The organism is Rhodospirillaceae bacterium, from assembly GCA_016722635.1.
Taxonomy (GTDB): domain Bacteria; phylum Pseudomonadota; class Alphaproteobacteria; order JAEUKQ01; family JAEUKQ01; genus JAEUKQ01.
Genome location: JADKIX010000010.1, coordinates 1 through 230,686 on the forward strand (window position 1 = coordinate 1; position 230,686 = coordinate 230,686).

Sequence of the window (230,686 nt, forward strand, 5' to 3'; positions counted from 1 at the left end):
TTGTTTTCATTTCATTCTCCATTTCTATTAAGTGAGGGTAAATAAATATCCGTGATTAATTCAGAGGCGGCCACTTCACAGAGATATTAATATATTCCTCAAATATTTTAACATCTGCGGCCGCAAAACTGACTAGAGCAGCCATTGGCCGTATAACCATTGATAGGCAGCCCGCATGCTGGCGTAAGGCCCTTGATACGGTAGCACCGCATAATCGCCCCGCAGATCTTGCTATGGATCAAAGGGATTCGATTGGGAGGACTGTTTCGGTGATAATTCCCGCCTGCGAATGTAAATCTTGCTCGGGTGTACGGTACCGGGTCATCAAAATAAACACCGATTGAACGTTGTCCTGGAACAATCCAGTTGTTTGCACCCAACAAACATACAATTGATGAAAACTTTCCCGACCTGCATGTACGAGCCATGATGATCAATGGCGATAACGGATAAAACGTTACCTGCCGGATGGTCACCTTGTAATCATCCCGTGCTTGGGCATTTTCCGGAAACAGGAAATTGTTGATGAAGGCCGTTTTTGCGGTGACTGGGCTGGGGAACGCCTGTACGCCTCTTTAAATAAACGATTAAAGGATTGTAAATTAGGGTAACCGCTTTTTGTGGCGATAGCCGCAATAGACAAATCGGTATGCGCCAAATAAGCGGCGGCGCGCTGCGAGCGAGGCGTTTGACAGTGTCTGCAATTGTTTCCCCGATAAGGCGCTGATATAACCGGTGCCAATGATAAGGGGACATGCAAGCAATATCCACTTAATTTCAGTAGATCAAGCGGCTCATCCAGATGGTCGAAGATATAGCCGGTGACCCGGTTCAACCGTTGCACATAATCTTTAACATGCAGGGCTTGGCGCATAGATTGTTTCCTTTTCTTTTATCCCGATCGGATAAAAAATATCGTATATGATGGCGATCAAAACAAAACAGTTAAGCTGAACATTTCACGCCAATGAAAATATCAATAGCACCGGATGGTTGATATTTTTCATAATCAGCGACAAATGCCCTTTTCAGGGTTGTTGCCAAATTTCCAACCGCTTTCACCAACCTTCGCAGGCCCCGACCACCGCAAATATTTGGCGATTTGAGGGGGATGATGGTTGCAACCAAACCCGCGGGTAATCTCCCAACCTCACTGACCGCAAAGCCACAATTAGGAATAGGCGCAATACCTTGATATTTCCGAGTTATGCCGAAAATGGGTGCACGCTACGTAAACATCCTGGGAAATTTTATTTGGAATTTTCTAAAACCCCTTCTTGGTAAAATTTTTGCCATCGAGGTGAGGGGTGGTTTGGAAGGCAACATCGTTGGATGTTTTCAGCCCAACACCCGCACTTTGGATAGGATCTTTTTGGGTGGTTTTGCATCTGTTTGTTCCCTTTATTTAGTGGATGATAAAGAACCCTACAAATCATTGTTTTTGTGAAATCTTGCGGTATTGCATTCTAACCAAGATCAGGGGCAATTTTTTGAAATGGGCGAAAATTTGCTTGATGCCAATATTAATATATATAATAGTTAGATCAACATCTTGTCGTTTTGCCTGATGGATAAGGTAAGTCAGTAATTGAATTTAAAAAATTGATACAGGGGAAAATCAAGAAAAATTTAGCCACCATATCTTTCGTAACGGCTGGGCCTTCCTTGAGTGCTGCTTAAAGTGAAACTCCTGAGAGAAAGTTGCCCGTAAAGCCCGTGAGTTTTGTGTGGCGATGGGAAACCAGATATTTCACCTAGGAAAAGCTGATCCAGCCCGTTTCCAAAAATCACTTAGATAAAGGTACTGCGCCGCACATGACAGAAAAGAACCTGCGCCGTTTAAAAAACTAACAACCACTTTACCCAAAGAGGGGCTTTTAAAGGCGACCTGCATAAGCGCTTTCCCAACCGAAGTGGATAATATATATCGATGGCAAGCCGTTAATGGGTAGCAGTGATAGGAACAAGGGCTAACTAGATATTGGGAACATTTAGTAGGTCAGCCCCTTATTTAAAATCTCAAAACAATTAGCAATCTTTGCTTAAGAGGGCTGTGGCACCGCTTGTTGGTGGAGGGCAGTGAGAATTTTTGGAAGCTCACTTTTCGGAATTGCCAAAAAATCCAGATTTTCATCAATTAAAACCGCTTGGCGGTTATCAGCGCTGACGGCGGCCAAGCCAATTGGTTGATTGGATCCGGTTGATAGGATGTTGGGATTTTCTGTTGATTGCAGTACATCCGTTTCATAATCACCCGAATGAAATCAATAAACACACAAACTATCTCGGCATTTCGGCCGTCGCTAGTGCTTAAATGGGCGTCACAAGCCATAATGAACTTGCTTTTACAAGAGCCTTTGGTAATACTGCCCAGCCGGTCAACGGTCCAATTATCCCCTATGCGCCAATCATCCCAAAGATTTGGCCCCGAAGTATTTTTAATCCTGTTTTCCAAAACCAACCCCCTCCTTAAAAAGGCAAAAAGTAGGATTTATGGGGGATAATTTAGATCCTATCTCTTATACCAGGCATTTTCAATGCGCCGGTCGAGTATGAACGATATGGAAGGCAACCGCGCCTATAATTCCCCGGGTTAGGAAAGGAAGAAAGAAAGCGAAGGAATAGCGATCGTATCCAAATAATATAGAATAGGATCGTGTCGAAATTTAATCCTTGGGGATAGGTGGCCAGCATCGATGGGCGTTTGCTAAATTCCTGATACCAGGCATTGAGTTTTGCATAATCCTTGTGCCAATTGTCGGTTGGGAAACGGAAATCGATATACCCCAAAGCGGCGGCCAAGGAAAATTCACCAATCGTTGGTTCTTTACTGAAATGTTTAGCCTCATGTTCGGCGGCTTTCAGGCTGCTTTTGAACTTTATTCCGCTGCAGGGTTAGAAAATCAGCCCATTGTAAGTTGGTTGGGCGCATGTGGGTTTCAATGCGTTGGGCAACAGCGGCTTCCAATAAACCATCGGCCAAAGCATGCAAGCGCAAAGCCCGATATTTCGCAGGGTTGCTGGTTGGGAATAATTTCCCTTGCGCCATGTCATTCAAATATTCGCAAATAACGATAGAATCATAAAGCACCATGCCATCCGCGGTGGGTTAAGCGGAACCTTGCCCAACGGATTTTCAGGGGCGATGCCTTGCACCCAATTATCCCGGATCGGGGCAATTATTTCAATTTATCAACCAGTTTTAATTCATGGGCAACCAGCATCACTTTGCGGCCGTAAGGGGTGGTGCTGGACGTGCGCAGTTTCATTTTATGGGAAGTATCAACCATTGGATAGTCTCCTGAAAATAGAGATGAATGTCGAAGCGTGGATTAAAATAATCCATCCCCACGATGGCCTAGTTTGTTAAAAACTGCAACAGGGGGGTATATCAGGCGCTCTAGGACGATCTAATCCCCTGCAAAATTCTGAAAATCTTATGTACCATCACATCATATGGAAAAACAGTGAAATGTTTTGATCTGTGATATTCCTGCCGGATGAACAAGCAATCTTCTATGTCTTGTCTTGATGGCGGATTAGGGGTTGCCATTCGATGTCGGCTTAGATAAGTTGTTGGCAATGCTGTATCAATTGTCTGAAATTGGCTTTGGGAACCAACAGCCCGTTTTATCAATAATAATAACAATATTGGGAGGATAAACGATGACAGTTCCAGCAAGACCAGGCTTAAACGTTTTATCTGCCTACGTTCCAGGTGTGAGGCAAAATTACCAGGCTATGCCAACCCCATCCGTTTGGCATCAACGAAAATGCCTTGGGGCCAGCCCCAAGGCAATGGAAGCCTTTTTCTAAGGTTGCGTCTCAGTTACATCGGTATCCGGATCCATCTGCCCGCTTATTGCGTGAAACCCTTGCCAAAAAATTTCAATTGGATGTGCACAGGATTGTTTGCAGCGCCGGTTCCGATGAATTAATTGAATTAATTGCGCAAGGATATGCGGGCCCTGGGGATGAAGTTATTTATAGCCAATATGGTTTATGAAATATGCCATCACCATCATCAGCGTGGGCGCCAAACCCGTGATGATACCTGAGAGAAATTTCACGGCCCAAGTGGATGACATCTTGGCCGCTGTGAATGCGCGTACCAAAATTGTTTTCTTGGCCAATCCCAATAACCCCACCGGCAGTATGTTAGCAGCCAGCGATATCCGTCGCCTGCATCAAGGATTGCCTCCCTATGTGTTATTGGTGTTGGACGCAGCCTATGCGGATTATGTGGATGATAAGACCTATGAGGCGGGCTATCAATTAGCCAGCAACAGCGAAAACGTCATTGTCTTGCGGACTTTTTCAAAGATTTATGCGTTGGCGGCCTTACGAGTTGGCTGGGCTTATGCCCATCCCTCTGTCATTGACATTATTAATCGTATCCGTGGGCCTTTCACCTTGTCTGCCCCCGCCCAGTCTGCAGCTTGTGCCGCCTTGGAGGATGAAGCGCATGTGAGCGCGCGCGTCAGCACAACCGGCAATATTTGCCTTGGTTCCGCAAGCACATGCTGGAGATGGGTTTGCAGGTATTGCCAAGCGCCGGTAATTTTGTGTTGGTACGTTTTTCGGAGGGGAGCAAACCGCAACAAAGGCAACTCGGAAATCAAAAGCCCTTGACGTCAAAAACTACTTAAACCAGCAAGGCATTATTATCCGCCCCCTTGATGCTTACGGCTTACAGGACTGTTTGCGGATTACCATCGGCACGGCTGAGGAAATGAAAACAGTCGTCCAAAAGCTAAAAGACTACCAAAGCCGCCATCAACATCTTCGACAATCGGCCGGGTAATCCCGGACACGGTTTATAAGAAAACTTCCTTCATTGTTTTTCTTATCAACGGATAGGCGGGGTGCCCTTACCCAGGGATGATTCTTTCCTTGCATTTACCACTTTTACTTATTATTGACACTTTCTAAACAATGGGAGACATTCATCATGACATCTAAGTTTAATTTTAACGGCCGGATTATAATGATTGGATATGGGTCCGTTGGCCGCTGTACTTTGGCTATGATAGCAGAAAATTTTGATATGCCTTTAAGCAACATCATCATTATTGACGGGCAAGACCAAAGCCATATCATCGCCCCTTACGTCCAGCGCGGCGTTCAATATCTGGTTAATCCTTTGTACCGGGAAAATCTGGATAAAGTTCTTGATGACCGTGTGGGCGGCGGCGATATTATGCTAAACTTAAGCGTGGATGTCAGCTCTGTCGATTTAATGGATTGGTGCCAAAAACACCGGGTATTATATTTAGATACCTGCATTGAACCTTGGGATGGGTATTATGATAACCCCAAAATCCCCGTGAGCAAACGCAGCAACTATTATTTGCGTTATGAGGCGATCCAGCGGGCAAAGAAATGGCGTAAACCGGCGATGAGCGCCCTTTTAACCCATGGGGCTAATCCGGGGCTTATCAGCCATTTTGCTAAAGCTGGGTTACTTGAAATTGCCAGCAGAAAACTAAAGGCCTTTAAGGATCAGCCAAAAACCCAGCAAGCATGGGCTGCTTTAGCCCAGCAATTAGGGGTTAAGGTGATCCAGGTGGCGGAGCATGACACCCAAATTGCCAATCGCCCTAAACGCCCGGGTGAGTTTGTGAACACTTGGAGTATTGATGGCTTTTACAGCGAAGGCATGCAACCAGCTGAGATGGGTTGGGGGACGCATGAAAAGAAAATGCCAAAAGATGGCTTCCATCATCGGGTGGGATCACGTTCTTCCATTTATTTGGGGCAACCAGGACTGATTACCCAAGTGAATTCATGGACACCGGTCAGTGGGCCTATGAAGGCCTATTGCATTACCCATGGCGAAGCTATTAGCCTGAGTGAATATTTAACTTTAAAGCAGGGGAAAAAGTGATGTACCGGCCTACGGTATATTATGCGTATCATCCCTGCAACGATGCGGTTCTCAGTATGCGTGAAGTAGCCATGCGCGATAGCTGGACATTGCAACCTAATAAGCGTTTGTTAAATGAGGAAATTATCGAGGGTGGGGATGAATTAGGCGCCTTGCTACTCGGGGATCATGGCGGCTTGTGGTTTGGCTCCATTCTAGATCATCAGACCGCACGCCAAATGTTAAAAGGTAAATTCAGTGCCACCTCTTTGCAAATTGCCGCGCCAGTGATGGCAGGGGCGATGTGGTTGATTAAGAATCCGGAACTGGGTTTATTAGAACCGGAACATTTGGATTATCAGGAAATCATCGAAATATGCCGGCCATATTTGGGTAAAATAGTGGGGGTGTGGACAGATTGGACACCGCTGCAGGGGCATTACCGTTTATTCCGGGAAAAGGGTTTAAATCTAAACGACCCCTGGCAGTTCCAAAATTTCCGCGTCAGCTGAGGAATACATAAATGGCCCCTGTCTTTTAAAGGCAGGGTTAAAGATAGGGCCTATGACCATATGGGCGATCAGAAAGGTCTGTTTTTACAAAAATATCTTTGTGGGGAAGAGGCTTAGGAAATAAAACCAATCAATCCTTTGCAAGTGATACAAAGTAATGGGTCCCCAGCTGATTATTTGGTTTTCAATCGATAGCTTAACGGCGATGAAACTATTGTCTAAATTGCCCTGGGCTGCTGCCAAAAGCTCGCTGGTATCTTGGATCCTGTTTTGCGTTTCTTCATCCCAAGAACCAACTTGGAAAAAGCTTTGCAGTAAATTATCATATCCATATAACTGGAAATAAACGTCGCTTTGCGGTTGTAATTGTTCATCCAACTGAATGGCCACTTGATTGGCCACCACGCTCCATTTCTGCGTCAGGACAAGTAAGTTTTCTATCAGTATTTTTCCTGCGGATTTTTGCCAATTTACCAATTTTTCCAAGAAATTTTTCCCCTGCCATGGGCCTTTGGCCGAAGCGTATAAAATGACAATGGGAATAGGGCCAGATAGGAAAGGGGTGGAAACCCCCGGTAAGCTAATCACTTGAAACTGGCTAATAACAAGCCATTCAGGCTGGTTAGGAAAATGGGTTAGGATAATTTGTCCCTCTTTAATGGTTACGGAAGGCGTTGCTTGACCGGCTTGGGCACTAAGGGCAATATCGGTTGCATGGATTTCAGCACTTTTTAATTTACCGTCAAATCCCAAATAGCTGAAAATAGTGGCATTGGCAGAAACCAGCGAGCGTTGCCCATTCACGGTTATTTCTTGCTGGGCATTTCGGATGATTAATTTGACATCGATCGGGCGCCAGGCGGTCGCAATTAACTTGATGCTGTCGGCCTTCAAAGACCATGGATTGGGGGTATCAAAATAAGCAATATTGATATCTGGTATCACCATCGTGAAACTATAAGGAAACCCCTTCACCGTGATAGTGGGGGGCATTATCGCTTTGAATCCGTTCGCTTGCAAAAGCGGCTGCAATTTTGGCCAATATTTTTCAATCAGGCTTGCAGCAATACACCAATATGCTATATATGCGGTGCAGCAAATTAATGGCAGCATAAGGATACCGTAAGAAACCCGCCATAGGATGCGCTTAGGACTAGACACGGATATGAACCCCTTTTTCATTTTTAAAGGTTTCAGCCAATTTGTTGTCTTTAATCCTATCCCCATAATTTTGAACTATGAGATATAAGGGGTTCCTTACTGAAAAAGGCAGACGAGCAATTTTGCCAAAAAAACTAATTATACGCCATATTGGCTAGAAAGAATACGGATGTCCAGTAGTCAATCTCCTGCCGGTACTTCTATCAAAAAGCAGCACTTATTTTTTCCATTCTATTTGTTCTGTTATGGAGCACGGGGTTTATCGTTGCCAAAATTGGCTTGCGCTATGCAGGTCCGTTTACCTTTATTTTAATACGGATGGGAATTGCCATTGTGATTATGGGAATTTTTGCCTTGGTCATGAAAGCCCGCTGGCCACGGCAGCTTAAAACTATCTGGCATTTGGCCGTTGCCGGTGTTTTAACCCATGCTGTTTATTTGGGTGCTTCCTGGTCTGCGGTTGCCCAAGAAGTGCCGGTGGGGATAGTGGCGATTATTGCAGGCCTACAACCCCTCGTTACCAGTGTTTTGGCAGGCCCCATGTTGGGTGAAAAAACCACCCAACGACAGTGGATTGGCCTCCTGGTTGGGTTTTTAGGCATTTTTATTATTGTTGAACCTAGGCTACAAGCAGCCATTGTGTCTTTTCAAGGGATTGCGTTGGCAGTTTTTGCTTTGTTGGGTATCACTTTGGGGACTTTATACCAAAAACGTTTTTGCCGGAATATTGATTTAAGGTCTGGACAAGTCATCCAGTTGGTTGCGGCATCCTTGGTCATATGGCCTTGGGTTTATTGGATGCAGGAAAGACCGGTTGAATGGTCGGGAGAGTTTGTTTTTTCCCTATTTTGGATGTCAGTCGTGTTATCGGGCATTGCCATCACTTTGCTTACCTGGTTGATTTATAACGCCCCTGCGGCTTCAGTGGTCGTATTATTTTATGTCACACCGCCGTTGGCAACGGTTTATGCCTATATTATTTTGGGGGAAAATCTGGGTTGGTTGGGGATCGTTGGCATGGCTATTACCATTTCAGGCTTGACATTGACCATTACCAAAAAGGTACCGAAAAAACATCATCATCAGCCGTTATAGGCGTTTTAGGTTGGCTCATCCGTCGAGGGGCGGTTTCTTCAGTCGCCGTGATTTTTTATATTATTCCGCCCTTAACAGCCCGTTTATCCAAGAAAGCAACTATTCCTTCTGTTCTTGCCGAACCAATCGCCATCAAGCAGTAGCATCAGCATAAATTTGCGTAAGGGTCATTTTCATTAACATGTTTGTTAGGATTATAGGTTCGGTATCCTATTCATGAAGTCTCCTGATCTAATGGGTATCTCTGCATAAATGCTTATTCTGCCTCATGGGTTCTTCGCCAAAGAACTTAAATTCTAACCGGTTATTTTATTAAAAAACGGTAAAAAATAATTTCTTGCCAAGGCGATTAAATTATGGTAGTGCTCACATATCAATCATCCTTAATATTCAAGGGTGGGCTTATGGCCCGCCTTTTTTGTTAGGGGCGTGTTTTAACATATTTAGCTGATAAGCTACTGAGGAATTTATTTAATCTTCAGGCGGAAATGAAGAATATCGAACCTATTCAACAATTATTAGAGCCTTCTTTAAACCAGAGAGGCTATGAGCTAATCCAAATCAAGTGGCAGCAAGGTCGTTTAGCTGTTCTGCAGGTTATGGTGGAACATCAAAATTTGGAACCATTAACCATGAAGGATTGCGTTAGCTTAACTAGGTTAATCTCAACCATTTTAGATGTCAGTGATCCGATCTCCCATGCGTACAGCTTGGAAGTGGGTTCACCTGGGATTGACCGCCCCTTGGTCAAAAAACAGGATTTTCAGCGGTTTGCGGATCAAGACGTTTGGTTGGAAACAGAAGGGCTGGGCCAGAAACCTAAAAGATGGCAGGGAAAAATTTTAGGTGTTAAAGGGGACGATATTTTATTGCAGGTAGAAAATGAAGCACAGCCGGTGGAGTTGCCTTACCAATCTATCCGCCAGGCGCATTTGCAGATTGAAAAGAAATTGCTTGGCAAGCCGCCTAAGCCGGGCTTGAAAAATAATCCAAAGACAAAAAAACCTTCCAAACCGAATAACTAATATAATGGGTAGGATATAGAAATATGGCGACAATTTCAAACATTCAGCGTCATGAATTGCTGCAAGTAGCTGATGCGGTGGCGCGTGAAAAAAATATTAGCCGGGAAGATATTTTAACGGCGATGGAAATGGCAATCCAAAAGGCCGGCAAGGCTAAATATGGGCATGACCATGATATCCGCACAAAAATCGACCGCCGTACGGGTGAGGTCAAATTATTCCGTTATTTGCTGGTGGCTGATCATGTTGAAAATGAAGTAACACAAATTTCCTTCAAGGAAGCCAAAAGTCATCAGCCGGATATTAAAGTGGGTGATTTTGTCATGGAGGAGTTGCCACCCATTGATTTAGGTCGTATTGCCGCCCAAACCGCCAAACAGGTGATCGTGCAAAAGGTGCGCGAAGTGGAACGTCAACATGAATATGAAGAATATAAAGACCGCAAAGGCGAAATTATCAACGGCGTGGTCAGGCGGGTTGAATTCGGCAATGTCACTGTTGAATTGGGCAAAGCTGAGGCCGTGATGCGCCGGGATTTAATGTTGCCGCGCGAAACTTTCCGCCCCGGCGACCGGGTGCGGGCGCTTATTTTAGATGTACGTCCGGATAGCAAGGGATCGCAAATTATCTTATCCCGTACCAGCCCCGAGTTTATGGCTAAGCTGTTTACCCAGGAAGTACCTGAAATATATAATAAAATTATCGAAATCAAGGCAGTAGCGCGTGACCCTGGTAGCCGGGCTAAACTCGCGGTTTATTCAAGGGATACTAACATCGATCCGGTAGGTGCTTGTGTCGGTATTCGCGGCAGTCGGGTTCAGGCGATTGTGAGTGAGCTGCAAGGCGAGAAGGTGGATATTGTTCCCTGGGCATCTGACCAGGCGACTTTTGTGGTGAATGCCTTGGCGCCAGCTGAGGTAACCAAAGTTGTTTTGGATGAAGAAACGAAAAGGATCGAGGTTGTGGTCCCGGATGATCAACTCAGCCTAGCTATTGGCCGCAAGGGCCAGAATGTCAGGCTGGCCAGTGAATTAACTGGCTGGGAAATCGATATTTTGACGGAGGCTGAAGAATCGGAGCGTCGGGCGCAAGAATTTAAAAATGTTTCCCAGATTTTCATTGAATCCTTAGATATTGATGAAGTAATTGCCCAGCTTTTAATTACGGAAGGGTTTACCAAAATCGAAGAAATTGCATTCGTTGGGGTTGACGAACTGGAAAAAATTGAGGGTTTTGACCGGGATGTAGCCTTGCAATTGCAAGAAAGAGCAAAAAATTACATTGAGGCTAAAAAACAGCAGCAAGTGGAACGCTGGCGAGATTTAGGAGTTGAGGAGAAATTATCCACAATTGCCCAATTAACCCCTGAAATGCTGGTTGCTTTGGGAGAGCAGGGAGTCAAAACATTACAGGATTTTGCAGATTTATCGAGGGATGAATTGACTAATACCCAAGATGGTTTATTGCGAGGCTATGACCTTTCAGCAGAGACTGCAGATCAGATGATTATGTCGGCTCGTTCCATGCCAAAGGTTGTGGGCAACAATCTGAAATCGTCGTAAAATTGAAACAGACTTAGGTTAATCCAAACAAGGTTTTTAAAGATACATGACCGATATTAATGAGCCATCAGCCGCCAAAAAAACATTGGGTCTTTCTTTAGGGGGAAAGCTTGAGCTAAAGAAAACGATCGATGTTGGGCAGGTCCGGCAAAGCTTTTCTCATGGCCGAAGCAAGGCCGTAACGGTTGAGGTAAAACGCAAGCGTGTTTATAATGCTGATTCGCCTGGTCCTGCAGATGAAACGAAATCCCGAAGTCCAGAGCAAATGTTGTCTGCCGAATGGTCAAGCCATTTAACGGTGGAAGAACGGGCTATCCGTAATAAGGTGATAGAAGAAGCTAGAAAAGAAGAAGAAAAGCGGGCAATCGAACAACAGCGCCTGCGCGAAAGTGAATTAAAACAGATAGAAGAACAAAAGGCCCTAGATGCGTTAAGGCCCGCTGTTTCTAAAAATACAGCATTAGATATTCAACAAGATCCGGCCGCTGTGGATACGGGTAAACCAAAAGTTGCTCCATCCAAAAATTCTGACGGAGAAGAGGGTAAGAAAACCTTATTAACTGCAGCAGAAGAAAGCCCTGGAAGGGCTTATGGGATAGCTGCCAAAGTTGCTGAGGTTGCGGATGATGATACGAAGAAACCTAAAGAAAAAGCCAAGCATTCTGGTAGATTGCCGTCTTCCACCAAAAGCGGATATGGGGATGAGCGGGAAGCGGAAGATGGCTTTTCTTCTGCGCGTAAACCAGGGAAATCAGTACCAGCAGCACCGATCAGCGAATTAAAGAAAAGCACCCCGTCAAAATGGCGTAGCGGGAAAATTACGATTGACCAAGCGCTGGATGAAGAAGAAAAAGTCCGGGTGCGTAGTATGGCCTCTATCCGCCGGGCACGGGAAAAAGAAAAACAAAAATTTATCCAAGACAATCAAACGGAGCCAACCAAAATTGTCCGTGAGGTTATTTTACCTGAAACCATCACGGTGCAGGAACTTTCTAATCGGATGGCGGAACGAAGCGCGGATGTCATTAAAACCTTAATGAAAATGGGAATGCTAGCCACCCTTAACCAGGTTCTTGATGCGGATACGTCTGAATTGGTTATCAGTGAATTCGGCCATAAAGTGAAACGCGTGAAAGAATCAGACAGTTTCATCGCAGAAACCTTGGCACAAGATTCAGCCGGGCAGCTGCAAGCCCGTCCCCCCGTGGTGACGGTGATGGGACATGTGGATCACGGCAAAACTTCTTTGCTGGATGCCTTGCGTTCAACCGATATTGTTTCCGGTGAAGCCGGGGGGATTACCCAGCATATTGGTGCTTATCAGGTGACACGCCCATCAGGTCAAAAAATTACCTTTATTGATACGCCTGGCCATGCCGCGTTCTCGGAAATGCGCGCGCGCGGTGCTAATGTCACGGATTTGGTGGTGTTGGTGGTGGCTGCAGATGATGGCATCATGCAGCAAACCATTGAGGCTATCAGCCATGCCCAAGCCGCTAAAGTTCCCATCATCGTAGCCATCAATAAAATCGATAAGCCGCAAGCGGATCCTGCCAGGGTTAGGCAGGAATTACTGAACCACGGCTTGGTTGTGGAAGAGTTGGGTGGGGATGTGTTGGCGGTTGATGTCTCCGCTAAGGCCAAATTAAACTTGGATAAATTAGAGGAAGCAATTTTATTGCAGGCGGAAGTGTTGGATTTGAAAGCCAACCCCGACCGGTTGGCCAGCGGCGCAGTCGTTGAGGCGCGCTTAGAGCGTGGCCGCGGATCGGTTGCCACTTTCCTGGTGCAACGTGGCACATTGCGGGTCGGTGATATATTGGTTGCTGGCAATGAATGGGGACGTGTTCGCGCCTTGCTCGATCATTACGGGCACCCTTTAACAGAGGCAGGTCCATCAACACCTGTTGAAGTGGTGGGATTACAAGGTACACCGATGGCTGGAAACCAATTTGTTGTTGTAGAAAACGAAAATAAAGCTCGTGAAATTAGCGAACACCGCCAACGTAAAAGCCGGGAATTACAAGCAGCCACCGCTTTGGGCAAAAGAGGCAATGTGGAGCAAATGCTCTCAAAGATCGGTGACAGCGGTTTGCGGGAGTTGACAATTATCTTAAAATCAGATGTCCAAGGATCGCTTGAAGCTTTGGTTAATAGCTTGAATAGATTGAATACCGCCGAGGTTGGGGTGCGAATCCTGCACGCTGGTGTTGGGGGTATCAATGAATCTGATGTGACCCTGGCGCGGGCTTCGCGTGCGGTGATTATCGGGTTCAATGTTCGTGCCAACCCGTTGGCTCGGGAGATTGCGCGCCGGGATTCCATTGATATCCGATATTATTCAATTATTTATAATGTGATCGATGATGTGAAAGCCATCTTGGGCGGGTTGTTAGCACCAACCTTGCAAGAAAAATTCTTGGGTTATGCTGAAATCCGGGATGTGTTCTCCATTTCAGACTCTGGCAAGATCGCTGGGTGTATGGTAACGGAAGGGCTTGTCAAACGCGGGGCTAAAGTACGCTTGTTACGCGACAATGTGGTCATTTATCACGGCAGTTTAAAAAACCTGCGCCGGTTTAAAGATGAGGTCAAAGAAGTTAAAGAGGGATATGAATGCGGCATGGCCTTTGATAACTACCAAGATATCGCCAAATTGGATATAGTGGAATGTTATGAAATTGAAGAAGTGGCCAGGACATTGACAGATAAATCATAATATTGAAGCAAAGGTTGATTTCACAGTGGCAGCAGAATTTAGTCAGCGGCAATTACAGGTAGGGCAGGAAATAAGAAAGCTGCTGATGGATGTTTTTGTCAAAAAGCAGTTGCGTGACCCGGATTTGTATGATGTGAGTGTGACGGTTACGGAGGTGCGGGTAAGCCCGGATTTGCGTGAAGCCACGGCTTATGTCTTCCCTTTGGGGGGTGAAAATCTGGAAGATGTCATGCGCGGTTTAAAGAGAGCGTCCGCTTTTTTCCGGTCTTATTTGGCCAAACACCTGAAGATGCGCGTGGTCCCGTGGGTTAGGTTCCAACCAGATCATACTTTTGAATATGCCAGCCATATTCACCAATTATTGAAAAACGTTCAAACATCAAACGATGATCCTGACCAAACCCTTCAAGATAATTAAAACAAAGCCAGTGCAACTGCATCATGGCTGGTTGGTTTTAAATAAGCCAACAGGCATATCTTCAGCCCAAGCTTTAACCCAAGTCAAAAAAGCCTTGTCCTTAAGCAAACTTGGGCATGCGGGCACCCTTGACCCACTGGCAACCGGCGTTTTACCGGTAGCGGTGGGCGAGGCTACCAAAGTCATGTCTTATATTGTAGCGGCGGATAAGGAATATCGCTTCACGGTTAAGTGGGGAGAAAATACAGATACGGATGATGTTACTGGCCAGGTGATGGAACGATATCCCCTGTATCCAACGGTTCAGCAGATAACGGATATCCTTCCCCAATTTATTGGCAAGGTTTTACAATCTCCCCCTATTTACAGCGCCATTAAGATAGGCGGGAAAAGGTCTTATCAATTGGCGCGGGATCAACAATTATCCCAACCTTTGCAACCGCGTCCGGTTGAAATTTTCCGCCTTGAAATCATGGAAGATTGCCCTCCTTTGGGAACAACTTTTTTTTTAAGGTGTGGGAAGGGCACATATGTTCGCAGTTTAGCCAGGGATATGGCAAAAATTTTGGGGACAGGGGGATGCGTTCAAACCCTCCATCGGCTGCGGGTAGGGGTATTTGAAGAAAGCCATTCGATTTCACTGGAAACTCTAAAAAATATCGGGCATAGTATTCCATCTTCGGCGGTAAGGGTTGATTTTCTGAAACCTTTGCAAACAGGTCTGGACGACATCCCGGTGGTTTGCATTTTGGTTGAAGAATACCAGCATTTACGTTGTGGAAGGCCTGTTTATTTACTACCGGAAAGGTATATAAACCTTGCTAGAGAAATAGAAAAAGGCTCTCCGCTAACAGTCAAAGCAATGGTCGGCGATCAATTGGTTGCGATAGCAAACATGGTGGACGGCTATTTAAAACCTAAAAGAGTGTTAAATATCAATTTTTAAGAAAGGACTAATCGATGTCGCTTACTGTAGAACGCAAACAAGAAATAATGACCGCATATGCAAGGACCGAGCAAGATACAGGTTCACCAGAAGTCCAAGTGGCTTTACTGACAGATCGAATTCTGAGTTTAACGGAACATTTAAAATTACATCAAAAAGATTTTAGTTCAAGACGTGGTCTTCTGATTATGGTCGGCCAACGCAGGCGTTTATTAGATTATCTGAAGTCAAAGAATTTTGAAAAATATCAAGATGTGGTGAAGCGTCTTGGGTTGCGTCGCTAGAATAAAGCAACAGGATTATCCGGATCTTGTTGGCATGGAATAACAGAAAGGCTATTATTTGAAATGTTTAATATTTTTCGTAAAGAACTCAATTGGGGGGGAAGAAAGCTTACCCTAGAAACAGGCCGTATTGCAAGGCAAGCGGAGGGGGCCGTATTGGCAACCTATGGAGATACAGTTGTCTTGTGTACGGTTGCTGCGAATAGGCAAGCAAAACCGGACCAAGATTTCTTCCCTTTAACGGTACATTATCAAGAAAAAACTTTTGCCGTCGGCCGTATCCCAGGTGGTTTTTTTAAAAGAGAAGGCCGTCCAAGCGAACGCGAGGTTTTGGTTTCAAGATTGATTGACCGGCCAATCCGCCCGCTTTTTCCAGAAAAATTCTTAAATGAAGTTCAGGTTATCTGTACGGTGCTGAGCCATGATTTGGAAAATGATCCTGATATCGTTTCAATCATTGGGGCTTCGGCTGCTTTGACTATTTCAGGGATTCCTTTCTTCGGGCCGATTGCGGCTGCTAGGGTGGGATGCTTTGATGGACAATTAACCTTAAATCCTGCTTTGTCTGAAATGTCAAAAAGCACATTGGATTTGGTTGTTGCTGGCACCCAAGAAGGTGTTTTGATGGTGGAATCGGAAGCCAAAGAACTGCCCGAAGATGTGATGTTGGAAGCGGTGGTGTTTGGTCATCAGCAGTTCCAAGCGGTTATTGATGCCATTATCAGCCTGGCTGAAGAATGTGCAAAAGAACCTTGGGAATTACCCACAGCCTCCAGTGAACATGCTGCGCTGGAGCAGGAACTGCAGAAAAAATACCAGCAAAGAATACGCGACAGTTATAAAATTGCTAATAAGCAGCAGCGATATGGCTCCTTAGACAATTTGAAAAAAGAAATTGAAGTCAATTTCCAAGAAGATAGCAAAAAACAACAAGCGGCTTTGAATGGTTTTAAAGAGCTTGAATATAAAATTGTCCGCCAAAGCGTTTTAGAGACAGGGCGGCGGATTGATGGCAGGGATACGGTGACCATCCGACCGATCCAAAGCGAAACCAATTTTCTCTCAAGGGGGCACGGCTCGGCTCTGTTCACCCGCGGGGAGACACAGGCGTTAGTTGTCGCGACATTGGGGACAGGGGAGGACGAACAAATCATTGATGCCTTGCAAGGGGAATATAGGGAAAACTTTATGTTACATTATAATTTTCCGCCCTATTCTGTGAATGAAGTTGGCAGGTTAGGCTCGCCCGGTAGACGCGAGATAGGCCATGGTAAATTGGCTTGGCGCGCGCTTCATCCCATTTTGCCATCAAAAGATTCATTTCCTTATACCATAAGGGTCGTTTCTGAAATTACCGAGTCAAATGGGTCCTCTTCGATGGCGACTGTTTGTGGTGCCTCCTTGGCTTTAATGGATGCTGGTGTGCCGTTATCCCGGCCGGTTGCGGGGATCGCCATGGGCTTAATCAAAGAAAAAGATAAATTCGTTGTTTTGTCTGATATCTTGGGAGATGAAGATCATTTGGGGGATATGGATTTTAAGGTGGCTGGTACCGCACAAGGTGTGACAGCTTTGCAAATGGACATTAAAATCACCTCGATTACCACAGAAATTATGCGTACAGCTCTGCAACAAGCAGCGAAAGGCCGTTTGCATATTTTAGCGGAAATGGATAAAACACTCGGTGTCTCACGTTCAGCTGTTAGTGAAAAGGCACCACGGATAACGGTTATCAGTATACCTAAAGACAAAATTCGTGAGATTATTGGTACAGGCGGAAAGATTATCCGCGAAATTTGTGAAGTTACCAAAGCTAAGATTGATATCGATGATGATGGTACGGTTAAAGTTGCCGCTGTCGATGCGTCGTCGTCGCAAGCAGCTATCAATTGGATCCGTGGGATTGTCTCTGATCCAGAAGTAGGCATGATATACACGGGTAAAGTTGTTAAATTGATGGATTTTGGTGCATTTGTTAACTTTTTGGGTAGCCGGGACGGGCTAGTCCATATCAGTGAATTATCGACCCAACGCGTTAAGCAGCCTAGCGACGTCGTTGCAGTCGGTGATACTGTAAAGGTTAAAGTGCTTGGCGTTGATGATCGGGGCAAGATTAAATTGACCATGAAAGGCGTAGATCAACAATCCGATCCTGAACCTGCACAAGCCCCTTCCTAACTCAGGATAACAAAATGATGTTGTTACCTTCCGTTATTGGCCATCGTGGGGCAGCAGCGGCTGCCCCTGAAAATACGTTGGAAAGTATCCACCAAGCAGCATGTCAAGGGGTAAGATGGGTCGAATTTGATGTCCAGTTAACCCAAGATGGCCAAGTCATTCTGTTTCATGATGATGATCTGCAACGCACTACCAACGGCCAAGGAAAAATATGGGAAAGTTCGTATGCAGCAATCCGAAAATTAGACGCGGGAAGATGGTTTGCTGAAAACTGGCGGGGTGCAAAAGTCCCCACCTTGGCAGAGGCTATTTTTTTGCTGCTTAATCTTGATTTGAAGGCAAATATCGAAATTAAAATTCCAGAGCATTTTGCCGAAGGTCATCCCTATATTGAAAAAACCGTTTTTAATACTATATCCCTTCTAAGGGAATATTGGCCGAAAAAACATCCTTTGTTGTTATCAAGTTTTTCATTTCCGGCGTTGGAGTTAGCTTATCAAATGGCCCCTGAATTTGAACGGGGATTGCTTTTGTGGGGAAAACCTCAAGATTGGCAACAGCAAGCCCGTGCCATACGTGCTAAAACTGTTAATTGTGCTGACCAATTTATTACCAAGGAATGGATCAGTGAAATTCGTGAAATGGGCTATGAATCGGCAGTTTATACCATTAACCAGGTACGGCGGGCGCGTGAATTGTTAGAATGGGGGGCCAACGGCTTGTTTACCGACTGTCCTGCAATGATTATTGCGGGTGTGAAGGCTATGACATCTGCTGGGGATTACCCCCCAGGAGTCCTGAAAAAGCCGAAATGAAGCTGGCTTGTTGATGTTATCGTAAGAGGTATTTTGTGAAAGCTCTGAACCCTGTCATTATATCTGGAAAGGAAGTTCTTCCTCTGATTGAGGGAGGGAAGGGTATTTCCGTATCAAATGGAGAAAGTTCAGGGGCATGGGCAGCCTCGGGAGGGGTTGGGACATTTTCCGGGGTCAATGCTGATTCCTATGATGAAAAAGGCCAATTAATACCCCAGATATATCACGGCAAAACCCGGCGGGAACGCCACGAAGAATTGATTGGTTTTGCGATCAAAGGCGGGATCCAACAGGCACGTGTGGCCCATGAAATGGGAGGTGGCAACGGTCGAATCCATATGAATGTTTTGTGGGAAATGGCTGCTGCTGAAAAAATATTACATGGGGTATTGGACGGCGCTAAGGGGTTGATCCATGGGGTGACCTGCGGGGCTGGCATGCCCTATAAAATTGCAGAAATTTGCTCGGGCTATGGGGTTTATTATTATCCTATTATCTCTTCAGCCCGGGCCTTTCGTGCCTTATGGAAACGCGCCTATCACAAGTTTCGCGATAAATTGGGGGCGGTTGTTTATGAAGACCCTTGGCTTGCAGGCGGCCATAACGGCCTTTCCAATAATGAAGATCCCTTAAAACCCCAAGACCCTTACCCGCGGGTGGTAGAGTTGCGCCGTTTAATGCGGGAAGAATGCGGGTTGGGGGATACGGTCATTGTGATGGCCGGGGGGGTTTGGTGCTTACGGGAGTGGGGAAAATGGATTGATAATCCTGATCTGGGTCCGATTGCCTTCCAGTTTGGTACAAGGCCGTTATTAACCGTTGAAAGTCCTATTTCTGAAGCTTGGAAACACAGGTTATTACATTTGAAAAAAGGCGATATTTTCCTCAATAGATTTAGCCCAACGGGATTTTATTCCTCAGCGGTGATCAACCCGTTCTTGGAGGATTTGCAAGCAAGATCAGAAAGGCAGATTGCCTATAGCTTAGATCCGGTTGGGGAACATCAAACAGCTTTTGCGATTGGTGTGCGCGGCAGGATCGTTTATGTAACGGGTCCCGACAAAAAACGTGCGGAAGCCTGGATCAGCGAAGGACATGCGGAAGTGCTGCGTACGCCAGATTCAACACTTGTTTTTGTAACGCCAGCCAAAGCTAATGAAATTCGGACGGATCAAATCAATTGTATGGGATGTCTAAGTGCCTGTGCCTTTTCCAACTGGGCACAGAATGAGGAAGGAACTACGGGTAAAAAAGCCGATCCGCGTTCTTTTTGTATCCAAAAAACCTTACAAGAGATCAGCCATTCAAACGATATTGAAAACCAGCTTATGTTTGCAGGGCATAATGCTTACCGCTTTGCTGGCGACCCTTTTTATAAAAATGGATTTATCCCAACAGTCAAACAATTGGTGGAACGTCTTTTAACAGGGGAATAAAATGACCATTCAGAAAAATAAGCTGCCCGTGGAAGAACAAATCCCTGCGATATTACAATTGATCTTTGAAAAAATTAGTCAGCAATATCAAGAATTAAGCTGTTTTGCGGATAAAGCTGATGATTTAGGATTTAACGATCTGGCGGCTGTTTTGCGCTCCATGGCGGATAAGAAAAAAGAACAGTCCGGCTATTGTTTAACATTTTTATATCCCTGGCTGGCAGAGGACGATCAAGAATCATTGTCCCCTGAAGGCATCATCCGTAAAATTTTGGGGGCTTTACAGTATCATGCAACGGGGAAAGAATTTTCCCACCAAATAGCCCACGCAGTGCCCTCGCAGGGCTTTGGCACCCTTAAAAGCTTCTTTGCCAATCTTGAGGCAACGGAACAATTTCACCGTCAGCGGTTACAAAAGGTGCTTGCTACCCTTAATTAGTTTGCTGCTGGGCGTCTTTCCAAGTCAGAAGGCTTTTGGGGGCCTATAATAAGGATTAGACCTGGCAACCTTCCCTTATGGCACAATTAGGAGTTTTGCCTAATTGACGATGATAATTCAAAAACCCCTTCTTTTATCCATTTTTTGACTTCGATAGTATCAAATCGTCCATTTAAACAAGTAGAAAACAATTTAACCCGGTTTTGTACTTCCTCTAAAGTAATAGGAGGAAAATTGTTTGTCCTGACTTCAAAATTAACTCTGCCACCTTTATCATTGTAGCGCAGATTCCTTTTTATCTTATTAATGAGAGACAGGTAGCATGCCCACCAATATTTAATAGAAAATAAATTTCGACCTTTAATTTTCTTAGCGATTTGTTCTAATACGTCCACTATTTTTTCACTGGCGAAAGTCCCATCCATGCTTGTCACATGGTCCTTCTTAATTTTATTAAGGAATTCTTGAATACTTTTATCTTCATGCGTTGGTTGTTGACCCAAAAAAATTGCTTCTATGATTTTTTTTGTTTCTTCAAGGGTGACTGTTTTTAGACTTAAATTATTGGGTAAATGAGCATCATACTTTTCCGAAGAGATGGGGGAATAAGCAATAATTTCAGTTCCCAGTAAACTGGCTTCTAAAGCTGTTGTACAGCCATTATGAATCAAAACTTTACAAGCCTTAAGCCATGGTATCACATTCCCCTCTATCAAAACCGTCACATTCGGATAGGGTTTTACCAATTCTTGCCAAGGTTCAGGGTTTTCAGAAGGGTGTGGCCTTAAAATTATTTTACGATTTGGGAAATTTGCTGCTAAAAATACGAGCAACTTTTTAAAATGGTCAAACATGGCATGGCGATGAACAGCCAGTTCTGGGTTATAAACTTCTCGCGCTTTCTCAAAGGCTGGCAATCCTTCTGAAGGATGGGGCAGCTGCGTAAAATTTTTAAGAAATCCGTTAACCATCGCAAAATTGCTGTTGATTAAAATGTAATCTCCGTATTGCCTCTTTAGGGAATTAACTTTTTTTTCAAAGAAAAATCCAAGTTCTTGACGTAATAAATCCCCTCTCGGATTTCCCGTAATATGAATAGGGGTATGGGTATAATTTGCTTGGTTAATGACAGAAGCATTGTCACTACCCCAAGCAAAAATAGCTTCAAGCAGTGCCAGAGTATCAGAAGATATCCGGCGTTTCAAATATATCTCAGGAGAAAAATATACGAGTCCCTCTTCATCCCAACCTGCAACAGGGTTATGTAATTTTTTATTTAATTTATAAACTTTCGATCCATTGGAACGGAGTGCTTTACCTATGTATATTGCTGGGGGTAAAAGGACGGTCTGTTTATTTATTTCATACTTACTGCCTATAAAGACTTTAAAACCTTTTTCTGCAGCGAAACAGGAAAGAAGTAGTTTAGCGTCAAACTCCCTAACCTGGATTTCAACGGGAATCACTAAATTTTTGAGAACACGTTTCTTGAATAGCATTATAAAAATCCAATTTAACCCTAAAATATCGTTTTTGAAACAAGCGAAAAATTAATAAAGGCAGCCTATTTCAGTTCAAGGTACTAATTACCAGCTTATATTCAAATTAACTAAAAGAGGCAACTATTTATTATTTTTTTGATATAGGGTGGGTTTTAAAAAATTTGGTCTAGTATCCCCTAATCTATGCCAGCCCCAAAATCTAAAACTAACCTCATAAAGACTCTCATGTGTCTTAGGATGATAATTTAAAAACCCCTGGTTTAATCGAATCTTCCGCTTTGATATGATCAAATTTTCCATTTAAGCATTCTGAAAAAAGCCTGATTCTACGGTTCACTTCTTGAACTGATATTTCCGGAAAATTGGTTGCTCTAACTTTTCTATCTAAATCATCATCTTCTTCGCGATGTTTTTTATTTTGATTATTTCTAGTTTTTATAGCTCTAATTTTCGCCTTGATGTAGTTCCAAGATAGATGCCGTTTCTGAATATTTTTTGACAGAATTTCAAGCAATTCCACAATTTTCTCGCTGGCAAATCTGTTTTCTACATTCGCCATATGATCATTTCGAAATATAGCACGAAATTCCCTCACGCGAGGGTCAGAATTAGTTAATTTCTTTCCTTCCAGCAGCTGCACCGCTAGTGCCTCCAATTGACTGAAATTGGTCGCTTGCAGGCTTAGATTATTAGGAAGTTGGGCATCAAAGCCCTCAGAGGCAATGGGACAATAAGCAATGATTTCAATTCCTAACATGCTTCCTTCCACAGCCGTCGTGCAACCATTATGGATTAAGAATTGGCAGGCTTTTAACCAGGGTAGCACATTACCGCTCCTGAGTACGATTATATTGTGAAAAACATTAGCGATTTCTTGCCAAGGCGCGTGATTTTCAGAAGGGTGAGGACGTAAAATGATTTTACGCGTTGGAAATTGTTCGCCTAAAAATTTCAGTAGATCCTTAAAATGCTGAAATAACGCCTGTCGATGCTTGGCTAAATCTGGCTCATTAAGCCTACGCACTATATCATTCTTGATGGTTACCTCAGCTAGTGAATAAGAGTGGACAAACTGTCTCCTAACCTTATTAATCATAGCAAAATTACTATTAATTAAAATAAAATCGCCATATTGCCTTTTAAGCTCATCGGTCTCTTTTTCAAAAAAATGTGAAAATTCGGGCCGCAGCAAATCGCCGCGCGGATTGCCTGTTACGTAAATCGGAATTTTCTGATGATTGACTGAATTGATTAAAGATGCATTATCTTGCCCCCAAGCAAACACCCCATCCAATAAGGCTAAGGTTTCAGGAACAATCCGGCGTTTTAAGTAAATTTCCGGCGAATAGTAAACCAAACCTTCTTCATCCCAAGCCACCACCGGGTTCAAAAATCTTTTGTTTAATTTATAGATAGAGGATGACCTGAGGGCTTTGCCAAGATAAATCGCTGGCGGCAACAGATCAATAGACTTATGGATTTCGTATTTGTTGCCGATGAAAACGGTAAAACCTTTTTCTGCCGCGAAACAGGAAAGAAGCAATTTAGCGTCAAATTCGCGTATTTGGATCTCAACGGGTACAATAAGGTTTTTTAACGAGGATTGAGAGAGTTTCATTAAATCAAAGTACCTTCCATCCACTGATAATAAAAAGATAATTTTTTTCCTTTTAAAATATAGGTCTTGTGTCTGTCGTAACAACTGGCGTTTCATATCATCAAAGCAGTAGGGCTGTCAATTCAAGTAAAGGTAGATGTTCAAGCTACCAGAAAAAGCCTTATTAGGCCTGAAAACAGAAAAACCGTGTCAATAAGGCTTCAGGGAATGAGGTGTGCAGGGGTTGGAATATTGATACCCCGTAGGTCAGGCGCTTGGCAGGAATCGATGATAGCTTGCATTGAAGCACTACTCACGCTTCTTCAAAAACCAGTAAAAAAGGCTTGGTTATTCCACGCTATCTTCTATTTTTTCCATATCGGCATCGCTCAACCCAAAATGATGACCAATTTCATGGATTAATACATGCCGGATCACTTCCGCTAACGTATGATGCGAATTTTGCCAATAGCGGGTAATCGGTAAACGGTATAGGAAAACCCGGTTCTGATCAGAAGGTGTTGAAAGATGGTTGCGGCTGGGCAAGGGCAGGCCGCGATATAAACCTAGAAGCTGGAACGGCGATTGCATACCAAAATGTTCCAGGGTAGAAGGGTCAGCAAAATCCTCAACAATAATCGCGAGCCCATTTAATTGCTGCCGAAACCGACGTGGTAGATAGGTTAGTGCTTCTTCCGCCAATTGATGGAAAACCTCGGGTGAGGGGGTGTTTTCTAACAATTTCTTTGCCTTTTTTTTAAATGGTTATCATAATTGTAAATGATGCTGACGAGGGAAGAAAAACATTGAACCCTCTTGATTATTGCAAAAAACCTCCCATAATTATGGTATGGCAGTTATATAGTAACGATTCAACCGCGTTTAAAGGGATATTCAAATGGCTTTACAACCAAATTTTAATAGGGGTAGTGTTGTCCGCTCAGCCCCAGCGGTGGATGAAGGGCTTCGTCAATATATGTTGGGTATTTATACCTATATGAGCTTGGGGGTGTTATTAACCGGGCTGGTTGCCTATTTTGTTGGTACAAATAATTACCTGTTATATTCTATATTCAGCTCAAAAGCTTTGACATGGGTGGTGCTATTAGCTCCTGTGGGTGTGGCCCTGGCCATCGGATTCAGGCTTGAGACAATGAAAGCATCCACCGCCCAGCTCCTATTTTGGGTATATGCGGCGCTGATGGGATTATCCTTATCTACTATTTTTGCAGTTTATACCCAAGCGTCTATTGCGAAGGTGTTTTTCGTAACCGCTGCGATGTTTGGCGGGATGAGCTTATATGGATATACGACTAAGAAAAATCTAGCTGGCCTAGGCTCATTCCTAATTATGGGGGTTTGGGGATTGATTGTTGCCCTGGTCGTGAATATGTTCTTGCGCTCGAGCGGGTTGGATTTTCTGATTTCCATCGTCGGCGTTCTGATATTCACGGGTCTAACTGCTTACGATACCCAAATTGCCAAGGCGGCCTACTCCGAAGCAGATGGCCTTGAGATGACGAAGAAAAAATCAATTATCTCGGCTTTAAATCTTTATTTGGATTTTATTAATATATTCATTTATATGCTGCGGTTTTTAGGGAACAGCAGGAACTAGTTTTTGAAGATATGATTATAGCTGCTGAAAACACCCAACCTTTAAAAGTTGGGTGTTTTTTCTAGATTCTTGAGCAGGTTGATTGATAAAAGCAGTTTGGCAGTTATCCTAGATAAGCATGATAGGACAGTTGGTCGTGTGACATAAAAAAACATTCTTATAAAAACATAATATTATTAGACACAAGGTGAGATATGCTAAAAAAATCACGTACCCTTATCGTCATGCTATCTGCCCAATTGGGGGCTTTTTTTGTGGCTCAGGCTGTTGCCCAGCAACCGCCCGGCCAAGAACGTCCGCCGATGCCGGTTGAGGCTGGCCAGGTAGAGGTTGGACAGGTTATTCTTTCCATCCCAGCCATTGGGTCTTTAAAATCCTCCGAATCGGTTACCATCAGCCCTGAAATTGCCGGACGGATATCGGAAATAATAGGCAAAGAAGGACAACCCGTCAAAGCAGGTGAATTATTAGTTGCCTTAGATCCCTCTATTTATCAGGCGGAGCTTGCGCAGGCCCAAGCAAGCATTGCCTTAAGCAAGGCCAATTATCAACGGGCAAACGAACTTTTTGACAAACGTGTTGGCACTCAACAAGCGCGGGATGAAGCGCAAGCAAGATTCCTGGCGGATGAAGCCAGTTTAGCGTCAGCGCAGGCGCGTCTTACGAAAACAAAAATATATGCTCCCTTTGATGGCGTTTTAGGATTAAGGCGTGCCAGCGTGGGCCAATATGTGTCGCCAGGGGAAATCGTTTTTAATCTGGAAGCTATTGACCCCTTAAAAATTGATTTTCGGATACCTGAAATATATTTAAGCAAAATTAAGATCGGGCAACAGATTGCTACGAAATTGGATGCTTTACCGGGCAAACAATATACGGGGACATTATATGCGATCGACCCGTTGATTGATCAAAATGGCCGCAGTATTTTAATCCGGGCTACTTTGCCCAATGATACTGGCGAATTAAGGCCGGGTTTATTTGCCCGGTTGAATTTGATTTACGAAACCAGGGATCAAGCGTTACTGGTTCCTGAGCAAGCTGTTTTCTTTATGGGCCAGCAAAAGTTTGTTTACCGGATTGTAGAGGGCAGGGCCACCCTATCCCCTGTCACAACCGGGGATAGGAATGTTGGTAAAGTTGAGATCGTGGAGGGGCTTTCGGCTGGCGAGCAGATCATAGTAGCAGGAATGATGAAGATTTTTAATGGCATGCCTGTGGCACCGTTACCTGCTTGCGGCCCTCCTAGCGGTCCGGGTGGTCCTCCTCCCGGTGGCCCATGTGGCTCCCCACCAGCAGCGCCTAAGTAAGGAAATGCTTCCGTAAACGTTTATTTTGAAGAGTTTTAGGGAATCGTAATGTCATTATCTGATGTTTTTATCCGGCGGCCGGTTTTTACCACTGTTTTAAGCCTTTTGATCATATTGCTTGGGGTTATTAGTTATGAGCGTTTGATTATTCGGGAATACCCGAATATTGATGAGCCTATTGTTACGGTATCGACTAGTTATTCTGGGGCTAACGCCGAAATTATAGAAACGCAAGTCACAAAACCCTTGGAAGACGCCCTATCAGGGATTGAGGGAATTGATGTGATGACATCAAATAGTCGGGCTGGCAGTAGCCAGATTACGATGCGCTTTAACCTTAACCGTAATATTGATCTAGCGGCTAATGACGTTCGACAAAAGGTCAGCCAGGCGCGGGGTTTTATCCCAGAAGATGTGGACGAACCAACAGTCTCGAAGGCTGAAGGCGATGCGGAGCCCATCATTTATATCGCATTTTCAAGTAACCGTCATTCTCCGATCCAATTAACAGACTACGCCAAAAGAGTGGTACGAAACCGTCTGCAAACAGTGACCGGTGTTTCAGATGTTTTAGTTTTTGGTGAGAGACTGCAGTCAATGAGGATTGATATCCGCCGCGATTCCTTGGCAGCTTACGGTTTAACGGTGCAAGAAGTGGAAAACGCACTGCGGGGACAGAATATAGAAATACCTGCGGGTCTTGTTGAAGGGGATGTGCGCGAGTTTACCGTAAGGGCAGAAACTGATGTGCAAACCAAGGAACAATTTGCCAATATTATTTTACGTAAGTCTGAAAATTACTTGGTGCGATTGGGAGATGTGGCGGATATTGAAATTTTACCGGAAAGTGAAAGAACTATTACGCGCTTTAAAGGCCAAACAGCGGTAGCTTTGGCAATTGTTAAGCAATCAACTGCTAATCCATTGGAGGTTTCAGCGGGGATCAGCAGTATCTTGCCGGGGATAGAAAAATCATTGCCCGAAGGGATGACGTTAAATATTGCTTACGACACTGCTGTTTTTATTGATCAATCGATCCAAGAGGTCTTTATAACCATTGGGGAAGCGGTCTTTTTAGTTGTGCTCGTGATTTTTGTCTTTCTTCGTTCATTCCGTGCCACGCTTGTGCCCTTGGTCACCATTCCGGTTTCTTTAATCGGCAGTTTTGCCCTCATGCATCTTTTTGGTTTTTCGATTAATACATTGACTTTGTTAGCGTTTGTTTTGGCAATCGGCTTGGTGGTGGATGATGCGATTGTCGTCTTGGAAAATATTTACCGTTACATTGAAAACGGGATGAAGCCGCTAGCCGCAGCATTTAAGGGGATGCGTGAAATTTCTTTTGCCGTTATTGCCATGACCTTAACATTGGCGGCGGTTTTTGCACCCATCGGATTTTCCACTGACTCAACGGGCAGGCTGTTTACAGAATTTGCCCTAACCCTTGCTGGGGCCGTTATTATTTCTGGCTTTGTTGCTTTAACCCTTTCACCGATGATGTGTGCCTTGCTTTTAAAGCCGCATGCTACGCATGGTTGGGTTTACCGGGTGATTGAGAGAGCCCTAGAGGCTACCACTAATGGCTATCAAAAATTGCTGGGGTTGCTGTTAAAATTGAGGGTCATTATTGTACCTGTGATTCTTGGTTTTACATATCTTGGATATATGTTGGTCACAACCATACCGCAAGAATTAGCCCCAACCGAGGATAGAAGCGTTGTTATTGGCATTACGATTGGCCAGGAAGGATCAGCGCCCTCTTATACCGATAAATATATGAGGCAGTTAGAGGGGGTTTATCAAACAATTCCAGAAATGATCAGTTACTTTACCGTGGTTGGATACCCCACCAGTAGTCGGGGGATATCTTTTATTGGATTAAAACCATTGGGTGAGCGTCAACGCGGTGCTAGGGAGATTGTTCAACAGCTTGGACCCATTATGTTTGCGGGAATAACCGGTGTTATCTCATTCCCAGTCCTGCCCCCATCGCTTGGCCAGGGTTCAACGGATAAACCTTTGTCGTTAGTTATCCAAACAACCGGTAATTACCAACAATTGCAAAATTTGGTTGAAGCCGTTAAGTCAGCAAGTCGGGCGAACCCAAAAATTGTTGATTTGGAAAGCAATTTGGAGCTGAACAAGCCGGAATTAAAAATTGTTGTCAATCGGGATAAAGCAGCTGATATGGGCGTACCGATTGACGTGATTGGGCGAACCCTGGAAACCATGATTGGCGGGCGTAACGTGACCAGGTTTAAATTAGATGGTGAGCAATATGATGTGATTGTGCGCCTTCAAGCAACAGAGCGTTCCAACCCCAAAGATATCGAGAATATCTACGTTCGGGCAAGTGATGGACAAATGGTGCAATTATCCAACCTCGTGACCGTGACCGAAACCGTAGCAGCCAGGGAGTTGCGGCATTTCAACAAGCTGCCCGCGGTTACCTTAACGGCCAACCTGGCCGAAGGATATAGCTTGCCGGAAGCTGTTACATACATGGAAAATCTGGTTCGTCAATTTGATTTAGAAAATAAAACCCAAATTGATTATTCCGGCTATACCCGGGAATTTAAACAATCCAGCCAAAGCATCCTTTTTATTTTTGGACTGGCGTTGCTGTTTATTTATTTGGTTTTATCAGCCCAATTTGAAAGTTTTACCGATCCGTTCATTATTATGTTGACTGTGCCATTGGCGATTGCCGGAGGGATGTTGACGCTGAATTGGTCTGGGGGCACGCTTAATATTTACAGCCAAATTGGTCTTATCACCTTGATAGGGTTAATTACCAAACATGGTATTTTGATTGTCGAATTCTCTAATCAGTTGCGGGCCCAAGGAAGATCAATCCGGGAAGCGGTCGTGCAAGCAGCCGTTCTGCGCTTGCGACCAATTTTGATGACTACGGCTGCCATGGTACTCGGGGCTTTACCTTTAGCGATAGCCAGTGGGCCAGGGCTGAAAGCCGCCATCCGATCGGTTGGGTTATTGTTGGTGGGATGACGTTTGGCACATTATTGACCCTTTTTGTCGTGCCAGTTGCTTATACCGTTCTAGCCCGGCGCAAATGGCGGCATATTGATCAGGATGGGAATGAGATGAAGGCAGCGGCCCATGTCCATGCCTAATTTCACATTTCAAGATTAGGTATTCAGGAGGGTGTTAAAATTGCAGGTTTCGCTTAGGGGAATAAATATCCCCCCCAATTTTTAATGACGGCTGCTGAAAGGGCATAACCGCCGCTTGCCCACCACCCATAAATGGCGCCACCCAAAAAAAGCCAAGTGAAAACAAATTCAATCGGTGATTTATAAGACCAACAGATCAAGGGAAAAGTATATCGCTGTGGGTAAGGCCATAAAAGGGGCACGCCGGACGGGTTCATCATATCCCCAATCAAGTGTGACAGGTACCCAATCAAAAAAGGCAATAACAGCAGATGATACAAAGGTTGGGATTGTTGCACCCCAATTCCCCAAACAATCCCAAATACACATAAGGCCGCGGCTAGTAAACTGTGGGTAAGGCCCCGGTGCCCTAAAACCATGCCGAGCGGGTGCGAGATAAAAGGCAGTTTTTTGCCAATGCTGCTTTTGGGTGTGTCCAAGTCCGGCGCCAATCCTGAAATGGTCGCGATCCCCAAATCAATCGGAGTTAAAGGAATCCGCAGCCAGGTTGCCGTTACAATCCAACAACCGGCAGCCCAGCGCAGATGATTAGGGGCGATCATGGTTGTACCATTTTTTGAACAAGTGAAACAGGCCAAAAAGTCAGCATTTTTATAAAAAGACTAATCTTTCGTTTTTCTATAGCGTACGAAAACCTTAATTACCGAAAAGACTGCAGGGAAAAGTCGCTAATTTATAATCAATAATGCCGTAACCCAGGAAAAAGATAAAGCGAATAAGGTTATAGGAATATCGTTGATCCAATTTATCTCCAGATTTTTCATCTTTTGGGGGAGGATGATTTTTTCCACGCTAAAAATCTTTGATCAAGAATGGGTGCAATTTTATCAAAACTTGACCATGAATCTGCCACTTCATAGATACTTGCTAAATCTTTAGCCACAGTGGCTTCATAATCTTCAAAATACAGATTTGTTGCATAATAAAATTTGGCGAACCGATTCCCTTCCTCATTTAAGTGGGATTCCGAGAATTTTTCATCGCAATATTTCACTAGGAATTCCCTGCCGGTTATTTGACGCGAGCGAAGCTTTTGCAGTCCTTCTTGGCTATAGGACTTAAGTTCTAAGCTTTCTAAGTTGCACATAATGACCCAACTTAAAAACAGGCCAATATGAGTTCCGCCAGCTTCGGTGGAAAGGTCAGCGGGGAAATCATCACTTCCCGCATGCCAAGCGGTTCGGTCATAATAAGGCAATGGTGAATTCCTTTAAGGTGGTTATAATCTGGAGCGGGTGAGGGGAATCGAACCCCCGTCGTAAGCTTGGGAAGCTTCTGCTCTGCCATTGAGCTACACCCGCGATTGCCTGTTGTTTCTATAATATAAAAAATTTATTTGTGCAAGTGTGATCCACAGGTGCTTCACCAGCCCAAGCCCAATGAAGACGATAATGACGGTGCGTCATGAGACTTGCGAACTTCAAGCGGCGGCTTTTTTTCTCAGTTTTTCAGGGTTATATCTGGGCTCTGGGATTGGATCGCCATCTTCCTTTGCCACTTCAAGCCAAAGCTGAATAGCAGTTTGTATTTCGCGAGCTGCATCTTCAGCGGTTTCACCGTGGGCCGTGCAGCCCTGAAGATCAGGAACTCTAGCGATCCAAGCTTTATCTTCGTCAGACCAAGCTAAATCTATATGATAAGGGTGTTGCATCATTAATCTCCTAAGTTCATTCTATAACTATTAATGAATTCTTTCAATTCCTTTACTTGGGCAGGCTTGGCATTTTTATTTTGATCCTGCTGGACGTTAATACTCCTTTGGTAGACAGGATGTTTAAATATCATGTGGCTTCCTGTTGTCCTACGATGAATAAACCCGAGTTGATTCAGTAAATGAACAAAATCATTGAAGGAGATATTCTGATAATGTCCTTGTATAATCCTGTCCAAAAGCTTATGGGGTTTTATCATCTTAGAGGCCCACTATTGAAGAAGGAAATAGGTCTTAAGGCCATTAGGTATACTTAATCCAATAGACCGTTCAATCGTTATGACATGATGACCCATCATTCCCTAAAATACGGATGCTGATCGGACTTGGTAATGCAATGTTATATTAGGATAATCCACCTTTTGTTAGGCGGCTATCTAATTTAACTATGGCCAACGAAGGCGGTGCGGTTTTGTGGGCTATCTTCTAACTCCTGATTTTGCAGCCATTTTTCATAAAGGGGTTTAGTTATTTCAAGCAGGCTTACGGCAATGCCAAGCTTTTTGATCAATTCCACCACCTCCCGATTGGTTTCCTGGAACAGCCAAAAGGGCGGTGCATCATCGCCGTGAAAATACCGGTATGCCTCCTCATCCGCATAAAAGGTCAAATCTATTTTTTTGGGAATGTCCTTAATCTCGGCCATGGCATAAGCCACAATTTGCATGGCGGATACTAGCTTGCTTGAAAAAAACAATTTGCGAATGTTGGAGACGGTAGTGGCAGATGGGTTTAGAAGATCACGTTCCCAGCGGTAAACACTTCCCTGAGCTCTTTCACCCTTTAACCCAGCTTTTTTAGCGAAGTCTTTTGCGTGCATTTTAAGGAATGATCGTATGTTTTTTATATCGTTTCCGGTCAGTTTCATCGCTTAAAGGGTTGAATGAACAATCCCTTCCTTTTGATTTAGGTGTTGTGCTTCTGCTCAACAACCCAATCAAGACGAATGGCTTCTCGGGTAAAATCCCCTGTGGCATCTTTTTGGATTTTTTCCAAAAATTCGTCATTAACATCTGCAAAAGTATAAATTTCAGAACCGCTATATTCCTGGCATATATACGCTATCATATCCTGTAAGGAATAGGATTTAGGATGCCTGTCTTTTTGCATCGCGATTTTTCTGATGATATAGGCCAGTTCCTTGCGATCTAAAACCGACTAAACCATTATATCTTCGGTGGAGGTTAAGGGATAATACACAAACAAGATTCCATTTCGTCCGCGGCGGTACCCACTGTCGCCTGGTTGGCTGAGCCTTACATGTTTATAAGCCATTTTATCCACCCTATTATTATTCTACAATGATTTATTTAGACATATTTTATTTATTAATAATATGTTTAAACAAATTATAATGCAATATAAAAGCGTGTATTATTAGCTTGCGCGGAATTTATTAAGAAAAGGTTGCAGGTTTTAAGGGATAGGAAAACGCCGGGGTGGCGGATATTGACAAATTCAAACGAATTGATAGACGATGAACATGTAGGATAAGTATGAATTTTTAGAACATTGCAGCAAAAATAATCCCGCCAGTTTGATGCTAGCTGGATTAGCCTTAATCTCAGTCATACTATCAAATGAACAACCAGCGCGATGAGCGCGGTTGTCATGATAGGGGATCAGGATTGTTTCAGTTCCAACCATATCACCCCCAAGCTAGCTTGCCTGAGCATTGGCGGGGCCAATCAACCTGCCAGCTTGAATATTTCCATTTTTTCAGGTTGCAGCAAAATATTTCATGCTCATTTGCAAGGGCTGACTTCAGTGTAACCAGTTTGATCAGCTGGAGATTGGGTAATATTTCCCAATCACCCTAATAAAGTGGGCGGTTAGATATTTGTAGAGCAGATTGAATAGTTCAGCAGGGGATTAAAAGGTAGGAGGCAAAATATGCGGTTAGAAGGTATTTTTAAACTGGTGCCCCTTGCCGGACTCGAACCAGCACGTCTCTCAACTCCTGATTTTGAGTCAGGCGCGTCTACCAATTCCGCCAAAGGGGCTGGATATCCTTTTATGTAACCATAAAAGATCCAATCGTCAACCAAAAATGTTGAGAAAAAATTGATTGGGGTAAATAATACCTGTTCTACCCCGATCAACTTTTTTATCTTTTCTATTTCGCTTTTAATACACCGCGGCGTACTTGGTCTTGCTCCATTGACTCAAATAGGGCTCGGAAATTGCCTTCCCCAAACCCTTCATCCCCTTTGCGCTGGATAATTTCAAAGAAAATCGGCCCGATAACGGTTTCGGTAAAAATTTGCAGAAGTAATCCCCCGTTTGGCGAGCCATCAACCAACAACGCATTCTTTTGTAGTCGCGGTACATCTTCCCCGTGGTTGGGGAGCCTTTTTTCGAGCATGTCATAATAGGTAGCCGGCGGGGCCGCTAAAAACTTCAGGTTGCGCTTCCGCAGGCTTTCAACGGTTTGATAAATGTCATCGGTTGCTAAGGCAATATGTTGAATCCCTTCACCCTTATAAATCTTCAAATATTCCTCAATTTGGCTTTTATCATCTGAACTTTCGTTGATGGGAATGCGGATTTTACCACAGGGGCTGGTCATGGCTTTTGACTTCAGGCCCGTTAATTTACCTTCAATGTCGAAATAGCGGATTTCGCGGAAATTGAATAAATGCTGATAAAATTCAGCCCATTTATCCATATTACCACGATAAACATTATGAGTTAGGTGGTCGACATAATTTAAACCCATGGAAGGTGTCTTGGCAGGTGTGGGGGTAATGGGCACGAAAACTTGATCATAAATATTGCCTTTTTTACCGTACCGGTCGACCAAATACAAATAACTGCCACCAATCCCTTCAATGACAGGCACGTTTTCCAGGATGCCGCTGTTGGGTTGGACAGTTTTGGCCCCCAGTTTTACGGCGCGCTGATAGGCGCGATTGGCATCTTTTACCCGAAAAGCGATTGCTGAACAGCAGGCCCCATGGTTTTGGGCAAATTTCTTAGATGAGCTGTTAGGCTCATTGTTTAATAGGAAATTAATATCTCCCTGCCGATATAAAAGGATGTTTTTGGAACGGTGACGTCCAACTAAGCTAAACCCCAGTTTCTCAAATAAAGTACTCAGCGCTTTACCGTCATCGGGTGCGGCATATTCAACAAATTCAAAGCCATCAGTGCCAGCGGGATTGAGGGGGTCAATGTCAAAAGTGGTGGTTGGCGTTGGGTGCATTTTTCAGATTCTTTCCTTTAAAAAGCAATGAATTCCTGGATATAGTCGATTTTGTTCGAAATATTTAAAACAAAAAATCAGCAATCATCTTAGGTTTTGGTAGAGGGAACAACATCAGCTTATTTCTAAAATACGATTTTAAGGTAAGCAGCTTCCTTTGTAAAAACAATCATAAAAAAATTTGCAAAAAGAAATAAAACCCTTTTTGCTTGTGACATTTTAGCATCATATGCTTGATAATTGATGGAATACCTAACAAAGGTCTTTGACAATACGTGCTGAAATTCGTATATCAATAATTGCTACTTGTCTGTCTTAGTGGGTATTGCCAAGTAAAAAATTAAATGTTTATTAATCTGGGTTAGATTATGATGATAGTGTGTCTAAATCAGGTGAACTAGAACTGAATAATGGAAGAAAGAGGATAAAATGAATCAACTTAAGTTATTTACCGTTATTGCCACGGCAGGCATGTTGGCCGGTTGTGCGACCAATATCGATCAAATGCGAACTGTAAAACCAAGTGGCGGCAGTTCTTTTACCACAGCTTTGGTGGAAGAATATCGCCAATTAACCCTTTTGGAAGCAGATTATGAACGCGATTGGGTTGATGCCAATAATTATGCCCGTAGAGGTTTAGCGTCTGCGCGCGGTCAGCTGGTACAACCAGAAGAGCTGAAGAATTGGCATTTGCCTGCGGATAAAGTCAACGAATTGACTCAAGCTCGTGCTCGGTTGGTCAGTGTTTTAAATGGCGGCGCTCGTGAACGCTTGCCAAAAGTGGCTGCCACCGCCCAAGCTCGCTTCGATTGTTGGGTTGAGCAACAGGAAGAAAATTTCCAACCAAAAGATATCGCTGCTTGCCGCGATGGCTTCTACCGCGCGATGGAAGCGTTGGGTGGAAAGATGGTTCCGCAGCCAGTTGGTAATGTGATTTACTTCCAATTCAACAGCGCAGATTTAACACAGGCTGCTCAAGCTGTGGTTCAAAAATTTGCTGCACAAATTAAGCAAGGCAATGTGAAGAATGTGACGGTGGTCGGACATACTGACTTAAGTGGTCCCGCTTCTTACAACATGACTTTATCATTACGCCGTGCGGATACCGTTCGTAGCGCCTTAATCAGTGCTGGTGTCGCTGCTGAGCAAATTACGACCTCTGGTCGTGGGGAAGAGCAACCTGCCGTCCCAACAGATGATGGTGTTGCCGATCGCCGTAACCGTCGTGCAGAAATCTTAATGCAATAAGACGCATTATTCTATTCGTAGGTTGCTAAAAGTTTAAGGGCGCCGGGGTTTTACCTTCGGTGCCCTTAATTTTCGTTGATAGGTGAGATAAGATAGATGTATGTCAAAACCACAAAAGCTATCCGAATTACGGCCCGCCCTATATTTCTTGAGGATAAATCAGTACCAGAAGAAATGAAATTTTTCTGGGCTTATCAGATCACGATCAAAAACACTGGCAAAGAGACCGTCTGCTTAAAAAGCCGTTATTGGCAAATCACGGATTCATTCGGGCGGGTATTAGAAGTAAAAGGGGAAGGGGTCGTAGGCCTTCAACCTGTTTTAAAGCCCGGGGAAATGTTTGAATACACGAGCGGCACACCGTTGTCTGCCCCTTCAGGGGTTATGGTTGGCAAATATGAAATGGAAACCCTGTCCTCCGGCCAAGTATTTTGGACAGATATTCCCCCATTCTCCCTTGATAGCCCCCATCAGTTAAAGTTACTGCATTAAAAAAGTGCCGTAAGAAGAGCCCCATTCGTTTTAAGCCCGTCGATGCCAGAGCTTTATATTTGAGTAATAAAGATTGGGTTGAGCTAAAATGCAAGCTAGCGCCACCCACCAGCAAAAACCTATGGGTCATTAATGGTTTTTTTATGGGGGTTGTTTCAGGGTAATCCCAAAATACTTCAATAATTCCTGATGGCCTTTATCGGTTATCAGGATGACACGTGTGTGCTTGTTCTTGACCCAGCCAAAGATTGAGCATCCGTTGGGCCAGGGCTGCCCCTAAAGCGCCAGCAAGATGTTCTTTCCGCTCACTCCAATCAAGGCAGGGATAGGCGAATTGGCGTCGGTTTTTTCTTAACTCATCAAGATCAATGCCAAAAGATCGGAACCAGTATTCCCCTGGGGGGGTCACTGAAATTTTTTGACCTGACACACATAATTGGTTCTGGGTCATTAAAGCTTCCATCATTCCTAAGCCCAGTTTACCCGCCAGATAGTCATAACAAAACCGGGCTATTTGGATAGGGGGGATGGGTTTGGCATTTAAGTCTGTTACAGGCGGGACAGCCATTCCCATCAGGGTTTCAATTAATTGCGCAACTTTGGGGGATGCTAGGCGAAAATACTTGTGCCTACCGTGAATGGTAACCGCAATTAATTGATCTTCTAAAAGCCTTCGTAAGTGGGAAGTTGCCGTACTAGGTTCTATCTGCACGCCGCAAGCAAGTTCTTTGGCGGTTAAAGCGCGCCCCTCCATTAAAAGGGTTAACATGCGGATGCGGGTTGGATCGCCTATTGTTCGCACCAGGCTATCCATATTAGGTTCAACATTCATCATTCGATGTTAACCAAACTGTTACGGTTATTTGGATCGAATCGTCCGACCTAGAACTTTAACATAGGGGAATATGAAACAATGATTGCCGTGATATTTGAAGTGTGGGTGAAGCCGGAATACCAACAAGGTTATCTTGATATGGCGGCGGCTTTAAGAAAAGAACTTGACCGCATAGAAGGATTTATTTCCATTGAACGATTCCAAAGTTTTGTGGAAACAGGTAAAATTTTATCCTTGTCTTTTTGGCGTGATGAAAAGGCTATCCAAGATTGGCGAACACTCGAAACCCACCGGGCTGCACAGTACCTTGGCCGGGCAAAATTTTTCAAGGATTACCGGTTAAGGATTGCGGCTGTTGTCCGGGATTATGGAATGAACAACCGTGCACAAGCACCTTTGGATAGCCGACATATCCACCACGGATAGTTTATGGCTGGATTCTGCTAGTTTCATGGAAATTAAAATTCAGCAATTTTCAGACATCAAACACTCTGATCAGAAAGGAAAAAGCTGCCTATTCTTATGAAAACCGGTGGTACGAGCAGACTATCTTTTGCCTGATACAGAAAACAGCAAGCGATCTCTGGAATATTGCAGCAAATCACGGGCCATTTGTTGGGAATCGGCGGGGAAAAAACCACTTATTTTTGCTCCGTCGAATTCCTTTAAGATCTTTTCTGCAATTTCCAATGCTCGTTGCCGTTGCTGTATAAGGGCCGAGGAAACATTCGCATCGTAGAGAAGGCGATCCGTGCCTTGTAAAAACGCATTGAGTTCTGCCGGTGTTTTAAAATAATAATAATTCAGGTGATTGTCCAAACCAAAAGCTTTTACATAGGCAGATGGAAGTGTTGGAACAACATTATGTACCCGGAAGCCATTGGAAAGATGCTTATCAGCGGATTCCCTTAAAATAAAATCTGGGCTGGGCTGGGCTGGTTCCTGTGTGGGGCCATCAGCCTTTGCTAAATTGCTGCTTGCGATAGCTACTAGAATCAAGGAAAAAGCAATCGAAGCAACCATGCCACGAGACAAAAGCAATAAATAACTAGACATATGCTTAACCATTAGAAACCTTCCATAAAGTTGCACAAAAACAGCAGCATCTATGTTGATAGTCTTCATGTAGGATAATGTACCTGCATTTGCTGGAAAAAACAATACCCTTGAAACCACTAGATTAGGTAGCATTTACTAATGCCAGCAGCTGATCTTTAAATGTTTGGCCAGGAAATATTTGGCTAGTGGGTAAAGAAAAAGTTACGGGACAATCGAATGTTTTTTCCATAGCCAGATAAAATTTTTGGCGATTTTAGGCACAGTTTTAACCCTTCCTCATTATTTAGCCGTATCAAGGAGTGCATGAAAATTGAAAGGGGATTATATCACCTTGAGGTTATGCATGAAACGTGATAGGAAGGGGGGGATGATATATTTGTGCTCGAAAGGAAAATGATCTTGGGAAAAAGCGGTTTCTTGTCTTTTATAAATGGCGTCCTATTATTGCTTGTCGCTGGGTGTGGGCCGGTTTATCAAACGACCTACGAATTAAGGCCTCCGGAAAATTATCAAGGGCGGGTTTGCTCCAACCAATGTTCCCAAACCCAACAATTCTGTCAACAAAACTGTTCATCTCAAATCCAAATGTGTGAATATAACGAGAGATTGCGATCAGAAAATGAATATTATGGTTATGTAGAACAACAACGGGCTGCCAACAAAAAAGTTGTTCTGACGCCCGAAAGTTTTTATGATTCATTCCGTTGTTCAAGGTCAACCGAGACTTGCCAAGCGCAATGTGAATCCTCCTATCGTTCTTGCTTTGCCGGGTGTGGTGGAACCGTAATCCCTCATACCCAGTGTGTAGCGGATTGTGAGTAAAAATAAACGGGTATAAAACAAATGGCTTCTCTTCTAAGGCTGGGTTTTACCAAAAACCCGGCCTTGTTTTTTATGGGGAGTGGGGGTTAGCAATTATCTGCCAGATGGGCAGGAATTATGCAGGAAAATTCAACGCCTAAATAGATTTATCCCGATGCTAGCCGCGGGCGACTATCTAAAATACCAGAACTGAAAACTGAAAGGGGAAATATTATTTTTTAGGGGCCGGTTTCGCAGGCCTTGCCGAGAAATGCGTTTCAAACTTATTAGGGATTTTTTTGTATTCCTCAGCATCCAAAGGAGCAATGCCTTTTTTCGTTATATTAGGCCAGTTTGGGGCGTATTCGCGGTTTATATTTAGCCATTTTTCTGTTCCCGGCTCGGTGTCGGGCAAAATAGCTTCCGCAGGGCATTCTGGTTCACATACACCGCAATCAATACATTCATCGGGGTTAATCACTAGCATATTTTCCCCTTCGTAAAAGCAATCAACCGGACACACTTCCACGCAATCCATAAATTTGCAACGGATACAAGCTTCTGTCACAACATACGCCACTGCAACCTCCCTATAACTGGCGTTTACGTAACGCTCAACCATTAGATAAAATTAATAGAAGTTCCAAAATGCTGGTGCCGTCAGACAGGATCGAACTGTCGACCTCACCCTTACCAAGGGTGTGCTCTACCACTGAGCTACGACGGCAATATTTCTAAACCATGCCCATTTTTTTTGAAAACCGCAAGCATTAAGAAAAAGACTTTCCCATAATTTTAAAAAAAACAGACAAAAAACAATAAGGGCTTTATTCTTCATGCGATAGCAAAGCCTTATGAATTGGTTGACTGTTCTTCCGTCAGGGTTTCTGGTTGTTGTTCGGCCATACCCCCTAAGGAAACCAGATGTTTATGGACCAGTCCTATAAAGGCAGTCAGTAAATGCGTTAAAAACCAAAATAACAAGGTTATCAATGGCAACATGACTAATACAATGCCAAGATAAAGGCTTGAATTTAGATTCCTAGAAAATAAATAGTTAATTGGTGTATCTAGGCCCACAAAAGCAACAATTAAAGGTTTTACCAAAAACCAAATGACATCTGACCCATAATCAGCCAGATAAATAAGGGGAATAAGTACCATCAAAAAGCTGATGATAAGCGATAATGTATGTCCTTTGGTATAAGCAAAAGATTCTTTAAAGGATAAACATTTCCCGTTCACGGCCAAATTTGTTAAAACCAGCCCAAAGCGCACGGCCAGAAAAATCAGAGGGAGAATAAGAAGGATGCGGACAATAGAAGCCCACACGGGCGAATAAATAACCAAGTTCGTAAATAAACCAGGCAACAGGAAGGCTAGCATCACGCCCATCATCAAAAGGCCGTATTTTATGTTGGCGCCGTTGATGAACGAAACGAAAAAATTCCTTTCCGGAATTTCCCCATTGACAATCCATTTTTGAAGGGCAATCAAAAACGGGGCGGCTACAAAAAAGCCCGTACCCAACCAAAGCCTGACCAAGATATCTGCCAAGACTAAATCGAAACTGGCATAAAAGATATTAAAAAAGATAAAACCTAAAATATAATAGCCCAACAAAGTAAAAAACGAATAAGCCAGTAAACGGGAGTGAGCAAATAAACTGCCCAGCCCCTTTGTATAAGTTTGTTGAACAGTTTGTAATACAGGCAATTGATTGGTCTGACCCAACATGATATCATCCTATTCTATTATAAAGATCTTATCTTTTTAGGCTGTAGCAGTTTATTCAACCACCATGTCCTCATCATACTAAGTATCCATTACCCAGTATTTTATCAAACGTCAACCTATCATCATTGTTTTATTTGCAGGGCAATTTTTTCAGCAACACTTTTCCTGCTGATAAGCACTTATTTTCCAAGCCAGTCATGGATGGGCGGACAGTTAAATTAGGTAATGCCAGCCTTTTCAAACGCCCGTCCTAGCCTTTTCATTAACGGGCGAATCTCTTCATCAGTCATCCTCGCATATCCGAATACAAACCCCGGTTGTTTGGGTTGTTGATAATAATATTGATCTGAAGGTGTTAACGTCATTCCCTCTTTTTCAGAGATTATCACCCGATCGTTGATTCCAACTTTATTGATCAAGAAATGTCAAATTTTTTGGAGTCAAGGCAATAACTTTTTTGCTACTCTCCAAATGACTTTGTTGTAAAGAACATGAGTTCCGCCGATTTTAAGCAGCGATCTTGCTCATTTTAGGTTTTTCTTGAAAAGCAACCCACAATTCTTGGCGACGCTGATCGGCTATTTTCAAATGTTTTTCCTTGATATGGCCATATCCCCGTATCTGTTCAGGGATTGACGCCAGTTCAACCGCAAGTGAAAGGTTGTCTGAATGTAGTTTTGCGAGTATTTGCAAGACCAATTGCTGGTATTCGCGCACTAAACGACGCTCCACCTGGCGTTCATGGGTATAGCCGAAAATATCCAAAGGTGTGCCGCGCAAAAAGCGGAATTTTGCTAATAAATTGAACGCTTTCATCATCCATGGGCCAAAAGCGCTTTTTTTCAAAAAACCTGTTTCTGGGTCACGACGAGCAAAAAGCGGCGGTGCTAGATTAAACTCAATTTTGTAAGAACCTTCAAACTGGCTGGCTATCGAACGCTTGAAATCGCCATTGGTATAAAGCCTAGCCACCTCATATTCATCTTTATAGGCCATCAGCTTAAAATAATATTTTGCAACAGCGGCTGTTAAAGCAAATGAACCAGATATTTGCGCTGTTTCCACTTTTTTCACTTGGTCAACCAGCTTCAGGTATTTTTGGGCATAAGCGGCGTTTTGATAAGATGTTAAAAAATCTGTCCGCTTCTTGATCATCTCATCTAATGAGGGTGAAGATGATGAGGTTTTATCTAAGTCCCGTTTTTGGGGTTGATGATCTGGCATAAATTTTTCGAGATTGATGGCGGCTTCCCGGCCAATTCGCAAAGCTTTGAGGTTTTCTTCAATCCCCACCTCGTTTAACATGATCGCTTTCTCAATGGCTTCAACAGATAAGGGGATAAGGCCTTTTTGCAAGGCATAGCCAACCATGAGCAAATTGGTGGCGATGGAATCACCAACCAATTGCAAGGCCAATTTGGTTGCGTCAAAAAACTTTGTTGCTTCAGCGCCAATGACATCTTCAATGGCCTTTTCCAGGGTTTTTTCCGGGAATACCATGTCCGGTTTCCTGGTAAATTCGCCGGTCATGGTTGCATGGGTGTTAATAATGGCTTGGCTGAACCTAGGCTTTAGTTTCATTAAAGCACCATGGCTGGCAGCCACCACTATATCACATCCCAGTAAAAGATTAGCAGAACCGGTGGCAATCCTTGCCGAATAAATATCTTCCGGCTTACCCGCAATCTGAATATGGCTGAAAACCGCCCCGCCCTTTTGCGATAAACCCGTCATATCTAAAACGGAACAGCCTTTCCCTTCCAAATGAGCGGCCATCCCAAGCAACGCGCCGATCGTGACAACCCCGGTGCCACCAACGCCGGTGACTAGGATATTATAGGGTTGCGTCAAGTCTGGTAGGGCGGGGGTAGGCAAAATGGTGGGGGTTAAGGTGATTTTAGCAATCTCAGGTTTTTTTAACTGGCCGCCCTTGATGGTGACAAAGCTTGGGCAGAAACCTTTGACACAGGAATAATCTTTATTGCAGGTCGATTGATCAATGGCCCGTTTCCGGCCGAATTCGGTTTCTACCGGGACAATGGATAAGCAGTTGGATTGCACGCCGCAATCGCCGCAACCTTCACAAACCGCTTCATTAATGACTAATCTTTTGGGGGGATCAACCATCAGTCCCCGTTTGCGCCGCCGCCTTTTTTCAGCCGCACAAGTTTGGTCATAGACAATAACGGTGGTGCCAAGAATTTTTTGGAATTCTTTTTGGATTTTATCCAAATCATCGCGGTGATGCACCGTGACATCGGTCGTGACTAAGCCTGAGGTTGGGTATTTCTCAGGTTCATCGCTGGCAATGGCGATGCGTTTCACGCCTTCTGCCTGCAATTGCTTAACCAAGGATAATACATCTAACTGCCCGTCAACCGGCTGGCCACCGGTCATGGCCACTGCATCATTATAAAGGATTTTAAAAGTAATATTAACATTGGCCGCCAATGTCGCCCGGATTGCTAATAAACCGGAATGGAAGTAAGTCCCATCGCCCAAATTTTGAAAGATGTGTTCCGTTTTACAAAAAGGGGCTTGGCCAATCCAGGTTGTTCCTTCGCCGCCCATTTGGGTAAAAGTGTCGTTGCCCCGATCCATCCACAAGGCCATAATATGACAGCCGATGCCGCCGTAAGCTCTGCTTCCCTCCGGCACTTTCGTGGAGGTATTATGGGGGCAGCCCGAACAAAAATAAGGCAAGCGTTTCATAGCGGGCTGATATTTAGACAGGCTTTCGGTTTTCTGCTTCAGCATCAGGAGGCGATTTGTGATCATCTCATTACTGTAAAACGGCTTCAGGCGTGCCGCAATCACTTGGCTGATCTGATCGGCGTTTAATTCATTGGTAGGGGGTAACAGCCACCGGTTCTGTTCATCTGTTTTCCCATAAATCCTGGGACGATGGTCTGCGGGGACATGATACAAATATTCTTTTAGTTGGTTTTCCAGAAGCGGCCGTTTTTCCTCAACCACCAGGATTTCTTCAAACCCTTTTGCAAAACGCAATGCGCCCTCATTTTCTAAGGGCCAGGTCATAGTCACTTTATAAAGGCCAATGCCAATATTGGCGGCTAATTTTTCATCAATTCCCAAATCTTTAAAAGCTTGCCGGACGTCCAGGTAAGATTTGCCGCAAGTCATGATTCCTAAACGTTTTTTCTGCGGCAACCAAATGGTTTGATCGAGATTATTGGCCCGGGCATACGCCATAGCGGCCGGTAATTTATAGCGGTGCAGTAATTCTTCCTGATACAGCGCGCTAGCGGTTACAAGGGGGGAATCTGGGCTGCGGATATTAACGCCTTCCGGCGGCAAAATCATATCGGTTGGGGTCTTGATCACCACGCGGTGGGGGTCGACATAGACAGATGCGGAACAATCCACCGTTTCCGCAATGGTTTTAAACGCAACCCAACAGCCGGAATAGCGTGATAACGCCCATCCATGGATACCTAAATCTAAAAATTCCTGTACACTGGAGGGGTTGAAAATCGGGATCCCTAAATCCACAAAGGTCAATTCAGACTGATTGGCGGTGGTTGAGGATTTGCTGCCATGGTCATCACCTGCCAGAAGCAACACTCCCCCATGTTTTGAACTGCCTGCTAAATGGCCATGACGCAGGGCATCACAAGAGCGGTCGATGCCTGGGCCTTTCGAATACCACATGGCAAAAGCGCCATCATATTTGTGATCCCCAAATAATTGGGTTTGTTGGCTGCCCCAAACAGCGGTTGCCGCCAAATCTTCATTAATCCCAGGTTGAAAATAAATATGATGGGATTTTAAAAACTTACGCGCCCGCCACAAAGCCAGGTCAACACCTCCTAAGGGTGATCCCCGATAACCGCTGACAAAACAACCGGTGTTTAACCCCGCCTTTTCATCACGCCTGCGTTGCATCATAGGTAAACGAACCAAAGCTTGGGTGCCCGTTAAATATACCCGGCCGGTTTCTAAAGAATATTTATCATCCAGTAAAACTTTTGCCAATGCCATGGCCTATGCCTTTCAAGTGGGTCTAACCCGATTTTATTCTTGCCGACCATATCTCAAACAAATATTTTTGGCAAATGATCATCTTTTGGCTGCTCAAAATATCATTATTATCGACAGGTGCAAATAAATATTTTAACACATGCCCACGCTGCCAATTGTTCAATATTGGGGCGGCAAGCCAGGGTTGGCGGTCAGTTCTTTATATAATTTTTTTGCGTCAACGGCAGGGCCGCGTCTGACGGCAATCGCTACAATTTCTAAAACACAAATTCGGTCATGCCAAGCAAATGTTAACACATCGCCAATTTGGACAAAAGCGCCGCCTTTTTGCACCGCATGCCCATTAATCCTGATCCGGGTTTCTGTACAAAAAAGGGTGGCAGCACTACGGGTCTTTAAGAATCTGGCACACCATAACCATTTATCAAGCCTAGTTTTGGGAAGTGGTTGGGAGGTTTTATTCATTTGGCCGCCAGCAAGTTTTTTAAGTTGGCAAAAGGTGAGTGGGGATTAACCGGCCGGAATTTATTTCTGGTAAATGTTTTGACAGGTTTGGATAAGGGTTTATAAAAATCTCCCTCTTCGGTGCGATACTTTTGGTATCCTAAAAAAGCTAAAATAAGTGCAAATTCATGAATTTTGGCTGGGAATTGTCCTAGAAGATCTGACTTCAGCTGAAAATCCCCCTTTGCCGCAATCGTCTTAAAATATCTGTCAATCCTTTCCAAAATATCTGCCCGAACGGCCAATTTTTTCAGCATGTGATAGCCAAGGGCTTCATAACAAAAAGCAGGAGTGTTTTTGCGGATGTAAAATAAAGGCCGGTTTTTATATTGAAGTGTTTCAGCGGGTGCGTTGAAAATTTTCCACAATAGATGCCTGAGAAAAAATGTTTTTCCTTGGAAAGCGGATTTTAACCAAACCGCATGATGGCTGAAAACCATGCGATTTTTCCCTAAAAGAGGGCGTAATTCTAATAAGTCCGGCCACATCTCACCCAGCATGTTTTTGGTCATGAAACCAAGGGATTGCTGTAGTTGAAACAATAACCCTTTTCCTAGAGGGGGCAGGCTGCTGTCTTCAATGACACCGTAAAAATCGGGCATTTGGCGTTGCAAATGGGTTGCTAGCCATTGATGTAAATGTTGGGTTAAAGCAATTTGTTGGGTAGGTTCCAATAAATCATCACCTATCAGTTTTAATTGCGGGGTTAATATGTCCTTACCTTTGGTTAGTTGGGCAATTGCCATATCTTCCCACACAATTTCCCCGGCCTCGGTCAAATGGAGATGATCAGGGGACTTCCGTAATTGCTGTATCCGTTTATCTATTTCCTGGCGCAACGCCCGTCTTGCCACATGGTGTAATTGGTGATGCGCAGAAAGGCCCTGTGTGTTGTCCGCTACAAAACGGAACCCTTGCAACCAACCAATAGGGTAGCCTTCGACGATCACTTGGCCGTCTTTCAAGATTCCGGCCAAAATATCGGTTTTTCCATGTAATTGTTTGGTTAGGACTGTGTGGCGGCGATCCACAAAACGTTGCGTTAACTGGCGGTGCAGGGCATCTGACAACTTATCTTCGATAGCGCGCGTTCTTTCCTGCCATTCTAGTGGGTTGGCAAGCCAGTTGGGGCGGTAGGCAATATAAGTCCAAGTGCGAATATGCCCGAGCCTGGCCATTAAAGCATCGATATCGCCGTCCACATGATTTAAGCGTTCAATTTGAGATGCCACCCAATCTTTAGGGATATGCTGATACTGGTGTAAAAAAAGGAAAATCTGCTTTAATAATTGAGTGTGAGCATCGGTCATGATCTTGCGGAAATCAGGAATCTGGCACACATCCCATAATAGGTAGGTATGTTGGTGATTCTTACAAATGGACGCAATTTCTGGATCTTTAGATAATTGCAATAAAGCCGCATAATCATCCGCTTCAGAAGATTTTCTTAAAAAAGGGTAGGGTGATTTTTTATCTAAGCTTTGTAAAAGGCTCAAAGGTGACCTAAATTCCAATTGGTGATTGCGCCATTGGATCTGTTGCAACATATCAAAGCGATGATTTTCAATTGACTCCACTAAATCCTGTTCCAAAGGATCCAAATTTTCCGTTGTCCCAAAACTGCCATTGGTTAGCTGGCGGCCAGCCCGGCCCGCAATTTGGGCTAGTTCGGGCGCTTCCAAACGCCTTAAATAACGACCATCAAATTTTTTCAATTTGGCAAAGGCAACATGATGGATATCCATATTCAGGCCCATGCCGATGGCATCTGTGGCTACCAAGTAATCAACTTCGCCAGCTTGGTACATTTCAACCTGGGCATTACGGGTGCGGGGGCTTAACCCGCCCATCACGATCGATGTGCCGCCGCTTTGATGCCGAAGCAAATCAGCAATTCGGTATACATCTTCAAAAGAAAAGGCAATAATAGCACTGCGTTTGGGCAGGCGCGATAATTTTTGGTGTCCGACATGCGATAACACGGACATCCGCGGCCGATCAATATATTCAACGCCAGGTAATAAACATCTCAGCAAAGAACGGATGGTATCCGCCCCCATGAACATGGTCTCCGAAAGTCCACGGGCATGCATGAGGCGCTGGGTAAAAATATGGCCGCGTTCTGGGTTGGCCGCCAACTGGATTTCATCGACCGCTAAAAAATCCACCTTCTTGTCAATGGGCATGGATTCAACGGTGCAAATCCACCATTTTGCTTTAGCAGGGATAATTTTTTCCTCGCCCGTAATCAACGCCACATGCTCGGATCCTCGCAGACGGACGGCACGGTCATAATTTTCACGCGCCAGAAGCCTTAGGGGGAAACCAATCATCCCAGAGGAATGGCCTAACAAACGCTCCATGGCCAAATAGGTTTTGCCCGTATTGGTAGGGCCAAGAACCGCAACAATTTTACTTTTACTAAAATTTTCAGGCAAAACACACTCCTGTGTGTCAAAAGTTCTTGATAGGAAGGTAAGTTAATCTTATATCAAAAACAATATGCCCGTGAAATTTTTTGCTTAAAACCAGATATAACTAAAAAAAACCAAAAGCCTTCTTTTATTTTGGATTAGAAGTCATTACTTTCTTGATATCTTCAAGGCAAACACCACCAACAGCAATTCAAGGAACTATAGGGACAAAAAATGACAGCAGAGAAAATGGAATTCCAAGCCGAAGTCAGCAGGCTTTTGGAAATTGTTACGCATTCTTTATATAGTGATAAATCTGTTTTCCTGCGCGAGCTGATTGCAAATGCTGCCGATGCTTGCGATAAACTGCGCTATCTGGCGGTTACCAATTCCGGGTTGCTTGAAGACAATATCCATTTGCAAATCACCCTCAAAATCAATCAGAAAGATCGTTCTCTTCACATCAGTGATAATGGTATCGGCATGAATAAAGAGGAATTGATCACCAACCTTGGGACTATTGCCCATAGTGGCACGGCTAAGTTTTTAAAAGAGCAACTAGATAACGCGGATGAGAAAGCCGCCAAACCAAGTTTAATCGGGCAGTTTGGGGTTGGTTTTTATTCGGCTTTCATGGTCGCGGATAAGGTAGAAGTCATTTCCAAAAAAGCGGGTGAAGATAAGGGTTTTAAATGGGTTTCCGAGGGTAAGGGGGAATTCACCATTGACTCTTTTACTGTGGGTGGGCGTGGAACTGAGATTATTTTGCATGTAAAAAAAGCGGAAGAAAGATTTTTGGATCCCGCGGTTTTAAAAGAAATTATCCATAAATATTCCGATCATATTAATTTACCCATTATCCTGGATCACCAAGGAAAGCAGGAAAGGCTTAATCAAGCGACTGCCTTGTGGATGCGGGGCAAGACCGATATTACCACCCAACAATATAACGAATTCTATAAGCATTTAATGCATGCAGGGGAAGATCCCTGGGCAACGCTGCATTTCAAAGCAGAAGGGAAACTGGACTATACGGCTTTGCTGTTTATCCCATCGGAGCGTCCATTTGATCTTTTTCATCCCGAACATCGGGGTCATCTGCGCTTGCATGTCAAACGCATGTTTGTAACGGATCATGCCCCAGGATTATTACCGAAATGGCTGCGCTTTATGGAAGGTATTGTTGATTCAGAAGACCTACCCTTAAATATCAGCCGCGAAACGTTGCAGGATAATCCTATCCTAGGTAAAATCCGGCAAAATTTGGTTAAAAAGATTTTGGCAGAACTACAAAAGAAGGCAGATCAGTCACCTGAAGAACACCTAAAATTCTGGCAGAATTTTGGCCAGGTATTGAAAGAAGGGTTATGGGAGGATTACGAATACCGTCCGCAATTATTGAAACTGTTCCTGGCTGTTAACAGCCAGGATAATAAGCTGGTTTCCGTGTCTGAATATGTTGCCAAAATGAAGCCCAATCAGCAGGATATTTACTACTTATCTGCTGATAACATCGAGCAAGCGCAAAAAAGCCATTATTTGGAAGGGTTTAAGGAACGCCAAATTGATGTGCTATTGATGGTTGACCCAATTGATGAATTTTGGATTCCTAATATTGGCGAGATCGAAGGCAAGAAATTGGTTTCTGTAACCCGCAGTGGGCATGATTTAAATAAAATTTCTCCTGCTTCCTCAACCCCCTCCGAATCCGTCAATCAACCCGTGGTTGAGGGGGTTTTTACCCTATTCCGCATGGCCTTGAAAGATGTGGTCAAAGACGTGCAGCCTTCGCAAACCTTGCAGGATAGTCTGGCTTCCCTAGTCTCTGAGGCAGGGGATGCAGATATACGGTTGGAAAAACTTTTACGCCAATATAAGCAAACCCACCAGAAAACCAAACGGATTTTGGAAATTAACGCGCGTCACCCCCTAATCCGGGACTTAAGTATTTATTTGGAAAAAACCGGCCAGGCGGATGATTTGCAGGATATGGCCTGGATCATCTATGAACAAGCACGTCTGAGCGAGGGCGAGCAATTGCTGAACCCCAAAGAATATCATCAGCGATTGCAAAAATTCTTAAGGCGTTCCCTTAATCAAGGGTAATTTACGGATTTTTCATTGGCTTGACCATCGAGTCCTACTTAGTCATTTGAAAAACATCTGCAAGTGAAAATGACGAGAACCCTTATGTAGCCACATGGTTATTATTGTCGGTTGAGTTTCGTTTTCTGGATGGGTCTTGGTTTTCTTTGGGATAAAGTTTGAGTAACCAACTTATCTACGGTCTTGGTTATATGGCCGGTTCTTTTATGCGGGATGGCAGAGAGCTGTTTTTATCTGCGGATATTATGAAAGATAACCCAAGTGAATTTTTGGCGGCAACGCCAGGTTATATTGTCTATTGCGGCCGATATACATGAGCCGATGACCGAATCGTGACTCATCTAGATCGAGGTATTTTCCTGAAAGTGACAGATCAGTATAAAACGGTTTGTGGAATTACGCGGCGATAGATTGACGCCGCGTACGCCCCGTTCTGATGGACCCTGGGCATTGCAAATGCTTGATAGGGAAGAAGGTGCCTTTGGCTTGACACTTCTATTGAAATATAGAAGACGTTTTTATGGGTTATGCAAAAATATCAAGTCTTCATATCCCTCAGAAAAATGACGCCCAAACTTTTGAGAAAGAACCACAAGGCTATTCCCTGACTGATCCATCAAACGGGTTATTTTTTAACCAACTGACGTAAAACATAGGGAAGGATGCCCCCATTTTTATAATATTGGATCTCATCCTCTGTATTGATTGCCAATATAACCGGGATTTGCTCGCTTTGCCCGTTTTGCCTACCGATAACTAGCGTTAAACCCATTTTTGTTTTTAATTCAGCGGAAATCCCAACAACGCTCAAAAGCTCGGTGCCGTTCAATTGAAGTTGTTGACGGGTGGTACCCGGATGGAATTGTAAAGGCAAAATGCCCAGGGCAATCAAATTCGAACGATGGATACGTTCAAAGCTTTCCGCAACCACCGCCTCCACCCCTAATAATTTAGGTCCCTTGGCAGCCCAATCCCTGGAAGAGCCGGTGCCATACTCTTTCCCGGCCACAATCACCAATGGCACCTGGGTTTTCTGATACTGCATGGCGGCATCGTAAATAGATAGAATTTGTCCATCACCTGTCCGCGTAAAACCCCCTTCTTTCCCGGGAACTAGTTCATTGCGTAAACGGATATTGGCAAAGGTGCCGCGCATCATCACTTCATGGTTACCGCGCCTGGCGCCATAGGAATTGAAATCTTCCCGTCGCACGCCTAATCCTGCCAGATATAGGCCAGCTGGACTGTTTTGCTCAATCGAACCTGCAGGTGATATATGGTCTGTTGTAATATTATCCCCAAGCACCGCTAATATGCGGGCCCCTGTGATATTTTTTGGCTCTGCCGGAGAAGATTGGAAGTTATTAAAATAAGGAGCTTGGCGAACATAGCTTGATTTTTTATCCCATTGATAATTCAGTCCCTTGGGGGTTTTGATATTTTGCCACAAGGCATCTCCCTCAAAAACCAAACTATACCGTTTTTGGAACATCTCGGGTGTGATAGATTGGCGAACGGCCGCATCAATTTCATGATTGCTAGGCCAAATATCCTTAAGGTAGACAGGATTGCCCTTTTGATTGAAGCCGATCGGATCTGTTAAAAGATCAATAGCCATTGTCCCTGCCAGGGCATATGCCACTACTAACATGGGGGAAGCTAAGTAATTCGCCCTTGTTAAAGAATTAACGCGACCCTCGAAATTCCGATTGCCGGATAAAACGGCCGAGACAACCAACTGCTTCTTTTCGATAGCTTCGGCGATTTTTGTAGGCAAGGGACCCGAGTTGCCGATACAGGTGGTGCAGCCATAACCGACCAAATGGAACCCAATTTTATCTAATTCCTGTTGCAGTCCCGCTTTGGCGAAATAATCCGTAACGACTTGGGAACCGGGGGCCAAAGATGTTTTAACCCAAGGCTTCACTTTTAACCCTTTTTCATTGGCATGTTTGGCAAGCAAGGCTGCCCCCAACATCACGCTGGGGTTAGAGGTGTTGGTGCAGCTGGTGATCGCTGCAATCACCACATCGCCATCCATTAATTCTGTGCTATTGTTCGGGGTGGAAATTGTACGGACAACAGCAGATTTTTTACCAAATCCCGTCAGAGAAGATATAAAATTATTTTTGGCTTGGCTTAATAAAACTTTTTCTTGGGGCAGCCTTGGGCCAGCTAGGCAAGACTCGACTGTACTGATATCTAATGCCAGCGTTTCCGTAAATATGGGTTCACTCTTTTCATCCCTCCACAACCCTTGTTCTTTGGCATAATGCTCAACCAATTCGCATTGCGCTAAAGGACGACCGGTAAGTTTCAAATACCGAATTGTTTCCGCATCAATTGGGAAAAATCCACAGGTTGCGCCGTATTCCGGCGCCATGTTGGCGATGGTCGCGCGATCGGCCAAGGTCAAATGATTTAAACCTGGGCCGTAAAATTCAACAAATTTGTTAACCACACCCTTTTCGCGAAGCATTTGGGTGATGTTAAGCACTAAATCAGTGGCCGTGGTGCCTTCTTTTAATTGCCCGGTTAGCTTAAAACCAACGACTTCCGGAATGGTCATGGAAATGGGCTGGCCAAGCATAGCGGCCTCGGCCTCGACCCCACCAACCCCCCATCCAAGTACCGCCAACCCGTTAACCATGGTGGTGTGGCTGTCGGTTCCAACCACGGTATCTGGATATACTATAACGTTTTTATGGTTTTGCGCATCTTGCCCTTCTGTTGACCAAACTACTTGGGCCAGATATTCCACATTCACTTGGTGACAAATCCCGGTACCAGGCGGCACCACCCGAAAATTATTAAAGGCGGTTTGACCCCAGCGCAAAAAGGCATATCGCTCGCCATTGCGCTGATATTCTAATTCAACATTTTTATGAAAAGCATCCGGTGTGCCAAAATAATCAACCATCACGGAATGGTCGATCACTAAATCCACGGGCGATAGGGGGTTAATTTTTTTCGGATCGGCTCCCATCTTAACCATGGCGTCCCGCATGACCGCTAAGTCAATAACGGCAGGCACACCCGTAAAATCTTGCATCAATACCCGGGCAGGGCGGAAAGCGATTTCTTGATTAGATTTTTTTGTTTTTGTCCAATCTACCAAGGCTTGGATATCACGGGTTGTAACAGTACGCCCATCTTCATAACGCAATAAATTTTCCAGCAAGATCTTTAAAGAATAAGGTAATTTGGATATATCACCTAATTTTTGCTGCGCGATTTTTAGGCTGAAATAATCAAAGGTTTGATTGCCTATTTTTAGCTTGGCGCGCACCTTTAAGCTGTCTTTTCCCACTTGCACAATTACTCTCCATCCCGTACCGGATTATAAAAATTTACTTTCTTACTTTATATTCTTTCATGGATCTATCATGGAACTTGTCTTTTATTTCGTCAATCTTTTTACGGCAGGGCATGATGAAGAATAATTCTTTGAATTCTGACTTATTCTTTATAAACTGAAAGATGTTAAATGAATCTTTCATGTAAAAAATTCTTCAGAAAGCAGATATGTTAACTGTCGCAAATATGTCCTATAGCCGCAATGGGATAGCCGTCCTAAAAAAAATCTCTTTTCAGCTCGAAAAGGGTAGTGGGGCAATTATTTTAGGGGCGAATGGCGCCGGTAAAACAACTTTAATTAAAGGGTTGGCCGGTATTTTATCTCTTGCCCCGCACAGTAAAATTTTATGGGGCCACCAGCAGCTCCGGGAAGCGGTTGATGTGAAAATTGGTTATTTGGGACATCAAAATGGTTTAAAAAATATCCTGACTGTTAAGGAAAATTTGCGGTTGGCGATGATGCTATATTATCCTGCCGCCACCAAATTATCATTAGAAAAATGGCTGGAATATTGGGGATTGGGGAAGTTAGCGGATCAGGCAACACAAAACTTGTCTGCAGGCCAACAACGTAGGCTGGCATTGGCCCGCTTATGCGCCTTGGAAAGTAATCTTTGGTTGCTTGATGAACCTTTGACATCTTTAGACAGCGAAGCTGCATTGTTATTTCAGGAGCAATTGGATCAATTCCTCAAAAATCAAGGCATTGTGATCATGAGCAGCCACCAACTTATCCATCATCCCGCCTTAACGCCTTTTTTACTGGAACGGGGTAAGGTCATTCCTCATCCATCCTCCTATAAAGGATGAGGATTAAAAATATGTTTGGGCCATTTTACGGATTGGTTGTTCGGGAAATTCTAACGGGGTGGCGGCAACAAAATGATGTAATCATTTCATCGGTTTTTTTCGTGCTGGCGGGGACGATTTTTGCGATTACGACCGGGGGTGACCATCAAGGGCTTGCAAAGGTTTCGGGTGGCATTATTTGGGTTTTATTTGTATTGACAGGGTTTTTACCGATTGACCGTTTATGGAAAGAAGACCTAGAGGACGGAACCTTGGACCAAATGCTTAGCTTGTCGGTGCCTGGCTGGCAATTAGCGGTAGCTAAAAGTTTGCGCCATATGATGATTATGTTGCCAACGGTGGTTCTAGCTGTCCCTTGCGCCGCTCTTTTGTTACAATTCCCATTGCCGCAATTAGGAAGATTAACCCTAGGGTTTTTGATAGCCTTACCTAGCTTTAGTTTATTGACTGTTATGGGTGCTGCCTTTACTTTAAAAGCGAAAGGCCAACAATTGGTAATCGCGATTATCCTATTACCTTTAATGCTGCCTGTATTAATTTTTGGGGCCGAATTATCGCAACCTATCTTTGAGGCATCGTCGTCAATTTGGGTGAATATCAGCGCGTTAACCGCCTTGTTTTTATTCTTTTTAATTCTATGCCCCTGGATGACAGGATTGGTGTTACGTTACGGGTAAACAGTATCAACGGGGTGAGGAGTCAGGCATAAAAATGCGACGTATTTTTACCAATATTTATACCCTAGACGGGCTGATTGCTAAGTTATTGCCATGGATCGCCAGCATAACATTTGTGTTGATGGCTGTCGGGTTATATGGGGGCTTATTTATCTCGCCTGCGGATATGGAGCAGGGCGAAACCGTGCGGATTATGTATGTCCACGTGCCTGCGGCCTCAATTGGATTAATCATTTATACCCTGATTGCCTGTTGGGGCTTTGTTTTTTTAGTGTGGCGGGCGAGGGTTGCGGATATGATGATACAGGCAGCTGTTCCTATCGGGGCAATTTATACCCTTTTGGCGCTTATTACCGGTTCTTTATGGGGAAAGCCAATGTGGGGAACTTGGTGGGTTTGGGACGCGCGCTTAACCTCAACCCTTATCCTATTTTTTCTGTATTTAGGTATTCTTATTTTACGCCGTGCCTTTGAGGAATCAGGAAATGGCGGCGCGGGCCGCAGCTTTGCTGGCTATGGTGGGGGGGATCAATATCCCTATTATTAAGTTTTCCGTGGATTGGTGGTATACCTTACATCAGCCTGCCAGTTTGATCCGGTTAGATGGACCCACGATTGATGCAAGTTTCCTGTATCCCTTACTCATCATGATGGCGGCGTTTTTCTGTCTTTTTTTGACCTTATTGATGGTTAGGATCAGGACAATTATTGTATCTAAACGGCTGCAAAACTATCATTTGCGGCATCTTATGGATATTTAAGGTCCCTGCATCAATCGACGAATTTCATATGGACAATGAATGAGGCCCGATGGGATGGATCATCATCCCATCCTCTTTCTTCCAACCAAGAAAAATAATTATTTTGATTGGCTTCTGAATGAAGTATTTCCATTCCTATTTGCTTGATGATCAAGCTGGTCAAATCAATTGCCTTTTTTTGCATCCAGAAGGGGATAAAATTCAACCCCAAAAATGCATGATAATCCTTTTCTTCAAAGCACTGAACCAAAACAACTGCCTGCGGAATTTTTTCTGTTTTGCTGACAAAGTCCGCAAATGATTTCAAGAATTTTTCTAAATAATGTTTTTTATATATATCAGCCATGAAGTTAATGGTATCCCCGGAGGGGGAACGCAAACCATTTTCCCACCGCATGACCGTTACATCCGCATTAATCCCGTTCAAACCGACAACACGGGCGAAAGCCTCGGCACTAAGGCCGAGGCTTCGACGCACTGTTTTGATTTGTTCCGCAGTTAAGGTTCCCACTTATTGGCATCCTGGCATTAATTGAAAGCCAATTCAGAAGGGATAGGAGCCTTACTTCCTAATGTTTCTAGGATTATCTCTTCCCAGACCCTGATTGCGGTTTTTATCCGAAGTTTCATATGATTCCACAGAAGAAGGCTTTTGCTTATGGTGGTTTTGATTACCTTCGTTTGCCTTAGGGCTCGTTTTCGGGTTAGCAGATTGACCATAATCTTTGGAGGTCGAATTTTATTATGACTAAACTCCCTAGAACTTACTTTCTTACCGGGTTCATACGCCGATTCTTCTGGTTTATCAAGCTGTTCGGCAGAAATATTTTGTCCCGTATCACCATTTTCAGTTGGGGCAGATGTATGACTCTTTCCAACTGGTGGTTGGCGATAGTCAAAACCAGCTTTTTTGTCCGGTTTATATCGGCTGGGTGTGTGAGAAGTTTGGGGATCATTAACCGCGGATTTTTTATAAGTGCCTTCTACAGGGCCGGGTTTTTGCTGGCCAGTATTTGATGTCGTATTATACGGGGTTTTGTCAGGGGAAGTGCCAGGGTTGTTGTGACTGTGGTTCTGCTGACCAGGATTGTTTGGTTGTTGTGCAGAAAGGGGCTACCTGGCCGGTTCTGGCTGTGCTTATCATCAGCGCTACTAGGTTGCTGGTAAGTGCTGTTTGATTGATTCTCCTGGCCGCCGGTTGCACCAGTTTTTGGAGCCATGTTTTGTTTTGGCTGAACTTGGCCAGGCTTCAGGGAACCATCAGATTGCCCATGGGCCTGATTAGCTGAGCCTTGGTAAGTTTTATCTGTTTGGTTCGCATCTATTTTAAAATTTTTATTGGTATTATTTTTATTTTCCACGATAAATAGCCTCCTTAGCTATGATTAAATGCCGTGACGGCGAAGCATCAGTCCCGATCTAAAATATGAATCATTTTAGGACAGGAATCTGTTTTTTACGTATATTTTTTAGAATATCTACTGCTTGACCGGGAACTTTGTAGTTGCCAGATCTTTTTAGGCTTGTGTAAGCTTTTATTATTTCCAGATTTATTTGTATCTGTATCTATTAGCTTCCTAGAGTTATCGGCTAATATATTAACAGCGTAGAACATTACAGAGTATGTTAATAATTATTGTTGTCAAGCATAAAAACACATTAGAGTGTTCAGCAATAAAAACAGATGGTGTACCCCGCTTATAAATGTGCTTTTTATCGGGATAGGCGATGTTGTAGAAAATCAACAAAAGTTGGGTTTCGACGAAAATACCAGATAATGAAATAACGGGGTTCAGACTAAAAACCACGACTAATTTATTTTGTGATGAGGCTGGATGTGATTACCAATGAATCGCTAGTCCCTAATTTAGGGTAACAGTATTAGTAATAATAAGCACCGCTAGTTTTTTTGGAGTTTGGTGGAGCCGAGGGGAATCGAACCCCTGACCTTCTCATTGCGAACGAGACGCTCTCCCAACTGAGCTACGACCCCTAATTTCCTTTGGAAATTGGTCTCTCAACCAAGTCCTGAACATAGGGAAAGTATGAAAAAATTCAACAATTATTTTTTGGGGATAAAATTACTGCAAAAATCAATGCAGATGTTTTTCTGCCTTCAGGGCATCAAACAGGTGTATTCGTGACTTATTTGCAACAAAACATTAAATAAACATTGCAATTAGGACGATATTAGGGAAATAATGCTTGCGAAGAGATAAATTCCTTTGAAAACTTTGCAAGTTAATGTAAATATTTAGTAATGTTATTGATAAGATAATGTTTAAAGAATTATTACATCTCAATATACATTTTTGTAAAACTTTAAACCTTAAGAATAGGGGAAAAAATTATGGCTGCTTTTTATTTTACCGCTGTGATATCGATATTGTTAGGGCTTTTAGCTGCGCCTAGTTTATTGGCAGGCCAAAATCCTAAGGCTCAAGAAATGTTAAACAAATTAGTACCGTTTCAAGGTATTTTTGGTATCATGTTGTTTTTTGGGTTTTTTAGGTTGATATTTGATATATTAATGCATTTTGGCACATTTACATATACGCCGATTCTTTTGGTTTCCTACCTGCTTCTTACTTTGGTTCAAGTATTCCTAGGTTTCTTGTTGGGCTTCGGTTTTATCAGCAAAATGACCAGCGGCAACGAGCAAGCACGGGCCAAATCTGAAGCATTGCGTGCGAAATTGGCTGTTTACCAAGGGCCATTGGGCATTGCCTCAATTATCTTGGGTGTTTGGTTTATCATTTACGCAGTGGCTTTATTTGGCTATTAATCCTTAAGATTAATCGTTTAGAATTAGCGATATTAATAAAAAGCGTATCCTACAGAGGGGTACGCTTTTTTATTGGGTACGGTTAGCAAAAGGCTCGTGGTTAATCACAATATTTTTTTGCGGTATCTTTTATGAAAACAATTGCGTTTTTTTAAAGAAAGCCGATAATCCCGGTTGAATTAGGAGAAAGCGGTCACACCGCAATCTTTATCAAGCGCAAATATTGACGGTTAGATCATTATTTTCTTCATTTTCTATTCGAAGGTGTGGGCAATTCCATGGTACATCAGGCTGAAAAATCAAAACAAGATTTGTTGGATCAAGTGATCCAACTGTCAAAAACCCTGCTAAAAACGCCCCAATTGGAAGTGCAGGAGTTTATTAAGCGTTTTTATAGCAATGTGTCCCCCGAAGACTTACTGATTGAAACCCCTGAAAATTTGTGCGGTGCTGCCTTGTCCTTATGGAATTGGGGCGCCTTGCGTGAACCAGGAATTGCCAAGCTGCGCCTATATAACCCAAAACAGCAAGAACATGGTTGGCGAAGCCCGTATTCCATTATTGAAATTGTCAATGATGATATGTCATTTCTGGTCGATTCGGTGGTGCGGGCGCTGCAGCGGCAGGATTTGGCAGTGTATTTGATTATCCATCCGGTATTGCTGGTAAAACGCCAAGCAGGCCAGCGCCAAAAAATGGGCGAAGGCCCGAGTAAAAGTCCGGGTGAAAGTCTGCCGGAATCTTTTATGCAAATTCGCATCAGTGAACAAACATCGCCTGAGCGTATGGCTGAAATCCAGCAATCCATCACCGACGTTTTGAAGGATGTACGACTGGCGGTTGGGGATTGGGCTGCGATGCGGGCGCAAAACCAGGCCATCCAAAAAATGCTTGGCAACATGCCAGCCAAAGATGGTGGAGAATATCAGCAATTCCTGCAATGGTTGGATGATGACCATTTTACTTATTTGGGGATGGCGGAATATAATTTTGGCGCTGCTATCACGTCCTCAATGCCCGCTGCTAAGCGTATCAAAGAATGGGGGATGTTTAAGAATCCTGCTTTCAAACTATATGCGGATCAGGGCTTTCATGATCAATTGCCCCCAGAAATTTCTGAGCTATCTGCTGAAAAAACTTTATTATTGGTCAAGGCGGGCTTCTTTTCAACTGTCCATCGCCATGCGTTGATGGATGTGGTGGTTATCGGTAAATTATCAGCCCAAGGGAAAGTGGAAGGTTGTTACCTGTTGGTGGGGTTATTAACCGCCCAAGCGTACCATAGCAGTTTGAAAGATGTGCCGATTGTAAGAAAGAAGCTGGCAAAAATCATTGAACGCGCTGCTTTCCCTGTTCCCGGCCATAACGCCAAATCGTTCCGCCATATTTTGGAAACATATCCGCGCGATGAGATATTCCAAGCGGATGAAAAGCATATTTATGAAACCGCCCTTGATATTTTACGGCTGCAGGAAAAACAGCGGATTGCCCTTTTTGTCAGGCGTGATGCCTTTAAACGCCTTTTTTATGCCATTGTCTGTTTGCCGAGGGATCGGTATGACAGTGAACTGCGCCAGCAGATTGAAGAGATGCTGGTGAAGGCCTTCAATGGCCAATTGCTAAGCACCAATAGCTATGTGAGTGATGATCCCCAATCCCGCCTGTATCTAATCATTAGGAGCAATCCCGCGGATCAAATCACGATCGATGTGGAGGAGGTGGAGCGCCGCCTGATAGAGACGGGAAGGTCCTGGAAAGCCAGGCTTCGGGATATATTAGTTGAAAAGTTCGGTGGCGAAAAAGCGCCGCGGATGATGCGGCGTTTTGTTGAAGCATTTCCGGCCAGTTACCGCGAACATTTTGATCCACAAACGGCTGCTTCTGATATTACGTTGATTGAACGAAGTTTGTCGGCGCGCGTCTTGACGCTTCATCTTTATCGCCCGGCGGGTACGGATGCCAACCAAATCCATTTGAAAATTTATAGCCCCTCCCAGCAAGTTAGCCTTTCGGATGCCTTGCCGGTTTTGGAGAATATGGGCCTGCGCGTGATCAGTGAAATGTCTTATGTGGTTGAACCGCATGGCGCTGGCAGCAAATTGTGGATTCATGATTTCAGCATGGTCACGGCCTATCATGACCAAGTGGAAATTGATAAAATCCAGTCCAATTTCCAAGATTGTTATTTAAGTATTTGGAACAAGGAAATTGAAAATGATGGGTTTAATGCGTTAGTTCTGCGGGCGTGGTTAAATTGGCGTCAAGTCACTGTATTGAGGGCTTATTGTAAGTATTTGCGGCAAGCGGCCATTCCGTTCAGCCAGCAATATATGGAAGAAACCTTGGTCGCCAATCCTTCCTTGACCGGCAAATTGGTGGTGTTGTTCGAATCGATGTTCACCCCTGATCAAACCTGTGATGCTCAGCTTGTCAACGGTTTGAAACAAGAAATTGAAAAATTGTTGGAAACAGTCACCAACCTTGATCAAGACCGTATTATCCGCCGGTATTTAAATGCCATTTTATCAACGTTGCGGACGAATTTTTTTCAAAAAACTGCAGATCAACACATTAAAAGCTATATTTCTTTTAAACTGAATTCACGCTTAGTTGAAGAATTGCCGCTTCCCTGCCCGATGGTAGAAATATTTGTCTATAGCCCGCGGGTTGAGGGCATCCATTTGCGTGGCGGTAAGGTCGCGCGGGGGGGGATCCGCTGGTCTGACCGCCGCGAAGACTTCCGCACCGAAATTCTAGGACTTCTGAAAGCGCAGATGGTCAAAAATTCAGTGATTGTACCCGTTGGTTCCAAAGGGGGGTTTGTTGTTAAAAACCCACCCGTAACGGGTGGCCGTGACGCCTTCCAACAAGAAGGCATTGAATGCTATAAAATCTTCATTAGCGGTCTTTTGGATATTACGGATAATTTGGTTAAAGATAAGGTGGTGGCGCCAATTGATGTGGTGCGTCGGGATGATGATGACCCTTATTTGGTGGTTGCCGCTGATAAAGGTACGGCAACTTTTTCCGATATCGCCAATAAAGTTTCCCAGCAATATGGTTTTTGGCTGGATGACGCTTTCGCATCTGGCGGCTCTGCTGGTTATGACCATAAGAAGATGGCTATTACGGCCCGCGGTGTTTGGGAAACAGTCAAGCGCCATTTTCGTGAAATGGGTAAGGATATCCAGTCTGAAGATTTCACCTGTGTGGGTGTTGGTGATATGTCGGGTGACGTTTTTGGTAACGGCCTGTTATTATCAAAACATACGCGGCTTTTGGGGGCGTTTAACCATTTACATATTTTTATTGACCCTAATCCTGATCCCGCCACTTCTTGGCAGGAGCGTAAGCGTTTGTTTGATTTGCCCAGATCTGCTTGGACGGATTATAACCCGCAATTCATTTCCCCGGGCGGTGGTGTTTTTGACCGGAAAGCTAAGTCCATCAAATTGTCGCCTGAAATCCGGCAATGTTTCGGATTGAAGAAAGAATTGGCAACACCCAATGAACTCATCCGCCTATTATTGCTCAGCCAGGTGGATTTACTATTTTTGGAGGGATTGGCACCTATGTTAAAGCAAGCGCTGAAAGCCATATTGAAGTTGGTGACCGGGCCAATGATGTGTTGCGGGTTGATGGCGCTGCGTTGCGTTGCCAAGTGGTCGGGGAAGGGGCCAACCTTGGCCTAACCCAATTAGGACGGGTGGAATTTGCCTTAAAGGGTGGGCGTATCAATACGGATGCCTTGGATAACTCCGCGGGTGTTGATTGTTCCGATCATGAAGTGAATATTAAGATCCTGTTAAATGGGATTATGGCCCAAGGTTCCCTGAAGCTTGATCAACGCAATATTCTCCTGGCGAAGATGACGGATGAAGTGGGGCAACTGGTACTCCGCGATAACTATCTGCAAAGCCAGGCTTTAAGTATATCGCAGTATTTGGGATGGATGTCGCTAGACCAGCAGGCACGTTTCATGCGTTCCTTGGAAAAACAAGGGAAATTAGATCGCGCCATTGAATTTTTGCCTGATGATGAAATGCTGCGGCAACGCCAAAGCGCTCAACTGGGTTTAACGCGTCCCGAACTCGCTATTCTACTGGCTTATGCCAAAATGACATTATATGAAGAACTGCTGCCCTCAAGTTTGCCGGATGACCAACAATTGGTGGATGACCTCTATCTATATTTTCCCAAGCCGCTTCAGCAACAATACCGCCAAGGAATTTCAAGTCATCGCTTGCGGCGGGAAATTATCGCAACTGCCGTCACCAATAGTTTGGTCAATAGGGTGGGGCCATCTTTCCTGTATGTTATGAAAGAAAGAACGGGCAAAACCGCACCTGATATTACCCGGGCTTATGCCATTACCCGGGCAACATTCAATCTGCGCCAATTATGGTCTGGCATCGAAGACCTGGACAACAAAGTCAGCGCGGATATCCAGCTGCGGATGTTTATCATCATTAACCGGATGGCGGAAGCTGCGACCTTATGGTTTTTGCAACAAGGCCAGCCTTCCTTAAATATTGCCGACCATTACCAAACCTATTCGCCTGGGTTAACGCTGATATCTCAAAATTTGGAAGATCTTTTAAGTGATCTAGACCGACAAAATTGGTTCAGTAACTCCAAACAAGCCATTGACCAAGGGGTACCAGAAAGCTTGGCCAATGCTATATATGCCTTGGAATATTTGGAAGCAGGGCTGGATATTGTTAGGATAGCCCAGGCTTTAAAGGCCGATGTGATGCATGCGGCAGCTGTTTATTTCCGTGCCGGGGATAAATTGCAATTTGATTGGCTGCGGATGCTGCCATGAAAGTGAATAAGCCAACCCATTGGGAGCGTATGGCGCTAACCGCCTTGTTAGAGGAGCTGGACGCGCAACAAAATGCCATTACAATGTCCATCTTAAAGGATTCGCCTCATCCAAACAGTAAGGATGTAGAACCTTTGATTGAAGATTGGAGCAAAAGCACCAAAGCGCTTGGGATGATACCCAAAGCTTGCTTGATGATTTGCGTAAATCTTCGGCGATTGACTTGGCAAAATTGGTGATTATCAGCCAGCAATTCAAATCATTGTTTAATTGATTTTTTGGCTTGCTGGCCATGCCGAGTTATATTTTCATATTCCTGTAAAGGCGGATGGTTTTGGCTGCAACAAAACGTTCAAAAATCAGTTGGTGTTTTTATGATTGGGCAAATTCTGCCTTCCCGGCAATTATTTCCACCTTTATTTTTAGCACGTATTTTGCAGGTGTGATCGCCCCCGATAAAGAACAGGGGATGGCTTTATGGGGCCAGATGACCAGTGTGGTGGGCATCATTATAGCCATTCTTAGCCCGTTTTTGGGGGCAATTGCGGATTATCAGCAACGCCGCAAATCCCTGCTGTTCTTTTTTACAGTGGTTAACATTGTTGCCACCGCGGGTTTATGGGTTGCCTTACCCGGGCAGCAATATGTGATGATCGCGCTGCTGTTGGCGGGCATTGCCACCATCGGTTTTGAAATTGCCACGGTTTTTTATAATTCCCTATTACCTTCCCTAGTTGCACCCTCCCATATTGGCCGATTATCCGGTTGGGGCTGGGCGCTTGGCTATGCGGGCGGCTTATGCAGTTTGGTGATCTGCCTGCTTTTATTTATCCAACCGGAAAACCCCTTGGGGGGATTGGATAAAGTTAGCTTTGAACATGTGCGGGCCACCAATCTGGTATGTGCCTTATGGGTTTTATTATTTTCAGGGCCTATATTTCTTTTTGTCAAAGAAGAACGCAAAAGACCTGCGGAATCGCTATGGCAGGTTGCAAAGATAGGATTCAAAAATGTTTGGTTATTGATTAGAAAACTGCCGCAATATAAGGAAATAGCCTGGTTCCTACTGGCTAAAATGATTTATATTGATGGCTTGAATACTTTGTTTGCTTTCGGGGCATTTATGCGGCTGGTCAGTTTGGCATGGATATGGCAGAAGTCCTTATTTTTGGTATTTTACTAAATATCACGGCGGGTATTGGTGCTTTCGGCTTTGCTTGGATCGATGATATCTTCGGCTCACGCCTCACCATTATTGTTTCGCTGTTGGCGGTTTTAATCCTGGGGTTTTGCTTGGTTATCATCACCGATAAAATGTGGTTTTATATACTGGGGATGATGATTGGGTTGTTCTTTGGGCCAATCCAATCCGCCAGCCGAACCATGTTGGTGCGGTTATCCCCGCCGGAAATGATCAGTGAGTTTTTTGGCCTTTATTCCTTGGCGGGTAAAGCAACCGCATTTTTGGGGCCAGCTGTGTTAAGCTTTGCCACATTGGCCTTTAACAGCCAACGCGCGGGCATGGCCACTGTTCTGGTCTTTATTTTTGTGGGGCTGGTTTTGATGGCATTAATGCCATTAATAGTTAAGAGAAAACATTGATCTTTTTAACGACCTAATTGTCACTTACCAGGGCAGTTACTACTCAGACCACTTCGACATAAGGCTTCATTCGCCCGCCTTTGTTCTTCCTCACGCCGCCTTTGTTCTTGTAATCGTTTTTCTTCAGCAGCGCGCCGTTCAGCTTCCAGCCGCAAGGTCTCTGCCTCCCGTCGTTGCTGCTCAGGCGTTACCACGATAGCGGGTGTTGTTTGGCTAGGGGATGTTGTTGGGTTCACACGAGGGGTGGTGGATAAGGGTTGGCTGGCAGGCGATGGCGATAGAGGTTCTTCCTTTTTTGGAAAAATAAATTTCCATTGATTTTTAAGTTGATCGAAGAAAGTTTGCGCTTCCTCTACCATCGCTTGGCTTCTCTCAACTTCTTTGACTGCATCTAATAAAGCTTGTTTGGCTATAATCGAGGGTTTTAGAATTGGGCGCTGGACCAGAACCTTAGCTAACAAAGCAGCGATGTCAGCGACCTTAAGAGGTTGATCTTTTCCAGAAGTGCCGGGGAATAAATCAGTCGGCCTACCACTGTTTTGGGGAGTATCGCGCCTAGATCTTAAGCGTTGCATCTGGTATGTCTGGGCTAAAGAAGGGATTTCTTCAATCTTGGCATCCTTAAACGCTTCGATATAAACCCTGCCTTATTCAGGATGGAAAGGGTTTGTTGATGATATTGCTCTGCTATGGTTTTTAATCTTAATATAGCTCTTTCAACCTGGTCAATCCGTTGCTGGGGGATAATATATCCTGCATAAACAGCAACCACTATCAAAAACGAGGCAATCCCGCCCCAGAAAAACGCATCTTTTTTATGCCATTTTTTGGCTTTGGTAGAAACAGGTTTGGAGGCAAGCAAGTTATTGTATTGTGGCCTTAATTGCATGGCTAATACTCCGGCTGCAGTTTAATGAGATCACGGCGCACAACCCGTCCCCGTTGGATCACAGCAACGGCCATATTTGGCTCGGCCAGTAAGGTATTAATCTCATCAGGGGCGATTAAACGATGGGCCTTAAAACTCAATTCGGGGGCAGAGTAGTAGAAGTTATCTAACCCTTCATCCCGCATGACCAAATTTTTTAACCTGCTTCGGTCTTGATTGACGGTATTAATCGCCCGCCATAACCCAACTGCCCAGGATAACCTTGGCGCATTTGCTTTTAGGGCGCGACCATAGCGTGTGGCTCGCGTATGTTTGTCGGTGCCACTATGCATATAGCGCCCGATGTCCGCGGCTGCATCGGCAATGCCTTTAAAACGGTCAATGGCCGCTTTCCATATTTCGCCCACCCGTTCGGATAAATAATCGTTACTGTCCTTGGTTTTGGCAGGCAACGATATCAGGTTATTAAAATTACCTAAAAGTTGCAACGCCCCTTCTTCGTTAAGCCTTTTATATAAACCATCTATATTTTGGGTGGCATAGCAAACAGATAACCCTAAGCTTCGGGCAATTGGCAGCATCGATAAATCATTCTCACTAACCAAATTTTGCACTTCATCAGCAACCAGCAGGACACGTTTTTGCCCCACTTGTTTCTGCCATTGATCGCCGCGTTTTTTGATTGCATCATAAAGACGGCGTAAGGCAAACATGCTGATCAACTGGCCGCCCCGGCCGTAAAGGGCTTCAGGCAATAATAATCCGATTTTGGCGCCGGTTAGGCATTCTTCTACCCTGGCACCCTTGGGGTTCCTAATCCACCCCTAATTTTTCATGGCACGTTAGGTTAGATAACCACAACCGAACCATATTAATAATGCTTTCCCGGGTCTTTTCAGCCATGGCAGCCAATTCAATAATAAAATAGCTGGCTGATGACAATTGCCGTTGGGGGGAATGATCCGTAATTGCTTGTTTTAAGGCTTCAGCCCTGAAATCTGGATCAACTATTAATTGTTGGATATTGGGTAAAGTATAATCTTTCTGGGAAGCTTCAAGAATGATGGCCGCATGACGGATCATTTGAACGCCCGCATCAATCCAGTATCGTTCCCCGCTATCTTTTTCATATAAGGCGTTAATTGTTTCAGCGACAGCATCTGGGTTTAGTTGTTCGATAGGATTAAAAGGTAAATGTTCCGGGCTAATTAGTTGGTACCCTTGCCGGTGCGACAGCTCTAGCGGTAAGCTGCCCTTCCCGTCCAATACCAGCAATCCCACCTGCTCATGTTCCAGCCACTGCCTGACCAAGGGGCGAATAACGCCGCTGGTTTTACCCGTGCCAGTTGCCCCCAATACGCCCAGATGTGTTGATAGGTCGTGTAAAGATAAGGCAAAAGGTAATCCGGCTTCACTTGGCGCCAGGGGGTCACGCCGTTGCGACAACAACCCAGTTGTTTGGCCAAGTTTAATTAAAGGGGTTTTATCCCGGATGGCTTCTTCAATTTGCTGTGTCCTGGCGGCTTCTAAACTTTTAAAATAATCCCGGCCAGCCGCTTCGATTAATTGCTCTGTTCCAGCGTCTTTAACGGCGTCTTCCAACATTTGCGCCCGTTGACGCAAGGGGGAGGGCAGCCTTGTTTCTTGAATCAGTATTAAGACAATGACCAGGCCGTTACCAACCAAGGTTGATAGGTAAGAGAAACAAGACCAAACATGGCAGGCACATAACTTGCCAGTAAGATGATGGTGGCTATAATCAGGCGGATTTTGGTTAAAGCAAATATAGCAAAAATCCACCCGAACAGCAGCAAAGCCATGATAATACTGACGGTTTGCGACATAACACCCACCACAAACCACATGGATAATCCAGCCGATATGGTCAGGTTGCTGAGTTCGCTGATTTGTTCATCAACACTTGAAAATTCAAGATCAGCGGCCAATATTTGGCCGGCAGTCGCATCGCCATCACGGTCAACAGCCAGAACCCGGAAGCGGTCTTTTAGGTCAGGCGGCGTTTCCTCAGGGCAGGCTCTTAAAACAGTTCTTTCAATTAATTTTTCAACGGCATCAACTTCCTCTGGTAACACCAGGCGGCAGCAAAACCTTCGCCAGCCAAAGCTGCCCATAAAAATGGTGGATAAAATAAATAACAAACCCACCGACCACCAGAACCCCATTAAAAATGGTTCTGGATCAGCATCTAGCCTAACCCCCCAATGGATACTCGAAACCTCTATTAACAATAAAAACAATATTATCGGCAACATTACCCAATTGCGCCAATTATGCATACGTTCGGCTGCAAAATGGCCAATATTGGATAAATATAGTTTTTGGGCGGCCCATTCTTGAGGGTTTGTTGATAAGCCCTCATTTTCCTTATCCGTGTCCTTGACCCAGTGAATCCGTGGATCGATATCATTTTGCCATTTTTCTGCAATAGCCATTCGGACAGATTTTTGACGGTATTCACGCAATTTTTCGCGAATATAAAGAATTGGATCATCCCGGAACCGCATAACATTCCTCCCTGAACGAATAAGGGTTACCCCAATTGGCTAAATTTTTTTATAAGGGATATGGCGGTGAATACTAGAACGGGTTGTTTATGTCCATTGCCCGCATCCCAAATTTTTGACCTTAGATAATAAAACGCCTTAACAAAATCATGCTAAACAAATATAAACTTATTTGACAAGGTTTTTTTACTGCGATTATATCAATGAAGTGAATAAACAAGTTCACCAGGGTACTACTTAGGCAAGTTTTTCAACGGACACTGAGGAAGCAACCTGTTTTTTGAATGAATTAAAATATTTAGGGGAGGAATTTCTAATGAAAAAATATGTCTTTCGGTGCTTTATTAAGCCTATCTGGCTGTGAAGCCTTGAATACGGTTGGGTCAACTCTTGGCTTGGTTTCATCCACGGCAAATGTGGTTGATACCTTTACCGATGCCGACAATCAAAAGGCGGAAAGGTTCCGTTTTAAAGGGGAAAGCTATAATATCCTTTATAAAAAGCAGGATGAGTTCCAGATTGTTAAAGTTTGGCCGAATTTTAGCAAAGGTTATCAAGCAACAGACTTGGCAAAATCAAATGCCGAAGCGGTCGCCAAAACCTATTTATCTTATAGTATTTGTAAAAACAAACCGGTTCAGGTTCTGCAATTAACGGAAAGCGATAAGTTTTTAAATGCCGATGGCTATGAGATAACCAAATATATCATGGCTGCCACCTGTAAATAGCCTGCTGTTCTAAATATTTAGGTTGGATTTTATAATCATTGAGGATAAGCCGGTTAATGACCGAGGCTGTCGGGTGGATTTTATATTAAAAAGGGAGGGAGACATGGAATTAGTAACAGCCGATAAAAACACTGTAACCATTAAGATGAATTGGAAGGATGAGTTTGCTCATATTTTTGCGATTTTTCTAGCTGTTATCCAAGAATACAAAAATATTGATCGAGAAATTCATAATATGAGTAAAGAAGAAGTCAAAAAAATAATAGTTAGTTTAGAAACCATAAGTGATCAGTGTATGCATTTATTAAGAGAATAGCTTTTTGAGAACTCACTAAATGACAAATAATCTTTATAGATTGCACGATGTTTTACCTCCTCTTGTGCAACATAACATGAAGCATATAGATCAATTTAAAGATCCCACTTTGGGAAAACCAATTCTTATCAATAATTCTCAGGATATGAAAGGCCACATAGTTAAAACTTTATTTCACCCCGGAACAAAATCTTTTGCAGGTGCAGATAATCGAGATTTTTTTTCAATCCCTGTATTAAACACGATGGTGATTATTAACTCGGGCAAAGATAAAAATGGAAACATGTTAGGAGTTACCGCCTACAGGCCTGAAAGAAAGGAAGCCTATCTAATTGGCTCTCAAAGAAGAGAGCAGAAGTTAGGTCGAAAGGCCACTCTTTCAAAAAGACGGTATTTTGGCATTGCAGCCGGATATTGCCCGGGAACATTTAGACCAGCAAAAACAGTCTCCTGAAGCTAAAGTTGCGGCAGACAAAATTGCTGGGGAGAATGATCAACAAAAAGGCCAGGATAAGGCAGTTTCAGCTCATAAAACCCCGGAAGCATCAGTCAATAAGGGGCAGGAAAAATCACCCGATTCCCAGCAACAAAGGCCTGCCCAAGGAAAAAATGTTCCCCAACAAGCGGAAATAAAAAAAACAGAAACCCAGAAACCCGCGGCAGGCAAGCCTGAATCCGCTGAACAACCAAAACAACCGGCCCAACATAAACCTACCATTGATCAATCAGCGGCCCAGAAAAGCCAGCAAGATAAAATGGTTGCAGCATCAGGTGGGGGTGAGGCGAAAACATCTGCTTCCTCTCAACAAAATACTGCGGAAGGGCAGGGTAAAGCTACCCAGCCTCAGGTTAGCAAGCCTGAAACTGTTAATCAATCAAAGCAACAAGAATCAGGCAAAGGGCAGATTGCTGGAGAAAAAGCAACCCATCAACCATCAGAGGCAAAAAATTCCCCAACAGGTGAACCAAGTAAACCCGATCAACAGGTAGCGTTACAGCCATCCAGCGAGGCTAAAACAAATCAAGCTGCTGTAAGCCAAAATCAAGCCACGCAACCAGCGGGCCGGTCAGAAGCCTTGCAAAAAATCTATGACCGCCAGCAACCAAACCAGTCGGAACGAACGGCATCAACCCAGTCAGCAGCGGAACAAAAAACAGGGCCTGAAAATCAACAGGATCAGCAATCTGCCCGCGTTGGGAATAAGGATCAGGCAGCTGTAAAAGACCAATCTAGTCAGCCGGATCAGCAGGTAACTCAACAAAAAACGGATGCCGCTTCCCCCAAAGAAAATACCCAGCAGCTATCGCCAGCCCAGCAACCACAATCCGTAAAAGCGGAGGAAGGTAAAGCGGAGAAGCAAGAACAATCAGGCCAATCACAAGCTTTACAAGATATGTATCAACGGCAAGAGCAACAACAAGCTCAGGCAACGGAAGCCCCCCAACAACAATCATCGGCTCCAGAAATGGGCTAAAAGGAGAAAGCGGCGTATATTTTAAGACCTGCGCTGCTAAGCTTAGCCCCCTTACTTTTTTGGTGTTTTTGCTTGTATGAGTGCCTTTGCTTCACCAGCAACCTCAAGCTGCCCATATTAAAGGGTGAGTGGGGCAGTTACGTTTCGGTTTGGCGGATAAATAAGGCTTTATTGTCCTATTTATGTTTTTAAAAGGGATTTTAAAATTGAATGGCAAGCAAATAAAGAGACTATCAGGCAGTTATTGGGATGATAATCTGCATTAGCAGAAGCTTTAATTATACACTCTTCGTTAACGCCCATTTGATGGTGATTTCAGGATTGGTGGGTAAATTGGTGATGACCAATTGCTGGCTTTTTTCCAAGGTGCCGTCCTTGCCCAAATAAACGCTTTCCTCGGCAATCACGTCACCCGTGGTGGTACGCAGGTGCCAAATTTGCCCGCTTGGCAATTGCAATACTGCCTGTTGCTGGGCGGATTCTATATGGACAGCAACAGCGGGGTGCAAGTGGAACCGCACCACAAGCTTATGCCCGCCCGCGCTTTTAACGCTGTCTTCGCCCCGCAGATCAAAGCCATGATTGGCCAAATACAGGCGACGGGTATGAATGGCCCCAAACATTTTTTTATAGCCGTCATGGACGGCCTCGAGCCAGATATTGCCGTTTTCTTCTTGGCGCTGGCACTGGACCGAATTTGGTCCTTTGATCACGCCGCCTTTTTTGCCCAAAAAGCAGGAATTGGTGTCTGCGATGACCAGGGTGGAATGGGCGGCGGTCGAACGTTGCACATCCTGCCAGGCGGAGGCCGGATGATGGCCGCAATTGACAATCATTGGCTCGAAACCCACCGCTAACTCAAAACTTAAAGCGCCCGCATGCATATCATGGTCATAGGGAGGTGGCGGTAAAACGCCGGTATCCAAGATCAATACGGTTTGATTGGCTTCCAGCCTGCAATAGCCACCCATATGCGCTTGTTGGATCGCCGGTAGTTCTTGGGGATTAAGGCCGGTCGCTGCTAAAATCTGCCTAACCAACCGGGGGTCTTCATGGGTACTGCCGTTAAAGGATGGCAGCCCGCCATCCGGTTGTTGTAAATAAAAAGTTGCTGCTGCTAACTTCGTAAGGGATTCTTGCCAAGATAAAGGAACATCCTGGTTGTTATCGGCAAAGGCAGCGCATAGATCGATCAAATCTTCGAGGACATATAATTGATGCGAGGGGCAGCGTTCGATATATCCGTCAGCATGCAAGATTTGCCTGCTTAATTCTTCCTCAAATAAGCGGAAAAAGTAACGGGGGGTGTCCAGCTGCTCATTCAGCAACAGCCAGCCCCGCAGCAAAGTTTTGATGGAGCGCAATAGCTGATAGCCGAATAAATTTCCAGGCAAACATCTTTTTAAATGGATCCAATGCCTTTTTATCTGCAACATAAAAACCGCTAAAAACTCAGGATCATTCTCCCTAGAAAACCAACTTAGGCAATTGATCCATTCATTCAACCGCTCTGCCGCCACAGAGGGCTCCCAGGCAATTCCCTTGATATGCTGGTAATGGTGCAGCCAGTCGCTGATCACTTGCTTGCTAAAACTATAGGCGGGTTGACCGTCAACCGCCTTGATATCGCGTAACCAACGAAAACCATGGAAATCACGCCAGAAATAATCAGGAACAGCAGGATCGTTCCAAAGATTTTGGTAAGCAATTTTAAGCGAACCGCATGAGAAAGTACCCGCGAGTATTTCTGAGCCTTTCTGGGGATCTCCAGGCCACAAATCACGGAAAGAAGCACTGACTGTAAGATTGGCTTGAGTTGGCAATGTCCAGCGGTAAAAAGGGGTGTAGCGGTACAGATTTTTAAGGGAGTTTAAACTACGCCGCCATACCAACCAAAGTGGCAGGCGGCGGCTGGTTAGGAAACGGGGGGTCAGTTCCCATACATGCTGTAGCCATTGTTTACTCATATCACAAAAACCTTAAGGATTGCGTAATTGTTGAATATTTTGTTTGTACTGGCTGGATGGTCCGCGGAATATGGATGTGCCAGCAACCAGGCGGTTGGCACCTGCTTGGATCACGGCGGCAGCTGTTTTGTTGTTAACGCCGCCATCCACTTGGATATCAATCAAACGCTTGGGCGAGCGATGATTTAACAATTGCCGTAATTGCCGGATTTTTTCCAGCTGTTCCGGGATAAATTCTTGGCCGCCGAAACCGGGGTTGACGCTCATCACCAATACCACGTCAATATCTGGGATAATCCAGTCCAGGGTGTTTAAGGGGGTTGATGGGTTTAAGGCGATGCCCGCTTTTTTCCCCAAACGGCGAATTTTCTGCAAGGAACGATGGCAATGAGGGCCTGATTCGGGATGGATGATCAAACTATCTGCACCAGCTGCTGCAAATTCCTCTAAGTAAGGGTCAACCGGCGTGATCATTAAATGCACATCAAAGAATAACTGGCTGTGGGGGCGAAGCGCCCGGATAATGCTGGGGCCCATGGTGATACTGGGGACAAAATGCCCGTCCATGACATCCCAATGGATAAAATCCGCGCCCGCGGCTTCAATTGCCTTAACCTCTTCCCCCAATTTGGCGAAATCTGCGGCCAGTAAAGAAGGGCCTATTTGTACCACCATCATAAAATCCTTTGGCAAATGTGAAAATCACTATAATTATGGCGTGCATACATCTTTCCAGTTTCGAATCCTACGGTCAAGAAGGTCTGATTAATGACATTATATATTTCGTTTTTATACACAATCATTGTTTTGATCTGGGGTACTTCCTGGTTTGGCATTAAAATGCAATTAGGTATCGTGGCACCGGAAGTATCGGTTGTATACCGGTTCCTGATCGCCAGCGTTATTTTGGGAATATTCTGTGTGGTTACCAAAAGGCGGTTGAAATTCTCAAAACGCGACCATGTATTTTTGGTTTTGCAGGGGCTTTTTCAATTTTCCTTAAACTATCAATTCTTTTATGCGGCTACCCAAAAATTGCCCAGTAGTTGGTTGGTTTCCCTGGCTCTGTCAGTTATCGTAGGGGTCAATATTGTCAATATGGCCATTTTCTTCCACCAGCCTATTCAAGCGAAAACCGTCATAGCATCTTTGATCGGGTTGACGGGGCTAACGCTTGTGTTTTGGCCGGAAATCATGAAGGTGAATGCCACTGCTGAAATTTGGATTGGTTTTGCTTTGTCTCTGCTTGGCACCATCTGTGCTTCTTTAGGCACCATGGTGGCGGTGCGTCATCATAAGGTGGGGGTCCCCATTATATCCTCAACTTTATGGGGAATGATGTATGGCACTTTATTTTCAGCCTTATTTGTCGTTGTAAAAGGAACGCCAATCACAATGGATTGGTCGGCTCGCTATCTTTCCTCCATGATGTACCTGTCTATTTTTGCAACCATTATTGGTTTTGCCACGTATTTTTCCCTCATTCAAAAAATAGGGGCCGATAAAGCAGCTTATTCAAGCCTTCTATATCCGTTAGTGGCGTTGGTAATTTCAACAATATATGAACAATATCATTGGTCATTGCTGGTTATTATCGGGGTGATCTTGGTTTTGGCAGGGAATGTGATGATTCTTTATAAACCGCGGCGCAGCTAAGCCTAGTGTTTGGCTAAATCCTCAAGGATCGGGCAGGAGGGTTTGTGATCCCCCTTACAGCAATTCACGAGTTTCTGTAAAGCCTGGGCAATCGATTGCAGGTGGGTGATTTGCTGATTGATTTCGCTGATATGGGTTTGGGCAATATCGTGAACTTCCCGGCTGGAGCGGTTTGAATCTTGCCATAAAGCCAACAATTTTTTAATAGTGGTTAAGGGGAAATTCAGATTTCTGGCGCGGTGGATGAACGTTAGATTATGGATATCATCTGCGCTGTACAACCGGTAATCTTTTGGGGAACGGGCAATGGTGCCGAGTAGTCCCAGCCCTTCGTAATTCCTGATCATTTTGCTGGTTAAGCCGCTTAATTTGGCGGCTTCATGAATTTTATACATGATGAGCGCCTTTCTCTTCTAGGGGAATTTGAGGCAATAGGGTAGATAAGTTTTGAATCAAGGCTGAAGCTGGTTTCCAGCGGTAAAGAAACAGGGCATTGGTAATCACGCTCACGCTGCTGAAAGCCATGGCCATCCCAGCAATCATCGGGCTTAAAAGTCCTGAGGCTGCCAAAACAATCCCAACCATATTATAAATAAACGCCCAAAACAGGTTTTGCCATATTTTTCGTTGGGTTAATAAAGCGAGCTTCAAAATATCCGCCACCAAAATGGGATTGCGGTTCAGCAGGGTAATATCCGCCGTGTTCATAGCCACATCACTGCCTCCCGAGATAGCAATGCTTAAATCCGCCTTGGCCAGGGCTGGCGCATCATTGACCCCGTCACCCACCATCGCCACGGCCCCATATTGTTGCCGCATTTCTTGTAAGAACGCAGCTTTTTCTTCCGGTAAGACACGACCCTTAGCAATCGATATACCAAGTTTCTTGGCTGTTAAGGCGACAATGGACGGGTTGTCACCACTGATCAAGGCGGTGATAATGCCTTGTGTTTGTAAAGTTTGGATGGCTTGGGCGGCGGTAGGCCGCAACTGGTCTTGGAATGCCATAAAGCCGATGATTTTCTTTTCTGGCAATAGTTGCCCTAACCAAGAAATGGTATGGCCTTGTTGCTCAAGGGCAAGCGCCTCCGCTTTCAATGCGCCTGTATCTAGGCCATATTCGGATAACAGTTTCTCCGTTCCGAGAACAAATTGCGATTGGCCAAAATTCGCGAGCAATCCTTTACCAATTTTTTGTTCAACTACCGGATCACTGCCGGATAAGGGGGATAGGGGATTGTTTTTTACCCAGGTCATGACCGCTTGCGCCAAGGGATGGGTGCTGCTTTTTTGGATATGGTAAACAATATCCATCATGGTTGGAACGGTTGCACCTGCATTTGGGGTGATTTGGGTGATGGAGGGCAATCCCTCCGTCAGGGTTCCGGTTTTATCAAAAATCACCACCTTGATCTTTTTGGCTTGTTCCAGGCTGTGGGCATTTTTGACCAAGATTCCATATTTAGCGCCAATCCCTAAACCTGCGGTAAGGGCGGTTGGGGTTGCCAACCCCAAGGCACAGGGGCAAGCAATCACCAACACGGCAATGGCATGCAAAATTGCTAAGCCAGCATCTTGCCCAAAAACGTACCATCCTAAAAAAGTTAGGAAGGCAATGCCCAGGACGATTGGCACAAAAATGGCGCTGATCTTATCAACCAGCCGTTGAATAGGTGGTTTTTCCATTTGGGCCTGCTGCACATAATGGATCATTCGCGATAAAAAGCCGCTATTTTTACTGGCTGAAACCTCAACCTCAATTAACCCACCCATATTGGTTGAGCCACCAATGACTTGATCGCCCGCTTTTTCGCAACCGGCAGGCTTTCACCCGTGATAGAAGATTCATCAATCGTGGTTTCGCCCTTGATCAACACCCCGTCGGCGGGAACGCGCTCAAATGCCCGTACCACAATTTTGTCTTGGGGCTGCAAATCGTCGGGTGATATTTCAACCAATTGGCCGTCCAGGAACTGATAAGCGTGCTGTGGCCATAGGTTCATTAAGGCATGGACGGAGCGGTTGGTTTGCCGCAACGCCCGTTGCTCAAACCTTTTCCCTAATAAGACCAGGGCAATCACTACTGCTGAACTTTCGAAATAAGAACCCATCGTCGATAAAGACGGGGTAAAAAATAACACTAAACTTAAAACATAAGCCGCGGTTGTGCCGATGGTTACCAATGTATCCATCGTGCTATGACCCGCCCGCAAAGCCCGCCAACTGTCCCGGTAAAAGGGATAACCGCCAAAGAACTGCACCAAACTGGCGAGCAACAATTGCATCCACAGGGGTAGATGAATATGGACACCCCATAATTCCCCCATCATCGGGATGGTCAGGATCAAAGCGCTCCCTAACGATAAAAACAGTCGCGAATCTGGAATGTCCCAAAACAATAGCTTGCGGCGAGTTTTTCCTAATTCTTCAGGCTTGTTTAGTATCTCCAAATGCTGCTGATGAGGGGAGGGTGAGGTTGGCCCGTGGGAACCAGCCGCCTGGTGGGCAATGGACGATTCGGGGGTGATGGATTGCGGCGGATAACCTATTTTCTCAAGGGCTTTTGCCAATGTTGTTGGTGAAACCAGTTGCGGAATATAGGTTATCTGTAATTGATGGGTGGCGAGATGAGCGGTGGCATCAATCACGCCGGGGGTTTGACCAAGAGTTTGCTCGATTTGCTGGGTGTCCCTCACACTGCTGATATTGGCAATATGCCAATCAAGAGGCGATTGGGGAACCCGGTAACCTGCTTTATTAACCGCCTCTACCAGCGGTTTAAGCGCCACGGCCTTACTGGCCTTGATGAAAGCCTGTTGGTTACTTAAATGAACAGCTACATCCCCAACCGAGGCTACTTTTTTCAAGGCATTTTCCACCCGGCTGACGCAGGAACCACAGGTCATGCCTTCTATCGGTAAAATAACATCATGGGTTGGATTAGGCATTTTTAAACCCTTTATCAATAAAGAAAAAATATAGGGATAGGTGCTTTATCTTCTACATAAGCTTTCCCCATGGGGGAAGGTCAAGGATATTCCGCACAAAAAATAAATTTTTTGCTGCCAAACCCTGATTACCCCAAGTTTCGCTATCATAGGGCCGTAAATATTTGCTATTGACCTTGCCATGAGGGGAGGTTGTACAATCTGCTTTTAAAATTATAATTCTTACAGATAAGTACCATCATTTAACGTAAGGGATAAATAATCATGATCACACTTAAAATACCCACTATCCATTGCGGGTCCTGCGCCAATGTTATCCGTCAAATTATCCAGCAGCATCAGCCGGATGCTTCGGTCACGGTTGATGTGCAAAAGCAGACCGCAACCATCAATACCCTGGCCAAGCAATTACCACCGGCGTTACTTCCGGCCTTAAAACAGGCGGGGTATGAGGCGAAAATTGCTTAATTGCTGCCAATAATAGAAAGGGTAAGGAAATGATGATTACGCGGCGGCAACTTATCAAGACAACGATAGCTGGCACAGCAATTAGCATTTTGCCCAGATCATTATTATGGGCAGAGGAAAGTAAGCCCATCCAGCTGAAAGCGATTAGCAAAATTATTGAAATCAACAAAAAACCTGCAAAAATTTTTACGTTGGAATCAAATATTCCTTATCCTTTCACCCTTGCGGCTCCGGGACGTTTCTATGTGCGGTTAACCAATAAACTGGCTGATCACACCCTGATCCATTGGCACGGCTTAACCCCACCCCCTCATCTAGATGGGGTGCCGGAATTATCCCAAGCAGCCCTCAAGCCGGACCAGTCTTTCTTATATGATTTTCCACTGGATGAACCGGGCACTCATTGGATGCATTCGCATTTTGGTATGCAGGAACAGAAATTGTTGGCCGCTCCCTTAATTATCCAACCCCAACAAACCAATCCTGCGTACCGTGAAGTTATCTTGTTTTTGCAGGATTTTATTTTTGCTGAAACGGAGGAAATTTATCAGAAATTGCGGGGAAACATAGAAGGACCGTATGTCCATCATCAGGGTATGAATATGGGCGTATCCATGGCCCATCTCCATGATTTGGAGCCCGATGCATTTTTGGCCAACCAACGTACCCTGGATGATCCGGAAGTGGTGATACTGGAAAATGGCGAAACCATTCGCTTGCGGGTGATTAATGCCGCGGCCACCACCAATTTCTTGCTGGATTTAGGGGGTTTACATGCCTCGGTTATTGCGGTTGATGGCATGGATATAAAGCCCGTATCCCTTTCGGTCATCGATTTAGCGATTGCTCAACGCTTGGATATTTTGGTTTCTGTTCCCAAACATGGCGGTGTTTTTCCAATTCTTGCAAAGCGGGAAGGGGAAAAACAACAAACTGGCTTGATTTTAGCCACCAAAGGCCAATCCATTGCTAAAATTAGCACCCAAGCGACTGTGGCAGCACGACCCGTGGGGACGGGTTTTGAACAGCGGTTGCAGGCTTTAAAACCCCTGCCCAACAGAAAAATTGATCGGGATATAAAAGTGCTGCTGGGGGAAGATCACAATTATCAATGGAGTATTTATGAGGAGGGGAAACCTGATCAACCGATTCAAGTGAAATTGGGGCAAAGGGTGCGGATGCAAATCACCAATAAAACCAGCATGGGTCATCCCATTCATTTACATGGCCACCGGTTTCAGGTAACTCAGATCAATAACAAAAATGTAGCTGGTGCGGTACGGGATACGCTGTGGATACCGGTAGGCGGGCGTGCAAATATTATTTTGACGCCAATAATTTTGGCAAATGGGCATTCCATTGCCACCATCTCTATCACATGATGGCGGGGATGATGACGACCTTGGTGTATGAGGGGGCGTAAGATTGTTTAGTTGTCTGGCCATCCTCATCGCCTATCACTTAATCTTAAAACCAAAAAATGTAGGGCAGGCAGTTTCTATGCTGAAAGCTGGCGGACGGGGGGAGATTTGAACTCCCGATACCCTTACGAGTATGCCGCATTTCGAGTGCGGTGCATTCAGCCGCTCTGCCACCCGTCCTTACACGCATGCATCATGCCAGCTTGAATTTGAGAAATAAAGATAAAAAATCAGCCCTGTGCTGCCCCCAATGATTTTTAGTGACCTTTTATAAGAATAATCATTGGCCATCAATCTCTAACAATTAAAATCCTTCACTAACCTTAAAATATTTGATATACTGAAAGATTGGAAAAAATAAGGTTCCCTAAAGCGGGGAAAAAGAATGGAGAGAACAATATGTCAAAAAAGAACAATGGTTTTTTCCGAACACTGGCCAAATATTATTATCTGTATGTCATCATTAAAAAGTTCCGGGAAATTTTGAAAAACCGGGAATGCAAGGCCGATAAAAACCAAGAAAATAGCCTAAGCTTCAAGGAAAAGGTACGAATTATTTATATAGCAGTAGGCATCATTTTAATTGTTGCTAAGTTATTGCGTTCTGACAAAACCGGCAACAATCAACCAGCAAACCAATAAATGATAGAAAAGGGCATATCATGAAAAATTCTAAAATCATATCAATTTTGGCTTCTGCCGTTTCAGTGGGGGCAATTGCGGCCGGTGCCTTCATGTTTTGGAAAAAGAAAAGCCAAAAAGAAAAAAGCCATTTGAAGCACCCTTCCGCGGATAGCAAAACGACCGATCATGAGCGACAGGATGAGGGGGCTGAAAAAGCCAACGAGCATTCAAAATCTTCTTCTAAAGGGGGGGGGGGTGGTAAAAATCTTCTCATCAGCCAGCCTCACATCACGAGGAAAAAGAAGAGAAGAAGGCCAACCACGGAAAAACAGCAAAAAAAGGATAGGAATATCTTGGAGGAGGAGGGTAGAAGGCCAATTTTTGCACGTTATGTCGTTTGTTTATATAGATTGTCATAAGGTGGTGTTTGGGGGCATTTGGTTCTGCCACTCTTCGTTCAGCCAGTCTTTTTCTTTCTTTCATCTGTTTTGCTGGTAGCCATTCCAAGAATAACGAGTTTACAAACAATACAGGCATGCATCCGTGAAAAACAAAAGTCATTTTATTGGTACATTGGTTGTGCTGCTGCTGGTGGTTGTTTTTGTTATTGTTCTGGCTCTTTTATTTGGAGGGGCTTTTTTACTTTACCAACAAATCAATAAAATGTTTGGGCGATTGAAAAGACAATTTTTTTTCGTCATCCTGTCTTTTATCATCTTACTCGCTGCTTTTATTGTCCTTATCCAGCGATTAACGGCTTAAAGCCAAAATTTTTTAAAGCGAATAGAAGCAAGTTTTACAAGCATTTTTGATTGTCTTCATTACATTCCCAGCATTAGCTGAGGTTAAAATTTCTATGACGGATTGTGGATCTAAAATTATCAAGTTAATTTTTGGAAAAAAATAGCTATAATGTGCTTAGGAATTTATCAAAAACTGATTTTAATTTTCTTCAGGAGAAGAATAGTGAAACTATCGAATGCTTTAACAGCTATGTCACCTATTTTATTAGTCAGTCAAACTGTGCAACAACCTGCTTTTGTCGATGGCCCAGATCTATAGAACAGCCAGGGTTATCCTTCGCTGTTTTTCTGTAAACCAGTTGATCAGGCTTTCTGCCAATAATAAAACAACCAAAACTAAATTTAGTTTTAACTGGTTTAAACCAGAATCTGCTGCTGTGCTTCTTGTAAGGCGCCTGGTATAGGGGGATAGGGTAGAATGAGATATTCCGGGTAAAATAGAGTTGTTGATAGGCAAATAAATGGTGCGGTAAAAAAAACAAAAGTAATTTCATTGGCACATTAATTGCGCTGCTGCAGGCGGATTTTTTTATAACCCTATGGCATTGGCGGGTTTCAGAAAGTTTCATGAGTTTTTATAATAATCCTTATAAGAAACTATAGTCAGTCAAACCACAGAAAATAGCTGTCATTTGTGAAAAGCTTCTGGAAGTTTAAACCTTAACATTTTTCCAGGAGAAGAATGATGAAACTATCTAATGCTTTAACGGCAATATCTTGTATCTTACTGCTAAGCCAAACTATGCAACAACCTGCTTTTGCGGGTTATAACCCTGAAGATCCACAAGGCCCGACAGATCCGCAAGGTCCAAACGATCCGCAAGAACCCAATAATCCGGGGCCAGATTCAGGCAAGGCAGACCCGGTTAATCCATCTTTTGATCCCGTAGGTAGTGGGGATAGGAACCCAGGTGAGCAATGGGGGCGTAATGGCGGCGGCGATATGCCATTCGACCTGCGGTTGGGATATCAAGGATTGGTTTTGTTGGATTCATGTACAGGTGAAGACGTGATCACAAAAAATATTTGTGTGGTACAGCCGAATGTGGCTTCACTGCCAACGGAATAAAGGCCTAATCACTAGAAATGAAAACAGCCAAGGAATTGCCTTGGCTGTTTTTCTGAAAAACTGTTTTAATCAACTTCAAGGCCAACATTTTGCCTTAACAAAACTCTCCAGCCGATAAGTCACATCAATCGATGGTATTTTTAAAGGTAATTCTAAGTGTGCCAGAAACAAAAAAGCCTAAGGCAGGCTTTACAATCTTAAACCTCATTACTCTTTAGGCCAGCTGGTCCTTGGAACCCGATCGCCTATCCCTTCAATATAAAACTCTTGATCTAACTGCATATCGGATTTGAAAACATATCCTTGCAATTTCCACATTTGAACGGCACCAGCATAAGTCGTCCAAGGGAAAATCCAATATTTGGCTTTGGCAAAATCTTCGGGTGTTTCAAGCAATTTGCCATTGCCATCGTAAAATACCACAGAGTCTCTGACAACTTCTGTTTGATAAAGTTCTAATTTATCATTCTTTAAAACAGCAATAACTTCGTCCTCTGCAGTTAAGCCTTGAGCATAAAGCTCATTTTCTGCTGCTTTCTCTGCAGGCGTTTGAGCTGCCGCCATGTTTGTAGAGACAAATAAAAGGGTAATACCAATGATCCACTGACGCATCGTAAAATTCCTTTAATGGGCGGTAATATAAAATCTTACATTGATGTATATAGCATTATTGAACTCGGCGCTATATTTTTCCGATCAAACAGGTATCTCAGGAAATTTTAAATTTTCCCGTGACACTGTTTAAATTTTTTGCCTGATCCGCAAGGACAGAGAGAATTCCTGGGGGTTGCTTGCCAATTAGGTGGCAGTTTAGACGAAGAATTGGCTGGGCTTTGCAAATGACCAGCACTACTCGGCAGTTGGCGTTGGGGGTTAGGGTCATTTCTATTGTCAGTCGGGCGATTGCGCGCTGCTGCCTGCGGCAATGCTGCAGTTGGTTGATCGGTACGGATTTCCAAATGCGACAAAACCGCTGTTACTTGTTCGCGTAATTTACCTAAGAAACCCGAGAACATGTCAAATGCTTCCCGTTTATATTCGTTTAAAGGGTCACGTTGGCCGTACGCACGCAAGCCAATGCCTTGCCGCAGATGATCCAAGCTTAGCAAATGTTCTTTCCAGTTTTGATCCAGTAATTGCAATAAAATACTTTTTTCCGCAAATTGCAGCATTCCTGCGCCGTATTTGCTTTCTTTTTCTTGCATTTTGACATTGGAGGCTTCAGTCAAGCGTTCTCCAATTTCAACGGCCGTAATATCCTCTTTGACCCATTCTTGTAGGGGCAAATCAAGGGCTAATAGGCGAATAGATTCTTCATGCAGGCTTTTGATATTCCATTCTTCTGCATAAGATTTGGCTGGCAGGTAAGTGGCGGTTAAATCTTGGATAACCTGATGGCGCATATCATCCACCATCTCGCGCACACTGGTGGTTTTCATCAAATCGCGCCGTTGCTCATAAATGACTTTGCGTTGGTCATTCATGACATTGTCATAGCGGAGCAAGTTTTTGCGGATGTCAAAGTTCCTGGCTTCAACCTTTTCCTGGGCTTTTTCCAAGGCTTTGCTAACCCAAGGATGGGTGATGGCCTCATTCTCCTTAAGCCCGAAGCGGACCAATAAAGCATCCAAACGTCCGGATCCGAAGATACGCATCAAATCATCTTCCAAAGACAGAAAAAACCGGGAAATCCCTGGATCGCCCTGACGTCCAGAACGGCCACGCAACTGGTTATCAATCCGGCGACTTTCATGACGCTCGGTACCGATAATAAATAAGCCACCCACATCCAACACTTTTTTCCTGGCGGCTTCAATTTCTGCCTTAATTTTTTCAATTTTGCGCTTTTTCACGTCATCACTATCGCTATCCAGCACTTCTTGCCGGATACGCATATCAAGATTGCCGCCCAATTGGATATCGGTGCCGCGGCCTGCCATATTGGTGGCAATAGTGACGGCGCCTGGCGTGCCAGCCTGGGCGATAATTGCCGCTTCTTGTTCATGATAGCGGGCATTTAACACTTGATGGTCGATATGACGAGCTTTTAAGAGCTGCGCGATCACTTCGGATTTTTCGATACTTACGGTGCCGACCAAGACGGGCTGCTGTTTTTTCCGGCATTCTAAAATCAAATTGATGATGGATTGATATTTTTCCTTAGCTGTCCGATAAACTTCATCTTGTTCATCTTTCCGTTGCATCGGGCGATTGGTCGGAATGGCAATCACGTCCAAATTGTAAATTTCGGCAAATTCAGATGCCTCTGTCATGGCGGTGCCGGTCATCCCGGATAATTTCGGATACAGACGGAAGTAGTTTTGGAAGGTAATTGAGGCTAATGTTTGGTTCTCATTTTGGATTGGCACGCTCTCCTTGGCTTCCAAGGCTTGATGCAGCCCTTCTGAATAACGCCTACCTTCCATCATACGACCGGTAAATTCATCAATGATGACAATTTTCTTATCTTTGACAATATAAGCGACATCACGCTCAAATAATTTATGGGCCCTTAAGGCTGCTTGAATATGATGCAATAAACCGATATTAGGTAAATCATATAATGACCCCTCTGACATCAACCCGCTTTGCCGCAACAATCCCTCAAATTTTTCAATGCCTTGGTCGGTTAAAGTGACTTGGCGCGCTTTTTCATCTTTCTCAAAATCGCCCTCTCCTAACTTTGGGACGAAAACGTTAATCTTGGTATACAGTTCTGAATTGTCTTCCGTTGGCCCCGAAATAATCAAAGGGGTACGGGCCTCATCAATCAAAATGCTATCAACTTCGTCCACAATCGCATAATTAAAATCCCGTTGTACCATGTCTTCCAAGCGGTATTTCATATTATCGCGTAGGTAATCGAAGCCCAATTCATTATTCGTGCCATAGGTGATATCACAGAGATAAGCGGCCCGGCGTTCATCATCGTTCAACCCGTGCACAATCACGCCAACTGTTAAACCTAAAAAGCTGTAAATCCGCCCCATCCATTCAGCGTCGCGTTTTGCCAGATAGTCATTGACGGTGACAATATGAACACCTTTGCCCGACAGCGCATTCAAATAGGCAGCTAAGGTGGATACAAGGGTTTTCCCTTCCCCCGTCTTCATTTCGGCAATCATGCCGCGATTTAAGACCATTCCACCAATTAATTGCACGTCATAATGACGTTGTCCTAAAATCCTTACAGCTGCTTCACGGACGGTGGCAAAAGCATCTGGTAATATGGCGTCTAATTTTTCACCCTGCTTCAGCCGTTCTTTCAACCATATGGTCCGCTGCGACAATTCCTGGTCAGATAGCTTTTTAACAGATGGTTCAAGCTGGTTAATCTGAGTGATAGTTTTCCGCAAAGACTTTAAAAAACGATCGTTAGCGGAACCAAAAAGTTTTTTCAAAAGATTTATCGGCATTTAATCCTCAATGAATCGCAGACCGGGGAAAAGGGCATCCGGTTGGCAAGATATAAACACGCCCGCCCCATATTACAAGGCACATTTTTGCCACATAAAAGCTTCGTTCGTCTAACCAATAGCGTTCGTCATCCTATCATTGCTGACAGCAAGATGGAAACAAAATTTTTCATCAATAGGGAAACATACCGGAAAAAATGATGTTTGTTAGGGTTGGGAACGAAGAGTTAAGCTGGTATTTAGGGAATTTGCAAGGGAATATCAGGACAAGTAGTTGACGGCACCCACCGAAGCGCTTATTGAAATAAAAAACAGCCAGTAACATCAGGTCACTTATTACAGGATATGGCCATGACTCATCTTTCCCCCTTTACTCCCAAACAATTGGCAATTTTGCCAGCGTTAAAAAATGTGCAAATTAGCACCACCAATTGTGGCTTGAAATACAAAAACCGGGATGATTTGTGTTTAATGGTTTTCCCCGCTTCCAGCAATGTGGCTGGAGTTTTTACCAAATCCTTGACTGCTTCTGCCCCGGTGTTGCGTTGCCGTCAGAACTTACACCAAGGGACGGTGCGGGCGATCCTCATCAATGCTGGCAACTCCAATGCTTTCACAGGTAAGGCAGGGGAGGATGCGGTGACCAGGTGCCTGCAAGATGTTGCCCATCATGTTGGTTGTTCCCCCAATCAGGTTTTTATGGCCTCAACCGGGGTGATCGGCGAGCCTTTGAAAGATGACCTTATCCGTGGAAAAATTCCAACCCTCATGGCTCATTTGGGCGAAAATAATTGGCAGGCAGCAGCCCAAGCGATCATGACCACCGATACCTTTGCCAAAATGGTGACAAGGCAAGCCAAAATCGGTAGGACTAGTGTAACGATCAATGCAATTGCCAAAGGTTCCGGCATGATTGCGCCTGATATGGCTACCATGCTGGCTTTTGTGGCAACGGATGCTCTAATTCCTGCGGCCACCTTGCAAAAACTCCTGAACCGGGCGGTTGATCAATCCTTCAATTGCATCACTGTTGATGGCGATACCTCCACGAGTGATAGCTTGATTGCTTGTGCAACCGGCGAAGCTCAGCATGAGGATGTCCTAGAAAATCCCAATCTTCTGGCTGATTTTCGCTATCAATTTGACCAAGCATTAATTGATTTAGCTTGTCAAGTGGCTAAGGATGGTGAGGGAATTAGCAAATTCATTACCATTCAGGTCAATGGCGCTGCTTCGAGGGCAGCAGCCCGCAAAATCGGCTTAACGATTGCCAATTCACCCTTGGTGAAAACCGCAATTGCCGGGCAAGATGCCAATTGGGGACGCATTGTGGCGGCGGTTGGCCGGTCAGGGCAAAAAGCCAACCGGGATAAATTATCCATTGCCATTGGTGGGGTGCAAATTGCCAAAGATGGCTTGCGGTTGCCGCACTATGATGAAACACCCGTTGCCCAGCATATGAAAGGCAAAGAAATCAATATTGAGGTTGATGTGGGGATCGGCACGGGTAAAGCGAAAGTTTGGACATGCGATTTAACCCATGGATATATTGATGTCAACGCCTCCTATCGTAGCTAGTTTATTGGCTTGCCCTTTGCAGACCACTCGTCTGCAATTGCGGCAACTGCAGTTGAGTGACCAGGAAGCTGTTTACCGATTGGTCAATAATCCCGAAGTTTCCAAACAAACTGCCCGCATCCCTTATCCCTATACCATCGCAATGGCAGGCGAATGGATTGCTGCTATGCCCGAGCGGGTGAGGGAAGGGGAATATGTCTGGGTGGTTATTGAAAAAAACAGCCAGCAATTGGTTGGTTGCATCAGTTTTATTTGGGAATTTGCCCAAAAAGAAGCGGTGGTGGGGTATTGGCTGGGCCAGCCTTTTTGGGGCAAGGGATATATGAGTGAAGCATTGGCAGCGATTGTTGAACATGCTTTTATTTTTCTTCCCATCCAACAATTACAGGCCCATGTCCGTCAAGAAAATTTTTCATCAAAGCAGGTGCTGAAAAAAAATGGGTTTCAGCCGATTGGTTCCAAAGTGGAATATTTCCCCGTTCGACAAGAAAATGTGGAATTAGATACGTATAGTTTAAGTCGCGATAATTGGTTCAAACGCCAAATATCCCCTGTTCCTATCCTTTTGGTGGGGGCTGCCATTTTACTCAATCAAGACCATCAGATTTTGTTGGCGCAACGCCCAGCGGGAAAAGCAATGGCGGGGTTGTGGGAATTTCCGGGCGGTAAGATTAATCCGGGTGAAACCCCGGAACAAGCCGTCATCCGGGAATTATTTGAAGAATTGGATATCACCGTTAAGGAGGCATGTTTGGCGCCCTTTACTTTTGCTTCCCATCGATATCGTGCCTTTCATTTGTTGATGCCGGTTTTTGTATGCCGTCGTTGGCAAGGTGAGGTTAGGGGCAAAGAAGGCCAGCAACTGCAATGGGTGGCAACCAATCAATTGTCGCGCTACCCGATGCCACCCGCAGATATTCCCCTAATTGCCCCCATCCGGGATTTTTTGGGCAAGTGATTGCGGCCTCGGTCCACTTGATATCTAGCCCGAATCACTTTATTAAACTCAAGAAAATTTTAATAAACGGGTTCTTTTTTAATTTAAGAGTCGCTAAAATGAGAATAATCCTATTTCTTTGGGCAATCTTTTTTCTCCCGACCACTTTAGTCGCTCAAAATCCAATCATATCCGCCGAAGGTGGCTGGCAATTGCAGGAAATGCCTATTTTGCAACCTTCGCCTGCCCTAATCCAGCAAAGTTATTTATATTCCTCGCGTTGTATCGGCGGGTCATTTCCAGATCAAGGATACTGGCTTTATTGTGAGGCATCCGACCAAGACAAATATAGTGTTGAAGGCAAAAAAAAGAATTGGCTGGGATTAGAGGGATGTGATGTTGGCCAGGTCTATTATCCTTCCTTAGATAATCAAATTCCTTTAGCCGGGTTAAGAAATTGTCAATTGCTGGTTGCTAAAATCGATCCTGCTAGTGATGCAAATAAACAGATGGCTCTGCTCCAATTGCTGGACAAGGAAGGTCGTATCATATGGTCTTATGACCATTCGATTCTTTTAGAAAAACTGATTCCAGGGGGTGATATCTACCCTACCGTGCCGTATCGCGATTTAATGGTAGAGAATCAGGCGGGGTACTTGTTGTTTGATGGGGAATATGTCGTTCAGGTAGACATACAGGGAAAATCTATATGGAAAACCCCGATTTCAGAAATCATCCAAGGGGACAGTAAACAATTCCCGAAAGTCGAGGTCACCTCCGAACGTTATCGTCCACGAATTCTGTCAAACAAGCAGGGTTCCATTTATGTGACGGTACCTATTGTTGTTGATTCTGAAATATATCCCAAGATGTTTGTTTATCAAATCGGTCCCCAGCAACAAAAATTCCACCCAGTATTTAATAGTTCAGTATTTGAGAAAAATGACCGCAGTCTGAATGCAGAAACACAAAGGTCTTGGTCATATGAACCCCTTATTTTAGGGAATGGGGAGTTGGCAATTGTATTTTCTGGCGATAGCTCATTAGGATTCTCATTAGGATTATTGAAATTTAATTCTTTAGTGAAGGATTGGAATATATGGTGGCAGCAAGAAAGGTCTGACTACCAAGAAATTTTGTCAACCATCCAAACTCCAATCAGTCAAGTGATTTTAGCCCATGTTTCCCCGGTTCACAGTTTTGAGGATTACTATGACGATCCCGAGGGAATAAAGAGCGTATCCCAAGTTATGATGGATTATACTATCCGCCTCATTAATATAGCAGATGATGGAGGATTCGAAGGAGAAAGCACATTTCTGTTACAGCATGATTTAACCATCACCGCATCCACCACTCAACCCATTGGTTACTTAGCTTATATGCCTTTAGAAGGGCTACGGGTGATGATGAACGTGGCGCCTGATTATTGGCGTGATTGGCAGTTTTTCAAGTTGAAAGAAATAATCCCGTCGGAATGAAACAAATTCTAGGCAGTTTTGATGATGATCCATAAATAGGAAAGGGGCTGGCTTGGATAACTAGGATGGATATAGTTTAGCCCATTGTTTCAGCTAAGTTAATTGGGCTTGCGGATGGGTATCAACGCCACTAGCACCCCTTTAAAACCAGCCAAAATTGGCCTTGGGATACCATTAAATTTGCATCATGCCGCTTTTTGCATAGGGTTCCAATCATGATCAGATGCAATTCCATACATTGTATCCAGATACCCAGCTTTGCCAATAATACACGGTCTTATTGCGATGCACCCCCACTAATTATCCTGCACATCGCGCTCTCGTTCCAGCTACAAAATGCTTTGTTAATCGTTCCTGAATTTGCTCCCTTAATCTGCTTTTTCTTATCATAATTCAGGACAGACCCATTGATTTTAGTCATTTGGACAATTTATAAACGCTTTACCAATATAACATTTTTTAGAATTTATTGGCTGCTAATATAGTCTTTTAGATGGTCATTGATCAGGTAATATGACTAAATCCATCCCAATGAAATAATTTTCAATAGTGTTATTGATCACACTCAATATTTAAATTCCTCATTATCATCCGCATTATTAAAACACTTTTTAACTTTTCAGTGTTTAGGTGTTGTAAATAACAATTAGGTGTTGTAAACAATAATGAGGATCTTCATGAAGAAACTATTTTTTTCTTTTTTGTTCTTTTTTATGGGTGAAACGGCCTACGCATCAGATTGGGGATGCCAGGTCGTTTTATGTTTGAGCAACCCTGGTGGCCCTACCCAATTTAAGGAATGCGTGGAACCTATCAAAAAACTTTGGGAGGCTTTAGCAAAAGGGAAGCCTTTCCCAACTTGTGAAGAAGGGGGGATTAGCATGTCAAAAATTGGGTATGAACGTTATGAGGAATGCCCAGCTGACTTTCGGTTAACCGATGTGACGACTTGGGAGGAGTACAAAGATCACGGGCGAAAAGTGACGACATCGGTCTGCCGTCATCTAACCAAGAAAATTACCGTGCCCTGTCGCGAAGATGACAAGGTCATCGGCAGAAGCTGTGAAGTTCCCTACGATATCCCTGCCAGGGAAAGGGACAAGCCAAACTATATCGATATTTCCTATCAGGGCGGAGGTTTCCGCACCTGGTTTAAAATAGAACATTAATTATGGGAGTTATAAATGCCAAAAAACTTTTTTCAAATTTTTATTCTGACACTCGTTTGCGGATTAGCTTTTATGGAACCAGCTTCTGCTACACCAGTTACCGATAATATCGGGGGTGTGTTACAGAAAATTATTGATCTTCTGACGGGGGTTTGGGGTACTTCGATTGCCATCATTGCCGTGGTTATTACAGGATTTGGCTGGATGTTTGGGGGGTTGGATATCCGCAAGGCCTTTTTTATCATTATTGGGATTGCCTTGGTTTTTGGCGCCCCGCAAATCGTTAACATGATTCAAGGTAAATAATCCGGGGCAAATAATATGGATAACCAGCAACTGAATAGGCATACCTTATTCTTGGCTTGCACCAGGCCCGCCATGATGCTGGGTGTGCCTACGGTTGCGATGGTCCTGAATTGTTTGATGACCATGATTATTTTTATTATCAGCAAAAACTTTGCTTATCTGCTTCTTTGCGTGCCGGTTCATTATATTTTCCGGGCGATTGTTCGGAAGGATGTGAACCAATTTAATATCCTTTTCCTTTGGCTGCAAACCAAGGCCAGGGGGATGAATAAATCTTTTTGGGCGGGCACGACCATCTCTCCCTTAATCATCAAGCGCAAAAAATTAACATGGGAAGAATACCGTGCTTTTAACAAAAACTAGGGTTGTCAAAAGGGAATTAGATGACATTGGCATTTATCTGCCATATCTGCGTCATATCAATGACAGCATGGTCATGCTGGAAAACCGCCATATGATGACGGTGATCAAACTAGATGGCATTAGTTTTGAAACCATGGATATTGATGATATTAACGCCCTCAACAACCAACTGAATTTAGTTTGGCGTAATATCGCCTCTGATCAATTATCCATCCTGCATCATTTGATTAGGCGGGAAGAAAAAAACTATCCCAGCGGCGATTTCCAATCATCTTTCGCCCAGAAACTAGACGATACGTACCGCCAGCGGATCGACAATACCAAATTATTCGTCAACGACCTATATCTAACCTTAGTTTGGCGGCCAAAAAATGCGTTGCAGGAAAAAACCAGCGCCTTATTAGCCAAAATTAAGAAAAGCAAAAAAGAAGATACGGAAATTGATCAGGCTGAAATCAAAGATTTTGATGAAATCATCCGCAACCTTCTTTCCTTTTTACAACGCTATTATCCGCGCATCTTAAGGGTATATGCGGATAAAACCAATTATGCCGAACATCCGGTTTTATTTTCCGAGCCTGCCGAGTTTTTAAGGCAATTACTGACGGGTTCCTTGGATCCTGTTCCCTTGGTGCGCGGGAAAATGGGCCGTTCTATCCATACCGACAGGGTTATCTTTGGCCATGCGGCTTTTGAAATTAAGAAAATGGACCATTCTTTATTTGGCGGCATCTTGGCCCTTAAGGAATATATGCCCAGCACCTATCCGGGCTTGATTAACAGCCTGCTATACGCCCCTTTTGCCTTTGTTTGCAGCCAGGGATTTAGCTTTCTTGGAAAGCCAGAAGCCAAGGGCAAGATGGTGCGGAAACAAACGGTGATGATTTCCAGCCAAGAACGGGCTTTCTCCCAAATTGATGATCTGGATGACGCGTTGGATGATTTGGAATCCAACCGTTTTGTCATGGGGGAACATCATTTTTCCCTTTTAATCCATGGGGATTCCTTGCCCAATTTGGAAAGAAATATGGCGGAGGGCCGCAGGCGGCTGGCAGATGCCGGGGCGGTGGTGGCCAGGGAAGATTTAGGGTTGGAGGCGGCTTTCTGGGCACAATTCCCCGATAACCGCAAATTCCGCACCCGGCCCGCCCCCATTACCAGCCGCAATTTTGCGGATCTGGCCAGTTTCCATACCCATCCCTCTGGAAAAAAAGACAATAATCATTGGGGCCAAGCGGTGGCTTTGTTAAAGACAGCCAGTGGGTCACCCTATTACTTTAATTTCCATGTGAATGATCTGGGTAATACGTTCATTTGTGGCCCGTCGGGAAGCGGGAAAACCGTGGTGCAAAACTTCCTGTTGGCGCAGCTCGAGAAATTTGACCCCCAACGCATCTTTTTCGATAAAGACCGGGGGGCCGAGATTTTTATTAGGGCTTCTGGCGGCACTTATCTGACCCTTAAAAATGGGAAACCGACCGGGCTTTCCCCCTTAAAATCGTTGGACTTAACCCCGGCCAATCTATCTTTTTTGCGCTTATTTATTCATAAATTAGTTTCAGCCCCTGGCCGTCATTTAAGCGTGGTCGAGGACAAGCGCATCGCCTCTGCCTTAGAAGGCCTTAAAAACATTCCCCAGCAGCAGCGTTCTTACTGGCCTTGCGGCAACAATTGGGGCAGCAAGACCCGGAAGGGATTGGCGCCCGTTTGGAAAAATGGTGCTTTGGGAAAACATTGGGGTGGGTTTTTGACAATGAAAAAGACCAACTCGCTTTAGACCAAAGATTAACGGGTTTTGATATGACCGAATTTTTGGATAATGCCGAAATCCGCACGCCCCTGATGATGTATCTGTTCCACCGGGTGGAACAACTGATTGATGGCCGACGGATCGTGATTGATATTGATGAATTCTGGAAAGCCTTAAATGATGAGGCGTTCCGGGATTTAGCGCAAAACAAGCTCAAAACCATCCGCAAGCAAAACGGTTTTCTGGTGTTTGGCACCCAATCCCCCGCCGATGCCTTAAAATCAGAAATTTCCCATACGATTATTGAGCAATGCCCCACCCAAATATTCTTCCCCAACCCCAAAGCATCGGAAGATGATTATTGTGGCGGGTTTAAGCTGACCTATAAGGAATATATCTTGATTAAGGAAGAAATTATCCCGGAAACACGGCGTTTTTTAATTAAGCAAGGTCATTATTCGGTGGTGGCGGAGCTGAATTTAAATGGCATGAATGATGATTTAGCCATTTTGTCGGGCACAACCAAAAATATTGAGCTGCTGGATCGGGTGATAGAGAAAGTGGGGGACAACCCAGACCAATGGTTGCCCTTATTTCTGAACGAACGGCAAAAGGCATAGGGGGAACCATGGAACTGCTTGAATCCGGGAACAATGATTTTACCATCAAATTAGATTGGAAACATGACTTAAATGTGATTTTTGTCGTTTTAATGGCGGTTAGCAAAAAATATCAAGACCTTGATAGGGAAATTGCAAACCTGACGAAAGAAGAGGTGGACGGGCTTAAAAAACATTTCCTAACCACCCGTACAAAAACTTTTTCTGAGAAAAAACAAGTCAGGGAAATTGAGTCATGAGATATATATATTCAAGAGATTGAAAAAAAAATTTGATTTAAAGGAGAAAACCATGGAACTGATCGCCGCCGATAAAGACACTGTCACCATCAAGATGAATTGGAAAGAGGAATTTAACGCGATTGTTGCGGTTTTTATGTCGGTTAACCAGGAATATGAGAAGCTTGATGAACAAATTCATAATTTGTCAAAAGATCAAATAAAAAGGCTCAAAAACGCTATGACCGAAATTGGCAAGAAATTTCCCTTGAAAGGCCGATGATAGGAATCATGACGATAATTGATAACCAGCCTTATAGACTGCAGGACATGTTGTTGGGAATTTCGCAGCATGCCATGAAGCATATGGAGGAGTTTAAAAATCCTGTCCTTGGCAAGCCTGTTCTTATTCGTGATCAGCGTGATCTGTACAGGCATGTTGTTGGAACATTATTCCATACAGAAACCAAATCATTCAGTGGCCAAGATAAGAGAGATTTTTTCTATAATTCTTCCACTAATACGCTAATCGTTATTAATCCTGCAAAAGACAAAAAGGGTAATTTTTTTGGAGGCACCGTTTATAGGCCGGATGAAAAAATAAAAGATTTTATAATTTGCATGAATTGGAAACAAGATCTTTGAAGGCAATACCAGTTCTTCACGAGAAAGGCGGCATCGTGGCGTTGCGGCCGGAGGTGGCACGGGAATTTGCCAAGGAATATCTGCAGCAAATGGGAAAAGATGTATCCATGGGGCAAAAAGGCAATCCCCAACCACATGGTCAAGGCAACCCTGTAACTGCTGGGGATAAGGAGCAAACTAAGGAACGACCAATATCTGTTAAAGGGCAGGGGCCAAGTCAAGGATCGCAAGCGGGAAAGACGCCTACCTCACAACCAATTGAATTAGAACAAAAGAAACAACCCGTCCGGCAACGGACAAGATAAACCCTAAGGAGAGAACCATGGAACTAATCGCTGCCGATAAAGACACCGTCACCATCAAGATGAACCGGAAAGAGGAGTTTGATCCCATTCTGGCAGCATTTACAGCGGTCAATAAGGATTATGGGATAGCGGATCATCTTTTGCATGAATTAACCAAAGAAGAAATCGCCCGATTACGGTTGCAGCTGGCCAATATCAAATTAGGTTTTTCTAGTTCTGGCACGAACCGTACTATCCATCAGCAGTCATCAGGGATCCAAATGGTAGTGGCAGATCAAAAAACAGTAACCGTCAAAATGTTGCAAATAAAAGAGTTTATGGCTGTCTTTGGCGTTTTTGGAGCGTTAGCTGTCCGGTATGATTTGACTGGTCAAGAAACAGATCCGGCAATTTCCAACCTTACGGCTGGCAGTGTTTTTACAATAGAAGAGAGTTTAGGAGGAATACTGGACTCACTTAACAGGAAATATAATGACAAAATCTTATAATTTATCAGAAATATTGCCTGTATTGACTGATCATGGAATGCGTCATGAGCGGGAATTAGCCCAATCAAAATCGACCATTGTTCAGCAAAGTGCATTCCGTCATGCAGGTGATTTGCAAAGGCATTTGCTGCAAGTTTTGTTTCATCCCGATACAAAAAGCTTTAGCGGCCAAAATAATAGGGATTTTTTTTATAATCAACAATTACGCACCTTTATCATGATTAACCCCAACAAGAATGCGGAAGGGAAAATTTGTGGGGGGACAGTTTTTAGAAGCATTACAAGTAACAGGGTGGAAAAATATTATTTAATAAATTCGCTGAAGGGCGAAGAAAAACGTTTGGGAAAACCCCCGATTGAACATCAGAAAGGCGGCATCGTGGCGTTGCGGCCGGAGGTGGCGCGGGAATTTGCCAAGGAATATGTGCAACAAAAGGGCAAAGATGTAGACATGGGGCAAAGACAACCCCACCCACGGTCAGGCAGCCTGTAACTGCTGGAGACAAGGATCAAACTAAGGAACGATTGGTATCCGTTAAAGGGCAGGGGCAAAATCAAGCATCGCAACCGGGAAAGACACCTATATCAAAACCAATTGAATTAGAACAAAAGAAACAACCCGTCCGCCAACGGACAAAATAAACCCTACAGGAGAAAACCATGGAACTAATCGCTGCAGATAAAGACACCGTCACCATCAAGATGAATAGGAAAGAGGAATTTTCCACTATCCTGGCCATTTTTATGTCGGCTTATCAAGAATACGACCAACTTGATCAGGAAATTCACAACAGAACAGAGGAAGAAATACATAAGATAGAGCAGGCATTATGGGAGATAAGTAAAAAACTTCCTTATAAGAAATGATTTTTGGGAAAGTAATCCATGGATAATCAGCCCTATCGCCTAAAAGATATTTTACCCGCTCTTGTGCAGCATAACATAAAACATGCTGGGGAATTTAAAAATCCTGCCTTAGGAAAGGAAACCCTCATAAATAATGTAGAGGATATGAAGAAGCACGTAATTTATACTTTATTTCATCCAGAAACGAAGTCTTTTAAAGGGCATGGTAATCGTGATTGTTTTTATAATGTGGCCACCAATACGGTTGTGATCATAAACCCAGGCAAAGACCAAAATGGTAATATTTTGGGCGGTACGGCTTTCAGACCAAAGGACAAAGAATTGTATTTTCATAAGTTATGGGAGGAAGAGGCTAATAGATTAGAACAAAAACCGACTGTTCATCAGCAAGGCGGCATCGTGGCGTTGCGGCCGGAGGTGGCGCGGGAATTTGCCAAGGAATATGTGCAACAAATGGGAAAAGATGTATCCATGGGGCAAAAAGACAATCCCCAACCACATGGTCAAGGCAAGCCTGTAACTGCTGGAGACAAGGATCAAACTAAGGAACGATTGGTATCCGTTAAAGGGCAGGGGCAAAATCAAGCATCGCAATCGGGAAAGATACCCACATCACAACCAATTGCATTAGAACAAAAGAAACAACCCGTCCGCCAACGGACAAAATAAAACCTACAGGAGAAAACCATGGAACTAATTGCTGCCGATAAAGACACCGTCACCATCAAGGTGAATAGGAAGGATGAGTTTTACGCAATCCTTGCCGTATTGGGATCAGTTAGTGAGGAATTCAATAAATTAGACCGGGAAATTCATCATTTAACTTTGGAACAAGTAACAAGAATTGAAGAATCTTTACATGAAATAAGCAAGAAATTACCTGGTAAAAAAAATTGAGCGATATGACCAGTAAATCTCACCACCTAAACAATCTTTTAGCTTCCCTTAGCGAACGTTCCATGTCTCACGTCAAGGAATTTAAGGATACTGACCTTGGCGTTGCAATTGATATTCATAACCCACATGATATGAAAAAACATGTCATTAAAACGTTATATCATCCTGACACAAAAAGCTTTGGCGGCGAGAACAACAGGGATTTCTTTTATAATAAACATACAAATACATCGGTGATTTTAAACCCTAATAAAGATCACACGGGAAATATTCACGGAGGAGCTGTTTTTAGGCCATCAACGGGAGAACAAAGGTTTCATAAGCTGCATGAAATAGAATCAGGCAGGTGCAAACAAAATCTCATAATTCATGAGAAAGGCGGAATTGTGGCGTTGCGGCCGGGGGTGGCACGGGAATTTGCCCGAAAATGTCTGGGGCAAACGGGAAAAGATTTTGGTGGGTTAGAAACAAATCCGGCAAAGACTGACAATAACTTAACCGGCCTGGCAAAAATTTTTTTCCCACCCAAAAAAACAGGACAACATCTTCAACCCCAAGAACGCCAATTAACCAAGAAAAAAGCCCCGGTTCGGCGGCGAGCGAGATAAAAAGAAAGCGTAGCGCAATCATGCAAAAAATAAAACAAATCATTTTAGGGGAGGCATCGATGAAAAATAGTTTAACAAAAAAAGGCTGGGTATTCGGGTTCGTTTTTTTATGGGCGTCAACGGCAATGGGGCAGGGGATTCCGGTGTTTGACGCGACCGAGGTTGCAAGGTCAATTGAGCAAATCCAAAATCAATTGGAACAGATTAAAAAGATGGAAAGCCAGTTAAAAGAGGCACAACGTTTGTATGACAGTTTTAATAAAACCGGCAATTTAAATGATTTATTAGCCTTGTTAAACGATCCGAAAACCCGCCAATATTTGCCAGCCGATGCGAAGCAATTAACGGGCTTGTTACAGGGACAGAATGTGAGTGGTTTTAGTGATATTGCGAACCGTGCCCAAGAAATTCGGGCGGCCAATAGGCAAATGGATGAGGAGAAGGGTATTACCAGCTTTAATGGTCTTACTTCAAGCCCTGCTAACAATTTTTATTCCCAAGAATTAGAAAGAATAGGGATTCATGTTTCAAATGAACTGGCAATTGGTGAAAAGGTTTTCAGCAGCGCTAATGATCGGCAAGCAAATATTAAAAAATTAGCTGAGCGGGTTAGCACAGCCACCGATTACCGGGAATTGGCAAATATCCAAGCCATGATTTTGTTGGAAATGGCATCCATGCAAAATGAACTTCTAAAAATTCAGGGGCATGGCTATGATTACGAATGCTGGCGAAAAATGGATAACCAGCGTCAGTTGTGGAAAACAAGCAAACAGCAAAGTGCGGCGTAATTTGAAAAGGCTATTCAAGAATCTTAAAAAATAAAAAGGAAAGAAAAAGGAAAAACAAGAATGAAAAATATTTTTATCTAGCAAGTTTTAATTGCGGGTTGTGATGATTCATCATCCACACTGCAAAACCCCCTGTTCGGTAAACAATCATCTGCACAATTAACCAGAAAATCCGTCCATAACGGGAAGAGATATAGAATTCTTTTTGAAGAATGACTTGAGAAGGGCCAAAGTCATTCGAAAATATTGAAGATGATCAAAGCCAACGATTGTAGGGCTTCAGCCGTTAATGCAGTAATGGAAATAAAATTAAAACAGAGTCTTCAAAAAAATCAACGAGCATTTCAGTTAGCAAATCCCAAATCTGAATTTGCATTAATAGGCGTGCTTATTGCAAAATTGACGAGGAACTGTCTCTACTAGTCCAGATCATTTTATTTGTAATTAAAGCTCATTACTCGTCGAAATATGAGAAAAATGCCCTGCAAGGATGTCGTGTTCCAGTCGGTTGGTGCGGCAGGGTGGCAGTCTTGCGAAAATTAGTCAGAGAAGAATATACGATACCTAGTGAATAATTGTTTAATATTAGGATAAATAACTATGGCAGATACTGTTTATCAATATCTATATAACCAGGTTGCTGCAGCGGTTGACGATAATATGACAAACTTCCTGAAGAAGGTTTGCGCTTATATTGAAACTCCTTTGGGTATTGCCATGACCCTGTATGTAGTTATTTATGGGGTGATGATTATCAGGGGACAAGTTCAGGAACCAATTGAGCGATTTTTTCAAAAGATGATTCAAATTATCAATAATATGGTATGTGGCAGCTAATCCTGATATCTTCAAACTTTATTTTAGCGATGTTTTTCTGAAGCTGATACCGAATGCTGTTACCGAGGCACAACCGCCTTAAACCAGGAGAAGGTGGAGGAAGATTAAACAAACACTTACAACCTTGGATTTATCTGGGTATGATATGGCAGAATTTGTACTTAATCTGGCTGGTTTGAGATAGGAAAATATCTGGCAGCCCTGATTATTTTGATCGGAACAACCCTGGCAGGTTGTGCAGCTTTTATCATAATGGCTATGGCTGCAATTGTTTTAAGTACTTTACTGATTATTGGTCCTATATTTGTTTGCTTATTATTATTTGAGGCAACTAGTCGATGGTTTTGGAGTTGGTTGTCTAACTTATTCAGTTTTGCTCTTATGCAGATTTTGCTTTTTGCGTTATTAACAGTAGCAAGCGGGATAACTGCAAATTTATACAAGAGAAATTGGCAAGGTTTGGCCCCAGACTGCCCGGCAGCCATTAAAGTTGAATTTATTTGCTATAATAACATTTTGATACAGCTGCCGACTAGCAATTTAACGGTCGATATTGGGGTCCTTTCATTTATTATGAAATGAATATCAGTTCTGCATCAGCGGAGGCGTTCAAAGGGGTTAAAGATTTGGCTGGTCAAAGAATGCTGGATATATGGCCAGAACTGCATCTAGCAAAAGGTAGATGCAAACTTGCTGATAACCACCTAAAGAAAATCATAAATATAGGAACAAGAAAGTAACAATCAAAACAAAAAAATCTTCCACGAATAATTCTCAATCTTCTACAATAAAATCATCATGTGACTCTCGTCTCATGTCTGGGAAGGGGCAATAAAATCTATTCAAACTCTTGGGGTCTGGCTCATCAACCTCAAGCCGGCTGCCAACGAAAATGCAGGTTCGTCCTCGATAGCGAATCTGGGGCTTAATTCTAGTGGCGCCTCAGGCAAGCATGGGGTCTAAAGTCGCGGAGCCCCAGATTCAAAACAGCAACAAAGATCGGAAGCCGGGCGGACAGCAAAACAAAATAAGCAACAGAACCAGGCATCGATGCCCCAATAACCTCAACTGGGTCTAACCAAGCTCAACAACCTCATCCAGCTCGACCACAACTGAGATCAGGCCCAAAACCAGTTCCACAACTGCACCCAGTTCGCCACCACCCACCAGTTCACCATCAACAGATAGTCAAGGGGGTCCATAAAAAACATTGTCTCATATGATCCGTATCTTTTACTATTCTACCCAAGGCTATTAAAAATTTCTAACGTAAACATTGAAAAAACAACCAGGGAGAAAATTGATGAAATGTTATAATCACCCCGCCACCGATTCCGTTGGAACATGCAACGGTTGCAATAAGGGCTTATGCAAGGAATGCGCCAGCCTATGGTCAACTTTTAATATCCGTGGCCATCAGTATAGTGGCGGGTCCTTTGGAATTGATTTACGTCATCAGAAAATGGCGAATTGCCAAAACAAATAGTTTCAGTCGCCAATGTTCAGGGTTAATGGGTGCTAGAATGAAACAAGTTAAAGCGTTTGAAGCACAAGCATTTCTTGATGAATATTTGATTGATATTGACCGGGAGCCTGTGCAGGTGGAGGTGGGCATTGGCTGCGCCAACGCGGTGATCATCTCCCAAGATGAGTTTGAACGGTTAAAATACGCCGAAAACTCTTTATCCGTCATGGGTTCCATTGTGAAACGGATGATGAGAAACCATCTGAAGGCCATCAAAGCCACGAATTTGCGTCCGTCAAAGCGCAGGTAAGCTTAATCTGCAACGAAGGGGTTATCGATGGAAAGGAAACCTAAAGAAATGCCAGTTCCGCAATTGACAGAAGAGCAGCTGGATAAGCTGCTTGCGCTGGATGCAGAGTGGGAAAAATTGCAAGCGGAAGAACAAAAGTTCGGGATGAGTGATGAGCTTGCGATGAGAATGGCAAATGTTCAGGTGCAAGAGGCAAGAACTGCCCCTTCAGAACTTAGTGATGAATTAGAACAAGCCATTAAAAAAGAAGGCATGACAAAAACAAACTTTAAAAAAATGGATAAGGAAATCCGAGCGTGGAACACCGGGGTAGAATATTTAGTGGAACAGGCTAAGAGGGCTAGGAGGAAACTTTGAAAGACCAAGAAAAAGTGGTGCTAGACACGAATATCTTGGTTTCGGTGTTGCATAGCCCGGCCGGAACAGTCGGTAAATGTTTCGAACATGTTATTAAGAATCAGGAGATGGTTTTTACGGAGGAAACATCAAAGGAGTTCTTGAATGTGCTCAATCGAAAGAAATTTAATAAGGTTTTTACCCCGGAAGTCAAAGAGAAGTTTAAAGAAAGTCTTTACGGGTTATCCAAATTTGTGGAGCCAAAGTTGTTTTTAGATATTTGCCGGGATCAGAAAGACAACAAATTTATTTCCCTGGCGGAGCAGGAAAAAGCCAAATATTTGGTAACAGGTGATGAGGATTTGTTAGCCATTGACCGCAAGTTGGTCAAAACGAATATCGTCACCCCGCGGCAGTTCCTGGAGCAGGAGAGGGTGATTGCACAACAACCTGCAATACCCGTAACAATGCCTAAGGAAATCAAAAGAAAAAGCCGGTGAATGGTTTTAGCCCTCAATAAATTTAGTCTTTAAAATGAAAAATCTTGATCTGTATACAAATTAAACAAAGTTAAACTAGCGATATCTCGGGGATTAGCGATGGAAAAGAAGCCTAAAGAAATGCCAGTAGAAATGCCCGTTCCGCAATTGACAGAAGAGCAGCTGGATAGGCTGCTTGCGCTGGATACGGAGTGGGAAAAATTGCAAGCGGAAGAACAAAAGTTCGGGATGAGTGATGAGCTTTCCGCTAGGATGGCCAAGGTTTTGGTAGAGGAAGCGCGTGTCGCTCCCTTTCAGTCAAGTTCTGAATTTGAGGAGGCTATTAAGAAAGACGGCTTTACAAAAGAGAATTTTAAAAAAAACGAAGCAGAAATTAGTCGATGGAATAGACAACTGGAATATTTAGTAGCACAGGCCAAGATTGCTAGGAAGAAGTTGTGACAGAGCAGAAGAAAGTGGTGATAGATACGAATATGTTGGTTTCAGCTTTGCTTAATTCGGCTGGAAATGCAGGTCAAGGTTTTAAACAGGCAGTTCAGAAATATCAAATGGTTTTTACGCGCGAAACATGGAATGAATTATCGATAACGCTTGATAAGAAAAAATTTTATAAAATTTTTACCGCGGAAGTCAAAGAGAAGTTTAAAGAAAGTCTTTACGGGTTATCCAAATTTGTGGAGCCAAAGTTGTTTTTAGATATTTGCCGGGATCAGAAAGACAACAAATTTATTTCCCTGGCCGAGCAGGAAAGGGCCAAATATTTGGTAACAGGTGATGAGGATTTGTTAGCAATTGATCGCAAGTCAATCAAAACGGCTATCGTCACCCCGCGGCAGTTCCTGGAGCAGGAGAGGGTGATTGCACAACAACCTGCAATACCCGTAACAATGCCTAAGGAAATCAAAAGAAAAAGCCAGTGAATATTCCAGCTAACAACATACAGATGAACGCTAAAACAGATTAAAAACAGGGAGAGATTTCATGAAAATATCAGCATTAACAACCGTAAGCTTATTTGCCGTGTTCGTAAGTGGTTGCAGTGAAACGCCGGAAGACAAAGCGCGGCGGGAAGCAACCAAAGAATGCACCGAATTTTTCAATGGCATCGCCAATCCAGGAGAAAAAGAAGACAAAGAAATGATACAACAAGCAATTAACGAATGTATTGAAGATGCGACGCCAAAAATAATGCGGGAATTAAATCAACCTTCCCCGAATTAAACCAGCTTAAAAAAGTGGTTGGCTGGTTTTATCGGCAAGCGATTTTGCCCCTAAAGCTGGGGCTGACAAGAAAAACCCCTTCAGGCAATTCAGCAAAAACCTAAAAGAAAGGGGCGATACGTAGCTTTTTGATTAAAAAGCCAGCCAACAAAATGCAACCCCCAGGTTGTATTTTCTAAAAGAGAATTCTCAAAATGTTGGGTGGGATGTGGAATAACTCAAACACAGACAATATAAACAGCGCATAGAGGGAGCAAGAAATCACAAAAAATATGGGGTAGTACGGGACTGGGCACTGCGTAAACGCTTTACGTTAGGGGTCAGATAATTGGCTGCCTTTATCCGGGTTGAAGAACCCACGCTTCTTTCAATTATGGTCATTTGGCGTTATATACCGAGGGCGCGCCAAGCACCCTTACATCAATTTCAGCAATCAGCATCAGCAAATCAGGTGTGGATGGCCGCTAATTTTTTGTATCCTGCTGGATAGGGGCACCCTTAACTTTATCAGGATCATCTGAAAGTTGGGAGAAGGTTTTTTTCCGCAATTCAATATCATCCAATATTTCTTCTTGCCAATGGGGTTTGGCAAGAAAAGATTTGACTAGAAGAATATATAGATCCTTTTGTGTCAAATTTTTCCCATCATCATTCAACTTATCGGCTATCCACATCTTCAGTCTATAAAAGGTTTGCTTGTCTAACCTAATACTGTGGTGAGTTAATTCCGTCAATTTTGGCATAATTATTGCTCTCATAAAAGTGGTTTAGATCACATACGCAAGCTTTACAACACTGTAACACTTTTTTATGTGAATGGTGTTTGATGGTAAGCATCTAATGGTTCGGAAGCCAAACATTGCAACACTTTTCACATAAAAAAAGCATTTTGAACATTTATTTATTAACTTACAAGTTTATTGAGAATTGAACGTATGATTCGGCACCTTTTAATAATAGCCCTTCTAGGCAGCGTTGCTGGTTGTGCCAGTATGCCCCCAACATGCAGCGGCAATGACAGAAGGCCTCTAAATCCCGGAAAATGGGGTTATCAAAAAATCATCCATAAAAATGATCCTATTAACATAGGGCCTAGATTGGCGGGAAAAGAATGATTGCTGAGAAAGATTTCAAGCATTATCTTGAAGAATCAAAACGTCTTGATCAAGACCGGATCGTGATGTTGGAAAAATCAAAACGAACAGCTTGGCTGGTTGCGGGCGGGGCCGGGTTCATTGCTTGTTTATCCGTCATCGCAGTCACCGTTTTAACGCCTTTAAAAACGGTTGAACCCTATCTCATCAGAGTCGATAATTCCACGGGCTATGTGGACAATGTCACTAGTCTAACGGGCAATACCGATTATACCCAAGACGAAATTTTGATGAGGTATTTTCTCAAACGATTTATAACGGCCAGGGAAGGGTACAGTGACGAATTAGCAGAATATAATTTCAATTTGGTTTCATTGTTTTCGATACCCGATGAACAAAAGAAATTTGCTACCTGGTATTATACCTCTAATCCGGATTCTCCCCAGAACATTTATCGGGGGCAATATGTTGATGTTAAAATACGCTCCATTAGCTTTATAGCAACCGATCAAAACCGAGTGGTCGCCCAAGTTCGCTTTAATAAAGAAATACATAATAGGCAAAGCGTAACCACTTCTTCCTGGGTATCTACGGTCACCTTCTTTTATAATACTTCAGCTTCCATTCAAGAAAAGTACCGCCTTGAAAATCCTCTAGGTTTTCAGGTGTTGACTTATTCACTCTCCAGTGAGTCACCCCAATGAAAAAATTCTTAAGCCTTTGCTTTTGCCTGTTTGTTGCTAGTGCCGCTTTAGGAGAAGATATTCCTAAACCTGGTAGTGGAGATGAACGGGTCCGATGGATTAACTATGATGCTTGGCAAGTCGTTAATGTCCGTACCGTCGCTCGAACTGTTACCCAAATTACTTTCTCAGAAAACGAAGCAATCCTGCAAGTGTCTTTGGGTGATACAGTTGGTTGGGAAACAGTTGTGGCAGGTAACAATGTCCTTTTAAAACCGCGCGAAATTCATCCTCCTACAAATATGACTATTATTACCAGAAGAGCGAATGGCAGCTTTCGTAGTTATCAATTTTACTTGCAATCTAGGGAAGGGGAGATTGGCACCGATTCAGACGTATTCTTCGCCATCAAATTTAAATATCCCCAAGATGAAGCCGACCAGAAGAGAGCGGAAGCTGACGCTAGAAGAATGGCCCAGGAGGAAAATAATACTTTGTTAGGCCTATCTTTTGAAGGCGAAAAAAATTGGGCCTATTCCGCTCAAGGCAACCCTGATCTTGAACCTTCTGAAATGAGCGATAATGGGCAGGTCACCTTTATGAAGTTTCCTGGAAGATTTCCGGCCATATATGCAGTATCCGCCGACGGAACTGATGAAATTGTTAATTATACCACAGAAGGGGATACCGTGATTTTGCACGCGGTCTCTCGTCAGTGGCATTTACGTCAGGGAAAACAAGTGCTTTGTATTTGGAATGAAGCCTTCAAATTAAGGCCAACCAATCCCGGAACAGGAACGATCACCCCTCATGTTGAACGTATTATTCGGAGAGTACCATGAGCCAAGAGAAAAAAGAGAGCGTCACTGGTGAGCGCGAGATTACCCCTTTATTCAATAAAAAGAAACCGCCTAAGATTATGGGAATAGTTATTATCGTTTTAGCTATAGCAGCACTTTATTATGTAGTTTTTAAAAACAAAAATAATGAAGACAATAAAGACACAAAATCAAACCTAGTGATCACACCAACGGTTGATTTTCGGGGACAAAGGCCGGAAGTGCAGCCTGATACCTTTCCCCAACCACAACCTCCACCACAAGTCATTGTGACAGCCCCGCCTGCTCCTGATCCAACCAACCAGTTATTAGCGGCTTCACGGCGAGCCCCTACAACCGCTTACAGCAATTGGGGTGCAACAGCCAATAATGCATCTAACCCTTCCCCGAGCACTCTCGTCTCTAATCCAGGTCCCTACATAGTCGGTGGTAATAATATGGGAACTTCTTTGTTAGGGAATAGCGGAGGCAATAATGATTTAGGATCAAAACTGCAACCAACCTATATTGATGGCGCTAGGGCTGGCTTATTACCTGATCGTAATTTCTTAATAACGAAGGGTACAATCATTCCCTGCATTCTGCAAACCGCCTTAGATAGCTCCTTGCCGGGAATGGCCGTATGTGAAATCAACCGGGATGTTTTATCATCAAGCGGCAAAATAGTGCTGTTGGAAAAAGGTACTAAGGTGGTGGGGGAGTACAGAGGAGGTTTGCGCCAAGGCGATCAAAGGATTTTTGTATTATGGACACGCGCAGAAACACCCAAAGGGATTATTATTAACTTGGACTCTCCTGCTTCGGACCCCTTGGGAAGAAGCGGGTTTGATGGAATGATTGATACGCAATTCTGGACAAGATTTGGTGGAGCTTTGCTTTTATCACTTGTCGACAATGGGTTGGGAGCACTGGCAAATTTAGCGGGTAGCGATCCCTCAGAGGCTGCGAAAGAACCTGCAGCTATCGCTTTAGAAAATACCGGTAATATCCCTATAATTTTAAGAAAACACCAAGGGGAGGAAGTGGCCATTTTCGTGGCGCGTGATCTGGATTTTTCAACAGTATATCATTTAAGGTTGAAAAAATGAGCGAAACGGCTTTCCTCGAGAGTTATATAATACCTTTAAGAAGGTTTCTGGATAATCCCGATTTAACGGAAATTTGTATTAACGGGCCCGGAGAGGTTTTTACAGAAGGAAAACAGGGCTGGCAAAAATATAACATTCCAGAATTAAACTTGGATTGGCTGTTCCAGTTGGCCAATGCCATAGCTGCCTATACCAAACAAGATATTCAAGAAAGCCATCCCATTGTTTCCTGTTCTCTCCCAACAGGTGAGCGTGTTCAGATAGTCATTCCGCCTGCAACAGAAAAAGATACGGTTTCATTTACCATAAGGAAGCCAAATTCAAAAACATTCTCCTTGGATGAATTAGAAAAGAATGGGTTATTTGACAAAACTTTACCCGCTTCGAGTGAAGTCACAACCGAAGAACATGAGTTATGTGCATTAAGGGATAAAAAAGCATGGAAAAGCTTTTTTGATCTGGCTGTTAAAACCCGCAAAAACATTCTTATTTCCGGGGCTACGGGATCAGGAAAAACAACATTTTCCAAAACCCTTATTCGTTCCATTCCTGATCATGAGCGTGTCATCACCATTGAAGATACAAGGGAGCTGACGGTCTATAATGAAAATAAAGTTCATTTGCTTTATTCCAAAGACGGACAGGGATTAGCTAAAGTTGGCCCTAAGCACCTTTTGGAGAGTGCCTTGCGGATGCGGCCAGATCGAATTTTGCTACAGGAATTAAGGGATGGAACAGCTTTCTTCTATTTACGGAACGTTAATAGCGGTCATCCGGGGTCTATTACGACCGTTCATGCAAACTCAGCTGAATTAGCATTCGAACAATTAACGTTGCTGGTGAAAGAAAGTGAAGGGGGAAGAGACTTAGAACGCAGTGATATTCGCTCTATGCTCTACATGTTTGTAGATGTGGTCGTGCAAATGAAAAGAGAAAATGGCAGGTTTTTGATAACGGAAGTTTTTTATGACCCTATACGAAAACGCGAACGTTCAAACTAAATTAATTATTATTTTAGTAGCGTTGATGATGACGTTAACCGGCGGTGTTTGGCTTGGTTCCATGGTATTGGAGGTAGGTCTAACGTTGCCCACCAAATCCTTCCGAACACTCATTAATTATAGCTTCTACTCCAACTTATCATCTCAGCAAAAGATCTGGTTATTTATAGGTTGGGGTATTGCAGCTATCCCTTCATTCTTTTTGTTATTTTTCATGATGAAAAGAAAAAAAACATCTCTGTATGGCAAGACCAGGTTTGCCAATATTGCCGAAATTAAGAAAGCGGATTTAAAAGAAAAGAAAGGGATTTTGTGTGGAAAATATAAAAGCACTTATCTTTATTTTGGCGGCACGGAACATGTCATTGTGTATGCGCCAACGAGATCGGGAAAAGGAGTGGGGATCGTTATCCCCAATCTTTTAACTTGGCAAGATTCGGTGGTTGTTTTGGATATCAAAAAAGAGAATTGGGTTAAAACGGCTGGATTTCGCCAAAGTCATGGGATTGAAGTCTTTATGTTTGATCCGGTTGAACCAAACGGTCAAACGCATCGATATAATCCTCTCAGCTATGTTAGAAAAGGCACGGAGTTTCAAATTGATGATTTGCAAAGAATTGCTGCCATGCTTATTCCTGTCTCAGATAAAGACCCGTTTTTTGATTTATCTGCCCAAAAAGCTTTTGTTGCAACAGCTGCGTATATGGCTGAGACTCAAGAAAAACCTTTTACTATCGGGCAAATATTTCGTGAATTAACTTCCCAATCTGACATCAAAAATCATTTTCTTCAAATAATGGAAATGAGGGGAAAATCACACACCCCTTTATCTCGCACAACCGTCAATGCTTTAAACGATTTTTTATCAACCTCGGATGATACATTATCTAGTATTCGAGCCACTGTTACTTCGCGCTTAAGTTTATGGTTAAACCCACTTATTGATGCTGCAACCGCCGCTTCTGACTTTGATTTCGATCAATTGCGCCGGAAAAGAATCTCTGTTTATGTAGGAATAACCCCTGACAACCTGGGGAGATTGGCTCCACTTATTAATCTGTTTTTTCAGCAAGCCATTGATATTAATCTGCGCCAACTTCCTGAACATGAAAAGTCTTTAAACAGGAAGTTACTTTTACTCATGGATGAATTTACAGCGTTAGGAAGGATGGAGATTATCAGTAAAGGCGTTGCCTTCCTAGCAGGATATAATATTCGCTTACTCCTTGTTATCCAAAGTCCTTCCCAGTTAGACGAAATTTACGGAAAAGAAGCAGCAAAGTCGATGATGACTAACTGTGCTGTCGAAATTGTATTTACTCCTAAGGATTTGGATGTTGCACAACAACTATCTGAAAGAATTGGGTACAATACCATTGCGGGCAAAAGTCAAAGCAAAGCAAGAGGATTTAAGGGTGGCAACAACAGTGAGACGATTTCTGATCAAAGGCGAGCTTTGCTTTTACCCCAAGAATTAACACAAATGAGCGATGAAAAAGCGTTGATCTTTCGTCGCGGCATTCCTCCTATATTAGCTAACAAAATTCGTTACTTTAAAGAACCCGCTTTTAAGGAACGCTATACATTACCCCCTCCTCAAATTCAGAATGTTAGAGCCCGCTCAGTAACTAGTCCTACTAATCAATGGGATATTCTAAGCACACCAGAAAATATGCGTGAAATAAAGAAAATCATAAAACCCAAAACTGAAGAGCAGTTGCCAATTTCTGAGGAGTTACCCAATCCTAAGTCGATCTCTGATATTGATATAGATCTTACTTATGGGGAGGCCATAAAGGAAATCCAAAATATTGATAATGATGAAGAACTGAGGAAAGCGATTTTGGAAATTGTAACCGGAAAGGAAGAAAATCATGAATGATCAATTTAAGAAAAATTTTCGTCCCGTTTCAGACAGACAAATTCACGCCATACAAAAATTGCTTAAAAAAGGAGGCGCTCCTCCTAAAAACTAGCCTGATATTAGTTCTTTAGAGGCTTCAAAATATATTGAAGAGCAAACAGAAAAAATACAGTAAAATCAAGTGATACGCTTGATAAAAAAAGAGATTTATGATAATAAAATTTCAGAAGATGCGACATTAAAGACACGAGAAAACAATAGTGCTTCCCAAAAACAGCTTGATGTAACAACGAACATGATTAAGAATGGTGCTAAGCCTCCAGTAGGTTGGCCTGATCGTTTAGGATTTCATGATGCTTTGGAATTTGTTAGAGTTAAGACTGACCCTGTTGAGACATATAAAAAACAAGAAAAATATCAAAAATTGTCAAATAAGGATCAAGTGATAGATATGGATCGTTCCCCCACATTAAAACAATATGATTACATAAAGATGTTGATTGAAAATGGTCACGAGGCACCTGAGGGATATCCCAGAATTACAGCAAAGGATGCTGGTAATTATATCAGTGCGGCGCAAGAAGACGGTAAAAGAAGGGCAGCAGATTTTAGGGCATTGCCTTCTCTAGAAGGTATGAAAAGGCCAGACTTGGCAGCGGCGTATCAAACTTTAGCAAGGGCAGAAGCTATTGTAAGCAAGACCCCCTTGTTTCAGAAAAAATCTGATGGAGAAAAAAGGGCCTTTATGGAGGAAATGAAAGAAGGTATTGCCAAACAAGTCGAGCAAGGCAGACACTTAATAAAACGACAAATAACTCAGTCTGTTTTGCCTCAACAAGAGCAACAACCCAAACCAATAGTTGAACAAAAAAAACAGTCAATTTCCCAAGAAAATGTACAAAAAACACCTCAAAAAAATAGATCTCGTTAAATGAGGGGGCAATATGCCCCTTCTATGCTTCATGAACTATCTTTTTTGGGCAAATTCTTACCCAACTCATAGCTGTCTTTGGGACTAGGCTAGATAAGGATAAAAATCCAGGATGATCGAATGACAAGAAAGGGTCGTAAGTTAAATAGCGCAAAATTTTCTCATTTAAGCAGAACTTACAACATGTCATTTTTATGGATGATAAAAAGTGGGGTACGCTCATGTTAAGATGGTGGCTACTGATTGGCTTTTTAACCGCATCCTCTATACGCTCTGGATCATATTATATTGTCAGAAGGTGGGTGGAAATTAGAGGAAATTTGGTCATCTTTGCCTTCGGTAGAGTCAATCGAAGCGGCCCAGAATTTTCCCCAGGGATTTAAGTGTCCTTATATAGCAGAATATGGAAGTTTCCCCGATAAGGGTATTTGGCTTTCATGCTGGCTTATAAGTGAAGATGGGCTGGATAATGAAAAATTTAGGGGCTGACATAGATGTTTAGGTTGGGTGTGATGATAGCGGCCAAGTGATTTGTTGTTAGAGCGGCAGGCCCTGTTAAAGCATTTAGATCATTGCCGATTGTTGATTGCGAAATGGCAGATTGAAGATGATAAGGAAACAGCCTCTGTTGAATTAATTGAGCGCACAGGGGAGACAATATGGCCTTATCCATTACCTGCCGAAGCAATTGAATGACTTCCTGAACAGTTCGGTTCAACCAATGCCATATATTTTGTGAAAGCCCTTCAAGAAATTATCCCTTATGAAGACGGTTATGTCTTATGGGATGGGATATAAGCCAGCTTGTTTGGCAAAAAGACGGAATTGAGATGATTGATCTTAAAGATAAATTATCTAATCCTATCGATTCTTATACTATCAAATTACTGTCTAATGGTTCAGGGGCTGTTTATTTTTACCTGTCACGAGAGGAAGATGATAGCTCATCGTCAGTAGTGATCTATCGGATTGATCTCAAGACCAAAAGTTTTGAACCTATTTATTCCGTAAGCATGATTTTAGAAGCGGAAAAGAATTCCGAGGCTGATAAGGGGGTTAAATATAATCCGATCATCTTGAAAAATGGTGACTTGGCGATTTTAGAGCTGTGCCCGAAAGCATTTCTTAGATTATGGCGGTTTGATTCAAAAGATAAAAGCTGGAAAATACTTTGGAAACATTATCGCGTGGGTTATGGGAATATGCTTGCTTTGCTTCCGACCCCTCATGGGCAGTTTATTCTGATGGATGAAAATACAATATAAACTTTTGCCGATTACACTGCAGATGAGAGTGAAACATCCGATCCGTTGGGAAGATTACGCGTTAAGGGTAATCTTTATCGGCGAAAATGGGTATATGTCTAGTTTAGGGCTGGCAAGTAAATTATTTGTGTTGGGACGAAATTATTTTACAACTGGTGATGATAGAAATGTTCACCACAATGCCTTTTTAGTCAATCTTCCACAAAATAACATAGGGATAATAGTCGATATAGATGAATATCCTGGACGGGTTTTTCAATTAAAAATAGAAGAAGAGCAATATCCCTGGAAATCTCCTGTAGAACATTGAGCGAATAGAGAAGAAAAAGATTATCGCTATGGAAAATCAATAATTATCCCCTTCCTTTCAGCATATATAGGTTAAGGGGTTTTGTCGCCAGCTTTCTGTTCTTGGCTATCCAAAGCATCGGCTAGGCGTACTTTGGCACTACCGCGTTTCAAGGCCTGCTGTTGGGATGGGTGGGGTGCCCAACCACACAGGTAAATGATTTCAAAGCTAGCTGTGATTTTATTATCGCTTGTTTTATATCGCTCCTGATAAAGCTGGGCGGCCTTGGCAAATAACAGGCGCGGCGGTACTTTCCGCTGGCGTTCTTTTAAGGTATTGCTTTCGCCCATGCCTTGGATATCTTTCAAAAGTTCCCGCATATTGCTATAAGTTACTGTCACAATTTCATGGTCAATGACCGGCAGAGCAAAGCCCGCCCGTTGCATCAGGGCTGCCATATCCTGGAGGCCCGCAAAGGGTGAAACCCGCGGACTGACGCCATTCGTTAGTTCAATTTCTGCCTCCATCAATACTTGCCGCAATTCCCTTAAGGTTTCTCCGCCGAACAAACAACCCAGGAAAAGTCCGTCGGGTTGCAGGCAGCGGCGAATTTGGGCCAAATAACCGGGCAAGTCATTGACCCAATGCAGATATAAATTGCTGATGACCAAATCAAAATAATGCGGTTGGAAAGGAATGGTTTCATCACTAACCACTTTGCCACGCAAAAAATCATCCGGTGATAAAAGCGTTAAGGCGGATTGTAGCATGGTATTTGCAGAATCAATCAGGGTTAGGCGCTGCTGCGGATATTTTTGTCGCAGCATCTTGCTTAAATATCCGCCTCGGCAGCCAATTTCCAGAATATAGTGAAAGGACCGTGTGAAATCATCCAGACGTTCCATCAGCAAATCCGCTTGATGGCGAAATAAAAAATCATGCTTGTAGCCATTGGCGGCAACGCGGTTACGGTGCAGTTCTAGCAAATGGCGATCGAAAACCTCAATCATGATTATGCTGCAAATCCCTTATCGTTTTTATAAAACATGGAAACGCTTCATCCGGCGCTTGATTATCCAGTCATCAATCGTTACTCTCAATCATCGCAAAAAAAGGATAACATGTCTATGGCGGCACCCAATAAAGAAAACTGTTTTCAAGCGCTAATTTTCAAATTACAGCAATTTTGGGCCAATCAGGGCTGTGTGATTTTACAGCCCTATGATGTGGAGATGGGGGCCGGTACATTCCACCCGGCCACCACCTTGCGGGCTTTGGGTAAAAAGCCCTGGAAAGCGGCTTATGTGCAACCCTCACGCCGGCCAACCGATGGCCGGTACGGCGAAAACCCCAACCGGCTGCAGCATTACTACCAATTTCAGGTGATTATGAAACCATCCCCTGCCAATAGCCAGGAGCTGTATTTGCAAAGTTTGCAAGCCTTGGGCATTGACCTTTTGAAACATGATATTCGCTTTGTTGAGGATGATTGGGAAAGCCCAACCTTGGGCGCTTGGGGGCTGGGTTGGGAAGTGTGGTTGGATGGGATGGAGGTTTCCCAATATACCTATTTTCAGCAGGTAGGGGGGATTGATTGTGATCCATCCTCAACCGAGCTAACTTACGGCCTGGAGCGTTTGGCCATGTATGTGCAAGGCATTGAAAACGTGTACCAGCTGGATTGGAATGGGGTGACGGGCGCAGGCAACATCACCTACGGTGACGTTTATCTGCAAAATGAACGCGAGTTTTCCGCCTATAATTTTGAACAGGCCGATACCAAACGCCTGTTCCAGCATTTCCAAGATGCCGAAGCCAATTGCCAACAGCTTTTAAAATTACCCAAGCCTTTGGCTTTGCCAGCCTATGACCATTGTTTAAAAGCCAGCCATTTATTTAATTTATTAGATGCGCGCGGGGTGATTTCGGTGGCGGAGCGCCAAGCCTATATCGGGCGGGTGCGGGCCCTTGCTAAGGGCTGCTGCGAGACATGGTTAAATAGTCAAGGGGAGGGTAAATAGATGGCTGAATTCCTGCTTGAAATTCTTTGCGAAGAAATCCCAGCCAGTTTGCAACAGCAAAAAGCTGTGGAATTAGGAAGCTTAATTCATGATCAATTAAATAATCTTAAAATTTCCTATGATCAAAAAGCACAAGTGTTTAGTTCACCGCGTCGATTAATAATCGTCATGGATCAAATGGCCGAAAAGATCGAGGCGCAGATTGAAGAAAAAAAGGGTCCACGGGTGGGATCTGATGACAAAGCCATTCAAGGTTTTTTAAAGGGTGCCGGACTGAAGAGCCTTGACCAATGCGAGCAACAGGAAACCCCTAAAGGTACTTTTTGGATCGCCAAAATCCGTAAGGAAGGGGGATCTGTGGCTGAAATGTTGCCAAATGTTATTGAGCAAGCCATGAAACAAGTCAATTGGCCAAAATCCATGCGTTTTGGCGAACATCAATTTCCTTGGATTAGGCCTTTGCGACAAGTATTGGTGGTTTTTAATGGCAAACTATTGTCGGGCAATCTGAATTTATCTGGCCAGAAATTTGTTTTCACAAATAAAACAGTCGGTCATCGCTTTATGGCGCCCAAGGAAATCACCGTTCAGTCTTTTGCCGATTATCAAGATAAATTACGCAAAGCGTATGTGATCATAGATCAGAATGAGCGCAAAGAAAAAATTAAAAAGCAGATCAAAGAAGCTTGTAAGGCTGGTCATCAACTCAGGCAGGATTCGGCATTGTTAGATGAGGTAGTGGGGTTGGTTGAATGGCCCAAAGTATTATTGGGTAATATTGATTCCGATTTTATGTCATTACCATCCGAAGTGCTGGCAACTTCAATGCGGGTGCATCAGAAGTTTTTTTCAGTCATAGACTTAGATGGCAAGAGTGTGCCTCATTTCCTAACAGTTGCCAATATTGAAGCGCCCGATAAAGGTGAAGCGATCATTAAGGGCAATCAGCGCGTGTTGCGGGCGCGGCTTTCGGATGCGCGTTTCTTTTATGAATTGGATTGCAAAATTTCGCTTGCTGATTACGCCAAGCAAACCCAGGCGATTTTGTTTTATCAAGGCTTGGGCAATGTTTGGCAGAAAACCGAACGGCTGCAATCCTTGGTAAAGAAAATCGGCGCTTATATCCCGACATTCAATGAGGCCTTGGCCGTGAAAGCGGCTGCCTTATGCAAGGCCGATCTGGTCAGTAAAATGGTGCGGGAGTTCCCAGAATTGCAAGGGGTGATGGGCAGTTATTATGCGGCGGTGCACGGGGAAAAGCCGGAGGTCAGCCAGGCCATCCGTGATCATTATGCCCCGCTGGGCCCCAATGACCAATGCCCGCGCCAGCCAATTACCATTGCCTTATCCTTGGCGGATAAGCTTGATAGTTTGGTGGGGTTTTGGGGAATCAACCAGAAACCCACCGGATCGAAAGACCCCTTTGCCCTGCGCCGCCAAGCACTCGGGGTGATCCGCCTGATTTTAGAAAATCAATTACGTCTGCCCTTGCGCGACATCATCCATTTTGCCTATTGGGGATATGGCGAGGTGGGGGTTTGGCAAGATAAATCACCCGCCACCGATAAGGCACACCAGCCTAAATTCATTGCCAACCAATTGCTGGAGTTCTTTGTTGACAGACTTAAAGTGACGTTGAAAGACCAAGGGATACGTCATGACCTGATCACCGCCGTATTCGCCAACCAGCAGGAGGATGATCTGTGGCTGCTGGTTCACAAAATCAAAGCCCTGCAAGAATTTATTGCGAAGGCCGATGGTAACAACTTATTGATAGCGGCCAAACGTGCTGGCAATATTTTAGCGATTGAAGAGAAAAAAGATAATATTGTTTATCAACCCTTAACCGCTTTACCGAAAGTATTGCCAGCAGAGCAGCAATTATTTGACCAATTGGCGAAAATAAAACCGGTATTTATGAAACATTTGCAAGCCGAAAAATTCAATGATGCCTTGACGTTGCTTAGCCAATTGCGCCAACCGCTCGATCAGTTTTTTGAAGAAGTGGTGGTGAACAGCCTCAAGGCAGAGGAACGCTTGCAGCGCCTGCAACTTTTATCCAGCGTACGTGAATTGGTAGTAAAAATCGCTGATTTAAGTAAAGTCGAAGGGATTTAAAATGAGAAAATCATTTTTCGGATTGATTGCATTCGCAATGGTTCTCCCGTTTTTAGCCTATGGGCAAGCAGTGAATTGGGATCAAAAAGCATCACTCAGCAATTAGCGGCCGCCATGAAGGCGGATGCGATGGAAAATTACGGGGAAGCCTTTCCCATATTTCAAAAATTGGCAACCAAATGTTTGGGAATATCCAACAAATTTTTTGAGCGGCTTTGAAGAAGAGGAAAAGGAAAACAGATGAAAAAAGCAGCGTTTTTGGAAAGTTTTACGGCTGCCTGCCAGGCCTATGATGCCAAGAAATACCAGCAAGCTTTTGAACTGTTTCAACCATTGGCCGAGATGGGTGAACCGGTGTCACAATATCGGTTGGGGATTTTCTATTTTCTAGGCCTTCACGTGGAGCAAAGCGAGCAAGAAGCGTTTAAATGGATCAGCAAATCTGCCGAAAGCAATTATCCAGCGGCTTTAAGTACCAAGGGTGAAATGTTGTTGGTAGGCGAGGGGGTTGAGAAAGATATCCATAAAGGAATTTACAAGCTGGTGATGGCGGCGGGTTACGGCTCCAGTAAGGCGCAGGCATTGGCTTGTTTGGCGTATGGGCATTATGTTAATGATCCGGCCAATACCTATTTTTGGGGGTTGCTTGCCAAAAACAACCCGTCTGGTGACGCCGAGCAAAACCAAATGGTTGAAAAATTAATGAAGGGCTTGCAAGCGAAACTGACGCCCGAGCAAATCCAGGCCGCTAAAGACAAAGCCAAAAATTGGCAACCCTTGAAATGGGAACCCCCGGCAGATTTATTTGAGGATTAGGGCGGGTTTGAATATCAGCAGGTAAATTTAAAATCAAGCCTGATTCAACCTATCCCCAATCAACTGGCCGTCTTGCAAATGGATGCGGCGCCAGGTTTTGCTGGCCAATTGTTCATCATGGGTGACCACGGCCACCGTTTTCCCTTGGTCTTTGGCAAGCTTGGCCAATAAATCAAATACCGCATTGGCGTTTTTGGTATCCAAGGCGCCGGTGGGTTCATCCGCAAAAATGAATTGCGGGTCATTGGCCAAGGATCTTGCAATCGCCACCCGTTGGCGTTGCCCGCCCGACAGCTGCGCTGGTCTTTTCAGCGCCTGATCGGTGATGCCCACGGCATCCAGAAGCTCCTTGCTGCGTTTCACCATTTGGGAATGGGTCAATTTTTTGAGTTGCCGCATAGGGATCATGACATTCTCCATAACCGTCAATTCTGCCAGCAAAAAATGGAACTGGAACACAAAACCAAATCGATTTAAACGTACCCAAGCCCGCTCTTCTTCCTGCATCATTGAAGTGGGATGGCCATTAATCATTAATTCGCCATGAGTAGGGCTATCGAGTAATCCCAATAAGTACAGCAAAGAAGATTTACCTGAACCCGATGGGCCAATAATGGAGGCAAATTCTCCTGCCGATAGCTGCAGATTAATGTCACTAACGAGGGTAACGGTTAAATCACCTTCCGTTAAAATACGGCTAAGATTGATGGTTTCCAACACAATGCTCATGTGGCTCCCCGTACAATTACCAAGGGGTTGAGGCGAGCGGCTTTACGGGCGGGCAACCAGCCAGCCAAAACCGCCGCCACCAATGCCAAGCCGCCTGCCAATAAATAGCGTTCAAATGAGCTATCGACAATCAGGGTTTGGTTGGGGTTGGAAGCGCCTGGGGCAGGGATTTGCTCAAGTCCCCAAGATAAGGCATAGCCAATCACCCAACCCATCAAGCTGCCTAAAAATCCTACCACCGTGCCTTCAATCACGAAAATACTGGCAATATTTTGGCTGTTAAGGCCAATTGAGCGTAAAATGGCAATATCACGGGCTTTTTCTAAAACCACGGTTGAAATAATATTGAAAATGCCGAAACCTGCCACAATCAAAATGGCGCTAACGGTTGCGTAAATAATTAAATTTTGGATTTGAAAAACCGCCAATACCCGGCTGTTAGTTTCCTCCCAAGGGGCGGATTTATACCCCCAACGTGCTTCCAAATCCGCTGCTACGGGGATAGAGCGGCTGACGTCGGGCAAGCGGATGCGGATTTCATTAATCACCCGCGGCCGATTCTGAATGGCTTGCTGTTTGATCAAATGAATATAAGCCTGGCCCTCATCGAGCTGATTGAGGCCGGTGCGGAAAATGCCAACAATTTTTAAATTAGTGATAATGCTGGCGGGCGTTGCCGCAATCAAACTGTCCCCGAGATTAGCCCCCAATTTATCCGCTAGCAAACTGCCAATGATGACCCCGTCTGGTACGGAGTTTAATGAGGTGAGCGAGCCTGCAATTAAATCCTCGGGCAGGCTGGTGACGGTGCCTTCGATATCAGGATCAATCCCCAGCATAGAAACGGCGGCATCGCGCCCGCTGCGCCGCAACAGCACCTGGCCGCGCAACACTGGGGCTGCGCTGATACCCTGTTGGTGAAGTGAGTCAAGGATATTCGCAGCCCCTAAAATACCGCGCACCGGTTCTTGGGGGAAAGCGCGTTTTACCTGCACAGCATCGCCCGCATAGATTTGTTCGGCGGGTTGCAGCGCTGGGTAACGCACCTCATCATTCATGACGATATGGGCGTTTGATTCAATGATTTGGGTGCGGAAAAAATCCTGAAACCCTTTCATCATGCCGGAAACCGAGATGAAAAAACCAACCCCCATCGCCACCCCTAAAACCGAGGCCAAAGTTTGGCGTTTCCGCACCGATAGATGCGACCAGGCGATCATCAGGCTTAGCGGTATCATGGGATGATATCCACTGCCCGGCCTGGGCGCAACTGATCGGATGGCGAAATAATAATTTGATCGGTTAAGTTCAGCGGGGTTATGATCTCGGTTTTCTGCAATCCTTGGACACCAATTTTTAGGGGGTAGGCGTTGGGCGTGCCCGTCTTTCACCTGCCATATGTAAATAAAAGGCGGCTGATTAACGCCTGCCTGTTCAAAATGAATGGCGGCGGTTGGCAGCAATAAGGCGGATGGCCGTTCCTCCAAAATCACATTGACGTCCAGGGTCATGCCGATGAGCAACGGGGTGCCTTGGGGAAGATTGGCCTCAACCCGGTAGGTACGGTTGGTGTTGTTGGCGGTTTGATAGATTTTGCTGATGGCCGCTTCAAAAACCCGGCCGGGATAGGCCTCAGCCTTTGCCAGTAAACGCGAATTCAAGGCCAATTTGCTGATATCGCGTTCATCGATATCGGCAATAATCCGCTTTTGGTCACCAGATACAATGGTAAATAAGATGCTGTTCGCGGTTACATTCTGCCCTAAAGAAACATCGCGGGTGCTGATAAGACCGGCAACAGGGGCGGTAATTTTCAGATCGGCCAGCGTATTCTGCTGCAATTGAAGGTTCGCTTGGGCCTGTTGCCGGTCTGATAAAGCTCGTTCAGCGACCTGCGGAGTGGCGATGCCTTTGGCCAGCAAGGATTGCACCCGTTTTTCTTCCTGCAACGCCAGATTATAAACAGCCTGGGCTTCCTGCAACCGCTGCTGCGCTTGCCGGTCATTCATGACAGCCAATATTTGGCCGGGTTCTACCCTGTCGCCGATCTCCGCACGCAGTTCCACAATTTGGCCGCCGCTGACTGGGCTGACTTTAGCAGTCTGCTGCGCCTCAACCAAACCGGTTGCATAAACGGCCTCAACTGCTAAACCCCGCTCTGGCGATACCACTTGCACCGCAATAGGGGCGTAATGATGCCACAACCACCAGGCGCCTCCAGCGACCGGTATCAGCAACAGAATCACCTGCATGAGGCGGCGTTTGAAGGTTTTTGGTTTTTTCATCATTTTATGGGATATTAGTCCTATGAAAGAAAGGCCTGTTAGCTACCTATATAACATGGGGTGGTTTTTGCAGAAGTAAAGCGGGGAATATAGGGAAAATATCACCGGTTGATTTCTACCCGGCTGTGGCGATTAAAAAAAATCATTTTCCCCAACCATTTCTGTAGGAAAGGCAATTGTAATAAGGGAAGGGCTTGATGGCAAAATCCTGATTGCCATAATTGCCGCAGCAGTTTCTTCCCGGTAAAATCGGGGTATTGCTGGCGTAATAAAACGCCTGGGTGAGGGGCTGCAGGGTTTTGTAGATAATCGGCGATCAGGCGGCCAGATTTTTGCCCCAATTCAAAACTTAAGCGGATGCCGCCAGCAGTTAAGGGGGAAACAAGGCCAGCCGCATCCCCAATCAACAAAATTCGCTGGCGGTAAAAAGGTTCAACGCAGCCGCCCACCGGGATTAAGCCGCCATGGGCCCCGATTTTTTGATCGGGTTGTATCTTGAGGACGGGGCGAATAAAATCCAGGAAACTTTCCCCGTCCGGTTTGTGGGATGGGTGATGGACCGCCAGCCCCACTTGCAACCGGTTAATGCCGCCCACCGCCCAACCTAAATAGCCAGGCGCATGAAGATGACTTAAAAAGCAGTGCAGTTCCTCTTCGGCAAAATTGGCAGGCAGGGGATAATCATATTCAATCCCTAACAGGAATTTTTTGTTTTGCCCCAAACCGGATTTTTTAGCCACGGTTGAGCGGGCGCCATCCGCCCCTACCAGAAAGCGCGTGTGTAAGTCGAAATCGGACAGGGAAATCCCGTCTGCTTGTTCCCTATAGTCGCGGAACCGGCAGTTGAAATTGATGGCAACCCCAAGCTCCGTTGCATGCCAAGCCAGCCATTCGAGTATGCCGGAGGTATGGGTAGCCAGAAAAAAATAATCCGGTGTATGCAGGGAAAAGCTTTTCAGATGTTGATCATACAACCGCACGGTTGAAATCTTTTTGGTGAGATGGCTGGGAATCTTATAAAAATCCGCGGCTTCCTGCACCAATAAACCGGTGGTGCCTGGATGATGACCGGCTTTCGGGTTTTTTTCAAGCACCACCACCTTTAATCCCGCTTGGGCGGCTTCTATGGCGCAGGAAAGACCTGCAAAGCTGGCGCCCACAATAACCAAATCCACGGCCCGGTTATAAGAATGAAACATCACACATGCTATAAAATAAAAATGAACGACAGTTTATCATAGATTTTATGGGGAATAAACCTCAGCCCTCAAAAACAATAGCCAGGTAAAAACCTGGCTATTGTTGAAAGCTTAGGACGGTAAAAACTTAACGCACCTTTACATAACTGCCAGGGGCTGGTTCAATCACTTTCCAGCCGTTGTCCCCTGGGTTGCGGGCGGCTATTTGTTCGCCCGTGAATGATACAACCCACTTTTGCCAATCATTCCACCAGGATCCCGGATGTTGGGTTGCTTGCTGCAACCATTTTTCAGGGTCACCCGGTAACTTGTCATGGGTCCAGTAGGCATATTTGTTAGTGGCAGGCGCATTGATAACGCCCGCAATATGGCCTGAACCGCCCAATACAAAACGCCTATCGCCGCGATATAATTGGGTGGCCGCATACACCGATTTCCAAGGCGCTATATGATCTTCCTTGGTGGCTAGGATGTAGCTGGGGGTTTGAATTTGTCTGAGGTCAAGTGGGATGTTGGAAAAAGACAATTCCCCTTTTACCAATTTGTTTTCTAAATACATGTTGCGTAAATAAAAACTGTGCATTTGGGCGGGCATACGGGTTGAATCGGAATTCCAATATAAAAGGTCAAAGGGCATGGGTTCTTTGCCCAACAGGTAATTATTGATGACGAAACTCCATATTAAATCGTTGGCCCGCAACAAGTTAAAAGTGGTGGCCATCTCACTGCCAGATAAATAACCGGTTGCCTGCATTTTTTTCTCAAGGGCTTGTAATTGGACCTCATCAATAAATACCCCTAATTCGCCTGGCTCGGTGAAATCAACTAGGGTGCTGAGATAGGTGGCACTATGGATAAGCGGTGATGATTTCTTGTTTTTTGCCTTTTTCTGCTGTGCCTCTAAATAAGCCAAGGTGCAAGCCAGTAAAGTGCCGCCCAAGCAGTAACCTACGGCATTTACCCCTTTTGCCTTGGTAATTTGCTGGATGGTTTCAATGGCAGCAAGGATTCCTTCTTGCATATAATCTTCAAAAGTTTTCCCGGCTAATTTTTCATCCGGGTTGACCCATGAAATCATAAAAACGGTATGTCCTTGGCCAGTTGCCCAGCGGACAAAAGAATTATTTTCTCGCAGATCCAGGATATAATATTTGTTGATCCAGGGCGGAATGACCAGCAAGGGCCGTTCATAAACTTTTTCCGTGGTCGGGTTATATTGGATCAATTGCATCAGGCTGTTTTGGTAAACCACTTGCCCAGGGCTGGTGGCAATATTGCCACCTAATTGGAAGGCATTGGGGTCAGTCATGGTGATTTGTAAATGGCCGCGGCCTTTTTCCAAATCACGCAATAAATTTTGTAAGCCCTGAACCAAATTCTGTCCCTTACTGTTAATGGTTGTCCGCAAAATTTCAGGGTTGGTCAGCAAAAAATTGCTGGGGGATAAGGCATCGACAAACTGGCGTAGGTAAAAATCAACTTTTTTGGCGATTTGGGGATCAAGATCTTTGGCTTCACGGGTTAAGTTCAGCATCCATTTAGCTGACAGCAAATAAGATTGCTTCAAATAATCAAACACCACATTCTCTTGCCAGGCGCTATCCTTGAACCTTTTGTCTTGCGGTTGGCTCATAGGAGAGGGGGGTACCGGGGCATTGCCTGCCATCCGTTGCCAGGTTGATTGCCATAATTTCTGATATTCTTCCCACCAAGCCATTTGGTATTGCCATAAACGATCGGGATGGCGCAGCAGCTGGGTCAAATATTCTTGGAACGCTTGCCCAACATTAAAAAAATTTTCAGTTCCCATCGAAGAATGACTAGGTTGTTGCTGAAGGAATTTTTCAATGATTTGTTGGGATTGTTTGCCCATTTGGGCCAGCCAGTCTATCATGGCGTTTGGGGAAGAAGGGGGTTGCGAAGATTGATTCATCATAATACCTAAAGGATTGGGTGGATATTTGCACTATTGACGATTAGCATCATTAACACTTTATTGATTTATAGGATAAGTTATTCTAAGTTTCAAACAGGAATGTTTCTGGCGTGGTCAATATAGCCAAAAAATTCAGCTTGAGACAATATAAGTTTTTTATGATCACCATCATTAGGTCTGGCATTAGGTCTGAAATGCGTAGGGTTCAACAAAAAAGATTCAAAGCGCCACATAAATCTAGCCAATTAAAATATTTGGTGATTGTTTGCGCTTGTTTTTTCACAGTCGCTTGCGCGCAAAGGTCATTTCCTAGATTACAAGATTTTTCAACCCAACCTTGGCAAAAAAGCCAAGTGGATTGGGTAAAGATGCGGGAAGAGTTATTAAAACAGCATCAAAAAGGCTTGGATATCATGACAAGCAACCCGCTATCATTTAAAAACGGAAGGCAATGAATTATGAGAATGATCATTTTACCAGCAAGGATATAAAGTTTATGGACAGAAATTTAGCTTTGGAAGCCGTTCGTGTTACTGAGGCCGCCGCCTTGGCTGCTGCAAAATTGATGGGTCAGGGAAATGAAAAAGCAGCTGATCAAGCAGCGGTGGATGCCATGCGTCGGGCCTTCAACAGTTTGGCGATTGAGGGTACCGTGGTGATTGGGGAGGGTGAACGGGATGAGGCACCCATGTTATATATCGGGGAAAAGGTGGGGGCGGGTGGGCCAAAAATTGACATCGCCCTTGATCCGCTTGAGGGAACTTCGATCACCGCCAAAGGTGGGCCCAATGCCTTGGCGGTGGTTGCCATGGCCTCCGCGGGAGGATTTTTATATGCCCCTGATGTTTATATGAATAAAATTGCGGTGGGCAGCGGCGTGCCCAGGCACGCCATTGATCTTGATGCAAAACCTGCTGAAAATATTAAAGCCGTGGCTAAGTGCCGTGGGGTTGATGTGGGCGATATCGTCGTGTGTATTTTAGACCGTCCCCGTCATGCGGAATTAATTAGCCAGGTGCGGGCTGCAGGGGCCCGGATTATGTTGATTGATGATGGCGATGTTAGCGCGGTTATTGCCACCAGCCAGCCGGATACCGGGGTGGATATGTATATGGGGATTGGTGGGGCGCCGGAGGGGGTATTGGCCGCTGCTGCCCTTCGCTGTACGGGCGGATTTATCCAGGGCCGCCTGCTATTTCGGAATGACACAGAGAAAAAGCGGGCGGATCGGTGCGGCATTACGGATTTAAACCGTAAATACAGTTTGGAAGAATTGGCCCATGGGGATGTTATGTTTGCGGCCACTGGGGTCACGGATGGCAGCATGCTGCATGGGGTGCGGCGGAATCGGCAAAGCGGCCGGACGCATTCGGTGGTCATGCGTTCAAAAACAGGTACGGTGCGCTTTATTCAAGCTCACCATGATTTCAGCCGGAAGCAACCATTGTCTTCCTAGGATTTAAGTTATGCAGGATGGGTTGGCTTTTCTGGGCGTCCAACAATCAGTAACCGGAAAAAAATGGCAACAACGATCAGGTTCTGAGCGTTTAGGGTTAGCTATAGCCCAACGCTTACAATTGCCTGAAATTGTTGGGGTATTACTGGCAGGCCGCGGTATTGCTATTGATGATGCTCTTGGTTTTTTAACCCCTACCTTGCGTGAATTGCTGCCTGATCCTTTAGTCATACCTGGAATGGATGCCGGAATCGCGCGGGTTTTAAGCGCCTTGTTCAAGCAGGAAAAAATCGCCATATTTGGTGATTATGATGTGGATGGCGCTACATCCGCGAGCCTGCTCAAAAGGTTTTTTGATGCCCTGGATGTTCCTGTCCGCCTATATATCCCCGACCGTATGTTGGAAGGCTATGGCCCGAATTTTAAAGCCATGCAACAACTGCATCAGGAAGGAATTAGGCTGGTTATCACGGTTGATTGTGGCACCTCATCGGTTGAGGTGATCGCTCAAGCTTTAGAAATCGGATTGGCAACGGTAGTGATCGATCACCATGTGGCAGATGCCAATCTTCCCCAAGCCGCAGCTATTATCAACCCTAACCGGTTGGATACCCCTGCTGATATTCGTCAATCTTACGGCCAATTGGCCGCCGTTGGCATGGCTTTTTTATTTTTGGTTGGTCTTAACCGGGCGTTGCGGCAAAAGAACTTTTATCAAGGTAAGCGCAGCGAGCCTGATTTACGGCAATGGTTAGATATTGTGGCTTTAGGGACCATCTGTGATGTGGTGCCCTTAACCGGGCTTAACCGGGCTTTTGTCAGCCAAGGTTTGAAAATTATGGCGCAGCAGGGTAACCCCGGATTAAAAGCGTTGATGACGGTCACGGCTTTAGACCAAGCGCCCAGCGCCTATCATGCGGGCTATGTTCTGGGCCCGCGCATTAATGCAGGGGGGCGGATCGGCACGGCGGATTTGGGGGTGCGGTTATTGTCCACGAACGACTTCCTAGAAGCCCAGGGGATTGCCGAGCAATTGCACCGCCTGAACCAAGAACGCCAGGAGTTGGAGCAAAAAGCTTTTGAAGAAGCCCTATGGATGGCGAAAAGCCAGCAATTCTCGCAGCCGACCGATATTTTGCTGGTGTCCTCACCATTGTGGCATCAGGGGATTATTGGCATTATCGCCGGACGACTCAAGGAACATTTTCATCGACCGGTTTTTGTGGTCAACCTCCAAGACCAGCTTGCCAAGGGATCGGGAAGGTCTGTCCAGGGGCTTGATTTAGGGACTGCCGTTATTGCGGCCCGGCAAGCAGGTTTGGTGCAGGCAGGTGGGGGACATCCCATGGCCGCTGGCTTTACTGCCGATGCCTCAGGTCTTGATACATTAAAAGTTTTTTTAAACCAGCATTTACGGCAGCAAGCACGCCAGGTTTCCTATATACCGGCCATGGAGATTGACGGGTTATTAACTGCCCAAGCGTTAACGCCTGCTTTATATCAACAAATCAGCCAAATCGGTCCCTTTGGCAATGGCAATCCAGAACCGCGTTTCGCCATCGCCGATGTGCGGTTTTTGAAAACAGAAATTGTGGCAGAGAAACATGTGCGTTGTCTGGCAATCGGCCAGGACCGCAAAAGTTTTAAGGCAATGGCTTTTAGGGCGGCTTCCTTACCCTTAGGGCAATTATTGTTGAAACCCCACACCCTTTTCCACCTGGCCGGTACCCTGCGCCTGAATTTATGGAATGACCGTGAAGATATCCAGTTCATTATTGAGGATGCGGTTGTTTCTGACCGTCAAGGCTAGGCAACAGCTACCGAACCGTCACTTGCACCGCATAACAGCCGGATTTGGCAAAATTCAGCTCAATTTGAAACTGGGATTTGGGCGCTAAAATTTGGGACAAATCCATTAACATAATATGAGAATCATTCGGCATAAAAACCACCTGCTGCTTGGCGGGAATGACCACTGTTTCGCGCGGGCGCATCATCAGAACCATCCCGTCTGTCATTGTTGCGTGAATAGCCGCTTTCTTGGCGATATTGGTTTCAACCTTGATTAATTGATCAGGCTGCGATGATTGATTGGTTAAAGTTAAATAGATGGCGGCAGGCATTTGTTGATTGGTTACAGGCCTTGCCCAAGCGTTGGAAACCACAATTGTGTGATCATTTTTGCATTCTGCGGCCATTGCCATGGCTGTCATGCTGGTCAATAAACTGATCAGGATGAACAATAATTTAAGGAGCGTCCAAGGGTTGGTAAAGACAGGCATAGGTAGAAATCCTTTTTTCTCTTTTTGCAGATCTTTTTAAGTGGTTGGCTAATTTTTTAATTCAACATTTTTTGCAGGGTGGTAAGAATATCTTCCGCCGGATCATTCCAACGGAAAATACGATCAAAAACCCCTTGCGGATTAACCAGGTAAAAATAACCGGAATGATCAATGCCGTATCCGTCGGGCAAATCCATCTGTTCCACGCGGCTATAATAGACCCGGAAGGCGGCCGCCGTTCTTTGAATATCATTACTGCTGCCGCTTAATCCCAAAAGGGTGGGATAAAAAGTGCTGGCATATTCGCTAGCGATGGCCGCTGTATCCCGCTCAGGATCAAGGGTAATAAAAATCCCTTGAAGCTTATGGGCTTTTTGCCCCAACCCCTCTAAAATCAGGGCCATTTTATCAAGAGCAGTCGGGCAAATATCAGGGCAATGGGTGAAGCCAAAAAATATCAACTGCCATTTTCCGGGAAAATCTTGGTTCGTTACTGTTTTTCCCTGGGCATTGGTTAATTGAAATTCTGTACGGATTAAGCTTGGGGCAGAAGAGGGAGGCGATTTAGAAGAGGGGGATTGCAGATAACCCAAAATTATGCCAACGCCTAAAAAAACCAGCGAGCATAAAAGGGCAATCGTAAAATACTGGAAGGTTTTTGATAATTGGGCCATCAGACATCCATAGGAATTGAACAGGTACAATCTAGCATCAAGTCGATAAAGGAATAAAGCACTATAGTGTCACATTCCCCTTATCCGGCCACTGATTAGAGTGCTAAGTAATCCTTACTGATTATAACCATTGTTTATGTCCATAAGAAAAAAACGTGGAAAATCAGCAAGCCAGTGGAAGAATCTGTTGATTTTCAAATGGTAACAGGATAGATGTAAAAACCAGGTCGCTGTCCCCATCGTCTAGAGGCCTAGGACACCACCCTTTCACGGTGGTGACACGGGTTCGAATCCCGTTGGGGACGCCATGTTTTCTCTCTGCTCATAAACTTCCATTTTTGAACTTTACCGGTCCTTTTTTTAAAAGACATTTTTAATGGAAATTTAAGCAAACATCCGCAGATTCCATATTTCTATTTTCCCCTACGTATTGTTCATGGTAAAGCCAATTAGCATTTTACCGAAAATAGGAATTTCATATGCTAGGAAAAAAATTACTCTATTTAGCTTTACTAGGGGTTGGGTTGTGCTCAGCAGAGCTTTATGCTCAAAATCCTAGGGTGCAAATGCTTACCGTTTCTTGGCCCAATGGATGTCAGCCAGAATATTGCCAAATGAAGCAAAGCCATGATTCTAGTCAATTATGGTGGGTTTGTAGTAATACGTCCCTAGATACAAACGAAACGGTATCGGGATTTGTTTCTTTGAAAACCGGACAATTAAAACCAGTCGGATTTTTACTGTCTAGGGATCAATTGAAAAAATTGCTTAATTTACCTCCGCAGGCCTATTTTAGGGTTGAAGCGGTAACGGCACCCCCAAAAAGAACTTCAACCTCTTTCTTCAAGAATGTGTCTTCAGGTTTCATCACGGCTCCGTTGCAAACCAATTGAAAATCTTAAAACGTTGGTCTAATATCCCCTAATCTATACCAGCCCCTAGAAATATATCCATCTTTTCCAGTTGAATTTTAGCTTTGATCGCCCCACCTCAGAAGTAGCGTAACCCGGCCTTTATAATAAATGATCGGAAAAGAGGGTCATGAATGAATAGATTTTTTACACTGCGTTTGTTTGTTGACCATTCTTTAGAGGCAGATGGATTGGTTGAGGTTAGTGAAGACCAAGCACACTATTTAACCCAAGTCATGCGAATAAAACCGTTGGAAGAAATCGCTCTTTTTAACGGCCGTGAGGGGGAATGGATTGCCCGTACAGAATCCATTAACCGCCGCCAGGTTCAATTACGTATCCTTAGGCTTAACCGCCTTCAACCGGCGGCTGTGGAATTGCATTTATTTTTTGCTTTATTAAAGAAAGACCCAACCGACTGGTTGATTGCCAAAGCAACCGAGTTGGGGGTTTCCCATTTTCACCCCATGATCACCCAATATACCATGGCGGAACGGGCAAAAATAGAGCGCTGGCAGCGTATTGCGGTGGAAGCCGCCGAGCAAAGCCAGCGTTTAAACATACCCCAAATGGACGAACCCGTTCCCTTAGCAACCGTTTTCCAAACATGGTCACCCGATTGTCCCGTTTTTCTGTGTGCGGAAAAAGGCCAAGCCCAATCTTTCAGATCCCTATTCGAAACTTCCGGCCATAAGTTTGCCCCGAAAGGGGCGGTCATGATTGGCCCAGAGGGGGGTTTTCATCAAAAAGAGCTTGATTTTATTGCCAGTCATCCTTTTGTTTGGGCGGTTGGGTTGGGCCCCAGATTGCTCCGTGCTGAAACTGCTGCCATGGCGGCCCTGGTCAGCTGGCAATTATGTTTCGGCGATACTCTCGAGCGTCCGGCTGCCATGCTTTCTCACCCAATCAATTAAGGAACATTTATATGTCCGCAATTCCTGATGTTCAGAATGAAATCATCACCTCGAAAAAGCAGCTGGTCGATTATTTGGCATCTGGGTGCAAACCCAAAAAAGACTGGCGCGTTGGCACGGAACATGAAAAGTTTTTGTTTCATCGTTCAACCTACAAATCCTTAAATTATGAGGAAAAAGGCGGCATCCGGGATATTTTGCTGGCGTTGACAAAATTTGGTTGGAAGGTCAGTGAAGAGATGGGACAGCCGATTGCTTTACATCGCGGTAAAGCGGCCATAACCTTGGAACCAGGCGGGCAATTTGAACTTTCAGGCGCCCCTTTGGAAAACCTTCATCAGACCCAGGAAGAATTTGCTGAGCATTTTGCTGAGTTAAAGAAAATTCAGGATGTTTACAATTTTGGCATTTTACCCTTGGGATTTCAGCCGAAATGGTTAAGGGGGGATATCCCCTTAATGCCGAAGGCCCGGTATCAAATCATGCGCGAATATATGCCGAAAAAAGGATCTCTGGGTGTGGATATGATGCTTCGCACCTGTACAGTACAAGCAAATCTAGATTTTTCTTCCGAAGCGGATATGGTGAAAAAATTCCGGGTTTCCATGGCCCTGCAATCGCTGGTCACTGCTTTGTTTGCCAATTCACCATTCACGGATGGCAAGCCTAATGGCTTTGAAAGCTATCGCAGCCATATTTGGAACAATACGGACCCTGACCGTTCAGGCATTCTAAGCTTCGCCTTTGATGCGGACATGTCTTTTGAAAAATATGTGGATTATATTTTAACAGTTCCCATGTATTTTGTGTACCGGGAAGGGCGTTATATCAATGCGGCTGGCCAGTCTTTCAAAGATCTCATGAAAGGCAATCTACCGGCCTTGCCTGGAGAACAGGCAACGCTTGGCGATTGGATCAACCATTTGGGGGTGGCTTTTCCTGAAGTGCGGTTAAAAAAATATCTGGAAATGAGAGGTGCGGATGGGGTTCAGGTAAATGCTTTGCCCGCCCTGCCCGCTTTGTGGGTAGGATTGCTTTATGATGAACAGGTTTTGAATGAAGCGGAAAGCTGGATTAAGAAATGGAAACTACCGGATATCCAACAATTGCGTTTGGATGTGCCAAAATTAGGATTGAAAGCGCTGCTTGGAAAACAGCCCGTTTTAGAGTTATGTAAATCAATGCTACAGTTAAGTTTAGAAGGATTGCATAGGCGAGGCATCAAGAATAAGCAGGGACATGATGAAACCGTTTATTTGGATTTTTTACAAGAAGTCATAAAGTCTGGAAAAAACCCGGCACAAATGATGTTGGAGCAATACCATCAAGGTAAATTACCTGATATGGATTATATCTTTCAACATTACGGGATATGATCTTTACAAAAAATTATAAGGGTCAATATCGATTATAATTTTACCGGAGGCAGGTACCACCACATTTCTAAGCCAGTTTTGGATCAGCAATTGGGGTTTTAAATGACGGGTTGTTTTTAAGAGGAAACGTTGCCGGTAACGTCCTCTGATCATCGATAAAGGGGCTGGGGCAGGCCCCAAAATAGTAAACCCTTCACCACTCGGAATCTGGGCTTGCATGTCCGCACAAATTTGATGGAGTAAAGTTTCGCTTGGCGCTGAAACAATTAAAGCGGCTAATCTGCCGAAAGGGGGCATCCCAGCAATTTCACGGTTCTTCCACTCAATTTCTAAAAAACTTTCCTGATCATAAGTGGCAAGTGCTTGGATTAAGGGGTTCAGCGGTTGATAAGTCTGGATCATCACCTGGCCCGGATAATCGCCGCGCCCGGCTCTTCCCGATACTTGCTGCAGCATTTGCCAGGTTTTTTCCGCAGCCCGCAAATCCCCGCCTTGCAGCCCTGCATCCGCATCAATGATACCCACCAAGGTTAAATGGGGAAAATGGTGGCCTTTAGCGATGACCTGCGTGCCGATGATAATATCCACTTCCTGCGCTTCCACCTGGCGGACAAACTTTTCAATTTGCTGTTGATCACCCAAGGTATCACTGGTGCTGACAATCGTCCTGGCGGATGGGAACAAGGTTGCAACTTCTTCGGCCAATTTTTCAACCCCCGGCCCGCAAGTGGCCATGCTGCCATGTTCATGGCAATTTGGGCAGGTGTCGGTTATGGGCGTATGATATCCGCAATAATGGCATAAATTCATTTTTTTTTGCCGGTGTTGCACCAGCCAACTGCTACAATGCTCGCAGCGCCAGCGGAAACCGCAAGCCTTGCATAAAACTAGGGGTGCATAACCACGCCTATTTAAAAATAATAATGTTTGTTGGCCTTTGGATAAAGTGACATCGATTTGATCGCATAGGGACTTTGCCAGCCAATGCTGCCTTGCGGGCGGTAACGCTATTAAATCGATGATTTGAATGCTGGGCATTTGGATTTGGCTGTGTCGGACGGTTAAACGGCATTCATGATAACGGCCGCGTTTGACATTGGCCAATGTTTCAAGCGAGGGCGTGGCTGAAGATAAAACCACCGGGCATCCAGCTATTTGGCCCCTGACCACGGCAATGTCACGCGCATGGTAAATAGAACCTTCTTCCTGTTTAAAAGAATTATCATGTTCCTCATCAACCACAATCAAACCCAATTGTTGAAAAGGAAGAAAAAGGGCCGATCTGGCACCCACGATGACGGAGCATAAACCTTTGCTGATCCCATACCAAATACGGCGTTTTTGCCCCAAGGGAATTTCTGAATGCCAAGCGGGCGGGGTATAACCAAATCTTTCGTGAAAGCGTTCCAGCCATTGAGTGCTAAGGGCAATTTCAGGCAAAAGGACTAAAGCTTGTTTGCCCAAACGGACACAATCCATAATCGCTTGAAAGTAAACTTCCGTTTTTCCAGAACCGGTTACCCCATATAATAAAACTGGTTGGAATTTTTGGGCGGCCACTTGCGCTGATAAATAACGGGCGGCCTGTTTTTGTTGCTCGCTGAAATGATCGAGCATCGGGTGTAATATAACCGCAGGGATCGAAGGGGTGTTTAAAGTGACGTGCTGCAAAAAGCCCTGCTGGAACAATTGGGCAATTTTAGCCCTTGATAATCGGCTTTTAGACATAAGCTCCGTAACAGTTGTAATTGTCTGTTGCTGCGTAAGTTCAGCAATTTTTTGCATATTATCGGAAAAAACGGAATCCTCGTGCATTTTCCCAGTCAACTGGATCTTGGTTGGCAGGGAAATTTTTTTCGCTTGCTGCCACAGCCCAATGACCATTTTCAACACATTCCCAGCTGGGATCATGTTATATTCGGCTATCCAATCAATTAAAGATTTTATCTGCGGGGAAAGGGGGGGCAGCTCCAGGCAGGAAAAAATAGGTTTAATTGCCGATACAGGTGCTTTGATATTTTTGGCCCACACCATACCCGTTAATATTTTTTGACTCTTTCCCCAGGGCACTTGAACTAAACTACCTACAAACACCTTTTGATTCGGTTGGACACGGTAGGTATAGACCTGGCTTAAAGGCAACGGTAACAAGACATCCACCAAATCACCCGTTTCAACCGAAAGGATTTTGGTATCTAGGGTGGTTGGATTTTTAGAATTTGGCAAAATTCTCATACACCTAATGTTTAGGCCGTTTTCAGTAAACATATTATTTTCATTAGCATAGCGCAAACAGCTATTGCCCTCAAGTAACGAATAATGTAACTATTTTTTTTATCAAAGAAAAAGGGAAGAGCTGATGAAATTTTTTATTGATACAGCTGATACCAATGAAATTAAAGATCTTTTATCAACTGGGTTGATTGATGGTGTGACCACTAATCCTACCTTGATTGCGAAAAGCGGGCGTAAGTTTCTCGAGGTGATTGCCGAGATCTGTGAGCTTTTGCCTGGCCCTGTCAGTGCTGAAGTAACGGCTACAGAATATAATGCCATGATTCGCGAAGGACAAAAACTGGCGGCTATTGCTGGGAATGTGGTGGTAAAAGTTCCTTTAACGGTGGACGGTTTGAAAGCTTGCCACTTTTTATCCAACCAAGGAACTCCCGTCAATGTTACATTATGCTTCAGTGCGGCGCAGGCCTTGTTGGCGGCAAAGGCTGGCGCCACCTACATCTCTCCTTTTGTGGGCAGGCTAGATGACCAAGGCGTTGATGGCATGCAATTGATCCAAGAAATTATCCAAATTTACCATCATTACCCCCAACTGACCACCCAGGTTTTGGTGGCCTCAATCCGTAATCCTAAACATGTGGTTGAAGCTGCATTGATGGGGGCCGATGTTGGCACGCTTCCACCCAGTGTTTTGCGACAAATGTATTATCATCCTTTAACCGACAAAGGGTTGCAGGCCTTTCTTGCCGATTGGTCAAAAACTGGTCAATCAATCTTATAGTAAATTTTACGAGGATATGTATCATGGTTAAGGTCAATGAAGATGGCAGAACAGCTTTGGCGGTTAAAGAAACACTAGAAAAGCTTACGGCATCAGATGTTATCCAATATTTGCAACAGCATCCGGATTTCTTCGGCCGCCATCCAGAAATATTAGAAAGTCTAAATCTTCCCGTCCGTAACCAAGGCGATAAGATAGTCGATCTGCAACAATTTATGGTTAGCCGATTGCGGCGAGATATGACAAAACTAAGGGCTGAAAAAGAAGAATTCATTGCTAACACCCGCGATAATATCCAAACCCAAGATCGGATCCAGCAAGCAATCCTGAAAATTCTTCAAGCTGAGACCGTTGCGGCTTTAATTAAAATTATCATCGGTGAATTGCCCGTCTTGTTGGACGTTGACCATGCGGTTTTATGTTTAGAAGGAAGTGCTAAAAATTACCATGTTCTTCACGATTTACCCATCCGTTTTTTGAAGAATGGCAGTATTGAAAAATTGATGAATGGAACGGATCAGCCTGTTTTATTGCGGGACGATATTAACGGGGATACCCTTTTATATCCAACCACCACCGCGGTAGCGCTTGTGCGCTCAGACGCCTTATTGCGCTTGAAATTCAGCAAAACAACGGGATTACTTGTTTTTGCCACCCGTCATCCGGGTTATTTTGATGCGGAACAAGGCACAGATTTTTTGAAATTTATGGGCAGGGTCATTGAAATTACCTTGCAACGTTATCTCAATTAAGAATTTGCAGATTATTCATGGTAGAGCTTGACCAACACTTGGCTTTATTAATGGCTAAATGGCAGGATCAGTTAGCCTTACAAAAAAGGTTTTCGCCCCACACCTGTTCGGCCTATCAACATGACCTGCTGGCTTTTTTAAAATTCCTGACACATTACCGCGGTGAAAGAATATCATTGCCCTCTTTGCGCGCTTTAACCCGCCATGATTGGCGTTCCTGGATGTCTGAACGCCATCAAACCGGTCACCTGGCGTCTTCCACCGGTCGTGCGGCCAGTGTTATTAGAAATTTTTACCGCTTTATTGCCAAGGAAGAGGGGGGTGAGCTGCCCCCGGTCCAGCATTTTAAAACCCCTAAAAAACCTCATTTATTACCCAAACCTTTATCGGTTGAACAAGCGCAGGAAGTAACAGAAAACGTTGCAATTTTAACAGAAGAAGGTTGGGTGGGTAAAAGGAATTTGGCTGTTCTTTTGTTACTATATGGGTGTGGGTTGCGTATTGGAGAGGCTTTGTCTTTAACCAAAACCCAAGCGCCTGTCAGGGGTCAAGAAGTTCTGATCGTGACGGGTAAAGGCAATAAAGAAAGAAGGGTACCGCTTTTGCCGGTGGTCGTAACGGCGATCCAGGACTATATCCAAGCCTGTCCTTGGGATCTCGCGAAGGAAAATTTTTTGTTTATCGGGGAAAAAGGCAAAAAATTAAGTCCTCGGATTATTCAACTGGCCCTCGAGCGGTTACGTAAAATTTTGGGCCTACCGAATAATGCTACCCCTCATGCCTTGCGCCATAGCTTTGCCACCCATTTATTATCGGCAGGCGGGGATTTACGCACTATCCAGGAGCTATTAGGACACGCTTCTTTATCTACAACCCAGCGCTATACAGCCGTCAGCAGCCAGCAGATTTTAGATATCTATCAAAAAGCGCATCCCCGTGCGAAAACTGGCGGTTATAAATGAGTGCCACCAACGGTCAATCCTTCAATTTTGATCGTAGGCTGGCCAACCCCCACCGGAACACTTTGCCCATCCTTGCCGCAAGTGCCAACCCCGGCGTCAAGTTTTAAATCATTCCCGATCATCTTTACTTTTGTTAAAATATCAGGGCCATTGCCAATTAAGGTTGCCCCTTTGACCGATGGGCCGATTCGCCCATTTTCAATCATATAAGCCTCCGAAGTGCTGAAGACGAATTTGCCGGAAGTAATATCCACCTGTCCGCCTGAAAAATTCACGGCATATAAACCTTTCTTAACGGATTTGATAATTTCATCGGAACTATACCGACCATTTTCCATCAAGGTATTGGTCATGCGCGGCATTGGCAGATGCGCATAACTTTGCCGACGACCATTGCCGGTGGACCGGGTATTCATCAAACGCGCATTTTGACGATCCTGGAGATAGTTGACTAAAATGCCATTTTCGATCAGAACAGTCCTTTGCGTCGGCGTGCCTTCATCGTCCATCGTCAACGAACCACGCCTTTCCGATAAGGTACCGTCATCGACAACCGTAACGCCTGAGGCAGCAACCTGTTTTCCTAGAAGCTCAGAAAAAGCCGACGTTTTTTTCCGGTTGAAATCACCCTCTAATCCATGGCCGATGGCTTCATGTAAAAGAACACCGGGCCATCCTGAGCCCAAAACGACGGTCATTTCACCTGCGGGCGCTGGTTGGGATTCAAGGTTAATCAGGGCCTGACGTACGGCTTCATCCACCGATTTTTTCCACGAATCCTGTTCAGTGAAAAGTTGGTACCCAACCCTCCCGCCAGTGCCGCAAGAACCCATCTCCTGCCTATCACCTTTTGTAACCATAACGCTGACGTTTAATCGGACCAAGGGACGGACGTCGGTGTAAAACGAGCCATCGGCACGGATCATCTGAATAACCTGCCAAGAACCTAGTAAAGAACACATGACTTGTTTAACCGATGCCTCTTTTTGCCGGGTATAGGTATCAATTTGTTTTAACAAAGAAATTTTTGCAGCCGTATCCATACCCATTAACGGATTGTGGTCACTATATAACAGTTGATTTGTCCGATATGGGTTTTCTGATAAATTGATTGAGGCAGTAATAGGAATGGACCTAACTGTACTTGCCGCCCGCAACAAAGATTGTTCGCTTAATTCATTAGAATGGGCATAAGCCGCCACATCGCCAATGACACGCCTTAATCCAAAACCTTGGACCACATCAAAGCTTGAGTTTTTTAAGATGCCGTCATCGAAGGAAAATGCTTCATTCTGACGGTATTCAAGAAATAATTCGCCATCTTCCGCCCCTTTTAAGCTGTTTTGGACGATAGCGGTTGTCTTTTGACGATCTAATAAGTTAAAGAAGTGGTTATTGGCTGGGTGCAAGGCTTTTGTCATGAGTATTTATTCCCTATTCATCATTCGTATGTTATCATGGCACATTTATATGTAGGGCCTTTTACGGTGTTTTAAATATCGCGTCCCCGAAAATTGCGTCACAACGCCGCATTGGGGGACAAAGATAATCCCAGCCCGGGCAGCAATTGTTTACAGGGTTCGATTGTACAGGATTTAAACGCATAAACCAACATATGGTTTTTATTTCAGTAATTTTTCATTTTTTAGCTTCAACAGCTTGCCAGACTGGACAATAAGATGATAATAAGCTTAGGATAGCTACCAAGGTAAGTAAACATTTTACGTGGCTAGGCTTCTTTTCATATTGCCCTAACCTGGTATAAGTAATAAATGGGTATATAGGTAGGACTTTTTCCATGGTATTCATTCGTCCGTCATTAAAATCTAAAGGATGTCCTCTCATGTTTCAAAAGCTTATTCATAGCTTTATTTTTTTGTTGATGAGTTTCAGCATGGGGTTGGCCCAAGCAGCAGAATCTGTCCAATCATGGCAGATAGGGCTTCCAGCGCCAGCCTCAACGCGAATGCAAGCCATTGAAGATTTTCATGATCTTCTTTTGGTGATCATTACCGCTATTGTCCTCTTTGTGTTGGTATTGATGGCAATAACAATCATCCGTTTTCGCGATAAACCTGGTCGTGTACCTTCAAAAACTTCACACAATACCCTGATTGAGGTGCTTTGGACAGTGGTGCCCGTGTTGATTTTGGTGGTTATTGCTATTCCTTCCTTGCGTATTTTAAATCAATTTGACCGCATTCCAACCGCTGCTAGCGAAGTAGTCCCGGAAATGACGCTCAAGGCCATTGGCCATCAATGGTATTGGTCTTATGAATATCCTGACAGTAATTTTGCTTTTGACGCCCTGATGATCCCGGATGATAAAATTCAACCAGGTCAGCAACGGTTACTTGAAACAGATAATCGGATCGTTTTGCCTATTAACACCCCCATTCGATTACAAACCACATCGATGGACGTCATCCACTCATTTGCAGTACCAGCCTTTGGCATTAAATTGGATGCTGTTCCCGGACGTTTAAATGAAACTTGGATGATGATTACCAAAGAAGGTGTTTATTATGGCCAATGTTCTGAAATATGCGGAACTGGCCACGGTTTTATGCCAATCACTATTGAAGCGGTTTCAAAAGAAAAGTTTCAAGAATGGTTGGAGGAGGCAAAAACAAAGTTTGCTTCCTTCATTAATCCATCGATCCTCTTCGTTGCGAATCAGGAGAAAAGATAAAATGTCTGTTCATTCGGTTAGTGTCTCTGCGGAAGCAATCCGTCCAACCCAAGAACATCATGACCAGGGTCATGACCATCAGCCGAGTGGTTGGCGGCGTTTTTTGTTTTCGACCAATCACAAAGATATTGGTACTCTTTATATCATTTTTTCGATCATTGCCGGTTTAATTGGGGCTGCCTCATCTATTTTAATGCGGATGGAATTACAAAATCCATCAATGCAGTTTTTAACATTAGCAGATGGCTCCCCTGACGGACAGCTATGGAACGTGATTATCACTGCTCATGGCTTGATCATGGTGTTTTTTGTGGTTATGCCAGCGTTAATTGGCGGTTTCGGCAATTGGTTCGTACCCTTGATGATCGGGGCGCCCGACATGGCATTCCCCAGAATGAACAATATTAGTTTCTGGCTCTTGGTGCCAGCATTTTTGTTATTAGGCGCATCTGCCTTTGTTGATGGTGGGGCAGGAACGGGCTGGACAGTTTATCCACCGCTTTCAAGCTCAGTTGGGCATTCCAGTGCTGCGGTTGATATGGCGATCTTCGCGCTTCATCTAGCTGGTATATCGTCAATCCTGGGGGCGATTAACTTTATCACGACAATCTTCAATATGCGTGCTCCCGGTATGGTGCTGCATAAAATGCCGCTATTTGCTTGGGCGATGTTGGTAACCTCGTTCTTACTGCTGTTGGCGGTGCCAGTGTTGGGCGGAGCTATCACTATGTTGTTGACCGACCGTAATTTCGGCACACATTTTTTCGATCCGGCTGGCGGCGGGGATCCCATGTTGTTCCAGCATCTGTTTTGGTTTTTTGGCCATCCAGAAGTTTATATTATGATTCTGCCAGCTTTTGGCATTATCAGTCACATTGTTTCCACTTTCTCCCGCAAGCCCGTGTTTGGATATTTAGGCATGGTTTACGCAATGGTTTCGATTGGGGTGATTGGGTTCATTGTTTGGGCGCATCATATGTTTACTGTGGGCTTAGACTTAAACACAAAAAAATATTTTACCATCGCTACCATGGTTATTGCTGTGCCAACCGGTATTAAGATTTTTAGCTGGATTGCTACTATGTGGGGAGGTGTTATCAGTTTGAAAACCCCGATGTTGTGGGCAATCGGATTTATATTTCTGTTTACTGTAGGTGGGGTAACCGGTGTTGTGTTATCAAATGCCAGTATTGATGTTTATATGCATGACACGTACTATGTCGTCGCTCATTTCCACTATGTGTTGTCATTAGGGGCGCTTTTTGCGATATTTGCTGGCTTTTATTACTGGATTGGCAAAATGTCCGGTCGCCAATATAATGAAACATTGGGAAAAATCCATTTTTGGCTGACTTTCATCAGTGTTAATTTAACCTTCTTCCCCATGCATTTTCTAGGATTGGCTGGTATGCCAAGGCGCATTCCCGATTATAGCGATATTTATGCAGGTTGGAACTTTGTAGCATCAATCGGTTCGTATATTTCAGGGGCTGCGGCTTTGTTTTTTGTAGGGATCGTTATCCATACCTTGCGGGCAGGTAAGCCTGCCGGGGACAATCCTTGGGGTGAGGGGGCGGATACACTGGAATGGACAGTTAGTTCCCCTCCGCCATTCCATACTTTTGAGGAGCAGCCGCGTATCTCTTAAAAAAGGGTGGTTGATTAGGTTCATTAGAAAATGGGTATACCAGCTTCCATAAATAAGATGCCGTCTGCTTACCTGAATGCGGATCGATATTCAGGTTCGGTTCGTGATTATTTGGCTTTGCTGAAACCACGGGTGATGGCGTTGGTGGTCTTTACTGGTGTTGCAGGCTTGGTGATTGCCCCGGGGTTTATTCATCCGTTCATGGCCTTAGTGGCTATCTTATGTATTGCTCTGTCATCAGGGGGCGCTGCCGCCGTTAACATGTGGTACGAACAAGATCTAGACCGTTTGATGAAGCGCACCCAGCAGCGGCCGCTTGTGCGTGGCGTTATTCCACCATCTGAGGCGTTAGCGTTAGGGATAATTTTAAATATATTTTCCTTTATGGTAATGGGGCTTGCCACGAATTGGCTGGCGGCAGGCTTGTTGGCGGCAGCCAGTTTGTTCTATATTTTTATTTACACGGTTTGGTTGAAGCGTCGCACGCCTCAAAATATTGTCATTGGCGGGGCAGCCGGATCTTTTCCACCATTGATCGGGTGGGCGGCAGTTACCGGTCGGATAGAACTATTACCCATCCTGTTGTTCTTGATTATTTTTCTTTGGACGCCACCGCATTTTTGGTCATTGGCTTTATACCGTTCAGATGATTATAAGGCCGCAGGCATTCCCATGTTACCGGTTGTGCGGGGTCGTTTCGTCACATGTTTGAATATCGTCGGGTATCTCATATTATTGATTACTATCTCCATCATGCCATGGTTGTTGGGTGAAACCGGTATTTTTTATGGGGTCACTGCCTTAATGTCAGGATTGATATGGTTCTCGGAGGCCATTAAGTTGCTGTGGAAAGATGACCACCGGATTGCTAAAAAATCTTTTTCCTTTTCTATATTGTATCTTTTTATATTATTCATTGCCTTAATTATTGACTATTATTTTAGGTGAAAAATGGTTTCTACCTTTTCAGTAAAGCAGAAGAATTCGCCTGCAAAATTGCCGGTTAGGCAACGCGGCAAGAATTTATTTTTGTTAACAATACTTGGATTTATGGTGGTATTAATTTACTGGATCACCGTCATAAAAATGTCAGGATAGAAAATTGCCTCTTATGACTAATCATAAAAACCGCAGAACTGGATTTGTTTTAAGTGGCCTGGTTATGGCGATGATTGGCTTAAGTTTTGCATCCGTTCCTTTATATAGGTTGTTTTGCCAAGTAACCGGTTTTGGGGGAACGCCGCAACGGGCAATAGACAACGCCAATCATCCTCATTTTGCAAACAGGCTTCTAACCATCCGTTTCAACGCGGATACAGATCCTTCGTTGGCTTGGAAATTTGCACCCGTGCAGTCGCACATGCAGGTGGTCATCGGGGAAACCGAATTGGCCTTTTATCAGGCTACCAATCTTGCCAATCAAGCAATAACAGGGCAAGCCACTTTCAATGTAACGCCTGATAAAGCCGGTCGTTATTTTTATAAAATTGCTTGTTTTTGCTTTGATCAGCAAACATTGCATGCCCATCAATCGGTGGATATGCCGGTTAGCTTTTACATCGATCCAGAATTTTTAAATGATCCCGATATGGTTGATGTAAAAACCATCACGCTGTCCTATACTTTTTTCCGCGCACCTGACGGTGTACAATCGACTTCCCAACTTTCTCAACCCCCAACCCCTGCAAAAGAGGTTTATCCATGAGCCAGTTACACCCGACCAGCAATTCTCGTCAACATCCTTATCACCTGGTTAATCCTAGCCCATGGCCGATTATGGGAGCATTTGCGGCTGGCTTACTCGCGGTTGGAGCTTTGCTTTACATGCGTCAGGTAACCCCTTGGGTTCTGTATGCTGGCGGGGCTATGGTTCTGCTCACCATGTTTTTATGGTGGCGCGATGTTGTCCATGAATCCGTTGTAGAACATGCCCATACCGATGTGGTGAAGATTGGCTTGAGGTATGGCATGCTTTTATTTATTGCTTCGGAAGTTATGTTTTTTGCCGCCTTCTTTTGGGCATATTTTAACGCCAGCTTATTTCCGACCGAGGCAATCGGGCATATATGGCCGCCTAAAGAAATCCAAACCTTTAACCCTTTTGAATTGCCTTTGATGAATACCTTGATCCTGCTTTTGTCGGGTACAACCATCACCTGGGCGCATCATGCCGTGCTCGAGGGTGATCGCAAAGGGCTTTTACAGGGGTTGGGAGCAACCATCATCCTAGGTTTGTTTTTTACGGTAGTCCAAGTTTATGAATATAGCCATGCTACTTTCGGGTTCCGTGAAGGGATTTATGCCACAACTTTCTACATGGCTACCGGTTTCCACGGTGCCCATGTGATGATAGGGACAATCTTTCTGATCGTGTGCTTTTTCCGTGCTTATAAAGGCCATTTTACCTCTGAAAAGCATTTTGGCTTGGAAGCGGCAGCTTGGTATTGGCATTTTGTAGACGTTGTATGGTTATTTTTGTTTGTTTCTGTATATATTGCTGGATCCGGTATTTCGGGGGGGCATTAGAACATATGAGGACAACCACACCGGGCGGGTCTGTTTTTCTGCAAGGCATTGGGTGCCGTTGTCCTAGGTGCCGTCAAGCTAAATTGTTCCAAGGGTTTCTTCAATTGCAAGCGCAATGCCCAAATTGCGGATTAAACCTACGAAATGCGGAAAATGGGGATGGGGCGGCTTTCTTCTCAATTTTTATAATTGGGGCAGTGGTCGCGTGCCTTGCCTGGCTGCTGGAAGAAATTGCTTCACCGGCTTTATGGGTGCATTATGTTGTTTGGTTTCCCGTGATTATCGTGATGGCTTTGGGGTTACTGCGTCCAGCAAAATCAGTATTGATAGCTTACCAATATAGGTATCATCCCCAAGCTTTCGACGATGAGATATCTTCATGAAAACGGACCGTTCCATTCCTTTATGGCTGGTGTTGGTGTTTGTGGCTGTTTTTTTGGGGCTATCAGGCTGGCAATTTTATCGGCTAATTTGGAAAGAAAGTCTGATTACCGAACGTCAAGATAAATTAGCCATGCCGCCTTTGACCTGGCCTATCGTTGCGCCATCAGTGCCAGATTTATCTTTCCGTCGGAGCCAATTGACGGGACGTTTTGACCACCAACAAGAAATATATTTGGTGGCGGGCTCGCGCCAGGGGGGGGCTGGATTTAATGTGTTCGTACCATTTTATTTAGAAAATGGTTTGGCTATTATTGTCAACCGGGGCTGGGTACCGGCGCATAAAAAAGATCCCGCCACCCGTTCGGCAGGAATGATGAGAGGAATTGTCACCATTGAGGGGATTTTGCGCCCGGGGATGCAGCAAGGGTTGTTTGTCCCAAACAATATTTCGGAGAAAAATACGTGGGTATGGGTTGATCTACCAGCCATGATCAATTATGCCAAAATACCCCATTATATCCCCTTTTTATTGTATATGGATATTGATGATAAAGCGGTGCCGGGCGGATTTCCAGTCGGCGGGCAAACCCCCCTTGAATTGTCCAACAATCATTTGGAATATGCCTTAACCTGGTTATTGCTGGCGCTACTTGTGGGTCTTCTGTATTATTTTCATCCCTACCTGAAACAACCAAAGTAAAGCCAGCGTGATTGAATAGGATGATATGAACGACGATTTAAAAAGTTACCATCAGTTAGAAAAAAGTTTTCGAGAAATATCTTTATTACAAGAGATTATCAATCTTCTGGATTGGGATATGAATACGGTCATGCCGCTCAATGCATCTGGGGGCAGGGGGGAACAGTTAGCTTTCTTAAAAGTAAAATTGCATCAGCAATTGACGGTACCGGAAATGGAAGGATTGCTGGAAAAGGCAGCGGCTGCAAAAGAAAAACTAACCAATTGGCAACAAGCTAACATTCTTGAGATGAAACGCCATTGGATCCATGCTGCTGCGGTGCCTGGGGATTTGGTTAATAAACTAGCGTTGAGTAGTAATAGATGCGAAAAAAAATGGCGTTTGGCCAAACAACAAGGCGATTTTTCGATTGTTCAAGAAGAATTGACGATGCTGGTGGCCTTGACACGCGAAAAGGCCATGATAAAAGCTGAAAAATTGGATTGCGAGCCATATGATGCCTTGCTTAATCAATATGAGCCTGGTTTGACGATGAAACAGCTCAATCCCATTTTTCAGGATTTGCAATCTTTTTTGCCGAATTTCGTGAAGCAGGTGACTGCTAAGCAAAAGAATAATAAACTGCCTGAAAATCCGAAAATGGCGGTTGGTAACCAAATCCAGATTATACGGCAAATTATCCAAGCCATGTCTTTTGATTTCAAGAGTGGTAGGCTGGATAGCACCCTGCATTCTTTTTCCTCAGGCAGTATGGATGACCTGCGGGTGGCTGTCCATTTTGAAGAGACTAATTTTTTATCCGGATTGATGGGCGCTATCCATGAAATTGGCCATGCCTTTTATGAGCACGGGTTGCCAGAGGCTTGGCGTTATCAACCGGTTGGTTGGGCACGCGGTATGGCCTTGCATGAAAGCCAGTCTTTAATCTGGGAAAAGCAGGTCGGTCAAACGCAAGAATTTTGGGATTTCCTGGCCGCTTTTTTACAACCAAAATTATTACCCCCGTATGATAAATGGCGCTTTGATCATTTATATCAGATGAGCAACTATGTGCGGCCTAGTTTTATTAGGACGGAGGCGGACGAGGTTACTTACCCGCTGCATATTATTTTACGGTACAATATGGAACAAGGTTTGATAAGCGGCCAGCTAGAGGTTGCTGACATTCCTGATATATGGAATGAACAAATGCACAATCTATTAGGGGTTGTGCCAACCTCTGATCGAGAAGGCTGTTTGCAGGACATTCATTGGTATGAAGGGTCTTTTGGATATTTTCCTACCTATAGTTTAGGGGCCTTGATGGCTGCCCAATTATTTGAGGCGGCGCTCAAGCAAATTCCTTCCCTAAAAGAAAAGATTGTCAAAGGACAATTTGGGGATTTTCGGAATTGGTTACGTACGCAAGTGCATCAAAAAGCGTCTGTTTATTCAACCAATCAAATCCTTGAGCAGGCAACCGGTACGGGTTTAACAACCAAATCTTTCAAAAAACATCTGCAGCAGCGATATTTGAATTCGTTATCTTAGGAATTACATCACCTCATGACCCCTAAACCCTTTTCTCCAGCTTTTGCAAAACACATTAAATTAACAACCTTGCCGAACGGATTAAGGATTGTCACGGATACAATGCCGCATGTGGAAACGGTAGCGGTAGGGGTTTGGGCAAATGTTGGTACCCGTCATGAACCTGCTAAATTAAATGGCATCGCCCATTTGTTAGAACATATGATGTTTAAGGGCACCACCAGCCGTTCTGCACGGGATATTTCTATCGAAATTGAAAATGTCGGTGGGCATATGAATGCGTATACGGCCCGAGAACAAACGGCCTATTATGTAAGGCTGGTGGCAGAGGAAACGCCATTGGCTTTATCAATTCTGGCCGATATTATACAAAATTCTACTTTTGAACAGGCAGAATTGGAGCGGGAACGAACTGTTATTATCCAAGAATTGGCACAGGTAGAAGACACACCTGATGATATCGTTTTAGATTATTTTCAACAAGCGGCTTATCCTAGGCAGCCTTTGGGGTTGCCAATTTTAGGTAATGGCAAAATTGTCCAGAAAATTACGCGCCAAGATGTGCAGGATTATTACCAAAAACATTACGCAGCCCCCAACCTTTTATTGGCTGCAGCTGGTAAAGTTGATCACGAAAAATTTGTTGAAATGGTGAGGCAATCTTTTGATCATTTAGCAGAAACGCCTGCCAAACCCTTTATTCCTGGTAGGTATGTTGGGGGGGATCGCCGTATTAAAAAGTCTGCTGAGCAAACCCACTTGGTCATTGGTTTTTCAGCACCCCATTGTCATGAACCTGATTTTTATGCGTTACAGTTGTTGACCGGGATTCTAGGGGGTGGCATGTCCTCACGGCTTTTTCAGGAAGTTCGTGAAAAAAGGGGGCTAGCCTATAATATTCATAGTTTTAGTGCTTCATACACGGATGCAGGATTATTTGGTGTTTATGCTGGTACCAGCACTCAAAATGCAGCAGGAACTTTAGAAATTATTTGCCAAGAAATGCTTAAATTAACTCAAAATATGACGGAAGAAGAAATTGAAAGGGCAAGGCGACAATTATTTGCGGGCATGAAAATTGCCCAAGAAAGCGTTGGGGCACGTTGCGAACAAATTGCCCAGCAGATTTTGACCTATAACCAGCCCCTTGACCCTCAATCCATTAAGAAAAGTTTGTTACAAATTACAAAAACAGATTTGGAAAAATTGCTGGGAAAAATTTTGTCGACACCCCTAACTTTTACGGCTTTAGGTGGGGCTGCTAAAAATTTAGAGAGTTATGAAGCAATCCAGAAACGATTCTTTTAACGCATTAGGCATGGCCATAATCGGAAGAAAGCTGACTGACAGAAATTCCTAGCTTCCCAAGCGATAACGCCCATTTTTCATCCAAATTGATGGGACTAAAGATAATGCCTTCATCGCCTGGGGTCGCTAACCAACTATTTTCTTGGAGTTCTTTTTCTAATTGGTGGGCGCCCCAGCCGGTATATCCCAAAGCTAATAAATAATTCTTGGGACCTTGGTTGGTGGCAATAAGTTTTAAAAGATCGAGGGACGCCGTTATCCCGAAATGCTTATTGACAAGGATGGTGCCAGTTTCTTGGTAATCAAGGCTGTGCAGGACAAAACCGCGACTTGTTTCAACGGGGCCGCCAAAATAAATAGGTGTATCGCGGGATCCTTCATCTTTGATCCCCAATTGCTGAAGAATCTCACGAAAAGAAATTGAACCCACCAAACGGTTAATAATCAAGCCCATGGCCCCTTGGTCATTGTGGACGCACATATATACGACACTGCGGTTAAAACGGTTGTCTTGGATCTGGGGCATAGCCACCAATAATTGGCCTGTTAAATAACCATTGGTATTTAGGTATTTCATCGCGCTCCCGATTTTAAACACCCCATAACCGCGGGGCCTATAAATGATTGTTACGTTAAAAGCGGACCATCTGTAGCCTATATAACATAAAGGGATGGATCCACAGCACTATATGATAAATTAGCAGGAATTGGCAAATAAAACAGGGCAAATAATTTTACTTGAGATATTAATTTTCCCGAAAGCAGCAATGATCTATCACTTATCATGAAAAAAGGATATATTGGGTATTCAAGCAAAAGGTACACATAGGTTCCATTGATTGGAAACAGAAGAAATAACGTGGCATATGATGAAAAAATATTGCATTCTTAGTTGGCTGGCTGGGATAGTATGTTCTAGTCAAGCCATCGCTTTAACAACAGAATGGCAAAGCCAAGCTTATAGCCAGGTTCGTCTATTGGCCAGTATGGTTGATCCCGATAAGGCGGGAATGTGGCAATTAGGGCTAGAAATAAAGCTGGCAGATGGTTGGAAAACCTACTGGCGGATGCCGGGGGCTGCAGGGTTGCCGCCCACAATTGATTGGGGAAAATCTGATAATGTCCAATCAATGCAATTGCAATGGCCGACACCCCAACGCCACCATCTATTAGGGTTTGATACATTCGGCTATCAACAACACGTTGTTTTCCCCATCGCATGGGTACCGCAAAATCCGGCGAAACCATCCACCCTTATTTTGCAAGTGGAATATATGATTTGCAAAGATATTTGTATTCCTTACCTGGAGGAGCTGCAGCTAACTTTACTGGCAACGGATGGCCCCTTATTTGATATTGAAGCAGCCGGTTTGCTTGAAAATTTTCAGCGTTTGTTGCCGAAGCCGCTGGCAGCAACAGCCATCAAAATCTTGGGAACGACCGTTCAGAGAAAATCCGCAGGGGATCAACTGGTCATCAGCTGGATTGATGAATCACCAATTCCTATAGAAACATTAGATATGATTGCCGAGATCAAGGGGACGATTATCTCCGGCCTTCCCCAAATAACGATTTTAGGCCAAGGCAGGATCCAGTTGATCGTGCCGGTTGTGGATCCTATCAGCGGTCAGCCAGCATTTTTGCCGAATAATGGCCCCATGCTGTTGACGGTGTTACCTGCCGGGCAAACAGCCATCGAAATCCTTTTGAATGTCCAAGATTTGATTATCCTTGATGAGGGAGGGAAGGTCCCATCAACTCCTGATATTTGGTATTTTTTGCTGTTAGCTTTATTGGGGGGTGCTATTTTAAATTTGATGCCTTGTGTGTTACCGGTACTTTCATTGAAATTCTTTGGGCTTTTGCAACAAGGGCTACAAACGCGCAACCAAACCAGGTTATCCTTTCTGATGACCAGCGCTGGAATTATCGCCTCGTTTATATTATTAGCCACCTTCTTAGCTTTTATTAAATTATCAGGCCAATCCTTGGGATGGGGTATCCAATTCCAGGAACCAGTTTTCCTTATTTTGTTGGCGGCTCTTACAACCTTTTTTGCAGCGTCTTTGTGGGGTTGGGTTGAACTATCTTTGCCTGCTGTAGCCGGTAAATTATTAGGCTCCACCCAACCAAAAATGGGTCAACACCCGAAAAATCCTTCTTTGCCGCAAGCATTCTTCACGGGGTTTCTTGCCACTTTATTAGCGACCCCATGTTCAGCCCCTTTTGTAACCACGGCAATTGGTTTTGCCCTGACGCAAGACCTGCCCATCCTGTTTTTAATTTTTGTGGCCATGGCGATTGGCTTGGCATCCCCTTATATCTTGATTGCCTTATTTCCCGCCATCACCCGGTTTCTGCCTAAACCAGGCCGTTGGATGATTTATTTGAAAATAGGGATGGGGGTATTGCTGTTGCTCACCAGCGGGTGGCTGATATGGGTATTAAGCCAGCTTTTAGATTCATCTTGGGTTTTTCTGATTAGCCTTTTATTGGTGGCAGGGTTAGGAGTCCTTGGGGCAAAACAATATGGGTTTTTAAAAAATCGTCAGCTTATTACCAGGATTTATTTGGCCGGGATTTTATTGGGGTTGGTTGCTGTTGGCTATGGAGCGCCTTACCAGGTTAAAACATTGCCAAACCTCGGGGCTAATTGGCAGGAATTTGATGAACAAAAAATTGATGCCTTTGTCAGGCAAGGAAAAACAGTTTTTGTTGATGTGACGGCTGCCTGGTGTTTGACTTGTCTCGCGAATGAACAATTGGTCCTTAAGGATGCTGATATTATTAAAGCTATGTCCCAAGATCATGTGGTCGCGATGCAGGCGGATTGGACAAGGCCTGATGAAAAAATTTTAGCTTACCTCAAAAAATTTAATCGGTTCGGCATTCCCATGAATGTGGTGTATAACCAACAATATCCGCAAGGATTAGTATTGCCGGTTTTATTACATGTGGGAATGGTTAGGGATTATTTGCGATAAAGCTATTGCCTAGGAATTTTTGAAAAGGGGCTAATCATTTTCCTTAGAAAATTTTAGCCCTAAGCCTAATTCTTCTAGTCCTTTACGTGCCAGCTCATCCGCCCGTTCGTTTTCGGGATGGCCGCTATGGCCTTTAACCCAATGCCAGGTAACTTGATGCTGTTGGTTCAGTTGGTCAAGCTTTTGCCACAAATCCAGATTCTTTACCTGTTTTTTATGACTGCCTTGCCAATTCTGTTTCTTCCAGGTTTTTATCCATTCGGTAATGCCTTTCTTAACATATTGGCTATCTGTATATAAACGAACAGGCAGTTTTTTGGTAAGGGCTGTTAAGGCTTGGATAGGGGCCATTAATTCCATGCGGTTATTGGTGGTTTGCAGCTCGCCTCCCCATAATTCCTTTTCATAGGAACCATACCGCAGGATGGCACCCCATCCGCCTGGGCCCGGATTGCCTTGGCAAGCACCGTCCGTAAAAATTTCAATACAGTTTTCAGGGTTTTCTAAAGATTTCGCTGCCACAATCAACCTTTTCAATGAACGGCTTTGTTTGTTTTAATAATGGTATTTTCCTATCATGGATATTAAAAAGTAATAGAGAAGGAAATAGCTGCGATATCTATCAGCAATAAACAGTACATTTTTTAAAAACAGTTTCGTTTGCTGATAGTAAAAAACCCAGCTTCTGGCTGGGTTTTTATTGTTTGGCAGACAAGATAAGCATTAATATATATTTATGATGAATAGTAATTACCGAACTTCCTTATCCATTCATCGTCCGGGGAAGTTTGAAGTGGACATGTTCTTCCGTGACTTTCACTTCTTCAATAGAAACCGTAAAATGTTCCCGGCAGGCCGATATCACTTCTTCCACCAAAATTTCTGGGGCGGATGCACCTGCCGAAATACCTAAACGTTTGGTGTCCGCCAACCATGTCCAATCAATATCGGCGGCGCGTTGCGCCAAGGTTGCTTTCGGGCAGCCTGCCGATTTTGCCACTTCAACCAACCGCATGGAATTTGACGAGTTAGGAGCGCCAATCACGATAAAAGCGTCGCAAGAAGGCGCGACGGCCTTCACTGCTTGTTGACGATTGGTGGTGGCGTAACAAATATCCTCCTTTTTGGGGCCATAAATTTTGGGAAAACGCCGCTTTAAAACAGCAATGGTTGCGGCAGCTTCATCGACCGATAAAGTGGTTTGTGTAGTATAGGCTAACTCCCCAGCCGGAACTTTAATTTTTTCAGCATCCAATGGGCCTTCCACCAAGGTGATGGAGCCATTGGGCAATTGTCCCATGGTACCAATGACTTCTGGATGGCTTTTATGGCCAATCAACAAAATATGTCTGCCAACCTGATAATGCCGCTCGGCCTCCCGGTGTACTTTGCTAACCAACGGGCAAGTGGCATCTAAATAAATCATCTTTCTTTCTTCTGCTTGGGCTGGCACTACTTTTGGTACCCCATGCGCTGAAAACACCACGGGACGATTGCTGGGCACATCATCCAATTCTTCTACGAAAATAGCACCTTTCGCCTCGAGTGATTCCACTACAAAACGGTTATGGACAATTTCATGCCGGACATATACGGGTGGGCCATATTCTTTGATAGCCCGTTCAACGGTTTGGATCGCGCGTTCAACCCCTGCACAAAAACCTCGTGGCGAAGCCAACATAATGGTTAGGGGACGTTTCTTCATGGGATCCTCGTGGGGTTGGTTGGTAATTTAAAATATATTGCCTTAGCAAAAACAGGGCCATCATAGTGATTGATTTCTATTCCCGCAAGCCATAGATTAAAAATCAAGATAAACAGCTTAATCCCTGATTTTCTTTTCTTTTATTTTGGTTGCTTTATCTTATCCTATTATCGTAATCTCGAAGGACAATTATGATATTAATTCGGGGTATTTTCTTTTAGGGCGAGATACATATGCAAGACAATAGGGCGTCCATTTTTTCCAAAACAGGTTTAGGATTTTTTCTTTCAACGGTGATGATAGCAGGGTTAGTCGGTTGTTCTTCTCCCAAAACTAAAGTTGAGGAGGATCTATGCCCACAAATACGGGTACCTGTGGAAACGTCCTCTATCACCCGCTATGCGGGAAATATCCAAAACTTATCTGACATTACCTATGTTGCCAAAATTGTGCCAACCGCGATTACATGTTCAAAAAAAGGCAATGAGGTCACCGCCAATATTACGTTGCGAATTGCGGTGGAAGAAGGCAAAGTCAACAAAAACAACCCCGTTGAATTCCAATATTTTGTGGCCATCGTTGATCCGCAAGAACAAATTTTATCCAAACAAGCGGTGGTGGCCAGGGTAACATTTGCAAAAGGTAAGCCTTTCATGGGCATTGAAGATCTGTTAGAACAGAAATTGGTGATCACCAGCACCTATGCACCCAGTGATTACTATGTGGTCATTGGTTTGATGTTGAACGAGGCCGAATTACAGCGCTTAAACTTGCAGTCAGATCAATAACGCTGGGAATAGGCAGGTTTTAAAAAGTATTAGGGTATTTCTTAAAAAAATGTTACTCTCTTGCCGCAAGCTCAAATGAATTAATCATAAATTATTTTGAATGAACGACAAGCAAGTATGAAAAAGGATATGAAGATGTTAAAGACACCCCTTGTTTTATTAGTCAGTAGTTTTGTAGGTCTGGGTTGGACCTTAAGTGCCGTGGCGCAAATGCCAACGACTCCACCAACACCTACCACTCAACCGGCGGTGGCGGAACCGGCCATACATGAGTATGAAAAAATCCCAGGTATTATGGTTAAAATCACCGAATTAAAACGTACAGCATCTGATACGGTTACCTTGCGTTGGTCTTACATTAACACAACAGATACAGCCATTGATTTAGATCCGCGTGCTAATTATGAATTAGCACAGGAAGTTACATTACTCGATCTTCCCGGGAAAAAACAATATCGTGTATTACAAGCAGGTGGATATCCCCTTGGTCGCAAACACGGGTATGAAGTGATTGTACCGGCGGGCAAAGAATATACAATGTGGGTGCGGTTTCCGGCCCCCCCTGCCACGGTGACCAAGATTGATGTATATATAGAAGGTGTTAGCGAGCCTTTTGAAGGTGTTCCAATCACGAAATAGCTAAAGGCTGCTTTGATATTTTATATAACCACGCGTGTTTGGGGGGATTAGCCAGTGAAACGCTTGCTATTTATAGGCCTGCTGTTGGCGGGGTTTCTAGGGTCAAATTTGGCGTGGGCGCAAACGGTGGATGACACCGGCGAAGATCCAACTTTAGTCGCCATACCAAAGGGCGCAGAGCGGCGTATTTCAGATATCGTTGAGAGTATAAGTTCGGTCACGACTAGCATTACTGAGATTGCTGGCAGCAGTAGTGATGTTGCCAATTCTGCCTCGGATTTAGCGAATGACATCAACAAATTAGAGCAGGGTAATAGCGGCATTAAAATCACGGAAACCGATACCGAACTAAAAATCCAAGTATTGGGGGATATCTTGTTTGATTTTAATAAGGCAACCTTGCGGGCTTCCGCTCAGGAAACTTTAGAAAAGCTTGCGGAATTTCTTAATCACCGGAATGTCACGACCATTCGTGTGGAGGGTCATACCGATTCGATTGGCACGGATAGTTATAACCAAAAATTATCGGAACAGCGGGCGGAAACCGTTCAAGATTGGTTGACGGATAATCTTGAAAATGAGGCGGAAATTACAACCATAGGGCAGGGTGCACGCCAGCCGGTTGCACCCAATAAATTGCCAAATGGTAAAGACAACCCAGATGGGCGCCAACAAAATCGGCGTGTGGAAATTTTTATTCCTAAAAAAATAACTGGACAACCTTAGTTTTGGTTGATGAAGCAGGCTGAATAAAAAAACATCGTTTTATTCAGCCTTAGCTTTTTTGCACTTTTTGCCTGTTTCCCCCTGTTTTTCCCACAGGGGCTTGACGGCTGGTGAAAATTCCTTCAATCCTAAGACAGATAAAAAAGCCTAGCGGAAGAGATCATGTGTCATGACGCCGAAGGAGCAACCGCCCCGGAAACTTTCAGGCAAAAGGACCGCAGCTTTGAGGAACTCTGGAAAGTAGGGCAGCACCCTCACCGACGAGGTAACCCGGATCAGGCATTGATGGCTCCGGCGAATCTTTCAGGTTTCCCGACAGAGGGGGCAATTGGCAGCAGATAGGCTGTCTCTTGTTGCCTGAAAAATATGGGAAAGATGGATCACATGACCTTACCTTCTGATTTGCAAAAAACCGCCCTTTATGCCTTACATGTCGAACTTGGCGCTAAAATGGTGCCGTTCGCCGGATATTCTATGCCGGTACAATATCCAACTGGCATTATGGCTGAACATCAGCATACCCGTGATAAAGTGGGATTATTTGATGTATCGCACATGGGTCAAATCCAATTGCTGGGGAAGCCGGTTCAAGAATTAGCGAAATTGCTAGAGACATTAGTGCCCAGCGATATTCAAATATTAAAACCCCAGCGCCAGCGTTATACCGTTCTGACTAATGCACAGGGCGGCATTGAAGATGATTTGATTGTTGCCCATGGGGGTGACCATCTGCATTTAGTAGTCAATGCCTCAAATAAAAAAGCTGATTATGAATTACTTGAGAAATATTTGGGCAAACATTGCCAAGTAAAATTACTGGAAAATGTTTCTTTACTCGCCTTGCAAGGGCCATTATCGGCAAAAATTCTGCAACGGTTAGGGGCTGATTTGACAACGTTGCCTTTTATGGGATACCGATCGGTCAGTTTGGCTTCCATTCCCTGCATGATTTCGCGGTCAGGATATACGGGTGAAGATGGGTTCGAAATTTCAGTGGCTGATAAAAATGTGTTATCTTTAGCCGAACTTATCTTAAGGTTTCCCGAGGTTAACCCCATTGGGTTAGGGGCCCGTGATACCTTGCGCTTAGAAGCAGGGCTGTGTTTACATGGCCAAGATATTTCCAAAACGACCACGCCCATTGAGGCCGGATTAGAATGGGTGGTTTCAAAAGCCCGGCGTTTGCAGGGTGGATTCGTGGGTGAAGCGGTTATTCTCAAACAATTAGCTATGGTACCTGCAAAAAAATTGGTTGGCTTGTCTTTGGAGGGCAGGTTGCCTGCGCGTCATGGTAATCCTATAATAGATAAGGAAGGAAAGATTGTTGGGGAAGTGACCAGTGGGACTTTCTCGCCAACCCTCAATAAACCGATTGCCCTTGGATATGTGGAGGCAAAATACAGCGAACCATCCACCCCTTTATGGACGAAAGTGCGCGAGCAAAAAATTCCAGCCATAATCACGGCTTTACCGTTTGTTCCCCATCGGTATTATCGCCTTTAATTTACATCCCTTAATAACTGTCAGAAAGGATTTCATTATGTCGAAAACAACTTATTTTACCTCTGAACATGAGTGGATCGTCGTTGAAAAAGACATCGGCATTGTGGGTATTAGCGATTATGCCCAAAAGCAATTGGGCGATGTTGTGTTTGTGGAATTGCCAGCTGTAGGTAAAAAAGTTATCAAAGGCAAAGACATGGCGGTTGTGGAGTCTGTGAAAGCCGCTAGTGAAGTCTATGCCCCAGTCAGCGGCGAAGTTCTTGCGGTTAACCAAGACTTGGTTAACCAGCCCGCCACCGTGAATGAGGATGCAACCGGTAAGGGTTGGTTTGTTAGGCTGCGCCTATCTAACCCTAAAGAACTAGTTGGCCTGATGGATTTAAAAACATATCAAAATTTTGTTAAAGGGCTTTCCTAATGCGGTATTTACCTATTTCAGATGCTGACCGCCAGCGCATGCTGGCAAAGATTGGTGTTGCTTCGGTGGATGATTTATTCAACCACATCCCTGCCGCTGTCCGGCTGAAAAAACCTCTGGATCTTCCTCACCATCAAGGGGAAATGGAAGTAGAGCGGCATATGACAGCGTTGGCGGCCAAAAATATCGGGGCCACGAAAGCATCAATGTTTTTGGGTGCGGGCGCTTACAACCATCATATTCCGGCAGCCGTCGACCATTTGATCCAACGCGGGGAATTTTTAACTTCCTATACCCCGTATCAGCCGGAATTGGCACAAGGGACATTGCAGTATTTATTTGAATTTCAAACCCAAGTGGCCATGATAACGGGAATGGAGGTGGCCAATGCCTCCATGTATGATGGGTCAACGGCGGCCGCTGAAGCTGTGATGATGGCCAACCGGATTACCAAACGGCAAGAGGTTATCGTATCTTCCCTGGTTCATCCCCATTATTTGGCGGTTATTGAAACGCATGCCCGTTTTGGCGGATTTAAAGTGGCTTCTGAACCCATGGTGATTGGTCGGGAAGAAAAATTAACCAAAATGATTCATGACCAGATTTCTTGCGTTGTTGTGCAAACGCCGGATTTTTTTGGCAATTTACATGATTTTACCGAACTTGCTAAAGCTTGCCAGGCAAAAGGCGCGCTGCTGATTGTGATTGTGACCGAAATCATTTCTTTGGGATTACTGAAATCCCCTGGCGAAATGGGTGCTGACATTGTGGTAGCAGAAGGCCAATCATTGGGGAATGCCTTATCTTTTGGCGGTCCTTATGTTGGGTTGTTTGCCACCCGCGAGAAATATATCCGGCAGATGCCCGGGCGATTAGCAGGGCAAACAACGGATGCGGATGGAAAACGCGGATGGGTGTTAACCCTATCAACCAGGGAACAGCATATCCGTCGGGAAAAGGCCACCAGCAATATCTGTACCAATTCTGGTTTGTGTGCGTTGGCCTTTACCATTCATTTATCCTTACTGGGAGAAGTTGGGTTCCGAAGGTTGGCCGAAACCAATCATGCTCGGGCCAGTTTGCTGGCAAGTGAAATTGGCAAGATCAGGGGTGTGAGCATTATTAATAAAACATTCTTTAACGAATTTACCGTTGTCTTGCCCAAATCAGCAAAAATAACCGTGGATCGTTTGGCAAGCCATGGAATTATGGGAGGGATCCCTATGACCCGTTTTTATGGCCGGCAATTAGAACTTAGCCGCGTGTTGTTGATATGCGCTACCGAAATGAACACCGAAAATGAAATTGAGTCATTTGCAAAAGTATTAAGGAAAGTTTTAAATGACTAACATAACGAAAAAAACATCCCCAACCATTAGTGGCAACCAGGGGTTGAAGTTAGAAGAGCAGCTGATCTTCGAACAGGATAATCCGGGCATCAGTGGCGTGGATTTTCCGGCCGTTGATTTATCAAAGAATCATTTAGGTAATTTATTAAGCCATCGCCGGATAGGATTGCCGGGTCTATCAGAACCCCAAATTATGAGGCATTATACTCGTTTAAGCCAAAAGAATTACGCCATCGATGCGGGGATTTTCCCTTTGGGATCTTGTACCATGAAGCATAATCCCCGTTTAAATGAGAAAATGGCGCGGCTACCAGGGTTAGGGGATATTCATCCATTTCAGCCATTTGAGACAATCCAGGGCGCCTTAACTGTCATCTATCAATTAGCGGATTGGTTGCGCCAGTTAACGGGAATGGCTGCTGTCGCCATGCCGCCAGCTGCAGGGGCGCATGGTGAATTATGTGGTATGATGGCTATTCGGGCGGCGCTTGACCATCGCCAGGAGAAACGCCTGCGGGTGCTGGTGCCTGAATCAGCCCATGGAACCAATCCGGCCACGGCGGCGGCTTGCGGTTTTCAGGTTGATCCCATCCCTGCCAACCCCCAAGGAACGATAGATCTTGCAGCATTCCGGGCTAAATTAGGGCGCGATGTGGCGGCGATTATGATTACCAATCCCAATACCTGCGGGTTATTTGAAACGGAGATCGTGCAAATTGCCAAAGATATCCATAAAATTGGCGGCTATTTATATTGTGACGGGGCAAATTTTAATGCAATCGTCGGCCGCGTCCGTCCAGGAGATCTAGGGATTGATTGTATGCATATTAATTTGCATAAAACATTTTCAACCCCACATGGCGGTGGCGGACCCGGCAGCGGGCCGGTGGTGCTTGCCCAATCACTGGCATCTTTTGCCCCCGTTCCCTACATTGAATTGCGGGCGGGCCAATATCAGTTGGTAGAAAATGCAAAAGGCACAAATTCCTTGGGGCGTTTGAAAGCATTTCATGGACAAATGGGTATGTTTATTCGTGCTTTAACCTATATTTTAAGCCATGGGGCGGACGGTTTGTGGCAGGTGTCCGGGGATGCAGTATTAAATGCCAATTATATCCGCGCTTGTCTGGAAAAAACCCTGTCCCCCGCTTTTTCCGGCACCTGTATGCATGAAGCGTTATTCAGCGATAATTTCTTGGCAGACACGGGGGTTACTACCCTGGATTTTGCTAAAGCCTTAATTGATGAAGGCTTCCATCCGATGACGGTATATTTCCCGTTGGTTGTTCATGGCGCGATGCTGGTGGAACCGACGGAAACGGAAAGTTTGGCAAGTCTTGATCAATTTATTGCCAGTATGGAAGGGTTGGCGCAAATAGCTAAAAAACAAGAATCACTAGATTCTTTTAAAAATGCCCCCATCTTTACCCCACGCCGCAGGTTGGATGAAACAACAGCTGCACGTAACCCTATTTTGAAATGGTCAGACCAGCAAAAAACGGCAAAAAATGACGCTACTTAAAAGAGATTTAGCTGATAAGCTTGATTGACTTAGGGGAACAACTCATATACCTTGGCTGCGAAAAATATTTTTATAAAATTGGTATGATAGTTATTATAGTAAGGAGGACATTTTGTTCAAGTTCACAAAGGTTGTGGCGGCGTTTTCCCAGAAAACTGCTTTAATGATCGGATTGGTTTTTGTTTCTGCTGGTGCTTATGCACAACAACCTATCGATATCTCAAGAGAGCTTGATAAGCTTCCTGCTTTTAAATTACTAGTAGATAAGCATCCGGAAATTCGTCCGCAATTAACGGCTGATATTAGCTTGGCTGTAAAAGGCGGGGCAGAGGGGGCTGCAGCGCAATTACGGTTGAATGCCCTGATCCAAGATTATTTTGGTAAGTACGCCGCCCAAGCAAGCAATGAAAGTGTCATTGGGTTTGTAGACCAGTTTGTAGCCATTTTGGATGATGTTAAAGTTAAAAATCCCGGCGTTTGCAGGGAATTTATTGGCGGACAAGGGGGTGTGGCCCCTAGTAGCATTGATCATGCCATCACGAATAAAATGTTAGATGCTATGGCAAAGGTCATCGAAACGGGTATTAGAACGCCTCAAACAAAACCGACCTTAGAATGGGCTCAGCCGCGCTTGATGAAAGCAATGCAGGTAATTTTTGATAAAAAAGATCCAAATTTTACAGCTGATTTTTTTAACCCGAATACGGCTCCGTATCAAATTTGCCATTCCGTTGCCTTGATTTACCGGACGATTAAAGAGACTCTGCCCCAAGAAGAGGTAGGACCTGTTTTCCGTGCTATGTTCGGTTCCCTCAGCAATATGTAAGATGTAGGTAAAAATACCATTTTGCTGCTATCAAATAGGCCCTGGATTTCAGGGCCTAATTTTTTTAACGAGAGCTTGTTGCTTAATTAAAGGTGTTTAAAGAAGGAACATCATTATATGGTTGACATAAAAACTAATAAAAAGAAAAGATCATGGCTTTTCATTTTTGCCATAGCATTTGCCATAGCAATTGCAAAGGCTTCAATTTCATATTTTTCTCCAAGCACAAAAAGCAGTGTTGAAGCAGAAATTAATAGGTTTCCAGTGGTAAAACTGCTACTCGGGCAGCACCCTGAGCTTCGTGAACAATTCATTCTGGATGCAATTACTATTGATAATCATGACCCGGATTATAATGCTGCTATATTACGTCAAGGCCAATTAATTCAAACCTATTTTGGTCAATATATTACTCAGGCCAGTGATGAAAGCATCATAAGCTTTGTTGAACAACGCTTATCTATTATAGAAGAAATCAGGAAAAATAGCCCGGAATCCTGCCCTGATTTTATTAATGGGCGGTTACCAAAAATAGGAAATATCGTTAGTATTTCCAGTATAAAAAAAATGTTGGATATTATGGGAAGGATTGTTGAAACGGCCATTAAAAATCCTCAGCCAAAAACTGACCCTGAATGGGCAGAAGCGCGCTTGCAACAAGTATGGGATGCCATTGATGCAAAAAATGATCCAAATTTTACTTTTGAATTGGATGATCCGAGTATAAAGCCTGAGAATATATGCCATTCCGAGACACTCATCTATAAAACTATTCAAGAAACATTACCCGCTAATGAGGTCGGCGCTGTTTTCAGATATATGCTGACGCCGGAATAGATTATTTCGTTTTCTGTAATTCAACCATTAGAAAAATGGATTAAACTTTGACTATCACCAAACCCAAGCAGAAAAAAAGAACTTGGCTATTAATATTGGGTGCAATATTTGCAACCAGTTTTATCTTATTTTTTTATTTTCCAACAAATACCAAAGATAATGTGGAAGCCGAGATTGATAAATTTCCGGTGGTAAAATTATTGCTGGGACAGCATCCGGAGATTCGTGAACAATTCGTTCAGGATTTACGTATTATTAAGAATAAAGGGCCGGATTTAGAGGCGGCTGAAACCCGTATCAACCAATTAATGCAAACCTATGTTGATCAATATGTAGCTCAAGCCAGCGATGAAAGCGTGATTGAGTTTGCTAACCAATTCTTGCTGATCGTGGATGAGATAAAAGCGCAACATCTAGAATCTTGTCCGGCCTTGATTAATCGCCAAGGAAATAGAGCCATTCGTATTGTTCGTATGTTCAATCGGAAAATAATGGTAGATACCATGGGTAAAGTTATTGAGACATCCATCAAAAATCCTCAACCAAAGCCAGATCCTGTATGGGCGCGAGAACGTCTACGCTATGTGATGGATACCATTTATGCTACAAATGATCCGAATTTCACTCTTAATTTTTCTGATCCGACTATGCCCCCGGATAAAGTTTGTTATTCCATCACGCTTATCTTTAAAACGATCCAAGAAACATTACCTGCCGCTGAGGTTGGGCCTGTTTTAAGGCATTTCTTAGCACCGCAATAAGATATCAAACGGTATATCAGCGGATAAAGTATTAAGTATTTGAATTAGCATCAAGAAGTTGGCGGTGGTTTTTTATTTGCTCAACCCATTTTCCATCAAATACGTTATCATCTCCAAAGGCAAGCAAGGTACTTTTTGTTGTTGTAAAACTGTTTGCAATTGTCCGCGGATCAAGGATTGGTGATTCCAAAAATGCGCTAAAAGCAATTGGTTGGGAAAATGAAAAGATCGGCCATCTTGTAGGGTAAAGGCAGATTCATCATCAAGCCAGGATGCTGATTGATTACAGAGGAAATCGATCCAAAAAACGTCCATATTCTTAAGGGATTCAGCCACTTCCTCAAATTGCTTGTGAAAAATGTGAGTAAGACTGGGAGGTATATTGCCAGTTCCGGTCAGGCGGAATTGCCATAATTGGTTGGCAGCGATCAGATGATTTAAAGTTCCATGGATAGAATGGTAAGGAAGGTCACAATTTTGGTGATATAAAGATGCAGGAACGGATTGAATAGCCTGAAATAAGCGGTTATTAGCCCATTGCCCATAAAGGGCCATTTCTAGGTTGATGGGTTGTAAGGTTATTTGCCAGCCCTCCTAATAAAAAACATTGTCTGCATCAAGATAATATAAATTCAGAATAATTCAACCATACCAACCCTTGTCAACCTGCCGAATTTTCTGTAGGCTGCGCTTCAGCTGATTGGTTACATAAAAAATTTTATTAAAACGCGATCAATTTATATTTGTTCAAGGAGATCAACTCGCATGACCGCTGTACAACTTCCCATGTCAACTTTATCGCAAACCTTATGGCCAGCTACCCCATCTTTATCCTTTGTACGCCAGGCTATTTTGGCTATTACCGGTTCTTTATTATTATGGGTTTCTGCAAAAATCCAAGTGCCTTTATGGCCTGTGCCAATGACTATGCAAACTTATGTGATATTGACCTTAGCCGCTTTTATGGGGAGACGTTTGGCCGTTGCCACCATCCTTTTATATGTGCTTGAGGGATTGGCGGGATTGCCCGTGTTTGCGTCTGGGGCAGGGCCCGCCTATTTAATGGGGCCAACAGGTGGATATCTGGTTGGTTTCTTGCTTGCCGCTTATGTGGTGGGCTATATGGCCGAACGTGGCTGGGATAGGAAAATCCTTCCTGCTCTGTTGATGATGACGGCAGGACATGTGATTATATTCATTTCTGGCTTAACTTGGCTGATTATTTTAAACCCAAAAGCTTTGGGGCTGGTCGATTCTTTGACTTTTGCTTATCAAGTGGGGTTGCAGCCTTTTTGGTTAGCCACCATCTTGAAAACAACCTTAGCGATGTTAACCATGCCCTTCCTGTGGCAACTAGTTAAATCAAGAAAGATATCTTCGTAGAGGGAGTGTGCAGGCAGGGGGATTTTCCTGCCTGCAATTTTTCTACAGCTTTTTCTTCAACATATTTTCAACCCATTGCTGACGGGCGTGTGCAGGTGCTTGAGTCCCAGGTGCCTCGGTCATGCTATCGACAATATCTTGTGACAGGTCAATCGCATCACCGGTTATAAGGGGAATTTCGTGATTATATAAGGTTTCATAGGTTTCTTGCAATATTTGCACCATATGCAGGAAGGGCGTGTTGATGCAACAAACGGCTGCATAGCCGATTTGTTGAAGGATGCGGAAATTATAAGAAAATGATTCGGGAATACTGGGCATCAGCACAAGGCAAGATAAGGGAATTTGGCTCGCGAATAAACGTAATTCCTCAACCGATTGCGGAGATTGCACCAAAATCATATCAACCCCGGTTTCAGCCAGCAGCTGCAATCGTTCGATTTTTTGCTCCATAGAACCTGTTTGCTGGTTACCGATATGGGTTCCAGCGACTAGCAGGGTTGATTGTTGACGTTTATCCAAAACCCGTTTCACCCGATCGAGCATTTCATATTCGCCCAATATGTGGGAATTCGTAGCATGAGATGGCCAAGGATGTTGATCAAACAACGTACAGCCGCCGACCCCTATATTTTCCATTCTGGAGATAAAGATCTCTAAATCATAGCCTTGCAGTCCAGGATCATCCAAACACAGAAGAGGTCTGTTTGTTTGCAGGCAAAGTTTCTCCATTTCATTGAGGATTGTTCGGGCATGGTTAATCATGCCGATGCCACCTGGGGCTTGCTGCGGCATGATGTGTCGGAAAGATTGATAGGCTAATGCCTTAAAGCCACTTATTTCTGCACATTTTAGGGTGATTTCATCATAAATGGCTGCAAAATGTAGGGGGGAAGATTTTTGTTCGGACAATAGCTGCTGTAAAGTGGGATGGAAAGGGAGCATTCTGTTGGCAACCTAACGTTTGGAGGGTTCGGGTTTAAAGTGCTTTTCCAACCATGTTTGCCCGATTTCCAAAATCATGGAAATAACCCAATAGATTAAGGCGGCGGTAATCAGCATTTCCAAATGCTTAAATTCGGCCCTTCCCTGTGTTCTTGCCAAGAACATCAGTTCCCATATCCCCATAATGGAAACCAAAGAACTATCCTTCAGCATGGATAAGAATTGGTTGCCGATGGGGGGGATAATTAATCGCATCGCTTGAGGTAATATGATTTTGTACAAAGTCTGATGGCGTGATAGGCCCAAGGCAAGGGCAGCTTCGCGCTGGCCGCGGTTAACACCTTCAATCCCCGCCCGGAAAATTTCCGCAAGGTAGGCGCCATATCCCAGGCTAAGGGCAATAATCCCTGCGGCTTCTGCTTTTAAAACGACGCCGATTTGCGGCAGCCCTTGGTAAATCAGGAAGACTTGCAGTAACAAAGGGGTACCACGGAAAAAAGAAATATAAAAAGTGGCCAGGCCCACCCAAAAACCATGCAGGGAAATTTTACCTAACGCCGCCAATAACCCAATGATGCAAGCAATCACGATGGAAACCGCCGATATCCATAGGGTATTGACTAATCCTACCTCCAATAGATAGGGAAGCTTTTTAAAGATAAAATCATATTGCAGGTTAAAATAATCAAAAAATATTGTTAAGACCGCTAGCAATAAGACAAAAGTCAGGAATATTTGCCACTTTTTATGCAAATAGTTAATAAAAAGAACCAGAAATGTCGTAAAAATGCCAGTTGTGATCGCCAATATGATAAAACCTTCATTGGCTGATTGTATCATCATCCAGCGCCCTAAGGCAGAATTTTCTAACAAATTGCCCCAGTAAACGGAATTGCCAGCAATTAAGCCAAGGATCAAAGGCCAGATAAGTTTTTTTTTCATTGCCACTATTTGATAAGAAGGGGTCAATCTTCACCCATAGGATAACAAAGCTATTGCTGTCTAGAAAGAAGAAACTGCAGGTGGTGCTAATCTAAATTTAGGATGGTTTTTTCACTTTCCGGCTTATAGCCGGCATTAGGGATGGCTTGCTTTTTGTGGGATTTCGGGTGCTCGTAGATTTTTTCACAGGACTTTTGGCAGCCTTTTTAAGGCCAGCCGAACGTTTTTTGGCAGCGGGGGAGGCGGGTGTCGCCGGTGCCTGATCAATGATTTCAATGGCTTGCGCTAAACCGATTTCTTGGTCACGGTAAGAAACTGGGATTCGCACATTCTTTATCCCATGTTGCAAATACACCCCGTATCGCCCGGTACGGAGTAAGATTTTTTTGCCGTCCTGAGGGTAAACACCCAGTTCAGATGCGGATTTCTTATTTTGTCCGCCTGTACGCGGTTGGTCTGCAATGAGGCTGACCGCCCTATTAATTCCGATGGTTAAAACATTATCGTCTTTTAAGCGGTGATATTGCTCGCCATGTTTTAAGTAAGGGCCAAACCGGCCAATGCCAACTGTAATAGGTAATTTTGACTCCGGATGGGTTCCCAAAGTTCGTGGCAGTGACAGAATGGACAAAGCCATGGCCAGATCCACTTCCTCCGGGTCAATCCCCTTCGGCAGTCCTGCTCGCTGGGGTTTTTCTGCATCGTGATTATCACGCTGCACATAAACCCCGTAGGGACCTTGTTTGAGGGTGATATCCTTGCCGCTTGCCGGATCCTGGCCGATTAATTTAGGCAGCGATAAACTGCTGCCGGGTGCATCTGGGTTAATGACCCCTAAACTATGGACATAGCGGCAATCGGGATAATTAGAACAACCAATAAAAACATTGCTTTTCCCGAATTTAATATGCAGTTCTCCTTTTTTACAAGAAGGACAAAGCCTTGCGGAAGTAGCGCCGTCACGGCTGATAAATAAACTTTTTCCTAGTTCTTCATCCAGTGCTTTGTTAACAACAGCGCGGTTACCTAATTGTTCATCTAATCTTTTAATAGCCGCCCCGATTGACAGTTCTTGAGGGGTTTTAGCATCCTCGGAATTCAGGCGGGCAAAGTCCGTCCAAAATTTTTGTAGCACTTCTTTCCATTCAATTTTGGCATGGGTGATTTCATCGAGTTCTTGTTCCATGGATGCGGTGAAGTTATAGGCAAAGTAACGCTCAAAAAAGGTAACAAGGAAGCTGTTGACAAGTCGTCCAGTATCGGTCGGATGAAAACGGCGTTTATCCAAATTGACATATTGACGGTCTTGTAACACCTGCAAAATACTAGCGTAGGTGGAAGGGCGACCAATGCCCAATTCTTCCAATTTTTTAACCAAACTGGCTTCACCATAACGCGGAGGGGGTTGGGTGAAGTGTTGATCTGGTTTGATGGAATCCACAGACGCTTTTTCCTGAAGCGTCAGAGGGGGAAGGATGGAGAATTCTTGATCGCTGTCTGATAAATCATCTTGGTCTTCTTGATAAACAGCAAGGAAACCCTTGAATTTTAGAACCGAACCGGTGGCATGGAAAGTGGCTTGATTTTGCGCGTCCACTACGTCAGCGGTCACCTGATCTAAAATCGCTGAAGACATTTGGCTTGCCAAAGTCCGCCGCCAAATAAGATCATATAACTGTTGTTCTTGTTTGGACAAAAAGCGTGCCATACTGGCAGGGCGGCGATGCAAATCGGTGGGTCGAATGGCTTCATGAGCTTCTTGGGCATTCTTTGCTGTTGATTTATATAACCTGGGTTTTTCCGGTAAATAAATATCCCCAAAGTCCCTTGCAATCAGTTGTCGGCAGCTAGCAATACATTCGCCGGATAATTGCACGCTGTCCGTGCGCATATAACTGATCAACCCAACGGTTTCGCCATCAATTTCAACACCTTCATATAATTTTTGGGCCATACGCATTGTTTGGGTAGCACCAAACCCCAGCTTGCGGGAGGCTTCTTGCTGCAAGGTTGAGGTAATAAAAGGAGAGGCGGGGTTACGGCGGACAATCTTGTTATCTATCTGGGTAACACACCAGCCGGATAGTTTCTGTAATTTTTTGACGATGGTATCGGCATCGGTGGTGTTGGTGATGGAAAACTTTTCTAGTTTTTTTTGATCCCATTTCGATAGTTTGGCACGAAATGGTTCGTTATTAGAATTGCGAAAATGGGCAAAAATATCCCAATATTCTTGCGAAACAAACAGTTCAACTTCACTTTCCCGCTCACAAACCAGCCTTAATGCTACAGATTGAACACGGCCCGCCGATTTCGCGCTTGGCAACTTACGCCACAATACGGGTGACAAAGTAAAGCCCACCAGGTAATCCAAGGCACGCCTGGCTAAATAGGCATCAACCAAATTTTGGTCAATCTGACGGGGATTTTTGAGACCCTCTAAGACAGCTTGCTTGGTAATTTCATGGAAAACCACCCGGCTAATCGGCAAGTCCTTGGATAACAAACGCCGGCGTTTTAATTCTTCCCAAATATGCCAAGAAATGGCCTCACCCTCTCGGTCAGGGTCGGTTGCCAAAATTAAGCGGTCAGCTGATTTAAGGGCTTGGCTGATTTGGTGCAACTGAGCTTGTCCACGGCTTTCTACTTCCCAATTCATGGCAAAATTATCTTCTGGTTGAACGCCGCCTTCTTTTGAAGGCAGATCCCTCACATGGCCAAAACTGGCAATAACGATATGATTTGCACCCAGATATTTGTTAATGGTTTTGGCCTTGGCGGGTGATTCAACAACAACGACATCCATTATAAACGATCCTTCACGACAACCAGGCGTTGATCAATTCGTTATCCCTAAACTAACCTTATCTCCTAGATGACGTCGAACCTTCCCGTCCATTTCTAGTTCGGTTAGTATAACCCGTAAATCTGCCAAAGATAATTGGCATTCATTCGCGAGTTCGTCAATGGAAATTGGCGTAATCGCAAGTTTTTGAAGAATAGTACTCTCAATTTCAGCGAATGGGGGGATAAAAGAAGGTGTGTGGGGAGAGGGAGATTTGGCTATTTGAAAGCTGCGGATATTCTTGATAAGGGTATCTGATGGCCGGGCGTTTGTATCAAAATCAGGCAGGGAATGAATGACATCCTCCGCACTTTCTGTTAAAACAGCGCCTTGCCTGATTAAGTTATTGGGGCCATAGCTGCGGCCGTCAAGGGGAGAACCGGGAACGGCAAAGACCTCTCTTCCTTGTTCTAAAGCCATTTTTGCGGTGATCAGCGATCCTGATTTAGCCGTTGCTTCCACAACGATAATTCCCAAACTAAGGCCCGAGATTAAACGGTTGCGTCTTGGAAAAAATCCGGCTTGTGGAATTGTTCCCCACGGTTGTTCACTGACAATCAGACCCTGCTCCTTTATTTGGCGATATAGTTCTTGATGTTGCGGCGGGTAGATATGATCTGCGCCTCCAGCCAGTACAGCAATTGTGCCTGTGGTTAAGGAACCACGGTGTGCAGCTTGATCAATACCCTTGGCCATCCCTGAAACGACTGTCAAACCTGCTTTGCCAAGACCTAAAGCCAATAATTCCGCAATTTTGCAACCGGCGGCAGATGCTTGGCGCGCGCCCACAATCGCCACTTTAGGTAATTGCAATAATGCTTGGTTGCCGAGAATGGTAATAACCGGCGGTGGATCTGCGATAAACCTTAGAAGAGCAGGATATTCCGGCTGATCCAAAAGGATTATTTCGCCGCCATTTTTTTGGGTTTCTTCAATCTCGCGTTGGATATTGCTGACAGATGGTAAGGGATGATTGGCAAAAAGGCGGATCAGCTCAGGCAATCGGCTGGCTTGATAAAGGATTTCTTTGGGACTGCCAAATTTTTTGCATAGCTTTTGGAAAGTGATTGGTCCGATGAAGGGGGTTCGTGCCAAATGGATCCAGTGAAGCCTATCTTCATCAGATGGATAGGATTTATTTTTCATAACAATTGGATCAGGCAGATTTTTTGCCAATTTTTGACTCGCTACCCGCAAATAATCGTTGAATATTGGTGTGATGGCGGATGAATACAAGCACGGTCATCACTGCCACCCATAACGCTGCCTCCATACTTACGAACCACCAACATAGGAAAGGGCAGGCAAAGGCTGTAAGCAGGGAGGCAAGTGACGAGAAGCGGAAAACGAAAGCAATCAAGACCCATAGGGCCAAGGCAATCAATCCAAGCTTCCAATTAATAGCCAACATAATGCCCAAGAAAGTTGCCACCCCTTTACCACCGTGGAATTTTAACCACACCGGGAACAAATGGCCAAGAAAAGCAAAGAAACCTGCTATTAAAGCTAGTTCTAAGCTCCAGTGATAGCCGATGAAAAATGCCAATGCCCCTTTCCCTCCATCCAAGAGTAGGGTAAAGAAGGCCAGCGATTTATGACCTGTCCGCAAAACATTGGTGGCGCCAATATTGCCGGATCCAATCTGGCGGATATCGCCAAGCCCTGCTAAACGAGTGAGCAACAGGCCAAAAGGGATAGAACCCAAAATATAGCCAATCAGGGCCATTCCGATCATTTCACCGTATCCTGACATCCTGACACCTTTTTTAGAAGTTATTATAAATTTGCCGTCCATCGACATAGGTTTGCAGGATCTTACCTTTAACCGGGAAATGATGAAAAGGTGAATTCTTTGCCTGACCATGGAAAGCATGGATGTTGATAGCATAGGCTTTAGCAACATCGAAAACAACCATGTCGGCAGGCCTGCCGATTTGCAGCCGCCCTTGGGGTAATCCTAAAATATCGGCTGGATTGCTGGTTAAACATTTCAGTAAAGCCAGTAAACCCATGCCGTGCTGATGATAAAGCTGTAAACTGAGGGGGAAGAAAGTTTCTAGCCCGGCTGCCCCTGCAGAAGATTGAACAAAAGTGGTTTTTTTAGAATCGTCATCTTGCGGGCTGTGGTCGCTGGTGATGCAGTCAATGATCCCATTTTTAAGGCCTTCAATCACCGCCAACCGGTCCGATTCTTCGCGTAGCGGCGGCGATAATTTGGCTAAGGTTTGGTATCCTTGAATAGCCTGTTCATTTAAACAAAAGTAAGCAGGAGAAGTGCTGCAACTCACGGGTAATTGGTGTTGTTTGGCTTGGCTGATTATTCTAGCGGCAGTTTTGGTGGTGATTGGGAAACTGTGATAAGGGCTTTGGGTTAAAGCAACCAAATGTAAGTCACGCTCAATTTGCATTGTTTCGGCACAAGCAGGGACGGAGGGTAACCCCATTTTGGTGGATAAATAACTGTGGGTGGCAAGCGTACCTTCCGCCAATCGCTGATCTTCAGCATATTGTAAAATAAGGCTTTTAAAAGTTTTGGCGTAAGACAAGGCTTTCCAAAAAACTTTTGGGTTATCCACCGCTTTCAGGCCGTCCGTAAAACCGATTGCCCCCGCTTGTTGTAAATAACCCATTTCACTTAACTGCTGTCCAGCCAAATTTTGGGTCATTGACCCATAACAATATAATTTTGTTTTTTTCTCCTGATTGGCTGCATGCCTAAGGTAACTCACAACCTCCGCATGATCTAAAATGGGCCTAGTATTTGGCAGGCAAACCATTGAGGTGACGCCTCCAGCCGCCGCCGCTTGCAACGTACTGGAAAGGGATTCTGTTAAAGTGGCCCCCGACACACGTATCTGCATTCGCATGTCGATCAAACCAGGGGCAATACAGTGGCCTTGGCAATCCTGAAAGGGAATTTTCTGCCTTTCACAATATTTTATATTGATGTGACTGCCAACTTCCGTAATCAATCCTTGATCTATCAGAATTCCCCCTGTCTGATCTAAACCACTGGAAGGGTCAAGCAGGCGACCGTTAATCAAAGCAAAGGGTACAGAATATGACATCTTGTTAATCCTCAGGGGATATTTACGGGAGCTAAGTAGGTAAGCGTTTCTTTTGCGTTAAAGCGTCCAAACAAGCCATCCTTACGGCTACCCCCATTTCAACTTGTTCTAATATAGCGCTATAGCTAAGACTATCGGCCACTTGCCCGGAAATCTCAACGCCTCTATTGATGGGGCCAGCCTCCATGACCAAAACATCGGGTTTGGCATGTTTTAATTTTTCCATCGTTAGACCAAAAAAATCCATATATTCTTCTAGGGAAGGGACAAAAGCCCCTTGCATCCGTTCTTGTTGCAACCGCAACATGATAATGACGTCTGCGTTCTTAAAACCTTCACGAAGATTGTAGTGAATCTGGATGTTGGATTGGGAAAAATATTGCGGTATTAAAGTTCGTGGTCCGACCAGATGAATCTGCGCTCCTAATTTTCCTAAAAGATGTATGTTGGAGCGGGCAACCCGGCTGTGCAGCACATCGCCGCAAATGGCGATTTTCAAGCCGCTGATATTTTTTTTATGACGCTTAATTGTCAACGCGTCTAAAAAGGCTTGGGTTGGGTGTTCGTGGGTGCCATCACCTGCGTTAATTACGGCGGCAGATGAAATTTGCTTGCTGATGAAATCCACGGAACCTGACTCCGGGTGGCGGACGATCAAAACATCCAATTTCATCGCCTGTAGGGTTAAAACCATATCCCTAATAGATTCACCCTTTTTAAGCGAACTGGTGGCGGTGGCAATATTGATAATGTCGGCTCCTAAGCGCTTGGCCGCCAGTTCAAAAGAGGTACGGGTACGGGTTGATTCTTCAAAAAACAGATTGATGACCGTCAAGCCCTTCAGCAAGGAACGCTGATTTTGGACAAAAGAAGGAAGGGTATAATTTTCAGCCAAGGCTAGAAAAGCCTGAATTTCTAAGGCAGATATTTCTTCAATGGCTAAAAGATGTTGGGGAAATGAAACCGCTGCAGCCATTCAACCACCTTTATTTAATCAACCACCGGTTTGCCAATAACTCTGCACGCTTTTCGTAGGTGACCTAGAGACAGGGCCAAGTAGGGCCAGCATAGCCTATGACTTATTCGGGGCAAGTGCCATCACCATCTGGCGTCCTTCTAACCTTGGGGATTGCTCAATTTTTGCCTTATCGCCTAAATCCGTTCGCATGCGTTCGAGCAACTGCATTCCCAAATCATGGTGCATCATTTCCCGGCCGCGGAAGCGCAAGGTTACTCTGACCTTATCACCTTCATCCAAGAAACGGACAATCGATTTCAATTTCACGTCATAATCGTGGTCATCAATGCCAGGACGGATTTTGATTTCTTTGATTTCAATAACCTTTTGTTTCTTTTTGGCTTCATTCCGGCGTTTTTGTGCCTCATACTTATATTTACCGTAATCTAATATCTTGCATACGGGCGGGCTAGCATTGGGGGAAACCTCAATCAGATCAAGACCTGCTTCCATGGCCTTGGCCAAGGCAACTTTAAGGGGAACAACCCCAACCATCTCCCCTGCGGCATCAATCAACCGGACGGTGCTTGAATTAATCTGCTGGTTAACGCGAGTGGTGTCACGTTCGGTATTGGCGGGATTTGTCGAAGAATTTGTTGTATTAAAATTAACCATTTCACCTCGGTAAAGTTATTAATAAAGATCGAAAATAAAAGATTATAGGGGCTGTTGACATTCTTGGTGTAATTGTTGGATAGCTGCCTCCAAGGAAACAATTTCCTGATCTTTGCCGGACAGGCGGCGAATGGCCACTTGCTGCTGCTCTGCTTCGCGGTTGCCGACCACAAAAATCAAGGGGATCTTGCTTTCGCTATGCTCGCGGATTTTATAGGTAATTTTTTCATTGCGGATATCCAAATGGACGCGGATATTAGCTTTTCGAAGTTTTTGGTAAATATCTTTCGCATAATCAGCGCTGGCATCGGTAATATTAGCAACAACCACTTGCAGTGGGGCCAGCCATAGGGGGAAGCGTCCGCCATGATGCTCAATGAGAATGCCCATGAAACGCTCCATCGACCCTAAAACCGCTCGGTGCAGCATAACGGGACGTCTTTTAGACCCATCCTCTGCAATATAGGAAGCATCCAATCTTTCAGGCATAATGTAATCAACCTGCAATGTTCCGCATTGCCACACGCGCCCAATACTGTCTTTTAAATAAAATTCTAATTTAGGGCCGTAAAATGCCCCTTCGCCTGCATTGACTGTATACGGAATTCCGGCTTTTTTGATGGCCTGATGCAAAATTTTTTCAGCCTTATCCCAGACCTCATCTGTTCCTGCGCGTAAAGCCGGGCGGTCTGCTAATTTAACCGTAAATTCCGGAAAACCAAGGTCGCGATACATCTTTGCGAGTAACTGACAAAAATTAATAGTTTCTTCAACCACCTGATTTTCAGTACAAAAAATATGGGCATCATCCTGGGTAAAAGACCTGACTCGCATAATGCCGTGAAGAGAGCCAGATGCCTCATTGCGGTGGCAACAGCCGAATTCTGCCATGCGTAGTGGTAAATCGCGGTAACTGGTAATACCTTGGCGGAAAATCTGCACATGAGCCGGGCAATTCATTGGTTTAAGGCCCAGGATCTGTCCTTCTTCTTGGAAAACAAACATGTCTTTGCGGTATTTTTCCCAATGACCTGATTTTTCCCATAAAGATTTATCGAAGAGAAGGGGAGTTTTAACTTCCTGATAATTGTATTGTGCCAATTGACTGCGAACGTAATTTTCCAGGGTGCGGTACAGGGTCCAGCCTTTTGGATGCCAAAATACACTGCCAACCGCTTCTTCTTGTAAATGGAAAAGATCCATCGAACGCCCTAGACGTCGATGATCACGTTTTTCCGCTTCCTCCAGCTGCAAAAGATAATCGGTTAGTTGCTGTTCATTCGCCCAGCAAGTGCCATAAATGCGTTGCAATTTGGCATTATTGGCGTCACCCCGCCAATAGGAACCAGAAATTTTGCTTAAGCGAAAAGCTTTGCCCAGCTGGCCGGTACCTGTTAAATGAGGGCCGGTACATAAATCAGTAAAATCACCTTGTTGATAAACGCTAATTGGTTCACTGGTGGGAATGGTTGCTACATGTTCTGCTTTAAAAATTTCGCCCTTACTTTTAAAAAATTTGATAGCCTGGTCGCGTGACCATATATGGCGTGTAATGGGCAAATTACGGGTAACGATTTCCTGCATCCGTTTTTCAATTTTTGGCAAATCTTCAAGAGCAAACGGGGTTTCTCTGGCAAAGTCATAATAAAAGCCGTTTTCAATGGCGGGGCCAAAGGTGATTTGCGTGCCGGGAAATAATTCTTGGACAGCTTGGGCTAAAACATGGGCACAATCATGGCGCAAAATTTCAAGCCCCAACGGCTCGTCACGTTGGATAAACTCGATTTTGGCTTGGTCGGGAATGATGGTTGATAAGTCACTAGGAATCCCATTGATTTTGATGGCGATCACCTGTTTAGGGGCTGATAAGCGCTTGGCGATCTCATAGCCCTTCAAGTTGGTAGGGAACTGGTGAACAGTCCCATCGGCAGTAATAATTGACGGCATAATACCCATAAAATAAAAGCAATTTAACCCAATTTGACCAAGATTTTGTTGGATGTCAAGATTTTAGCAAAAATATTCAGATTGGTTCTGCCAGATCTTCGGTGTGATTGAGGAAAAGTTTTTCGCTGCGGGATTTAAAAAAATCTGGTTGGATAATAGCGTTTTGGATGCGGTCAATGCGGAAGAAACGCACCGCCGCCCGCCACTGGTCCCAGGCCAACAGATACCATACCGGCCAATTTAATAAAAGGAATTGGGGCTCGATCAAGCGGCTGGTTATTTCTTGCCGTTCATTTTGATAAGAAATTTGCAAATAACGCATCTCAAAAAAAGCTTGTTGGATGGGTGCTGCTCCTACAGATAATCTTTGACCATAACTTTCCATAACCTGATGTGATGCCAATCCCCCAACTAGGATCCGACGTTGTAGGGCAATGATATTGCGGCGTTGTGATTCGGGGAAGGCCAATGTAATTTTGCGGCGGATTATTTTTAAATTCCCTAAAAACAAGGGGGAGCCCAGTTTTTCCATAATGGCCAAGCTTAGCAGCAAATTGATGCTTTCCAGATAATTAACCTGTAATTTCCCCATGCCCCAACCGCGTTGCAGGCGAATCCCACCCCCTCGGCCACGATCGGTTTCAATCGGTATGCCTCTGGTTCGTAGAATGTTAAGGTCACGCAAGATTGTTCGTGTGCTGACACCAAGTTCATGGGAAACATAAGCAATTGTTAGGGAATCGCGGGATTTTAATAACCCCACCAATTCATCCAACCGTTCCAAACGTGATTGATCATTCGTTTTGCCCATTTAACAAATATGACATATTTTGTCATATATATCCATGATAATTTCTTCAAAGCCAATTTATAGGCAGATAATGTTTTTCAACACTAGAAACGAAGGAGATAAAAGATGGATCAACAAACTATTGAATGGGCAGCATTCCAATTAAAAAAGGATGTGAGCGAACAAGCCTTGCTACAAGCATCAGGAGAGCTACAGCAAAATTTTTTGCAAAAGCAACCCGGATTTATCCGGCGTGAATTGCTAAAAAAATCTGAGGGTAGTTATGTCGATATATTATGGTGGAAAACTAGGAAATATGCAGAACAGGCAGGCGATCAAGTGATGCAGCATCCGGCTTGTTTGGGGTATTTCCAATTGATGAATGTAGATTTACTGAACCCTAGTGAAGCTCCAGCCCATTTCCTGCAAGTTAAAACTTACCCTTAAATATTCCGCAGCTTAGTAAGCTTGATCGGTTTGGTTTAGGCATTGAGCGAGGACGGATAGAAAAAGGGCATGGATAAAACCCATGCCCTTTTGAAGGGTATCCTCAGAAAATCTAGCTAAGTGGCTAACCCCAATAGTTTCTCTGCACTGACATAAGGTAACTTTAAAGCCTCAGCCACCGCTTGGTAAGTTAATTTGCCTTCATGCACATTTAAGCCGTTGCGTAAATGCACATCATCGGTCAAGGCTTTCTTGTAACCCTTATTAGCCAAAGCCAAAATAAACGGCAAAGTCGCGTTATTCAAGGCAAAGGTGGATGTGCGCGGAACGGCGCCCGGCATGTTGGCCACGCAATAATGGATCACGCCATCAACGACATAAGTGGGCTGGGCATGGGTGGTTGGTTTGCTGGTTTCAAAGCAACCACCTTGGTCGATGGCGATATCAACCACCACCGAGCCGGGACGCATTTTTTTGATCATTTTATGGGTCACCAACCGTGGGGCTGCAGCGCCTGGGACCAGCACAGCACCAATTACCAAATCAGCACCCGTCACATGGCTTTCAATTGAATCGACTGTCGAATATAAGGTGGTTAAGCGGGAACCGAATTGTTCATCCAACTGTTTTAAACGGTCAAGCGAGCGTTCGAGGATAATAACTTCAGCCTCCATCCCGATAGCCATGCGGGCGGCATGGGTGCCCGATACACCACCGCCGATGATCACGACTTTGGCAGGTGCAACGCCTGGGACACCACCCAGTAAGATACCAGTTCCACCAACACCTTTTTCCAAACAATGGGCGCCGACCTGGATGGACATGCGACCCGCCACTTCACTCATCGGCGCCAGCAAAGGAAGACCACCGCGGCTGTTCGTCACGGTTTCATAGGCAATGGCTGTACAGCCTGAGTCAAGCAATCCTTTGGTTTGTTCAGGATCTGGTGCCAAATGCAAATAGGTGAATAAGATTTGTCCCCGACGCAGCCTTTTATATTCAGCGGCTTGCGGTTCCTTAACTTTGACTACCATTTCTGCTTTTTCAAATATTTCTTGGGCTGTTTTGGCAATTTTTGCCCCAGCCGCGACATAGGCTTGATCATCAAAGCCAATGCCAAGGCCAGCGCCGGTTTCAACCAAAACCTGGTGACCATGATGAACAACTTCCCGAACACTCGAAGGAACCATTCCGACCCGATATTCGTGGGTTTTAATTTCCTTCGGCACACCAATCAACATGATAATCTTCCTTTAATAAAGTTAATAATTGAACCTATATAAAGCCAGAAATAACGTGCCTAAACACAAAACTTATTTAGGCGAGTTTCTTTAACACTTCTGACAGGATGTTAAAAATAGCATCAATATGTTGTTTCTCAAGCACCAAAGGCGGAGATAAGGCAATCGTATCACCGCTGGCCCTTACCAATAAACCCTTTTCATAACAATCCAGGAAAGTTTGGAATCCGCGTTTGCCTGGTTTTCCGGGAATGGTTTCCAGTTCAATACCTGCTATAATACCAATATTACGGATGTCGATGATGTGGGGTAATCCCTTTAAAGAATGAGCAGCTTCTTGCCAATAAGGGGTAAGGGATTTGGCATTTTCAAAAATTTTACCTTTTTTATAAACATCCAAGGTGGCAATCCCTGCGGCACAGGCACTCGGATGGCCGGAATAGGTATACCCATGGAACAGCTCAATGCTGGCACCGTCACTTGCCTGCAACATCGTATCATAAATAGATTGCTTGACAAATACCGCACCCATAGGGAAAGCACCATTGGTGATGCCTTTAGCGGTCGTTATCATATCCGGCATAACATCAAAATATTGGGCGGCGAAAGCTGTCCCCAAACGGCCAAACCCGGTAATGACTTCGTCAAAAATCAGCAAAATTCCGTGTTTATCACAAATTTCCCGTAGCCTCTTCAAATATCCTTTGGGTGGAACCAACACACCGGTTGACCCGGCAACCGGTTCAACAATCACTGCTGCAATATTTGATGCATCATGCAAGGTCACAATCCGCTCTAATTCGTTGGCTAGCTCAACACCATTCTTCGGCTCCCCCTTACTGAAGGCGTTTTTTGCCAAGTCATGGGTATGGGATAAGTGGTCAACGCCGGTCAATAAACTGCCGAACGCTTTGCGGTTATTAACCATGCCACCAACCGATATGCCGCCAAAACCAACACCATGGTAACCGCGTTCCCGCCCGATCAAGCGTTGCCTGGTTCCTTGACCTTTGGCACGGTGGTACGCCAATGCAATTTTTAAAGCGGAATCGACTGCTTCTGATCCTGAATTCGTAAAGAACACGTGATTAAGGTCACCCGGGGTGATGGTGGTTAGTTTGGAGGCAAATTCGAACACCAAAGGATGGCCCATTTGGAAGCAAGGTGCATAATCCAGTTTTGCAATTTGGTTGCGCACGGCCTCGGTAATCTCTGGGCGGCCATGGCCTGCATTCACACACCATAATCCGGCTGCGCCATCCAAAATGCGATTGCCTTCAACGGTAGTGTAATACATACCAGCCGCACTTACCAATAAACGCGGGTTTGCCTTGAATTGCTTGTTGGCGGTAAAAGGCATCCAAAAGGCTTCAAGATTATTAGGGATCTGCGAAGTTGGTGTTTCTGTTTTCATGGGTATAATCCTAATCCAGAAAGAATAACTGATTAAAACCGATCACAGCATAAACAATCCCTTTACCGGATGGCAATAAAATAATGGGAGTGCTTCATGGCCATGGCATTCCCAAGCATGGAGTAGGGTAACTAAAGAAAATTGATGACAAGAAGGCAGTATTTGCTTTTGAACTGGGCTCATGTTCTTTACCTATCGCCGAACAGGAGCCATTTTTTGCTTAGCTTCTCAAAACCATCCTTCAATGCGTCATCCAGTTGTTGCATCGGGATAGCAATGCCTAAATCTTGGAAAGACGTAACGCCATATTTTTGATTGTTAATGCCACAAGGGATAAATTGCTGAAAGGCATTTAAATCACAAGAATGGTTAATGGCAAATCCATGAAAAGTTACATGTTGTTTAATCCGTACGCCGATGGCAGCAATTTTGTCCTCATATCCCAAGCCTTTATCTGGCCTTTCGATCCATACTCCGACGCGTTCGGGACGTTGATGCCCCTTTAAACCGAAGCTAGACAAAGTTTGAATAATCCATGCTTCTAAAAACAGTATATATTGCCGAACGTCATGAATGCGTTTTTTTAAATCAATCATTACATATACCACCCGTTGTCCAGGGCCATGATAGGTATATTTCCCGCCCCGGCCGGTATGGTATAATGGCAGGTGAAGAGAGGGATGCAAATCATCTGGCTTGGCACTTGTTCCAGCGGTAATTAAGGCAGGATGTTCCACCAGCCATATTTGTTCTTGGGCATTCTTTGTGCGGATATCGATTGCTAGCCTTTCCATAGCCTGAAGGGTCTGGGGATAATCCAGCAATTGATCATTTTTTATCCAAGTGATAGGAGAATCGCCAGTTAATTTTTTGCTTTCAGAAGGATGATTAATGATGGAAGGCATTTTTATTACTTGTGATCAGGTTGGCCAAGATCAATATGATAATTATTAGTTGAATGTAGTGTAGATATTTCGATATGATCGCCTTTTATGTTGTCAGGTTGATTTTGATTATACAAGATATATTGCTTAATTTATTCCAGTAAGATAAAAGTCTCCTGCCAAAGGTAACTAGGAGAGCTTAGATATAAGCGGTCGTGGCGGAATGGTAGACGCGCAGCGTTGAGGTCGCTGTGGGGCAACCCGTGGAAGTTCGAGTCTTCTCGACCGCACCAAAGTGACATAAAATATGTGGCAATCATCAGGATCACCGGATTGTCGGGTGGAGATGATCAAGGGGTAAGCGGGTGTTTAAAATTTTTGGAGTCAGGGATGGTCGATAACCTTACTGAAAGCGCTCTTGAATATCACCGCCAGCCAACGCCTGGCAAGTTGGCGATTGTTTCGACGAAACCTTTAGCTAATCAGCGCGATCTGGCTTTGGCATATTCGCCAGGGGTGGCTGCTGCTTGCGAAGCAATTGTTGCCGATCATGCCGAAGCTGCCAAGCTGACTTCTCGTGCTAATTTGGTGGCGGTTATCACCAACGGTACAGCGGTTCTTGGCCTTGGGAACATTGGGCCACTAGCCGCAAAGCCGGTTATGGAAGGGAAAGCAGTCTTATTTAAAAAATTTGCAGGCATTGATGTTTTCGATATTGAAATTGCTGAGCAAGATCCTAAAAAACTGATTGATATTGTTGCTAGTTTGGAGCCAACATTTGGCGGTATTAACCTTGAAGATATTAAAGCCCCGGAATGTTTTGAAATTGAAAATCAATTGCGCAGCCGGATGCGCATCCCGGTTTTCCATGATGATCAACATGGAACCGCTATTATTGTGGCTGCAGCCATTCGGAATGGGTTACGGGTTGTTGGTAAACCTTTAAAAGATATAAAATTAGTTGTATCGGGTGCAGGTGCTGCGGCGTTGGCTTGTTTGGACCTTCTGGTCGATCTGGGATTGCCTGTTGCCAACGTAACTGTCTCCGATATTGTTGGTGTGGTTTGGAAAGGCCGTACCGAGCTGATGGATCCACGTAAAGCGCGTTATGCAAAAGAAACGAACGCCAGGACATTGGCGGAAATTATTGAAGGGGCGGATGTTTTTTAGGCCTTTCTGCTGGCAAGGTATTGAAACCGGCAATGGTTGCAAAAATGGCAAAAAATCCTTTGGTTTTTGCCTTAGCTAACCCCACTCCTGAAATCACGCCTGAGGAAGTGAAAGCTGTCCGTTCTGATGCAATTGTTGCCACCGGTCGTTCGGATTATCCCAATCAGGTAAATAACGCCTTATGTTTTCCTTTTATTTTTAGAGGTGCCTTGGACGTGGGCGCGACAACGATTAACGAGGCGATGAAAATTGCTTGCGTTAATGCCATAGCTGATCTTGCCTACGCCGAACCATCGGAAGTGGTGGGTGCCGCTTATGGAGTTGAAACCCCCGCATTTGGCAAGGATTATATTATCCCTAGGCCTTTTGACCCCAGGTTGCTTGTGGAAATTGCCCCGGCTGTAGCAAAAGCCGCGATGGATAGCGGTGTTGCCACACGGCCTATTGAAGATTTTAAAGCATACCGGCAAAAACTGACCCAGTTTGTCTTCCGGTCCGGATTACTCATGAAAACTGTTTTTGATGGCGCCCATCATGATCCTAAACGGTTGGTTTATGCCGAAGGTGAGGATGAGAGGGTATTACGGGCAGTCCAGACAGTTTTGGATGAAGGTTTAGCCAAGCCTATTCTCATTGGCCGCCACTGGGTGATCAACAAAAGGATAGAAAAATTAGGTCTGCGCTTCCGTATTGGAAAGGAAGTCAAATTAATCGATCCTGAGAATGACCCGGCCTATACCTCCTATTGGCAGCAGTACCATCATATCATGGAACGCAAAGGTGTTACACCCGATTTAGCAAAAACTTTGATCCGGACTGATAATACCTTAATCGCGGCTTTAATGGTTCGCCGGGAGGAGGCGGATGCGATGATTTGCGGGGTTTTTGGCAGGTTTGATCATCATTTGCGTCATATTAATGATGTTATTGGCTTAAAACCTCAGGCCAATAATTTTGCTTGTATGAATGCTTTAATTTTGTCGCAGGGAAATTTTTTCCTTTGTGATACCCAGGTAACGCCGGAACCCACTGCGGATCAAATTGCTGAGACGACTTTATTAGCAATTGAAGAAGTCAAAAAATTTGGGGTAACCCCTAAAGTTGCTTTATTGTCTCATTCCAGTTTTGGCAGTTCCGAAACAGCTTCTGCACGAAAAATGCGGCAGGCATTAGCAATTGTTAAAAAACATAACCCTGCAGTTGAAATCGAAGGGGAAATGACAGGGGATGCAGCCTTATCAGAAGCCGTGCGTCGTCAGCAATTCCCAGATGCCAAGTTAGCGGGACAAGCTAATTTGTTGGTTTTCCCCTCACTCGATGCCGCCAATATTGCCTTTAATTTATTAAGGCAAATGGGGGATGGGTTGAGTATCGGCCCCATTTTACTGGGAAGTGGGAAATCTGCCCATATCCTCTCTCCTTCTGCCAAGGTGCGTAGTATTATAAATATGTCGGCTGTGGCCGTGGTTGGTGCGCAAATCCTTAAATAATTTTTATATCTAAAGGGATCATGATGAACAATGAAGACTTGGTGAACCCTGATCAGAAAATTATCTCTACCCATTTTGACCAAGAAGGGTATGAGGGTTTTGCATCAGAAAATCTTAAATCTCTTGTCACTGCTTTAGAGGCTGGTCAGGTGTCCGTGGTCAAAGGAATGCTTGATCATTTCCGTGCCCAAGATATTGCCAGTATTTTAGAGCAATTAACACGGGAAGAGCGTAAATGGCTGTTTGATATTTTACCGAAGCCATTGGATGCCGAAATATTTGCCTATTTAGCTGTCCCCGTGCGCGAAGAAATATTGCCATTGCTTGATTCGGAAACCTTGGCGGATGTGATCCGTCGTTTGGAAAGCGATGATGCAATTGATTTGCTTGAGGATTTAACGGATGGGCAAAAGCAAGAAATATTGCAAAAAGTTGCTCCCCAAGCACGAAAAATATTAGAGGAGGGATTAAACTATCCCGAACAAAGTGCGGGCCGATTGATGCAACGTGAACTGGTAGCCATACCAGTCAATTGGACAGTTGGTGAAACGATTGATTATTTGCGGGCAAAAGAAGATTTGCCTAAAGATTTTTATGATTTTTTCTTGGTTGATGAGACTAATAAGCCAGTCGGGGTCGTGCCTTTAAGCAGGGCCATGCGTAATAAAAGGGTGGTGCGTTTAGCAGATATCATGGATCAAGATTTAGACCTGATTCCCGTGGATATGAACCGGGAGGAGGTGGCTTATCTTTTTCGTAAATATGCCCTTGTTTCCGCTCCGGTGGTTTCAGATGACGGTCGATTGATCGGGGTGATTACCGTAGATGACGTTGTCAACATCATCGATGCGGCGGCGGCTGAAGACCTGCTCAAATTAGGGGGGGTGCGGGCCAGTGAATTTTACCGCTCCATCAGGCAGACCACTTTTTCGCGCTGGGTTTGGTTGGCCATTAACTTATTCACCAGCATTTTTGCCTCGTTAATCATCGATAATTTTGCCGAAACCATTCAACGGCAAGTAGCACTGGCAGTTTTAATGCCACTGATCGCTTCCATGGGTATGAATGCTGGCACCCAAACCATTACCGTGGCGGTACGGGCGTTGGCGGTACATGATTTAAAATTGACCAACCAATGGCGATTTTTCATCAAAGAACTTATTGTCAGTTTAATTAACGGCTGTGTTTTTGCATTGGTTGCGGTTTTAATAGCTTGGGGATGGTTTGGCGACTGGATCATCGGCCTTGTCTTTGGTGTTGCCATGTTTTCCACGTTGTTGATTGCCGCGGTGGTTGGCTCACTGGTTCCTATCTTTTTAGAGAGATGGAAAATAGATCCGGCTGATTCATCTGTTGTACTCGTGACAACGGTAACTGATATGGTTGCTTTCGCTTCTTTTCTTGGGTTGGCTTATCTTATTTTATAGATAGCCACTCTTGCTGAGGCGAGCTCAATCAGCATGTTAGCATCTTAAGGGATAAAGGATGCGTATAGCCATATCTTGGTATAATTGGGATAATTGACCTCTCATTATGCTACCTGATGGAAGGACGCACTATGGAAACATTTTTACATTTTTTTATTTGGGCGCTTGGTATTGGTACTTTGATTGTCTGGATGATAATGTTTTATTACGGAATAAAAATTTTAAGGTATGGACGACGCCCGGAACATAGCTTTTTCTACTTATTAACGCACGGGATGTTATGGTTTAAAAAAGGCACTTTTCTACCACATACCCAAAGGGATAGAGATTGTTTTGTTCGGTACAGCATTATTTTTGCAGGTATATTGTTTTTATTCCTGTGGATTTCAGTTATTTTTACCCGCCTTTAATTTGAAGCGCAGGTTTTTTGTGGCGGCACCGTCTAACTTGAATAAGAATATATTTATAACTAGGTCAACCCGATACGATGAGCGAAGATGAGGCCTTATTAAAGCGAATCGAAGGTGGTGATGAACAGGCTTTCCAGATGCTGATGTCACTCCATTTACCGCGTTTTTTTAGACTTGCTTACCGGTTTTTGCTTTCCAAAGCGGATGCCGAGGATGTGGTGCAAGATTGTTTTTTAAAGTTATGGCGTGATGCTAAGGATTGGCCGGTAATAAGGCAAAGGCCGCAGCATTTTACGTCATGGTTTTATAGGGTGGTTGCCAATCGATGTATTGACCAATTGCGTCAGCCAAAAATGGTCGAGATTGATGAAGATCTAATCCATGCTTCCCCATTTTTATCTCATCAATCGGGGCAGTTATCCCCAGAAAAAGCAACGCAGCAAAAAGAAATGGAACGCCATGTGCAGTTGGCTTTAGCAAGTTTACCTGATCGGCAACGGATGGCTTTTAATCTTTGTTTTTATGAAGGATTATCCTATTACGATGCGGCGGAAATTCTTGGTGTGACCTTGAAATCCTTAGAATCTTTAATGATCCGAGCAAGGCAAAAACTAAAAAAGAAATTATTATTTTTACTTTAGACGATGCAATAAGGTGTGCAATCAGATGATAAAAAAGAAATGCTTAAAAAGATATATCCAACTATATGGGCTTGATTTAAACAAATGGCCAATCACAATGTCGGCTGCTGATAGCAAGCTGATGGAGCAGGCAATCAAAGAAGATTCTGATTTGACAGCGTTGGTGCAGGGGGAAGCCAAATTTAACCAGGTGCTGCAGATGTTACCCACGCCGAATCCTTCTGCGCTCCTGGAAAAAAATATTTATCAAGCGGTTATAGCGGGTGACTTAGAGTTACCAGATAAACGTTATAGCCAAAAATTTCTTTATTCCCACTCCCTTATCCAGTGGGTGCAAAAAAAAATGGGATCATTGGCAATGATACCTGCTTCCTTTGCGATGATTCTTGGCTGTGGATGGTTACTGGGCCAATATTACCAGCCACCTACCTTTGAAATAACCGATTTTTATGCTGACCCCGCCGTTTCCATGATTTTTGAGGAATAGCTAAAATGCCCATTAATAATTCTTCCCAACGGTTTCGTTGGCTCATCATCGGGTTGATTGTTTCTTTCTTATTAAATGCTTTTTTGGTAGGCTTTTGGTTAGGTAATTTCAGCGAGCCAACTCTATCAAGACCCGGGCCCGTTTCAATCAACCGGTTTATCCAACAGCTGCCTGAGGCCGACCAGCAATTGATCCAAGCAGCTTTTAAAAGCCGGTTGCCCATTTTCCAAAACCTTCGCCAGGAATTAAGGCAAAAGAGCAAACAGGTGGCTCTTTTAATGCAGGAACAATCGGGCGATCTGGCAGTTGATTTAGAAAAACTTAAGCAATTATTGCAACAAATCCGTATCCTAAACGAAAAAATCCAGGAAAATTTTCACCAAATGATTGTAGAGCTTTTTCCTAGCTTAACTTTAGAGGGAAAAAGGAAATTAGCTGAATCCCAGCGTTGGGATTTATCTTCTATTTTACAGCGGCGTTAAATGCCATGCTTCCCAAGCTTTGGCAGGGATAGCAAAGCGAGACTTTCAGTTTTTGCTTGATTTTAAAATGTTTTTCGAGTGTTATGACGGGATGGAAATAAGTTGTTGCAGACCAGCAACCTTAGAAAAGCGGTATAAATTAACTGTTTTGACTGTGAGTTTATGGGGAACTAGATATTTATATCTATTGTTTTTAGGTACCGTTGACGATCAACACCAGTCGTATGATTGGTGATAATGATTATAAGATCAAACTGACATTTGATAATAGCTTATGCATAATGTTTACTTTTGCTTGTATATGGGCTGTACCTCTTTGCTGCAAAACAGAGATGGATGTTATTTGCCTTTATTTCTTCAACTTTTTATGAAAGAAAAAACCAGCTAATCATGAAACAGGGCTCTCTTGCGCACCGCTCGCGGATGCGCCATCCGCGCAAAACGGGAAATTTTGTTCGGAATCAAACTTTTGACAGTAACGGTGGGGATGTCAAAATCAGGGGCAACCCGCAGCAAATTATTGATAAATATTTGGGGATGGCGCGTGACGCACATTCCTCGGGCGATAGGGTTGCAGCGGAACATTATTTTCAACATGCGGAACATTATTACCGGTTAAGTCATCATGCGACGTTATCGGATCAGCGTGAACGACACCCATCAAATACAATTGATGACAATCAACAGCCAGCTGGCAATCAAAATCAAGAAAATTCAGGTTCAGAATCAGTTTTTGCTGATGAAGATCAGGGTGATCCCTCTATTCTTTTAGAGCAAGAGAATGATCAGGGTGGTGAATATATGGAAAAGAAACCAGACGGCATGATGCTTCCTCCTGCCTTAATCAACGGGGCCGTTGTCATTCAACCTTCCACAATTGCACCCGTACCAGCCCCAACGTCTGAGGAAATTCTACCTGAAGCAAGTCAAAAAATTCCTGTAAGACGGGGACGCCATAAATTAACTCTAGCGGCTTCACCTGTTGAACAGCAGGTTGAACCAACAAGCGTAACCGAAAAATAACTGTGGTATCACCTAGTACATCGATCAGCTTTCCGGCAGCTTTTCGGTTATTGGCAATGGTGAGAACAGGCTAAAATTATCGCCATTTTTTTGCCACAATTGCCAAGCATAAATTTTGTCGGTAAGCTTTTTACAAGCCATAATAATGGAAAAAACGATTTATTGGATCAGTTTTAGGGTGCTAGGGGTTTATTGTTAAAAGGCGTGTTAAGAGGTTGGCGCCGATCAAAGGGTTCTTTTATTTAATTTTCAATAAAGAATAATCAAATGACTGCTGCGTTACTTCCTTTATCCGTTGTTATTTTGGCTGCAGGCAAAGGAAAAAGGATGCAATCTGCTTTGCCCAAAGTCATGCATCCGGTGGCCGGATTGCCGATGGTCAACCATGTACTGCGATCTGCAGCGGCCTTACAACCCCAGCAAATCGTGGTGGTGATTGGGCCGGAGATGCCGACCGTGCGCCAAGCGGTGTTGCCTTGGCCATCCGTTATCCAATCAGAACAGTTGGGAACAGGGCATGCGGTACAGATAGGTATTTCCAAGCTGCCCTTAGATAAACCACAAGATATACTGATTCTTTACGGTGATTGTCCTTTAATAACCTCAGAAACCTTGCACCGTTTGCGTCAGTGCCTTCAGGAAGCTACAACCAAAAATGTTGGCATTGTCGTTTTGGGAATGCGTTTGGCTAATCCAACAGGCTATGGCCGAATGATGACAGAAAATGGTATTTTAAAGGAAATTGTTGAAGAACGTGATGCCAATGCACAACAAAAGGCGGTTAATTTGTGTAATGCTGGCATTATGGTGGTTCAGGGCCAATTATTACCAAAATTATTGGCAAAATTAAGGCCAACCAACGCCCAGTCTGAATATTATTTAACTGATATTGTGCGTCTAGCTGCTGAAAATGGTCAAAAAACCCTTGTATGGGAAACTGATCCCGAAGAAGTGATGGGGGTTAATACCAGAAGTGAACTTGCGCTGGTGACTAAAGCAATGCAAAAAAGATTGCGTTGTCAAGCTATGGATCAAGGGGTCAGCTTGGTGGATCCAGAAACCGTTTGGCTTAGTTGGGATACCCTATTTGCCAGAGATGTTATTATTCATCCATGTGTCAATATAGGGTTAGGTGTAAAAATAGCGGAAGGGGTTGAAATCCGGTCGTTTTCTTCTGTAGAAGGCGCTACAATCGGTGCTTTCAGTAAAATTGGGCCCTTTACTCGCCTGCGTCCCGGGACAGTGCTGGATGAGCATGTTCATATTGGTAACTTTGTTGAAATTAAAAACAGTGAAATTGCTGAAACCACCAAGATTAACCACCTTTCCTATATTGGGGATGCAAATGTCGGAAAATCTGTTAATATAGGGGCTGGAACAATTACCTGTAACTATGATGGTATGCAAAAATATAAAACGATCATTGAAGATCATAGTTTTATTGGTTCAAACACTTCGCTAGTTGCCCCAGTTGTGATAGGTGAGGGAGCAATGGTGGGTGCAGGCAGTGTTATTACCACAGATGTTCCAGCCAAAGCCATGGCTGTCGGGCGCGCTCCTCAAATAACTAAGGCGGATGGGGCGGTGCGTTACCGGTTAAAGAAAAAGGTTGTCACCCAAAACCAGGAGAAGAAATAATGTGCGGAATTATCGGGATTGTTGCCCAAAAGCCGGTTTCAACAATATTACTGGACGGTTTGAAACGATTAGAATACCGGGGATATGATTCCGCAGGTATTGCTACCTTGGTCAATGGCAATATTGAACGCCGCCGGGCAGAGGGGAAATTAGAAAAATTAGCCGAATTGGTGGCAGGAAAGCCCTTGCCTGGCATGGTTGGCATTGGCCATACGCGTTGGGCAACCCATGGGAAGCCTAGTGAGAAAAACGCCCATCCCCATGCAACCCAATTGGTGGCACTTGTCCATAACGGTATCATCGAAAATTATCAGGAATTGCGCCAAGAGTTGCAACAAGAGGGATATGGATTTAGTAGTGAAACCGATACAGAAACTATCGCGGTATTGTTGACCCGCTCCCTGGAACAGCAAAAAACTCCTGAACAGGCGGTTGCAGAGGCTTTGCCTAGGTTAAAGGGGGCGTTTTCTTTGGCCATTATCTTTAGCCAGCGCGAAAATATGCTGATTGGGGTTAGGCGGGGCAGCCCCTTAGTGGTGGGGTATGGACAGCGAGAAATGTATTTGGGTTCTGATGCGATTGCTTTGGCTCCCTTAACCAATAAAATAACCTATATGGAAGATAATGATTGGGTGGTTTTAACCACGAAAGGCGCCCAGTTTTATCATGACGGCCAAGTGGTGCAACGTGGGGTCAAACAAACGTCGCTGTCGGGTGAAATGATTGGAAAAGGTGAGTTCCGTCACTTCATGCTTAAAGAAATTCATGAACAACCGACAATAGTCGGAGATTTATTAAAACATTATTTACAGCCGCAAAACCGATTACCTTATTTCCCGAATTTTGTTGGCAAGGTTGATTGGAACAAGTGCGCGCGTTTGAATATTGTAGGATGCGGCACGGCCTATCTGGCGGGCATGGTTGCACGGTATTGGTTTGAAAAATATGCCCACATTGCTTGCAACGTCGATATTGGCTCGGAATTTAGGTACCGGGAAGGACGTTTGCCTAAAGATGAGATAACCTTAGGGGTTTCCCAGTCGGGTGAAACCATTGATACGGTCAGTGCTATCCGTTATGCCAAAAGCCAAGGACAAAAAATTATATCCCTCATCAATACCCCCGAAAGCGCCATGGGGCAAGAAAGCGATGTGGTGGTGCCAACCATGGCAGGGCCGGAAATTGGGGTAGCCTCCACCAAGGCTTTTATGTCGCAACTCACCGTTTTTGCCTGTTTGGCCATTGAGGCGGGGTTGCAACGGAAAGTCATCGATACAGCAACCGCTAAATTATTGACCACGGAATTGTTGGAAACACCGGCGCAGCTCGCGCAATTCCTGACCCAACATCAACAAGTTGAAGAACTGGCTGCTATTCTTTCAAAAGCCAGGGATGTACTGTTTTTAGGTCGCGGCATATCTTATCCCTTAGCTTTGGAAGGGGCTTTGAAATTTAAGGAACTGACTTATATCCATGCGGAAGGTTATGCGGCGGGCGAGATGAAACATGGGCCAATTGCTTTGATTGATAATAAAATGCCGGTTATCGTCATAGCCCCTGTAGACCATCTATTTGAAAAAACCCTAAGTAATATGGAGGTAGTGGCTGCCCGGGGTGGGAGGATTGTGTTAATCACCGACCAGCAAGGCCATGACCGGGTCAAAATAAAAATAGATCATCGCTTGGTGGTGCCAAATTCTTATCCCATTAACAGCCCGATGATTTATGCCATGCCATTGCAAATGCTGGCCTATCATGCGGCGCGCATTAAGGGGAATGATGTGGATCAGCCCAGAAATTTGGCTAAAAGCGTTACGGTTGAATAGGCGGGAAACCTGATAGGCTTGATTATTTAAGCCAAGAAATGGGTTTGTTACAAACAGTTGTTTCAGTCATGGCAGTTCCGGTGGGCAAATGGCGGGAATTACCATTTTCAATCATCAGGGAATAAGCGATGATAACGGTTTCATGGTTTTTAGATAATGGGTGGTCTGCAAAGATGATTTGGCTATCGGTTAAGCCGATATTGAAACAGCTGGTACGCAGCCCGGATATTTCCTGATCGTCAAAATACGAAAAGCAAGCTTTCGGATTTTCCTCTCTAACCCACCAAATGCCTTTATAATAACAATCATCCCAAAAATAGGTGGACCGGCCATCGGCTTGGTAATACTCAATCCATTGACGGCCAGGATCATTGCTGAATTCTCCAATGATCGTATGTTCCTGAAATAGGGTTTTTAATAGCTGTTCATCTTCAATCCAATTGATTGACGAGTTTTGGCCAAATGACATGGTCGGTAAAAACCAAATGATTAATAACCCAGTAAAGAAGGGACTGAGAAATCGATAGAAGCTATTACCTAGTGATAAGAGCTTGGAATATCGGTAAGTCATTAAATAAAGATGCTTAAATTGATGCAAATGCCCTAATCTTTCCTACAATAGATTGCCTGCCCGTGAAAACATACAAATCCTACCTGATGATCTGAATGAATGATAGAGGCTTTTTACGGTATAGCCGATTGCTTGGTTGAATATTAAGATTGCAGGTGCTATAAAACGTAAATCAATTATCGTCAGTTGGTGAAAAAAATTCTTCTTGTCCTTTATTGTAGGGTTATCCCATGAACCATTCAAAAACACTGCCTTTAAAAGATCACAGCCTTTTGAAACCGCAAGCCTATATTGCTGGAAAATGGTTGGGTGCGGACAATCAAAAAACCATTGCCGTCAAAAATCCGGCAAATGGGCAAGTAATATCAGAAATCCCTCATATGGGTCAGGGGGAAACCAAGCGCGCGATCGAAGCGGCCCATGCGGCTTGGCCCGTCTGGCGGGCAAAATCCGCGAAGGAACGGTCGCAAATATTGCGGAAATGGTATGATTTGATTTTGCAAAACCAGGAAGATTTGGCTTTAATCATGACGGCAGAGCAAGGAAAGCCCCTGGTCGAATCGAGATCAGAGGTTGCCTATGGCGCGTCCTTTATTGAATGGTTTGCCGAAGAGGGCAAGCGCGTTTATGGCGATGTCATCCCTCACTCGCAATCCGATAAGCGGATTGTTGTTTTAAAACAGCCGGTCGGTGTGGTGGCTGCCATCACCCCTTGGAATTTCCCTAATGCGATGATCACGCGTAAATGCGGCCCTGCTTTGGCTGCTGGCTGCACCATCGTAATCAAACCGGCTACCCAAACGCCGCTTTCTGCTTTTGCATTAGTGGTGTTGGCGGAACGTGCGGGTTTTCCAGCTGGCGTAATCAATATTGTTACTGGCTCCGCGCAAGAAATTGGTAAGGAATTAACCACCAATCCCTTGGTACGCAAAGTCAGCTTTACGGGATCAACGGAGGTTGGGAAGATATTGATGCAGCAATGTGCTGGCACGGTTAAAAAGCTGTCTCTTGAATTAGGGGGCAATGCCCCTTTCATCGTTTTTGATGATGCGGATATCGATGCAGCGGTTGAGGGGGCGATCGCTTCCAAATTCCGCAATGCCGGTCAAACTTGCGTGTGCGCTAACCGCTTGTTGGTACAAGACAAAATATATGACAGTTTTGCCAAGAAATTAACCGAAGCAGTTACAAAATTAAAAATTGGCAATGGGGCAGAATCAGGGGTACAACAGGGCCCTTTGATTGATATGAAAGCGATTGCCAAAATTGAGCAGCATATTGAAGATGCGCTGAAAAAAGGTGCAAAATTGATTGCTGGCGGAAAAAAGCATACCCTAGGGCATAGTTTTTTTGAACCAACTGTTATGACGGGTGTTACGGGTGCCATGCTGGTGGCTCACGAGGAGACTTTTGGCCCCCTGGCCCCTTTATTCCGGTTTAAAACGGAACAAGAAGCCATTCAACTGGCGAACGCCACTGAATATGGATTGGCAGGTTATTTTTACAGCCGTGATCTTGCCCGCGTGTGGCGGGTTGCCGAAGCGCTGGAATGCGGGATTGTGGGTATTAACACCGGCATTATTTCAACTGAAGTGGCGCCGTTCGGGGGGATTAAAGAAAGCGGTATGGGTCGGGAAGGTTCTAAATATGGCATCGAAGATTTTATTGAGATAAAGTATCTTTGTATTGGCGGCATTCACCCTGTTTAATAGAGTTTTATGATGATACATGAATCTTTTTCCGAAACCCAAATTAGCCAATGGACAGACAAGTATTTTGCAAGCACGAAAAAAATCGTGGAGAAATTTGGCGACAATAAGGTGACTTATGCGGTTTTCATGCGTCGTCCGGTTGTGTCGGCCCCTAAACTGGCGATTGATTGGCTCAATCAAATTGCCAAACTTCGCCAGACAACATTTGAGATCGAATGTCTTTACCCGGAAGGAAAATGGGTGGGGGCGGGGGAGCCGATTTTATACATCACCGGCCAATTTTCCCAACTAGTTGATTTAGAAACCTTGTTTTTGCAGAAATTAGGGCCAGCTTGCGTGGCGGCTTTTAACGCCTATACCATGTGTGCGGATCTGCCAAAAGTTGCTTTCATTGCGATGGATGCTCGCCATTGTGCAGGGCTTGAGATGGCAGAAATCATGGCTTATGCGGCCAGTGTCGGCTCCGATCGGGCGAAGCGTAAAGTGGGGGCTAAGGGATTTATTGGCAATGCCACGGCAGCCACGGCCCATTATTTTAACCGCTCCGATGCCTTAGGTACAATGCCACATGCCTTAATTGGGTATGCGGGATCAACATTACGGGCAGTTGAGTTATACCAACAAACTTTCCCAACGGAGCCTGTAACGGCCTTGGTCGATTATTTTGGCAAAGAAATTACTGATAGTTTGGAAGTTTGCCATAAATTCCGTAATCTGATTGCCCAAGAAAAGCTAAGTATCCGTTTAGATACGCCAGGCAGCCGTTTTATCGAAGGATTGGATCAGGCTAAATCTTATGCAGTCTTAGATAAAGTTGCCCCTCAGGCAATTCGCGGTTACCGAACGGAAGCAGAATTAAAATATCTGGTGGGGGCAGGGGTTTCTGCCGCTGCGGTTTTTTGCTTAAGGGAAGCTTTGGATGCCCACGGTTTCCAAAAAGTTAAAATTGTTGTTTCATCTGGTTTTGATCCTGCCAAATGTAAAGTGATGGCGGAAGCCAAAGCGCCGATTGATGTGGTTGGCACCGGTTCTTATTTGCCGCTGATTTGGACGGAAACCTATGCCACGGGTGATATCATTGAATATAACGGCCAACAACGGGTCAAAATTGGTCGTGAGTTTTTATTCCGCAAAAATCCAAAAACCTAAATTGACAGGTGTCAATCATGATAGGGTATAAGAGTTTCTATTCATTTCTTAAACCTCCTTTGCACTAAACCCAGGCTTTTTTGAGCCCTAGTACTTCGAGTGAAGCAATGGAACCTTACCCAACAATATTCTTTTTTCGCAAAGCTAAAATTTCAGAGCGGGAAAGGTTTAGGATATCTTTTAAAACTTCCTCCGTGTGTTCGCCAAGGCGGGGGGGAGCCGTCCGGTAAGTGACAGGGGTAGCTGACATTTTAATGGGGTTGCCGATTAATTCAACCTCTTGGGAAGAAGACAAAGGATAATCCATCTTTATTTTCATGTTCCGTGCTAGAATTTGCGGATCCTCAAAAACTTGGGCAATATTATTGACGGGGCTGCAAGGTACGCCCATGGTTGTTAATTGGTCGACCCAATATTTTTGAGGATGTTGACGGGTGATATCTTGCAACAACGGGTATAAAATACTGCGGTTTTTGACTCGTTGATGATTAGTATTAAACCGCGGATCTTCACTAATTTGGAAACATTGAGCTACTTGACAGAATTTTTGGAATTGCTGGTCATTGCCGATGGCTAAAACAAAATGACCATCTTGGCAGGGCATCACGGTATAAGGAACGATGTTTGGATGTTCATTGCCAAAACGTTGAGGCGTCTGACCTGAGGTCAAATAATTCATCCCAACATTGGCAAGCCAGGCCACTTGGGTATCCAACAAACCCAAATCAATATATTGGCCGTGCTGATGGTGATGGCGGTGGTTAAGGGCGGCCAATACGGCAACTGCTGCATACATGCCACACATTAAATCGGCCACAGCCACCCCAACCTTCATCGGCTGACCGTTTAATTCACCGGTAATACTCATTAACCCACCCATTGCCTGTGCTAAAAAATCATAACCAGGTCTTGCAGCATAGGGACCGTTTTGGCCAAATCCCGTAATGGAACAATAAATTAATTGGGGGAAGTCCGGTGATAATTGCGGATAGGCCAGGCCGTATTTTTCCATATCGCCAACTTTGAAATTTTCAATCAATATATCACAGCTGCCCGCTAAATTTTTAATTAAATCCTGGCCGGGTTTTTGGGCAATATCGATGGCTAAGGATTTTTTATTACGGTTTGCAGATAAATAATAAGCGCTTTCCGTGCTTTCCTGGCCCTTACTGTTTTTGACGTAAGGAGGACCCCATTTTCTGGTATCGTCCCCTGCGCCGGGTTTTTCTATTTTGATCACCTCTGCTCCCAAATCACCCAAAAGCTGCGTGCAACTGGGGCCCGCCAAAATCCTTGTCAGATCAAGAACCCGAATACCTGTTAAAGAGCCGATCATTTTTCCCCCAATTTTCATGTGTTCTTTATATGCTTGATGATGTCGCGATCAAGGTGGATGAAAAACTATCCAGAAAACCTTGTAATATATAGGTGGCTGCCAGTTTATCAACCAGTTTATCCCTTTTCTGCCGGGAGATATCCGCGTCAATCATCTGCCGATTGACGGCCATGGTGGATAACCGTTCATCCCAGAAAATAATCGGGATATCTTTTTTTTGGATAATGTTTTTGGCAAATTGCTGCACCGATTGGCATCTTGGCCCTTCACTGCCATTCATATTGAGAGGAAATCCGATGACGACCACATATATCTGAAATTCATCAATGGTTTTTTGCAATTCCATGTAATCTCGGTGAAATTTTTGCCGCTTGATGGTGCGTAAAGGGGAGGCAATGATTAATCCTGCATCACTCAGTGCTATGCCAATGGTTTTCTCCCCGACATCCAAGCCTATGATCCGGGAATGGCGAGATTTGTGCAAAAGTAAAAATTCTTGTCTGGTAATAATCATGGCGTCCAATTTTAATACGGATGAGATAAGTTAATTATGATACGAAAATATAACTGGCTTTGCCAAAGATATGCTATTATTTTCTGCATAGTTAAGCGATCACCCTTTGGTAAATCCATGAGACAGGGATAACATTAAGTTTATTTTTTATAATTACCTGTTATGTTGAACCTTTCAGGTAAGAATACCTCATTCACCATCACGACGGAAAGATAAGCGATTGATTGACGATAAAAAATGGCCGTTATTTTTATACCCGATGAGACTGGCCAGTTATCAATTAATTTTTGGCGATAAACGGTCTTAGCCATGGGTGCAGAAGAATATGGGTTGCTGATGCTGGTAATCAAGGGCGCCTCAATCGGATTTGTGATAGGCATTCCCGTTGGGCCGACTGCATTGCTGCTCATACGACGCACTATTGTATCGGGTTGGGCTGGCGGGCTATCTGTAAGTGCAGGGGCAGCTTTTGCCGATGCTGTTTATGGAGGGGTTGCGGCCTATGGTTTATCGCTAGTAGGCAATTTTTTTATCTATTACAAAGAATGGGTTAGTGTAATTGGTTTTATTATTTTAGTGAGTTTGGGGATTGTGGAATGGCGTTCGCATCCGCCCGATCCTTTGGCCAATAACCCAACCGATCCCAAAACCCTTATCAGGGGTTTTGCGGTTTCTTTGTCCATTACCTTTTTTAATCCCATGACCTTGTTTTCGATGACGGCGATAATGGCTGGATTTGGCGTATTGGGACAAGGGGTTGGCAAGTTAGGTGATCCGGTTTATGGGGATTTCGCGATTATATTATTCATTATAGCCCTTTTTCTAGGATCTTTGATCTGGTGGACATTATTAACCCTCATAACAAAATTTATTAAAAACCGCTTAAGCCAAAAAATGCTCTTAAGATTAAGCCGCTTCTCAGCTATTTTATTGGTTGGTTTTGGCATCTATGTCTTGACCCATACCTTTCAAATGACCGAAGAGCAGAGCAATAACAATCTTGATGATCTGGCCCCAAATTCCATTAGCTTTATGCCCAAGGAGGTAGGCTTTGTTTTCCTTGGATAAGCCCTTATAGGGAAGTTGCATCGGCCAAAATTGGGGATCTCTTAAAAAGACAGTAAAATAGGTGCTGAAAACAGATTGTTTTTTTTGAGCAACAAAGCTGATTGGCTAGATATTCATGACCTTTTGCCCAAAGAAAACGATAGGGACAAACCTGGGAATATAGACATAAACTCTTAACCCCTGGGTTACATCTCTAATTGATCCAGCTTACTTGCCACGTCAAGGGCTGCATAGGTCAGAATTGCATTGGCACCTGCCCTTTTAAAGGCCAGCAAACTTTCCAGCATTAATTTTGTTGAATCCCCCCAGCCGTTTTGTCCAGCGCTTTGGATCATGGCGTATTCGCCACTCACTTGATAAACGAAAGTCGGCATTTGGAAGGTGGTTTTCACGCGGTATAGGATATCCAAATAAGGCAATCCCGGTTTAACCATTAAAATATCTGCACCTTCCTTGATATCCAAATCGCACTCCCGCAAGGCTTCATCACTGTTGGCGGGGTTCATTTGGTATGTTCTTTTGTCTTTTTTGCCAAGAGCTCTGGCTGATCCTACCGCTTGCCTGAAGGGGCCGTAGAAAGAAGACGCGTATTTGACGGCATAGGAAAGGATGGCGCAGTTGATAAAGCCTGATTGATCCAAACTTTGCCTGATAGCGCCAATGCGACCGTCCATCATATCGGAGGGTGCGACCATATCTGCCCCTGCTTCTGCCTGGGCTAACGCTTGCTTACACAAAACTTCAACGGTTTGATCATTATGAATTTCTTCGTTGATCATTAATCCATCATGGCCGTGGGGCGTATAGGGATCTAACGCAACGTCACAAATTACGCCGATTTCAGGCACATTTTTTTTAATTGCCCGAATGGCTTGATTGCAAAGGTTGTTGGGGTTATATGCTTCTTTCGCATCATCAGATTTTTTCTCGGTAGGTACCACCGGAAAAATGGCAATCGCCGGAATGCCAAGTTTGGCTGCCTGGGAAGCGGTTTTTAATAGATGATCAAGGGATAATCGATGGATGCCCGGCATTGCAGGTATTGGTATTTGGTCTTCCCTACCTTCATGAATAAAGACCGGTAAAATTAGGTCAGTTGCCTGTAAAGTATTTTCTGCCAATAATCGGCGATACCAAGGATGTAGGCGGTTGCGCCTTAAGCGGGTGCTTGGAAATTGGCCATTTGCTGAAAAGGGAGCTGTGGATTTTTTAATAAAAGAAGGGGTGAAAATCATGGGTTTATCCTATCAAGTGTCGGTCAAAAAGGCTATATTTGAATTACCCTTATGTATTATAAAGAATCAGAAAGAAATGATCGGTAATTCCAAAATCGAGGAACATCCCCCCATCACTGTAATGGCATCTTGCTCAGCTTGGGGTAAAATACTGTCAGCATAAAATTTGGCAATCAATAGCCTGTTTTGATGAACAGCCGGATCAATTTTTGCCATGCCTAGTAACCGCTTGCTGGCGATCGTCCCCTCCGCTAACAACCAACCCATATAGACTGTCCCGAATAAATGGATATAGGGGTTGGCACCGGCCAAAATTCGTGCGGAATTTTGGCGGTAATTTTCCAAAATCCAATCGGTTGTTTCTTCTAAGGCATCAATACCGGCCTCGAGTGAAAAACGGATAGAGGCTCCATCTTCCGTCAATTCACGGGTTAAGGCGGGGATAGTTTCACGCATGCCATCTAAAAATATCCGGACGGAAGCCCCGTTCTTTTCCAGTAATTCACTGGTGATAACCTGTTGCGCTAACATCCCGTTGGTTCCCCCGAAGGTTAAGGACGCAAAAGCATTATGCAGGCTTTGCAGGATAGCCGAATCTTTTCTATTGCCAGCGGCTGCATGAATTTGCATGGCAAGGGTGGTGATCTGAATGGAATATTGGCTGCACCAGTTTTTTAATATCGGTAATAACAACGTAAATAAGGATCGGTAGCGATATTGTTCGGCAGGGTCAAAATGGTTCCGGGCGCGATCAAGGGCGCCAGCTGCAAAATAAACACCGCTACGCATGGCTTGGATCAGCGAGCGCATTGTCATTAAAACGCGACGGACATCGGGATGCATAATAATGGGGACACTGCCTGAATTTTTATGGGCCTGCCCTTGGATGCGGGCACGCGCAAAAAAAACACTTTCCTGATAAACCCGTTCCGATATCCCCAATGTTTGGGTGCAAACGAGTAATCGTTGTGTTTGTAACATGTGCTCGGTGTAAAAATGACCTTTCGTTATATCACCGAGGGCGAATCCAATAGCGCCTGCTTGCGGTCCAAAATTGATAGACGAAATAGGGCAGCCGGTTAACGCTAATTTACTTTCCAAGCCCTGGCAAAACACATCATTAGGCAACTCTTGATTTTGGGGTGTGCCGGTATATTGGGGGACCATAAATAAAGATAAATTGTCCCCCGTCATCGGGCTGCCTTGCAATTTAGCTAAAGTTAAGTGAATTTTCTGTTCCGTTAAAGAATGTTGTCCATACGTTACCCATTGTTTCTGGCCGCTAATCCGGTGATGATTACCGACAGGCCAAGCCCGGGTTTTGATGGCACGAAGATCTGAGCCCGCTTGTTCTTCGGTAATATCGATAGAAGCCGTCATTTTTCCCTGAGAAAGGGCTGGCAGAAAAATCTCCTGAAGGGCGGGACTGCCAAATTGTTTGATGGCATCTAAGGCACTGATGGTGGAAATCCAGATGGAAGCTAAAGAGGGGCAAGCTGCATGCCAAATTTCTTGCAAGGCAACTTGCAAGGACCAATTGATAGGGGTTGAAACATTCGGGTTGCTTAGTGGCAGCAACCATTCTTGTTGATAGAATTCCCGAAAAGCCCGATCAAAGCCAGGTGGGCAGATAACTTGCCCATCATGATAAATACTTTCTTCAATTTTGGTAGGTTCCGATAAGGGCAAAAGATACTCGGTTGCAAAACGCTGGGCTTGTTCAAAACGACTAGTGTCAAATTTCGGCAGGCCTTTTTTGTGTGTATTCTGAAACCCCAGAATTTCCGGAAGCTGAACTATTTCTTCCAAAACAAAGGTCATTTCTCGAATGGGTGGGGCATATCTGACCATACAAAACTCAAAATTGGGTGATTTATTTTTTGATATCAAGAAATAATAAAACAATATAGAATGATTGCCAAACTTTATATATATTGAATTATATTGTCATTAACTTCTTTGGGAAACCAGAATGATAACTCCTGCAAATCTTTTGAAAATCATTTTCATTATCGGTATTGTTGCCGGATGGTTTTTTTGGAAAAGATCATTGAGATTACGGGCTTTATTTCAAAAAGGGTATTCTGCAAAACAATCGCCACAAAAAATTGAAAACATGCTGGATTGCGATAAATGTCATGCTTATATCCCGGTATCAGGGGTAAAATTATGCCAGAAGAAGGCTTGCCCCTTGCAATAAGACGATGATCCAGATAAAACCCATTATGACTAATCCATAAGCGATTAGCCGTTTTGTTGCGGTCAAGCGGTCAAAAAATAGGGAAATCCTGCCTTGAAACAGCGTCGGCAATAACCATTTTTTGATAAAAAAGTGATGATAGCAACCTTAGAAAAGAAAAACTTACAACAACAAAAATTTCTTTTAAGGTCATAGCCGCAGAATTGTTTAAAAATATTTAGATAAAATAGGCCTGATGGAATCATAAAAAAAGCAGGTAGAGATAAAATGCGAAGGAACAATTAATGAGCACGGTTAAAATTAATATTCTGGATCACCAATATGATATTTCCTGTGACAATGGGATGGAAGATCATGTGAGAAAACTAGCTCAGGAGTTTTCTTTGCGGTTGCAAGAATTAAGAAAATCTTCTGGTGCAATGGATGAGAATCGGTTGTTGATCGTAACAGGATTATTGCTGATAAATGAGTTACATGAAAATCGGGGTAGCGAGCAAAAAACCGCGAGGTCCCCTGATCCAAAAGTGGTTGGTTTGATGGAAATAGTAGAAAAATTAATTAAACGTATCGAAAGCCTTGCTGAAAAATTAGAGAAGCGGTAGAGTGTATTCCTAAGAGCTGCTCTGTGCGATAGGCTCAATATTCCTGAGGCCTATATTATCTTCTAGGGAGCTGTCCCTGTCAGGATCGTGGTTCTGATATATGGTGCCCACCTGCATGTCGCGGGCCACAGAAGAAATAGTAGTCACCGGCAGTAGCGGCTCTACCTTATAACAATACGAAAACCCATATATTTAAAAGGCGGCAAGGCTTTTTGTAAAGATACAGATCGATTTTTTAAGGGCGCTCATTTCATGCAAATAACGTACCATCAAATCAGAAAGAAAACAGCGATTATCCTCAGAAGATGAGAATAATATTGACCTTAGGATTTTTTCTCATGAATGAAAACTCTTAATGAATAATAAAAGACAAAAATGCCGCAAACATCAAAAAACCGAAAACAAGAGTTGCGATTGCTTTATCAGTCCATACGGCAGCAATTGGGTGCTCAGGCAACAGAACTCAATAAAAAAATTACCCAGCAATTACAAGGCTATTTAAGCAATCGCCAAGGGGATGTATTGGCGGGATATGAGCCTGTTAATGGAGAAGTTGATCCACGGGAATTAATGGGATATTGGCATCAAGAGGGTAATGCTGTGGGATTGCCGGTGGTGATTAATAAAGAATATCCCCTAATTTTTCGTCTTTGGCAGCCTGGAATCTCCTTAGTTAAACCAAATGGTCCGGGAGGATCTGTACCTTCGGCCGATATGCCGGAAATTTTCCCTGCCGTTATTTTAGTGCCTTTATTGGCTTTTGATCGTTTAGGTAACCGTTTGGGATATGGCGGCGGATATTATGATAGGACCATTTATTTCTTAAGGCGCCACCGGTTGGTCCATATTGTGGGTGTCGGTTTTTCTTGTCAGGAAGCGAAGGCTTTACCAACGAATAGATATGATCAGAAATTGGATGTGGTTATTACGGAGGAGGAAGTTATCCCTATTCTACCTTCTACCACGAAACGTCCAAGGGTAAATAATAACGGGTAATGAAAAGTGAATAAGATAATGAATTTACCATGTAGGAAGTTTTAATGCGTTTATTGTTTTTGGGCGATATTATCGGTCGCAGCGGACGGGAAGTGGCAGAACGCCATGTGCCGAATTTGCGCAAGTTGCTGAAATTAGATGTAGTGGTTGCCAATGGCGAGAATGCCGCTGCAGGTTTCGGCATTACGGGACAAATCTGCCAAGCATTTTATCAGTTAGGCGTGGATGTTATTACGACTGGTAACCATATTTGGGATCAAAAAGAAACATTGTCTGGGATCCAAAAAGATCCTCGATTGATAAGGCCAGCCAACTTCCCGCCGGGCACGCCTGGAAAGGGCAGTTATCTCCATCAAACGCCTAAAGGCGAGAAAATATTGGTTATTAATGTAATGGGCCGGTTATATATGGAAACTTTAGACGACCCCTTTGCGGCGGTGGAGAAAGAATTATCTATGCAGCGGTTGGGGGGTAGTGTTGCGGCCATTATGGTGGATTTCCACGCGGAAGCCAGCAGTGAGAAAATGGCCATGGGGCATTATTTGGATGGCAGGGTTTCTGCCGTTTTGGGTACGCATACCCATGTGCCGACGGCTGATGCCCAAATCTTACCTGGGGGAACAGCTTACCAGACCGACGCTGGTATGTGCGGGGATTACAATTCGGTGATCGGTATGGATAAAACAGCACCCATTCAACGTTTTACTAAGAAATTGCCAACCGATCGCTTGACGCCTGCTTTAGGGCAAGGAACTTTATGTGGCGTCTTTATTGAAACAGATCCTACCACAGGGCTTGCCAAAATAATTCAACCGGTACGGCTGGACGGTCGGTTACAAAATACGGATTTGCAGGCAATCCTCTAACTTTTTATCTTATCTAACCCATTGCTTTTTTCAAAGAACAGGGCTTAAGTAAAACGGTAATATGAACCGCAAACTAAGCTGAGACGCTGAAGTGCATAAGGTTCTCAGTATAAGCAATAGATAACAAGCTATCGTTGATGATAGGTGTGATGGATTAGGGTTAGAGAAAATGGCAGGTCATTCGCAATTTAAAAATATTATGCACCGCAAAGGCATTCAAGATGCCAAGCGGGCAAAAATTTTCACCAAATTAATTCGGGAATTAACGACTGCCGCTCGGCAAGGGGCGGTAGATCTAAGTATTAACCCCCGGCTGCGGGCAGCGGTGACATCGGCAAGAATCGCCAACATGCCGCGGGATACGATTGATCGGGCAATTAAACGCGGTGCAGGCCATGAAGATGGCACGATGTACGACTCCGTCCGTTATGAAGGATTTGGTCCTGCAGGGATTGCAATTATTGTGGAGGCGTTAACCGATAACCGGAACCGGACGGCATCAGAGATCCGCACAGCTTTTAATAAGCATGGTGGCAATCTGGGGGAAAGCAACAGTGTTTCTTTTATGTTTCAACGTAAGGGCGTTGTCACTATTCCTAAGAATCAGATCAGTGGTGATGAATTATTAGAAATTGTTTTAGAGATTGGGGCGGATGATCTTCAATCCGATGAGGAACATCATTATGTTACAACTGCCATTGAGAGTTTTGGCCAAGTGCGGGATGAATTAGAAAAGAAGATCGGCAATATCAAAGAAGCAAAATTGTCTTGGATTGCCAACAGCACTAATTTAGTTGGTGGAGAAACAGCCGAAAGTTTGATGAAATTGATGGATGCTTTAGAAGATAGCGATGATGTCCAAGCTATTTTTATGAATGCGGAAATTGACGAAACTTAATCTACGGCAAAGGGATGATAGGACAGCAAATGCGGATTATTGGTTTAGATCCTGGTTTAAGGCATACCGGTTGGGGGGTTATCCAGAGCAATGGTTCCCATCTGCAGCACATTGCGGACGGCACCATCCACCCGCCTACGGATCAACCCATGGCCAATCGACTAGCTTATCTGGCTTTGGCCTTAAAGGCTGTGCTTGAACAATACCGGCCTGAGAATGCGGCGGTTGAAGAAACTTTTGTTAATAAAAACCCCCTAACTACCTTAAAATTGGGGTTTGCGCGCGGGGTTGTTATGATGGCCCCAGCTTTGCTTGGGATTGACGTATCGGAATATCCGGCTAACCAGGTAAAAAGCTCGGTTGTAGGGGCGGGTCACGCTGATAAAAACCAAGTGCAATTAATGGTCAAGTTTTTATTGCCGGGGTTTCAGCTAACAACCCCGGATAGCGCGGATGCGTTGGCTGTTGCTATCTGTCATGCTCATCGTGCCGGTACATTACAACGTTGGTCTGCCACAGCAGTGCGGAGTTTGGTATGATTGCAAAATTATCGGGCCAGGTTGATTCGATCGGGGTTGACCATTTAGTAATCGATGTGGGGGGGGTAGGTTTTATGGTTTTTTGTTCCAGCAAATTTTTGGCAATTGCCCAGCTGGCCAAAAAGCTACATTTGTTTGTGGAGACCCATATACGGGAAGATCATATCCATTTATACGGCTTTGGATCCGAGCAAGAGCGGGCGGTCTTCCGTTTATTAACATCTGTCCAAGGGGTGGGGCCAAAATCAGCTTTAGCGATACAATCGGCGTTAAATGCCCAAGAAATCGGCCAAGCGGTGCATCATGACCAAAAGACGATACTGATGCGGGCAAACGGGATCGGCGCCAAGTTGGCCACCCGGATTATTATGGAACTAAAAGATAAAATTCTTGGGGATTTAGCTGCTGCACCCTTATCAACGATCCAGGAAAATCAGGAATCATCTGCCTTGCTGCCAGCACAGATGATGGAGGATGCTGTTTCTGCCTTGGTAAATCTTGGTTACCGGCGTGTTGATGTCGTGCAGGTAATTCAACGGGTGACCCAAAAAAATATTTCTGAAACTTGGACTTTAAGTGCCCTTATTCGTAAAACTTTAGCTGAGTTAAGCGTATGACGGAACAGCGTCTGGTCAGTGTGCAACAGTTACCCGAAGATCAGGTGGAATCATCTATTCGCCCGCAATTCCTAACGGATTTCGTCGGACAGAAGCAGTTGCGTGCCAATTTAGAAATTTTTATCCAAGCGGCCCGCCAGCGCGGGGAAGCCTTAGACCATATTTTATTTTATGGCCCCCCTGGCCTTGGTAAAACTACCCTTTCTCATATTGTGGCGCGCGAATTAGGGGTTGGATTCCGGGCTACTTCAGGCCCTTTATTAACCAAAGCCGGAGATTTAGCGGCTTTGCTAACCAACTTGCAACCCCGGGATGTTATGTTTATTGATGAGATCCATCGGCTTAGCCCGACGATTGAAGAAGTGCTTTATCCGGCGATGGAAGATTTCCAGCTAGATTTGATTATCGGCGAAGGCCCTGCTGCCAGAAGCGTTCGCATTGATTTACCACCTTTTACCCTGATTGGGGCAACTACCCGGGCTGGTTTGTTAACGACCCCATTGCGGGAAAGATTCGGCATTCCGCTGCGTTTGGAATTTTATACTTTAAGCGAATTGGAAACCATTGTGCGGCGTGCGGCCAAGATTTTAAATTGCTCGTTAAGTCCTGATGGAGCAACTGAAATTGCTAAACGCTGCCGGGGGACACCCCGCATTGCCGGCCGATTGTTACGGCGGATCAGGGATTTTTCCTTAATTCGCGGCATTGAAAATATCACCGGGCGTATTGCTGATAAAATATTATTGGAACTTGATGTGGATGTGAACGGGTTGGATAATATGGATCGGCGATATTTGAATTGTATCGCGGGTATTTATGATGGGGGGCCTGTCGGCATCGAAACTTTATCTGCTTATTTGTCCGAACAGCGCGATGCGATTGAAGAAATGGTAGAGCCTTATTTGTTACAGCAGGGCCTTATTCAACGGACATCCCGTGGGCGAACATTAACACAAGGCGGATACCGCTATTTAGGGTTAACTCCACCTCATGCAGCAGGTACTGTCCATACCGATCAATTCGCTTTTCCGTTGCCGGATGACAAGATGGAGGGGGAAGCAGATGAGTAACGCTCCCTTCCTTTCTTCCTACCGCGTTTATTATGAAGATACCGATGCGGCGGGTGTCGTTTATTATGCAAATTATTTAAAGTATGCTGAACGTGCCCGCACCGAATATCTTAGGCATATACACGAATCACCCTCCCAGATTGCTGAAAAACACGGTGTGGTTTTTGTGGTTCGCAAATGCGAAATTGACTACATGCTTCCGGCATTTTTGGATGATATGTTGGTTGTTCAAACCAAGATCAGCCAAGTTAGAGCGGCGATGATCGGGATGGAACAGCAAATTATTCGCAACCAGCAACATCTTGTTCAGATTAAGATTATTCTTGCATGTGTTGAAGCAGGAAAAATTCAAGTAGCCCGGATTCCTCTGCTTTTGCGCCAGAAACTTGCTGATTTTTGCCCCGAATCATTGAAATCTATGACAAAGGAAATTCATCATGGATCCCCAAATCCTAACCTCCGCCACCAATAAGGTAGATGCCCTGTCCATCGGATTGGCCCAAACAGGGCAATCTTGGTCTTTTATCCAGTTGTTCTTAAAAGCCGATTTTATTGTACAAACCGTGATGGTATTATTGATCTTTGCTTCCATCAGTTGCTGGGCAATTATTGCCGATAAAACCATGGGGTTGCGGCGTTTTAATAAAAATTTAGATGTTTTCCGACTGTTGTTGGTTGATACCCCCACTTGGGCAGAATTGATTGATGCGATTAAATTGTTGCCATCGGGCACAGGTTCGAAAATAATCCAAGGGATTTTAGCTGAATGGGATTATATCAACAACACGGTACGGGCTGCCAATGATGGAGAAGTTTCCTTAACAGAAACAGAGAATCGTTTGGAAAAGCGTGTTTCCTATATGTTGCAAGAAGAAATTGCCAGTCTGGAAAAGGGATTATCGGTTTTGGCTTCTACCGGATCTGTAGCGCCTTTTGTTGGGTTGTTTGGAACAGTTTGGGGCATTATGAATAGTTTTATGTCAATTGCAGCCAGCCAAGATAATAGTTTGGCAATTGTAGCGCCTGGGGTTGCTGAAGCTTTGATGGCAACTGCTTTCGGATTGGTTGCAGCCATCCCTGCAGTTTTGGCTTATAATCGCTTGTCAGCATCTATTTATCATCACGCCCAGAAGTTAGAAATTTTTGCCAGCCAAGCCGTAAAAATGGTACTGCATAAACTGGGGCAAGAGGGGAAATCGTAATGGCTTTTCAATCCGCACCATCCTGCCATGCAAGAAAAAATTCCTACCGGCATGCCAAACCGATGTCAGAGATTAATGTTACCCCATTTGTTGATGTCATGCTCGTCCTGTTGGTTATCTTCATGGTCACTGCCCCTTTATTGACGGCCGGAATTCCTGTTGATATGCCCAAAACTTCAGGGCAAAATATCAATCCTTCCAAAGAAATGGTTGAAATCACTGTGAACCGCGAGGGAAAAATATTCCTTCAGGAAACCCCGCTTATTTTATCCGAATTAATTGAAAGATTAAAAGCCATCCGGGCAACGCAGCCAAATTTACGTATCATTTTGCGTGGCGATCGGTCAACGGATTATGGAACCGTGGTGGAGGTTGCGGGCGCCATCACCAATGCCGGTTTCCCCCACATTACCCTTCGGGCACAACAAGTGGCAGCCCCTTGAAAAATGATAACAGAATCCCCCAACCGTCCCCTAGTTTCCATACAAGCGAAAGTCATCTCGGTTTTTTTACACGTCTTTTTACTGGGTGTCCTGTTATGGCCTAACAGTTCGCAGTCAGTTCCGAAAACATTGGAATTGTCGGTTTCGGTAGAATTTGAACAAGATATTATTTCTGATCCTGCAGTTGTGACCGATCCCTTCAATCAAGCTGTTGTTGATCCAAACGCTGGATTGCATCAAACGGATTCATCTGTAACTAATCCCCAAACTCTAAATATCCTGGATTCACTTATTCCTCTTCAACAATTGGTATTTGTGCCTGATACTACCCCCCCACTGTTGCCGGACACCACTGAAACTAGGGAATCTCATCCGGTTAATCCTTTCACTAGTTACGAACTGCCTGCTGTAAAGCCTACGCCTATAAAGCCGATTGCCCAACGATTACCTTTGCCGCGCGATTTTCCTCCTGGTAAGCCTGTGCAAGAAAAACCATTAGTTACAACGTCGCGAGCAATTAATCTGCCAAATTTTGTTCCGATTAAACCAATCGAGGGGGTTTTATCCTCAGCCAACCCAAATGCTTCCACAAATAACGTCAATCGGCATCAGCCGGTATCTTTGGCAGAACAGAAATTGATTATGCAGCAAATACATCAAAATTGGTCAACCGATAACGGTGGGCGCAATTATGAAAACTTCCAAGTGGTGATCAGGGTTCAATTGCGGCCTGATGGCACCATTTTTAATTTAAAATCACAACTTGACCCTGCTTTTGGTAATGACAGCTATTATGCAACTTTTGTCCGCAATGCTGAAAATGCTGTTTGGAAAACCACTAAAATTATTTTCCCAAAAGAAAGATATCAGGATTTCAAAGAATTAGAATTGGTTTTTAGCCCTTAATCAAACGTCAGATTGATGTTTATTAAAAAAGGAGTGGATGGTGGAAAAAAGAAGAAAGCAACCCCGTTTATCAAAATTTTACGGCGGTTTAAAGGTAGGTTTGGCCTTAGTTTCAACTATTTATATTGTTGCTATGGTGGCGATAGCTACCGCGCAGCAACCGTTACGGATTAATATTAATAACCCCAATATTTCACCTTTAACAATTGCTATCGCGGATTTTATCCCCGATCAGGCTTCAGAAAATGATTTGGCAGCCAGGATTACCCGAATTGTGCAAGCCGATTTGGGACGTTCCGGGTTATTCCGCAACATCGATAAAAATGCTTTTATCCAAACCGCAGGGGCGGTGTTGCAAAATACCCCTCGTTACCAGGATTGGCAGGCGATTGGCGCACAAGCATTGGTTGTTGGCAAAATGTCCCGTCTGGATGATGGCAGGTTACGGTTGGAATTTTATCTATATGATATCAACAGTAAAAAACGTATGGTGGCTTTAGCCTTGACCGCTACAGCAAGCGATTGGCGACGGATTGGGCATAAGATTGCGGATAATATTTATTCCCAACTGACCGGTGAAGATGGGTATTTTGATACCCAGATTCTTTATATTGCGGAAACAGGGCCTCAAAACAACCGCCAGAAAAAACTGGCAATCATGGATCAGGATGGGGAAAATAACCACTTTTTAAGTGATGGGCGCGTCTTGATTATAACGCCGCGTTTTTCACCGAATTCACGCGAAATTACCTATATGGCATATACAGACAATCAGCCGCGGGTATATTTGTTTAATTTAGAAACAGGACAACAAGAATTATTAGGCGATTTTCCTGGTATGACTTTTGCTCCTCGCTTTTCTCCCGACGGAAATAAAGTGATTATTAGCATGGCGGTTGATGGTAATAGCGAAATTTATGTCATGGACATCCGCACCCGCAGGCAAACCCGGTTGACCAATCATCCCTCGATTGATACATCCCCATCTTTCTCACCTGATAGCAGTAAAATTGTTTTTAACTCGGATCGAGGGGGGACACAGCAAATCTATACCATGAACGCCGATGGTAGCAATGTTAGGCGAGTCAGTTACGGTAACGGTAGATACGGTACGCCTGTTTGGTCGCCGCGCGGTGATTTAATTGCCTTTACCAAAATAGCTGACGGCGAATTTTCCATAGGCGTTATGCGTCCAGACGGTAGTGGGGAAAAGATTCTGAGTACCTCTTATTTGGTTGAGGGGCCGACCTGGTCTCCCAATGGTCGGGTTATTACCTTTTTCCGCCAAACCCCAGCTGGTAATTCACGTTTAGTGGCGATTGATGTCACGGGGCGTTATGAAAGGGAGATTGCAACACCAACTGACGCTTCTGATCCCGCTTGGTCACCTCTGCGCAAATAAAGGATCTTAGAAACCAAATGGGTTATTTGAAGTTTGGATCAATGATTTCTCAGGAATTTGATTTTACTTTCCGGCGAATCATCTCCATTCTGCAACGAATATGAGTAAATAAGAAAAACGTTAACGATACCTCACTTTTTTAAGTTTTTATATGGATAAGGAAAATCAGATGACATTGATGACACATCAAAAATTTTTGACTTTATTGGTTGCAGCACTAGCGTTAGTGGGCTGTTCATCAAAAAATTCGGACGGTACGGGTACGAATGGTGAATTGGGTTCAACCCAGCAAGAGGGAAGTTCAGAAACTGTCAACCATTCAACCGGGGTTTATGGGACCAATACCACCGGTGATTCTTTGGGTGTGGAAAGTGTTTCAGGTGTTGCAGGAGAATTTCAGCAAGCAGTTGGCGACCGGGTGTTTTTTGGCACGGACCGTTATGATTTAGATGCCGAAGCCCAAGGGATTTTGAAGCGGCAGGCGGAGTGGTTAAAGCAGCATCCTGATTTGCGGATTACCATTCAAGGACATTGTGATGAACGGGGCACTAGGGAATATAACTTGGCTTTAGGGGATAGACGTGCCGCATCAATTAAAAATTATCTGGTGGCCTTAGGGGTGTCTGCTAACCGTATCCGTACCGTTAGCTACGGAAAAGAGAAGCCAGAGATGGTGGGGATGGGAGAAAATGTTTGGGCCCAAAACCGTCGGGGTGTAATTGTCCCGGGTAATTAAAAGGTTCAAGAAAATATTTTTGAGAACATCCCAGTTGCCGAGGATAAAAGGTAGGGATAAAATGACACATGATATAAACCGTTTATGGTATATGCCTTTATTCAAAATGGCAGTGGTGGTGCTGTTATTCACAAGTGGTGTGGGTTACAGCCCTGCCTGGTCGCAGCAACCGACAGTTTCGTCTTTATCAACCCGGATTGAGCAGTTACAAGCCGCTTTTAATAGGTTGCAGCAGCAGGTGCAACAATTGGCTGGGTCAGCTGATTCCAATTTGTTGGCCAATCAAGAAATTCGGCTGCAGGAGCTGCAAAATGAGTTAACTTTTGTCAATGGCCAAATGGAAGAATTGGGATACGCCTTGCGCCAGTTGGCGGAAAGGCTGGATAAAGAGCAACAAGAGACAGATTACCGTTTAAAAAACCTAGAAGAATTGCTTGTTCCAAAAAACGGACCAAACGGACAAAATTGGGGCAACCAATTGCCAGGACAAAACAGTAGGCAACATACGGATAGCATCCCACCTTATAAACCCTTTTCCAGTCGCCCGATGCCTCCTGCCATACCGCCAGTACCGGTGGTTCCTGCTCAAAACAATATTTTACCGTCAGGAACTATGCAAAGCCAGTATGATTTTGCTTTTTCCTTGCTGAAACAGGGAAATTATGAGGAAGCCGGGCAGGCTTTCCAAGAATTCTTGCAGCTATATCCGCAGCAGGAATTAGCAGGAAATGCTGCCTATTGGTTAGGTGAATCATATTATGCACGGAAGGATTACCAACGATCGGCTCAAATTTTTGCAGAAGGATTTAAGAATTATCCGGGTAGTTCGAAAGCTCCGGATAATCTTTTGAAGTTGGCTTTATCTTTCTCTAATGTGGGATCAACGGTTGAGGCTTGCTCCACCCTCAAGGTTCTTGGACAACGGTTTCCTCAAGCTACACCGACTATTTTGGAACGGATGAGGTCGGAGCGCCAGCGCTTGAATTGTCCCGCGCGTTGAAAGATGAAAACGAACCTTCTCGAACAAGCTTTTACTGAGAGTATGAAGCAGTTTGAGCCCTTTGAAAATAACCCGGTTTTAGCTCTTGCGGTTTCAGGCGGTCCTGATAGCATGGCCCTGCTTCATTGTGCTTGCCGCTGGAAGCAATCACGCCAAGCTTCCCTGACGATATTGACAGTTAATCATCAATTGCGCGCCGAAGCCAAAGATGAGGTTACAAAAGTTGCAGAATGGGCGAAGAATCTAGGACTTCCTTGTCATACCCTAACCATTCCTGATAAATTATCAGGCAACAATATTTCTGCCCAAGCACGGGAATGGCGCTACCGATTATTAACCAGATGGTGCCGAGACAATCACGTTCTGCATTTACTAACCGCTCATCATCAAGATGATCAAGTGGAGACATTTTTTAACCGTCTTGAACGTGGTAGCGGCGTTGAGGGCTTATCTTGTATGCGTCAGATAACCTACATGAATGGGGTGCGTTTATTGCGTCCGTTGCTCTCCAGCCCTAAAGAATTAATTAGCCAATTTCTACTAAAGGAAAAAATTGATTGGGTTAAAGATCCAACGAACGAAGATGATAATTATTTCCGGGCCCGTTTCCGCAAAATTTTTCCTCAATTATCTGACCAAGGGCTCGTTTCGGCACCACGTGTTATGTTGGCTATCGCCAATCTCCAACGCGCCAATGCCATGATTGAGGATGAACTAAGCCGATTAACGGCACAATATATAGAAATTTCGCCAGCCGGTTATATGATGATAGATACCGGTTTCTTTAACAAAGCTCCTGCGGAAGTTGCTTTGCGCGTTCTTAACAGATGTTTGATGATTATAGGAGGGCACAGGGATAGCGTGCGTTATTCAACCCTTAATCATTTATACCAGAGGCTGCTTCAGGTCCCCTTGTCAACCGCAACTGCCGCCGGATGCTGTGTAACGCGTGGAATCAAAAATAAAATTATGATTTATCGGGAGCCGCATGCTATTGCAGCACCCTTAAAATTAGAATTTGGCGAACAATTATGGGATTGCAGATTCATAGTTACGTATTCAGCTGCAAAAAAGGATCAAATGACTTGCCATATGGGTCAGTTGAGTTTGGGCCGCTCTGCTTTATTAAAATGGCTGAAGAATAATTGTATCACCCTTAGCTCCGTTCAAAGATACCTTCTAAAAAATCTTCCAAGCCAAGTTTACCCAACGTTGCCTGCAATTTATCAGCAAGATCAATTGGTAGTGGTTCCTTATTTCAATTGCCATATACCTTTATTCAATTTATCAGATTTTTCCGCAGTATTATGGACCGCTAGATCGTTAACGAAGATGGAGTAAATCTAAAATTTTTTTCAGGATTTAAGTTGACAGGTATAGGTTACAGTAAAAATTACCTCCTGTTACCAGCATATGATGTATCCTGAATGAATAAGTATTTTAAAATCCGAAAGATTTATTAAGGAATGGGATGGATTATTGTTTTTTTCAAGATAACCATTATATAATGAAAACAACTAGTGTGGTTCAGGTATGAATTCTTTCAATTGATACCTATTAGAAGGGATGGTGACAGGTGAATTTAACCCGTAACTTTGGCGTATGGGCAGGTATTATTTTAGTGCTTGTATTGCTTTTTAATTTGTTTGATGGGAACACGACTTCCAGTCAACGGCTGAAGCTTAGCTATTCCGACCTGTTAGCACAATTGCGCCAATCCCAGGTAAGCGAAATTTTGATCAAAGGCGACCAAGCTTCGGGCAAGTTGAGCGATGGTCGTACTTTTACGACTTATTTGCCACAAGATCCGACCTTAGCCCAACGTTTAAGTGAAGCTGGTGTTCGGGTGTCAGCCGAACCTGAGGAAAGTGGTAATTCGTTATTGAGTGTTTTATTTGCCTGGCTGCCGGTACTTTTACTTTTCGGTGTCAGTTTCATATTTTTCCGTCAAATGCAGTCCGGCAGCGGTCGGGCCATGGGTTTTGGTAAGTCCCGTGCTAAATTGTTAACGGAGAAAAGCGGGCGCATCACTTTTGAGGATGTGGCTGGCATTGACGAAGCCAAGCAGGAACTGCAGGAGATCGTTGATTTCTTAAAAGATAGGCAAAAGTATCAACGGTTGGGTGGTAAAATACCTAAAGGTTGTTTACTAATAGGCCCCCCCGGTACGGGTAAAACCTTGCTGGCACGCGCGATTGCAGGTGAGGCAAATGTGCCTTTCTTCACCATTTCTGGCTCTGATTTCGTTGAGATGTTTGTGGGTGTCGGCGCTAGCCGTGTCCGTGATATGTTTGAACAAGCCAAGAAAAGCGCCCCTTGCATTGTTTTCATTGATGAAATTGATGCGGTTGGTCGCCATCGCGGAGCCGGTTTAGGCGGCGGGAATGATGAACGGGAGCAGACACTGAACCAGCTATTGGTTGAAATGGATGGGTTTGAGGCTAATGAAGGGGTTATTTTAGTGGCCGCCACTAACCGTCCGGATGTTTTGGATCCAGCCTTACTAAGGCCTGGCCGTTTTGACCGCCAAATTATTGTTCCTAATCCAGATGTTGTTGGCCGTGAAAAAATTTTAAAGGTTCATATGCGCAAGGTTCCGATCGCGCCAGATGTCAATGCCAAGGTAATTGCCCGCGGCACGCCCGGTTTTTCTGGGGCTGACCTAGCCAATTTGGTGAATGAAGCGGCGCTTATGGCTGCACGTAATGGGCGCAGATATGTGACCATGCAGGAATTTGAAGGTGCCAAAGATAAGGTCATGATGGGGTCTGAACGTCGTTCTATGGTCATGAATGAGGAAGAAAAGACGATGACTGCCTATCATGAGGCCGGTCATGCCGTTGTTAACTTAAATCTTCCAAAAAGCGACCCCTTGCATAAGGTTACCATTATCCCTAGGGGCAGGGCTTTAGGTGTAACGATGAGCTTGCCTGAGCGTGACCGTTTGAATTATTCCCTCGATTGGTTGGAGTCAAAGATTGCTATAGCCTTTGGCGGGCGAGTTGCCGAACAGTTAATATATGGGGAAGATCACTTAAACAGTGGGGCTTCGAGTGACTTGAAGATGGCAACAGCTTTGGCTAGAAGCATGGTGACAGAATGGGGGATGAGTTCACGCTTGGGACCACTTCGTTACAATGATAATGAGGAAGAAGTCTTCTTAGGCCATTCTGTGACCCAGCGGAAAAATGTTTCGGATGCAACCGCCCAATTGATTGATGAAGAAGTGCGAAAAATTGTTGAGAGAGGCGAAAATGCCGCCCGGAAAATTTTAACGGAAAAATTGGCTGACTTGCACATATTGGCAAAAGCCTTGTTGGAGTATGAAACTTTAAGTATTGAGGAATGTTTAGCTTTGCTGGCAGGCAAAACCATCCGTTCCACGACCGAGGATCAAAATACCAGCGGTAGTTCCCGAGCGAAATCCTCCATCCCCAGTGCTGGTAATGCAAGGCGCTCGCCAACCAAGAAAGGCCCTGCCAATCCGGAAGTGCAGCCGGGGTAAAAAAGGGTAATAGGGATGCCTGATGATCAAGTAAAAGACCGGATGTATTTCCGGCCTTACCTTTTTCCAAAGAAGCCCGGCAAGGCTTGGCAGTTTGCGGACACATCATTATATTTTGACCAGATGGAGATAATTGAGTGGTTGCCTAACCAAAAAATTAGAAGACAATCAGTCAATATTATGGATTGCCTGCAAGATCCACGGCAAAAAGATCTGGCATTGCTTTTACAAAACCAACTGCAGCAATTAGCCTTGCCCCGGCATTTCGCGGGCTTAGATTGTTCAAATCCGCTCTTGATGGGTATTATTAACGTAACACCCGACAGTTTTTATGATGGCGGCAGGTATAACAATTATCAGGCGGCTGTAGACCATGCGGTTTCCTTGAAACAAGCCGGTGCAGATATTTTAGATGTTGGTGGCGAGTCAACAAGGCCGGGGGCAATGCCGGTTGAACCTGCCTTAGAGATGGAACGGGTGATGCCGGTTGTTCAGGAGTTAGCGAACCGTGGAATATTGGTTTCAATCGATACCCGTCATCATCAAGTCATGGAATCAGGCATTAGTCATGGGGCAAAAATTGTTAATGATGTCAGCGCCTTAACCTTTGAGACACAAAGCATCGACGTTATGTGCCGCCACCCAGACATATCAGTTATTCTGATGCACATGCAGGGGCAACCCGCTACCATGCAGCAACAACCTTTTTATAACCAGGTAAGTCTTGAAGTTTTTGATTATTTAAAAAAACGTTTAGAAAAGTGTTTGCAAGCAGGCATCAGCAAAAATCGCTTAAGCATCGATCCTGGTATTGGTTTTGGTAAAAATTTGGCCCACGATATTCAATTGTTTCAAGAATTAAGTTTGTTTCATGGGTTAGGGGTGCCCATTGTTTTGGGCGGATCACGTAAGAAAATGATTGGCAAGTTAAGCTTGGATGCACCGGTTGAAAAAAGATTGGCTGGATCGATTGCAATTAGTTTACAGGCGTTAAACCAGGGTGTACAAATATTGCGGGTTCATGACGTTGCGGAAACCTGCCAAGCTTACAAAGTTTGGCAAGCTGTGACGATGAATAGTGGCAACCATATGTTGGACGGGTAATAGTGTTGATGAAACGTGAAAAATTATTTGGGACAGATGGGGTGAGGGGTAAGGCAAATATTCCGCCTGTTACGGCTGATTTTATGCTAAAATTGGCGCAAGTGGTTGCCAATGAAACCAGAAACCGATCCGCTCATCAGCGGGTGGTTATTGGTAAAGATACAAGGTTATCAGGATATATGCTTGAAGCAGCCATTACTGCTGGTTTTCTATCAACCGGCATGGATGTATTGTTAGTGGGGCCGATCCCAACCCCTGCGATTGCTTATCTGACACGTTCGTTGCGGGCAGATTTGGGCGTGATGATCTCTGCTTCCCATAATCCTTTTGATGATAACGGCATCAAAATCTTCGGGGCAACAGGGTATAAATTGGATGATAAGCTTGAAAAAGCTATTGAACAGCGCCTTGAACATGACGATATTAGGCTTGTAAGGCCAGATCAGGTAGGCAGGGCCAAGCGGATTGAGGGAGCTGCCGAACGTTATATCGAATTTATTAAATCCAGCTTGCCGAAATCTATGCGCTTGGACGGTATGAAGATTGTGGTTGATTGCGCCAACGGGGCTGCTTACAAAATTGCCCCAACCCTGTTGAGCGAATTGGGGGCAAAGGTTATCTCCTTGGCCGTTAACCCGGACGGTTTGAATATTAATAAGGATTGCGGGGCTTTATTTCCTAATTATTTACGGGAGCAAGTCTTAAAAAACCATGCTGATTTTGGTTTTGCCCTTGATGGCGATGCGGATCGGGTCGTTATTTGTGACGAAAAAGGCCAGATATGGAATGGTGATCAGGTGTTGGCCGCCATTGTTTCAGGTTGGCAGGTGGCTGGGAAAATTCAGGGCAAGGCTGTCATTGGTACGATTATGTCTAATTTAGGGTTGGAACTTTTCATTCAATCGCAAGGCTTGCAATTCCACCGCACCCCCGTGGGTGACCGCTATATTGTGGAGGCGATGCAAAAAATGCAATGCAATGTAGGCGGGGAACAATCCGGCCATATTATTTTATCCGATTTTTCGACCACCGGGGATGGCATTATTGCAGCCTTGCAAGTCTTAACCGTATTGTGGCAACAAAATGTCCCAGCCAGTAGCCTAACCGGTCTTTACCATGTGTTACCCCAGAAAATGGTTAACATTCCTTATCGTAATAAGCAGGTATTAGATCATCCAGATGTTCAAGCAATCATTGATAAAAGCCAAAACCAATTAGGGAAAAAGGGTCGATTGGTTATCCGCAAATCAGGAACTGAGCCAGTCATCCGGATAATGGTGGAGGCTGAGGATGGGCAATTAGCAGATAAATTATTAAAAAATATCCAACAAACTATTTGCCGATATGCCGATGAAACCCATATTTCCTAAAGGGCGGATTTTATCAATTGCTGGTTCTGACTCAGGCGGCGGCGCTGGCATCCAAGCTGATATTAAAACGATTACGGCGCTTGGCGGCTATGCCATGACTGCCATCACTGCTTTAACCGCCCAAAACACCCAAGCAGTGCAGGGGATATACCCGGTACCTGAATCTTTTGTGAAGCGGCAAATCCAAATGGTTATTGACGATTTAGGAGTGGATGCAATCAAAACGGGAATGCTTGCGAATGCGGGTATGATCGATATGCTGGTAAATATAATATCTGGCTTGGATGTACCGGTGGTAGTAGATCCGGTGATGGTCGCCAAAGGTGGAGCGGTTTTGCTGGATCCTTCCGCTATTTCAAGTTTAACGCAGAAATTATTTCCTCACGCTTATTTGATTACCCCCAACCTTCCGGAAGCAGCTTTATTGTTGAACAGAACCATTAAAAATGTCGACAATATGCTTGAATCGGCTAAAGATCTTTTGTCTTTCGGGTCGCAAGCGGTATTACTTAAAGGCGGCCATTTGCTTGAAAACGATATTTACGATGTATTGATCACTCAATCCGGCCAAAAGGAAATTTTTAAAAGTCCCCGCCTCAAAACACTGCACACTCACGGGACGGGATGTACCTTATCTGCTGCGATTGCCACATATTTAGCACAAGGATTGAAACTTAAGGAAGCGATTGAACAGGCTCGCGCCTTTGTTTGGCACGCTATCTTACAAGCACCCGGTTTCGGGAAGGGGCATGGCCCCTTGAACCACCAATTAACCGTTCAACCTTTCAGACCCACTTCTCCATCAGTTAAGAAACCATCCGAAGGGAATATATAAGATCATGACAAATATTGTTGTTTTAGGCTTGCAATGGGGTGATGAGGGAAAGGGTAAAATCATCGATTATTTGGCAGAACAAGCCCAGATGGTGGTGCGTTTCCAAGGTGGCCACAATGCTGGTCACACCTTGGTCATTGGGTCGCAGGTCTTTAAACTCAGCCTATTGCCTTCATCGATAGTCCGGCCTGAAAAATTGGCGGTCATTGGTAATGGCGTGGTCGTTGATCCCTGGGCGTTATTTAAAGAAATGGATGCGTTGATCGCAAGGGGAATTAAAATATCACCCGCAAATTTAGCAATTGCTGAAAATGCTTGTTTGATTTTGCCGTTACATGCGGAACTTGACCGTTGGCGGGAACAGCAACAAGAGGGACAAAAGATCGGGACAACCGGTCGAGGAATAGGGCCGGCTTATGAAGACAAGGTGGGCAGGCGCGCCATCCGCATGACCGATTTACAGGAACCTGATTTCTTAAGGCAACGCCTTAAGAACCTGTTAGCCCATCACCATCCCTTGCGCCGGGGTTTAGGGATGCCTGAAGTTAAAGAAGAAGAGCTGTTTGCACAATTGTGCCTGTTATCAAAGCGCTTAACACCTTTCCTTCAGCCTATTTCCTTACTTTTAGAACAACATCAGCAGAAAAAACATCATATTTTATTTGAAGGTGCCCAGGGGGCATTGCTTGACGTTGATCATGGCACTTATCCTTATGTTACCTCATCAAACACATTGACGGGACAGGCTTTTAGCGGGGCAGGATTTTATCAACCAACTTTGGTAACGGGTATTATTAAAGCCTATACCACCAGGGTTGGTAACGGACCCTTCCCAACCGAGGATGTAGGGAAAGACGGCGAAAAATTAGGAGAAAAAGGCCATGAATTCGGTACCGTCACGGGCCGAAAACGCCGATGTGGCTGGTTTGATTCTGTACTTGTCAAGCAAGCCATCCGTTTAAGCGGTGCAAAAGCTTTGGTGATCACCAAGTTGGATGTGCTTGACGAATTTGAAAAAATTAAAGTAGGAGTTGGCTATCATATTGACGGACAGTTGTATCATTATTTGCCAGCTTCACCTTCATTACAACAACGGGCTATCCCACTTTACCGGGAATTTCCGGGGTGGAAAACCTCATTGAAGGGTCTTAAAGATTGGCAACAACTGCCCCCGGCGGCCAAGCAATATATCCAAGCATTAGAGGATTTATTAGGTGTACCCGTTATGTTGATATCAACTAGTCCTGAACGCCAAGATGTGATTGTTCGCCAGGATCCGTTTTCATTTCCCGCGTACTGAACGTGGTTTGGGTAAAACTTGCAACTGCTTAGGAACAAGGGTTAACGAGTTCACTTGGGATTGGATGGATTTTTGAATTTTTTCAAAGGCCCTGCCTTCGATTTGCCGGACGCGCTCTCGGCTGATGCCGTATTTTTTGCTAAGATCGTCTAAAGTTGCGGGTTCATCCTTAAGTCGACGTTCAATTAAAATTTCCCGCTCTCTCGGCTTCAGCAACTTGAAAGCAGCTGATACCAAGTGGCGCCGTTGCTGGGTTTCTTGACGTTCGCCTAACGTTGTTTCTTGACTAGCGCTTGAATCTACCAACCAATCTTGCCATTCCCCTTCGCCATCTTCTTTCACAGTGGCATTTAAAGAAAAATCCCCGTGGGAAAGGCGTCGGTTCATGTCAATCACTTCTTGATTAGACACTTGCAATTGTTTGGCAATTTCTGCCACATTGTCGGGCGCCATATCGCCATCTTCCATCAATTGCAATTTATTTTTGACTTTGCGTAAATTGAAAAACAACTTCTTTTGGGCGGCAGTCGTCCCAATTTTGACCAAAGACCAAGAATGCAGGATATATTCCTGAATGGAAGCGCGGATCCACCAGATGGCATAGGTCGCCAAACGAAACCCGCGATCCGGTTCAAATTTCTTCACCGCCTGCATCATGCCGATATTACCTTCGGAAATCAGCTCACTCAACGGCAAGCCATAGCCCCGATAGCCTGAAGCTACCTTCGCAACCAGTCGTAAATGACTGGTTACTAGCTGTTGGGCGGCTTGGAGATCCGCATGCTCTTGCCAACGTTTGGCCAGCATGTACTCTTGATCAGCCTCTAGGACAGGAAACTTTCTAATTTCCTGCATATATCTTGCAAGGCCACTCTCTCCACTAAGAACGGGAAGCTGAGCGGTTTGGGCCATTCATGACACTCCTTAAAATACATACCTGTTCTAATCGCACTATAGAGATAGTATATTCTAGCCAACAACAATAGTAGAGAAAAATTTATTTTTGATTTGTAGGAAATTGCTGCAGATACTCAATTAGGGTTATCATATCTGCTGGCAAATCCCTTTCCCAATATAGATATTGGTTGGTTTGGGGATGGGTAAAGCCCAGGCTGAACGCATGCAGGGCTTGGCGGGAAAAACGGTGGAAATAATCAAGGGTGGCCTCGCTTAATTGTTGCTTCCGGGCGGCAGTTAAGCTGGTATAAACAGGATCGCCTACGATCGGGCAGCCAAAATGTGACAAATGCACCCTAATTTGGTGAGTGCGCCCGGTTTCAAGCCGACATTTAACCAGGCTTGCAACGCGCCTGATGGGTTGGATCAACGCATAATTTGTTGCAGCGCTTTTCCCGCCTTTTTGGACGACGGCCATTTTTTTGCGGTTAATCGGATGCCTGCCGATATTTCCTTCAATCCGCCCTTGGGTCGGTTGGATGATCCCCCAAACCACTGCCAAATATTCCCGCTTGATCTGGCGGTCCGCAAATGCCTGGGACAAAGGTTGGTGGGTTTTATCGTTTTTGGCGATAACCATCAGGCCACTGGTATCTTTATCCAAACGGTGGACAATGCCTGGGCGTTTCACGCCGCCAATCCCCGATAAAGAACTGCCACAATGGGCAAGCAAGGCATTCACCAAAGTATGGTCAGGGTTGCCGGGGGCGGGGTGAACCGTAAGGCCGGCCTGCTTGTTGATCACCAGCAAATCTTCATCTTCATACAAGATATCTAAAGGCAGGGCTTGGGCGATGGGTAAAGCAGCGGTGGGTTGCGGGATTTGGATATGGAAGGTTTGGGCCGGACGCACTTTAAAAGCGGGGGTTATTTTAAAAACGCCGCTGTTTTCTTGAACATAACCCTGCTCAATCAAATCTTTGATCCGGCTGCGGGAAAAATCAGCCAACATTTTACTTAACCAACGATCCAACCGTTCACCGCCGTCGGCAATGTCAACCGTTATCTGAAAATTACGAAAGTCCTTGAAATTTTCTGCCATTTTGTCAATACACTACAGGGTTCGTTCTATTCAAAAAGGATACATCCATGAAAACACTGAAAATAACGATTGTCGGAATGAGTGTTCTGATCATTGCGGCGGTTATTTTGATTATTTACACGATTGCTGGCGGCTTTAACAGCAGCACTTCAACCACCACCGAAATATATCATCGTTTGGTTGAAATGCCAGGGGATTGTCGCCCGACCAATATGACCCCGGTCGGGGGTTTGGTCGTATTGTCGGTATCGGGGACATCCGCTTGCCCCCAACTTGTCATTATTAATCCGGCAGATGGCCGTGTTATTGGCGATTGGCAATTCATCAATAAACCCAAGTAAACAAGTTTTGCTTTAGGGCAGGTTGGAACGTTTCCTATATAACAGGGCAATTCCTGCAAATCCACAAATCAAGCCTGTGATGGCAAAAATCAATTGTAGGCCAAGCATTTCCGAAAGCCAACCAAGCAAGGCACCTCCAGCCGCCAGCCCGCCCCGGAAAGCCAGGTAATACATGCTGACGGCGCGGCTGCGCATATCACCTCGCACGTGGCTTTGGATGACCATCAGGCTGCCGATACCATTCATGACGAAGCTAAAGCCCAGGATTGCACTAAAGAAACAACTTAGCCATAAATGGGAACTACTGACAAAACCTGCCAGGCTAATCCCTATCAGGGTGAGGCTTAAGGTTGGAATTTGCAATATGTATTTTTTGGCAAACTGCGATAAAAAGAAACCGGATAGGAAAGCGCCTACCCCCATACAAGCCAATAACCAGCTAAATCCATAATGGGCGCTGTGGAAAATCTTGTCGGAAAAAGCCGGGAACATATCAATTACGGGCCTTGCTAACAAGGTTCCAACTAACACGATCAATAGGGAGGCTGAAATATGAGGGTGGCGAAAACTGTATTTTGCCCCTTCCATAATTTGTTGCCATAAATTGGTTTTTTCAGTGGCTGCAAGGGATGCTTCCTGATTAATCCTTAAACCACGCAAACACAATAAATACCAAAGTAAGCTTAAACTATTAGCGATAAATAATCCTTCCATGCCGATGTAGGCAATGATGGGGATGGCAATCAAAGGCCCTAAAAAACGGGATAGGTTAAACATCATGGTGGAAATGGCAATAGCAGTTGGAATTTGTTGTTGCTCAACCAAGGCTGGCGGGATAAGGGCGGCAGCTGGCTGTAAAAAAGAGAAGACGGTTCCTTGAAAGCACATCACCGCCATAATAAGCCCGGGGGTTAGAAAATTCCCATACATGCTGGCCACTAAAAACAATGATTGCATCATCAGCATGATTTGGCTAATGGCCACTAGTTTCTTGGTTGACATACGGTCACCGATGGCGCCGCCGATCAGCCCAAAAAAAAAGGTTGGGATCAATTCCGAAAAAGCCACCAACCCTAAGAAAAATTCAGAATGGGTCAGATCCCACGCGGTTAACCCGATGCCGGTGCGTTGGATCCAATTCCCAAGCAGGGTGGCCGCATACCCAAAAAAATAACGGCGGTATTGTTGGTTACGAAAAACCAAGCGAATATCGCTCGGAACCAGAAAACGTAAAGATAACATCCGCAAAAATTTCACTATCGACAGTAAAGGGGTGATTTAAGAATTTTTCTTATTTATTACTATAGAGTTTTTAAAGGATAAGGAATGATAAAATAATCTCATGCCTTTTGCCCCATATTATGGTAGGGATTTGCAGGTACAGTTTTTTATAAGGATTAGTCATGGCAAAGCTTATACATGATTTTCGCAGTGATAATGTCAGCGGGATCATCCCCGAAGTTTTACAATCTATTATTCAGGAAAACCAACGTTCAACCGATACTTCTTACGGTGATGATGAGGTGACTAAAAAACTGCAAGGGCAATTGGCAGATTTTTTCAACCATGAGGTTTTGGTTTTCCCCGTTATTTCAGGGACAGCTGCAAATGCCTTGGCATTGGCAAATCTTACCCCACCTTACGGGGCGATTTATTGCCATGAACAAGCCCATATCCATATGGATGAATGTGGTGCGCCCGAATTTTTCACAGGCGGCGCCAAATTGGTATTGCTACCTGGTCATAATGGTAAGTTTGGGCCGGAAACTTTAAACAACAGCTTAAAAAATGCTGGCAAGGGTGTTAAGCACCATGTGCAGCCAGCGGCTGTCAGCATGACACAGGCAACGGAGGCCGGGACTGTTTATACACCAGCCGAAATTGCAGCAATCGCTAAGCTTACGCAAGAACATGGATTATCTTTGCATATGGATGGATCGCGTTTTGCCAATGCCTTGGCTTATTTGAAATGCAGTCCAGCGGATATGACCTGGAAAGCAGGGGTGGATGTATTAAGTTTAGGAACAACCAAAGCTGGGGTGATGGGGGCGGAGGCAATTGTTTTTTTCAAAAAAGATTTAGCCCAAGGGTTTGAATACCGCTTAAAAAGATCAGGCCATATTATTTCAAAAATGCGTTTCGTAAGTTGCCAATTGCAAACTTACTGGCAAAAAGGAGTGTGGGATAAATATGCGGGCCATGCTAACCAAATGGCTAAATTGTTAGCGGTGGGATTACAGAAAAACCCGTCGGTTAAACTACTATATCCGGTTGAAGCCAATGAAGTGTTTGTATGGCTGCCGCAAGCTTTGATTGATTACTTGCAAGCCCAAGGCACCAAGTTCTATGATTGGCAGAAAGATGACAAAGGCGCTGTCATTCGTCTGGTTACATCCTTTACCACCACCAAGGAGCAAGTGAAGGGGTTTTTAGGGTTGGTTAGCTCATAGTCATTCCATTTTTTCCATGCCATCCAAAGCTTGCAAGGTTTGGGATGAATAAAGGGTTGCCAGCGCCAAATTCAAGTCAACAGAATAGGGAATATTTACATGTTACTTGTCTTGGAGCAGAAAAGAAATGCTGCTGATTCAGCAGAACTGGCGTCCCCAAGGGGATTCGAACCCCTGTTACCGCCGTGAGAGGGCAGCGTCCTAGGCCTCTAGACGATGGGGACATCGTTAGATATCCAAGCATCTTGAACTCATAATGAGTTTGGTGTAAATAATCAAGCAACAAACAAAAATAGTAATGATTTTTGTTTGTTATTGAGCTGGCTATCAGGTGACCGCATGGTTGCTTAAGGAGGATTAAAATATGGTAGAAAGTAAAACTTTGCCAATATCTTTAAAAGCCGCCCGAGTTTTTTGTTATATTCACATTGTTTTATCATGTGTTTTAATAGCAGTCATGATACTGGCTTTAGATACAAGTTTATCGTCTCACGGTTTTTGGAATGGTATTAAAAGTGCTATCTATAAATTGGCGCAAAATAAGTTTAACCAGCCTGTTTATACGCCAGAGGCAGCGGGCAATTTGGTGGGAATAATTTTGCTTCCCCTATTGGTTGCCTGGGCCGCTTTGTGGAACATCCGTTCCCCAACAACGAGAAAATCTTATATTGTTTTGCTGCTTCTCATAGCCGTTGGGGTGATGGGATCTGTCGCTTTGTTGATTGCAGGCATTTGTTTTTTATTGCCGAAAGCGCGTCAGCATTTAAAATTCTAGGGGCTATACCATCTAAGCAGGGATGCTAGGATGGAAATATGTATGAGAGAAAGAGTTGTTTAAGGGCGCGCCAGCAAGGGAAGTTGATCGAGCATTTTGTTGTTGGAGCGACGGCCCGTGCAGCCTCAGAGGTTGTGGGCGTGAACGTCAAGACAGCCACGGCATTTTACATGCGATTGCGGCAGTTGATTGGCGGCAAGCAACAAAGCTTTGAGTTGTCCGGCCCGGATAGTATCGTTTATACCGATACCTTCCGGTCTTACAACGCGCTCGATGTCTCGGACTTTCATCACATGCGCATGAACCACTCGGAACTGTTTGCCAATAAACAAAACCCCATCAACGGGATCGAGAATTTCTGGAACCAGGCCAAACGCCATATGCGCCAATTTAATGGTATCAAGCAGTAGAGTTTTTACTGGTTTCTCAAGGAATGCGAATGGCGCTTCAATGGAGGCAACCATCAGCAGCTTTTAAAGCAGCTGAAATACTGGTATAAAAACGCTAAACACTAACCCTTAGATGGTATAGCCTCGTATTTCAATAAACGGTCTGGATTTCTTCTTAAAGTTTCCATCGGCTGATAAAAAATAGGGTCAGGAACCTTGCGCGTTCCTGACCCTTAAGTAGTGGTATGTCTGCTTTTTTAGGTGATAGTATTATTTTATATTTTTGTCATACGCACACTATCACTAGTCGTCTATCACTAGTTATCATTATCATCCTCGTTATCATTATCATCCTCGTTATCATTATCATCCTCGTTATCATTATCATCCTCGTTATCGGGATCTGGGTTATTGTCAGCTGCTGCACGCTCGATAGCACTTCCAACAAACCTGTCAGATGAAGACTGCCCTTCCTTAAAATCCCCTTGACTAACGGTGAAGTTACCGTCAGCAGACTGAGCATAAGAAACGCTGAAATAAGTGGTCTTGGCATCTTCACGCCGTAACTCTAAGATAAGGGTGTCTTCTGAAATAGAAGTTTCGCTTTGCGCTCCGGCAGGTACGGAAGTGGAGATAGAGGTGCCGACAGTTATGGGATTTGGCACTCCGGCAGGTACGGAAGTGGAGATAGAGGTGCCGACAGTTACGGGATTTGGCACTCCGGCAGGTACGGAAGTGGAGATAGAGGTGCCGACAGTTACGGGATTTGGCACTCCGGCAGGTACGGAAGTGGAGATAGAGGTGCCGACAGTTACGGGATTTGGTACTCCGGCAGGCACGGAAGTGGAGATAGAGGTGCCGACAGTTACGGGATTTGGCACTCCGGCAGGTACGGAAGTGGAAACAGAGGTGCCGACAGTTACGGGATTTGGTACTCCGGCAGGTACGGAAGTGGAAACAGAAGTTCCAACAGTTACGGGATTGGCTGCTGTTTTAGGTAATTCTGCAACTTCTGGCTTGTTTGTAAGGGGCAATCCAAAGCGTTCTGTTTGTAGATCGGTTGGTTCGTATAATCCTTTTTCTCTGCCTGTGAAAATAAATAAACTGCCTTCCGTTTCTAAAGACTTACAATTTGGCTTATCCATGTTTTGATAGGATAAAAGTACGCAATCGCCACTTTGGGCAAGAGCTGCTGGTGTTGCAAGTAAGCTTACGCTGATGAAAAGAAGTTTGCGAAAATTGTTCATTGGTATCTCCATTTACGTTGTTGTTTAGCGGGGCGGTTTTTTTAGTTGGTTCGGTTCTTGTTGAAACCATTATTAATTGTGAAAGGTAAACAAAAAGTTAACGGTTATATTTTTTTCAAAAATTCTCTTATATACGGAAAAACCAAGTTTTAACCTTGATGCCAATCCCAAACACCTTCGATGTTTTGATATAGGAAAGATTTATTTAAACCTTTTTATCTTACGTATTTTCGTTTTCATCTGCTCATTTGCAAAAGCCGAGAGAAGAAACCAGGAACATAAGATAAATTCACACAATGGTTTTGTAATGTTTGATGAGTAGGATGAGAAAACATGGTGGGGGGTGACGAATGTTAATTCGGGCCTAAGAATAAGGCATAAGGCGAAATTCGCGGGTAACCCAGCCATCACTGTTTTTTTAGGATACTGATATCAGAATCAGCGTGGCATGCGTTTTCGTAGCATATAGGCTATGAATAAAGATATTATGGGCATAAGGAAAGGGTTAAGCTGCCCTATTATAAATATAGAAATAGCTATCTATTAGGTTGTTCGCAACGTCATCCATGACTGCTATTTGATCTGGCTTAAGACAATTTCTTATACGTGAAAGGACTCGCCACAACCGCAACGGCCTTTTTCATTGGGGTTGCGAAAAACGAAACCTGATTTCATGTTTTCGGTCACGTAATCCATCTCGGTTCCAAAAATATACATGGATGCCTTGGCATCAATATAAACCGTGACTTCCTGATCAGTCACCACTATATCCAAAGCTTGCGGCGCATTAGCATAATCGATGGCATAACTTAACCCGGAACAACCTTTTGTCTTCACGCCGATGCGTAATGCCCTGGCATCCGGTTGTTGTGATAACAGAAATTTAATACGTTCGGCTGCGGTTGAGGTTAAACTAAGCGGATTCTTTTGCATATTCTTTCCTTTGTGGCCAAGCTTTCAAGAAGAAGCTTGTGCGTTAAATATATCATCAGGCTCGCATCTTTTAAAGATGTATGTTTATAAATTTTTATAAATAGTGTCCGTTACATCCAACCTAATTCTAAGCGTGCTACATCTGACATCATGGATTTATCCCAGGGCGGATCCCAAACCAATGTAACGACCGCACTCTGAATTCCTGGCACCAGGCGCGCCGCTTGTTCAACCATCCCCGGCATCGTACCCGCGACCGGGCAACCAGGGGCGGTTAGGGTCATGTCGATATGAACATGGCCATCCGGTTCAACATCGCATTTATAAATAAGGCCCAGTTCATAAATATTGACGGGGATCTCGGGATCATAAACCGTTTGCAAGGCGGCAATCACCCCTCTTTGCAATTCTTCTAAATCATAAGTCGTTTTTACTGGTAATAAAGGATCAACCATTGCGTCGCGAATCCTTCTTTTTATTAAGTTCTGAATTATGGGATTCGATGGCAGATAGGAACGTATGCCAAGCCATGGTAGCGCATTTGACCCGCATCGGGAATTCACGTACCCCTGCCAGAGCCGTTAACGGCTGTAAATGATCTAATTCGTCTTCAGTTAGTGAATCTTCCTCAATTTTCCCGGTCACCAATTCATGAAACTGGCTAAATAAAAGTTTGGCTTCAGCAGCGGTTTTCCCCTTTAATTTTTCTGTCATCAGGGAGGCTGAGGCCACGGAAATGGCACAGCCTTTGCCTTCAAAACTCATATCATCGATGATACCTTGATGATTGATATGCAAATAAATTGTTACCTGGTCACCACATAAAGGATTATGACCGTTGGCCTCGTGATTGTGACCGTGCATCTTCCCATAATTCCGGGGATGACGGTTATGATCGAGTATGATTTGCTGATATAATTCTTGCAAAGCCTGCATGTTTAACCAAACACTTTCTTCACTTGCCTTAAACCTGTCATTAATTGATCAATATCAGCCATAGAATTGTATAATCCCAGCGAAACTCTTGTTGTCCCGGTTACACCAAACCACTGCATGGCTGGTTGGGCGCAATGATGCCCTGCCCGTACGGCCACCCCATACTGATCCAAAATAGTTGCGATATCATGAGGATGGGCACTGTCCATCACAAAAGATACTACCGGGCTGCGATCTTGGGGATGGCCGATGACGCGAAGACCAGCAACGCTTTTTAATTGTTGTAACAGGTAATCCAGCACAAGCTTTTCGTATTGGTGGATAGCATCCAAACCGATCTTTTGCATATAATCAATCGCGTATCCCAAACCGATAGCACCGGCTATGTTCGAGGTGCCAGCTTCAAAGCGGGTTGGTGGGGCGGCAAAGGTGGTTTTTTCAAAACTAACGGTATTGATCATATGACCACCACCCAAAAAAGGCGGCATTTTTTCAAGCAATTGTTTTTTACCGTACAAAATTCCTATGCCCGTTGGTCCATATAATTTATGACCGGTGAATACGTAAAAATCACTGTCGAGTTCTTGAACATTAATGGGTAAATGGGGTGCGGCTTGGCACCCGTCCACCAGGACAACAGCCCCGGCTTGATGGGCAAGACGGGCAATTTCCCGTATGGGAAAAACCGTACCGATAGTATTGGAAACATGGGCCACCGCCACCATTTTGGTGCGTGGGGTCAATAATTTGCGAAACCCTTCTAAATCAAAACTGCCATCCGGTAACATGGGGGCCACTTTAATGACGATATTTTTACGGGTTTGCAATAATTGCCAAGGGACAATGTTTGAATGATGCTCTAATAGCGAAACAATGACTTCATCACCCGCTTTTAAAAAAGCATCGCCGTAGGTATAAGCAACTAAATTAATGGCTTCGGTGGCGCCGCTGGTAAAGATAATTTCAGCAATTGAGGCGGCTTTAAGAAAGTGCTGCACTTTTTGGCGCGCTGCTTCAAAAGCCTCGGTGGCTTTGGCGCTTAAATCATAGACGCCGCGGTGAATATTGGCATAAGAAGAAGCATAAAAATCTTGGGTTTGTTTTAAAACCGACAGGGGTTTTTGGGCGCTGGCCGCACTATCGAGAAAGGCCAGCGGTTTTGCTGAACGATGCTGAAATATAGGAAAGTCTTGCCTGTATTGCTTAAAGACAGTATCGATTGGTAGAGGTCTGGCAGGCTTCATCATTTGGTGATTTCCCTTATAAATGGATCGGCCAGAAAAATATTGCGGATTTCTGCTGAGGAAATTTGATTAAAAATATCTTCTAAAAACCCCTTCACAATTATTCCAACAGCGATTTGGTAGCTTAATCCCCGGGACATCAAATAAAAAACCATGGTTTCATCAACAATCCCGGTTGCAGCCCCATGACTGCATTTAACGTCATCCGCATATATTTCTAATTCCGGTTTGTTAAAGACAGCAGCGGTCGGTGACAATAAAAGCGCTTTATAAGATTGGGCAGCATCTGTTTTAATAGCGTGTGGATGCACATGGATAGACCCCAGGAAAGAAGCGCGGGCTGCAGATGATGGTTTTACAGGCGATAAATGTTGAGCGACGCCTTTATAGTTTTGGGTGCTGAGGGTTGCGGGAACCTCATGATGAATTTCTGTCACATAGTGATGCTGTTGGCTTTCATGGGTCATATGAATGCCTTGCAGATGACAGCTAGCCCTGTCGCCTGTCAGATTTACCTTGATCTCCTGACGGCATAAGCCGGTTCCGCTCATTTTAGAAAAATGATGAAAACGACCGGATTTTTTTACATCAACAAAATTATGGTCCGTGACGATATGCTGGGACCCGGACAAGTCCCAATTGGTGTAAACGGATAATTGGGCGTTTTTCCCCACCAAATAATGGGTCACCTGATTGAGCCAACTATTTACATTTTGTGACGAAGAAAAAGGATGGCAGTGAAAAACCAGGGAAACGCTTGCCTCATCCCCAATATCGACAATATGGCGCCAAGATTCCATCAGGTTAAAAGCGGGGTGAAAAAATAGATGGATAGGTTTATCCAATTTTACCCCGGCAGCTATTTTAATAAGCAAACCATTGGTAAAAATTGCGCCGTTTAAAAAGCAAAGGCTGTTGCTTGGGGTGGAGGCAATTGATCCTAAATATCCTTGAAAAATATTCTCTGTAAGCGCCGGGTTTAGTTTATTCCCTTTAAATAAAGTTTCGATCTGCAATCCCTTTTCTTTGGGGGAGGTCATAAATTTTAAATCTATCCCATTAAAATCGGCATGTAATGAAGAAAAGGGCTGATCTTCTAAAGATACAGGGTTTGCTGATGTTGCGGTTGGGGATTGCTGGCTTACAGCTGCATAGGCATGTTCCAAAACACTGGTGGATACATAACGCCATTTCTCTAGCTTGGCTGAAGGTAGGCCAAATTCTTTAAATTGACCCAAGGCGTGCTTGCGGAAATTTGCAAGCCAAGCCATCTTCTGATCTAATAACGGAGGGGGGATGTCAGGTAATCTTGATTGCGGTGATAAAGGATTTTTTGGCATGTGATTTAGGCAATTCCCCCGGCCTTCATTTTCATGACTTTTTCATATCCTTGTTCTTCCAGCATCAATGCTAATTCTTTGGTCCCGGACTTGACAATCCGCCCATTGGCCATGATATGGATTTTATCAGGCAACACATGGCTTAACAATCGTTGATAATGAGTAATTAATATCATGGAACGCAAAGGTTGCCGTTGTTGGTTGATCGTTTCAGCGACAATTTTCAAAGCATCGATATCAAGACCGGAATCAGCCTCATCAAGGATAGCTAAGGCGGGTTGTAATAAAAGCATCTGCAGCATTTCCAGGCGTTTTTTTTCGCCACCCGAAAAACCGGTGTTTAAGGAACGGCCAAGCATTTCTTCGGAAATCCCTAATTGCAAACGTAATTGCTTTAATAACTTTAGGAACTCAAAAGCATCTATTTCCTTTTCGCCTCTATGGCGGCGGCTGGCATTAAAGGCTAACCGCAGAAAATGATTAATTGGCACGCCAGGAATTTCAATGGGATACTGAAAACCAAGGAATATACCAGCTTTTGCCCGTTCATCCACTGGCATACTCAGTAAATCCTGGCCTTTATAGTCAATTTTGCCTTTGGTAACGCGGTAATTGGGGTGCCCTGCGATCACGTAGGATAAGGTGCTTTTCCCAGAGCCGTTCGGCCCCATGATGGCATGGGTTTCCCCGATTGGGATTGATAAATTCACACCTTTCAAAATTTTTTTATCATCCCGCTCGACATGAAGATCTTGGATATCAAGCAATATGTTTGGCATTTTTATTCCCTTGATTTCTGTCATTACCCAACACTACCCTCTAAACTAAGACCTAATAATTTCTGTGCCTCCACCGCAAACTCCATCGGCAATTCTTGTAATACCTGTCTACAAAAACCATTCACAATCAACGAGACTGCATCTTCTGCACTAAAACCACGTTGTTGACAATAAAACAATTGCTCTTCACTGATTTTTGAGGTGGTGGCTTCATGCTCGGTATAAGAACTGGCATTACGGTTTTCGATGTAAGGGATGGTGTGTGCCCCGCATGCTTGACCAATCAATAAGGAATCGCACTGCGTGAAATTGCGCGCCTGATCTGCGGCATTCTGAATACGGACAAGGCCGCGGTAAGTATTTTGCGCTTTGCCTGCTGAAATTCCCTTGGAAATAATGGTGGATTTAGTATTTTTGCCGATATGGATCATCTTGGTGCCTGTATCGGCCTGTTGATAGTGATTAGTTAAGGCAATGGAATAAAATTTGCCGACCGAATAATCGCCTTGCAAAATACAGCTGGGATATTTCCAAGTAATAGCTGACCCCGTTTCCACTTGTGTCCAAGATATTTTAGAACGGATTCCGCGGCAAGCCCCACGCTTGGTAACAAAATTATAAATACCGCCTTTGCCTTGCTCATCGCCGGGGTACCAGTTTTGCACCGTCGAATATTTGATTTCTGCTTCATCCAAAGCGATTAATTCAACTACCGCCGCATGCAATTGGTGTTCATCCCGCATGGGGGCGGTGCATCCCTCCAAATAACTGACATAACTGCTTTTATCAGCAATAATTAAGGTGCGTTCAAATTGGCCGGTTTTAGCAGCATTAATACGGAAATAAGTGGAAAGTTCCATCGGGCAACGTACGCCCGGCGGTATATATACGAATGATCCGTCGGTAAAAACGGCCGAATTTAAAGTTGCATAAAAATTATCGGAAGAGGGGACAACACTGCCTAAATATTTTTTGATTAAATCGGGGTGTT

The 230,686-nt window shown here is 44.3% G+C and carries 222 protein-coding genes, 8 tRNA genes, 1 other RNA gene, 8 pseudogenes and 1 riboswitch (1 of these 240 cut by a window edge); of the genes and pseudogenes, 152 read left to right on the forward strand and 87 right to left on the reverse strand.

Annotated elements, in window-relative coordinates:
* Positions 1-472: 472 nt before the first annotated feature.
* From IPP67_04145 to IPP67_04160, 4 genes are all read right to left on the reverse strand, one after another.
* The gene (locus tag IPP67_04145; protein ID MBL0338370.1) at positions 473-874 is read right to left on the reverse strand and encodes a helix-turn-helix domain-containing protein; all 402 of its coding nucleotides are present in this window, start codon (positions 872-874) and stop codon (positions 473-475) included.
* A 71-nt stretch (positions 875-945) separates the two neighbouring features.
* Positions 946-1,128, reverse strand: coding sequence for a hypothetical protein (locus tag IPP67_04150; protein ID MBL0338371.1), 183 nt, complete (start codon positions 1,126-1,128; stop codon positions 946-948).
* Positions 1,129-2,137: 1,009 nt separating this feature from the next.
* A complete protein-coding gene (locus tag IPP67_04155) occupies positions 2,138-2,455 on the reverse strand; it encodes a hypothetical protein (GenBank protein MBL0338372.1) in 318 nt (105 codons plus the stop codon).
* Positions 2,456-2,845: 390 nt separating this feature from the next.
* Positions 2,846-3,094 carry a hypothetical protein gene (locus tag IPP67_04160; GenBank protein ID MBL0338373.1) on the reverse strand — a complete coding sequence of 83 codons (249 nt, stop codon included), beginning with the start codon at positions 3,092-3,094 and terminating at the stop codon, positions 2,846-2,848.
* Between the two features lie 572 nt (positions 3,095-3,666).
* Here IPP67_04160 and IPP67_04165 point away from each other — a divergent pair.
* Positions 3,667-4,804: pseudogene (locus tag IPP67_04165) on the forward strand (histidinol-phosphate transaminase).
* Positions 4,805-4,951: 147 nt separating this feature from the next.
* A pseudogene (locus IPP67_04170) lies at positions 4,952-6,378 on the forward strand (saccharopine dehydrogenase NADP-binding domain-containing protein).
* Between the two features lie 84 nt (positions 6,379-6,462).
* Here IPP67_04170 and IPP67_04175 read toward each other — a convergent pair.
* The gene (locus IPP67_04175; protein MBL0338374.1) at positions 6,463-7,539 is read right to left on the reverse strand and encodes a DUF2125 domain-containing protein; all 1,077 of its coding nucleotides are present in this window, start codon (positions 7,537-7,539) and stop codon (positions 6,463-6,465) included.
* 339 nt (positions 7,540-7,878) lie between these two features.
* On the opposite strand from IPP67_04175, the gene IPP67_04180 reads away from it, so the two are divergent.
* From IPP67_04180 to IPP67_04230, 11 genes are all read left to right on the forward strand, one after another.
* On the forward strand, positions 7,879-8,634 hold the full coding sequence (locus tag IPP67_04180) for a DMT family transporter (protein ID MBL0338375.1): 756 nt from the start codon (positions 7,879-7,881) through the stop codon (positions 8,632-8,634).
* A gap of 488 nt (positions 8,635-9,122) precedes the next feature.
* Positions 9,123-9,659 (forward strand): ribosome maturation factor RimP, encoded by a 537-nt coding sequence (locus tag IPP67_04185; GenBank protein MBL0338376.1) that lies wholly within the window; start codon positions 9,123-9,125, stop codon positions 9,657-9,659.
* A gap of 23 nt (positions 9,660-9,682) precedes the next feature.
* On the forward strand, positions 9,683-11,221 hold the full coding sequence (gene nusA, locus IPP67_04190; GenBank protein ID MBL0338377.1) for a transcription termination/antitermination protein NusA: 1,539 nt from the start codon (positions 9,683-9,685) through the stop codon (positions 11,219-11,221).
* Between the two features lie 46 nt (positions 11,222-11,267).
* Positions 11,268-13,940, forward strand: a complete 2,673-nt coding sequence (gene infB / locus IPP67_04195; protein MBL0338378.1) for a translation initiation factor IF-2 — start codon at positions 11,268-11,270, stop codon at positions 13,938-13,940.
* 85 nt (positions 13,941-14,025) lie between these two features.
* On the forward strand, positions 14,026-14,358 hold the full coding sequence (gene rbfA / locus IPP67_04200; GenBank protein ID MBL0338379.1) for a 30S ribosome-binding factor RbfA: 333 nt from the start codon (positions 14,026-14,028) through the stop codon (positions 14,356-14,358).
* Positions 14,327-15,304 carry a tRNA pseudouridine(55) synthase TruB gene (gene truB / locus IPP67_04205; protein ID MBL0338380.1) on the forward strand — a complete coding sequence of 326 codons (978 nt, stop codon included), beginning with the start codon at positions 14,327-14,329 and terminating at the stop codon, positions 15,302-15,304. The genes rbfA and truB overlap by 32 nt, the downstream gene beginning before the upstream one ends.
* 14 nt (positions 15,305-15,318) lie before the next feature.
* A complete protein-coding gene (gene rpsO, locus IPP67_04210) occupies positions 15,319-15,588 on the forward strand; it encodes a 30S ribosomal protein S15 (GenBank protein ID MBL0338381.1) in 270 nt (89 codons plus the stop codon).
* Positions 15,589-15,651: 63 nt separating this feature from the next.
* The gene (gene pnp, locus IPP67_04215; protein ID MBL0338382.1) at positions 15,652-17,766 is read left to right on the forward strand and encodes a polyribonucleotide nucleotidyltransferase; all 2,115 of its coding nucleotides are present in this window, start codon (positions 15,652-15,654) and stop codon (positions 17,764-17,766) included.
* Positions 17,767-17,780: 14 nt separating this feature from the next.
* A complete protein-coding gene (locus IPP67_04220) occupies positions 17,781-18,581 on the forward strand; it encodes a glycerophosphoryl diester phosphodiesterase (GenBank protein MBL0338383.1) in 801 nt (266 codons plus the stop codon).
* 35 nt (positions 18,582-18,616) lie between these two features.
* Positions 18,617-20,017, forward strand: coding sequence for a nitronate monooxygenase (locus IPP67_04225; protein ID MBL0338384.1), 1,401 nt, complete (start codon positions 18,617-18,619; stop codon positions 20,015-20,017).
* A gap of 1 nt (position 20,018) precedes the next feature.
* On the forward strand, positions 20,019-20,456 hold the full coding sequence (locus IPP67_04230; protein MBL0338385.1) for a hypothetical protein: 438 nt from the start codon (positions 20,019-20,021) through the stop codon (positions 20,454-20,456).
* An 86-nt stretch (positions 20,457-20,542) separates the two neighbouring features.
* On the opposite strand, the gene IPP67_04235 is transcribed toward IPP67_04230, so the two are convergent.
* The 3 genes from IPP67_04235 to IPP67_04245 all read right to left on the reverse strand — a co-directional run bounded on the left by IPP67_04235 (position 20,543) and on the right by IPP67_04245 (position 24,296).
* Positions 20,543-21,955: a hypothetical protein gene (locus tag IPP67_04235; GenBank protein MBL0338386.1), complete on the reverse strand. Its 1,413-nt coding sequence runs from the start codon at positions 21,953-21,955 to the stop codon at positions 20,543-20,545.
* 235 nt (positions 21,956-22,190) lie between these two features.
* Entirely contained in the window at positions 22,191-23,576 is a 1,386-nt protein-coding gene (locus tag IPP67_04240) for a hypothetical protein (protein MBL0338387.1), read from the reverse strand.
* A gap of 327 nt (positions 23,577-23,903) precedes the next feature.
* Positions 23,904-24,296, reverse strand: coding sequence for a metallopeptidase family protein (locus IPP67_04245; protein MBL0338388.1), 393 nt, complete (start codon positions 24,294-24,296; stop codon positions 23,904-23,906).
* Positions 24,297-24,453: 157 nt separating this feature from the next.
* Between IPP67_04245 and IPP67_04250 the strand changes: the two genes are divergently transcribed.
* From IPP67_04250 to IPP67_04260, 3 genes and pseudogenes are all read left to right on the forward strand, one after another.
* On the forward strand, positions 24,454-25,173 hold the full coding sequence (locus IPP67_04250; protein ID MBL0338389.1) for a Bax inhibitor-1/YccA family protein: 720 nt from the start codon (positions 24,454-24,456) through the stop codon (positions 25,171-25,173).
* A 194-nt stretch (positions 25,174-25,367) separates the two neighbouring features.
* Positions 25,368-26,483 carry an efflux RND transporter periplasmic adaptor subunit gene (locus IPP67_04255; GenBank protein ID MBL0338390.1) on the forward strand — a complete coding sequence of 372 codons (1,116 nt, stop codon included), beginning with the start codon at positions 25,368-25,370 and terminating at the stop codon, positions 26,481-26,483.
* A 48-nt stretch (positions 26,484-26,531) separates the two neighbouring features.
* A pseudogene (locus IPP67_04260) lies at positions 26,532-29,617 on the forward strand (efflux RND transporter permease subunit).
* A 53-nt stretch (positions 29,618-29,670) separates the two neighbouring features.
* Here IPP67_04260 and IPP67_04265 read toward each other — a convergent pair.
* The 7 genes from IPP67_04265 to IPP67_04295 form a co-directional block, all read right to left on the reverse strand.
* The gene (locus IPP67_04265) at positions 29,671-30,219 is read right to left on the reverse strand and encodes a metal-dependent hydrolase (GenBank protein ID MBL0338391.1); all 549 of its coding nucleotides are present in this window, start codon (positions 30,217-30,219) and stop codon (positions 29,671-29,673) included.
* Between the two features lie 218 nt (positions 30,220-30,437).
* Positions 30,438-30,875 carry a hypothetical protein gene (locus IPP67_04270; GenBank protein MBL0338392.1) on the reverse strand — a complete coding sequence of 146 codons (438 nt, stop codon included), beginning with the start codon at positions 30,873-30,875 and terminating at the stop codon, positions 30,438-30,440.
* A gap of 29 nt (positions 30,876-30,904) precedes the next feature.
* Positions 30,905-30,978 (reverse strand) — tRNA-Gly (locus IPP67_04275).
* Between the two features lie 119 nt (positions 30,979-31,097).
* On the reverse strand, positions 31,098-31,328 hold the full coding sequence (locus IPP67_04280; GenBank protein MBL0338393.1) for a type II toxin-antitoxin system HicB family antitoxin: 231 nt from the start codon (positions 31,326-31,328) through the stop codon (positions 31,098-31,100).
* Between the two features lie 2 nt (positions 31,329-31,330).
* On the reverse strand, positions 31,331-31,588 hold the full coding sequence (locus tag IPP67_04285) for a type II toxin-antitoxin system HicA family toxin (GenBank protein MBL0338394.1): 258 nt from the start codon (positions 31,586-31,588) through the stop codon (positions 31,331-31,333).
* A 182-nt stretch (positions 31,589-31,770) separates the two neighbouring features.
* Positions 31,771-32,208 (reverse strand): hypothetical protein, encoded by a 438-nt coding sequence (locus IPP67_04290; protein ID MBL0338395.1) that lies wholly within the window; start codon positions 32,206-32,208, stop codon positions 31,771-31,773.
* Between the two features lie 86 nt (positions 32,209-32,294).
* Complete coding sequence (locus IPP67_04295; protein MBL0338396.1) at positions 32,295-32,456, reverse strand: hypothetical protein; 162 nt, start codon at positions 32,454-32,456, stop codon at positions 32,295-32,297.
* A gap of 528 nt (positions 32,457-32,984) precedes the next feature.
* Here IPP67_04295 and IPP67_04300 point away from each other — a divergent pair.
* Positions 32,985-33,161: a hypothetical protein gene (locus IPP67_04300; protein ID MBL0338397.1), complete on the forward strand. Its 177-nt coding sequence runs from the start codon at positions 32,985-32,987 to the stop codon at positions 33,159-33,161.
* Positions 33,162-33,306: 145 nt separating this feature from the next.
* Here the strand turns inward: IPP67_04300 and IPP67_04305 are convergent.
* Both IPP67_04305 and hppD read right to left on the reverse strand, forming a co-directional pair.
* Positions 33,307-33,391 (reverse strand) — tRNA-Leu (locus IPP67_04305).
* Between the two features lie 113 nt (positions 33,392-33,504).
* Positions 33,505-34,593, reverse strand: a complete 1,089-nt coding sequence (hppD, locus tag IPP67_04310; GenBank protein MBL0338398.1) for a 4-hydroxyphenylpyruvate dioxygenase — start codon at positions 34,591-34,593, stop codon at positions 33,505-33,507.
* Positions 34,594-35,022: 429 nt separating this feature from the next.
* Between hppD and IPP67_04315 the strand changes: the two genes are divergently transcribed.
* On the forward strand, positions 35,023-35,841 hold the full coding sequence (locus tag IPP67_04315; protein MBL0338399.1) for an OmpA family protein: 819 nt from the start codon (positions 35,023-35,025) through the stop codon (positions 35,839-35,841).
* A gap of 96 nt (positions 35,842-35,937) precedes the next feature.
* Positions 35,938-36,333, forward strand: coding sequence for a Co2+/Mg2+ efflux protein ApaG (gene apaG, locus IPP67_04320; GenBank protein ID MBL0338400.1), 396 nt, complete (start codon positions 35,938-35,940; stop codon positions 36,331-36,333).
* Between the two features lie 141 nt (positions 36,334-36,474).
* Here the strand turns inward: apaG and IPP67_04325 are convergent.
* Positions 36,475-37,165: pseudogene (locus tag IPP67_04325) on the reverse strand (winged helix-turn-helix transcriptional regulator).
* A gap of 81 nt (positions 37,166-37,246) precedes the next feature.
* Between IPP67_04325 and IPP67_04330 the strand changes: the two are divergent.
* Entirely contained in the window at positions 37,247-37,594 is a 348-nt protein-coding gene (locus IPP67_04330; protein MBL0338401.1) for an antibiotic biosynthesis monooxygenase, read from the forward strand.
* Between the two features lie 120 nt (positions 37,595-37,714).
* Here the strand turns inward: IPP67_04330 and IPP67_04335 are convergent, their stop codons facing one another.
* A complete protein-coding gene (locus tag IPP67_04335) occupies positions 37,715-38,224 on the reverse strand; it encodes a hypothetical protein (protein ID MBL0338402.1) in 510 nt (169 codons plus the stop codon).
* A 402-nt stretch (positions 38,225-38,626) separates the two neighbouring features.
* Here IPP67_04335 and IPP67_04340 point away from each other — a divergent pair, with 402 nt between their 5' ends.
* A complete protein-coding gene (locus IPP67_04340; GenBank protein MBL0338403.1) occupies positions 38,627-39,049 on the forward strand; it encodes a hypothetical protein in 423 nt (140 codons plus the stop codon).
* Between the two features lie 211 nt (positions 39,050-39,260).
* Here IPP67_04340 and IPP67_04345 read toward each other — a convergent pair whose 3' ends face one another.
* From IPP67_04345 to IPP67_04375, 7 genes are all read right to left on the reverse strand, one after another.
* Entirely contained in the window at positions 39,261-39,608 is a 348-nt protein-coding gene (locus IPP67_04345; protein MBL0338404.1) for a ferredoxin family protein, read from the reverse strand.
* Positions 39,609-39,680: 72 nt separating this feature from the next.
* Positions 39,681-39,755, reverse strand: a tRNA-Thr gene (locus IPP67_04350).
* Positions 39,756-39,880: 125 nt separating this feature from the next.
* Positions 39,881-40,765: a hypothetical protein gene (locus tag IPP67_04355; protein MBL0338405.1), complete on the reverse strand. Its 885-nt coding sequence runs from the start codon at positions 40,763-40,765 to the stop codon at positions 39,881-39,883.
* Positions 40,766-40,983: 218 nt separating this feature from the next.
* On the reverse strand, positions 40,984-41,130 hold the full coding sequence (locus IPP67_04360) for a hypothetical protein (protein ID MBL0338406.1): 147 nt from the start codon (positions 41,128-41,130) through the stop codon (positions 40,984-40,986).
* A gap of 142 nt (positions 41,131-41,272) precedes the next feature.
* Positions 41,273-44,767, reverse strand: a complete 3,495-nt coding sequence (locus IPP67_04365) for an indolepyruvate ferredoxin oxidoreductase family protein (GenBank protein MBL0338407.1) — start codon at positions 44,765-44,767, stop codon at positions 41,273-41,275.
* A gap of 159 nt (positions 44,768-44,926) precedes the next feature.
* On the reverse strand, positions 44,927-45,232 hold the full coding sequence (locus tag IPP67_04370; GenBank protein MBL0338408.1) for an RNA-binding S4 domain-containing protein: 306 nt from the start codon (positions 45,230-45,232) through the stop codon (positions 44,927-44,929).
* Positions 45,229-47,709, reverse strand: a complete 2,481-nt coding sequence (locus IPP67_04375; protein ID MBL0338409.1) for a disulfide oxidoreductase — start codon at positions 47,707-47,709, stop codon at positions 45,229-45,231. Before IPP67_04375 ends, IPP67_04370 begins: the two co-directional genes overlap by 4 nt.
* A gap of 210 nt (positions 47,710-47,919) precedes the next feature.
* Between IPP67_04375 and htpG the strand changes: the two genes are divergently transcribed.
* Together htpG and IPP67_04385 are read left to right on the forward strand one after the other, a co-directional pair.
* Entirely contained in the window at positions 47,920-49,791 is a 1,872-nt protein-coding gene (gene htpG, locus IPP67_04380; GenBank protein MBL0338410.1) for a molecular chaperone HtpG, read from the forward strand.
* Positions 49,792-49,949: 158 nt separating this feature from the next.
* Complete coding sequence (locus tag IPP67_04385) at positions 49,950-50,108, forward strand: hypothetical protein (protein ID MBL0338411.1); 159 nt, start codon at positions 49,950-49,952, stop codon at positions 50,106-50,108.
* A 308-nt stretch (positions 50,109-50,416) separates the two neighbouring features.
* On the opposite strand, the gene acnA is transcribed toward IPP67_04385, so the two are convergent.
* Complete coding sequence (gene acnA / locus IPP67_04390; GenBank protein MBL0338412.1) at positions 50,417-53,107, reverse strand: aconitate hydratase AcnA; 2,691 nt, start codon at positions 53,105-53,107, stop codon at positions 50,417-50,419.
* A gap of 209 nt (positions 53,108-53,316) precedes the next feature.
* Here acnA and ccmA point away from each other — a divergent pair, with 209 nt between their 5' ends.
* The 3 genes and pseudogenes from ccmA to IPP67_04405 all read left to right on the forward strand — a co-directional run bounded on the left by ccmA (position 53,317) and on the right by IPP67_04405 (position 55,396).
* Positions 53,317-53,958, forward strand: coding sequence for a heme ABC exporter ATP-binding protein CcmA (ccmA, locus tag IPP67_04395; GenBank protein MBL0338413.1), 642 nt, complete (start codon positions 53,317-53,319; stop codon positions 53,956-53,958).
* 11 nt (positions 53,959-53,969) lie between these two features.
* Positions 53,970-54,635 carry a heme exporter protein CcmB gene (locus tag IPP67_04400; GenBank protein MBL0338414.1) on the forward strand — a complete coding sequence of 222 codons (666 nt, stop codon included), beginning with the start codon at positions 53,970-53,972 and terminating at the stop codon, positions 54,633-54,635.
* A gap of 34 nt (positions 54,636-54,669) precedes the next feature.
* A pseudogene (locus tag IPP67_04405) lies at positions 54,670-55,396 on the forward strand (heme ABC transporter permease).
* Between the two features lie 10 nt (positions 55,397-55,406).
* Here the strand turns inward: IPP67_04405 and IPP67_04410 are convergent.
* From IPP67_04410 to IPP67_04420, 3 genes are all read right to left on the reverse strand, one after another.
* Complete coding sequence (locus IPP67_04410) at positions 55,407-55,907, reverse strand: helix-turn-helix domain-containing protein (GenBank protein MBL0338415.1); 501 nt, start codon at positions 55,905-55,907, stop codon at positions 55,407-55,409.
* Between the two features lie 472 nt (positions 55,908-56,379).
* A complete protein-coding gene (locus tag IPP67_04415) occupies positions 56,380-56,757 on the reverse strand; it encodes a hypothetical protein (protein MBL0338416.1) in 378 nt (125 codons plus the stop codon).
* Between the two features lie 556 nt (positions 56,758-57,313).
* A tRNA-Ala gene (locus IPP67_04420) sits at positions 57,314-57,389 on the reverse strand.
* A gap of 357 nt (positions 57,390-57,746) precedes the next feature.
* Here IPP67_04420 and IPP67_04425 point away from each other — a divergent pair.
* The 6 genes from IPP67_04425 to IPP67_04450 all read left to right on the forward strand — a co-directional run bounded on the left by IPP67_04425 (position 57,747) and on the right by IPP67_04450 (position 64,608).
* Positions 57,747-58,181 (forward strand): hypothetical protein, encoded by a 435-nt coding sequence (locus tag IPP67_04425; GenBank protein ID MBL0338417.1) that lies wholly within the window; start codon positions 57,747-57,749, stop codon positions 58,179-58,181.
* 278 nt (positions 58,182-58,459) lie between these two features.
* Positions 58,460-61,873, forward strand: coding sequence for an NAD-glutamate dehydrogenase (locus tag IPP67_04430; GenBank protein ID MBL0338418.1), 3,414 nt, complete (start codon positions 58,460-58,462; stop codon positions 61,871-61,873).
* Positions 61,807-63,006 (forward strand): NAD-glutamate dehydrogenase, encoded by a 1,200-nt coding sequence (locus IPP67_04435; GenBank protein MBL0338419.1) that lies wholly within the window; start codon positions 61,807-61,809, stop codon positions 63,004-63,006. The genes IPP67_04430 and IPP67_04435 overlap by 67 nt, the downstream gene beginning before the upstream one ends.
* Positions 63,003-63,245, forward strand: a complete 243-nt coding sequence (locus IPP67_04440; protein ID MBL0338420.1) for a hypothetical protein — start codon at positions 63,003-63,005, stop codon at positions 63,243-63,245. The genes IPP67_04435 and IPP67_04440 overlap by 4 nt, the downstream gene beginning before the upstream one ends.
* Positions 63,246-63,340: 95 nt before the next feature.
* Entirely contained in the window at positions 63,341-64,189 is an 849-nt protein-coding gene (locus IPP67_04445) for an MFS transporter (protein MBL0338421.1), read from the forward strand.
* The gene (locus tag IPP67_04450; protein ID MBL0338422.1) at positions 64,156-64,608 is read left to right on the forward strand and encodes an MFS transporter; all 453 of its coding nucleotides are present in this window, start codon (positions 64,156-64,158) and stop codon (positions 64,606-64,608) included. Before IPP67_04445 ends, IPP67_04450 begins: the two co-directional genes overlap by 34 nt.
* A 20-nt stretch (positions 64,609-64,628) precedes the next feature.
* Here the strand turns inward: IPP67_04450 and IPP67_04455 are convergent, their stop codons facing one another.
* Genes IPP67_04455 through IPP67_04475 form a run of 5 tightly spaced genes read right to left on the reverse strand, consistent with a single transcriptional unit; the run spans position 64,629 to position 68,022 of the window.
* Positions 64,629-65,183: a hypothetical protein gene (locus IPP67_04455; GenBank protein MBL0338423.1), complete on the reverse strand. Its 555-nt coding sequence runs from the start codon at positions 65,181-65,183 to the stop codon at positions 64,629-64,631.
* Positions 65,184-65,197: 14 nt separating this feature from the next.
* A complete protein-coding gene (locus tag IPP67_04460) occupies positions 65,198-65,497 on the reverse strand; it encodes a hypothetical protein (GenBank protein ID MBL0338424.1) in 300 nt (99 codons plus the stop codon).
* A gap of 2 nt (positions 65,498-65,499) precedes the next feature.
* A complete protein-coding gene (locus IPP67_04465; GenBank protein ID MBL0338425.1) occupies positions 65,500-66,252 on the reverse strand; it encodes a TraM recognition domain-containing protein in 753 nt (250 codons plus the stop codon).
* Between the two features lie 58 nt (positions 66,253-66,310).
* The gene (locus IPP67_04470) at positions 66,311-67,120 is read right to left on the reverse strand and encodes a DUF87 domain-containing protein (GenBank protein ID MBL0338426.1); all 810 of its coding nucleotides are present in this window, start codon (positions 67,118-67,120) and stop codon (positions 66,311-66,313) included.
* A 32-nt stretch (positions 67,121-67,152) separates the two neighbouring features.
* Positions 67,153-68,022: a hypothetical protein gene (locus IPP67_04475; GenBank protein MBL0338427.1), complete on the reverse strand. Its 870-nt coding sequence runs from the start codon at positions 68,020-68,022 to the stop codon at positions 67,153-67,155.
* A gap of 326 nt (positions 68,023-68,348) precedes the next feature.
* On the opposite strand from IPP67_04475, the gene IPP67_04480 reads away from it, so the two are divergent.
* From IPP67_04480 to IPP67_04495, 4 genes are all read left to right on the forward strand, one after another.
* Positions 68,349-68,750 carry a hypothetical protein gene (locus IPP67_04480; GenBank protein MBL0338428.1) on the forward strand — a complete coding sequence of 134 codons (402 nt, stop codon included), beginning with the start codon at positions 68,349-68,351 and terminating at the stop codon, positions 68,748-68,750.
* A gap of 103 nt (positions 68,751-68,853) precedes the next feature.
* Entirely contained in the window at positions 68,854-69,066 is a 213-nt protein-coding gene (locus tag IPP67_04485) for a hypothetical protein (protein MBL0338429.1), read from the forward strand.
* 19 nt (positions 69,067-69,085) lie between these two features.
* Complete coding sequence (locus tag IPP67_04490) at positions 69,086-69,520, forward strand: hypothetical protein (GenBank protein MBL0338430.1); 435 nt, start codon at positions 69,086-69,088, stop codon at positions 69,518-69,520.
* Entirely contained in the window at positions 69,462-70,541 is a 1,080-nt protein-coding gene (locus tag IPP67_04495; protein ID MBL0338431.1) for a hypothetical protein, read from the forward strand. The genes IPP67_04490 and IPP67_04495 overlap by 59 nt, the downstream gene beginning before the upstream one ends.
* A gap of 278 nt (positions 70,542-70,819) precedes the next feature.
* Here the strand turns inward: IPP67_04495 and IPP67_04500 are convergent, their stop codons facing one another.
* Both IPP67_04500 and IPP67_04505 read right to left on the reverse strand, forming a co-directional pair.
* On the reverse strand, positions 70,820-72,508 hold the full coding sequence (locus IPP67_04500) for a heparinase II/III family protein (protein ID MBL0338432.1): 1,689 nt from the start codon (positions 72,506-72,508) through the stop codon (positions 70,820-70,822).
* Between the two features lie 12 nt (positions 72,509-72,520).
* A complete protein-coding gene (locus tag IPP67_04505) occupies positions 72,521-73,186 on the reverse strand; it encodes a ribulose-phosphate 3-epimerase (protein ID MBL0338433.1) in 666 nt (221 codons plus the stop codon).
* A gap of 90 nt (positions 73,187-73,276) precedes the next feature.
* Between IPP67_04505 and IPP67_04510 the strand changes: the two genes are divergently transcribed.
* The gene (locus IPP67_04510; GenBank protein MBL0338434.1) at positions 73,277-74,164 is read left to right on the forward strand and encodes a DMT family transporter; all 888 of its coding nucleotides are present in this window, start codon (positions 73,277-73,279) and stop codon (positions 74,162-74,164) included.
* Between the two features lie 2 nt (positions 74,165-74,166).
* Here IPP67_04510 and IPP67_04515 read toward each other — a convergent pair whose 3' ends face one another.
* From IPP67_04515 to IPP67_04525, 3 genes are read right to left on the reverse strand one after another with little or no spacing between them, the layout of a single operon-like run.
* A complete protein-coding gene (locus IPP67_04515) occupies positions 74,167-74,559 on the reverse strand; it encodes a MerR family DNA-binding protein (protein ID MBL0338435.1) in 393 nt (130 codons plus the stop codon).
* On the reverse strand, positions 74,552-75,937 hold the full coding sequence (locus IPP67_04520; GenBank protein ID MBL0338436.1) for a heavy metal translocating P-type ATPase: 1,386 nt from the start codon (positions 75,935-75,937) through the stop codon (positions 74,552-74,554). Before IPP67_04520 ends, IPP67_04515 begins: the two co-directional genes overlap by 8 nt.
* The gene (locus IPP67_04525; protein MBL0338437.1) at positions 75,925-77,112 is read right to left on the reverse strand and encodes a cation transporter; all 1,188 of its coding nucleotides are present in this window, start codon (positions 77,110-77,112) and stop codon (positions 75,925-75,927) included. The genes IPP67_04520 and IPP67_04525 overlap by 13 nt, the downstream gene beginning before the upstream one ends.
* 264 nt (positions 77,113-77,376) lie before the next feature.
* Between IPP67_04525 and IPP67_04530 the strand changes: the two genes are divergently transcribed.
* Together IPP67_04530 and IPP67_04535 are read left to right on the forward strand one after the other, a co-directional pair.
* Entirely contained in the window at positions 77,377-77,580 is a 204-nt protein-coding gene (locus tag IPP67_04530; protein MBL0338438.1) for a heavy-metal-associated domain-containing protein, read from the forward strand.
* A gap of 29 nt (positions 77,581-77,609) precedes the next feature.
* Positions 77,610-78,962, forward strand: a complete 1,353-nt coding sequence (locus IPP67_04535; protein ID MBL0338439.1) for a multicopper oxidase family protein — start codon at positions 77,610-77,612, stop codon at positions 78,960-78,962.
* Between the two features lie 129 nt (positions 78,963-79,091).
* Here IPP67_04535 and IPP67_04540 read toward each other — a convergent pair.
* Positions 79,092-79,181, reverse strand: a tRNA-Ser gene (locus tag IPP67_04540).
* 219 nt (positions 79,182-79,400) lie between these two features.
* On the opposite strand from IPP67_04540, the gene IPP67_04545 reads away from it, so the two are divergent.
* The 4 genes from IPP67_04545 (at position 79,401) to IPP67_04560 (ending at position 81,497) form a co-directional block, all read left to right on the forward strand.
* On the forward strand, positions 79,401-79,643 hold the full coding sequence (locus IPP67_04545; protein ID MBL0338440.1) for a hypothetical protein: 243 nt from the start codon (positions 79,401-79,403) through the stop codon (positions 79,641-79,643).
* 20 nt (positions 79,644-79,663) lie between these two features.
* Positions 79,664-80,044 (forward strand): hypothetical protein, encoded by a 381-nt coding sequence (locus IPP67_04550; GenBank protein ID MBL0338441.1) that lies wholly within the window; start codon positions 79,664-79,666, stop codon positions 80,042-80,044.
* A 124-nt stretch (positions 80,045-80,168) separates the two neighbouring features.
* Positions 80,169-80,387 carry a hypothetical protein gene (locus tag IPP67_04555; protein MBL0338442.1) on the forward strand — a complete coding sequence of 73 codons (219 nt, stop codon included), beginning with the start codon at positions 80,169-80,171 and terminating at the stop codon, positions 80,385-80,387.
* Between the two features lie 723 nt (positions 80,388-81,110).
* Entirely contained in the window at positions 81,111-81,497 is a 387-nt protein-coding gene (locus IPP67_04560) for a hypothetical protein (GenBank protein MBL0338443.1), read from the forward strand.
* A 207-nt stretch (positions 81,498-81,704) separates the two neighbouring features.
* On the opposite strand, the gene IPP67_04565 is transcribed toward IPP67_04560, so the two are convergent.
* Positions 81,705-82,109, reverse strand: coding sequence for a hypothetical protein (locus IPP67_04565; protein ID MBL0338444.1), 405 nt, complete (start codon positions 82,107-82,109; stop codon positions 81,705-81,707).
* A 107-nt stretch (positions 82,110-82,216) separates the two neighbouring features.
* A complete protein-coding gene (gene secA, locus IPP67_04570; GenBank protein ID MBL0338445.1) occupies positions 82,217-84,913 on the reverse strand; it encodes a preprotein translocase subunit SecA in 2,697 nt (898 codons plus the stop codon).
* Between the two features lie 345 nt (positions 84,914-85,258).
* On the opposite strand from secA, the gene argJ reads away from it, so the two are divergent.
* The 27 genes and pseudogenes from argJ (at position 85,259) to IPP67_04705 (ending at position 102,605) form a co-directional block, all read left to right on the forward strand.
* Positions 85,259-86,491 (forward strand): bifunctional glutamate N-acetyltransferase/amino-acid acetyltransferase ArgJ, encoded by a 1,233-nt coding sequence (argJ, locus tag IPP67_04575; protein ID MBL0338446.1) that lies wholly within the window; start codon positions 85,259-85,261, stop codon positions 86,489-86,491.
* Positions 86,466-87,449, forward strand: coding sequence for an 8-oxo-dGTP diphosphatase MutT (gene mutT, locus IPP67_04580; protein ID MBL0338447.1), 984 nt, complete (start codon positions 86,466-86,468; stop codon positions 87,447-87,449). Before argJ ends, mutT begins: the two co-directional genes overlap by 26 nt.
* 98 nt (positions 87,450-87,547) lie before the next feature.
* Entirely contained in the window at positions 87,548-88,909 is a 1,362-nt protein-coding gene (locus IPP67_04585) for a hypothetical protein (GenBank protein MBL0338448.1), read from the forward strand.
* A gap of 677 nt (positions 88,910-89,586) precedes the next feature.
* On the forward strand, positions 89,587-90,078 hold the full coding sequence (locus tag IPP67_04590; GenBank protein MBL0338449.1) for a hypothetical protein: 492 nt from the start codon (positions 89,587-89,589) through the stop codon (positions 90,076-90,078).
* A 15-nt stretch (positions 90,079-90,093) separates the two neighbouring features.
* The gene (locus tag IPP67_04595; GenBank protein ID MBL0338450.1) at positions 90,094-90,384 is read left to right on the forward strand and encodes a TrbC/VirB2 family protein; all 291 of its coding nucleotides are present in this window, start codon (positions 90,094-90,096) and stop codon (positions 90,382-90,384) included.
* Between the two features lie 15 nt (positions 90,385-90,399).
* Positions 90,400-90,747, forward strand: coding sequence for a type IV secretion system protein VirB3 (locus IPP67_04600; GenBank protein MBL0338451.1), 348 nt, complete (start codon positions 90,400-90,402; stop codon positions 90,745-90,747).
* Positions 90,748-90,814: 67 nt separating this feature from the next.
* Positions 90,815-93,117: pseudogene (locus IPP67_04605) on the forward strand (VirB4 family type IV secretion/conjugal transfer ATPase).
* An 8-nt stretch (positions 93,118-93,125) separates the two neighbouring features.
* On the forward strand, positions 93,126-93,356 hold the full coding sequence (locus tag IPP67_04610; GenBank protein MBL0338452.1) for a hypothetical protein: 231 nt from the start codon (positions 93,126-93,128) through the stop codon (positions 93,354-93,356).
* 52 nt (positions 93,357-93,408) lie between these two features.
* Entirely contained in the window at positions 93,409-93,618 is a 210-nt protein-coding gene (locus tag IPP67_04615; GenBank protein ID MBL0338453.1) for a hypothetical protein, read from the forward strand.
* Between the two features lie 53 nt (positions 93,619-93,671).
* Entirely contained in the window at positions 93,672-93,980 is a 309-nt protein-coding gene (locus tag IPP67_04620) for a hypothetical protein (GenBank protein MBL0338454.1), read from the forward strand.
* Positions 93,977-94,285, forward strand: a complete 309-nt coding sequence (locus IPP67_04625) for a hypothetical protein (protein ID MBL0338455.1) — start codon at positions 93,977-93,979, stop codon at positions 94,283-94,285. The genes IPP67_04620 and IPP67_04625 overlap by 4 nt, the downstream gene beginning before the upstream one ends.
* 17 nt (positions 94,286-94,302) lie before the next feature.
* The gene (locus IPP67_04630) at positions 94,303-94,773 is read left to right on the forward strand and encodes a hypothetical protein (GenBank protein MBL0338456.1); all 471 of its coding nucleotides are present in this window, start codon (positions 94,303-94,305) and stop codon (positions 94,771-94,773) included.
* Positions 94,757-95,266 carry a hypothetical protein gene (locus IPP67_04635; GenBank protein ID MBL0338457.1) on the forward strand — a complete coding sequence of 170 codons (510 nt, stop codon included), beginning with the start codon at positions 94,757-94,759 and terminating at the stop codon, positions 95,264-95,266. Before IPP67_04630 ends, IPP67_04635 begins: the two co-directional genes overlap by 17 nt.
* Positions 95,267-95,433: 167 nt before the next feature.
* Positions 95,434-95,640, forward strand: a complete 207-nt coding sequence (locus IPP67_04640; protein ID MBL0338458.1) for a hypothetical protein — start codon at positions 95,434-95,436, stop codon at positions 95,638-95,640.
* Between the two features lie 18 nt (positions 95,641-95,658).
* The gene (locus tag IPP67_04645) at positions 95,659-96,309 is read left to right on the forward strand and encodes a hypothetical protein (GenBank protein MBL0338459.1); all 651 of its coding nucleotides are present in this window, start codon (positions 95,659-95,661) and stop codon (positions 96,307-96,309) included.
* A gap of 18 nt (positions 96,310-96,327) precedes the next feature.
* On the forward strand, positions 96,328-96,537 hold the full coding sequence (locus IPP67_04650) for a hypothetical protein (protein ID MBL0338460.1): 210 nt from the start codon (positions 96,328-96,330) through the stop codon (positions 96,535-96,537).
* A gap of 5 nt (positions 96,538-96,542) precedes the next feature.
* On the forward strand, positions 96,543-97,145 hold the full coding sequence (locus IPP67_04655) for a hypothetical protein (GenBank protein MBL0338461.1): 603 nt from the start codon (positions 96,543-96,545) through the stop codon (positions 97,143-97,145).
* Between the two features lie 20 nt (positions 97,146-97,165).
* On the forward strand, positions 97,166-97,936 hold the full coding sequence (locus IPP67_04660) for a hypothetical protein (GenBank protein MBL0338462.1): 771 nt from the start codon (positions 97,166-97,168) through the stop codon (positions 97,934-97,936).
* A 600-nt stretch (positions 97,937-98,536) separates the two neighbouring features.
* A complete protein-coding gene (locus IPP67_04665; GenBank protein MBL0338463.1) occupies positions 98,537-98,773 on the forward strand; it encodes a hypothetical protein in 237 nt (78 codons plus the stop codon).
* Positions 98,774-98,983: 210 nt separating this feature from the next.
* Positions 98,984-99,355, forward strand: a complete 372-nt coding sequence (locus IPP67_04670) for a type IV secretion system protein (GenBank protein ID MBL0338464.1) — start codon at positions 98,984-98,986, stop codon at positions 99,353-99,355.
* Positions 99,356-100,076: 721 nt separating this feature from the next.
* Positions 100,077-100,259 carry a hypothetical protein gene (locus IPP67_04675; protein MBL0338465.1) on the forward strand — a complete coding sequence of 61 codons (183 nt, stop codon included), beginning with the start codon at positions 100,077-100,079 and terminating at the stop codon, positions 100,257-100,259.
* 37 nt (positions 100,260-100,296) lie between these two features.
* Positions 100,297-100,548: a hypothetical protein gene (locus IPP67_04680; GenBank protein MBL0338466.1), complete on the forward strand. Its 252-nt coding sequence runs from the start codon at positions 100,297-100,299 to the stop codon at positions 100,546-100,548.
* 27 nt (positions 100,549-100,575) lie between these two features.
* A complete protein-coding gene (locus tag IPP67_04685; protein MBL0338467.1) occupies positions 100,576-100,905 on the forward strand; it encodes a hypothetical protein in 330 nt (109 codons plus the stop codon).
* Positions 100,902-101,384, forward strand: a complete 483-nt coding sequence (locus tag IPP67_04690; GenBank protein ID MBL0338468.1) for a putative toxin-antitoxin system toxin component, PIN family — start codon at positions 100,902-100,904, stop codon at positions 101,382-101,384. Before IPP67_04685 ends, IPP67_04690 begins: the two co-directional genes overlap by 4 nt.
* A gap of 99 nt (positions 101,385-101,483) precedes the next feature.
* Complete coding sequence (locus IPP67_04695; protein MBL0338469.1) at positions 101,484-101,825, forward strand: hypothetical protein; 342 nt, start codon at positions 101,484-101,486, stop codon at positions 101,823-101,825.
* Positions 101,822-102,304 carry a putative toxin-antitoxin system toxin component, PIN family gene (locus IPP67_04700; protein MBL0338470.1) on the forward strand — a complete coding sequence of 161 codons (483 nt, stop codon included), beginning with the start codon at positions 101,822-101,824 and terminating at the stop codon, positions 102,302-102,304. The genes IPP67_04695 and IPP67_04700 overlap by 4 nt, the downstream gene beginning before the upstream one ends.
* A gap of 61 nt (positions 102,305-102,365) precedes the next feature.
* The gene (locus tag IPP67_04705) at positions 102,366-102,605 is read left to right on the forward strand and encodes a hypothetical protein (protein ID MBL0338471.1); all 240 of its coding nucleotides are present in this window, start codon (positions 102,366-102,368) and stop codon (positions 102,603-102,605) included.
* 464 nt (positions 102,606-103,069) lie between these two features.
* Here the strand turns inward: IPP67_04705 and IPP67_04710 are convergent, their stop codons facing one another.
* Positions 103,070-103,348 (reverse strand): hypothetical protein, encoded by a 279-nt coding sequence (locus tag IPP67_04710; GenBank protein ID MBL0338472.1) that lies wholly within the window; start codon positions 103,346-103,348, stop codon positions 103,070-103,072.
* 368 nt (positions 103,349-103,716) lie between these two features.
* Here IPP67_04710 and IPP67_04715 point away from each other — a divergent pair, with 368 nt between their 5' ends.
* The 9 genes from IPP67_04715 to IPP67_04755 all read left to right on the forward strand — a co-directional run bounded on the left by IPP67_04715 (position 103,717) and on the right by IPP67_04755 (position 111,680).
* Positions 103,717-104,403 carry a type IV secretion system protein gene (locus tag IPP67_04715; GenBank protein ID MBL0338473.1) on the forward strand — a complete coding sequence of 229 codons (687 nt, stop codon included), beginning with the start codon at positions 103,717-103,719 and terminating at the stop codon, positions 104,401-104,403.
* Positions 104,400-105,224, forward strand: a complete 825-nt coding sequence (locus IPP67_04720) for a TrbG/VirB9 family P-type conjugative transfer protein (GenBank protein MBL0338474.1) — start codon at positions 104,400-104,402, stop codon at positions 105,222-105,224. The genes IPP67_04715 and IPP67_04720 overlap by 4 nt, the downstream gene beginning before the upstream one ends.
* Positions 105,221-106,309: a type IV secretion system protein VirB10 gene (virB10, locus tag IPP67_04725; GenBank protein MBL0338475.1), complete on the forward strand. Its 1,089-nt coding sequence runs from the start codon at positions 105,221-105,223 to the stop codon at positions 106,307-106,309. Before IPP67_04720 ends, virB10 begins: the two co-directional genes overlap by 4 nt.
* Positions 106,306-107,310: a P-type DNA transfer ATPase VirB11 gene (gene virB11 / locus IPP67_04730; protein MBL0338476.1), complete on the forward strand. Its 1,005-nt coding sequence runs from the start codon at positions 106,306-106,308 to the stop codon at positions 107,308-107,310. Before virB10 ends, virB11 begins: the two co-directional genes overlap by 4 nt.
* The gene (locus IPP67_04735) at positions 107,276-109,192 is read left to right on the forward strand and encodes a type IV secretory system conjugative DNA transfer family protein (GenBank protein MBL0338477.1); all 1,917 of its coding nucleotides are present in this window, start codon (positions 107,276-107,278) and stop codon (positions 109,190-109,192) included. Before virB11 ends, IPP67_04735 begins: the two co-directional genes overlap by 35 nt.
* 172 nt (positions 109,193-109,364) lie before the next feature.
* The gene (locus tag IPP67_04740) at positions 109,365-110,105 is read left to right on the forward strand and encodes a hypothetical protein (GenBank protein ID MBL0338478.1); all 741 of its coding nucleotides are present in this window, start codon (positions 109,365-109,367) and stop codon (positions 110,103-110,105) included.
* 534 nt (positions 110,106-110,639) lie between these two features.
* Positions 110,640-110,801 (forward strand): hypothetical protein, encoded by a 162-nt coding sequence (locus IPP67_04745; protein ID MBL0338479.1) that lies wholly within the window; start codon positions 110,640-110,642, stop codon positions 110,799-110,801.
* Positions 110,802-110,887: 86 nt separating this feature from the next.
* Entirely contained in the window at positions 110,888-111,370 is a 483-nt protein-coding gene (locus IPP67_04750; protein ID MBL0338480.1) for a hypothetical protein, read from the forward strand.
* Between the two features lie 28 nt (positions 111,371-111,398).
* Positions 111,399-111,680, forward strand: a complete 282-nt coding sequence (locus IPP67_04755) for a hypothetical protein (protein MBL0338481.1) — start codon at positions 111,399-111,401, stop codon at positions 111,678-111,680.
* A gap of 71 nt (positions 111,681-111,751) precedes the next feature.
* On the opposite strand, the gene IPP67_04760 is transcribed toward IPP67_04755, so the two are convergent.
* Positions 111,752-112,669, reverse strand: coding sequence for a methyltransferase domain-containing protein (locus IPP67_04760; GenBank protein MBL0338482.1), 918 nt, complete (start codon positions 112,667-112,669; stop codon positions 111,752-111,754).
* A 117-nt stretch (positions 112,670-112,786) separates the two neighbouring features.
* On the opposite strand from IPP67_04760, the gene IPP67_04765 reads away from it, so the two are divergent.
* The 4 genes from IPP67_04765 to IPP67_04780 all read left to right on the forward strand — a co-directional run bounded on the left by IPP67_04765 (position 112,787) and on the right by IPP67_04780 (position 116,614).
* Complete coding sequence (locus IPP67_04765) at positions 112,787-113,680, forward strand: glycine--tRNA ligase subunit alpha (protein ID MBL0338483.1); 894 nt, start codon at positions 112,787-112,789, stop codon at positions 113,678-113,680.
* The gene (locus IPP67_04770; GenBank protein ID MBL0338484.1) at positions 113,681-115,798 is read left to right on the forward strand and encodes a glycine--tRNA ligase subunit beta; all 2,118 of its coding nucleotides are present in this window, start codon (positions 113,681-113,683) and stop codon (positions 115,796-115,798) included. It begins immediately after the preceding gene.
* A gap of 75 nt (positions 115,799-115,873) precedes the next feature.
* The gene (locus tag IPP67_04775) at positions 115,874-116,017 is read left to right on the forward strand and encodes a hypothetical protein (GenBank protein MBL0338485.1); all 144 of its coding nucleotides are present in this window, start codon (positions 115,874-115,876) and stop codon (positions 116,015-116,017) included.
* Between the two features lie 21 nt (positions 116,018-116,038).
* Complete coding sequence (locus IPP67_04780) at positions 116,039-116,614, forward strand: sel1 repeat family protein (GenBank protein ID MBL0338486.1); 576 nt, start codon at positions 116,039-116,041, stop codon at positions 116,612-116,614.
* Between the two features lie 33 nt (positions 116,615-116,647).
* Here IPP67_04780 and IPP67_04785 read toward each other — a convergent pair whose 3' ends face one another.
* The 4 genes from IPP67_04785 to phaC all read right to left on the reverse strand — a co-directional run bounded on the left by IPP67_04785 (position 116,648) and on the right by phaC (position 122,763).
* On the reverse strand, positions 116,648-117,343 hold the full coding sequence (locus IPP67_04785; GenBank protein MBL0338487.1) for an ABC transporter ATP-binding protein: 696 nt from the start codon (positions 117,341-117,343) through the stop codon (positions 116,648-116,650).
* On the reverse strand, positions 117,340-119,631 hold the full coding sequence (locus tag IPP67_04790; protein MBL0338488.1) for an efflux RND transporter periplasmic adaptor subunit: 2,292 nt from the start codon (positions 119,629-119,631) through the stop codon (positions 117,340-117,342). The genes IPP67_04785 and IPP67_04790 overlap by 4 nt, the downstream gene beginning before the upstream one ends.
* Before the next feature lie 98 nt (positions 119,632-119,729).
* Complete coding sequence (locus IPP67_04795; protein MBL0338489.1) at positions 119,730-120,827, reverse strand: NAD(P)/FAD-dependent oxidoreductase; 1,098 nt, start codon at positions 120,825-120,827, stop codon at positions 119,730-119,732.
* A 127-nt stretch (positions 120,828-120,954) separates the two neighbouring features.
* Complete coding sequence (gene phaC, locus IPP67_04800; GenBank protein ID MBL0338490.1) at positions 120,955-122,763, reverse strand: class I poly(R)-hydroxyalkanoic acid synthase; 1,809 nt, start codon at positions 122,761-122,763, stop codon at positions 120,955-120,957.
* A gap of 496 nt (positions 122,764-123,259) precedes the next feature.
* On the opposite strand from phaC, the gene glpX reads away from it, so the two are divergent.
* Complete coding sequence (gene glpX, locus IPP67_04805) at positions 123,260-124,219, forward strand: class II fructose-bisphosphatase (protein MBL0338491.1); 960 nt, start codon at positions 123,260-123,262, stop codon at positions 124,217-124,219.
* Between the two features lie 10 nt (positions 124,220-124,229).
* Positions 124,230-126,029: a single-stranded-DNA-specific exonuclease RecJ gene (gene recJ, locus IPP67_04810; protein MBL0338492.1), complete on the forward strand. Its 1,800-nt coding sequence runs from the start codon at positions 124,230-124,232 to the stop codon at positions 126,027-126,029.
* Between the two features lie 7 nt (positions 126,030-126,036).
* Here recJ and IPP67_04815 read toward each other — a convergent pair whose 3' ends face one another.
* Positions 126,037-126,501, reverse strand: coding sequence for a copper chaperone PCu(A)C (locus tag IPP67_04815; protein ID MBL0338493.1), 465 nt, complete (start codon positions 126,499-126,501; stop codon positions 126,037-126,039).
* 56 nt (positions 126,502-126,557) lie between these two features.
* A complete protein-coding gene (locus tag IPP67_04820; protein ID MBL0338494.1) occupies positions 126,558-127,175 on the reverse strand; it encodes an SCO family protein in 618 nt (205 codons plus the stop codon).
* 232 nt (positions 127,176-127,407) lie between these two features.
* Here IPP67_04820 and IPP67_04825 point away from each other — a divergent pair.
* The 4 genes from IPP67_04825 (at position 127,408) to IPP67_04840 (ending at position 130,376) form a co-directional block, all read left to right on the forward strand.
* Positions 127,408-127,483: transfer RNA gene (locus tag IPP67_04825), tRNA-Glu, on the forward strand.
* A 171-nt stretch (positions 127,484-127,654) separates the two neighbouring features.
* Positions 127,655-128,068 carry a hypothetical protein gene (locus IPP67_04830; protein MBL0338495.1) on the forward strand — a complete coding sequence of 138 codons (414 nt, stop codon included), beginning with the start codon at positions 127,655-127,657 and terminating at the stop codon, positions 128,066-128,068.
* A gap of 152 nt (positions 128,069-128,220) precedes the next feature.
* Positions 128,221-129,000, forward strand: a complete 780-nt coding sequence (locus tag IPP67_04835; protein MBL0338496.1) for a 16S rRNA (uracil(1498)-N(3))-methyltransferase — start codon at positions 128,221-128,223, stop codon at positions 128,998-129,000.
* An 11-nt stretch (positions 129,001-129,011) separates the two neighbouring features.
* Positions 129,012-130,376: a glutamate--cysteine ligase gene (locus IPP67_04840; protein MBL0338497.1), complete on the forward strand. Its 1,365-nt coding sequence runs from the start codon at positions 129,012-129,014 to the stop codon at positions 130,374-130,376.
* Positions 130,377-130,379: 3 nt separating this feature from the next.
* On the opposite strand, the gene IPP67_04845 is transcribed toward IPP67_04840, so the two are convergent.
* Entirely contained in the window at positions 130,380-132,602 is a 2,223-nt protein-coding gene (locus IPP67_04845; GenBank protein ID MBL0338498.1) for a primosomal protein N', read from the reverse strand.
* 133 nt (positions 132,603-132,735) lie between these two features.
* Between IPP67_04845 and fsa the strand changes: the two genes are divergently transcribed.
* From fsa to IPP67_04860, 3 genes are read left to right on the forward strand one after another with little or no spacing between them, the layout of a single operon-like run.
* Positions 132,736-133,392, forward strand: a complete 657-nt coding sequence (gene fsa / locus IPP67_04850; protein ID MBL0338499.1) for a fructose-6-phosphate aldolase — start codon at positions 132,736-132,738, stop codon at positions 133,390-133,392.
* Between the two features lie 23 nt (positions 133,393-133,415).
* The gene (locus IPP67_04855) at positions 133,416-134,144 is read left to right on the forward strand and encodes a DUF484 family protein (GenBank protein MBL0338500.1); all 729 of its coding nucleotides are present in this window, start codon (positions 133,416-133,418) and stop codon (positions 134,142-134,144) included.
* Between the two features lie 17 nt (positions 134,145-134,161).
* Positions 134,162-135,106: a tyrosine recombinase XerC gene (locus tag IPP67_04860; GenBank protein MBL0338501.1), complete on the forward strand. Its 945-nt coding sequence runs from the start codon at positions 134,162-134,164 to the stop codon at positions 135,104-135,106.
* On the opposite strand, the gene tldD is transcribed toward IPP67_04860, so the two are convergent.
* Positions 135,097-136,527, reverse strand: coding sequence for a metalloprotease TldD (gene tldD / locus IPP67_04865; GenBank protein ID MBL0338502.1), 1,431 nt, complete (start codon positions 136,525-136,527; stop codon positions 135,097-135,099). The two genes, IPP67_04860 and tldD, sit on opposite strands and share 10 nt — an antisense overlap.
* A 422-nt stretch (positions 136,528-136,949) precedes the next feature.
* Between tldD and coxB the strand changes: the two genes are divergently transcribed.
* Genes coxB through IPP67_04915 form a run of 10 tightly spaced genes read left to right on the forward strand, consistent with a single transcriptional unit; the run spans position 136,950 to position 145,895 of the window.
* On the forward strand, positions 136,950-137,798 hold the full coding sequence (gene coxB / locus IPP67_04870) for a cytochrome c oxidase subunit II (GenBank protein MBL0338503.1): 849 nt from the start codon (positions 136,950-136,952) through the stop codon (positions 137,796-137,798).
* Between the two features lies 1 nt (position 137,799).
* Positions 137,800-139,446: a cytochrome c oxidase subunit I gene (ctaD, locus tag IPP67_04875; GenBank protein ID MBL0338504.1), complete on the forward strand. Its 1,647-nt coding sequence runs from the start codon at positions 137,800-137,802 to the stop codon at positions 139,444-139,446.
* 57 nt (positions 139,447-139,503) lie between these two features.
* Positions 139,504-140,394 (forward strand): protoheme IX farnesyltransferase, encoded by an 891-nt coding sequence (locus IPP67_04880; protein ID MBL0338505.1) that lies wholly within the window; start codon positions 139,504-139,506, stop codon positions 140,392-140,394.
* Positions 140,395-140,397: 3 nt separating this feature from the next.
* A complete protein-coding gene (locus tag IPP67_04885) occupies positions 140,398-140,544 on the forward strand; it encodes a hypothetical protein (protein MBL0338506.1) in 147 nt (48 codons plus the stop codon).
* 13 nt (positions 140,545-140,557) lie between these two features.
* Complete coding sequence (locus IPP67_04890) at positions 140,558-141,151, forward strand: cytochrome c oxidase assembly protein (GenBank protein MBL0338507.1); 594 nt, start codon at positions 140,558-140,560, stop codon at positions 141,149-141,151.
* A complete protein-coding gene (locus IPP67_04895) occupies positions 141,148-141,972 on the forward strand; it encodes a cytochrome c oxidase subunit 3 (protein ID MBL0338508.1) in 825 nt (274 codons plus the stop codon). The genes IPP67_04890 and IPP67_04895 overlap by 4 nt, the downstream gene beginning before the upstream one ends.
* A gap of 5 nt (positions 141,973-141,977) precedes the next feature.
* The gene (locus IPP67_04900; protein ID MBL0338509.1) at positions 141,978-142,355 is read left to right on the forward strand and encodes a DUF983 domain-containing protein; all 378 of its coding nucleotides are present in this window, start codon (positions 141,978-141,980) and stop codon (positions 142,353-142,355) included.
* Positions 142,352-143,056 (forward strand): SURF1 family protein, encoded by a 705-nt coding sequence (locus tag IPP67_04905; GenBank protein ID MBL0338510.1) that lies wholly within the window; start codon positions 142,352-142,354, stop codon positions 143,054-143,056. The genes IPP67_04900 and IPP67_04905 overlap by 4 nt, the downstream gene beginning before the upstream one ends.
* Before the next feature lie 25 nt (positions 143,057-143,081).
* Positions 143,082-144,587 carry a carboxypeptidase M32 gene (locus IPP67_04910; GenBank protein ID MBL0338511.1) on the forward strand — a complete coding sequence of 502 codons (1,506 nt, stop codon included), beginning with the start codon at positions 143,082-143,084 and terminating at the stop codon, positions 144,585-144,587.
* A gap of 15 nt (positions 144,588-144,602) precedes the next feature.
* Positions 144,603-145,895, forward strand: coding sequence for an insulinase family protein (locus IPP67_04915; protein ID MBL0338512.1), 1,293 nt, complete (start codon positions 144,603-144,605; stop codon positions 145,893-145,895).
* A gap of 4 nt (positions 145,896-145,899) precedes the next feature.
* Here IPP67_04915 and IPP67_04920 read toward each other — a convergent pair whose 3' ends face one another.
* Positions 145,900-146,472, reverse strand: coding sequence for a YqgE/AlgH family protein (locus IPP67_04920; protein ID MBL0338513.1), 573 nt, complete (start codon positions 146,470-146,472; stop codon positions 145,900-145,902).
* Positions 146,473-146,734: 262 nt separating this feature from the next.
* Between IPP67_04920 and IPP67_04925 the strand changes: the two genes are divergently transcribed.
* Positions 146,735-148,879 carry a thioredoxin family protein gene (locus tag IPP67_04925; GenBank protein MBL0338514.1) on the forward strand — a complete coding sequence of 715 codons (2,145 nt, stop codon included), beginning with the start codon at positions 146,735-146,737 and terminating at the stop codon, positions 148,877-148,879.
* A gap of 30 nt (positions 148,880-148,909) precedes the next feature.
* Here the strand turns inward: IPP67_04925 and rnhA are convergent, their stop codons facing one another.
* Together rnhA and ispH are read right to left on the reverse strand one after the other, a co-directional pair.
* Positions 148,910-149,365: a ribonuclease HI gene (gene rnhA / locus IPP67_04930; GenBank protein ID MBL0338515.1), complete on the reverse strand. Its 456-nt coding sequence runs from the start codon at positions 149,363-149,365 to the stop codon at positions 148,910-148,912.
* Between the two features lie 277 nt (positions 149,366-149,642).
* Positions 149,643-150,584 (reverse strand): 4-hydroxy-3-methylbut-2-enyl diphosphate reductase, encoded by a 942-nt coding sequence (ispH, locus tag IPP67_04935; GenBank protein MBL0338516.1) that lies wholly within the window; start codon positions 150,582-150,584, stop codon positions 149,643-149,645.
* Positions 150,585-150,817: 233 nt separating this feature from the next.
* On the opposite strand from ispH, the gene IPP67_04940 reads away from it, so the two are divergent.
* The 10 genes from IPP67_04940 (at position 150,818) to IPP67_04985 (ending at position 159,953) form a co-directional block, all read left to right on the forward strand.
* Positions 150,818-151,372 (forward strand): hypothetical protein, encoded by a 555-nt coding sequence (locus tag IPP67_04940; GenBank protein MBL0338517.1) that lies wholly within the window; start codon positions 150,818-150,820, stop codon positions 151,370-151,372.
* A 135-nt stretch (positions 151,373-151,507) separates the two neighbouring features.
* Complete coding sequence (locus IPP67_04945; protein ID MBL0338518.1) at positions 151,508-152,011, forward strand: hypothetical protein; 504 nt, start codon at positions 151,508-151,510, stop codon at positions 152,009-152,011.
* Positions 152,012-152,065: 54 nt separating this feature from the next.
* The gene (locus IPP67_04950; GenBank protein MBL0338519.1) at positions 152,066-152,737 is read left to right on the forward strand and encodes an OmpA family protein; all 672 of its coding nucleotides are present in this window, start codon (positions 152,066-152,068) and stop codon (positions 152,735-152,737) included.
* 141 nt (positions 152,738-152,878) lie between these two features.
* Positions 152,879-152,965, forward strand: a riboswitch (glycine riboswitch).
* Between the two features lie 156 nt (positions 152,966-153,121).
* A complete protein-coding gene (gene gcvT / locus IPP67_04955) occupies positions 153,122-154,240 on the forward strand; it encodes a glycine cleavage system aminomethyltransferase GcvT (GenBank protein MBL0338520.1) in 1,119 nt (372 codons plus the stop codon).
* 37 nt (positions 154,241-154,277) lie between these two features.
* Positions 154,278-154,658, forward strand: a complete 381-nt coding sequence (gcvH, locus tag IPP67_04960) for a glycine cleavage system protein GcvH (protein MBL0338521.1) — start codon at positions 154,278-154,280, stop codon at positions 154,656-154,658.
* Positions 154,658-156,007, forward strand: coding sequence for an aminomethyl-transferring glycine dehydrogenase subunit GcvPA (gcvPA, locus tag IPP67_04965; protein ID MBL0338522.1), 1,350 nt, complete (start codon positions 154,658-154,660; stop codon positions 156,005-156,007). Before gcvH ends, gcvPA begins: the two co-directional genes overlap by 1 nt.
* Positions 156,000-157,529: an aminomethyl-transferring glycine dehydrogenase subunit GcvPB gene (gene gcvPB / locus IPP67_04970; GenBank protein MBL0338523.1), complete on the forward strand. Its 1,530-nt coding sequence runs from the start codon at positions 156,000-156,002 to the stop codon at positions 157,527-157,529. The genes gcvPA and gcvPB overlap by 8 nt, the downstream gene beginning before the upstream one ends.
* Positions 157,530-157,641: 112 nt before the next feature.
* Complete coding sequence (locus IPP67_04975; protein MBL0338524.1) at positions 157,642-158,355, forward strand: hypothetical protein; 714 nt, start codon at positions 157,642-157,644, stop codon at positions 158,353-158,355.
* 117 nt (positions 158,356-158,472) lie between these two features.
* On the forward strand, positions 158,473-159,192 hold the full coding sequence (locus tag IPP67_04980; protein MBL0338525.1) for a hypothetical protein: 720 nt from the start codon (positions 158,473-158,475) through the stop codon (positions 159,190-159,192).
* A gap of 47 nt (positions 159,193-159,239) precedes the next feature.
* Entirely contained in the window at positions 159,240-159,953 is a 714-nt protein-coding gene (locus tag IPP67_04985) for a hypothetical protein (GenBank protein MBL0338526.1), read from the forward strand.
* A gap of 72 nt (positions 159,954-160,025) precedes the next feature.
* Here IPP67_04985 and IPP67_04990 read toward each other — a convergent pair whose 3' ends face one another.
* Entirely contained in the window at positions 160,026-160,508 is a 483-nt protein-coding gene (locus tag IPP67_04990; protein MBL0338527.1) for a hypothetical protein, read from the reverse strand.
* A 210-nt stretch (positions 160,509-160,718) separates the two neighbouring features.
* On the opposite strand from IPP67_04990, the gene IPP67_04995 reads away from it, so the two are divergent.
* Positions 160,719-161,336 (forward strand): biotin transporter BioY, encoded by a 618-nt coding sequence (locus IPP67_04995; protein MBL0338528.1) that lies wholly within the window; start codon positions 160,719-160,721, stop codon positions 161,334-161,336.
* Positions 161,337-161,378: 42 nt separating this feature from the next.
* Here the strand turns inward: IPP67_04995 and IPP67_05000 are convergent, their stop codons facing one another.
* The 10 genes from IPP67_05000 to IPP67_05045 form a co-directional block, all read right to left on the reverse strand.
* On the reverse strand, positions 161,379-162,281 hold the full coding sequence (locus IPP67_05000) for an isocitrate lyase/phosphoenolpyruvate mutase family protein (GenBank protein MBL0338529.1): 903 nt from the start codon (positions 162,279-162,281) through the stop codon (positions 161,379-161,381).
* 12 nt (positions 162,282-162,293) lie between these two features.
* Positions 162,294-163,223, reverse strand: coding sequence for an amino acid ABC transporter permease (locus tag IPP67_05005; GenBank protein MBL0338530.1), 930 nt, complete (start codon positions 163,221-163,223; stop codon positions 162,294-162,296).
* Positions 163,224-163,320: 97 nt separating this feature from the next.
* Entirely contained in the window at positions 163,321-166,029 is a 2,709-nt protein-coding gene (gene topA, locus IPP67_05010; GenBank protein MBL0338531.1) for a type I DNA topoisomerase, read from the reverse strand.
* A 33-nt stretch (positions 166,030-166,062) separates the two neighbouring features.
* Complete coding sequence (dprA, locus tag IPP67_05015; protein ID MBL0338532.1) at positions 166,063-167,214, reverse strand: DNA-protecting protein DprA; 1,152 nt, start codon at positions 167,212-167,214, stop codon at positions 166,063-166,065.
* Positions 167,215-167,224: 10 nt separating this feature from the next.
* On the reverse strand, positions 167,225-167,821 hold the full coding sequence (plsY, locus tag IPP67_05020; protein MBL0338533.1) for a glycerol-3-phosphate 1-O-acyltransferase PlsY: 597 nt from the start codon (positions 167,819-167,821) through the stop codon (positions 167,225-167,227).
* A 13-nt stretch (positions 167,822-167,834) separates the two neighbouring features.
* Positions 167,835-169,136 carry a dihydroorotase gene (pyrC, locus tag IPP67_05025; GenBank protein MBL0338534.1) on the reverse strand — a complete coding sequence of 434 codons (1,302 nt, stop codon included), beginning with the start codon at positions 169,134-169,136 and terminating at the stop codon, positions 167,835-167,837.
* A gap of 31 nt (positions 169,137-169,167) precedes the next feature.
* On the reverse strand, positions 169,168-170,112 hold the full coding sequence (locus tag IPP67_05030) for an aspartate carbamoyltransferase catalytic subunit (protein ID MBL0338535.1): 945 nt from the start codon (positions 170,110-170,112) through the stop codon (positions 169,168-169,170).
* Between the two features lie 96 nt (positions 170,113-170,208).
* Positions 170,209-170,769, reverse strand: coding sequence for a translation initiation factor IF-3 (locus IPP67_05035; protein ID MBL0338536.1), 561 nt, complete (start codon positions 170,767-170,769; stop codon positions 170,209-170,211).
* A gap of 42 nt (positions 170,770-170,811) precedes the next feature.
* Entirely contained in the window at positions 170,812-172,716 is a 1,905-nt protein-coding gene (thrS, locus tag IPP67_05040; protein ID MBL0338537.1) for a threonine--tRNA ligase, read from the reverse strand.
* 76 nt (positions 172,717-172,792) lie between these two features.
* On the reverse strand, positions 172,793-173,527 hold the full coding sequence (locus IPP67_05045; GenBank protein ID MBL0338538.1) for a WYL domain-containing protein: 735 nt from the start codon (positions 173,525-173,527) through the stop codon (positions 172,793-172,795).
* Between the two features lie 105 nt (positions 173,528-173,632).
* On the opposite strand from IPP67_05045, the gene IPP67_05050 reads away from it, so the two are divergent.
* Positions 173,633-173,953: a hypothetical protein gene (locus tag IPP67_05050; protein MBL0338539.1), complete on the forward strand. Its 321-nt coding sequence runs from the start codon at positions 173,633-173,635 to the stop codon at positions 173,951-173,953.
* Between the two features lie 116 nt (positions 173,954-174,069).
* Here IPP67_05050 and ald read toward each other — a convergent pair whose 3' ends face one another.
* The 3 genes from ald to lipB all read right to left on the reverse strand — a co-directional run bounded on the left by ald (position 174,070) and on the right by lipB (position 177,513).
* Entirely contained in the window at positions 174,070-175,194 is a 1,125-nt protein-coding gene (ald, locus tag IPP67_05055) for an alanine dehydrogenase (GenBank protein MBL0338540.1), read from the reverse strand.
* Between the two features lie 76 nt (positions 175,195-175,270).
* Complete coding sequence (locus IPP67_05060; GenBank protein ID MBL0338541.1) at positions 175,271-176,608, reverse strand: aspartate aminotransferase family protein; 1,338 nt, start codon at positions 176,606-176,608, stop codon at positions 175,271-175,273.
* Between the two features lie 188 nt (positions 176,609-176,796).
* The gene (gene lipB, locus IPP67_05065) at positions 176,797-177,513 is read right to left on the reverse strand and encodes a lipoyl(octanoyl) transferase LipB (GenBank protein ID MBL0338542.1); all 717 of its coding nucleotides are present in this window, start codon (positions 177,511-177,513) and stop codon (positions 176,797-176,799) included.
* Between the two features lie 188 nt (positions 177,514-177,701).
* Here lipB and IPP67_05070 point away from each other — a divergent pair.
* The 9 genes and pseudogenes from IPP67_05070 (at position 177,702) to glmS (ending at position 188,086) form a co-directional block, all read left to right on the forward strand.
* Positions 177,702-177,785, forward strand: a tRNA-Leu gene (locus IPP67_05070).
* Positions 177,786-177,882: 97 nt separating this feature from the next.
* A pseudogene (locus tag IPP67_05075) lies at positions 177,883-180,152 on the forward strand (NADP-dependent malic enzyme).
* 20 nt (positions 180,153-180,172) lie between these two features.
* On the forward strand, positions 180,173-181,579 hold the full coding sequence (gene mgtE / locus IPP67_05080) for a magnesium transporter (GenBank protein ID MBL0338543.1): 1,407 nt from the start codon (positions 180,173-180,175) through the stop codon (positions 181,577-181,579).
* A gap of 487 nt (positions 181,580-182,066) precedes the next feature.
* Positions 182,067-182,630, forward strand: a complete 564-nt coding sequence (locus tag IPP67_05085) for a sigma-70 family RNA polymerase sigma factor (GenBank protein ID MBL0338544.1) — start codon at positions 182,067-182,069, stop codon at positions 182,628-182,630.
* Between the two features lie 25 nt (positions 182,631-182,655).
* Positions 182,656-183,117, forward strand: a complete 462-nt coding sequence (locus IPP67_05090; GenBank protein ID MBL0338545.1) for a hypothetical protein — start codon at positions 182,656-182,658, stop codon at positions 183,115-183,117.
* A gap of 5 nt (positions 183,118-183,122) precedes the next feature.
* Positions 183,123-183,599, forward strand: coding sequence for a periplasmic heavy metal sensor (locus IPP67_05095; protein MBL0338546.1), 477 nt, complete (start codon positions 183,123-183,125; stop codon positions 183,597-183,599).
* 390 nt (positions 183,600-183,989) lie between these two features.
* Positions 183,990-184,622, forward strand: a complete 633-nt coding sequence (locus IPP67_05100; protein MBL0338547.1) for a DUF4167 domain-containing protein — start codon at positions 183,990-183,992, stop codon at positions 184,620-184,622.
* Positions 184,623-184,889: 267 nt separating this feature from the next.
* A complete protein-coding gene (gene glmU, locus IPP67_05105) occupies positions 184,890-186,260 on the forward strand; it encodes a bifunctional UDP-N-acetylglucosamine diphosphorylase/glucosamine-1-phosphate N-acetyltransferase GlmU (protein ID MBL0338548.1) in 1,371 nt (456 codons plus the stop codon).
* Positions 186,260-188,086 carry a glutamine--fructose-6-phosphate transaminase (isomerizing) gene (gene glmS, locus IPP67_05110; GenBank protein ID MBL0338549.1) on the forward strand — a complete coding sequence of 609 codons (1,827 nt, stop codon included), beginning with the start codon at positions 186,260-186,262 and terminating at the stop codon, positions 188,084-188,086. The genes glmU and glmS overlap by 1 nt, the downstream gene beginning before the upstream one ends.
* A 22-nt stretch (positions 188,087-188,108) precedes the next feature.
* Here glmS and IPP67_05115 read toward each other — a convergent pair whose 3' ends face one another.
* The gene (locus IPP67_05115; protein MBL0338550.1) at positions 188,109-188,555 is read right to left on the reverse strand and encodes a hypothetical protein; all 447 of its coding nucleotides are present in this window, start codon (positions 188,553-188,555) and stop codon (positions 188,109-188,111) included.
* A 332-nt stretch (positions 188,556-188,887) separates the two neighbouring features.
* Here IPP67_05115 and IPP67_05120 point away from each other — a divergent pair, with 332 nt between their 5' ends.
* Together IPP67_05120 and IPP67_05125 are read left to right on the forward strand one after the other, a co-directional pair.
* Positions 188,888-190,366: an NAD-dependent succinate-semialdehyde dehydrogenase gene (locus IPP67_05120; protein MBL0338551.1), complete on the forward strand. Its 1,479-nt coding sequence runs from the start codon at positions 188,888-188,890 to the stop codon at positions 190,364-190,366.
* A 9-nt stretch (positions 190,367-190,375) separates the two neighbouring features.
* Positions 190,376-191,518 (forward strand): nicotinate phosphoribosyltransferase, encoded by a 1,143-nt coding sequence (locus IPP67_05125; GenBank protein MBL0338552.1) that lies wholly within the window; start codon positions 190,376-190,378, stop codon positions 191,516-191,518.
* A gap of 115 nt (positions 191,519-191,633) precedes the next feature.
* On the opposite strand, the gene IPP67_05130 is transcribed toward IPP67_05125, so the two are convergent.
* Both IPP67_05130 and ruvX read right to left on the reverse strand, forming a co-directional pair.
* Positions 191,634-192,854 (reverse strand): CoA transferase, encoded by a 1,221-nt coding sequence (locus tag IPP67_05130; GenBank protein ID MBL0338553.1) that lies wholly within the window; start codon positions 192,852-192,854, stop codon positions 191,634-191,636.
* Positions 192,855-192,879: 25 nt separating this feature from the next.
* Positions 192,880-193,368 carry a Holliday junction resolvase RuvX gene (ruvX, locus tag IPP67_05135; GenBank protein ID MBL0338554.1) on the reverse strand — a complete coding sequence of 163 codons (489 nt, stop codon included), beginning with the start codon at positions 193,366-193,368 and terminating at the stop codon, positions 192,880-192,882.
* A gap of 309 nt (positions 193,369-193,677) precedes the next feature.
* Here ruvX and IPP67_05140 point away from each other — a divergent pair, with 309 nt between their 5' ends.
* Positions 193,678-194,436, forward strand: a complete 759-nt coding sequence (locus IPP67_05140) for a LysE family transporter (protein ID MBL0338555.1) — start codon at positions 193,678-193,680, stop codon at positions 194,434-194,436.
* A 185-nt stretch (positions 194,437-194,621) separates the two neighbouring features.
* Here the strand turns inward: IPP67_05140 and hemB are convergent, their stop codons facing one another.
* Together hemB and IPP67_05150 are read right to left on the reverse strand one after the other, a co-directional pair.
* On the reverse strand, positions 194,622-195,671 hold the full coding sequence (gene hemB, locus IPP67_05145) for a porphobilinogen synthase (GenBank protein MBL0338556.1): 1,050 nt from the start codon (positions 195,669-195,671) through the stop codon (positions 194,622-194,624).
* A gap of 66 nt (positions 195,672-195,737) precedes the next feature.
* Positions 195,738-197,522, reverse strand: coding sequence for an acyl-CoA dehydrogenase (locus tag IPP67_05150; protein ID MBL0338557.1), 1,785 nt, complete (start codon positions 197,520-197,522; stop codon positions 195,738-195,740).
* 633 nt (positions 197,523-198,155) lie between these two features.
* Here IPP67_05150 and IPP67_05155 point away from each other — a divergent pair.
* The 21 genes from IPP67_05155 (at position 198,156) to IPP67_05255 (ending at position 217,262) form a co-directional block, all read left to right on the forward strand.
* The gene (locus tag IPP67_05155; GenBank protein MBL0338558.1) at positions 198,156-198,473 is read left to right on the forward strand and encodes a cell division protein ZapA; all 318 of its coding nucleotides are present in this window, start codon (positions 198,156-198,158) and stop codon (positions 198,471-198,473) included.
* A 10-nt stretch (positions 198,474-198,483) separates the two neighbouring features.
* A non-coding RNA gene (gene ssrS / locus IPP67_05160) (6S RNA) lies at positions 198,484-198,639 on the forward strand.
* Positions 198,640-198,848: 209 nt separating this feature from the next.
* Positions 198,849-199,469, forward strand: a complete 621-nt coding sequence (locus IPP67_05165; GenBank protein MBL0338559.1) for a 5-formyltetrahydrofolate cyclo-ligase — start codon at positions 198,849-198,851, stop codon at positions 199,467-199,469.
* Positions 199,470-199,513: 44 nt separating this feature from the next.
* On the forward strand, positions 199,514-200,335 hold the full coding sequence (locus tag IPP67_05170; protein ID MBL0338560.1) for a TIGR00282 family metallophosphoesterase: 822 nt from the start codon (positions 199,514-199,516) through the stop codon (positions 200,333-200,335).
* Positions 200,336-200,504: 169 nt separating this feature from the next.
* Positions 200,505-201,233 (forward strand): YebC/PmpR family DNA-binding transcriptional regulator, encoded by a 729-nt coding sequence (locus IPP67_05175; protein MBL0338561.1) that lies wholly within the window; start codon positions 200,505-200,507, stop codon positions 201,231-201,233.
* Between the two features lie 14 nt (positions 201,234-201,247).
* A complete protein-coding gene (ruvC, locus tag IPP67_05180; protein MBL0338562.1) occupies positions 201,248-201,772 on the forward strand; it encodes a crossover junction endodeoxyribonuclease RuvC in 525 nt (174 codons plus the stop codon).
* Positions 201,769-202,389 carry a Holliday junction branch migration protein RuvA gene (gene ruvA, locus IPP67_05185; GenBank protein ID MBL0338563.1) on the forward strand — a complete coding sequence of 207 codons (621 nt, stop codon included), beginning with the start codon at positions 201,769-201,771 and terminating at the stop codon, positions 202,387-202,389. The genes ruvC and ruvA overlap by 4 nt, the downstream gene beginning before the upstream one ends.
* Positions 202,386-203,459: a Holliday junction branch migration DNA helicase RuvB gene (ruvB, locus tag IPP67_05190; protein MBL0338564.1), complete on the forward strand. Its 1,074-nt coding sequence runs from the start codon at positions 202,386-202,388 to the stop codon at positions 203,457-203,459. The genes ruvA and ruvB overlap by 4 nt, the downstream gene beginning before the upstream one ends.
* On the forward strand, positions 203,452-203,931 hold the full coding sequence (ybgC, locus tag IPP67_05195; GenBank protein MBL0338565.1) for a tol-pal system-associated acyl-CoA thioesterase: 480 nt from the start codon (positions 203,452-203,454) through the stop codon (positions 203,929-203,931). Before ruvB ends, ybgC begins: the two co-directional genes overlap by 8 nt.
* Positions 203,897-204,661, forward strand: coding sequence for a MotA/TolQ/ExbB proton channel family protein (locus IPP67_05200; protein MBL0338566.1), 765 nt, complete (start codon positions 203,897-203,899; stop codon positions 204,659-204,661). Before ybgC ends, IPP67_05200 begins: the two co-directional genes overlap by 35 nt.
* Positions 204,661-205,104: an ExbD/TolR family protein gene (locus tag IPP67_05205; protein MBL0338567.1), complete on the forward strand. Its 444-nt coding sequence runs from the start codon at positions 204,661-204,663 to the stop codon at positions 205,102-205,104. The genes IPP67_05200 and IPP67_05205 overlap by 1 nt, the downstream gene beginning before the upstream one ends.
* A gap of 3 nt (positions 205,105-205,107) precedes the next feature.
* Positions 205,108-206,010 carry a cell envelope integrity protein TolA gene (locus tag IPP67_05210; protein ID MBL0338568.1) on the forward strand — a complete coding sequence of 301 codons (903 nt, stop codon included), beginning with the start codon at positions 205,108-205,110 and terminating at the stop codon, positions 206,008-206,010.
* 37 nt (positions 206,011-206,047) lie between these two features.
* Positions 206,048-207,412, forward strand: a complete 1,365-nt coding sequence (tolB, locus tag IPP67_05215; GenBank protein MBL0338569.1) for a Tol-Pal system protein TolB — start codon at positions 206,048-206,050, stop codon at positions 207,410-207,412.
* Positions 207,413-207,590: 178 nt separating this feature from the next.
* Positions 207,591-208,148, forward strand: coding sequence for a peptidoglycan-associated lipoprotein Pal (gene pal, locus IPP67_05220; protein ID MBL0338570.1), 558 nt, complete (start codon positions 207,591-207,593; stop codon positions 208,146-208,148).
* Positions 208,149-208,209: 61 nt separating this feature from the next.
* The gene (ybgF, locus tag IPP67_05225; GenBank protein MBL0338571.1) at positions 208,210-209,148 is read left to right on the forward strand and encodes a tol-pal system protein YbgF; all 939 of its coding nucleotides are present in this window, start codon (positions 208,210-208,212) and stop codon (positions 209,146-209,148) included.
* A gap of 3 nt (positions 209,149-209,151) precedes the next feature.
* On the forward strand, positions 209,152-210,489 hold the full coding sequence (gene tilS / locus IPP67_05230) for a tRNA lysidine(34) synthetase TilS (GenBank protein MBL0338572.1): 1,338 nt from the start codon (positions 209,152-209,154) through the stop codon (positions 210,487-210,489).
* A gap of 235 nt (positions 210,490-210,724) precedes the next feature.
* Complete coding sequence (gene ftsH, locus IPP67_05235; GenBank protein MBL0338573.1) at positions 210,725-212,653, forward strand: ATP-dependent zinc metalloprotease FtsH; 1,929 nt, start codon at positions 210,725-210,727, stop codon at positions 212,651-212,653.
* A gap of 15 nt (positions 212,654-212,668) precedes the next feature.
* A complete protein-coding gene (gene folP, locus IPP67_05240; GenBank protein ID MBL0338574.1) occupies positions 212,669-213,757 on the forward strand; it encodes a dihydropteroate synthase in 1,089 nt (362 codons plus the stop codon).
* Positions 213,758-213,765: 8 nt separating this feature from the next.
* Complete coding sequence (locus IPP67_05245; GenBank protein ID MBL0338575.1) at positions 213,766-215,127, forward strand: phosphoglucosamine mutase; 1,362 nt, start codon at positions 213,766-213,768, stop codon at positions 215,125-215,127.
* Positions 215,108-215,962, forward strand: a complete 855-nt coding sequence (thiD, locus tag IPP67_05250; protein ID MBL0338576.1) for a bifunctional hydroxymethylpyrimidine kinase/phosphomethylpyrimidine kinase — start codon at positions 215,108-215,110, stop codon at positions 215,960-215,962. Before IPP67_05245 ends, thiD begins: the two co-directional genes overlap by 20 nt.
* A 4-nt stretch (positions 215,963-215,966) precedes the next feature.
* Entirely contained in the window at positions 215,967-217,262 is a 1,296-nt protein-coding gene (locus IPP67_05255; protein MBL0338577.1) for an adenylosuccinate synthase, read from the forward strand.
* Here IPP67_05255 and rpoH read toward each other — a convergent pair.
* Positions 217,245-218,174: an RNA polymerase sigma factor RpoH gene (gene rpoH / locus IPP67_05260; GenBank protein ID MBL0338578.1), complete on the reverse strand. Its 930-nt coding sequence runs from the start codon at positions 218,172-218,174 to the stop codon at positions 217,245-217,247. The two genes, IPP67_05255 and rpoH, sit on opposite strands and share 18 nt — an antisense overlap.
* Positions 218,175-218,259: 85 nt before the next feature.
* Positions 218,260-219,261: an RluA family pseudouridine synthase gene (locus tag IPP67_05265; GenBank protein ID MBL0338579.1), complete on the reverse strand. Its 1,002-nt coding sequence runs from the start codon at positions 219,259-219,261 to the stop codon at positions 218,260-218,262.
* Positions 219,262-219,308: 47 nt separating this feature from the next.
* On the opposite strand from IPP67_05265, the gene IPP67_05270 reads away from it, so the two are divergent.
* On the forward strand, positions 219,309-219,602 hold the full coding sequence (locus IPP67_05270; GenBank protein ID MBL0338580.1) for a hypothetical protein: 294 nt from the start codon (positions 219,309-219,311) through the stop codon (positions 219,600-219,602).
* A gap of 12 nt (positions 219,603-219,614) precedes the next feature.
* Here IPP67_05270 and IPP67_05275 read toward each other — a convergent pair whose 3' ends face one another.
* The gene (locus tag IPP67_05275) at positions 219,615-220,844 is read right to left on the reverse strand and encodes an MFS transporter (GenBank protein ID MBL0338581.1); all 1,230 of its coding nucleotides are present in this window, start codon (positions 220,842-220,844) and stop codon (positions 219,615-219,617) included.
* 161 nt (positions 220,845-221,005) lie between these two features.
* Here IPP67_05275 and IPP67_05280 point away from each other — a divergent pair, with 161 nt between their 5' ends.
* The gene (locus IPP67_05280) at positions 221,006-222,052 is read left to right on the forward strand and encodes a low specificity L-threonine aldolase (protein ID MBL0338582.1); all 1,047 of its coding nucleotides are present in this window, start codon (positions 221,006-221,008) and stop codon (positions 222,050-222,052) included.
* 148 nt (positions 222,053-222,200) lie between these two features.
* Here IPP67_05280 and IPP67_05285 read toward each other — a convergent pair.
* Positions 222,201-222,276 (reverse strand) — tRNA-Glu (locus IPP67_05285).
* A gap of 140 nt (positions 222,277-222,416) precedes the next feature.
* On the opposite strand from IPP67_05285, the gene IPP67_05290 reads away from it, so the two are divergent.
* Positions 222,417-222,827, forward strand: a complete 411-nt coding sequence (locus IPP67_05290) for a hypothetical protein (protein MBL0338583.1) — start codon at positions 222,417-222,419, stop codon at positions 222,825-222,827.
* 38 nt (positions 222,828-222,865) lie between these two features.
* Positions 222,866-223,342, forward strand: a pseudogene (locus tag IPP67_05295) (transposase).
* Between the two features lie 191 nt (positions 223,343-223,533).
* Here the strand turns inward: IPP67_05295 and IPP67_05300 are convergent.
* The 8 genes from IPP67_05300 to sufB form a co-directional block, all read right to left on the reverse strand.
* Positions 223,534-224,463 (reverse strand): hypothetical protein, encoded by a 930-nt coding sequence (locus IPP67_05300; protein MBL0338584.1) that lies wholly within the window; start codon positions 224,461-224,463, stop codon positions 223,534-223,536.
* A gap of 600 nt (positions 224,464-225,063) precedes the next feature.
* Positions 225,064-225,396, reverse strand: a complete 333-nt coding sequence (locus tag IPP67_05305) for an iron-sulfur cluster assembly accessory protein (GenBank protein ID MBL0338585.1) — start codon at positions 225,394-225,396, stop codon at positions 225,064-225,066.
* A 110-nt stretch (positions 225,397-225,506) separates the two neighbouring features.
* Entirely contained in the window at positions 225,507-225,851 is a 345-nt protein-coding gene (locus tag IPP67_05310) for an SUF system Fe-S cluster assembly protein (GenBank protein MBL0338586.1), read from the reverse strand.
* Positions 225,844-226,332, reverse strand: a complete 489-nt coding sequence (locus IPP67_05315; protein ID MBL0338587.1) for an SUF system NifU family Fe-S cluster assembly protein — start codon at positions 226,330-226,332, stop codon at positions 225,844-225,846. The genes IPP67_05310 and IPP67_05315 overlap by 8 nt, the downstream gene beginning before the upstream one ends.
* Positions 226,333-226,334: 2 nt before the next feature.
* Positions 226,335-227,579, reverse strand: a complete 1,245-nt coding sequence (locus IPP67_05320; protein ID MBL0338588.1) for a cysteine desulfurase — start codon at positions 227,577-227,579, stop codon at positions 226,335-226,337.
* Positions 227,576-228,916: a SufD family Fe-S cluster assembly protein gene (locus tag IPP67_05325; GenBank protein MBL0338589.1), complete on the reverse strand. Its 1,341-nt coding sequence runs from the start codon at positions 228,914-228,916 to the stop codon at positions 227,576-227,578. The genes IPP67_05320 and IPP67_05325 overlap by 4 nt, the downstream gene beginning before the upstream one ends.
* Before the next feature lie 5 nt (positions 228,917-228,921).
* Positions 228,922-229,683, reverse strand: coding sequence for a Fe-S cluster assembly ATPase SufC (gene sufC / locus IPP67_05330; GenBank protein ID MBL0338590.1), 762 nt, complete (start codon positions 229,681-229,683; stop codon positions 228,922-228,924).
* A 35-nt stretch (positions 229,684-229,718) separates the two neighbouring features.
* Positions 229,719-230,686, reverse strand: partial view of a Fe-S cluster assembly protein SufB gene (sufB, locus tag IPP67_05335; protein MBL0338591.1) — the 3' portion only. It continues 514 nt past the right edge of the window; 968 of the gene's 1,482 nt are visible here — the last part of the coding sequence; its start codon lies beyond the right edge, outside the window; it ends in the stop codon at positions 229,719-229,721.

What these genes read in the sequence shown, in the direction of transcription:
- IPP67_04645 (MBL0338459.1), top strand. Translation starts at nt 95,659, where the DNA reads ATGGATAATCAGCCCTATCGCCTAAAAGATATTTTACCCGCTCTTGTG.
- infB (MBL0338378.1), top strand. Translation starts at nt 11,268, where the DNA reads ATGACCGATATTAATGAGCCATCAGCCGCCAAAAAAACATTGGGTCTT.
- IPP67_04785 (MBL0338487.1), bottom strand. Translation starts at nt 117,343, where the DNA reads ATGAGCATTGTGTTGGAAACCATCAATCTTAGCCGTATTTTAACGGAA.
- IPP67_04525 (MBL0338437.1), bottom strand. Translation starts at nt 77,112, where the DNA reads ATGCCTAATCCAACCCATGATGTTATTTTACCGATAGAAGGCATGACC.
- IPP67_04895 (MBL0338508.1), top strand. Translation starts at nt 141,148, where the DNA reads ATGAGCCAGTTACACCCGACCAGCAATTCTCGTCAACATCCTTATCAC.
- IPP67_04680 (MBL0338466.1), top strand. Translation starts at nt 100,297, where the DNA reads ATGAAACAAGTTAAAGCGTTTGAAGCACAAGCATTTCTTGATGAATAT.
- IPP67_04515 (MBL0338435.1), bottom strand. Translation starts at nt 74,559, where the DNA reads ATGTATAAAATTCATGAAGCCGCCAAATTAAGCGGCTTAACCAGCAAA.
- IPP67_04370 (MBL0338408.1), bottom strand. Translation starts at nt 45,232, where the DNA reads ATGAATAAAACCTCCCAACCACTTCCCAAAACTAGGCTTGATAAATGG.
- IPP67_05155 (MBL0338558.1), top strand. Translation starts at nt 198,156, where the DNA reads ATGAGCACGGTTAAAATTAATATTCTGGATCACCAATATGATATTTCC.
- IPP67_04295 (MBL0338396.1), bottom strand. Translation starts at nt 32,456, where the DNA reads ATGATAGCGTATATATGCCAGGAATATAGCGGTTCTGAAATTTATACT.
- glmS (MBL0338549.1), top strand. Translation starts at nt 186,260, where the DNA reads ATGTGCGGAATTATCGGGATTGTTGCCCAAAAGCCGGTTTCAACAATA.
- IPP67_05050 (MBL0338539.1), top strand. Translation starts at nt 173,633, where the DNA reads ATGGATCAACAAACTATTGAATGGGCAGCATTCCAATTAAAAAAGGAT.
- ispH (MBL0338516.1), bottom strand. Translation starts at nt 150,584, where the DNA reads ATGAAGAAACGTCCCCTAACCATTATGTTGGCTTCGCCACGAGGTTTT.
- ruvC (MBL0338562.1), top strand. Translation starts at nt 201,248, where the DNA reads ATGATAGGACAGCAAATGCGGATTATTGGTTTAGATCCTGGTTTAAGG.
- IPP67_04160 (MBL0338373.1), bottom strand. Translation starts at nt 3,094, where the DNA reads ATGGTGCTTTATGATTCTATCGTTATTTGCGAATATTTGAATGACATG.
- IPP67_04220 (MBL0338383.1), top strand. Translation starts at nt 17,781, where the DNA reads ATGATGTTGTTACCTTCCGTTATTGGCCATCGTGGGGCAGCAGCGGCT.
- IPP67_04355 (MBL0338405.1), bottom strand. Translation starts at nt 40,765, where the DNA reads ATGTTGGGTCAGACCAATCAATTGCCTGTATTACAAACTGTTCAACAA.
- IPP67_04615 (MBL0338453.1), top strand. Translation starts at nt 93,409, where the DNA reads ATGGAACTGATCGCCGCCGATAAAGACACTGTCACCATCAAGATGAAT.
- ald (MBL0338540.1), bottom strand. Translation starts at nt 175,194, where the DNA reads ATGTTGATTGGTGTGCCGAAGGAAATTAAAACCCACGAATATCGGGTC.
- IPP67_04450 (MBL0338422.1), top strand. Translation starts at nt 64,156, where the DNA reads ATGGCAGAAGTCCTTATTTTTGGTATTTTACTAAATATCACGGCGGGT.
- IPP67_05205 (MBL0338567.1), top strand. Translation starts at nt 204,661, where the DNA reads ATGGCTTTTCAATCCGCACCATCCTGCCATGCAAGAAAAAATTCCTAC.
- IPP67_04980 (MBL0338525.1), top strand. Translation starts at nt 158,473, where the DNA reads ATGGTTGACATAAAAACTAATAAAAAGAAAAGATCATGGCTTTTCATT.
- IPP67_04990 (MBL0338527.1), bottom strand. Translation starts at nt 160,508, where the DNA reads ATGGCCCTTTATGGGCAATGGGCTAATAACCGCTTATTTCAGGCTATT.
- mgtE (MBL0338543.1), top strand. Translation starts at nt 180,173, where the DNA reads ATGATGAACAATGAAGACTTGGTGAACCCTGATCAGAAAATTATCTCT.
- IPP67_04560 (MBL0338443.1), top strand. Translation starts at nt 81,111, where the DNA reads ATGATGAAACTATCTAATGCTTTAACGGCAATATCTTGTATCTTACTG.
- IPP67_05300 (MBL0338584.1), bottom strand. Translation starts at nt 224,463, where the DNA reads ATGAACAATTTTCGCAAACTTCTTTTCATCAGCGTAAGCTTACTTGCA.
- IPP67_04535 (MBL0338439.1), top strand. Translation starts at nt 77,610, where the DNA reads ATGATGATTACGCGGCGGCAACTTATCAAGACAACGATAGCTGGCACA.
- IPP67_04530 (MBL0338438.1), top strand. Translation starts at nt 77,377, where the DNA reads ATGATCACACTTAAAATACCCACTATCCATTGCGGGTCCTGCGCCAAT.
- IPP67_05275 (MBL0338581.1), bottom strand. Translation starts at nt 220,844, where the DNA reads ATGTTATCTTTACGTTTTCTGGTTCCGAGCGATATTCGCTTGGTTTTT.
- IPP67_05000 (MBL0338529.1), bottom strand. Translation starts at nt 162,281, where the DNA reads ATGCTCCCTTTCCATCCCACTTTACAGCAGCTATTGTCCGAACAAAAA.
- IPP67_04795 (MBL0338489.1), bottom strand. Translation starts at nt 120,827, where the DNA reads ATGTTTCATTCTTATAACCGGGCCGTGGATTTGGTTATTGTGGGCGCC.
- IPP67_04885 (MBL0338506.1), top strand. Translation starts at nt 140,398, where the DNA reads ATGGTTTCTACCTTTTCAGTAAAGCAGAAGAATTCGCCTGCAAAATTG.
- pyrC (MBL0338534.1), bottom strand. Translation starts at nt 169,136, where the DNA reads ATGTCATATTCTGTACCCTTTGCTTTGATTAACGGTCGCCTGCTTGAC.
- IPP67_04695 (MBL0338469.1), top strand. Translation starts at nt 101,484, where the DNA reads ATGGAAAAGAAGCCTAAAGAAATGCCAGTAGAAATGCCCGTTCCGCAA.
- IPP67_04770 (MBL0338484.1), top strand. Translation starts at nt 113,681, where the DNA reads ATGGCTGAATTCCTGCTTGAAATTCTTTGCGAAGAAATCCCAGCCAGT.
- IPP67_05095 (MBL0338546.1), top strand. Translation starts at nt 183,123, where the DNA reads ATGCCCATTAATAATTCTTCCCAACGGTTTCGTTGGCTCATCATCGGG.
- tldD (MBL0338502.1), bottom strand. Translation starts at nt 136,527, where the DNA reads ATGACAAAAGCCTTGCACCCAGCCAATAACCACTTCTTTAACTTATTA.
- IPP67_04480 (MBL0338428.1), top strand. Translation starts at nt 68,349, where the DNA reads ATGTCTTTCGGTGCTTTATTAAGCCTATCTGGCTGTGAAGCCTTGAAT.
- IPP67_05320 (MBL0338588.1), bottom strand. Translation starts at nt 227,579, where the DNA reads ATGATGAAGCCTGCCAGACCTCTACCAATCGATACTGTCTTTAAGCAA.
- virB11 (MBL0338476.1), top strand. Translation starts at nt 106,306, where the DNA reads ATGAGCGAAACGGCTTTCCTCGAGAGTTATATAATACCTTTAAGAAGG.
- IPP67_05150 (MBL0338557.1), bottom strand. Translation starts at nt 197,522, where the DNA reads ATGGTCAGATATGCCCCACCCATTCGAGAAATGACCTTTGTTTTGGAA.
- IPP67_05100 (MBL0338547.1), top strand. Translation starts at nt 183,990, where the DNA reads ATGAAACAGGGCTCTCTTGCGCACCGCTCGCGGATGCGCCATCCGCGC.
- IPP67_04290 (MBL0338395.1), bottom strand. Translation starts at nt 32,208, where the DNA reads ATGCACGCAAAAGACTTCGCTAAAAAAGCTGGGTTAAAGGGTGAAAGA.
- IPP67_04475 (MBL0338427.1), bottom strand. Translation starts at nt 68,022, where the DNA reads ATGCGGTTCCGGGATGATCCAATTCTTTATATTCGCGAAAAATTGCGT.
- IPP67_04315 (MBL0338399.1), top strand. Translation starts at nt 35,023, where the DNA reads ATGAATCAACTTAAGTTATTTACCGTTATTGCCACGGCAGGCATGTTG.
- hemB (MBL0338556.1), bottom strand. Translation starts at nt 195,671, where the DNA reads ATGATTTTCACCCCTTCTTTTATTAAAAAATCCACAGCTCCCTTTTCA.
- gcvPA (MBL0338522.1), top strand. Translation starts at nt 154,658, where the DNA reads ATGCGGTATTTACCTATTTCAGATGCTGACCGCCAGCGCATGCTGGCA.
- IPP67_05005 (MBL0338530.1), bottom strand. Translation starts at nt 163,223, where the DNA reads ATGAAAAAAAAACTTATCTGGCCTTTGATCCTTGGCTTAATTGCTGGC.
- IPP67_04910 (MBL0338511.1), top strand. Translation starts at nt 143,082, where the DNA reads ATGAACGACGATTTAAAAAGTTACCATCAGTTAGAAAAAAGTTTTCGA.
- IPP67_04360 (MBL0338406.1), bottom strand. Translation starts at nt 41,130, where the DNA reads ATGACGTTAACACCTTCAGATCAATATTATTATCAACAACCCAAACAA.
- IPP67_04265 (MBL0338391.1), bottom strand. Translation starts at nt 30,219, where the DNA reads ATGATCGCCCCTAATCATCTGCGCTGGGCTGCCGGTTGTTGGATTGTA.
- nusA (MBL0338377.1), top strand. Translation starts at nt 9,683, where the DNA reads ATGGCGACAATTTCAAACATTCAGCGTCATGAATTGCTGCAAGTAGCT.
- gcvT (MBL0338520.1), top strand. Translation starts at nt 153,122, where the DNA reads ATGACCTTACCTTCTGATTTGCAAAAAACCGCCCTTTATGCCTTACAT.
- IPP67_05255 (MBL0338577.1), top strand. Translation starts at nt 215,967, where the DNA reads ATGACAAATATTGTTGTTTTAGGCTTGCAATGGGGTGATGAGGGAAAG.
- IPP67_04780 (MBL0338486.1), top strand. Translation starts at nt 116,039, where the DNA reads ATGAAAAAAGCAGCGTTTTTGGAAAGTTTTACGGCTGCCTGCCAGGCC.
- IPP67_05060 (MBL0338541.1), bottom strand. Translation starts at nt 176,608, where the DNA reads ATGAAAACAGAAACACCAACTTCGCAGATCCCTAATAATCTTGAAGCC.
- IPP67_04860 (MBL0338501.1), top strand. Translation starts at nt 134,162, where the DNA reads ATGGTAGAGCTTGACCAACACTTGGCTTTATTAATGGCTAAATGGCAG.
- IPP67_04705 (MBL0338471.1), top strand. Translation starts at nt 102,366, where the DNA reads ATGAAAATATCAGCATTAACAACCGTAAGCTTATTTGCCGTGTTCGTA.
- lipB (MBL0338542.1), bottom strand. Translation starts at nt 177,513, where the DNA reads ATGCCTTCCATCATTAATCATCCTTCTGAAAGCAAAAAATTAACTGGC.
- ccmA (MBL0338413.1), top strand. Translation starts at nt 53,317, where the DNA reads ATGTTAACTGTCGCAAATATGTCCTATAGCCGCAATGGGATAGCCGTC.
- thrS (MBL0338537.1), bottom strand. Translation starts at nt 172,716, where the DNA reads ATGCCGTCAATTATTACTGCCGATGGGACTGTTCACCAGTTCCCTACC.
- IPP67_04750 (MBL0338480.1), top strand. Translation starts at nt 110,888, where the DNA reads ATGGGATGGGATATAAGCCAGCTTGTTTGGCAAAAAGACGGAATTGAG.
- ctaD (MBL0338504.1), top strand. Translation starts at nt 137,800, where the DNA reads ATGTCTGTTCATTCGGTTAGTGTCTCTGCGGAAGCAATCCGTCCAACC.
- IPP67_04715 (MBL0338473.1), top strand. Translation starts at nt 103,717, where the DNA reads ATGATTGCTGAGAAAGATTTCAAGCATTATCTTGAAGAATCAAAACGT.
- IPP67_04285 (MBL0338394.1), bottom strand. Translation starts at nt 31,588, where the DNA reads ATGATAAAACCCCATAAGCTTTTGGACAGGATTATACAAGGACATTAT.
- virB10 (MBL0338475.1), top strand. Translation starts at nt 105,221, where the DNA reads ATGAGCCAAGAGAAAAAAGAGAGCGTCACTGGTGAGCGCGAGATTACC.
- glpX (MBL0338491.1), top strand. Translation starts at nt 123,260, where the DNA reads ATGGACAGAAATTTAGCTTTGGAAGCCGTTCGTGTTACTGAGGCCGCC.
- dprA (MBL0338532.1), bottom strand. Translation starts at nt 167,214, where the DNA reads ATGAAAAATAAATCCTATCCATCTGATGAAGATAGGCTTCACTGGATC.
- IPP67_04830 (MBL0338495.1), top strand. Translation starts at nt 127,655, where the DNA reads ATGCTAGGAAAAAAATTACTCTATTTAGCTTTACTAGGGGTTGGGTTG.
- gcvH (MBL0338521.1), top strand. Translation starts at nt 154,278, where the DNA reads ATGTCGAAAACAACTTATTTTACCTCTGAACATGAGTGGATCGTCGTT.
- pnp (MBL0338382.1), top strand. Translation starts at nt 15,652, where the DNA reads ATGTTTAATATTTTTCGTAAAGAACTCAATTGGGGGGGAAGAAAGCTT.
- IPP67_05270 (MBL0338580.1), top strand. Translation starts at nt 219,309, where the DNA reads ATGAAAACACTGAAAATAACGATTGTCGGAATGAGTGTTCTGATCATT.
- ruvA (MBL0338563.1), top strand. Translation starts at nt 201,769, where the DNA reads ATGATTGCAAAATTATCGGGCCAGGTTGATTCGATCGGGGTTGACCAT.
- mutT (MBL0338447.1), top strand. Translation starts at nt 86,466, where the DNA reads ATGTCAACGCCTCCTATCGTAGCTAGTTTATTGGCTTGCCCTTTGCAG.
- IPP67_05325 (MBL0338589.1), bottom strand. Translation starts at nt 228,916, where the DNA reads ATGCCAAAAAATCCTTTATCACCGCAATCAAGATTACCTGACATCCCC.
- IPP67_05315 (MBL0338587.1), bottom strand. Translation starts at nt 226,332, where the DNA reads ATGCAGGCTTTGCAAGAATTATATCAGCAAATCATACTCGATCATAAC.
- IPP67_05035 (MBL0338536.1), bottom strand. Translation starts at nt 170,769, where the DNA reads ATGGTTAATTTTAATACAACAAATTCTTCGACAAATCCCGCCAATACC.
- IPP67_05245 (MBL0338575.1), top strand. Translation starts at nt 213,766, where the DNA reads ATGAAACGTGAAAAATTATTTGGGACAGATGGGGTGAGGGGTAAGGCA.
- IPP67_04545 (MBL0338440.1), top strand. Translation starts at nt 79,401, where the DNA reads ATGTCAAAAAAGAACAATGGTTTTTTCCGAACACTGGCCAAATATTAT.
- IPP67_05165 (MBL0338559.1), top strand. Translation starts at nt 198,849, where the DNA reads ATGCCGCAAACATCAAAAAACCGAAAACAAGAGTTGCGATTGCTTTAT.
- coxB (MBL0338503.1), top strand. Translation starts at nt 136,950, where the DNA reads ATGTTTCAAAAGCTTATTCATAGCTTTATTTTTTTGTTGATGAGTTTC.
- IPP67_04510 (MBL0338434.1), top strand. Translation starts at nt 73,277, where the DNA reads ATGACATTATATATTTCGTTTTTATACACAATCATTGTTTTGATCTGG.
- IPP67_04630 (MBL0338456.1), top strand. Translation starts at nt 94,303, where the DNA reads ATGGAACTAATCGCTGCCGATAAAGACACCGTCACCATCAAGATGAAC.
- IPP67_05115 (MBL0338550.1), bottom strand. Translation starts at nt 188,555, where the DNA reads ATGTCATTTGGCCAAAACTCGTCAATCAATTGGATTGAAGATGAACAG.
- IPP67_04685 (MBL0338467.1), top strand. Translation starts at nt 100,576, where the DNA reads ATGGAAAGGAAACCTAAAGAAATGCCAGTTCCGCAATTGACAGAAGAG.
- IPP67_04250 (MBL0338389.1), top strand. Translation starts at nt 24,454, where the DNA reads ATGGCTTTACAACCAAATTTTAATAGGGGTAGTGTTGTCCGCTCAGCC.
- IPP67_04640 (MBL0338458.1), top strand. Translation starts at nt 95,434, where the DNA reads ATGGAACTAATCGCTGCAGATAAAGACACCGTCACCATCAAGATGAAT.
- IPP67_05170 (MBL0338560.1), top strand. Translation starts at nt 199,514, where the DNA reads ATGCGTTTATTGTTTTTGGGCGATATTATCGGTCGCAGCGGACGGGAA.
- IPP67_05140 (MBL0338555.1), top strand. Translation starts at nt 193,678, where the DNA reads ATGGGTGCAGAAGAATATGGGTTGCTGATGCTGGTAATCAAGGGCGCC.
- IPP67_04890 (MBL0338507.1), top strand. Translation starts at nt 140,558, where the DNA reads ATGACTAATCATAAAAACCGCAGAACTGGATTTGTTTTAAGTGGCCTG.
- IPP67_04230 (MBL0338385.1), top strand. Translation starts at nt 20,019, where the DNA reads ATGACCATTCAGAAAAATAAGCTGCCCGTGGAAGAACAAATCCCTGCG.
- tilS (MBL0338572.1), top strand. Translation starts at nt 209,152, where the DNA reads ATGAAAACGAACCTTCTCGAACAAGCTTTTACTGAGAGTATGAAGCAG.
- IPP67_04710 (MBL0338472.1), bottom strand. Translation starts at nt 103,348, where the DNA reads ATGCCAAAATTGACGGAATTAACTCACCACAGTATTAGGTTAGACAAG.
- IPP67_04185 (MBL0338376.1), top strand. Translation starts at nt 9,123, where the DNA reads ATGAAGAATATCGAACCTATTCAACAATTATTAGAGCCTTCTTTAAAC.
- topA (MBL0338531.1), bottom strand. Translation starts at nt 166,029, where the DNA reads ATGGATGTCGTTGTTGTTGAATCACCCGCCAAGGCCAAAACCATTAAC.
- ybgF (MBL0338571.1), top strand. Translation starts at nt 208,210, where the DNA reads ATGACACATGATATAAACCGTTTATGGTATATGCCTTTATTCAAAATG.
- IPP67_04945 (MBL0338518.1), top strand. Translation starts at nt 151,508, where the DNA reads ATGTTAAAGACACCCCTTGTTTTATTAGTCAGTAGTTTTGTAGGTCTG.
- apaG (MBL0338400.1), top strand. Translation starts at nt 35,938, where the DNA reads ATGTATGTCAAAACCACAAAAGCTATCCGAATTACGGCCCGCCCTATA.
- IPP67_04820 (MBL0338494.1), bottom strand. Translation starts at nt 127,175, where the DNA reads ATGGCCCAATTATCAAAAACCTTCCAGTATTTTACGATTGCCCTTTTA.
- secA (MBL0338445.1), bottom strand. Translation starts at nt 84,913, where the DNA reads ATGCCGATAAATCTTTTGAAAAAACTTTTTGGTTCCGCTAACGATCGT.
- IPP67_05030 (MBL0338535.1), bottom strand. Translation starts at nt 170,112, where the DNA reads ATGGCTGCAGCGGTTTCATTTCCCCAACATCTTTTAGCCATTGAAGAA.
- IPP67_04610 (MBL0338452.1), top strand. Translation starts at nt 93,126, where the DNA reads ATGGAACTGCTTGAATCCGGGAACAATGATTTTACCATCAAATTAGAT.
- hppD (MBL0338398.1), bottom strand. Translation starts at nt 34,593, where the DNA reads ATGCACCCAACGCCAACCACCACTTTTGACATTGACCCCCTCAATCCC.
- IPP67_04995 (MBL0338528.1), top strand. Translation starts at nt 160,719, where the DNA reads ATGACCGCTGTACAACTTCCCATGTCAACTTTATCGCAAACCTTATGG.
- IPP67_05280 (MBL0338582.1), top strand. Translation starts at nt 221,006, where the DNA reads ATGGCAAAGCTTATACATGATTTTCGCAGTGATAATGTCAGCGGGATC.
- IPP67_05175 (MBL0338561.1), top strand. Translation starts at nt 200,505, where the DNA reads ATGGCAGGTCATTCGCAATTTAAAAATATTATGCACCGCAAAGGCATT.
- IPP67_05200 (MBL0338566.1), top strand. Translation starts at nt 203,897, where the DNA reads ATGGATCCCCAAATCCTAACCTCCGCCACCAATAAGGTAGATGCCCTG.
- recJ (MBL0338492.1), top strand. Translation starts at nt 124,230, where the DNA reads ATGCAGGATGGGTTGGCTTTTCTGGGCGTCCAACAATCAGTAACCGGA.
- IPP67_04660 (MBL0338462.1), top strand. Translation starts at nt 97,166, where the DNA reads ATGCAAAAAATAAAACAAATCATTTTAGGGGAGGCATCGATGAAAAAT.
- IPP67_04145 (MBL0338370.1), bottom strand. Translation starts at nt 874, where the DNA reads ATGCGCCAAGCCCTGCATGTTAAAGATTATGTGCAACGGTTGAACCGG.
- IPP67_04430 (MBL0338418.1), top strand. Translation starts at nt 58,460, where the DNA reads ATGGTACATCAGGCTGAAAAATCAAAACAAGATTTGTTGGATCAAGTG.
- IPP67_04460 (MBL0338424.1), bottom strand. Translation starts at nt 65,497, where the DNA reads ATGCAATTAAGGCCACAATACAATAACTTGCTTGCCTCCAAACCTGTT.
- IPP67_04835 (MBL0338496.1), top strand. Translation starts at nt 128,221, where the DNA reads ATGAATAGATTTTTTACACTGCGTTTGTTTGTTGACCATTCTTTAGAG.
- tolB (MBL0338569.1), top strand. Translation starts at nt 206,048, where the DNA reads ATGGTGGAAAAAAGAAGAAAGCAACCCCGTTTATCAAAATTTTACGGC.
- IPP67_04335 (MBL0338402.1), bottom strand. Translation starts at nt 38,224, where the DNA reads ATGTCTAGTTATTTATTGCTTTTGTCTCGTGGCATGGTTGCTTCGATT.
- IPP67_05290 (MBL0338583.1), top strand. Translation starts at nt 222,417, where the DNA reads ATGGTAGAAAGTAAAACTTTGCCAATATCTTTAAAAGCCGCCCGAGTT.
- folP (MBL0338574.1), top strand. Translation starts at nt 212,669, where the DNA reads ATGCCTGATGATCAAGTAAAAGACCGGATGTATTTCCGGCCTTACCTT.
- IPP67_04455 (MBL0338423.1), bottom strand. Translation starts at nt 65,183, where the DNA reads ATGCAACGCTTAAGATCTAGGCGCGATACTCCCCAAAACAGTGGTAGG.
- rpsO (MBL0338381.1), top strand. Translation starts at nt 15,319, where the DNA reads ATGTCGCTTACTGTAGAACGCAAACAAGAAATAATGACCGCATATGCA.
- IPP67_04280 (MBL0338393.1), bottom strand. Translation starts at nt 31,328, where the DNA reads ATGCAACACCCTTATCATATAGATTTAGCTTGGTCTGACGAAGATAAA.
- IPP67_04760 (MBL0338482.1), bottom strand. Translation starts at nt 112,669, where the DNA reads ATGATTGAGGTTTTCGATCGCCATTTGCTAGAACTGCACCGTAACCGC.
- IPP67_04790 (MBL0338488.1), bottom strand. Translation starts at nt 119,631, where the DNA reads ATGATGAAAAAACCAAAAACCTTCAAACGCCGCCTCATGCAGGTGATT.
- fsa (MBL0338499.1), top strand. Translation starts at nt 132,736, where the DNA reads ATGAAATTTTTTATTGATACAGCTGATACCAATGAAATTAAAGATCTT.
- plsY (MBL0338533.1), bottom strand. Translation starts at nt 167,821, where the DNA reads ATGTCAGGATACGGTGAAATGATCGGAATGGCCCTGATTGGCTATATT.
- IPP67_04585 (MBL0338448.1), top strand. Translation starts at nt 87,548, where the DNA reads ATGAGAATAATCCTATTTCTTTGGGCAATCTTTTTTCTCCCGACCACT.
- IPP67_05045 (MBL0338538.1), bottom strand. Translation starts at nt 173,527, where the DNA reads ATGGGCAAAACGAATGATCAATCACGTTTGGAACGGTTGGATGAATTG.
- IPP67_04565 (MBL0338444.1), bottom strand. Translation starts at nt 82,109, where the DNA reads ATGCGTCAGTGGATCATTGGTATTACCCTTTTATTTGTCTCTACAAAC.
- thiD (MBL0338576.1), top strand. Translation starts at nt 215,108, where the DNA reads ATGAAACCCATATTTCCTAAAGGGCGGATTTTATCAATTGCTGGTTCT.
- IPP67_04590 (MBL0338449.1), top strand. Translation starts at nt 89,587, where the DNA reads ATGAAGAAACTATTTTTTTCTTTTTTGTTCTTTTTTATGGGTGAAACG.
- IPP67_04735 (MBL0338477.1), top strand. Translation starts at nt 107,276, where the DNA reads ATGACCCTATACGAAAACGCGAACGTTCAAACTAAATTAATTATTATT.
- IPP67_04665 (MBL0338463.1), top strand. Translation starts at nt 98,537, where the DNA reads ATGGCAGATACTGTTTATCAATATCTATATAACCAGGTTGCTGCAGCG.
- IPP67_04180 (MBL0338375.1), top strand. Translation starts at nt 7,879, where the DNA reads ATGGGAATTTTTGCCTTGGTCATGAAAGCCCGCTGGCCACGGCAGCTT.
- pal (MBL0338570.1), top strand. Translation starts at nt 207,591, where the DNA reads ATGACACATCAAAAATTTTTGACTTTATTGGTTGCAGCACTAGCGTTA.
- IPP67_04880 (MBL0338505.1), top strand. Translation starts at nt 139,504, where the DNA reads ATGCCGTCTGCTTACCTGAATGCGGATCGATATTCAGGTTCGGTTCGT.
- IPP67_05125 (MBL0338552.1), top strand. Translation starts at nt 190,376, where the DNA reads ATGATGATACATGAATCTTTTTCCGAAACCCAAATTAGCCAATGGACA.
- IPP67_04425 (MBL0338417.1), top strand. Translation starts at nt 57,747, where the DNA reads ATGGCTGCTTTTTATTTTACCGCTGTGATATCGATATTGTTAGGGCTT.
- IPP67_04675 (MBL0338465.1), top strand. Translation starts at nt 100,077, where the DNA reads ATGAAATGTTATAATCACCCCGCCACCGATTCCGTTGGAACATGCAAC.
- ruvX (MBL0338554.1), bottom strand. Translation starts at nt 193,368, where the DNA reads ATGATTATTACCAGACAAGAATTTTTACTTTTGCACAAATCTCGCCAT.
- IPP67_04900 (MBL0338509.1), top strand. Translation starts at nt 141,978, where the DNA reads ATGAGGACAACCACACCGGGCGGGTCTGTTTTTCTGCAAGGCATTGGG.
- argJ (MBL0338446.1), top strand. Translation starts at nt 85,259, where the DNA reads ATGGCCATGACTCATCTTTCCCCCTTTACTCCCAAACAATTGGCAATT.
- IPP67_04485 (MBL0338429.1), top strand. Translation starts at nt 68,854, where the DNA reads ATGGAATTAGTAACAGCCGATAAAAACACTGTAACCATTAAGATGAAT.
- ybgC (MBL0338565.1), top strand. Translation starts at nt 203,452, where the DNA reads ATGAGTAACGCTCCCTTCCTTTCTTCCTACCGCGTTTATTATGAAGAT.
- IPP67_04505 (MBL0338433.1), bottom strand. Translation starts at nt 73,186, where the DNA reads ATGATGGTGGTACAAATAGGCCCTTCTTTACTGGCCGCAGATTTCGCC.
- IPP67_04550 (MBL0338441.1), top strand. Translation starts at nt 79,664, where the DNA reads ATGAAAAATTCTAAAATCATATCAATTTTGGCTTCTGCCGTTTCAGTG.
- phaC (MBL0338490.1), bottom strand. Translation starts at nt 122,763, where the DNA reads ATGATGAATCAATCTTCGCAACCCCCTTCTTCCCCAAACGCCATGATA.
- IPP67_04400 (MBL0338414.1), top strand. Translation starts at nt 53,970, where the DNA reads ATGTTTGGGCCATTTTACGGATTGGTTGTTCGGGAAATTCTAACGGGG.
- IPP67_04300 (MBL0338397.1), top strand. Translation starts at nt 32,985, where the DNA reads ATGAGCGCGGTTGTCATGATAGGGGATCAGGATTGTTTCAGTTCCAAC.
- IPP67_05090 (MBL0338545.1), top strand. Translation starts at nt 182,656, where the DNA reads ATGATAAAAAAGAAATGCTTAAAAAGATATATCCAACTATATGGGCTT.
- IPP67_04490 (MBL0338430.1), top strand. Translation starts at nt 69,086, where the DNA reads ATGACAAATAATCTTTATAGATTGCACGATGTTTTACCTCCTCTTGTG.
- glmU (MBL0338548.1), top strand. Translation starts at nt 184,890, where the DNA reads ATGACTGCTGCGTTACTTCCTTTATCCGTTGTTATTTTGGCTGCAGGC.
- ruvB (MBL0338564.1), top strand. Translation starts at nt 202,386, where the DNA reads ATGACGGAACAGCGTCTGGTCAGTGTGCAACAGTTACCCGAAGATCAG.
- htpG (MBL0338410.1), top strand. Translation starts at nt 47,920, where the DNA reads ATGACAGCAGAGAAAATGGAATTCCAAGCCGAAGTCAGCAGGCTTTTG.
- IPP67_04815 (MBL0338493.1), bottom strand. Translation starts at nt 126,501, where the DNA reads ATGCCTGTCTTTACCAACCCTTGGACGCTCCTTAAATTATTGTTCATC.
- IPP67_04915 (MBL0338512.1), top strand. Translation starts at nt 144,603, where the DNA reads ATGACCCCTAAACCCTTTTCTCCAGCTTTTGCAAAACACATTAAATTA.
- IPP67_04600 (MBL0338451.1), top strand. Translation starts at nt 90,400, where the DNA reads ATGGATAACCAGCAACTGAATAGGCATACCTTATTCTTGGCTTGCACC.
- IPP67_04330 (MBL0338401.1), top strand. Translation starts at nt 37,247, where the DNA reads ATGATTGCCGTGATATTTGAAGTGTGGGTGAAGCCGGAATACCAACAA.
- IPP67_04500 (MBL0338432.1), bottom strand. Translation starts at nt 72,508, where the DNA reads ATGAGTAAACAATGGCTACAGCATGTATGGGAACTGACCCCCCGTTTC.
- IPP67_04595 (MBL0338450.1), top strand. Translation starts at nt 90,094, where the DNA reads ATGCCAAAAAACTTTTTTCAAATTTTTATTCTGACACTCGTTTGCGGA.
- IPP67_04365 (MBL0338407.1), bottom strand. Translation starts at nt 44,767, where the DNA reads ATGGCATTGGCAAAAGTTTTACTGGATGATAAATATTCTTTAGAAACC.
- IPP67_05310 (MBL0338586.1), bottom strand. Translation starts at nt 225,851, where the DNA reads ATGGTTGATCCTTTATTACCAGTAAAAACGACTTATGATTTAGAAGAA.
- IPP67_04650 (MBL0338460.1), top strand. Translation starts at nt 96,328, where the DNA reads ATGGAACTAATTGCTGCCGATAAAGACACCGTCACCATCAAGGTGAAT.
- IPP67_05305 (MBL0338585.1), bottom strand. Translation starts at nt 225,396, where the DNA reads ATGCAAAAGAATCCGCTTAGTTTAACCTCAACCGCAGCCGAACGTATT.
- IPP67_04940 (MBL0338517.1), top strand. Translation starts at nt 150,818, where the DNA reads ATGCAAGACAATAGGGCGTCCATTTTTTCCAAAACAGGTTTAGGATTT.
- IPP67_04255 (MBL0338390.1), top strand. Translation starts at nt 25,368, where the DNA reads ATGCTAAAAAAATCACGTACCCTTATCGTCATGCTATCTGCCCAATTG.
- IPP67_05210 (MBL0338568.1), top strand. Translation starts at nt 205,108, where the DNA reads ATGATAACAGAATCCCCCAACCGTCCCCTAGTTTCCATACAAGCGAAA.
- IPP67_04520 (MBL0338436.1), bottom strand. Translation starts at nt 75,937, where the DNA reads ATGGGTGGGTTAATTGAGGTTGAGGTTTCAGCCAGTAAAAATAGCGGC.
- truB (MBL0338380.1), top strand. Translation starts at nt 14,327, where the DNA reads ATGATCCTGACCAAACCCTTCAAGATAATTAAAACAAAGCCAGTGCAA.
- IPP67_05130 (MBL0338553.1), bottom strand. Translation starts at nt 192,854, where the DNA reads ATGATCGGCTCTTTAACAGGTATTCGGGTTCTTGATCTGACAAGGATT.
- IPP67_05085 (MBL0338544.1), top strand. Translation starts at nt 182,067, where the DNA reads ATGAGCGAAGATGAGGCCTTATTAAAGCGAATCGAAGGTGGTGATGAA.
- IPP67_04635 (MBL0338457.1), top strand. Translation starts at nt 94,757, where the DNA reads ATGACAAAATCTTATAATTTATCAGAAATATTGCCTGTATTGACTGAT.
- IPP67_04905 (MBL0338510.1), top strand. Translation starts at nt 142,352, where the DNA reads ATGAAAACGGACCGTTCCATTCCTTTATGGCTGGTGTTGGTGTTTGTG.
- IPP67_04720 (MBL0338474.1), top strand. Translation starts at nt 104,400, where the DNA reads ATGAAAAAATTCTTAAGCCTTTGCTTTTGCCTGTTTGTTGCTAGTGCC.
- IPP67_04240 (MBL0338387.1), bottom strand. Translation starts at nt 23,576, where the DNA reads ATGAAACTCTCTCAATCCTCGTTAAAAAACCTTATTGTACCCGTTGAG.
- IPP67_04855 (MBL0338500.1), top strand. Translation starts at nt 133,416, where the DNA reads ATGGTTAAGGTCAATGAAGATGGCAGAACAGCTTTGGCGGTTAAAGAA.
- IPP67_04765 (MBL0338483.1), top strand. Translation starts at nt 112,787, where the DNA reads ATGGCGGCACCCAATAAAGAAAACTGTTTTCAAGCGCTAATTTTCAAA.
- gcvPB (MBL0338523.1), top strand. Translation starts at nt 156,000, where the DNA reads ATGACTAACATAACGAAAAAAACATCCCCAACCATTAGTGGCAACCAG.
- rpoH (MBL0338578.1), bottom strand. Translation starts at nt 218,174, where the DNA reads ATGGCCCAAACCGCTCAGCTTCCCGTTCTTAGTGGAGAGAGTGGCCTT.
- IPP67_04840 (MBL0338497.1), top strand. Translation starts at nt 129,012, where the DNA reads ATGTCCGCAATTCCTGATGTTCAGAATGAAATCATCACCTCGAAAAAG.
- IPP67_05120 (MBL0338551.1), top strand. Translation starts at nt 188,888, where the DNA reads ATGAACCATTCAAAAACACTGCCTTTAAAAGATCACAGCCTTTTGAAA.
- IPP67_04440 (MBL0338420.1), top strand. Translation starts at nt 63,003, where the DNA reads ATGAAAGTGAATAAGCCAACCCATTGGGAGCGTATGGCGCTAACCGCC.
- IPP67_05265 (MBL0338579.1), bottom strand. Translation starts at nt 219,261, where the DNA reads ATGGCAGAAAATTTCAAGGACTTTCGTAATTTTCAGATAACGGTTGAC.
- rbfA (MBL0338379.1), top strand. Translation starts at nt 14,026, where the DNA reads ATGGATGTTTTTGTCAAAAAGCAGTTGCGTGACCCGGATTTGTATGAT.
- IPP67_04235 (MBL0338386.1), bottom strand. Translation starts at nt 21,955, where the DNA reads ATGCTATTCAAGAAACGTGTTCTCAAAAATTTAGTGATTCCCGTTGAA.
- IPP67_04655 (MBL0338461.1), top strand. Translation starts at nt 96,543, where the DNA reads ATGACCAGTAAATCTCACCACCTAAACAATCTTTTAGCTTCCCTTAGC.
- IPP67_04920 (MBL0338513.1), bottom strand. Translation starts at nt 146,472, where the DNA reads ATGAAATACCTAAATACCAATGGTTATTTAACAGGCCAATTATTGGTG.